General features: G+C 66.4%; 167 protein-coding genes, 5 tRNA genes and 1 other RNA gene (1 of these 173 running past the window's edge). 86 read left to right on the top strand and 87 right to left on the bottom strand.

The genetic code is table 11. The annotated features are described in order from the left end of the window. Positions 1 to 97 precede the first annotated feature (97 nt). A complete protein-coding gene (locus WG921_RS06890) occupies positions 98 to 298 on the top strand; it encodes a hypothetical protein (RefSeq protein WP_340108463.1) in 201 nt (66 codons plus the stop codon). Positions 299 to 396: 98 nt separating this feature from the next. On the opposite strand, the gene WG921_RS06885 is transcribed toward WG921_RS06890, so the two are convergent. The 4 genes from WG921_RS06885 to WG921_RS06870 form a co-directional block, all read right to left on the bottom strand. Next, the gene (locus WG921_RS06885) at positions 397 to 1806 is read right to left on the bottom strand and encodes a DNA-processing protein DprA (RefSeq protein WP_340108462.1); all 1410 of its coding nucleotides are present in this window, start codon (positions 1804 to 1806) and stop codon (positions 397 to 399) included. Next, entirely contained in the window at positions 1803 to 3881 is a 2079-nt protein-coding gene (locus tag WG921_RS06880) for a RecQ family ATP-dependent DNA helicase (protein WP_340108461.1), read from the bottom strand. The genes WG921_RS06885 and WG921_RS06880 overlap by 4 nt, the downstream gene beginning before the upstream one ends. A gap of 140 nt (positions 3882 to 4021) precedes the next feature. After that, the gene (locus tag WG921_RS06875) at positions 4022 to 4336 is read right to left on the bottom strand and encodes a type II toxin-antitoxin system RelE/ParE family toxin (RefSeq protein ID WP_340108460.1); all 315 of its coding nucleotides are present in this window, start codon (positions 4334 to 4336) and stop codon (positions 4022 to 4024) included. A gap of 4 nt (positions 4337 to 4340) precedes the next feature. Further along, a complete protein-coding gene (locus tag WG921_RS06870; RefSeq protein WP_340108459.1) occupies positions 4341 to 4595 on the bottom strand; it encodes a ribbon-helix-helix domain-containing protein in 255 nt (84 codons plus the stop codon). A 794-nt stretch (positions 4596 to 5389) separates the two neighbouring features. On the opposite strand from WG921_RS06870, the gene WG921_RS06865 reads away from it, so the two are divergent. After that, a complete protein-coding gene (locus WG921_RS06865; protein ID WP_340108458.1) occupies positions 5390 to 6712 on the top strand; it encodes a DUF6538 domain-containing protein in 1323 nt (440 codons plus the stop codon). Then, positions 6690 to 7070, top strand: a complete 381-nt coding sequence (locus tag WG921_RS06860) for a hypothetical protein (RefSeq protein ID WP_340108457.1) — start codon at positions 6690 to 6692, stop codon at positions 7068 to 7070. The genes WG921_RS06865 and WG921_RS06860 overlap by 23 nt, the downstream gene beginning before the upstream one ends. Before the next feature lie 23 nt (positions 7071 to 7093). Here the strand turns inward: WG921_RS06860 and WG921_RS06855 are convergent, their stop codons facing one another. Together WG921_RS06855 and WG921_RS06850 are read right to left on the bottom strand one after the other, a co-directional pair. Next, positions 7094 to 7582 (bottom strand): hypothetical protein, encoded by a 489-nt coding sequence (locus tag WG921_RS06855; RefSeq protein WP_340108456.1) that lies wholly within the window; start codon positions 7580 to 7582, stop codon positions 7094 to 7096. 166 nt (positions 7583 to 7748) lie between these two features. After that, positions 7749 to 9131 carry a plasmid recombination protein gene (locus WG921_RS06850; protein WP_340108455.1) on the bottom strand — a complete coding sequence of 461 codons (1383 nt, stop codon included), beginning with the start codon at positions 9129 to 9131 and terminating at the stop codon, positions 7749 to 7751. A gap of 388 nt (positions 9132 to 9519) precedes the next feature. Here WG921_RS06850 and WG921_RS06845 point away from each other — a divergent pair, with 388 nt between their 5' ends. From WG921_RS06845 to WG921_RS06825, 5 genes are all read left to right on the top strand, one after another. Next, positions 9520 to 11193 carry an AAA family ATPase gene (locus WG921_RS06845; protein ID WP_340108454.1) on the top strand — a complete coding sequence of 558 codons (1674 nt, stop codon included), beginning with the start codon at positions 9520 to 9522 and terminating at the stop codon, positions 11191 to 11193. A gap of 1488 nt (positions 11194 to 12681) precedes the next feature. Then, on the top strand, positions 12682 to 13176 hold the full coding sequence (locus tag WG921_RS06840; protein ID WP_340108453.1) for a type II TA system antitoxin MqsA family protein: 495 nt from the start codon (positions 12682 to 12684) through the stop codon (positions 13174 to 13176). 6 nt (positions 13177 to 13182) lie between these two features. After that, positions 13183 to 15039 (top strand): KGGVGR-motif variant AAA ATPase, encoded by a 1857-nt coding sequence (locus WG921_RS06835; RefSeq protein WP_340108452.1) that lies wholly within the window; start codon positions 13183 to 13185, stop codon positions 15037 to 15039. Positions 15040 to 15546: 507 nt separating this feature from the next. Further along, entirely contained in the window at positions 15547 to 16107 is a 561-nt protein-coding gene (locus tag WG921_RS06830; RefSeq protein ID WP_340108451.1) for a hypothetical protein, read from the top strand. 99 nt (positions 16108 to 16206) lie between these two features. Further along, a complete protein-coding gene (locus WG921_RS06825) occupies positions 16207 to 16650 on the top strand; it encodes a hypothetical protein (protein WP_340108450.1) in 444 nt (147 codons plus the stop codon). Positions 16651 to 16839: 189 nt separating this feature from the next. Here WG921_RS06825 and WG921_RS06820 read toward each other — a convergent pair. Further along, a tRNA-Ser gene (locus WG921_RS06820) sits at positions 16840 to 16927 on the bottom strand. Positions 16928 to 17091: 164 nt separating this feature from the next. Here WG921_RS06820 and WG921_RS06815 point away from each other — a divergent pair. The 7 genes from WG921_RS06815 to WG921_RS06785 are packed head-to-tail and all read left to right on the top strand — an operon-like array spanning position 17092 to position 23542. After that, positions 17092 to 18018 (top strand): SPOR domain-containing protein, encoded by a 927-nt coding sequence (locus WG921_RS06815; RefSeq protein ID WP_340108449.1) that lies wholly within the window; start codon positions 17092 to 17094, stop codon positions 18016 to 18018. After that, on the top strand, positions 18015 to 19154 hold the full coding sequence (locus WG921_RS06810) for a D-alanyl-D-alanine carboxypeptidase family protein (RefSeq protein ID WP_340108448.1): 1140 nt from the start codon (positions 18015 to 18017) through the stop codon (positions 19152 to 19154). The genes WG921_RS06815 and WG921_RS06810 overlap by 4 nt, the downstream gene beginning before the upstream one ends. 8 nt (positions 19155 to 19162) lie before the next feature. Further along, positions 19163 to 19795, top strand: coding sequence for a dTMP kinase (gene tmk, locus WG921_RS06805; protein ID WP_340108447.1), 633 nt, complete (start codon positions 19163 to 19165; stop codon positions 19793 to 19795). Continuing rightward, complete coding sequence (locus WG921_RS06800) at positions 19795 to 20925, top strand: DNA polymerase III subunit delta' (RefSeq protein WP_340108446.1); 1131 nt, start codon at positions 19795 to 19797, stop codon at positions 20923 to 20925. Before tmk ends, WG921_RS06800 begins: the two co-directional genes overlap by 1 nt. A 29-nt stretch (positions 20926 to 20954) precedes the next feature. Next, positions 20955 to 21761, top strand: coding sequence for a TatD family hydrolase (locus WG921_RS06795; protein WP_340108445.1), 807 nt, complete (start codon positions 20955 to 20957; stop codon positions 21759 to 21761). Next, positions 21761 to 22558 carry an MBL fold metallo-hydrolase gene (locus tag WG921_RS06790; protein WP_340108444.1) on the top strand — a complete coding sequence of 266 codons (798 nt, stop codon included), beginning with the start codon at positions 21761 to 21763 and terminating at the stop codon, positions 22556 to 22558. Before WG921_RS06795 ends, WG921_RS06790 begins: the two co-directional genes overlap by 1 nt. Before the next feature lie 36 nt (positions 22559 to 22594). Beyond that, positions 22595 to 23542: an AEC family transporter gene (locus tag WG921_RS06785; RefSeq protein WP_340108443.1), complete on the top strand. Its 948-nt coding sequence runs from the start codon at positions 22595 to 22597 to the stop codon at positions 23540 to 23542. 21 nt (positions 23543 to 23563) lie between these two features. Here the strand turns inward: WG921_RS06785 and WG921_RS06780 are convergent, their stop codons facing one another. Next, positions 23564 to 25531, bottom strand: coding sequence for a BTAD domain-containing putative transcriptional regulator (locus WG921_RS06780; protein ID WP_340108442.1), 1968 nt, complete (start codon positions 25529 to 25531; stop codon positions 23564 to 23566). A 187-nt stretch (positions 25532 to 25718) separates the two neighbouring features. Here WG921_RS06780 and WG921_RS06775 point away from each other — a divergent pair, with 187 nt between their 5' ends. Beyond that, positions 25719 to 26300, top strand: coding sequence for a YqaA family protein (locus WG921_RS06775; RefSeq protein ID WP_340108441.1), 582 nt, complete (start codon positions 25719 to 25721; stop codon positions 26298 to 26300). Continuing rightward, positions 26297 to 26788: a disulfide bond formation protein B gene (locus WG921_RS06770; protein ID WP_340108440.1), complete on the top strand. Its 492-nt coding sequence runs from the start codon at positions 26297 to 26299 to the stop codon at positions 26786 to 26788. Before WG921_RS06775 ends, WG921_RS06770 begins: the two co-directional genes overlap by 4 nt. Here the strand turns inward: WG921_RS06770 and WG921_RS06765 are convergent. The 3 genes from WG921_RS06765 to WG921_RS06755 form a co-directional block, all read right to left on the bottom strand. Beyond that, positions 26761 to 27384 (bottom strand): HNH endonuclease, encoded by a 624-nt coding sequence (locus WG921_RS06765; protein ID WP_413788563.1) that lies wholly within the window; start codon positions 27382 to 27384, stop codon positions 26761 to 26763. The genes WG921_RS06770 and WG921_RS06765 overlap by 28 nt on opposite strands. A 116-nt stretch (positions 27385 to 27500) precedes the next feature. Beyond that, entirely contained in the window at positions 27501 to 28166 is a 666-nt protein-coding gene (locus WG921_RS06760) for an alpha/beta hydrolase (RefSeq protein ID WP_340108439.1), read from the bottom strand. Beyond that, positions 28163 to 28786, bottom strand: a complete 624-nt coding sequence (locus WG921_RS06755; RefSeq protein ID WP_340108438.1) for a DNA-3-methyladenine glycosylase family protein — start codon at positions 28784 to 28786, stop codon at positions 28163 to 28165. The genes WG921_RS06760 and WG921_RS06755 overlap by 4 nt, the downstream gene beginning before the upstream one ends. Positions 28787 to 28887: 101 nt before the next feature. Between WG921_RS06755 and gluQRS the strand changes: the two genes are divergently transcribed. Continuing rightward, a complete protein-coding gene (gene gluQRS, locus WG921_RS06750; RefSeq protein WP_340108481.1) occupies positions 28888 to 29724 on the top strand; it encodes a tRNA glutamyl-Q(34) synthetase GluQRS in 837 nt (278 codons plus the stop codon). Here the strand turns inward: gluQRS and WG921_RS06745 are convergent. Then, positions 29714 to 30844 (bottom strand): COX15/CtaA family protein, encoded by a 1131-nt coding sequence (locus WG921_RS06745; protein WP_340108437.1) that lies wholly within the window; start codon positions 30842 to 30844, stop codon positions 29714 to 29716. The two genes, gluQRS and WG921_RS06745, sit on opposite strands and share 11 nt — an antisense overlap. Before the next feature lie 162 nt (positions 30845 to 31006). Here WG921_RS06745 and WG921_RS06740 point away from each other — a divergent pair, with 162 nt between their 5' ends. Beyond that, positions 31007 to 31699, top strand: coding sequence for a glutathione S-transferase N-terminal domain-containing protein (locus WG921_RS06740; protein WP_340108436.1), 693 nt, complete (start codon positions 31007 to 31009; stop codon positions 31697 to 31699). 92 nt (positions 31700 to 31791) lie between these two features. Here WG921_RS06740 and WG921_RS06735 read toward each other — a convergent pair whose 3' ends face one another. Then, positions 31792 to 32553, bottom strand: coding sequence for a gamma-glutamyl-gamma-aminobutyrate hydrolase family protein (locus WG921_RS06735; RefSeq protein ID WP_340108435.1), 762 nt, complete (start codon positions 32551 to 32553; stop codon positions 31792 to 31794). A 135-nt stretch (positions 32554 to 32688) separates the two neighbouring features. Between WG921_RS06735 and WG921_RS06730 the strand changes: the two genes are divergently transcribed. Beyond that, positions 32689 to 32773 (top strand) — tRNA-Leu (locus WG921_RS06730). 107 nt (positions 32774 to 32880) lie between these two features. Here WG921_RS06730 and WG921_RS06725 read toward each other — a convergent pair. Both WG921_RS06725 and WG921_RS06720 read right to left on the bottom strand, forming a co-directional pair. Then, the gene (locus WG921_RS06725) at positions 32881 to 33660 is read right to left on the bottom strand and encodes a TIGR02186 family protein (RefSeq protein WP_340108434.1); all 780 of its coding nucleotides are present in this window, start codon (positions 33658 to 33660) and stop codon (positions 32881 to 32883) included. Then, a complete protein-coding gene (locus WG921_RS06720; protein ID WP_340108433.1) occupies positions 33660 to 34574 on the bottom strand; it encodes a sulfite exporter TauE/SafE family protein in 915 nt (304 codons plus the stop codon). The genes WG921_RS06725 and WG921_RS06720 overlap by 1 nt, the downstream gene beginning before the upstream one ends. Positions 34575 to 35003: 429 nt before the next feature. On the opposite strand from WG921_RS06720, the gene WG921_RS06715 reads away from it, so the two are divergent. From WG921_RS06715 to WG921_RS06695, 5 genes are read left to right on the top strand one after another with little or no spacing between them, the layout of a single operon-like run. Continuing rightward, complete coding sequence (locus WG921_RS06715; protein ID WP_413788562.1) at positions 35004 to 36233, top strand: glycosyltransferase family protein; 1230 nt, start codon at positions 35004 to 35006, stop codon at positions 36231 to 36233. Then, positions 36230 to 37507 carry a glycosyltransferase gene (locus WG921_RS06710; RefSeq protein WP_340108431.1) on the top strand — a complete coding sequence of 426 codons (1278 nt, stop codon included), beginning with the start codon at positions 36230 to 36232 and terminating at the stop codon, positions 37505 to 37507. Before WG921_RS06715 ends, WG921_RS06710 begins: the two co-directional genes overlap by 4 nt. After that, a complete protein-coding gene (locus WG921_RS06705; RefSeq protein ID WP_340108430.1) occupies positions 37504 to 38601 on the top strand; it encodes a glycosyltransferase family 4 protein in 1098 nt (365 codons plus the stop codon). The genes WG921_RS06710 and WG921_RS06705 overlap by 4 nt, the downstream gene beginning before the upstream one ends. Continuing rightward, entirely contained in the window at positions 38598 to 39191 is a 594-nt protein-coding gene (locus tag WG921_RS06700; protein ID WP_340108429.1) for a histidine phosphatase family protein, read from the top strand. The genes WG921_RS06705 and WG921_RS06700 overlap by 4 nt, the downstream gene beginning before the upstream one ends. Next, complete coding sequence (locus WG921_RS06695; protein ID WP_340108428.1) at positions 39188 to 40291, top strand: glycosyltransferase; 1104 nt, start codon at positions 39188 to 39190, stop codon at positions 40289 to 40291. The genes WG921_RS06700 and WG921_RS06695 overlap by 4 nt, the downstream gene beginning before the upstream one ends. A 48-nt stretch (positions 40292 to 40339) precedes the next feature. On the opposite strand, the gene gndA is transcribed toward WG921_RS06695, so the two are convergent. Both gndA and WG921_RS06685 read right to left on the bottom strand, forming a co-directional pair. Continuing rightward, positions 40340 to 41755 carry an NADP-dependent phosphogluconate dehydrogenase gene (gene gndA / locus WG921_RS06690; RefSeq protein WP_340108427.1) on the bottom strand — a complete coding sequence of 472 codons (1416 nt, stop codon included), beginning with the start codon at positions 41753 to 41755 and terminating at the stop codon, positions 40340 to 40342. A gap of 108 nt (positions 41756 to 41863) precedes the next feature. Continuing rightward, positions 41864 to 42850, bottom strand: coding sequence for a polyprenyl synthetase family protein (locus WG921_RS06685; RefSeq protein ID WP_340108426.1), 987 nt, complete (start codon positions 42848 to 42850; stop codon positions 41864 to 41866). Positions 42851 to 42864: 14 nt separating this feature from the next. On the opposite strand from WG921_RS06685, the gene WG921_RS06680 reads away from it, so the two are divergent. The 3 genes from WG921_RS06680 to WG921_RS06670 all read left to right on the top strand — a co-directional run bounded on the left by WG921_RS06680 (position 42865) and on the right by WG921_RS06670 (position 44237). Beyond that, on the top strand, positions 42865 to 43176 hold the full coding sequence (locus tag WG921_RS06680; RefSeq protein WP_340108425.1) for a putative signal transducing protein: 312 nt from the start codon (positions 42865 to 42867) through the stop codon (positions 43174 to 43176). Then, positions 43173 to 43943, top strand: a complete 771-nt coding sequence (locus WG921_RS06675; protein ID WP_340108424.1) for a tRNA1(Val) (adenine(37)-N6)-methyltransferase — start codon at positions 43173 to 43175, stop codon at positions 43941 to 43943. The genes WG921_RS06680 and WG921_RS06675 overlap by 4 nt, the downstream gene beginning before the upstream one ends. A gap of 114 nt (positions 43944 to 44057) precedes the next feature. Then, positions 44058 to 44237, top strand: coding sequence for a YdcH family protein (locus WG921_RS06670; RefSeq protein ID WP_340108423.1), 180 nt, complete (start codon positions 44058 to 44060; stop codon positions 44235 to 44237). 153 nt (positions 44238 to 44390) lie between these two features. Here WG921_RS06670 and WG921_RS06665 read toward each other — a convergent pair whose 3' ends face one another. The 5 genes from WG921_RS06665 to rph all read right to left on the bottom strand — a co-directional run bounded on the left by WG921_RS06665 (position 44391) and on the right by rph (position 48722). Beyond that, the gene (locus tag WG921_RS06665) at positions 44391 to 45500 is read right to left on the bottom strand and encodes a hypothetical protein (protein ID WP_340108422.1); all 1110 of its coding nucleotides are present in this window, start codon (positions 45498 to 45500) and stop codon (positions 44391 to 44393) included. A gap of 88 nt (positions 45501 to 45588) precedes the next feature. Beyond that, on the bottom strand, positions 45589 to 46737 hold the full coding sequence (gene hemW / locus WG921_RS06660) for a radical SAM family heme chaperone HemW (RefSeq protein WP_340108421.1): 1149 nt from the start codon (positions 46735 to 46737) through the stop codon (positions 45589 to 45591). A gap of 77 nt (positions 46738 to 46814) precedes the next feature. Next, complete coding sequence (locus WG921_RS06655; protein WP_340108420.1) at positions 46815 to 47276, bottom strand: PAS domain S-box protein; 462 nt, start codon at positions 47274 to 47276, stop codon at positions 46815 to 46817. A 127-nt stretch (positions 47277 to 47403) separates the two neighbouring features. Beyond that, positions 47404 to 48015, bottom strand: a complete 612-nt coding sequence (rdgB, locus tag WG921_RS06650) for an RdgB/HAM1 family non-canonical purine NTP pyrophosphatase (protein ID WP_340108419.1) — start codon at positions 48013 to 48015, stop codon at positions 47404 to 47406. Then, the gene (gene rph / locus WG921_RS06645) at positions 48012 to 48722 is read right to left on the bottom strand and encodes a ribonuclease PH (RefSeq protein ID WP_340108418.1); all 711 of its coding nucleotides are present in this window, start codon (positions 48720 to 48722) and stop codon (positions 48012 to 48014) included. Before rph ends, rdgB begins: the two co-directional genes overlap by 4 nt. A gap of 148 nt (positions 48723 to 48870) precedes the next feature. On the opposite strand from rph, the gene hrcA reads away from it, so the two are divergent. Together hrcA and grpE are read left to right on the top strand one after the other, a co-directional pair. Next, positions 48871 to 49962 (top strand): heat-inducible transcriptional repressor HrcA, encoded by a 1092-nt coding sequence (gene hrcA / locus WG921_RS06640; protein ID WP_340108417.1) that lies wholly within the window; start codon positions 48871 to 48873, stop codon positions 49960 to 49962. A 6-nt stretch (positions 49963 to 49968) separates the two neighbouring features. Continuing rightward, positions 49969 to 50604, top strand: coding sequence for a nucleotide exchange factor GrpE (gene grpE / locus WG921_RS06635; protein ID WP_340108416.1), 636 nt, complete (start codon positions 49969 to 49971; stop codon positions 50602 to 50604). Between the two features lie 19 nt (positions 50605 to 50623). Here the strand turns inward: grpE and WG921_RS06630 are convergent, their stop codons facing one another. Beyond that, the gene (locus WG921_RS06630; protein ID WP_340108415.1) at positions 50624 to 51235 is read right to left on the bottom strand and encodes an alpha-ketoglutarate-dependent dioxygenase AlkB; all 612 of its coding nucleotides are present in this window, start codon (positions 51233 to 51235) and stop codon (positions 50624 to 50626) included. Then, on the bottom strand, positions 51232 to 52275 hold the full coding sequence (locus WG921_RS06625) for an acyltransferase family protein (protein WP_340108480.1): 1044 nt from the start codon (positions 52273 to 52275) through the stop codon (positions 51232 to 51234). The genes WG921_RS06630 and WG921_RS06625 overlap by 4 nt, the downstream gene beginning before the upstream one ends. Positions 52276 to 52598: 323 nt before the next feature. Here WG921_RS06625 and dnaK point away from each other — a divergent pair, with 323 nt between their 5' ends. The 3 genes from dnaK (at position 52599) to WG921_RS06610 (ending at position 57906) form a co-directional block, all read left to right on the top strand. Beyond that, entirely contained in the window at positions 52599 to 54533 is a 1935-nt protein-coding gene (gene dnaK, locus WG921_RS06620; protein WP_340108414.1) for a molecular chaperone DnaK, read from the top strand. Between the two features lie 141 nt (positions 54534 to 54674). Further along, a complete protein-coding gene (dnaJ, locus tag WG921_RS06615; RefSeq protein ID WP_340108413.1) occupies positions 54675 to 55835 on the top strand; it encodes a molecular chaperone DnaJ in 1161 nt (386 codons plus the stop codon). A gap of 40 nt (positions 55836 to 55875) precedes the next feature. Further along, a complete protein-coding gene (locus tag WG921_RS06610; protein WP_340108412.1) occupies positions 55876 to 57906 on the top strand; it encodes a M3 family metallopeptidase in 2031 nt (676 codons plus the stop codon). A gap of 27 nt (positions 57907 to 57933) precedes the next feature. Here WG921_RS06610 and moaE read toward each other — a convergent pair whose 3' ends face one another. From moaE to pgsA, 3 genes are read right to left on the bottom strand one after another with little or no spacing between them, the layout of a single operon-like run. Beyond that, complete coding sequence (gene moaE, locus WG921_RS06605; protein WP_340108411.1) at positions 57934 to 58377, bottom strand: molybdopterin synthase catalytic subunit MoaE; 444 nt, start codon at positions 58375 to 58377, stop codon at positions 57934 to 57936. 7 nt (positions 58378 to 58384) lie between these two features. Next, positions 58385 to 58633, bottom strand: coding sequence for a molybdopterin converting factor subunit 1 (moaD, locus tag WG921_RS06600; RefSeq protein WP_340108410.1), 249 nt, complete (start codon positions 58631 to 58633; stop codon positions 58385 to 58387). Further along, positions 58630 to 59199, bottom strand: coding sequence for a CDP-diacylglycerol--glycerol-3-phosphate 3-phosphatidyltransferase (gene pgsA, locus WG921_RS06595; RefSeq protein WP_340108409.1), 570 nt, complete (start codon positions 59197 to 59199; stop codon positions 58630 to 58632). The genes moaD and pgsA overlap by 4 nt, the downstream gene beginning before the upstream one ends. Positions 59200 to 59311: 112 nt before the next feature. Here pgsA and WG921_RS06590 point away from each other — a divergent pair, with 112 nt between their 5' ends. Continuing rightward, entirely contained in the window at positions 59312 to 60529 is a 1218-nt protein-coding gene (locus WG921_RS06590) for a class I SAM-dependent RNA methyltransferase (RefSeq protein WP_340108408.1), read from the top strand. A 9-nt stretch (positions 60530 to 60538) separates the two neighbouring features. Here the strand turns inward: WG921_RS06590 and WG921_RS06585 are convergent, their stop codons facing one another. The 5 genes from WG921_RS06585 to dapA all read right to left on the bottom strand — a co-directional run bounded on the left by WG921_RS06585 (position 60539) and on the right by dapA (position 64228). Beyond that, complete coding sequence (locus tag WG921_RS06585; RefSeq protein WP_340108407.1) at positions 60539 to 61483, bottom strand: OmpA family protein; 945 nt, start codon at positions 61481 to 61483, stop codon at positions 60539 to 60541. After that, positions 61480 to 62049, bottom strand: a complete 570-nt coding sequence (locus WG921_RS06580) for a peroxidase-related enzyme (RefSeq protein ID WP_340108406.1) — start codon at positions 62047 to 62049, stop codon at positions 61480 to 61482. The genes WG921_RS06585 and WG921_RS06580 overlap by 4 nt, the downstream gene beginning before the upstream one ends. A 23-nt stretch (positions 62050 to 62072) precedes the next feature. Further along, a complete protein-coding gene (locus WG921_RS06575) occupies positions 62073 to 62804 on the bottom strand; it encodes a GNAT family N-acetyltransferase (protein ID WP_340108405.1) in 732 nt (243 codons plus the stop codon). Then, positions 62801 to 63274 carry an SsrA-binding protein SmpB gene (gene smpB, locus WG921_RS06570; RefSeq protein WP_340108404.1) on the bottom strand — a complete coding sequence of 158 codons (474 nt, stop codon included), beginning with the start codon at positions 63272 to 63274 and terminating at the stop codon, positions 62801 to 62803. Before smpB ends, WG921_RS06575 begins: the two co-directional genes overlap by 4 nt. Positions 63275 to 63349: 75 nt before the next feature. Continuing rightward, positions 63350 to 64228: a 4-hydroxy-tetrahydrodipicolinate synthase gene (gene dapA, locus WG921_RS06565; RefSeq protein WP_340108403.1), complete on the bottom strand. Its 879-nt coding sequence runs from the start codon at positions 64226 to 64228 to the stop codon at positions 63350 to 63352. Between the two features lie 198 nt (positions 64229 to 64426). On the opposite strand from dapA, the gene WG921_RS06560 reads away from it, so the two are divergent. The 4 genes from WG921_RS06560 to WG921_RS06545 all read left to right on the top strand — a co-directional run bounded on the left by WG921_RS06560 (position 64427) and on the right by WG921_RS06545 (position 69201). Further along, on the top strand, positions 64427 to 66376 hold the full coding sequence (locus WG921_RS06560; RefSeq protein ID WP_340108402.1) for a lytic transglycosylase domain-containing protein: 1950 nt from the start codon (positions 64427 to 64429) through the stop codon (positions 66374 to 66376). 89 nt (positions 66377 to 66465) lie between these two features. Next, positions 66466 to 67311, top strand: coding sequence for an alpha/beta fold hydrolase (locus WG921_RS06555; RefSeq protein WP_340108401.1), 846 nt, complete (start codon positions 66466 to 66468; stop codon positions 67309 to 67311). Further along, positions 67304 to 68296 (top strand): threonine ammonia-lyase, encoded by a 993-nt coding sequence (locus tag WG921_RS06550; RefSeq protein WP_340108400.1) that lies wholly within the window; start codon positions 67304 to 67306, stop codon positions 68294 to 68296. The genes WG921_RS06555 and WG921_RS06550 overlap by 8 nt, the downstream gene beginning before the upstream one ends. After that, positions 68293 to 69201, top strand: coding sequence for a DMT family transporter (locus tag WG921_RS06545; RefSeq protein ID WP_340108399.1), 909 nt, complete (start codon positions 68293 to 68295; stop codon positions 69199 to 69201). Before WG921_RS06550 ends, WG921_RS06545 begins: the two co-directional genes overlap by 4 nt. Positions 69202 to 69582: 381 nt before the next feature. On the opposite strand, the gene WG921_RS06540 is transcribed toward WG921_RS06545, so the two are convergent. From WG921_RS06540 to WG921_RS06510, 7 genes are all read right to left on the bottom strand, one after another. Then, positions 69583 to 72072, bottom strand: coding sequence for a GcvT family protein (locus tag WG921_RS06540; RefSeq protein ID WP_340108398.1), 2490 nt, complete (start codon positions 72070 to 72072; stop codon positions 69583 to 69585). Positions 72073 to 72295: 223 nt separating this feature from the next. Beyond that, a complete protein-coding gene (gene atpC, locus WG921_RS06535; RefSeq protein ID WP_340108397.1) occupies positions 72296 to 72700 on the bottom strand; it encodes an ATP synthase F1 subunit epsilon in 405 nt (134 codons plus the stop codon). Positions 72701 to 72719: 19 nt separating this feature from the next. Beyond that, on the bottom strand, positions 72720 to 74141 hold the full coding sequence (gene atpD / locus WG921_RS06530; protein WP_340108396.1) for a F0F1 ATP synthase subunit beta: 1422 nt from the start codon (positions 74139 to 74141) through the stop codon (positions 72720 to 72722). 20 nt (positions 74142 to 74161) lie between these two features. Continuing rightward, complete coding sequence (locus WG921_RS06525) at positions 74162 to 75031, bottom strand: F0F1 ATP synthase subunit gamma (RefSeq protein ID WP_340108395.1); 870 nt, start codon at positions 75029 to 75031, stop codon at positions 74162 to 74164. Between the two features lie 26 nt (positions 75032 to 75057). Further along, complete coding sequence (gene atpA / locus WG921_RS06520) at positions 75058 to 76596, bottom strand: F0F1 ATP synthase subunit alpha (protein ID WP_340108394.1); 1539 nt, start codon at positions 76594 to 76596, stop codon at positions 75058 to 75060. Further along, positions 76596 to 77156: a F0F1 ATP synthase subunit delta gene (locus WG921_RS06515; RefSeq protein WP_340108393.1), complete on the bottom strand. Its 561-nt coding sequence runs from the start codon at positions 77154 to 77156 to the stop codon at positions 76596 to 76598. The genes atpA and WG921_RS06515 overlap by 1 nt, the downstream gene beginning before the upstream one ends. 260 nt (positions 77157 to 77416) lie before the next feature. Further along, entirely contained in the window at positions 77417 to 79600 is a 2184-nt protein-coding gene (locus tag WG921_RS06510) for a primosomal protein N' (protein ID WP_340108392.1), read from the bottom strand. Positions 79601 to 79720: 120 nt separating this feature from the next. On the opposite strand from WG921_RS06510, the gene fsa reads away from it, so the two are divergent. From fsa to WG921_RS06480, 6 genes are all read left to right on the top strand, one after another. Continuing rightward, on the top strand, positions 79721 to 80377 hold the full coding sequence (fsa, locus tag WG921_RS06505; RefSeq protein WP_340108391.1) for a fructose-6-phosphate aldolase: 657 nt from the start codon (positions 79721 to 79723) through the stop codon (positions 80375 to 80377). Then, positions 80370 to 81101 (top strand): DUF484 family protein, encoded by a 732-nt coding sequence (locus WG921_RS06500; protein WP_340108390.1) that lies wholly within the window; start codon positions 80370 to 80372, stop codon positions 81099 to 81101. Before fsa ends, WG921_RS06500 begins: the two co-directional genes overlap by 8 nt. Next, the gene (locus WG921_RS06495; protein WP_340108389.1) at positions 81101 to 82039 is read left to right on the top strand and encodes a tyrosine-type recombinase/integrase; all 939 of its coding nucleotides are present in this window, start codon (positions 81101 to 81103) and stop codon (positions 82037 to 82039) included. Before WG921_RS06500 ends, WG921_RS06495 begins: the two co-directional genes overlap by 1 nt. Continuing rightward, a complete protein-coding gene (locus tag WG921_RS06490; protein WP_340108388.1) occupies positions 82036 to 82473 on the top strand; it encodes an Lrp/AsnC family transcriptional regulator in 438 nt (145 codons plus the stop codon). Before WG921_RS06495 ends, WG921_RS06490 begins: the two co-directional genes overlap by 4 nt. A gap of 127 nt (positions 82474 to 82600) precedes the next feature. After that, a complete protein-coding gene (rocF, locus tag WG921_RS06485; protein ID WP_340108387.1) occupies positions 82601 to 83518 on the top strand; it encodes an arginase in 918 nt (305 codons plus the stop codon). A gap of 57 nt (positions 83519 to 83575) precedes the next feature. Next, a complete protein-coding gene (locus tag WG921_RS06480; RefSeq protein WP_340108386.1) occupies positions 83576 to 84628 on the top strand; it encodes an ornithine cyclodeaminase in 1053 nt (350 codons plus the stop codon). 28 nt (positions 84629 to 84656) lie between these two features. Here the strand turns inward: WG921_RS06480 and WG921_RS06475 are convergent, their stop codons facing one another. Continuing rightward, complete coding sequence (locus WG921_RS06475; RefSeq protein WP_340108385.1) at positions 84657 to 84983, bottom strand: hypothetical protein; 327 nt, start codon at positions 84981 to 84983, stop codon at positions 84657 to 84659. 193 nt (positions 84984 to 85176) lie between these two features. On the opposite strand from WG921_RS06475, the gene WG921_RS06470 reads away from it, so the two are divergent. After that, complete coding sequence (locus WG921_RS06470; protein WP_340108384.1) at positions 85177 to 85734, top strand: carbonic anhydrase; 558 nt, start codon at positions 85177 to 85179, stop codon at positions 85732 to 85734. A 92-nt stretch (positions 85735 to 85826) separates the two neighbouring features. Continuing rightward, positions 85827 to 85916: signal recognition particle sRNA small type (gene ffs / locus WG921_RS06465), an RNA gene on the top strand. 68 nt (positions 85917 to 85984) lie between these two features. Here the strand turns inward: ffs and WG921_RS06460 are convergent. From WG921_RS06460 to dapD, 6 genes are all read right to left on the bottom strand, one after another. Continuing rightward, complete coding sequence (locus tag WG921_RS06460; RefSeq protein WP_340108383.1) at positions 85985 to 86923, bottom strand: 2-hydroxyacid dehydrogenase; 939 nt, start codon at positions 86921 to 86923, stop codon at positions 85985 to 85987. Continuing rightward, positions 86920 to 87414: a gluconokinase gene (locus tag WG921_RS06455; protein ID WP_340108382.1), complete on the bottom strand. Its 495-nt coding sequence runs from the start codon at positions 87412 to 87414 to the stop codon at positions 86920 to 86922. The genes WG921_RS06460 and WG921_RS06455 overlap by 4 nt, the downstream gene beginning before the upstream one ends. A gap of 112 nt (positions 87415 to 87526) precedes the next feature. After that, the gene (gene dapE / locus WG921_RS06450) at positions 87527 to 88660 is read right to left on the bottom strand and encodes a succinyl-diaminopimelate desuccinylase (protein ID WP_340108381.1); all 1134 of its coding nucleotides are present in this window, start codon (positions 88658 to 88660) and stop codon (positions 87527 to 87529) included. After that, positions 88657 to 89304, bottom strand: coding sequence for an HAD family hydrolase (locus WG921_RS06445; RefSeq protein ID WP_340108380.1), 648 nt, complete (start codon positions 89302 to 89304; stop codon positions 88657 to 88659). The genes dapE and WG921_RS06445 overlap by 4 nt, the downstream gene beginning before the upstream one ends. A gap of 3 nt (positions 89305 to 89307) precedes the next feature. Further along, positions 89308 to 89637, bottom strand: coding sequence for a hypothetical protein (locus WG921_RS06440; protein WP_340108379.1), 330 nt, complete (start codon positions 89635 to 89637; stop codon positions 89308 to 89310). A 33-nt stretch (positions 89638 to 89670) separates the two neighbouring features. Beyond that, on the bottom strand, positions 89671 to 90498 hold the full coding sequence (dapD, locus tag WG921_RS06435; RefSeq protein WP_340108378.1) for a 2,3,4,5-tetrahydropyridine-2,6-dicarboxylate N-succinyltransferase: 828 nt from the start codon (positions 90496 to 90498) through the stop codon (positions 89671 to 89673). A gap of 86 nt (positions 90499 to 90584) precedes the next feature. On the opposite strand from dapD, the gene WG921_RS06430 reads away from it, so the two are divergent. Beyond that, entirely contained in the window at positions 90585 to 91418 is an 834-nt protein-coding gene (locus WG921_RS06430; RefSeq protein WP_413788561.1) for an LOG family protein, read from the top strand. 12 nt (positions 91419 to 91430) lie between these two features. Here the strand turns inward: WG921_RS06430 and WG921_RS06425 are convergent, their stop codons facing one another. The 6 genes from WG921_RS06425 to WG921_RS06400 form a co-directional block, all read right to left on the bottom strand. After that, complete coding sequence (locus WG921_RS06425; RefSeq protein ID WP_340108377.1) at positions 91431 to 93023, bottom strand: class I adenylate-forming enzyme family protein; 1593 nt, start codon at positions 93021 to 93023, stop codon at positions 91431 to 91433. Next, positions 93020 to 93673 (bottom strand): ABC transporter ATP-binding protein, encoded by a 654-nt coding sequence (locus WG921_RS06420; protein WP_340108376.1) that lies wholly within the window; start codon positions 93671 to 93673, stop codon positions 93020 to 93022. The genes WG921_RS06425 and WG921_RS06420 overlap by 4 nt, the downstream gene beginning before the upstream one ends. A gap of 4 nt (positions 93674 to 93677) precedes the next feature. After that, entirely contained in the window at positions 93678 to 94430 is a 753-nt protein-coding gene (locus WG921_RS06415; protein WP_340108375.1) for an ABC transporter ATP-binding protein, read from the bottom strand. Further along, positions 94427 to 95398, bottom strand: coding sequence for a branched-chain amino acid ABC transporter permease (locus WG921_RS06410; RefSeq protein WP_340108374.1), 972 nt, complete (start codon positions 95396 to 95398; stop codon positions 94427 to 94429). Before WG921_RS06410 ends, WG921_RS06415 begins: the two co-directional genes overlap by 4 nt. Beyond that, positions 95395 to 96291 carry a branched-chain amino acid ABC transporter permease gene (locus WG921_RS06405; protein WP_340108373.1) on the bottom strand — a complete coding sequence of 299 codons (897 nt, stop codon included), beginning with the start codon at positions 96289 to 96291 and terminating at the stop codon, positions 95395 to 95397. The genes WG921_RS06410 and WG921_RS06405 overlap by 4 nt, the downstream gene beginning before the upstream one ends. Positions 96292 to 96384: 93 nt before the next feature. Then, positions 96385 to 97686 (bottom strand): ABC transporter substrate-binding protein, encoded by a 1302-nt coding sequence (locus tag WG921_RS06400; RefSeq protein ID WP_340108372.1) that lies wholly within the window; start codon positions 97684 to 97686, stop codon positions 96385 to 96387. A gap of 326 nt (positions 97687 to 98012) precedes the next feature. Here WG921_RS06400 and ispH point away from each other — a divergent pair, with 326 nt between their 5' ends. The 7 genes from ispH (at position 98013) to recF (ending at position 104301) form a co-directional block, all read left to right on the top strand. Beyond that, entirely contained in the window at positions 98013 to 98963 is a 951-nt protein-coding gene (ispH, locus tag WG921_RS06395) for a 4-hydroxy-3-methylbut-2-enyl diphosphate reductase (protein WP_340108371.1), read from the top strand. 82 nt (positions 98964 to 99045) lie between these two features. Further along, positions 99046 to 99504, top strand: a complete 459-nt coding sequence (locus tag WG921_RS06390; RefSeq protein WP_340108370.1) for a DUF3429 domain-containing protein — start codon at positions 99046 to 99048, stop codon at positions 99502 to 99504. Further along, positions 99501 to 100136 (top strand): class I SAM-dependent DNA methyltransferase, encoded by a 636-nt coding sequence (locus WG921_RS06385; RefSeq protein WP_340108369.1) that lies wholly within the window; start codon positions 99501 to 99503, stop codon positions 100134 to 100136. Before WG921_RS06390 ends, WG921_RS06385 begins: the two co-directional genes overlap by 4 nt. Next, complete coding sequence (rnhA, locus tag WG921_RS06380; protein WP_340108368.1) at positions 100129 to 100620, top strand: ribonuclease HI; 492 nt, start codon at positions 100129 to 100131, stop codon at positions 100618 to 100620. The genes WG921_RS06385 and rnhA overlap by 8 nt, the downstream gene beginning before the upstream one ends. Further along, positions 100617 to 101834: an aminotransferase-like domain-containing protein gene (locus WG921_RS06375; RefSeq protein ID WP_340108367.1), complete on the top strand. Its 1218-nt coding sequence runs from the start codon at positions 100617 to 100619 to the stop codon at positions 101832 to 101834. The genes rnhA and WG921_RS06375 overlap by 4 nt, the downstream gene beginning before the upstream one ends. A gap of 192 nt (positions 101835 to 102026) precedes the next feature. Beyond that, on the top strand, positions 102027 to 103142 hold the full coding sequence (gene dnaN, locus WG921_RS06370) for a DNA polymerase III subunit beta (protein ID WP_340108366.1): 1116 nt from the start codon (positions 102027 to 102029) through the stop codon (positions 103140 to 103142). Between the two features lie 49 nt (positions 103143 to 103191). Next, positions 103192 to 104301, top strand: coding sequence for a DNA replication/repair protein RecF (gene recF, locus WG921_RS06365; protein ID WP_340108365.1), 1110 nt, complete (start codon positions 103192 to 103194; stop codon positions 104299 to 104301). 55 nt (positions 104302 to 104356) lie between these two features. Here the strand turns inward: recF and WG921_RS06360 are convergent, their stop codons facing one another. Next, positions 104357 to 104950 (bottom strand): 2-hydroxychromene-2-carboxylate isomerase, encoded by a 594-nt coding sequence (locus WG921_RS06360; RefSeq protein WP_340108364.1) that lies wholly within the window; start codon positions 104948 to 104950, stop codon positions 104357 to 104359. A gap of 173 nt (positions 104951 to 105123) precedes the next feature. Between WG921_RS06360 and WG921_RS06355 the strand changes: the two genes are divergently transcribed. Continuing rightward, positions 105124 to 105420 (top strand): hypothetical protein, encoded by a 297-nt coding sequence (locus WG921_RS06355; RefSeq protein WP_340108363.1) that lies wholly within the window; start codon positions 105124 to 105126, stop codon positions 105418 to 105420. 3 nt (positions 105421 to 105423) lie between these two features. Further along, positions 105424 to 106647 (top strand): Bcr/CflA family efflux MFS transporter, encoded by a 1224-nt coding sequence (locus WG921_RS06350; protein WP_340108362.1) that lies wholly within the window; start codon positions 105424 to 105426, stop codon positions 106645 to 106647. On the opposite strand, the gene WG921_RS06345 is transcribed toward WG921_RS06350, so the two are convergent. The 3 genes from WG921_RS06345 to WG921_RS06335 all read right to left on the bottom strand — a co-directional run bounded on the left by WG921_RS06345 (position 106635) and on the right by WG921_RS06335 (position 109826). Continuing rightward, the gene (locus WG921_RS06345) at positions 106635 to 107054 is read right to left on the bottom strand and encodes an EVE domain-containing protein (protein WP_340108361.1); all 420 of its coding nucleotides are present in this window, start codon (positions 107052 to 107054) and stop codon (positions 106635 to 106637) included. The genes WG921_RS06350 and WG921_RS06345 overlap by 13 nt on opposite strands. 97 nt (positions 107055 to 107151) lie before the next feature. Next, complete coding sequence (locus WG921_RS06340) at positions 107152 to 108057, bottom strand: HAD-IIA family hydrolase (protein WP_340108360.1); 906 nt, start codon at positions 108055 to 108057, stop codon at positions 107152 to 107154. A 104-nt stretch (positions 108058 to 108161) separates the two neighbouring features. Further along, the gene (locus WG921_RS06335) at positions 108162 to 109826 is read right to left on the bottom strand and encodes a Na/Pi cotransporter family protein (protein ID WP_340108359.1); all 1665 of its coding nucleotides are present in this window, start codon (positions 109824 to 109826) and stop codon (positions 108162 to 108164) included. A gap of 209 nt (positions 109827 to 110035) precedes the next feature. Here WG921_RS06335 and WG921_RS06330 point away from each other — a divergent pair, with 209 nt between their 5' ends. From WG921_RS06330 to WG921_RS06310, 5 genes are all read left to right on the top strand, one after another. After that, positions 110036 to 110815: a DeoR/GlpR family DNA-binding transcription regulator gene (locus WG921_RS06330; protein ID WP_340108358.1), complete on the top strand. Its 780-nt coding sequence runs from the start codon at positions 110036 to 110038 to the stop codon at positions 110813 to 110815. After that, positions 110812 to 111903: an ABC transporter ATP-binding protein gene (locus WG921_RS06325; protein WP_340108357.1), complete on the top strand. Its 1092-nt coding sequence runs from the start codon at positions 110812 to 110814 to the stop codon at positions 111901 to 111903. Before WG921_RS06330 ends, WG921_RS06325 begins: the two co-directional genes overlap by 4 nt. A 120-nt stretch (positions 111904 to 112023) precedes the next feature. Continuing rightward, positions 112024 to 113238, top strand: a complete 1215-nt coding sequence (locus WG921_RS06320; protein WP_340108478.1) for an ABC transporter substrate-binding protein — start codon at positions 112024 to 112026, stop codon at positions 113236 to 113238. A 63-nt stretch (positions 113239 to 113301) separates the two neighbouring features. Further along, positions 113302 to 114195, top strand: coding sequence for a carbohydrate ABC transporter permease (locus WG921_RS06315; protein ID WP_340108356.1), 894 nt, complete (start codon positions 113302 to 113304; stop codon positions 114193 to 114195). Continuing rightward, the gene (locus WG921_RS06310) at positions 114192 to 115019 is read left to right on the top strand and encodes a carbohydrate ABC transporter permease (RefSeq protein WP_340108355.1); all 828 of its coding nucleotides are present in this window, start codon (positions 114192 to 114194) and stop codon (positions 115017 to 115019) included. The genes WG921_RS06315 and WG921_RS06310 overlap by 4 nt, the downstream gene beginning before the upstream one ends. A gap of 66 nt (positions 115020 to 115085) precedes the next feature. Here the strand turns inward: WG921_RS06310 and infC are convergent, their stop codons facing one another. Further along, the gene (infC, locus tag WG921_RS06305; RefSeq protein WP_340108354.1) at positions 115086 to 115580 is read right to left on the bottom strand and encodes a translation initiation factor IF-3; all 495 of its coding nucleotides are present in this window, start codon (positions 115578 to 115580) and stop codon (positions 115086 to 115088) included. A 172-nt stretch (positions 115581 to 115752) separates the two neighbouring features. Beyond that, a complete protein-coding gene (gene galU / locus WG921_RS06300; protein WP_340108353.1) occupies positions 115753 to 116640 on the bottom strand; it encodes a UTP--glucose-1-phosphate uridylyltransferase GalU in 888 nt (295 codons plus the stop codon). 131 nt (positions 116641 to 116771) lie between these two features. Here galU and WG921_RS06295 point away from each other — a divergent pair, with 131 nt between their 5' ends. Continuing rightward, positions 116772 to 118052 (top strand): glycerate kinase type-2 family protein, encoded by a 1281-nt coding sequence (locus tag WG921_RS06295; RefSeq protein ID WP_340108352.1) that lies wholly within the window; start codon positions 116772 to 116774, stop codon positions 118050 to 118052. Positions 118053 to 118070: 18 nt separating this feature from the next. Here the strand turns inward: WG921_RS06295 and hppD are convergent, their stop codons facing one another. Then, positions 118071 to 119171 (bottom strand): 4-hydroxyphenylpyruvate dioxygenase, encoded by a 1101-nt coding sequence (gene hppD, locus WG921_RS06290; protein WP_340108351.1) that lies wholly within the window; start codon positions 119169 to 119171, stop codon positions 118071 to 118073. Between the two features lie 130 nt (positions 119172 to 119301). On the opposite strand from hppD, the gene WG921_RS06285 reads away from it, so the two are divergent. From WG921_RS06285 to WG921_RS06265, 5 genes are all read left to right on the top strand, one after another. Next, positions 119302 to 119760: an Lrp/AsnC family transcriptional regulator gene (locus tag WG921_RS06285; protein WP_340108350.1), complete on the top strand. Its 459-nt coding sequence runs from the start codon at positions 119302 to 119304 to the stop codon at positions 119758 to 119760. Positions 119761 to 119916: 156 nt separating this feature from the next. Further along, complete coding sequence (locus WG921_RS06280) at positions 119917 to 121569, top strand: acetolactate synthase large subunit (protein WP_340108349.1); 1653 nt, start codon at positions 119917 to 119919, stop codon at positions 121567 to 121569. 59 nt (positions 121570 to 121628) lie between these two features. Beyond that, positions 121629 to 123071, top strand: a complete 1443-nt coding sequence (locus tag WG921_RS06275; RefSeq protein ID WP_340108348.1) for an aldehyde dehydrogenase family protein — start codon at positions 121629 to 121631, stop codon at positions 123069 to 123071. A gap of 436 nt (positions 123072 to 123507) precedes the next feature. Further along, positions 123508 to 124578 (top strand): isopenicillin N synthase family dioxygenase, encoded by a 1071-nt coding sequence (locus WG921_RS06270; RefSeq protein ID WP_340108347.1) that lies wholly within the window; start codon positions 123508 to 123510, stop codon positions 124576 to 124578. A gap of 12 nt (positions 124579 to 124590) precedes the next feature. Continuing rightward, a complete protein-coding gene (locus tag WG921_RS06265; RefSeq protein ID WP_340108346.1) occupies positions 124591 to 125214 on the top strand; it encodes a LysE family translocator in 624 nt (207 codons plus the stop codon). A 19-nt stretch (positions 125215 to 125233) separates the two neighbouring features. Here WG921_RS06265 and WG921_RS06260 read toward each other — a convergent pair whose 3' ends face one another. The 3 genes from WG921_RS06260 to WG921_RS06250 are packed head-to-tail and all read right to left on the bottom strand — an operon-like array spanning position 125234 to position 128612. Then, positions 125234 to 126364: an N-acetyltransferase gene (locus tag WG921_RS06260; protein ID WP_340108345.1), complete on the bottom strand. Its 1131-nt coding sequence runs from the start codon at positions 126362 to 126364 to the stop codon at positions 125234 to 125236. Positions 126365 to 126369: 5 nt separating this feature from the next. Then, entirely contained in the window at positions 126370 to 127410 is a 1041-nt protein-coding gene (locus tag WG921_RS06255; RefSeq protein ID WP_340108344.1) for an LptF/LptG family permease, read from the bottom strand. Beyond that, complete coding sequence (locus WG921_RS06250) at positions 127407 to 128612, bottom strand: LptF/LptG family permease (protein WP_340108343.1); 1206 nt, start codon at positions 128610 to 128612, stop codon at positions 127407 to 127409. The genes WG921_RS06255 and WG921_RS06250 overlap by 4 nt, the downstream gene beginning before the upstream one ends. A 224-nt stretch (positions 128613 to 128836) precedes the next feature. Between WG921_RS06250 and WG921_RS06245 the strand changes: the two genes are divergently transcribed. Continuing rightward, complete coding sequence (locus WG921_RS06245; RefSeq protein WP_340108342.1) at positions 128837 to 130171, top strand: GAF domain-containing sensor histidine kinase; 1335 nt, start codon at positions 128837 to 128839, stop codon at positions 130169 to 130171. On the opposite strand, the gene WG921_RS06240 is transcribed toward WG921_RS06245, so the two are convergent. Continuing rightward, entirely contained in the window at positions 130128 to 131045 is a 918-nt protein-coding gene (locus tag WG921_RS06240) for a metallophosphoesterase family protein (protein WP_340108341.1), read from the bottom strand. The two genes, WG921_RS06245 and WG921_RS06240, sit on opposite strands and share 44 nt — an antisense overlap. A gap of 80 nt (positions 131046 to 131125) precedes the next feature. Between WG921_RS06240 and WG921_RS06235 the strand changes: the two genes are divergently transcribed. The 3 genes from WG921_RS06235 to WG921_RS06225 all read left to right on the top strand — a co-directional run bounded on the left by WG921_RS06235 (position 131126) and on the right by WG921_RS06225 (position 133688). After that, positions 131126 to 132022, top strand: coding sequence for a diacylglycerol kinase family protein (locus WG921_RS06235; RefSeq protein WP_340108340.1), 897 nt, complete (start codon positions 131126 to 131128; stop codon positions 132020 to 132022). A 65-nt stretch (positions 132023 to 132087) separates the two neighbouring features. Beyond that, positions 132088 to 132900: an aspartyl/asparaginyl beta-hydroxylase domain-containing protein gene (locus WG921_RS06230; protein WP_340108339.1), complete on the top strand. Its 813-nt coding sequence runs from the start codon at positions 132088 to 132090 to the stop codon at positions 132898 to 132900. Then, positions 132900 to 133688: a hypothetical protein gene (locus WG921_RS06225; RefSeq protein ID WP_340108338.1), complete on the top strand. Its 789-nt coding sequence runs from the start codon at positions 132900 to 132902 to the stop codon at positions 133686 to 133688. The genes WG921_RS06230 and WG921_RS06225 overlap by 1 nt, the downstream gene beginning before the upstream one ends. A gap of 168 nt (positions 133689 to 133856) precedes the next feature. Here WG921_RS06225 and spt read toward each other — a convergent pair whose 3' ends face one another. From spt to WG921_RS06195, 6 genes are all read right to left on the bottom strand, one after another. Next, on the bottom strand, positions 133857 to 135182 hold the full coding sequence (spt, locus tag WG921_RS06220) for a serine palmitoyltransferase (RefSeq protein ID WP_340108337.1): 1326 nt from the start codon (positions 135180 to 135182) through the stop codon (positions 133857 to 133859). A gap of 28 nt (positions 135183 to 135210) precedes the next feature. Next, positions 135211 to 135462, bottom strand: coding sequence for an acyl carrier protein (locus tag WG921_RS06215; RefSeq protein ID WP_340108336.1), 252 nt, complete (start codon positions 135460 to 135462; stop codon positions 135211 to 135213). A gap of 462 nt (positions 135463 to 135924) precedes the next feature. Next, a complete protein-coding gene (locus WG921_RS06210; RefSeq protein WP_340108335.1) occupies positions 135925 to 136389 on the bottom strand; it encodes a MarR family winged helix-turn-helix transcriptional regulator in 465 nt (154 codons plus the stop codon). Positions 136390 to 136443: 54 nt separating this feature from the next. Further along, on the bottom strand, positions 136444 to 137280 hold the full coding sequence (locus tag WG921_RS06205) for a carbon-nitrogen hydrolase family protein (RefSeq protein WP_413788560.1): 837 nt from the start codon (positions 137278 to 137280) through the stop codon (positions 136444 to 136446). Between the two features lie 31 nt (positions 137281 to 137311). Beyond that, positions 137312 to 137569: a glutaredoxin 3 gene (grxC, locus tag WG921_RS06200; protein ID WP_340108334.1), complete on the bottom strand. Its 258-nt coding sequence runs from the start codon at positions 137567 to 137569 to the stop codon at positions 137312 to 137314. Positions 137570 to 137605: 36 nt separating this feature from the next. Next, positions 137606 to 138436: a ComF family protein gene (locus WG921_RS06195; RefSeq protein ID WP_340108333.1), complete on the bottom strand. Its 831-nt coding sequence runs from the start codon at positions 138434 to 138436 to the stop codon at positions 137606 to 137608. Between WG921_RS06195 and WG921_RS06190 the strand changes: the two genes are divergently transcribed. The 3 genes from WG921_RS06190 (at position 138419) to WG921_RS06180 (ending at position 140664) form a co-directional block, all read left to right on the top strand. Continuing rightward, positions 138419 to 139348: a methyltransferase domain-containing protein gene (locus tag WG921_RS06190; RefSeq protein WP_340108332.1), complete on the top strand. Its 930-nt coding sequence runs from the start codon at positions 138419 to 138421 to the stop codon at positions 139346 to 139348. The two genes, WG921_RS06195 and WG921_RS06190, sit on opposite strands and share 18 nt — an antisense overlap. A gap of 106 nt (positions 139349 to 139454) precedes the next feature. Beyond that, positions 139455 to 140531, top strand: coding sequence for a ferrochelatase (gene hemH, locus WG921_RS06185; RefSeq protein ID WP_340108331.1), 1077 nt, complete (start codon positions 139455 to 139457; stop codon positions 140529 to 140531). A 57-nt stretch (positions 140532 to 140588) separates the two neighbouring features. Then, positions 140589 to 140664, top strand: a tRNA-Ala gene (locus WG921_RS06180). 585 nt (positions 140665 to 141249) lie between these two features. On the opposite strand, the gene WG921_RS06175 is transcribed toward WG921_RS06180, so the two are convergent. Beyond that, a tRNA-Tyr gene (locus WG921_RS06175) sits at positions 141250 to 141335 on the bottom strand. A gap of 220 nt (positions 141336 to 141555) precedes the next feature. On the opposite strand from WG921_RS06175, the gene WG921_RS06170 reads away from it, so the two are divergent. Then, positions 141556 to 142524, top strand: coding sequence for a DUF808 domain-containing protein (locus tag WG921_RS06170; protein ID WP_340108330.1), 969 nt, complete (start codon positions 141556 to 141558; stop codon positions 142522 to 142524). 15 nt (positions 142525 to 142539) lie between these two features. On the opposite strand, the gene thrS is transcribed toward WG921_RS06170, so the two are convergent. Further along, positions 142540 to 144522 carry a threonine--tRNA ligase gene (gene thrS / locus WG921_RS06165; protein ID WP_340108329.1) on the bottom strand — a complete coding sequence of 661 codons (1983 nt, stop codon included), beginning with the start codon at positions 144520 to 144522 and terminating at the stop codon, positions 142540 to 142542. 99 nt (positions 144523 to 144621) lie between these two features. Continuing rightward, complete coding sequence (locus WG921_RS06160) at positions 144622 to 145491, bottom strand: MBL fold metallo-hydrolase (protein ID WP_340108328.1); 870 nt, start codon at positions 145489 to 145491, stop codon at positions 144622 to 144624. Between the two features lie 132 nt (positions 145492 to 145623). Here WG921_RS06160 and WG921_RS06155 point away from each other — a divergent pair, with 132 nt between their 5' ends. The 4 genes from WG921_RS06155 to WG921_RS06140 are packed head-to-tail and all read left to right on the top strand — an operon-like array spanning position 145624 to position 148331. Next, positions 145624 to 146088, top strand: a complete 465-nt coding sequence (locus tag WG921_RS06155) for a RidA family protein (RefSeq protein WP_340108327.1) — start codon at positions 145624 to 145626, stop codon at positions 146086 to 146088. Next, positions 146085 to 146855 (top strand): glycerophosphodiester phosphodiesterase family protein, encoded by a 771-nt coding sequence (locus tag WG921_RS06150; protein ID WP_340108326.1) that lies wholly within the window; start codon positions 146085 to 146087, stop codon positions 146853 to 146855. The genes WG921_RS06155 and WG921_RS06150 overlap by 4 nt, the downstream gene beginning before the upstream one ends. Then, on the top strand, positions 146852 to 148039 hold the full coding sequence (locus tag WG921_RS06145) for a GNAT family N-acetyltransferase (RefSeq protein WP_340108325.1): 1188 nt from the start codon (positions 146852 to 146854) through the stop codon (positions 148037 to 148039). The genes WG921_RS06150 and WG921_RS06145 overlap by 4 nt, the downstream gene beginning before the upstream one ends. Then, positions 148032 to 148331, top strand: a complete 300-nt coding sequence (locus WG921_RS06140) for a 4a-hydroxytetrahydrobiopterin dehydratase (RefSeq protein WP_340108324.1) — start codon at positions 148032 to 148034, stop codon at positions 148329 to 148331. Before WG921_RS06145 ends, WG921_RS06140 begins: the two co-directional genes overlap by 8 nt. 19 nt (positions 148332 to 148350) lie before the next feature. Here the strand turns inward: WG921_RS06140 and WG921_RS06135 are convergent, their stop codons facing one another. Next, positions 148351 to 149091: a sulfite exporter TauE/SafE family protein gene (locus WG921_RS06135; RefSeq protein WP_340108323.1), complete on the bottom strand. Its 741-nt coding sequence runs from the start codon at positions 149089 to 149091 to the stop codon at positions 148351 to 148353. A 90-nt stretch (positions 149092 to 149181) separates the two neighbouring features. On the opposite strand from WG921_RS06135, the gene trhO reads away from it, so the two are divergent. Together trhO and WG921_RS06125 are read left to right on the top strand one after the other, a co-directional pair. Continuing rightward, positions 149182 to 150090, top strand: coding sequence for an oxygen-dependent tRNA uridine(34) hydroxylase TrhO (trhO, locus tag WG921_RS06130; RefSeq protein ID WP_340108322.1), 909 nt, complete (start codon positions 149182 to 149184; stop codon positions 150088 to 150090). After that, positions 150087 to 150743 (top strand): pseudouridine synthase, encoded by a 657-nt coding sequence (locus WG921_RS06125; RefSeq protein WP_340108321.1) that lies wholly within the window; start codon positions 150087 to 150089, stop codon positions 150741 to 150743. The genes trhO and WG921_RS06125 overlap by 4 nt, the downstream gene beginning before the upstream one ends. Positions 150744 to 150749: 6 nt before the next feature. Here WG921_RS06125 and WG921_RS06120 read toward each other — a convergent pair whose 3' ends face one another. The 11 genes from WG921_RS06120 to WG921_RS06070 form a co-directional block, all read right to left on the bottom strand. Next, on the bottom strand, positions 150750 to 151325 hold the full coding sequence (locus WG921_RS06120) for a lipid-binding SYLF domain-containing protein (RefSeq protein ID WP_340108320.1): 576 nt from the start codon (positions 151323 to 151325) through the stop codon (positions 150750 to 150752). Positions 151326 to 151427: 102 nt separating this feature from the next. Then, on the bottom strand, positions 151428 to 154208 hold the full coding sequence (gene fdhF / locus WG921_RS06115) for a formate dehydrogenase subunit alpha (protein WP_340108319.1): 2781 nt from the start codon (positions 154206 to 154208) through the stop codon (positions 151428 to 151430). A 159-nt stretch (positions 154209 to 154367) separates the two neighbouring features. Next, positions 154368 to 158615, bottom strand: coding sequence for a DNA-directed RNA polymerase subunit beta' (rpoC, locus tag WG921_RS06110; protein ID WP_340108318.1), 4248 nt, complete (start codon positions 158613 to 158615; stop codon positions 154368 to 154370). A gap of 5 nt (positions 158616 to 158620) precedes the next feature. Further along, on the bottom strand, positions 158621 to 162754 hold the full coding sequence (rpoB, locus tag WG921_RS06105; protein WP_340108317.1) for a DNA-directed RNA polymerase subunit beta: 4134 nt from the start codon (positions 162752 to 162754) through the stop codon (positions 158621 to 158623). Between the two features lie 232 nt (positions 162755 to 162986). After that, entirely contained in the window at positions 162987 to 163367 is a 381-nt protein-coding gene (gene rplL / locus WG921_RS06100) for a 50S ribosomal protein L7/L12 (protein ID WP_340108316.1), read from the bottom strand. A 75-nt stretch (positions 163368 to 163442) separates the two neighbouring features. Then, a complete protein-coding gene (gene rplJ / locus WG921_RS06095) occupies positions 163443 to 163958 on the bottom strand; it encodes a 50S ribosomal protein L10 (protein WP_340108476.1) in 516 nt (171 codons plus the stop codon). 253 nt (positions 163959 to 164211) lie between these two features. Then, positions 164212 to 164913, bottom strand: a complete 702-nt coding sequence (gene rplA, locus WG921_RS06090) for a 50S ribosomal protein L1 (RefSeq protein ID WP_340108315.1) — start codon at positions 164911 to 164913, stop codon at positions 164212 to 164214. Positions 164914 to 164917: 4 nt separating this feature from the next. Further along, a complete protein-coding gene (gene rplK, locus WG921_RS06085; RefSeq protein WP_340108314.1) occupies positions 164918 to 165346 on the bottom strand; it encodes a 50S ribosomal protein L11 in 429 nt (142 codons plus the stop codon). Between the two features lie 103 nt (positions 165347 to 165449). Further along, the gene (nusG, locus tag WG921_RS06080; RefSeq protein ID WP_340108313.1) at positions 165450 to 165983 is read right to left on the bottom strand and encodes a transcription termination/antitermination protein NusG; all 534 of its coding nucleotides are present in this window, start codon (positions 165981 to 165983) and stop codon (positions 165450 to 165452) included. Between the two features lie 153 nt (positions 165984 to 166136). Next, on the bottom strand, positions 166137 to 166334 hold the full coding sequence (secE, locus tag WG921_RS06075; RefSeq protein ID WP_340108312.1) for a preprotein translocase subunit SecE: 198 nt from the start codon (positions 166332 to 166334) through the stop codon (positions 166137 to 166139). Between the two features lie 27 nt (positions 166335 to 166361). Further along, positions 166362 to 166437: transfer RNA gene (locus WG921_RS06070), tRNA-Trp, on the bottom strand. Positions 166438 to 167016: 579 nt separating this feature from the next. Here WG921_RS06070 and wecB point away from each other — a divergent pair. From wecB to WG921_RS06050, 4 genes are all read left to right on the top strand, one after another. Beyond that, positions 167017 to 168093 (top strand): non-hydrolyzing UDP-N-acetylglucosamine 2-epimerase, encoded by a 1077-nt coding sequence (wecB, locus tag WG921_RS06065; protein ID WP_340108311.1) that lies wholly within the window; start codon positions 167017 to 167019, stop codon positions 168091 to 168093. After that, entirely contained in the window at positions 168038 to 169384 is a 1347-nt protein-coding gene (gene wecC, locus WG921_RS06060) for a UDP-N-acetyl-D-mannosamine dehydrogenase (RefSeq protein WP_340108310.1), read from the top strand. The genes wecB and wecC overlap by 56 nt, the downstream gene beginning before the upstream one ends. A gap of 14 nt (positions 169385 to 169398) precedes the next feature. Continuing rightward, positions 169399 to 171030, top strand: coding sequence for a glycosyltransferase family 4 protein (locus WG921_RS06055; RefSeq protein ID WP_340108309.1), 1632 nt, complete (start codon positions 169399 to 169401; stop codon positions 171028 to 171030). Positions 171031 to 171260: 230 nt separating this feature from the next. Beyond that, positions 171261 to 172202: a ring-cleaving dioxygenase gene (locus WG921_RS06050; RefSeq protein ID WP_340108308.1), complete on the top strand. Its 942-nt coding sequence runs from the start codon at positions 171261 to 171263 to the stop codon at positions 172200 to 172202. Positions 172203 to 172228: 26 nt separating this feature from the next. On the opposite strand, the gene WG921_RS06045 is transcribed toward WG921_RS06050, so the two are convergent. Together WG921_RS06045 and WG921_RS06040 are read right to left on the bottom strand one after the other, a co-directional pair. Further along, a complete protein-coding gene (locus WG921_RS06045) occupies positions 172229 to 172846 on the bottom strand; it encodes a glutathione S-transferase family protein (protein ID WP_340108307.1) in 618 nt (205 codons plus the stop codon). Between the two features lie 328 nt (positions 172847 to 173174). Beyond that, the gene (locus WG921_RS06040; RefSeq protein ID WP_340108306.1) at positions 173175 to 173840 is read right to left on the bottom strand and encodes a GntR family transcriptional regulator; all 666 of its coding nucleotides are present in this window, start codon (positions 173838 to 173840) and stop codon (positions 173175 to 173177) included. Positions 173841 to 174526: 686 nt separating this feature from the next. Here WG921_RS06040 and WG921_RS06035 point away from each other — a divergent pair. Beyond that, positions 174527 to 175321 (top strand): SDR family oxidoreductase, encoded by a 795-nt coding sequence (locus tag WG921_RS06035; RefSeq protein WP_340108305.1) that lies wholly within the window; start codon positions 174527 to 174529, stop codon positions 175319 to 175321. 16 nt (positions 175322 to 175337) lie between these two features. Here WG921_RS06035 and WG921_RS06030 read toward each other — a convergent pair whose 3' ends face one another. Next, positions 175338 to 175742, bottom strand: partial view of a TRAP transporter large permease gene (locus WG921_RS06030; RefSeq protein WP_340108304.1) — the 3' end only. Its footprint extends 873 nt past the window's final position; the window shows 405 of its 1278 coding nt (coding positions 874–1278); the start codon falls outside the window, past its right edge; it ends in the stop codon at positions 175338 to 175340.

Genomic DNA, 175742 nt, shown 5'->3' with positions numbered 1-175742 from the left:
GCGCCTGTACTTACTGATAGAACTTCTGCCAGAATCATCCATCATGCCAGCCCTCCTCAGGGTCGGCAGATTCCTCGATCAAACGGCGGAAAAGTAGGTGGGAGCAAAACCCCGCTTACCCAGAGAGGAAGGCATCTCCGACCGCTATGTCAGCCGCGTGATCCGGCTGGCATGGCTGGCGCCATCAGTGCTGGAACGGCTGGTGCTGCGGCGCGAACCCACGGTGCTGTCGATCTTCGACCTCTGCGGCGTGGCGGAGCTGCCGTGGGTCGAGCAGCCCGGGCGCGTGTTTGACTGAACGTCGACTTCGGGCACGCCTTATATAACCCATGCAACAACAGGCGACATTTTCTCAATCAAAGGTTGCATATAATTATTTGAATAAACCATCTTACCCTATAAGAAATTCGGCTGTTTAACTTCGTAGCTAACCGGCTTCTTGTTTTTCTGAATTACACCTTCTTCGACAAGACGTTGTAACCAGATCTTTGCTTGCGCTTTGGAAATATCTAGCGCCTCTGCGATATCCGGCTCTTTCATGGGCTCTTTCAGAAGCTGCTGCATAGAAGCGCGTACAGCTCCAAAAAGTAATTCAGCCGGGGACGATTCTTCAATGACGAGACTGCTAACACGGGCGATCGGAGTTTCGAGTTCTGGCTCTGGCGTTACGGCTGTTTGCTCAATATCTAATTCTTCTTCCGCGCCTTGCCGCGGTAGATCAGCCAAATCTAAACCTTCGTCGGCAAAAGCAGCGTTCTCAAGATTAAGTCGCTCGACGCGCTCTGTTGCGACTGGCGCTTCTTTGTTCAGTTTATCTGGCTCTGAAAACAATAGGGCTTCTTGGCTCGACGCAGAAGAAGTCAAAACCGGATTATCAAGTACAGACTCAAATGACACTGGATCTTGAGGATTCGGCCACAAGAGAGCTCCTTTTTTCCTTAGCTCATCCAAGCCAATTGATCCATCATGAGTCGACCGGACGTAGATCGGCACGAAATGGAGTTTATCAAGCTGTTCGACTGCGCCCGCCCACGTCCCGCCCTTATTGAAGTCGGAACTAGCCACTAGGGCAGCGTCCGACATCGCGTAGATCAACTTGTTGCGCTGCATTGCGTTTCCTACGTTGAACCCAGCACTGGGATCATACGGTGAAATCAGTGTGAGTTGACCATCGAGCAGCATATTTCTATTTTCGCGATTCATTGCCGTCTTCTCGAGACTGTCCGCAAGAACACCACAGACTTTTCCACCGGCTTCTAATGCACCACGCATTGCGGCCTGATCGATGCCTCTGGCTCCACCTGATACCAACGTCCTTTTTGCGCGTGCAGCGAGTTGTCCAATTTGCAGCGTGTACTCGATCAGTGAATCATCCACATGGCGTGAGCCGACCACCGCCAAACCGCCAGTTTCAAGAAGCCCCATTTCGCCGCAACCATATAAGACAGCGGGCGCATTTTCTCGAAGACGATCTATCAGACGCTTTGGATATTCTGGATCGGCGCGACTGACGACCCAAATCGCACGAGCCCGCCACCGCTCTACGACTTGGCTTAGCAAAAATCCGCGGCCAAGAAGACTCTGGAGACGGTCTTCTTCGATCACTGGCTTACAGGCGCGCAGGATCTCTACAGCGTTCGTAGATACCAAGTCGGCAGGCTGACTTTTGATGTCGCGAAGATGCCGAGCTAGGCGCTTGTATTCACCGGGTGTAAGCACGTCCGATTTCGGGGTGCCACGTCCGGCAATCAGTGGTGCCGTCAGCATGAGTATTGCTTGAGTATTTGGTGAGAGGTCCGGCATCATTTGTCATTTCCCGTCTGAGAAAGCGCCATTGGCCAAACGTCACTCACCCCATTCTTGCGAAGTAGCCATGCAGCTATCGTCAAAGTCCAGCGCGAGTCCACCATGTCGTCGATAAGTAATACTGGGCCATGCGGCATGGATTTCTCCTCAATGGCCAGCGACCCGTCGATGTTTCGCGCCTGTTGAGTGCTGTTCGCCATAGTTTTCTGTTCCGGTCGTTCGTCTGTTTTCATTATGACCGCATGAAACGGCAAACCCAGTGCGTCTGCCAAACGTTGAGAGAAATCCGGGACCAATTCTCGATGACGTTGCGAAGGTACACAGGTGACCCAAGTTGGAGCCGGTTGCGGGGTCCATTGTTGGAGCATCTTCACGCAGGCGTTAACTAAGTCGTCGGCAAAACGACCGTCGCGATACTTCCCTTGGCGAACGAGTCCTCCCCAACCGGCATCACCCCAAACACAGAGAGCCTTTCCAGGATGAGTTCGATGATTTAACGGAATCGTTCCCCGAACGCCGTACTCAGGCAGCCCACCGCTGGGCCACTGCTTTCGGGGCTCGATTGGCAGGTTAGTCCTACGCAGGAATTTGACCGCTTCTTGGACCAAACCTGAATCAGTCCTCACTGGAAGCGGTGGCAAGGTCGGCGCAGTAACCAAACTCGGGTCACCGTCGAGTGCGTCGATCAAGAAGCCCATGTGCTCACCGAACGGCAACGTGACATAGTTCTGCATCTGCTGGTTTTCGTCACGTCTAAGAGACGTAAGGCGCTCTGCCCGCTCCCAAAACCCGTCCCCCAATGTCGCGGCCGTAAGCTGCCATTTTGTGCCTTGCTTGGCGATCGGCGCAGGTGATTCCAGCGAAAGCAAAGCGATTGTCTTTTCGACGCGGCCTTTACTAAGATTCACAATGTTCAGCAATTCAGGAACAGACAATCCATCAGGTGCCTGATCCAAGGCATCAAGTACGTCTGCGACTTCCTGCCTTGTTGGGAAAGCACTATGAATAAACCAGTCCGTGATGTCTACCTCTTCTTCGCCGCTTAGCAAAATGCCATAGGCCGCGCTCAGAGCCCGCCCTGCTCGGCCGACCTGTTGATAGTAGGCAACTACAGATCCAGGCATTTGATAATGAATTACAAAAGCAAGATCTGGTTTGTCATAGCCCATGCCCAAGGCGGTGGTCGCAACAAGCGCCTTGACTCCATTGCCGAGCAAAGCCTGTTCAAACTCTTCTCGTCGCTCGCCTGTTTCACCGGTATACGCTTCTACATTGAAGCCTCGGGTCTTCAACCAATCCGCCACCAGATTAGCATCCCGAACCGTCAGTGTGTAGATTATGCCGTGTCCGTCCAGTGAGGCTAATTGCTCCGCGATCCATGCGAGACGTTCCGCCTGGCTAGGCAGTTTGATCGTCTGCAAAGTAAGTGACGTTCGGTTTAGATCCCCTTTTGAAACATTGAGCCCGGGTCCGAGGACTGTGATAAGATCTTCCATCACGCGATCGTTGGCCGTTGCGGTTGTGGCCAGCACTCTAAAATTGGCTGGCAGCGATCTCACAAGTCGCTCCAACAACCTATAGCTTGGGCGAAAATCGTGCCCCCAATCAGAGATACAATGAGCTTCGTCAACAATTAACAACGAGACTTGTTGGGCTACATTGGCAAGAACCCGGGCGCGAAATCCCTCATTGTTCAAGCGCTCCGGCGTTACAAGAAGAATATCGACCTCCCCGCGAGCAAATCTGGCTTCAATCTCCTGCCATTCGGGATTGTTCTCGGAACTGATCAACGCGGCACGCAAACCCATGCGCTCAGCCGCCTCGATTTGGTTTCGCATCAGAGAAAGCAATGGCGAAATCAGAACGGAAGGGCCGCCGCCACTTTCGCGCAGCAGTTTTGTAGCAATAAAATATACAAAACTCTTCCCCCAGCCAGTTTTTTGAACGACTAGTAGCCGCCCCTTTCCCTCAACAATATGGCGAATGGCATCTTCCTGACCCTCTCGAAAATCCGCAGATCTATGCCCCGAACCAATTCTAAGTAGTTCTCTTGCGCGTTCAGCATCATATGCCAAGCCAATTCTCCCCAGTTTTATTTTGGGCGATCCATCGGCGAGCCCCGTTATGCTTTTTTTGGCTCCACTCCCAAGAATCCACAAACCTGACCGACAGAGAGTTGGTCTGTAAACCATACAAAGTACGGTGGAAAATGACGCTACTCATAGGAATCATCCCGGAAGCGGTCGATCTGATGCATCCGCTCGTGCAGGATTGTCACGATCCCGATGTCACCATTCGAGAGATGACGCCAGTAAACAAAATGGCGCTCGTAGCGAAAGAAGAACCCGTTGAGGCCAAACTCGGCCGGGATGGGCTTTGACACCACACCGTGGGCTGCGATCTTGTCGAATGCGGCAAACAGACGGGCGATGTACGTCTCGGCCTGATCGTCACTCAACCTGTCCCGGGTATAGCGGAAGATGTCATCGAGGCGATGGGACGCCCCTTCCTGGATATGGATTGCGGGCACCGGGTCAGGCCCGGTTCCGCGCGATCACCTCGGCCGCCGTCAGCGACTGATAGGAGTCCTCCGGCGCGGAGAAGGCATGCGTCAACTCGGCCTTCAACCTGCTGAAGGCTTCCTGCTCCGCTCTCTCCTTGTCCCGGCGGATCAGGTCACGGATGTATTCGCTGACGCTCTCGTACGACCCGTCATCGCCGACATTGACGGATACGAAGTCGCTCAAGGCCCCACCAAGGCGGACGGTCATCGTTGTCGTTCGGGACATCGCGCTGCTCCTGTTATCTTACCTGTATTCAATATCACCAACAAAGCACACAGAACAAGTGTGACCTGCACCTTTGGACAGCCGATCATTGCTCGGTCTCCCGCAACGGTAGTTCGCACTCCGCTCGCAAGATGACATCGGCACATGTCCATCCTGCTCGAAGGACGCGCCTTTGCGAGGCCGCCGTATGGCCTCTGCACCAGATTGAGGCGATCCGGGGTCCCTGAAGCGCCAGCGGTGCCGGACGGTTTTTCATCACGGGTTTCGACGGGGGATTGGGATGCGAAACCACCCAAGCAATCCGCAACTTTACGCTGGCATCCCGAGCAACGTGCCCACCGTGTGTTCCGTCTATGTTGCCATTGACATCATTCGGAACGCGCGTTTGGGTTTTGGCGGGGTTCGGCAGCATAGTATTGAGATATAATATAGAAATGGGACCAAACCGAAGCGAGCGAGGTTCGCCCAAACTGAGACTAAGGGCCATTCTGAGCCCAACTCCGGCCTAGCTGCGCGTCTATGAGGTTCGGTCGATTCCCGCAAACCCCTTTGATAAAACGGAAAAATCCGTGCCCGTCAGGGCGGTGTCACTGGTTCGCAATGGGGATAATGGCGGAGAGACAGGGATTCATACTGCCGTCCGAGATTTCAATATATCCAACATAACCAACTGCTTAACTGAAATGCAACGATCCACACTCCTCGAAATTGTGGAGCAAATAGTGGAGCAACGCCTTGCCCGGAATAGCGGGCGCGGGATAGTCGTTTCTTACGACGCGAACGGGAACCATGACATGGCGGGATTGAAGAAGCGGGCGGGGACCTGGCATCTGCGGATGCGGATGCCGCGGCGGTATCGGGAGATCGACCCTCGGAGCGAGATTCATCGGAGCCTGAGGACGGAGAGCGAGCGCGAGGCGCTGGCGCGGCTTCCGGCGGCGGAGGCGGCGGTGCTGGCCGAGCTGGACGCGCGGCTGGCGCTGGCGCGGGGCGGGCCGTCGGGCGATGTGTTCTCCGCCGCCGTCGCGCTCGCGGCGACGCGCGGCTTCACCTATCGCTCGGCGGAGGACCTGGCGTCGGGTCCGCTGGACGAGATCCTGGCCCGGCTCGACGCTCTCAAGCCCGGAGACGGGCGCGAGCCGGCCCGGGCGCTTCTCGGCGGCGTGGAGGCGCCCAGCCTGATGCTGTCGGAGCTGGTCGCCGAGGTCGAGAAGATCTCCACGCATGACAATCGCTACAAGAGCGCGGTGCAGATGCGGCTCTGGCGCAATCCGCGGATCCGGGCGGCGACCAACCTGATCGCGGCGCTCGGCGAGGATCGCCCGGTCCGGTCGATCGGAAACGCCGAGGCGCTGCGGCACCGGTCATGGTGGCGCACGCGGATCGAGAGGGAAGGTCAGAAGGTCGAGACGGCGAAGAAGGATTTCTACAACATGTCCTCGATGCTGGCGCGCTATTACGACAGTCTCGACGAGGCGGACCCGCCACGCCCCTATCTCGGCGTGACGATCAGGGACCGCCACGCGGTCAAGGCGCGCAAGCTGGAGATCCCGGTGGAGTGGATCGTGGAGAAGTGGTTCGCGCCCGGGGCGTTCGACGGCCTGAACGCCGAGGCGCGCGATATTCTGCTGATGTCGATCGAGACCGGGTGCCGGCAGTCGGAGATCCACGACCTGCCGTCGGACGGCATCGTGCTCGACGCCCCGATCCCGCATCTGCGGCTCGCCTTCGAGGACGGCGATGAGCGCCGGGAGATCAAGAACACCTCATCGGTGCGGGAAGTGCCGCTGATCGGGGTCGCGCTGGCTGCGGCCCGGCGTCATCCGCAGGGCTTCCCGCGCTATCGCGACAAGCGCGGCTATTCCGGGTTGGTCAACAAATACATGCGCGCCAATGGGTTGATGCCCTCGCCGAAGCACACGATCGGCGGCACGCGGCACGCCTGGGAAAGTCGGCTCAAGGCGGTGCTTCTCCCCAATGACGATCGCGGCGAGATGATGGGACATTCAGTCGCCTCGGCGCGGAACCGGGAGATCTATGGCGACCAGATGCCATTGAAGACGAAGCTGGAGTTCGCGCAGCAGGTCGTGCTGGATGTGCCGGCGCATCTGGCCTGACGGCGCCCGGCTGATCTGGCCAGGCGGCGCGCCGCTTCTGGGCCGCCGCTTCGGCGATCGCCCGGGCGCGGGCCAGGGCGTCCTGCTGATCGGAGAGGAGGGCGAGTTCGGCTTCGAGCCGGGTGAAGAGCGGCAGCGCCCACTCCTCTCCATCGGCGAGGAGCATGGCGACGCGATCCCGGGCGTCGGTGAGCCGTTCGATCCGGGCCTGGTTGGCGGAGGTCGCCGGCGCCACGCCCTCACGCCGAGCGCCGCCGGCAAGGCCGGCGCCGTTCCTGGCGTGAAGAGGGGTGATCGTCGGCATCATCGGGTCTCGGGGTCGGGGAATGCGTCAGCGAAGGTTGTCGCCCCCGCATGATCGCGGGGGCGAAGAGAGGCGGATCAGGCCGGCGCGTCGGCGCTGTCGTCAGGAGCGCTCCCGTTGTCGTCGGCGGAAGCGTGCGCCTTGCGGGCGCGCCCGCGCGCGTCCTCGGCTTCACGCGCCTCCATGGCCTCACGCTCGGCCTCGGCCTCGGCCTTCGCCGCGGCGATCTCGGCCAGGCGCTCCTCGACCGGCGCATCGACGCCGGCGGGCCGCAGAGGGTGAGACGCGATGCGCTTGCGGCTCGCCTTGCTCGCGGCGATCTCGAGGCCGATGAAGACGCGGCGGACGAGGTCCTGGTCTTCCTCCATCTCGAGCCACGCGCCGAAGGTCTCGGCGATCGCCCTGCGGCGGGCGGCTTCGGCGCGGCCGTCCGCCTTGGCCTCCCGCTCGATCGCCTTGGCCAGCGAATTGAGCGCGCGTTGGGTGCCGGCCTGCTTCGGCGTGAAGCCGCCGCGGCCGCCATCGGCGGGGGCGAAGAGAGGGGACGTCTTGAACAGTTTGAGCATGCGAGGGTCTCCTTTCGGGAGAGCTTGAGTTTCCGTTCGCGACGCCGAACATCGGCGTCTAAAGGGAGGTCGGTCCGATATTTTGGACGACTCCATGATTTCCTGAATTTTCTTCCGTAAAGTTTTCGAACTATCGACAAGCTCCTGTCGCGCCTCGATTCCTTCCTCATCTTTCCGCCCCGCGATCCGGCTTTTGATCGGATCCGCGCGCTCTGCGCGCCTCCCTGCGGCGCGGGTCGAGCGCCATGATCGCGGCGGTGAGGCGCTTCCGGATGTCGGCGATCCGTTTTCGTTCCGCCATCGGCAGGTGCGAGGCGATCTCGAAGATCACGTCATCGGCGCGCTTGATCTCCGCGGCGTCGCGGCTGACCGCCGCCTCGGCCTCCGCCAACGCCCTGGCGCGGAACCTGTGGAAGGCGGCGGAGAAGGCGCGGCCGGCGCGGGAGGCCCCGAGCGGCGAGCGCCTGATGCGCTCGCGGAGACCTTGCCTGACGGCGGGCGCGGCGTCCGGGGCGAACCCAAGCCTCGGCGCGCCGCCGTCATCGCTCACTTCGAGTGCGCCGCTGGCGAGCCCATCGGCGACCGCGAGCACCGCATCGGCGGCTTCGGCCTTGTCCTTCGCCGCCCGCCGCTCTTCGCGAAGTTTCTTGCGTTCAGCCGCGAGGCGCTGGTCTTCACCCCGCGCCGCGTCTTCGCGTGCGGCGATATCGGCCCGCCGCGCCGCGATGGCGGCTTCCGCCGTCGCGCAGTCCGCCTCCCGCTTCTCTATTTTGCCGGTGGCGCGCTCGATCATCAGCTCCTGATCCGCGCGCCATTCGGCGGTCCTCGCATACTGGCGGTATTCCGGCGGCTCCTCGTCGACCTGCCGCGCCGCCTTGACGGCGGCGGCGCGCCGCTCGCCTCGGACGAGGCCGATCGGCGCGAACCATGCGCCGACGCTGTCCTGCGCCGCCTCGTAATCCTTGATCAGCGCATGCTTGGAGGGTTGCAGCATCCGCCGCGTGGCGCCGTTCAGATTGATCTCGACCGCCGGGACGATGACGGCGTGGATGTGATACGTCGTCTCGTCGAGATCGGCGCGGGCGTGGACGACATCGTCGCCGAAACTGTCCTTCAGCCAGGCGACGGCGAGGTCTTCGAAGGCGCGCTCGCGGGTGGTCCCAACAGGATTGGGATCCATTTTCTCGAACCATTTGCGGTTGGCGGTGAGGATCACTTCGCGGAGCGGCCCATGCCGGGTCGCCCGCCAGGGATCGCGCGGCCCTTCGACCATCCGCTTCTTGATCTGAGAGGTTCGCCGCTGTCGGGTGAGGGGTTCGAGCTCGTCGGCGTAGTTCTCCGTCTTCATCTTGTCGATCATCGCCCGGGCCCGCGCCGCCCAGTCCCTGGGCCCGATCAGCACCCGGTTCGGGCGAGGAGGGTTCGGGTTCACATGGCCGAGATCGCCGCCCTTGCGGGTCCGGTGCGTCTCATAGCCGCCGAGATCCGCGGGAAACATGCCCGCGAAACGAAGAACGACGGGGTGTTCGGGTGGACTCTGCTCGGCCATGCGCATCTCCCTGATGAAGCTGCGCGGGAGATGGAGCCCATTCGGTGGGCTCGGAAATCAACGGTGGAAAAAGGTGCGAGAGGGCGAGTGATGCGCCTTGCGGGGCCCTTCAATCACTCATCAGCCGGCGCGCACCGCGCGCCTTTGTGCGCAAGATGTATTGCTACGGACGCCAGAAGCCCGGGCGATTTGACGCTCGAGATTGTTGCCCCACTTGATTTCTCCTCGCGCACACGCAGACTAAGCAGCGGGCAGGTCGTTGATTTGGGAATATCATCGGTCGGCTTTTCGCCGCTCAAGTGGTTACGTGATGGCGACTAGCCACGGCGGCCTCGACGACCCGCTTACGCTCCGGTACCAAGTTGTCCCGACTGAACGAGAGGCACGAATGAATCAGGAGAGCATCGGCAGCGTCAGCCGCAATCAGCTTCTCGCGCCGATGATCCAACGGTTTGGCCCTGACAGCGAAGTGCGGCCGATGCCGCTACCCCTTTGTGCCGGCGATCGAGTATTCTTGTTGGGTGCCAACGGTACCGGAAAGTCATCTCTCCTCCAGTCATTTATGCAATCTCCAGGCGGCAAGACCAAGGTGATCCGTGTTGCAGCCCACCGGCAGATGTGGACTGAAAGCGGCGCGATCGGAATGACCGCTATTCGGCGCGAGCAGCACGCACAGAATGTCTTTCACTGGGATCAAAACGAGAAAGCGCGATACTCCGAGCAACAAGGCGAGGCGCGCGTCCAAGCTCTCATTTTCGACCTCGTGAATGAACAAGTTTGCTTGGATCAGGAGATCGCGAAGCTTGGACGGACAGATCCGGGCGGTGAGGAATTCAGGCTCGCACGTGCCAAGGAGACACCTGTCGATAAACTCAACCGTCTTCTCGCCTCAGCTCAAATCAAAATTTCCGTCAAGGTGGATGGCGTTCGCGCGGTGCAGGCGGAACGGCAAGGTAGCACTCCGTTCGATTTTGCAGAAGTCTCAGATGGCGAACGGGCTGCGATCTTTCTCGCCGCGACAGTGCTGATAGCGCCGCGCGACTCCGTTCTTCTCCTGGATGAGCCGGAGCGGCACCTGAACCATGCAATCATCGCGCCTCTCCTGCGTGATCTCTTCGCTGAGCGGCCTGACTGCGCGATGGTTGTTTCAACCCATGCGATCGACCTCGCCGTCGAGCATCCTCAAGCGCGAATGCTACTTATGCGTGACGTCCGCCGTTCCGATTCAATTCACGAGATCTCTTGGGATTTTGATTTTCTTGAAGCCGGTTCCGCCATTCCCGAAGATACCCGGCGCGACATCCTCGGTGCCCGCCGCCGCGTCCTTTTCGTTGAGGGCAGCGATGCGAGCCTTGACGGAGGCCTCTACTCGATCCTCTTGCCAGGCATCTCGGTCATTCCCAAGGGGACGGCGCGCAACGTGATCGCCGCCACTAAAGGCGTGCAGGGCGCATCCGGACTTCACCACGTCGAGGTATTTGGTCTGGTTGACCACGACGGACGTGATGACCCTGCCGGCAGCGAATATGTACACGATCGGGTCTACGTTCTCGGACTCAATGCGGTCGAGGCAATGTATTACCACCCCGACGTGATCGAAAGCGTCGCAGTGGGGCAGGCCGACAACCTCGATGGATTTGATGCCGCTGCTAGCAAAAAACAGGCTATCGACGCTGCTGTCGAAGAGCTTACCAAAGAGCGCGATCGCCTCTGCGCGAGGGCGGCTGAAATGGATATCCAAGAGCAGGCGCGGCGGCAGCTCCCTACTTGGAAGGAGGTTCTGGTCGGCGGAGAACGCACGATCTCTCTCGATCTTGGCTCCGCGCTCACGACCGAACAAAAGCGCTTCGATGAGGCAGTCGAAAGCAGCGATCTCGTAACGCTACTTCGAAGATATAAGTTGCGCGAATGCGGTGCCAGGAACCAAATTTCTAGGATCCTTAGGTTTCAGTGCTTCAAGGATTATGAGAGTGCCGTCAGACGGAATGTTCGGAAGAACCAGGGCCTGCAAAACAAGCTGAGACAGCTTCTGGGTGGGCTTCCAGAAGCATTGGGAATATAGTCAGTTTATACGAATGCTCTCCAAGGCCGGTGTTCAACCAAGCTACAGCTTTGGTAGAAGAAGGTTCGATTTGGACCTTGACCGCAACCGACTCCGAGACCGGCTTTGGGCCGGATCAGTCAGTGTCGCGAACGACTGCTCCTTCTCGCAAGCGAGTATAAATCTTTGCGCGCCACCGACTCTCAGGTTGAATTCAGTCCCGCTTTTATCCCCGGCGAAACTATGTGAAAATCTGGCGTATTTTGGGTGCCCAGGCTTCAAGGGTGGAGAAATCTTCCGATGAGGCGTGCGGAGGCGCTGCGCAGTGTCCTCTACTCACTAATCAGCCTGCGCAGTCGGCGCGCTCCGCGCGCCTTTGTGCGCAGGCTGTCGTTCGCCAGGACGCCGCCCTGGACCCGCTCGGGGGAGGCCGTTCCGCACGCCTCCCCCAAGACCCCCACCAGCTCGCCTGGCGGGCGGGCCGGCCGATTAGTGCACGCCCCTGCGCGCGCTAATCGGCCGAAAGAGAGACAGACCCTCCCGGGCAGATCTCTGGGGAACACGCTCGGGAGGCCCTGGAGATGGAGAGGAAACAACGCATTTGGCGGGAAGCGATAATTCGCGGCGACTGCGCAGCAATAGGTGAGCACGTGTCAAAAGTAGTCATTGTCGGATAGATTGGGCTCGGTCTTTTTTCCTGTTTGTACATTGTGAATGTGCAGGGTAGCCCGCGAACTGCATGACGGCTATTACCACAGGATGATTAATCTTGAGACCCATAATCCTGGCTCACGGGAATCGCTGTGTTCGTCTTGGGCGAACGAGGCTTCCATTGCGGCCTCACCTTCGTATCTTGCGCATTATCTCATGCGGCTCTGTTGCCGGAAGCATGCGCGAATCCATACACGCGTAGTGTATTCACACTGCGGACGACATCATGACCCGGAGCCGACCGCACGGTTGGCCAAGATGCCTGCGAACAGCTTGATAAAACGTGTGGGGGCCGTAGAAGCGGCGCGCGTAGCGGGGCTTGTCTCGCTCCGCCATGGCATCACCCATAAGCCCAGAAGCGCCGGCGAACATCGCATTCGTGTTGACGCCAGCCCGCCCCGGCATCATATGATACCGAGGCGGCGGCTCGTCGAAGAGAGTCGCCATGACGATTGATGAGGGCTTACGAAAGGAGCTCGCCAAGTTTTGCCGTAGCCGGCGTACGCGTAAGAGCGCATTTTCGTCAACCTTGCCCACTCACTGGGCTCCGCAGCAAGTTAGGCACCCTGAGACCGGTAAGGCATTTACGGATGAGGGGGCATGGCTATTTGTAGCGGATCTGCTGGACTCTGGATATCCAGTTGAAGTGATCATGCTCAACAAACCGCCGGGAAAGAAAGGGTACGTACTTAAAAGTGACGGCGTCGCGGCGGAGAAGATTTATATTAAGCTTCAAATGGGTTCAGGTTGCGTAATAGGCCGGAGCTTTCACGTGAGCGTAAGAATTGGGAGACTTCAATGACGAAAAAGACCGCTAAAGATACATGTGTTATGTGTGGTGCTGCCTCTATCGAAAGGAGGATAGAGACTCAGCAATTCATTTATGCCGACAGCCGCCGAGATGTACTCCTTACGGCCGATGTGCCTGTCGAGTATTGTCGGGCCTGCGGAGAGGTGTTGCTCGGAGAGGAAGGTGAAATAGCGCGACACGAGGCCGTCTGTAATTATCTTGGCCGACTGTCACCATCAGAGATCAAGGCTATCCGCAGAGGGCTGCAACTCACACAGAAGGCTTTAGCGGCAAAGATCAATGCCGGCTTGGCATCTGTCAAACGCTGGGAAACTGGCGCGGTTGTCCAGAACGCTTCAATGGACAGCCTCTTGCGGCGAGTGGCTAATAACACAGGTCGCCAAGAGGCGGAAAAGAGGCGGTTTACACCGGTTTTCAGGACGGAAATCAAAGTTCACATGATCTCCGATGCAGCGCTGTTTCAGCTGCGTCCGCGCGCGTAAACTGACATGTATACCGTCACGTTTTACTCATACAAGGGCGGGGTCGGCCGCACTATGGCCTTGGCCAACGTCGCGACGCTCCTTGCTCAGAAGGGCAAGCGTGTGCTCGTTGTCGATTTCGACCTCGAAGCACCCAGCCTCCCGAATTATGGACACCTATCGAATTTAAATGTTGAACGCGGGCTTGTGGACTATATTTCACAGTACAGGGAGACGGGAATTGCCCCAAATTCGTCAGAGTACATTTATCGTAGCGACCATGGCGACAGCACGATTTGGTTGATGCCTGCAGGAGATGCGTCGACGATCGACTATTCTCGCAAACTTGCTTCGATAGATTGGAAAACGCTTTACGAAAAGGAGAAGGGCTATCTGCTTTTCGAGGACTTAAAGCAGCAATGGCATACGTTCGAACAGTACGGATTCGACTACGTCCTGGTCGATAGCCGAACAGGGTACACGGACGTTGGTGGCATCTGCACACGGCAACTTCCCGATCTCGTCGTCGCCATGTACCTCCCGACAATGCAGAACATCTTGGGCCTTGCGCCAATCATAGAAGAAGTGCGGAATGACCAGTCCCGGCGCAGGCGTCCGGTCGAGCTAGTTTTCTGCGCAGCAAATGTGCCGGACCTTGACGATGAGCAACACATTCTCAGCGACCTTCTTCTGACTGCATCAGACCGGCTCGGCTATGATCGCGACGCCCTCAATCTCGTCCATCACTATGGAAGCCTCCATGTGCTATCACACGGCATATTTGCACAAGACAGGCCGAATTCGCGCCTTGCAAAGGAATACGCAGACCTCTCGCGAAGCATCATCGCTCACAATGTTGAAGACGCAGAGGGGGCTAAATTAGCCTTGCAAAGGATGCTCAAAGAGGTAAAGAACGAGCCGCGCCAAAAATTGAAGAAGACGAGGGACGAAATTGCGTCCAAAATAGATCATATATTCTCTCTGCACATGCGCAATCGCGACATCGCGGTCCTTGTGGCGCGCATTCGAGCCGCCATCGGTGATCTTGAGGGCAACATAGCCGCTTTGTCTGTCGCGATTGACTTGGGCGATAATAGTGCTCGCCTCAGGGGAGTTCGTGCCCGAGCCTTCCAAGCGATCAATATGACAGATGAATCTATTGTCGACCTTCGTTATATCTTGCAGCATGAAAATAGTTCGGGCGCTGAGGTAACGTCTGCCCTACGAATGCTTGAGCGGACCGACAAAGACTATGATGACGCGATCGGTAAATTACTTGAACGACGCGATCTCGGCCTTCCGATCCTAAACTCGATTGCAGAAGTTGCGCAGAGAGACAGACGGCATCTGAAAAAATTCGCTAACCAGCTTATGACTACTTTGGCCACGTATGATGAGTCCGCGCCTGAATTGGGGCACGCCCGCCATCATCTCGGACTTGCCCTCATCGGCTGTGGCCGGTTCGCGGAGGCGGTGGTTCAGTTCGGCGATCTCAATGCAGAGAGTGCCGCCCCCACTCTAGCTGCCAGGTTCAATCGATTTGTTGCGATGTGGGGTTTGTCTGGTGAGCCAGATGTAGGTGCCGCGGATGAGCTGAACGTACTCATGCCAACCAGGGGGGCTCATGCGGACGCGAATTTTATCCAATGTCAAGCGGTTCTTGACGGAGTTCTGGGTGATCTTCAAAAGGCGATGGCAAAATTAGATCAGGCCAATAAAGTCGCTCAGCTCCAAGGAGGGCGAGTGTTCAGCTGCTCGTCTTACCTATATCTCGATGTTGCGGATTTCATTGCGGATAATGAAGATCTTCGAAGAAGGATCTATGAAGACAATCAGGTCGTATTGAATATTTTCACGGAAACTGTTGATGGCCGCGCCGGTTGATCCTCGACTGCGGTTCTGATCCGTTTAACCGCGGCTGGGGAAGCGCCCGCCAAGTATCCAATGCCTGTTTGGGTCAGGCCGGCAACGTCCGCTATCGGCAACCCGCGTTGCGGCGAAGCCCGTGAAGCGAACGTCAGCAAAGCGCCGAAAACGCGCTCATCATTGGTTAGGTTCAGTTCTCAGTTCAATTCGAATTTCCTGATCGTAACTATCCAAACCCAGAACCACAGAAATCGAGAGGGGCGCCCCCTCTCGACGCTCTCCCCGAATGCCGCCGGCCGCCAAGGCGGCCGCGTTGATCCGCGATCCGCTTCGAGATCGCAGTGAGAAGATTCGAGCCGTTCCGTGCGCGTTCGTGATGACGCGCACGAAGCGGATCGCCTCTGAAAATGAGGGGGAAAAGAGGCTGCCGGGCAAGGTTTCACGCCTTGTGCTGCTACACGGGTCGCCCGGGGTCTCTCTGGTTCGTGCGCGTCGCCTTGATCAACTCAACGCGAAAGACCGCACATGCTCGACACTATTACATCCACGCCCGCCATCGCCATCAGCCCAGCCGACTGGCGGGAGACGCTCACCTGGGGCGACATCATCAGCTTCCGCTTCCCCGTCGAGGGCTCGGACGAGTCGCCCAAGAAGCGGCCTTGCCTGGTGCTCGACATCGCCCGGCTGGGCGAGCGCCGCTACGCCATGCTGGCTTACGGCACCAGCGCCTACACCAAGGCCAACCACGGCTATGAAATCCGGTTGAGCAAGGCGGAGGCTCTGGCCTCCGGCCTGCGTCGCTCGACCCGCTTCGTCGGAGCGCGGCGGTTGCTGGTCTCCCTCGATCATCCGGGGATCGTTTTCTGGGCCGCGACCGGCGCTCCGGTGATGGGCCGCCTCTCGGGCGACGCCTTCGAGCGCATGAACAGGGTGCGCGCCCGGATTCAAGCCGAAGCCGACATCGCCGCCGATCACCGATCCAGGCGGCGGAAGACGCAGCCGGCCCGCCATCGCCGCACCGAGCCGCGCCCGGTCAAGGTCGAGCACCGCTGGCCGGGCCGGCGCAGGCCTGCGACCAGCACCTGAGTCTTTCCTGAACTCCGCAGACCAAGACCCGTCCGGGCCCACCTGATGTGGCCCGGACGATCCCGGCTGCGCTTCATCCAAATGAAAGAGAACATCCAAATGTCGATCGACATCACCACGCTGCTTCCGAACAGCTTTTCCACCCAGAACACGCACCGCCATCTCGTCTTCACCGCCGAGGCTCGGCCCGACGAATTGGCCCGGGCGGCGATCTCCACCGCCGACGCCATCGCCGCCGCCCGCGCCGCGGTGCGCGCCTATGAAGCGGAATCCATCGCCGAGGGGGTGCTCGACCCCACCTTTCGAATGCTGGCCGATCTCGTCCGGAAACGACAGGTTCTCGACGACGATTTTCGCGAAGCCGTCGAAGAAGCGCTGGAGTATCTCTCCGGGTTCACGGCGGATGATCCACCGATGGAGCAGCGGATCGTCCGCCTCCAGGGCTTCCTCGCCGACGCCCTTGCGCTCTCCCACCGAGTCGCGGATCTCATCGTCGCTGAACATGATATCCGCCGGCGACGCAGCCTCTCGGCGAAGCGGTAGAGGAACCCGCAAGAGCCGTCAGCGCTCCGGCTTCGGCCGGGGCGCATCAGTGTGGGCGGGGAGCGCCAAAAGACGACGCAGCGCTGGAATTTGTGGAGCAAATTGTGGAGCAAAAATGGCCAGTAATCCGGCCTGATTTTCGATTATCGTTTAATCACAATGTTTTGTGCTTAGAGTGCAATCAAGTCATGGCGGAGAGACAGGGATTCGAACCCTGGGAGCCTCTCGGCTCAACGGTTTTCAAGACCGCCGCAATCGACCACTCTGCCATCTCTCCTCAGGGTCGGCCAAGCGCGTGGCGGACCTTGACAGTGCGGGTTTCTATCCGGGCGGCGTCACGCCGTCCAGCGCCGCGCGCGGTTTTCATCGCGCCTGGATTGCGATAGGCTGGCGCGAACGTCGCGGTAGTCGGCGGTGCACCCTGAGGCGGAGACATTGGGGATGAACCTTTCCTTTGGTGCGGTGGGGCGGGCCGTGACCGCGGCGATCTGCGTCTCCGCGCTTTCCGGCTGCGCGGAGACCGAACTCGGCGCGCATTTCATCAAGTCGGCCGCGCGAACCGCGGAGTCCGCGCCGCCGCCCGCCGCCGCGCCGACGCCGCCGCCCACGCCCGACCGCTTCGAGACGACCGGCCTGACGATATGGGACGGCGCCGCGACGCTTGAAGGGGTCTGGATCGCGCATCCGAGGGCGAAGCGCGCGCAGCGCGTCAGAGTTCGCAACACGCAGACCGGGCGCGAGACCGAGAGCGCGATGTTCCCGCGCGACGCCGAGACGCCCGGCCCGTCGATCCTCATATCGTCCGAAGCCGCTCATACGCTGGGGGTGACGCCGGGAGAGCCGACCGAGATCGCCATCACCGCGATCGGCGGCGCCGAAGCGCCCATCGACCTGCTCGACGAGGCCAGCGCGCGCCCGATCGAAGCCGCCGCCCCGGAGGCGCCGATCGAGGCCACGCAGATCGCGGCCGCGTCTCCCGCCCCGAGCGCCGTTCCGCCGACGGCGCGCCGAAGCGCCGACGCGCCAACTCCGCCGCTCCCGCGGCCGACGCTGGAGGCGCCCGCCCAGAAAACGGCCGCCCTCGACACGCGGGCGCCCGCGCCGCGCGCGCGCCCGGGCCGCGCCGCCGCGCCGCCCTCCGACGGCGCCTATCTTCAGGTCGGCGTTTTCAAGATCGAGGCCAACGCCGCGGCGCTCGCCGAGCGGCTCCGCGCCCGCGGACAGCCGGCCCATCGGATCCGCGGCGGCGCCGGAGCGGAAAACATCAACATCATCCTCATCGGTCCGCTCGCGGATGGCGAGATCGCCGCCGCGCGCGCCGCCGCCGAGGCGGAGGGGGTTGTCGACGCAATCGAGGTGACGCCATGAGCCGTTTTCTAATTTCGCTCTTCGCCATGCTGATGTTGGCCCCGCCTGCCGGCGCCTTCGATACGGCAGCCCGCTCGGCGATCGTCGTCGACATGACCAGCGGCGCCATTCTTCTGGAGAAGAACGCCGATCAGCCGCTGCCGCCGGCGTCGATGTCGAAGCTGATGACGCTCAACATGACCTTCGAAGCGCTGCAATCGGGGCGGCTCTCGCTGGATGAGACGTTCCCCGTCTCGGAAAAGGCGTGGAAGATGGGCGGCAGCCGGATGTTCGTGCGCGCCGGCGACCGGGTCCGGATCGGGGATCTTCTGCGCGGCGTCATCGTGCAATCGGGCAATGACGCCTGCGTGGTGCTGGCCGAGGGGCTGGCCGGGTCCGAGGCGGCCTTCGCCGAGAAAATGACCGCCCGCGCGCGCGAGCTGGGGATGACCAACTCCACCTTCACCAACGCCACCGGCTGGCCGGCCGAAAATCACCGGATGTCGGCGCGCGATCTCTACATCCTCACGAAGCGGATGGTTGAGGAGTTCCCCGAATACTACCCGATCTTCGCCGAGACCGAATTCGAGTGGGACGGCGTCAAGCAACAGAACCGCAACCCGCTTCTCTATCTCGATCTCGGCGCCGACGGGCTGAAGACCGGACACACGGAAGAGGCGGGCTACGGGCTCACGGGCTCCGCGATCCGCGACGGGCGCCGCATCGGCTTCGTCATCACCGGCCTCGAAAGCATGGCGGCGCGCAGCCAGGAGGCCGAACGCATTCTGACCTGGGCGTTCCGCGAGTTCCGGACGGAACGCATCGCCACCGCCGGGCAGGTCGTCGGCGAGGCCGAGGTCTGGGTCGGCGAGGAGGCCAGCGTGCCGTTGACGCCGGCGCATGACGTGATCGCCACCGCGCCCTGGAACGGCGTCGACGACATAAAGACGACCATCCGCTACGAAGGCCCGGTGGCGGCGCCGATCGCGGCGGGCGACCCGATCGGCGAGTTGGTCGTCGAGGCGCCGGGGCTGGCGCCGGTTGCGACGCCGCTCATCGCGGCGGCGGCGGTCGAAAAGGGCGGCCTTTTCACCCGGGTCAAGGCCGCCGCCCGCACGCTACTGCGGGGCCGGGGCGTGCCCGGCCTGAGCGACTAGCCGACCTGATGGCGGGGGTGTTCTTCACCATTGAAGGGGTAGACGGCGCCGGCAAGAGCACCCAGGCGCGGCGGCTCGCGGAGCGTTTGCGCGCGGCGGGCCATGAAGTTGTGCTGACGCGCGAGCCCGGCGGCGCGCCCGGCGCGGAGGAGATCCGCCGCCTTCTTCTCACCGGCGATCCCGCGCGCTGGTCGCCGGTGACGGAGACGCTGCTGTTTTTCGCCGCAAGGCGCGACCATCTGGAGCGGACGATCCGCCCCGCGCTGGATCGGGGCGCGGTGGTGGTCTGCGACCGGTTCACCGATTCGACCCGCGCCTATCAGGCGGCGGCCCGCCCCGGCGGCCCCGGCGCCGCGCGCGAGCTGATCGACCTCCTCCACGAGCGGACCATCGGCCTCGACCCCGCGCTCACGCTGATCTTCGACATGGAGCCAGGCGAAGCCCTGACGCGCGGCCTCGCCCGCGCGGGCGACGAGGAGCGCTTCGAGCGGCTCGGAGAGGCCTTCCAGATCCGGCTTCGCGCCATCTTCCGCGACCTCGCCGCGGCGGAGCCGGGCCGCTGCAGGCTGATCGACGCGTCCGGGCCGGAAGCGGAGGTCGCGGAGCGCGTCTGGGCCGCGATCTCGCCGGCGCTCCGCTGATGGCGGAGGAGGACGCGCCCGCGGAGGCCGACCGCGTCGGCCATCTGCCGCACCCGCGAGAGACGCGCGCGCTTTACGGCCAGAGCGCCGCCGAGGCCTCGTTTCTCGAAGCGTGGGGCGCGGGACGGCTCCATCACGCCTGGCTTCTGACCGGGCCGCGTGGGATCGGCAAGGCGACGCTGGCTTACCGGATCGCGCGCCGCAGGCTGGCGTCGGATGACGGCGGCGGGCTTCTCGAAGCGGCGGCGCCGCCGGAGACGCTGGATCTTCCCGCCGATCACGCGGTCGCGCGGCGCGTCGCCGCCGGGGCGGAGCCGCGGCTCTTCACGCTCCGGCGGATGGCCGACGCCAAGACCGGCAAGCTGGCGACGCGAATCCGGGTCGACGACGTCCGGCGCCTCAAGAGCTTCTTTCAGCTCACCGCGACGGATGGCGGCTGGCGCGTCGCCATCGTCGACGCGGCGGAGGAGATGAACGGGGCCGCCGCCAACGCGATCCTGAAACTTCTGGAGGAGCCGCCGCCGCGCGCGCTTCTTCTGCTCGTCTCACATGCGCCGGCGCGCCTCTTGCCGACGATCCGCTCCCGCTGCCGGACGTTGAGGCTCTCTCCGCTCGGGCCGGCGGATCTCGCCGCCGCCCTCGCGGACGCGGGCGTGGCGCCCGCCGACGATCTCGATGCGCTCGCCATCCTCGCCGACGGCGCCGCGGGAGAGGCGGCGCGGCTGGTCGAGGCGGACGGCCCGAAGCTCTATCGCCGCCTCGTTCGGCTGATCGCCGGCGCCCCGGACATGGACCGCCGGGAGATGATCGCGATCGCCGACGCCTGCGCCGGGCGCGAGAAGGCGGAGATGTTCGATCTCACGTTGCGGCTGATGGATATCCTTCTCGCGCGGCTGGCGCGGGCGGGCGCGCTCGGCCTCGCCAGCCCCGCGGCGCCCGACGAGGGGGCGATTTTCGCGAAGCTCGCCCCGGATCCCGCCGCCGCCCGCGCCTGGGCCGACCTCGCCAGCGGGATTCAGGAAAAGGCCGCGCGCGCGCAGACGGTCAACCTTGACCCTGCGATGGTCATGCTGGATATCTTCTTCATGTTTGACGCCGCCGCCCGAAAAATCCGCGCGCGCCCCGTTTAACCGACAAGATAAAGCGCCCGGAGCGAACAATGCCTCCCGAACTGGTGGACAGCCACTGTCATCTCGACTTTCCCGATCTCGCCGGAGATCTGCCTGACGTCGTCGCCCGCGCCGCCGCGTCCGGGGTCCGGCGCATGGTCACGATCTGCACCCGCCTGCCCTCCGCGCCGTCCGTCCGCGCCATCGCCGAGGCGCACGAAGGCGTGTTTTTCGCCGCCGGCGTTCATCCGATGAATGTCGCCACGGAGAAGGAGGCGACGGTGGCGGAGATCGTCGCGCTCGCCGCCCATCCGAAAATGGTCGGCGTCGGCGAGACCGGGCTGGACTATCACTATACGGCCGAGAGCGCCGCCGCGCAGCAGCGAAGCCTCCGCGTGCATATCGAGGCCGCGCGGCGCACCGGGCTGCCGCTGATCATTCATTCGCGCGACGCCGACGACGACATGGCGCGGATCCTGGCGGAGGAGCACGCCAACGGCGCCTATTCATGCGTCATGCATTGTTTTTCTTCCGGCGCGGCTCTCGCGGAGGTCGCGCTCGACCTCGGATTCTATCTCTCGATGTCGGGGGTCGCCACCTTCAAATCCGCGGATGCGGTGCGCGCGGTCTTCGCCGCGGCGCCGCTGGAGCGGATCCTGGTCGAGACCGACTCGCCCTATCTCGCGCCCCCGCCGCACCGGGGCAAGCCATGCGAGCCCGCCTACACCGCGCTCACCGCCGCCGTCGGCGCGCGGGTGAAGGGCCTCCCCTTTCCGGAATTCGCCGCCGCCACCACCGCCAATTTCGAGCGGCTGTTCGCCAAGGCCGCGGCCTGGACCGGCGCGGGCGCCTCCTGATGGGAACGCTCCGCTTCACCATCCTCGGCTGCGGCTCCTCCGGCGGCGTGCCGCGCCTCGGCGGGCGCTGGGGCCAGTGCGACCCCTCAAACCCGAAGAATTTCCGCCGGCGCTGCTCGATGCTGGTCGAGCGGTTCGAGGGCGACGCCGCGACCCGCGTGCTGATCGACACGTCGCCCGATCTCCGTCAGCAATTGCTCGACGCGGGCGTCGGCAATCTCGACGCCGTGCTCTACACCCACGAGCACGCCGACCATGTCCACGGCCTCGACGATCTCAGGATGATCGTCTTCAACCAGCACCAGCGTCTGCCGGTCTGGGCCGACCGGAAGACATCGGACTCGCTGCTTGCGCGGTTTGGCTACGCCTTCATCCAGCCCGAGGGGAGCCCCTACCCGCCGATCCTCGACCTTCGGCTTCTCGACGGCCCGATCACCATCGACGGCGCGGGCGGCCCGGTGACGGCGCGCCCGTTCCGGGTGAACCACGGCTCGATCGACGCGCTCGGCTTCCGGATCGGCCCGCTCGCCTATCTCCCCGACGTCGCGCAGATGACTGATGAAGCCTGGGCCGAAATCGACGGGATCGAATGCTGGGTTCTCGACGCGCTCCGCTACAAGCCGCACCCGACGCACACCCATCTCGCGCAGTCTCTGGAATGGATCGAACGGTCGGGCGCGCCGAGAGCCGTGATCACGAACATGCATATCGATATCGATTACGAAACCGTGAAAACGGAGATCCCCGCCCATGTGGAGCCGGCTTTTGACGGCATGCGGCTTGAATTCCCGATCTGACGCGTCGGCGCGCCTTGCGGCCGATGGCGTCTGGCCATGCTGAACATTCTCAACACGGTCCTGCCGGTCTTTCTGATCGTGGGCGCCGGCTACCTCGCCGCGAAATACCGGTTCTTTCCCGAGACGGGCGTCTCCGCGCTGATGGGATTCGCGCAGAGTTTCGCCATACCGTGCCTGCTTTTTCTCGCGCTGTTCCGGCTGGATTTCAGCAGGGTCTTCGACCCGCGGCTGATCGTCAGCTTCTACGGCGGCGCGATCATCTGTTTCGCGCTCGGCTATGTCGCGGCGCGGCGCATCTTTCACCGCCGTCCGGGCGAAAGCGTCGCCATCGGCTTCGGCGCGCTCTTCTCCAACTCCGTGCTTCTCGGATTGCCGATCATGGAGCGGGCTTACGGCGCCGAATCGCTGGCGCCGAACTACGCGCTGATCGCGCTTCACGCCCCGGCCTGCTATCTGATCGGCATCACCACCATGGAGTTTCTCCGCGCCGACGGGCGGAGCTTCGCCGCCACCATCCAGGTCACCGCGCGGGGCATGTTCCACAACGCCATAACAATGGCCAGCGCCGCGGGAATAGCATATAATTTCAGCGGCCTGCCGTTGCCGGGGCCGGTCTCCGCGGCTGCGGAGATGGTCGCCCGGGCGGCGCTGCCGACGGCGCTTTTCGCTCTTGGCGCCGTTCTGAGCCGCTACCGCATCCGGTCGGCCCTCGGCGAGGCGATGACGGTCACGTTTCTCTCGATCATCGTCCATCCCGCGATCGCGTTCGTTCTCACGCACCATGTCTTCAATCTGGAGCCGGGCTTCGTGCGCTCCGCGACGGTGATGGCGGCGATGGCGCCGGGAGTGAACGTGTATGTCTTCTCCTCGATTTACGACCGCGCGACAGGGGAGGTCGCATCCACCATCATCATCGCGACCGCGGCCTCGGTCGTCTCGGTGGCGGGGTGGCTCTGGATCCTTGGCGGCGCCGCGACGGGGTGAGCGCCGCAAATCGCATTTCAGTCAGCCGGCGAAGCCGCCCCCGGCGCGGTTCAGCGCCCTGACCAGCCGCGCGTAATGCGCCCTGTCGCGGAAAGGATGGCCAATGCGGAGCGCCGCGTCGGAATAGGACCCCATCAGCTCCACACCCCGCCCGAGCGCCGTCCGGGCCGCCGGGTCGTCGCCCATTTCGGCGAGGATCGCCGCGCGAAGATAGTGATTCTGAGGCCACCCCGGCCGCACGATCAACGCGAAGTCGATGAGGTCCAGCGCCGAGGCCAGATCCCCCTCCAGCCAGTGCGCAAGCGCTTTCGTGCGCAGCCAGAGGCCCGCATGCTGATCATAGGGCGAAAGCGCGAGCGCCTCATCCGCCAGCCGCCGGGCCTCCGCGGTCTCGTCCAGGCACACCAGAACCCGCGCGAGTTCGCCGGTCGCGGCGACCAGCGACGGCGCGAGGCGGAGCGCATGAAGAAGCCGGTCCCGCGCCTGCTCCAGCGTCTCCGGCGCCGAACAGGCGACGCCGAGCGCGAACTGCGCCCACCCGTCGTTCGGCGCGATCTGAACCGCCTTCTCCGCCCAGTTCCGCGCCTCTCCGACGGCGCCGTCGATATCGGCGGTCCAGTCGCTCCAAGCGTCGAGCATGTGCGAGAAGGCGAGGATGCAATGGGTCGGGACGTTTCTCGGATCCGTCTTCAGCGCCCGGATCAGAATCCGGCGCGCCTCGAGATTGTTCTCGCGCGTCGTGGTCCAGAACAGCCAGCGCGCCCGCATCAGGAGACGCCAGTGATTGAGATCCTCCGTCTCGCTCCAATTCACCGCCGCTTCCCGGCGCGCCTGATCGTCGAGCACCAGCGGCTCGAAAACCGAGGCGATCCGGAGCGCGACGCGGCGCTGCAGGGTGAGAAGTTCGGCGAATTCATCCTCCATCGTGTCGGAGAAAATCGCGGCGCCGTCGGCGACCCGGGTCAGCATCGCCGCGATCGCGATCCGGTCCGCCGCCACCCGCACGTCGACGCGAAGGACGTAGTCGGCGTAATCGCGAAGGTCGCGCTGGCCGATTTCAACGCCCGAGCCGCTTTGCGAAAACAATCCCGGGCTGAGCGACGCGACGCGAATCCACGCGGTCTTCAACAGGTTGGCGACGATCTGATCCACCACGCCGCCAGCGAGATAGGCGTGTTCCTTGGCCATCGGAGAGCTGACGTTGAGGACGGCGATCATCGGGCGCGCGCCATCCTCGCCCCCCGCCGCAGCCGGTTTGCGCGCGGCGGGCGCGGCGCCGGGCGCGACGAGGGCGGCGATCTCGCGCATCGGCTCGATCGCCAGCTCCCGCAGCATCAACGCGCGGAACCGCTCGAAATGGGCCCGCGCCTGCCCCCGTCTTCCATTCGCCAGATGGCACCGGATCAGGATCTCGTGCCCCGGCTCATGCAGCGGATCGATGGCGATGATCCGGTCCGCGGCCCGCTGCGCGCGGTCGGTCCGGCCAGCCTCCAGATCGAGAACCCCGAGCCGGGACAAGGCGGCGACCGCCGTATCCTTGAAATACTCCCGCCGCTCCGTCGCCCAATGCTGGAAACTGTCCGCGCGCGACGCGTTGTCGCCAAGGAAATCTCCGCCATAAAGCGCAAGGACCCGCGCCAGCCCTTCGGCGGCGTCCGCGGCCGCGGCGCTCTCCATCTCGCCGGCGTCGTAGCTGAACGCGCCGTCGACGAGGCCGATCTGGTTGTCCGAAACCGTGAAGGCTTTGTTGAATGTCTCGTCGCCGAGGGTTTTCTTGATCCGGCGAATCTCCTGGCGCAGGCTTCCCCTGCCCTGAGCCGGAGGGACGCGCTCCCACAGCAGTTCGGCCAAGGCGTCGCGGGTCACCGGCCTCGGCGCGTTATCGGCGAGATAGACCAGAAGCGCGAGCGCCTTCATCCCCAGAGGCGCGGCGACGCGCGATGGCGGGACATGAAGGGTGGTCGCGCCCAAGGCGCGCACTTCGATCACCGGCGTTCCTTGCGCTTCTCGCACGGGCCCTCTGGCGGCTAGGGATGAACATCGGATGATTTGTATACGAAAGGCGCGCCGGGCACCAAGCGCCGCGCCGGCGCCAATTCGAATAAGGCGCGTCATCGGCCGAACAGGCGCCGGATCGCATGGACAGCGGGGCGCGGCGCTGCTATCGGCGACGACCATGCTGCGTCGCCTTTACGATTGGACCATCTCTCTCGCGGAGACGCGCCATGCGCTCTGGGCGCTCGCCATCGTCAGCTTCGTCGAAAGCTCGTTCTTTCCGATTCCGCCGCACGCGTTGCTGATTCCCATGGTGATCGCGAAGCCGCGGGCCTGGGCGCGGATCGCGCTGGTCGCATCGGCCGCCTCGGTGGCTGGCGGCGTTTTCGGATACGCGCTTGGCGCGTTCGCCTTCGACAGCATCGGCCGGCCGGTTCTGGACTTCTACGGCTACGCCGACCGGTTCGACGCCTTCGCGCTGAAATACAACGCATACGGCGCCTGGGCGGTGCTTGTGGCCGGCGTCACGCCGTTTCCGTTCAAGATCATCACCATCCTCTCCGGCGCGACCGGGCTCGGCTTTCCGACCTTTCTTGTCGCCAGCGCGATCGCCCGATTCGGGATCTTCTTCCTGGTCTCGGCGCTGCTCTGGCGGGTCGGGCCGCCGATCCGCGCCTTCATCGAGAAACGGCTGGGGCTGACGGCGACCGTGTTCGTCATCCTGCTCATCGGCGGCTTCGTCGCCGCGGGCTACCTCGCATGACCCGCCGCGCGCTCCCGCTTCTCGTCGCGCTCGGGCCCGCCGCGATGCTTGGCGGCGCGCTCTTCAGCCAATATGTCGGCGGTTTGCTTCCCTGCCACATGTGCCTCTGGCAACGCTGGCCGCACGCCATCGCGATCGGGCTCGGCGTCGCCGGGTATCTGGCGGGTCCGGGGCGGCCGGGCGGGCTGGCGCTTCTCCTCGGCGCGCTGGCGCTCGCGATCGGCTCCGGGCTCGGCGGCTTTCACGCGGGGGTCGAGCTCGGATACTGGGACGGGCCCTCCACATGCACCGGCGGCTCCGTCGCCGGGCTGACGCCCGCGGAGGTGGTGGCGCGGCTGAAGGCGGCGCCGCTGGTGCGCTGCGACGAGGTCGCCTGGAGTTTTCTCGGCGTTTCGATGGCGGGCTGGAACGGCGTCCTCTCGGCCGCGCTCGCGGTCGTCTGGGCGGGCGCGGCGCGCGCCTACGCTTCGAGCTCGGTGTCCCAGTAGAGAAAATCCAGCCAGCTCTTGTGCAGATGATGCGGCGGAAATTTCCTGCCGACGTTCCGAAGCGACTCAGCCATCGGCCGGCGCGGCTGGCGGCGGAGCGTCATCCGCGCCTCCGACGGCGATCGATCGGCCTTGGCGAGATTGCACGCCGGGCAGGACGCCACGACATTCTCCCAGGTCGTGCGCCCGCCCTTCGAGCGGGGCGTCACATGATCGAAGGTCATATCCCCGGAGGCGCCGCAATACTGGCAGGTGAACTCGTCCCTCAGGAAGAGATTGAACCTGGTGAACGCCGGATAAAGCGCCGGGCGCACATAGTCCCGCAACACGACGACCGATGGAATCCGCATCTCCACCGACGGGCTGTGCACGACCTCGTCATATTCCGCGACGATCTGCACCCGATCCAGAAAGCAGGCCTTGACCGCCTCCTGCCAGGGCCAGAGCGACAGCGGAAAATAGGAAAGCGGGCGATAGTCGGCGTTCAGGACCAGCGCGGGGTGATCTCGCAGCCGCCCGGGCGAGCGAACGAAGTTCATCGCCGCCGTTCCGATCATACCGAGCACCGGCTTCTGGGTCGCATCACTCCCGCCCATTTCACGAACCGTATGCGCACTATATATGCACGCAAGTCGGGATCAAGCGACAACAGGCGCCCGCAACGTGAATTCGGCGCGCCTGCCCGCAGCGTCGGCCGGAAGCGGCGCCGCAGTCAGCTTTTCGTCGGCGACACCACGCGGCTGATGAAATCCAGCGCCAACCGGAGCCCGTCGGGCCCGATCCCGTGTCCCACGCCGGGGCTGATATGCCAGGTGACCGGCACGCCGGCCGCCGCCAGCCCGGCGCGCGCCTCGTGGATCGCTTCGACCGGGATCACCTCGTCCTGATCGCCATGAATGAGCAACACCGGCGGATATGAGGAGATCGGCCCCTCCTCCTCGTCGATGACCAGCTTGCCGGAAAAGCCGACGATGCCGGCGAGTTGCGACGGCGCCCGGAGCCCGACCGAGAGACTCATCATCGTGCCTTGCGAAAATCCGACGAGAACGGTGCGATCCGCCGCGACGCCCTCCTCCTCCATCGCTTCGGCGAGATAGGCGGCCAGGGTCGCGGCGGACCGGCGCGCGCCTGCGCGCATCTCCGCCTCGGGGGTCCCGTCCAGCCACGAGATCGGAAACCATTGCCGCCCGCCCGGGTTCACCGCGCACGGCTCCGGCGCGTTCGGCGAGCGAAACGCGGTGTCCGGCAAATGCGGCGCCAGCGCCTCCGCCAACCCGAAGAGATCGGCCCCGTCCGCGCCGTATCCATGCAGAAAGATCACCAGCGAGCGCGCGGCGCCCGACCGCGCCGCTGCGCGCGGCCCTGACAGTATGCTCATGTGACGCCCTCCCGGCCCTTCAGAGCGCGGTAATAGGCGAAGAGGATGCGCGCGGCAACGGCGCGCCACGGGCGCCACGCCAGCGCCATCTCGTCAAGCGCCGCGATCGACGGGCGCGCCTCCATCTCGAAAAGCGCGCGCGCCGCCTCGCGAAGCGCGAGATCGCCCGGCGCGAACACGTCCGCCCGGCCGACCGCGAACATGAGATAGATTTCCCCCGTCCAGCGCCCGACGCCGGGAACCGCGGTGAGCGCCGCCATCGCCTCCGCCTCCGGCATCGCGCGGAGCGCGGCGTAATCGAGCCGCGCCTCGGCCAGCGCCGCCGCATAGCGCGCCTTCGCCCGCGAGAGGCCGGCGGCGCGCAGCGCGTCGTCGGAAGCGGCGCGCACGGCGTCCTCCGCCGTCAGGCCCTCGGCCTCCAGCCGCGCCCAGATCCCGGCGGCGGCGGCGGTGGAGACCTGCTGGCCGACAATCGTCTGCAAGAGCGCCGAAAACCCGTCCGCCCGGCGCCGAAGCGGCGGCCGGCCGATGACGGCCAGCGCCGCCGCCATGCGCGGGCAGGACGCGGCCAGCGCCGCCGCGCCTTCGGCGACATCCTGCTCGGTCTCGATGATCCTCATGCGCGGAGAAGGCCGGCGCGGGGCGGTTTCGTCAAGGGGCGCCCCGCCGGGGGGCGGCGCCGGGCTTGACGGCGCGCCCGGCCGCGAGCCTGATCGCGGCCATGCATGTCGAACGCTTCGCCCCCTCGCCCACCGGTCGGCTCCATCTCGGGCACGCCTTCTCCGCGCTCACCGCCTTCGGCGCGGCCCGGGCCGCGCGGGGCCGGTTCCTTCTTCGCATCGAAGACCTCGATCAGGGGCGCGCGCGGGCCGAATTCGAAGCCGGGATAGTCGAGGACTTGCTCTGGCTCGGGCTGGATTGGCCCACGCCCGTTCTCCGGCAATCGGACCGCGGCCCGGCGTATCGGGCGGCGCTGGCGCGGCTCGGCGCGATGGGGCTCACCTATCGGTGCGCCTGCACCCGCCGCGACATCGCCGCCGCCGCCGCGCCGCAGGAAGGCGGGGCGCCGGTCCATCCCGGCGTCTGCCGCTGCCGCCTCCATGGCGCGCCGCCTGGGCCGGCCGCCATCCGGCTCGACGTCGCGCGCGCCGCCAGGCGCGCGGCGCCGCTCGCGTTTCAGGAGATCGGCGCGGGGCCGCACGGAGAGACCGGCGAGATTTCGGTCGAGGCCGGCGCGCTCGCCGCGGAATTCGGCGATGTCGTCCTGATGCGCAAAGACGCCGCCGCCGCCTATCATCTGGCGGTGGTCGTCGACGACGCCGAACAGGGCGTCACCCATGTGACGCGCGGCGCCGATCTTTTCAGCGCGACCGGCGTTCACCGGCTCCTGCAGACTCTCCTCGGCCTCCCCGCGCCGGTCTACCGCCACCACCGGCTCATCCGCGACAAGGCGGGGCGGCGGCTGGCGAAACGCGCCGACGACGTCTCGCTCGCGGCGCTCAGAGCCGCCGGCTGGACCCCCGCCGATGTCCGCCGCGCCGTCGGACTCAGGCCGTGATTTTCTGCGCCGAGGGATAGGCCGCCTCGAACATCGCCCTCAGCGCCAGCGCGAGGAGCGCCAGCGCGCCGATCTGATGCGCCGCCGCCACCGAAAGCGGCGCGGCCAGAAGCAACGCCGCGATCCCGAGCCCGGCCTGAGCGAGAACCCCAGCCATGAGCCAGCCCGCCCAGCGGCGGGTGGCGCCATGCGCGCCGCGCCGCGCCTTCACGGCGAAGATCAGCGCCGCCGCCAACGCCATGAACGCCCATGAGCGATGCACGAATTGCGTCATCGCCGGGTTTTCGAAGAAGTTGTGCCAGAAAGGCGCCATCGTCAGCGCCTCCGGCGCCATCAGCGCGCCATCCATCAGGGGCCAGGTGTTCCAGCCCGCCCAGCCGTTCGTCCCGGCGACGAGCGCGCCGAGAAGGATCTGGATGAAAAGCGCCGCCACCGCCGCCCGCGCCCACCGCAGATGCGCCGCCGTCCGCCGCCGACGGGCCTGAAGCAGCTCCCATTCCTCACGGCCGAGCCCGTAGACGAACCAGGCGATGAGCGCGAAGATGAGGAACGCGACGCCAAGATGCGTCATCAGCCGATAGGGCGCGACCTCGACCCGATCCGAAAGCCCGGACCACACCATCCACCAGCCGATCGCCCCCTGAAGGCCGCCGAGACACCCGATCAGCACCAGCCGCGGCCCCCAGCCGCGCGGGATCATCCGCCGGGCCGCGAACCAGAGCAGCGGGAGCAGCCAGACGACGCCGATCAGGCGGCCCAGAAACCGATGCGCCCATTCCCACCAGAAGATCGGCTTGAAATCGGCCAGCGTCATCCATGAATTCTGCAGGCGGAACTGGTCGGTCGTCTGGTAGGCTTGGAAGGCGCGCTCCCAATCCGCCGTCGAGAGCGGCGGCACCGCGCCGAGAATGACATTCCATTCCGTGATCGACAGGCCGCTGCCGGTCATCCGGGTCAATCCGCCGACGACGACCATCGCCGCGACCAGGAGCCCGAGAACGACCAGCCAGATCCGGATCGTCCGGCGCGCCGCGGCCTTCCGCGCATCCGCGGCGCCGGGCCTTGCGGCGGCGACGGCGCCGCCCGCGCCAACCTCTTCGAAGATCGCTCTCTTGCTCATCGGGGCATTCTCCTTCGGCCCTCAATTAACGGCGGCGCCTCCTTCGGACAAGCGCCGCGCCCCGCGCCGTCAAGACGCCGCGGCGCCGTCCGGGCGCCCGGCGCCGGGTTGCCTCGCCGCCAAAGCCGGTTACATGCAGGGGAGCGAAACAAGGAGACCCGCATGTCCGAACCCATCGCCCTCTACTACTGGCCCACCCCGAACGGCTGGAAAATCAGCATTCTTCTCGAAGAACTGAACCTTCCTTACGAGACGCATTACATCAATATCGGGAAAGGCGAGCAGTTCGCTCCCGAATTTCTCGCCATCGCGCCGAACAACCGGATGCCCGCCATCGTCGATCCGGACGGGCCGGACGGAAAGCCGGTTTCGATCTTCGAAAGCGCGGCGATCATGATGTATCTCGCGCGCAAGCATGGCGCCTTCTATGGCGAGACGGAACGCGAGCGGATCGAAATCGAACAATGGCTGATGTGGCAAATGGGCGGAGTCGGCCCGATGGCGGGTCAGGCGCATCACTTCCTCAACTACGCGCCGGAGCGGATTCCCTACGCGATGGACCGGTATCGGAACGAGGTGAACCGGCTCTACGGCGTTCTGAACAAGCGTCTCGCAGACCGGGATTACGTCGCGGGCCCCTATTCCATCGCCGACATGGCGATCTGGCCCTGGGCGAGCCTCTGGGAAAAGCAGGAGCAGGATATCTCCAACTTCCCGCACATGCAGGCGTGGCTCGACCGGGTCGGCGCGCGCGAGGCGGTGAAGATCGGCCGCGCCCACGGCGAAGAGAAACGCGGCAACATCGCCGATGACGAAGAAGCGAAAAAAGTGCTCTTCGGCCAGAAGGCGCGCTGAAGTCGGGGCGGCCGCCCTGCGGGACGGCGCGGAATCGAAGATGCGGCCGGGCGACCTGGCCGCATCCTATCCGCCGGGCGCCCGCGGCCGCATCAGGCGGCGCGGTTGGTTCGCCAGTTCCGCGCCGCCTCTCCGAACGCGCCGAAAAGCGCGCGCGAGACCGGATCGACATGCGCATCGTATTCGGCGTGCCACTGGACCCCGATGACGAGCCCCCGCGCGCCCGGCACGCTGATCGCCTCGATCACGCCGTCCTCTGACACCCCCTCGACTTCGACCCCTTCGCCCGTGGTGACGCACGCCTGTCCGTGAAGCGAGTTGGTCACGATCTCGCTCTCGCCGATCGTTCTTGCGAACCAGCCGCCCGCTTTCAACGTCACCTTGTGCCGCTTGCGAAACACCACTTCGGGGTCGGTCTCTCCCGGCGGCATCCGATGATTCATCTTGCCCGGCAGATCGCGAATCTCCGGATGCAACGTGCCGCCGAGGGCGACGTTGATCTCCTGAATTCCGCGGCAGACGCCGAATACCGGCATGCCGATCTCGATCGCGGCGCGAATCAGCGGCAGCGTCACACGGTCGCGCCCCTCGTCATACGGCTCATGAGCGGGCGAAGGCTCGCAGCCATAGCAGGACGGATGCACGTTCGGCCGCCCCCCGGTGAGGAAAAGCCCGTCGATGGCGCCGAGAATCTCCTGCAGCGCAAGATGATCGGGCATGCCGGGAATGATCAGCGGCAATCCTCCCGCCGCCTGCGCGACGGCGGCGATGTTGCGCTCCCCCGACGCCTGCACCTGATATGCGTTGTTGACGATCTGAGAGCCACCCGAAACGCCGATAATCGGTCGCGCCATCCTCTGAGTCTCCATGTAATCGCGCAGAAAATGCACCATAGACGCGCCGGTGGCAAATTTGCGGACTTTCAACAAGAAATATAGGCGCATATCGTGCGGACCGCATCCCGCCCCGCGCGGCTGGCGCGGGATGTGGCGGGCGTGATGGAATGGTAGACATACCGGACTTAAAATCCGGAGGCCTTGCGCCGTGCGGGTTCGAGTCCCGCCGCCCGCACCAAGGACCGCGCGCCGGACTCCGGGCGAAGCGGTCGCCGGCGTCGGAAACGGCGGTGGAAGCGACGAGCCGAGGGCGCCGCCCTCCGCGCGCCGAAGCCCGCGTCACGCTCAACGGCGCAGCAGACGGAACGCCTCCGACGCGCCCCAGCCCGCGATGAGCGCGACCAGGATCGACAAGAGGCCATAGAGCAGCGACTGCTCGTGCGCCAGCTCGTAGATCCAGCGCTCGAACCCGACCTTGCGCACCTCGATCGTCGTGGAAAACGTGTCCAGAACCGCGCCTTCGCGCAAAAGATACACGCGCGCCTGATAATCGCCTTCGACAATGTTCGAGGGCAACTCGAAATGGCTCTGAAACAGGGTCCGTTCGGTCAGCTCGACATCGCCGATATTCTCGAAATAGACGCCAGCCGCGCGATTGATGCGAATGATCGCCTCGCGGAACTCGTCCGGCTCCGCGACCTTGCCCGCCGCGCCGACCAGGCGCACGGCCTGCTCGATGCTGATCCGATAGCGGAGATCCTCCGTATGCGAGAGAATGCTCTCCAGCGGGCCGGTCGTGGCGATCGCGTAAAAGCTGGGCGCGTCGTTGACGTTCACGCTCTCGGTGTTGATCCAGAGTCCGAATGTGCGGTTTTTCTTGTGGAGCGTCGTGTTCGTTTTCGGGCCGGTGACGGCGATGATGATGTTGAGCGCGTCATCGGTCGCGTCCGGCAGCCGATCGCGGGCGATGGCGCCGAAGACGAAGATTTCGGAGCCGGTGAAATCGGCGGTGATGCCGACCGCGTTCTGGCTGAGCGCGGCGATCACCCGCTCGCTCGGCCCGGCCGCGAGGGTCGGGGCGGCGGCGGCGATGAGCCAGACGGCGCAGACCAGAAGCCATTTCATCACCGGGCCACCTCGCCGAACGAGAAAAGCTCAGACGGCTGAACGACCAGATCGAAACCGAGCTTGATGCTCACGGCCAACACCATGAGCGCCAGGAAAATACGCAAATGCTCGCCCTTCATCCGAACCCCGATCCGGGCGCCGACCTGCGCGCCGACGACGCCGCCGAGAAGAAGAAGCACCGCGAGCGGCGCGTCGACCGTCTGGTTCTGGACCGCATGCAGCACGGTCGTGAGGCCGGTGACGAAGATGATCTGGAAAAGCGAAGTGCCGACGACCACCGCGGTCGGCATGCCCAGCAGATAGATCATCGCCGGGACCATGATGAATCCGCCGCCGACCCCCATGATCGCCGCCAGAACACCGACCGAGACGCCGATCAGGAACGGCGGAATCGCGGAGATATAGAGCTTCGAGGCCCGAAACCGCATCTTCAGCGGCAGCCCGTGGATCCAGCGGTGATGCCGGCGCAGCGACCGCGGCGCGCCGGACGCGGAGCGGCGAAACGTGTTCACGCTTTCGATCAGCATCAGCGCGCCGATGATCCCGAGAAAGACGACGTAGCAGAGCGAAACCAGAAGCTCGACCTGGCCGATCTCCCTCAGCAACATGAAGATCTCGACGCCGATAACCGAGCCGAGCGCGCCGCCCACCGTCAGGATCAGCCCCATCTTGATGTCCACGGTGCCGCGGCGCAAATGCGCGAGCACCCCGGAGAAAGACGCCGCGACGATCTGGTTCGCGCCGGTGGCGACCGCCACCGCGGGGGAGATTCCGATAAAGATCAGGAGCGGCGTGATGAGAAAGCCGCCGCCGACGCCAAAAATCCCCGAAAGCACGCCAATCACCCCGCCGAGCCCCAAAAGGAGAAAGGCGTTGACCGAAACTTCGGCGATGGGGAGGTAGATCTGCATGTCGACCCCTCGCGTGGCGTGGCTGGGTTCTACCCTTCAACCATTCGAAATCCATAGCGCCAGATGCGACAAATCGGAGCGATTTGGCCCGAAATCGATTTTCGGGCGACAAATCCGCCGCCGATGGTCGCACCAACCCGAATCTTGTAGATGTTACCGTGTGATAGGTTAACGCTCTTTCACGGCGAGGAGAAGAAGAAGCGCAGGAGGAACGCGGGTTTCTTCAGGCGCCCGGCGGGCCGCGGATCCGCGCTCCACCCCCGCGCGGCGGCGGCGGCGGCTCGCCCGGCTTCACCGCGGAGCTGGGCGCAAAGATTTAAAACAGCGTTCACGGCAGGTCGCTCCGGGCTGGCGTTTCGCGCCATCGGCTTGTACAGCTTGCGAGGAAGCGGCGAAGCCGCCCATTCCCGACGCGGGGAGAGCAGAGGGATGACTCATTTCGCCGGGCGCGGCGCAGGCCGGATCAGAGGCGCGGACCGCGGCCGTCGGGTTGTGCTATACAGTCATGACACATTTGGACTCGGGCATCTGCGCCGGTCGCGAACCATTGCGCAGGCTCTGGCCGCCGACGATCCGTCGCTCTCGGCGCTGATCACCACGGGCTCGCCGATTGTCGGGCGATTCGACTTCGCCGACCGGGTCGATCATGTGCGGCTGCCGGGCGTGGTGAAAATGCCGGACGGCACCTACGCGTCCCACAATCTCGGGCTGGACATCGAGGACACGGTCAACCTCCGAGCCGCCATTCTCTCCGCCACCGAAGAAAGTTTCGATCCCGACCTCCTGATCATCGACAAGGAGCCATGGGGATTCCGGAACGAGCTCACCGCGACGCTGGAGACCGCGAAGGCGCGCGGCGCGCGGCTGGTGCTCGGTTTGCGCGACGTGCTGGACGAGCCGGAGACGCTGCGCCGCGAATGGGAGCGCAAGGACGCGTTCACGGCCATCGAGACCTATTACGACGAAATCTGGATCTATGGCCTGCCAGAGATCTGCGAGCCGCTGGCCGGCCTGCCGATATCCGACAGAATGATGCGGACGGTCCGCTACACCGGCTATCTGCGGCGCGACACCCCGGACTGGCCGGATGTCGGCCCGCCGCCGCCGCCCGTGCCTTATGTGCTGGTGACCACCGGCGGCGGCGGCGACGGCGAGGCGCTGATCGACTGGGCGCTCTCCGCCTATGAGGCCGATCCGGGCATTCCGCTGCACGGCGTTCTCGTCTACGGCCCGTTCATGAACACGGAGAAACGCGCCGATTTCGACCGCCGGGTCGCGGCCCTGGCGGGGCGGGTCACCGCCTTCAGCTTCGACCCCCGGCTGGAGCGGCTTCTGGCGGACGCCACCGGCGTCGTCGCCATGGGCGGCTACAACACGTTCTGCGAGATCCTGAGCCTCGACAAGCCCGCCATCATCGCGCCGCGGGTGCGGCCCCGGCTCGAGCAATACATACGGACCGAAGCGGCGGAGCGCCTCGGCCTGTTGCGGATGCTGCATCGCCCCCGCGATGGCGACACGCCGGACGTCATGGCGCAGGCGATCCGCAGCCTCGTCGATCAGCCGCCGCCGTCCCGAAACCCGATCCGCGGCCTGCTGGGCGGGCTCGACACGATTACGGCCAGCGCCGCCACGACCTGGGCGACCAGAGCCGCGGGATGACGGCGAGAGAAGCTGAATCCGCGCCGCGGCTGGCCGTGGCGCTGAAGGGGTATCCACGGCTATCCGAGACGTTCATCGCGCAGGAGTTGAAGGCGCTGGAGGAGCGCGGCTTCGCATTCGACATCTGGTCGCTTCGCCACCCCTATGACGACAAGACCCACCCGATCCACGACGCGATCCGCGCGCGGGCGCGCTATCTTCCGGAATACCTGCATCAGGAGCCGCTCCGCGTTCTGCGCGGCTGGCGCGCCGCCCGGCGGATGCCCGGCTACGCCGCCGCGCGCAGGGTCTGGCTCCACGACCTCGCGCGGGATCGGACGCGAAACCGGATCCGGCGCTGGGGGCAGGCGCTGACGCTGGCCGCGGAACTGGCTCCGGAGACCGATTTCATCTATGCGCATTTCCTTCACACTCCGGCCTCCGTCGCGCGCTACGCGGCGATGATCCGCGGCGTCGCCTGGGGCTTCTCGGCGCATGCGAAGGACATCTGGACGATTCCTGACTGGGAGAAACGCGAGAAGCTCGCCGATTGCCGCTTTGGCGTCACATGCACCGGTACCGGCGCGCGCCATCTGAACGGGCTCGCGCCGCGCGAGGACACGGTCTCGCTGATCTATCATGGGCTCGACCTCTCCCGCTTTCCGCCGCCGCCGGAGCGCCGGCCCGAACGCGACGGACGGACCCCCGGCGCCCCGATCGTTCTTCTCTCCGTCGGCCGCCTGGTCGCGAAGAAGGGCTATGACGACCTTCTCGCCGCGCTGGCCGCGCTGCCGGCCGCGATCCACTGGCGCTTCGTCCATATCGGCGGCGGCCCGCTGAAAGAGGCCATGGTCTCCGCCGCCGAGCGGCTCGGGATCGCGGACCGGATCGACTGGCGCGGGAAACGTGATCAGACCGAGGTGATCTCCGCGCTCAGGGAGGCGGATATCTTCATCCTGCCGTCGAAAATCGCCGGCGACGGCGACCGGGACGGCCTGCCCAACGTTCTGATGGAGGCCGCGAGCCAGCGGCTGCCGATCCTCTCCACCGCCGTTTCCGCAATCCCGGAGTTCATCGAAGATGGCGTTCATGGCCGGCTCGCCCCGCCCGGCGCGCCAGAGGCGCTCGCCGCCGCCATGATCGACATGATCGGCAAAGCCGGGAACCGGGCGTCCCTCGCGCGCTCAGCCTATGATAGACTGAAACGAGATTTTGGCATGGAGGAGGGGATCGACGTGCTGGAGAGCCTCATCGGCGCCGCGCTGAACGACGCGGCGAAGGCGCGCGCCCGATGACTGCGCCCGCCCACCGCAGAATCGCGTTCTACGCGCCGATGAAAGCCCCGGATCACCCCAACCCTTCGGGCGACCGGCGGGTCGCGCGGCTGCTGATGCGCGCGCTCGACCGCGCGGGCTGGGAGACGAAGCTCGCCTCCCGCCTTCGCACCCATCAGAGCGTCGGGAACCCCGTCGCGCAGGATATGCTGTTCCAGGAGGCGGAGCGGGTCGCCGACAAGCTGCTGAACGATTACGCCGCCGGCGCGCCGCCGGCGATCTGGTTCACCTATCACTGCTATTACAAGGCGCCGGACCTGATCGGCCCGACGGTCGCGCGCGCGCTCTCGATCCCCTATGTCGTCGCCGAGGGCTACCGCGCGCGAAAGCGCCTCGACGGGCCTTACGCGCGGTTCGCGCACGCGTCGGAGCGCGCGCTGGACCAGGCGCGGCTCATCTTTCACCTGCAGGCGCGGGGGCTGGACGCGCTGGAGCGCGATCGGCCGGAGGGTCAGAAGCTGATCCCCCTGCCGCCGTTCACCGCGCTTGGCGCGGAGCCGGCGGCGCGCGCCCCGAACGAAGGGCGGCTCAATCTCCTGACCGTCGCGATGATGCGCCCGGGCGACAAGCTCGCGTCCTATCGCGCGCTCGCGAGCGCGCTCTCGGCGCTGACGCTCGACTGGCGGCTCACGGTGATCGGCGACGGGGCCGCGCGGCCCGAAGTCGAGGCCGCCTTCGCCGCCCTCCGCCCGAGGGTCGTCTTCCGCGGCCAGATCAACGATCGGGACGCGCTCCGGAGCGCCTATGAAACCGCGGACCTCTTTCTCTGGCCCGGCGTGAACGAGGCGTTCGGCATGGCCTATCTCGAAGCGCAGTCCGCGGGCGTCGCCTGCGTCGCCGAGGATCGCATCGGCGTTCGGGACGTGATCGGCCCGTCCGGCCGCCTGACCGCGCCCGGCGACCCCGCCGCCTTCGCCGCCGCCATCGCCGCGCTGGCGGAGGATCGCGGCGCGCTGGCGGCGGCAGGGCGCGCGGCGCGGGCGCACGTCAAGGCGCGCCACGGCGTCAGCGCAGCGGCGGCGCGCCTGAATGTGGCGCTGGAGGCCCTGTCATGAGCGTGCTCATCGGCCTCACGCGCCATTTCGAGACCGACTGGAACGCCGCGGGCCGCATGCAGGGGCGAACCGACCGACCGCTGACGCCGGCCGCCCGCGAGAGAGCCCGCGCGCTCCGGATTCCCGCTCCCTGGGCCGACGCGCGCCTGATCGCGACGCCGCTCGCCCGCGCGAAGGAGACCGCGCGGCTTCTGGCCGACCGCGCCCCGGAGATCGAACCCGACCTGATCGAACTGTCATGGGGCGCATGGGAGGGGCGGCGCGGCGTCGACCTGATCCATGAGCCCGCCTCCGGTTTCGCCCATGTCGAGACCTGGGGCTGGGAGAAACATCCGCCCGGCGGCGAAAGTCCCGCCGACGCCTGGGCGCGAATCGCGCCTGCGCTCCGGCGCGTCGCCGCAGCCGGCCGGCCGGCGCTGATGGTCCTTCATCGGGGCGTGATGCGGGTGATCCTGGCCAAGGCCTGGGACTGGCATTTCGACCGTCCCGAACCGTTCCGGATCAAACGGGAGCGCATCTACCCCATAGAGATCGACGCCGACGGCGCGCCCGTCGCCCATGGCCCGGAGGAAAGGCTGACGCCGCGATGAGGGTGATGCTCGTCGTCACCGGCTTGATGGGCTCCGGCCATCTCACGCGGACGCTGCTGATCGCGAAGGCGCTGAAGGCGGCGGGGGCGGCGCCGCTCCTCGTCTCCGGCGGCCGCGCGATCGGCCATCTCGACACCGGCGGCGTCGACCTGGCGCAGCTCCCTCCCGTCTGGATCCGGGGCGTCGATTACAGCCGGCTCTTCACCCCGGACGGGCCGGCCACGGCGGCGTATCTCACCGACCGGGCGGCGCGGCTGACCGCCCTGTTCGACGACGCCGCGCCGGGCGCGCTGGTGACCGAGCTTTTCCCGTTCGGGCGCCGCGCGCTCCGGGAGGAGTTCACCGCGCTGCTCGCTCACGCGAAAGGGCGCGCGCGGATTCTGGCCTCGGTCCGCGACGTGCTCGAGCCGAAGCGCAAACCCGGCAGGGCGGAGGAGACTGCGGCGCATCTCACCCGGTTCTACGATCAGGTTCTGGTTCACGGCGACCCCGCGTTGATCCCCTTCGCCGCGACCTGGCCGCGCGCGGCCGCGTTCGGCGGCATGATCCGGCATACCGGCTATGTCGCGGCGCCGCCGCCCGCGCCGGATGTCGCGGGGCGAGGCGAAGTGCTCGTCTCGGTCGGCGGCGGGGGCGTCGGGCGCGGGCTCCTGGAGATGGCGATCGGCGCCGCCCGGTTGGGGCGGCGGCGCTGGCGGCTTCGCGTCGGCGGCGCGGACGCGGAGGCGGAGGCGATCCGGCTCGGACGGCTCGGACGGGGCGCGCCGGTGATCGTCGAGCCGGCGACGGCGGATTATCGCGCCCGGCTCGCCGCCGCGGCCTGCTCGGTCAGCCTTTTCGGCTACAACACCGCGACCGATCTTCTCGCCGCCGGCACGCCCGCGGTGATCCTCCCGATGAGCGAGGGTGAGGAGAGAGAGCAGCAAATCCGCGCCGCCGCCTTCGCCGGACTTCCCGGCTTTCACAGACCCGCGGGGCCGGGGCCCGACGCGCTCGCCGCCGCCGTCGAAGCCGCCATCGGCGCGCCCGGCCCGCCCCCTGGTCTCGCGGATCTCTCCGGCGCGGAGACGGCGGCGCGGCTTATTCTCGGGCGGGCCTGACGGCGCCCCCCTGAGGGCAGGAGGTCCGCGCCTCCGGTCGCCGCGCGCCTACGCCCAGGGCCCGTGGAAATGGACGCCTCTGCGGTCCAGCCGCTCGAACCCATGCCGGCCGAAGAAATCCCGCTGGAGCTGGATCAGGTTCGCGGTTCCGCGCCCGGTTCGGATCTGGTCGAAATACGCAAGCGACGAGCCGAGCGCCGGCGCCGGCAACCCGTGCGCCGCCGCCGCCGAGACCACGCGGCGAAGCCCGCCCTCCGCGGTTTTCATGACCGCCGCCAGCGCCGGCGCGCCGATCAGATTAGTCTCCGGCGAGGCGTCCAGCGCGCCGGCGATGTCATCGAGCAGAACCGAGCGGATGATGCATCCCGCCCGCCAGACCCGGGCGATGGCGGCGAGGTCCAGCGCCCACCCGTATTCCGCCGAAGCCGCGCGGAACACCTCGAACCCCTGCGCATAGGCGACGATCCGCCCGGCCAGAAGCGCGTCGTGGAGCGCCGCCGCGGCCGCCTCCGGGTCGCCGAGCGCATCGCCGAGCGGCTTCGGAGCGGCGCCGAAAAGCGCCTCCATCCGCAAGCGCTCGGTCTTGCGCGCCGAGAGGTTGCGCGCGCCCACCGCCGCCTCGATCGCCGGGGCCGGCGACGCAAGGTGCAAGGCCTCGAGCGCGGCCCAGCCGCCGGTGCCCTTCTGCCCGGCGCGGTCCTGCACGATATCGATCAGCGGGCCGCCGCTCCGCGCGTCGCCGGTCGCCAGAACCTCGGCGGTGATATCGACGAGATAGGAGCCAAGCGGCCCCGCCCGCCACTTCTCGAACACAGCCGCGATCGCCGCCGCATCCATGCCCAGCCCATCGCGCATCACGCCATAGGTCTCGGCGATCATCTGCATGTCGGCGTATTCGACGCCGTTATGGATCGTCTTGATGAAATGGCCCGCGCCGTCCGGGCCGAACCAGGCGCAACACGGCTCGTCGCCGAAACGCGCCGATATCGCCGTCAACACCGGCTCGACTCTCCCCCAGAGGGCGGGTGAGCCGCCGGCCATGATCGACGGGCCGCGCCGCGCGCCCTCCGCGCCGCCGGAGACGCCGAGGCCGAGAAAGGCGAATCCCTCCGCCTCCAGCTCCCGCGCCCGCCGGCGCGTGTCGTGAAAATTGGCGTTGCCGGCGTCGATCAGCAGATCGCCCGGCTCCAGCAGCGGGCGCCACTCGGCGATGATGGCATCGACCGGCCGGCCGGCCGGCACCAGAAGGATGATCGGGCGCGGCGGGCGGATCGCGGCGATAAGCGCCTCCGGCGTCTCCGCGATCTCGATCGCGCCTTTCATCCCCGCCGACTGGTCCGCGGCGGCCTGCATCCGATCATAGTCGCGGTCATGCGCCGCGACGCGAAATCCGTTCTCCGCCATATTCAGCGCAAGCGCCGACCCCATGACCCCGACGCCGATCAGGCCGATATCCGCATTCATCCGTCATCCCCCTCGTTCTCCGCGCACTCTGCCGCGCAAATCGCCGGGTTGCAAAGGATGGAAAATGGGCTCGTCACGTCTGAGCGCGGCTGAACGTCGCCCCGGCCCTCAGCGGGCCCGGGCGGTGACGAACTCCACGACGTCGGCCAGCCCGCGTTTCACGTCGCCGTCGGCGAATTGGTCGAGCGAGCGAACGGCTTTCTCCCCCCATTCGGCGGCCCGCGCGCGGGTTCGTCCGAGCCCGTCATGCGCCGCGATCAGCGAAAGCGCCTCGGCGAGATCGCCCTCTTTCTGCTCGTGATCGCCGATCACGCGCTCCCAGAACGCCCGCTCCGCCGCGTCGCCCTGCCGATACGCGATCAGAACCGGCAATGTCGCCTTGCCGTCGCGGAAATCGTCGCCGACATTCTTGCCCATCGCCGCGGCGGCGCCGTCATAGTCGAGGCAGTCGTCGATCAGCTGGAACGCCACGCCCAGCGCGTCGCCATAGCTCCGCAGCGCGGCGATCTCCGCCTCGTCCGCCGCCGCCACCACGGCGCCGACCTCCGCCGCCGCCGCGAAAAGCGCCGCCGTCTTGCCGCGAATCACCTGAAAATACCGTTCTTCGCCGCCGGAGAGGTCATGCTGCGCGGTGAGCTGAAGCACCTCGCCCTCCGCGATCACCGCCGACGCCCCCGCAAGGATGTCGAGCACCCGGAGGCTCCCCGTCTCCACCATCAGCCGGAACGAACGCGCGAAAAGATAATCGCCGACGAGCACGCTCTGCTGATTGCCGAACAGGATGTTCGCCGTCGGCCGGCCGCGCCGCTTCGCGCTCTCGTCGACCACGTCGTCATGAAGCAATGTCGCGGTGTGGATGAACTCCACCGCCGCCGCGAGCCGGATCTGATGTTCGCCCTCATAACCGCAGAGCTTCGCCGCCGCGAGCGTGAGAACCGGGCGCAGCCGCTTGCCGCCGGCCTCGATCAGATGCGCCGAGAGTTCCGGGATCCGCGGCGCATGCTCCGACCTCATCCGCTCCCGGATGGTCTGGTTCACCGCCTCCAGTTCTGGCGCGACCAGGGAGGCGAGACGGCTGAACGCATCTTCAGTCACATTCGAATTCGCATTTGCGTTTGCATCTGGTCGGAGCAAAGGTCACCTTGTCGCGTCGGCGGTCTCGATACGGATCGCGCAGCGCCCCTAAAATCGCCGGAGCCATGGAAGAACTGCTAAAAACCAACGACCCCACGGTCATCAGTTTCGCCACAGCCCTCCTGCGGGCGGAGGATATAGACTGCTTCGTGTTCGACGTCCACACGAGCATCATCGAAGGTTCGCTCGGCATTTTGCCGCGCCGGCTGATGGTGATGCGCCGCAATCTCTTCATGGCGCGTGCGATCCTGCGCGACAACGGGATCGCGCTCAGCGAACCCGCGTGACGGAGCCGGCCCCGCTTCAGGACCCGGATCTCACTGAGGACGCCTTTCTCGGAGGCCGGCTGCGCCTGCTTCAGCCCCGCGCCGGCTATCGCGCGGCGACGGACCCGGTGTTGCTCGCCGCGGCGACCGCGCCGGCGCCGGGAGCGCGGGTTCTCGACGCGGGGTGCGGCGTCGGGGCGGCGTTGCTGTGTCTCGCGGCCCGGGTTCCCGGGCTCGAGGCGCACGGCCTGGAGCTGCAGAAGCCCTATGCGGATCTCGCCCGGCTGAACGCCGCGCGAAACGGCGTCGACGCGACGATATGGGACGGCGACATCTTCCATCCGCCCGCCGCCCTCCGCCAGATCGGCTTCGATCTCGTGCTGACCAACCCGCCCTATTTCGACATCACCGGCGCCGGCTCCCCGGATCCGGGCCGCGACGCCGCCCGGCGCGTGGCGGAGGGACGGGGGGCCGCCGCCTGGACGGCCGCCGCCTTCGCCCGCGTCCGCTCCGGCGGCCGGTTCGCGATGATCCACCTCGCCGCGAGCCTTCCCGCGATCCTCTCGGGGCTCCGCGGCGCCGGCGATATCGCGGTTCTTCCGCTTCAGGCCCGCGTCGGGAAAAGCGCCAAGCGGGTGATCGTCACCGCCTGCAAGGGCGCGCGCGCGCCGTTCCGCCTCGCGCCGCCGCTGGTTCTTCACGCGGGATCCGCGCATGTCGCCGACACCGACGATTTCGGCCCGGAGGCCGACGCGGTCCTCCGGCGGGGGCAGGCTCTCAAATTCTGATCGCGCGGATTTGAGGCCCCCGCGACAGTGACAAAGCGTTGCAACTAACCCGTGACAGCCCCATTTTTCAGTGTACTCTCTGATTGTTCAGAACGTACTCAATGGAGGTGCCGTATGAGCCTGTCGTCCCATTTGGCCGAACTCAGGAGAAAGCACGCCAATCTTGAACAGAAAATCGAGATGGAGATGCGAAGTCCCGCCGCCGACGAGCTTCAGATCTCCAAACTCAAACGAGAAAAACTTCGGCTGAAGGACGAGATTTCCCGGCTCGGCGAGGCCGAAACGATCCACTGAGCGCATCAAGCCGCTCAGCGGAGCGCGTCCGGGCCGACGTTCGGGCGCGCTTGCGGTCGCTGCAGGCGAAGGCGGCCGCGGGCGGAGACGATCGGGCGACGCCGCTTCGCCCGCCGCCGGCCCACACCGCGGACGCCGCGGAGCCGCCCGGCGTCACTTTTTCTCGACCCGCGCCTCCGCCTGGCGAAGGATGGAAGGGACGAGAACCTCCGAGAATCCCGCGACGAAGCTCCAGAGCATCAGAAGCGACAGATCGCGATTCGGCGACAGCCCCCCGATGGATGTGAAAAGCGCGGTCGTCTGCATCGAGACCTCGAACCCGACCTCAGGCAGATTGGGCGTCAGCGCGCCCTGCCCCAGAAAATCCGTGTCGAACACGAAATAGAGAATCATCGCCGCGCCGACGCCGACGCCGAGCCGGAAAAACAGCATCGAAAACCGCGCGTTGGTCCGCATGTTCTCCAGGGTGCTGATCTCGACCCGCTTCTTCGTCTGCGCCATCATCGAAAACGCCGCGCCGAACAGGCCCGCCGTAAGCGCGACATAGAAGCTGGAGAACGCGCGCATTCCGCCGGGCGGCGGCGGCGCGGGCGGGCCGATTCCGGTCTGCGCGGTGAGAAAGGCCGAGACGACATGCGCCTGCGCCATCCACGCGAGCGTCATGATGAGCAGGATCAGACACAGCGTCGCGGCGCCGAATATCAGGCTGACCCGCGCCGTATATGCGGCGACGTATTCGCGCAGAAGGTGACGCTTGCGAAACCGGTCCTGCACGTCGAGCATGAGCCGGAAAAGCGTGGCGCGGAGCGCGGCCTCGTCGTTGTCGTTCGCCTCGATCAGCGCGGCGTATTCCGCCGCGCCAGGCAGTTGAAGCGCCTGCGCGTCGAACAGCTGGCGTTTCGCCTCCACCCGCATCGTCGCCAGATCCCAGAGCCCGAGCGCCAGCAGTTCGATCTCGTTCACCAGGCGCCATTCGCCCCAATGCGGCGACGATTCCGCTTTCGCGCGGAGCGTCGCGATCCGCGCTTCGATCATCGCCCGGTCGAGCGCGCCGCCGGAATTGGGCTGGATCAGCTGCGCAACCCTCAGCCCGGTCAACTTCTGGCGGAACATCACCCGCGATGTGCTGGGCAAGGAGAGCGACAGCCAGCTCCAGATCCTGATGACGAGGCGGAGGGCGCGGGCTTCGCGCATCTGAACGCCGGCCGGTTTGCGCTCCTCGGCCGGAGGGGCGGTCGGCTCTGACGGACGCATCTCGTTCATCGCTCAAGCCCCGCTCTCTATCTTGGCGGGAACACTATCACAAAGCGCGCCCGCCGCAGAGTCCGCAGGCGCCGGCCCGTTCAGCAGGTCAGACGAGCAACGCCGCCAGAAGCGCGTTCAGGACCGGGCGCCCCGTCGGCGTCGCCGCGATGCGCCGCCCGCTCCGGCGGATCAGCCCTTCCGCCGCCAGCGCGTCGAGCCGCGCCTCGGGCAACGCCGCGCCGGCGAGCCGGGCGTAGCGGTCGAGATCCATCCCCTCGACGAGGCGCATCGACATCAGCGCGTATTCGTCGGCCTCCGCGCCGTCCGGCAAGGGGTCCGGCGCGACCGGCGCGCCCGCCAGCCACGTCGCCGGGTCGCGCGGCGTCTCCGTCGCCATGCGCCGCCCGTCCAGCGTCAGGCGGCCATGCGCGCCAGGGCCGATCCCGGCGTAATCGCCATAGCGCCAATAGATCAGATTGTGCCGGCTTTCCGCGCCGGGGCGGGCGTGGTTGGAAATCTCATAGGCCGGCAGACCGGCGGCGGCGGAGACGGTTTGCGTCGCGTCGTACATGTCCGCCGCGCGCTCATCCACCGGCAGGCCGCGAAGCCGGCCCCGCGCGTGAAGCTCGCCGAACCGCGTCCCCGCCTCGATGGTCAGCTGGTAGAGCGAGAGGTGATCCACCGCCATCGCCAGCGCATCGGCCAACTCCGCCGCCCATGCCTGAGGCGTCTGATCCTGCCGGGCGTAGATCAGATCGAAGCTGACGCGGGTGAAGGCCGCCCGCGCGATATCGAAGGCCGCCCGCGCCTCGGCGGCGCTGTGCATCCGGCCGAGCCGCTTCAGATCCGCGTCGTTGAGCGCCTGCACGCCCATCGAAATCCGGTTCACCCCCGCGGCCGCGTAAGCGCGGAACCGCGCCGCCTCGACCGACGTCGGGTTCGCCTCCAGAGAGATTTCCGCATCCGGCGCAAGGCCCCAGAGCCGGTCCGCCGCCTCGATCAGCGCGCCGACGGTCTCCGCCGGCATCAGGCTCGGCGTACCGCCGCCGAAAAACACCGTATCGGCCCGGCGCGGCCCGGTCAGCGCGCGCATCGCCTCCATCTCGCGCAGGAGCGCGGCGCGCCAGCGCGGCTGATCGACCTCGCGGGAGACATGGGAGTTGAAATCGCAGTAGGGGCATTTGGCGAGACAGAAGGGCCAGTGGATATAGATCCCGAACCCGGCCGCCCGCCAATCTTCATCCTGAGCGCTCATCGACGCCGCCTAGCACAGGCCGGACAGGGGAGCCAGAGAGCCGCGCGCGGCCGGGCCCCGCCGACCGGGATCGGCGCTCACCCCCTCGCGGCCTTCCGCGCCGCGGCGAGTTCTTTTCTCAACCGCTTGCGCTCCTCGAAATCCGCGGTGACGTCGCGCATGACCGCGGCGATCCCGGTCATGCCGCCATCCGCGCCGACGAGCGGCAGGATGGAGAACTGCACGGAGATCCGCGCGCCATCCTTGCGCAGCGCCGGAACCGCGAGGAGATCGCCGGCGCCATAGCGCGTCTCGCCGGTCTTCATCGTCTGCTCATAGCCGGAGTTGTGCCGCGCGCGAAGATTTTCGGGAATGATGATGTCGAGCGGCCGGCCAAGCGCCTCCGCAGCCGGGAACCCGAAGATGCGCTCGGCGCCCGCGTTCCAGAAGCGGATCACGCCCTCGACATCCGCAACGACAAGAGCGTCGGGCAACCCTTCCAGCAGTTGCCCGGCGAGGGATGAGGCGGCGAGCGCCGCATGTCCGCCACGATCGTCCATCTCCCGACTCCCCCACGCCATCGCCCCGTCCGGCCCCGCGCATGGTATCCCCAGAGAAGCCTCTCGCAACCGGAAAGCAGCGCCCGTCGTCATCCTTTCGTCGGCGCGGGCGCGCGTTTCAGCCGAATCAGCCGAAGCAGCCGCGGACCAGCTTTTCGAACGCCCGCGCGCGGTGGCTCATCGCGTTCTTTCGCGCCGGATCCATCTCGCCGAAGGTCTCCGTCTCGCCATCGGGGATGAAAATCGGATCGAACCCGAACCCCCGCTCGCCCCGCATCGGCCAGGTGACGCGGCCCGGGACCTCGCCGCGGAAGACCTCGTCATGCCCGTCTGGCCAGGCGAGGCAGAGCACCGAAACGAACCGGGCGCTCCGCGGCTCGGGCGCGTTCGCCTCGTCGAGAAGCGTCTGCACCCGTTTCATCGCCATGATGAAATCACGGCCCGATTCGGTCTCCGCCCAGTCGGCGGTGTGGACGCCGGGGTCGCCGCCGAGAGCGGCGACCTCGATGCCGCTGTCGTCGGAAAGCGCGGGCAGGTTCGCCGCCCGCGCGGCGGCGTGCGCCTTGATCCGGGCGTTGCCCTCGAACGTCTCTTCGGTCTCCTCCGGCACGGCGAGGCCGAGATCGCCGGCGGAGACCGTCTCGACGCCGTAAGGCGCGAGAAGCGCGCCCATCTCCCGCACCTTTCCGGCGTTATGAGTGGCGACGATCAGCCGCCCCGCCGCCAGGCGCCGGCTCATCCGATCGCCGCCTTCTGCGCCGCGATCAGCTCAGCCACGCCCTTTCGCGCCAGGGTCAGCATTTCCATGAACTGCGCCTCGGAAAAGGGCGAGCCCTCGGCGGAGCCCTGCAACTCCACGAGAGCGCCCGAGCCGGTCATCACGAAATTCGCGTCCGTTCCGGCGTCCGAATCCTCGGCGTAGTCGAGGTCGAGCACCGCCTGCCCCTGATGCACGCCGCAGGAGACGGCCGCGATATGCTCCTCGATCGGGTTCTCCTTCAGCACGCCGGAGGCGACCAGCTTGTCCGCCGCGAGCCTGAGCGCCACCCAGCCGCCGGTGATCGCGGCGCAGCGGGTGCCGCCATCGGCCTGAAGCACGTCGCAGTCGATGGTGATCTGCCGCTCGCCCAGCAGAACGCGGTCGGCGCCCATGCGGAGGGAGCGCCCGATCAGGCGCTGGATCTCATGCGTGCGCCCGCTCTGGCTCGTCTTCGCCTCGCGCCGCATCCGGGTGTTGGTCGCGCGCGGCAGCATGCCGTATTCCGCCGTCACCCAGCCGAGGCCGGAGTTGCGCATGAAGGACGGCACCTTCTCATCCAACGATGCGGTGCACATGACATGCGTGTCCCCGCACCGGATCAGGCATGAGCCTTCGGCGTGGCGGGAGACGTTGGTCTCAATGGAAATGGCGCGCAATTCGTCGCGCGCGCGGCCGGAAGGGCGCATCATGGAATCCTTTTCATGTCCTCGGGGCGCAATACCGCGCGCGGCGGACGGGGTCCAGCCGCGCGGGCCCGCCCCCTTCCCGTTCAGCCGGCCGCCGGCCGGACGAGAGAGCAGTTGACAAAGGGGTGGCGGTTTCTACGTGTTGCGCATGTCCATCTCCACCGACGCCATCGACCTGAACGATCGCAGCCGCGAGATCTTTCGGCGGCTGGTCGAGACCTATATCGAAACCGGAGAGCCGGTCGGCTCGCGCACGATCTCTCGTGGGCTGGAATCGCCGCTTTCGGCCGCGTCGGTCCGGAACGTGATGCAGGATCTGGAGCAGCTCGGCTTCATCGAAAGCCCGCACGCCTCCGCCGGGCGGATCCCCACCCATTCGGGGCTGCGGATGTTTGTGGACGGGCTGCTCGAACTCGGCGAAATCTCCGCCGAGGAGCGCACCGAGATCGAAAAGCTGAACAGCGATCACGACGGCGACATGGCGCATGCGCTCGACCAGGCCGGATCGATGCTGTCCGGTCTGAGCCATTGCGCCTCGCTCGTTTTCGCGCCGAAGCGGGAGGCGCCGATCCGGCATCTCGAGTTCGTCTCGCTGCATCCGGGGGCCGCGCTCGTCGTGCTGGTGACCGAGGATGGCTCGGTCGAGAACCGGATGATCGCGCCGCCGGACGGCATGACGCCCTCGGCGATGCGCGAGGCGGCGAATTTTCTCAACGCGATGCTCGTCGGCCAGACGCTCAGCGACGCGAAGGACATCGTCGCCCGCGAGATCGAACGGCGGCGGCGCGAGCTGGACGAGACCGCGCGCACGTTGATCGAGACCGGCGTCGCCGTCTGGAACGGCGAGGGAGAGATCGAGCCGGACCGGCTCCTGGTTCGCGGCCGGGCCAATCTTCTGACCGAGGCGGCGGCGGATCTCGACCGGATGCGCCACCTTCTCGACGATCTCGAACGCAAGCGCGACATCGCGCAACTCCTCGATCTGGCCAAGGAGGGTGAAGGCGTACGGATTTTTATCGGCTCGGAGAACAAGCTCTTTTCGCTTTCAGGCTCCACATTGGTGATCTCTCCCTATATGAACCCCGACCGGAAGCTCGTAGGCGCGATCGGCGTGATCGGCCCAACGCGACTGAATTACGGCAGGATCGTGCCGATCGTCGATTACACCGCCCGTATGATGGGCGAGATGATCGCGGGGCGCAGAAAGCTCGCGCAGCCGCGGACCGGTGGAAAAGGGTAAGATCACATGACTGACAAAAAAACCGAAGACGCCATGAAGCACGCCGCGGCGATGGAAGAGGCGGCTTTCGACGAGGCGGGATTCGAAACGCAGGAAGACGGTGACGCGCCCGCCGACCCGCAAGCCGCCGAAATCGTCTCGCTGATGGCGGAGCGCGACGAATTGCAGGACAAGCTCATGCGCGCGCTGGCCGAAGCGGAGAACATCCGCCGGCGCGCCGAGCGCGACCGCAAGGACGCCGAAGCCTATGGCGGGACCAGGCTGGCGCGCGATCTGCTCTCGGTGCATGACAATCTGGCCCGCGCGCTCGCCGCCGCCGACGATGAGGCGCGGCGCCACGCGCACGGGTTGATCGAAGGCGTGGAATTGACGCGGCGCGATCTTCTTTCCGCCTTCGGCAAGCACAAGATCGAAGTGGTCGAGCCCCAGATCGGCGACAAGTTCGATCCAAACCTGCATCAGGCCATGTTCGAAGCTCCGGTTCCCGGCGCGGAATCGGGAACGGTGATGGAGGTTCTGCAGACCGGCTTCACCATCGCCGGACGCCTGCTTCGCCCGGCGTTGGTGGGCGTGGCGAAAGCCGCCCCCGCGGCGGAAGGCGCCGAGGGCGTGGCGACGGCGAACCCTGAAGAGGCCGACTGACCCCGGCCCGCCCGTCGCATCAGGGCCGCACGACCCGCATCGTGAGGTTGAGCCGCCCGCCCTGCGCCAGCAGCGGAGAGACGCCGAAATCGATCCGGTCGACGCCATGCCAGATCAAGCGGGAGGCGCCGCCCATCACCAGAACGTCGCCGGATCGCAGTTCGAACGACCGGGTCGGATCCCGCCGCCGCAGCCCGCCGAGGCGAAACCGCGCAGGATCGCCGAGCGAGACCGAAACGACGGGGGCCGCGAACGCGCCCTCGTCCGCATCCCGGTGCAGACCCATCTTCGCGCCCGCCTCGTAATGATTGAGCAGGAGGCAGTCGGGCGGCTCAGCCCAACCTGAAACCGCGCGCCAGATCGCCAGCGCCTGCTCCGGGATCGGCGGCCACGGCGCGCCGCTCGGCTGGCGCGGCTCATAGCGATAGCCGCTCCGGTCCGCGACCCAGCCGACCCGCCCGGCGGAGGTCATCGCCACCGACATCCGCCGCCCGTTCGGCGTCTCCATCCGGCGGGGAGGCGCGGCGGCGGCGACGCCGCGCAGCGCCTCCAGCAGCGCGGTTTGCGCCGGAGCATCCAGAAAGCCGTCGAAAAGAAGAACCCCCGGGGGAAGGCCTCTTCCATCGTTCATGCGGCTGGTCGCGCCAGCGCAAATCGCTGCGATGCGGGTTTGAATTTCAACGCCGGCCTCTCGACAAAACGCCACGAGAGTACAGAACAAAAGAGCGCCAAAGGCAACGCCATAGAGATATTGAGGAGCGGACTATCGACTCCGGACGAAGCGATTATCTGCTGAATCGGGTAGGCGTAGATATAGACGCCGTAGGAATAATCGCCGAGACGATTATAATTCAGCAGGAGCGGCGCGCGCGCGAAGCCCAACCAGAGCGACACGCTCGCGACGGCCAGATACAAAGGCGGCTTGAACATCTCCGTTCCATTGGCGAGCAGAGCCACGCCGCAAGCGACCGCGGGAATCCAGAAGGTGAGCGGGATACGGTCCCGCCAGACATACGCGGCCGCGCCGAGCAGGAAGGTGATCGAGAGATCCGCCTGCGCCTGAATGCGCACGGGCAAAGCCAAGTATGGCGCCGCCAGCAGCAGCGCCAGCGCCAGCGCGAAGGCGGCCGCAGCCACGACGCCCCGCCGGAGGAGACCGAGCAGGCCGGCTGCGGCGAGGCCGAAGTAGCAGACGACCTCGTGGAACAAGGTCCAGAGAGGATCGTTCACCGTCGCGCCGCCGGGATTGGTTTCGAACACTCCGGGCAGGTATGGGCGCAGCCACCCGAGCGTCATGTTCCGCATGACGTATTCCACGGCTGACGGCCAGTATTCCCTCGGCGGCGCGGTGGTCAGAAACACTCCGGCGATCAGCACCGTCAGAAGCAGCATGACGAACAGCCCGGGGAAGATCCGCAACACGCGAGCGAGAGTGAAGCGGTAGAGGGAGCCGCCCTGATCAAAGCTCTTTGCGATAAAAAAGCCCGAGATCGCAAAGAAGACGAGGACGGAAATATGGCCGAGATTCACGCCGAACACCGACTCGAGCAGCAGCGGCTCCGAACTGCCGCGACTCAATGGAAAAGCGTGCGCGACGACAACCCCCGTCGCGGCAAGTATCCGTATGAGGTTGAAGTGGTTGTCCCGTCCCTGGGTCCGGTCGCCGATCATCAACCACTTACTCATGACGCCCCTTCCGGATTGGTCAATTCATGCGCGTCCGCGGACAAGTGCGGGCGCGATCCATAACGCAATATCGCATATCACACAGTGCAATATCGTATATCGCGCCCACGAAAACCAGAGATTGCGCGCCGCGGAACCCGGCGCGGAAGGCGGAAAAGCCGCCGCGGTCCGCTTGCGAGGTGGAAAAGGCGCAACTATATACCGCCAGAACGCATGGGCGCGCTCATGCGCCACTTACCCAAGGGATAGGCTTCGGGGGCCCTCTGGACCCGACGGCCGCACATCGCCGGAAAGAAGGAACTGCATCAATGGCCAAGGTTATCGGAATCGATCTCGGAACCACGAACTCGTGCGTCGCGATCATGGACGGCGCGACCCCGAAAGTCGTCGAGAACGCCGAAGGGACGCGCACGACGCCTTCCATCGTCGCCTTCACGGAAAGCGGCGAGCGGCTGGTCGGCCAATCCGCCAAACGGCAGGCCGTGACCAATCCCGAAAACACGCTCTTCGCGGTCAAACGCCTGATCGGGCGGCGCTACGAGGACAAGGCCGTCGCGAAAGACAAGGAGATGGTGCCTTTCGCCATCGTCAAGGGCGGCAACGGCGACGCCTGGGTCGAAAGCCGGGGCGAAAAATATTCGCCCTCTCAGATCTCCGCCTTCATTCTCCAGAAGATGAAGGAGACCGCGGAAGCCTATCTCGGCGAGAGCGTCACCCAGGCGGTCATCACGGTTCCGGCTTATTTCAACGACGCCCAGCGTCAGGCCACCAAGGACGCCGGCAAGATCGCCGGGCTTGAGGTGCTGCGCATCATCAACGAGCCGACCGCGGCCGCGCTCGCCTACGGGCTCGACAAGGAGGGCGACAAGACGATCGTCGTCTACGACCTCGGCGGCGGCACGTTCGATATTTCGGTCCTGGAGATCGGCGACGGCCTCTTCCAGGTCCAGTCGACCAATGGCGACACCTTCCTCGGCGGCGAGGATTTCGACCTTCGGCTGGTCGACTATCTCGCGGATGAGTTCAAGAAGGAGAATTCGGTCGATCTGCGCACCGACAAGCTCGCGCTGCAGCGGCTGAAGGAAGCCGCCGAAAAGGCGAAGATCGAGCTTTCCTCCACCACGCAGACCGAGATCAACCTGCCCTACATCACCGCCGACGCAACGGGGCCGAAGCACCTGACGCTGAAGCTCACCCGCGCCAAGCTGGAGAGCATCGTCGAGGATCTGATCAAGCGCACCCTCGAACCCTGCAAGAAGGCGTTGAAGGACGCCGGCGTCAGCGCCGCCGATATCGACGAGATCGTGCTCGTCGGCGGCATGACGCGGATGCCGAAGGTGATCGAGACGGTGAAGGAGTTCTTCGGCAAGGAGCCGCACCGGGGCGTGAACCCGGATGAGGTCGTCGCCATGGGCGCCGCGATCCAGGCCGGCGTGCTGAAAGGGGACGTCACCGATGTGACGCTTCTCGACGTCACGCCGCTTTCGCTCGGCATCGAGACCCTGGGCGGCGTCTTCACCCGCCTGATCGACCGCAACACCGCGATCCCGACCGAAAAGAGCCAGACGTTCTCGACTGCGGAGGACAACCAGTCCGCGGTCACCATCCGGGTCTTCCAGGGCGAGCGCGAGATGGCGGCGGACAACAAGCTCCTCGGCCAGTTCAATCTCGAGAACATCCCCCCGGCGCCGCGCGGCATGCCGCAGATCGAGGTCACCTTCGACATCGACGTCAACGGCATCGTCTCGGTCAAGGCGAAGGACAAGGGCACCAACAAGGAGCAGAAGATCACCATTCAGGCCTCCGGCGGCCTCTCGGATGAAGATATCGAGAAGATGGTGAAGGAAGCCGAGGAGAATGCGGAGGCCGACAAGGCCCGCCGCGCCGGCGTCGAGGCGAAGAACCACGCCGAGAGCCTCGCCCATTCGACCGAAAAGTCGCTCGCCGAGCATGGCGACAAGGTCGGCGAAGAGGTGAAGACCGAGATCGAGACCGCGATCAAGGCTCTGCGAGAGGCGATCGAAGGCGACGATATCGAGGCGATCAAGAAAAAGACCGAGGCCCTGACCGAAACCTCGATGAAACTCGGCGAAGCCATCTACAAGGCGCAGATGGAGGAAACCGAGACCGCCGCGAGCGGCGGCGGCGAAGGGTCGGCCGAGCAAAAGGCCACGGGCAAGGCCGATGACGACGTCGTCGACGCCGACTTCGAAGAGGTCAAGGACGACGAGAAAAAGGCCTGATCGGCGCTTTGCGCCCCACGGCCAGATCTTGGAATGACGCCGGGCGGCTCCCGCCGTCCGGCGTCAAGAAGGTGAGCGCCGCGCTTGGCTTCGGGCGCGGCGTCGCCTATCTACGTTTCTCTTTGCTTCTGGCGGGTTCCCATGGTTAAGCGAGATTTTTACGAGATCCTCGGCGTAAAGCGCGGCGCTTCGGAAGCCGAGATCAAGAAAGCCTATCGCCAACTCGCGCGCGATACGCATCCGGACCGCAACAAGGACGACCCGAACGCCTCCGAGAATTTCAAGGCCGTGAACGAGGCCTACGATGTTCTGAAGGATCCGGAGAAAAAAGCCGCTTACGATCAGTTCGGCCACGCCGCGTTCGAAGCGGGCGGCTTCGGCGCCGCCGGCGCGCGAGGCGCGGGCGGGCCGCGGCACGGGCCGGAATTCTCGTCCGCCTTTTCGGATGTGTTCGACGATCTCTTCGGCGACTTCATGGGCGGCCAGCGCGGCCGCGCCGCCGGCGGCAGGGCCAGAACCCGCGGCTCCGACCTGCGATACAATCTGAGGATCTCGCTTGAAGACGCCTATCTCGGCAAGGAGACCACGATCTCCGTGCCGGGGTCGGTCGCCTGCGACGCCTGCGCCGGCACCGGCGCCGAAGGCGGAGCGGAGCCGACGACCTGCCCGACCTGCTCGGGCCTTGGCAAGGTCCGCGCGCAGCAGGGATTCTTCACCATCGAGCGGACCTGCCCGACCTGTAGCGGGCGCGGCCAGGTGATCAAGAATCCATGCCGGACATGCGGCGGTCAGGGCCGGGTCGCCAAGGAGCGCACGCTTTCCGTCCGGATCCCGGAAGGTGTCGAGAACGGCACCCGCATCCGGCTCGCCGGCGAGGGAGAAGCCGGCCAGCGGGGCGGCCCGCCGGGCGATCTCTATATCTTCCTCGAGATTGCGGACCACGAGATCTTCACCCGCGAAGGAATGGATCTTTTCTGCCGGATACCGGTGAAGATGACGACCGCGGCGCTTGGCGGCGAGATCGAGGTGCCGACGATCGACGGCGGGCGCACGCGCGTGAAGATCCCCGCCGGCAGCCAGTCCGGCAAGCAGCTCCGGCTCCGCGCGAAAGGCATGCCGCAGCTTCGCGGCGGCCGCTTCGGCGATCTCTACCTGGAGCTCGCGGTCGAGACGCCGGTGAACCTCTCCGCTCATCAGAAGGAGCTCCTGAAGCTCTTCGATGAGGCGAGCGCCGAGAACAATCCCGAGACCGACGACTTCTTCTCCCGCGTCCGGAGCTTCTGGGGCGGAATGACGGGCTGAAACCGGGCGCGCCGCGCCAGCAACTCCAAGGAATGGTGTGATGAACAATCCGCTGCTCGGCGCTTGGTCGACGCCATTTGAGATTCCTCCCTTCGACGCCATCAGGCCGGAGCATTTCCGGCCCGCGTTCGAGGTCGCGCTCGCCGAGGATCGCGCCGACATCGACGCGATCGCGAACGATCCCGCCCCGCCGACATTCGCCAACACCATCGCCGCGCTGGAGCGGTCGGGCCGGACGCTGACGCGCGTCGCCAGCGTCTTCTTCAATCTCGTCGGCGTCGCCGGCGACGAGGCGATGCAGGAGACCGAGCGCTGGGTCGCGCCGGTCCTGTCGCGCCACCGCGCCGAGACGGTGATGAACGAGAAGCTTTTCGCCCGGATCGAGGCGCTGATGGCGCGCCGCGCCGATCTCGGCCTCGACCCCGAGGCGGACCGGGTGCTGGAGTTGACCAGCGCCGGCTTCATCCGCGCCGGCGCCCAGCTTCGCGGCCCCGCGCGCGCGCGCATGACCGAGATCATGAGCCGGCTCGCCGTGCTCGGCGCCCAGTTCAGCCAGAACGTGCTGAAGGACGAGAATGACTGGACGCTGCGCCTCGACGGCGCGGACGCGCTGGCCGGATTGCCGGACTTCCTGATCGACGCGGCGGCGGCCGCTGCGAAAGCGCGCGGGATCGACGGCCATGTCATCACCCTTTCGCGCTCGCTGATTTCGCCATTTCTCCAGTTTTCAGCGAACCGCGCGCTCCGCGAGGAGGCGTGGCGCGCCTGGGTCGGCCGCGGCGAGACCAACCCCGGGACCGACAATCGCGCGGTGGCGGCGGAGATCCTCGCGCTCAGGGCGGAGCGCGCGCGGCTTCTCGGCTTCCGCAACTTCGCGGCGTTCAAGCTCGACAACCAGATGGCGAAAACGCCGGACCGGGTGCGGGATCTTCTGATGTCGGTCTGGGCTCCGGCCCGCGCGCGCGCCGAAGCCGAACGCGAGGCGCTCGCCGCTCTGGCCGCGTCCGAGGGCGCGAATATCGAGATCCAGCCCTGGGACTGGCGCTATTACGCCGAGAAACAGCGCAGGGCCGAGCACGATCTCGACGAGGCGGAATTGAAACCCTACCTGCCGCTCGACGCCGTGATCTCCGCCGCGTTCGATTGCGCGCGGCGGCTGTTCGGGCTGGAGTTCGCCGAGCTGCGGGATGCGCCGCGGCCGCATCCGGACGCGCGGGTGTGGAAGGTCACGCGGGAGGGCGCGCATGTCGCGGTGTTCATCGGCGACTATTTCGCCCGGCGGTCGAAACGCTCCGGCGCATGGATGAGCGCCTATCGCGCGCAACAGAACCTGGATGGGCGCGTGCGGCCGATCGTCTCCAACGCCATGAATTTCGCGCGCGGAGACGACGCCACGTTGCTGACCTTCGATGACGCGCGCACGCTCTTCCATGAGTTCGGCCATGCGCTTCATGGCATGCTGTCCGACGTCACCTATCCCTCGATCGCCGGCACCTCCGTCGCGCGCGATTTCGTCGAACTGCCGAGCCAGCTTTTCGAGCATTGGCTCTCCGAGAAATCCGTTCTGAAGCGGTTTGCGAAACATTACAGAACCGGCGCTCCGATGCCGGCCGAACTCATCGACCGCGTCCTCGCCGCGCAGAACTTCGGCCAGGGGTTCGCGTCGGTCGAATATGTCGCCTCCGCGTTGGTCGATCTCGAAATGCATCTCGTCGAGGACGACGAGGCGCGCGACCCGTTGGCGTTCGAGGCCGAGGTGCTGGAGCGGCTCGCCATGCCGGCCGCGATCACGATGCGCCACCGGACGCCGCATTTCACTCATGTCTTCGCCGGCGACGGTTATTCCGCCGGCTATTACAGCTACATGTGGTCGGAGGTGCTGGACGCGGACGCCTTCGCCGCCTTCGAGGAGGCGGGGGATCCGTTCGATCCCGAGGCCGCCGACCGGCTCGCCAGGACGATCTACGCCGCCGGAGGGCGGCAGGACCCGGAGAGCGCCTATCTCGCGTTCCGCGGCCGCCTGCCGACGGTGGACGCCTTGCTGAGGCGACGGGGCCTCGACGAGGCCTGAGCGCCGGCCCGCCGGAGGCGCCCGGCGTCAGCGCTCCCAGCGCGCCGCGGCGGCCTCGTCCGTCTCGCGCGCATCCACCCAGCGCGCGCCGCCGGCGGTGGTCTCCTCCTTTTTCCAGAACGGCGCGCCGGTCTTGAGATAATCCATGAGGAACTCCGCGGCCTCGAACGCCGCGGCGCGGTGGCGGCTCGCGGTGGCGACCATCATGATCTGGTCGCCCGGCAGCAGACGGCCGATTCGGTGGATGATCACGACGCCGGTCAGCGGCCAGCGCGCGCGCGCCTCCCGCTCGATCCCGGCGAGCGCCGATTCCGTCATCCCGGGATAATGCTCCAGCGTCACCGCCCGCACGTCGCCGCCCCGGACATAGCCGGCGAAGGTGACGACGCCGCCCGTCTCGCCGTCATCGCCGACCAGCGCGGCCGCCTCCGCGCCCAGATCGAAATCCGCGCTCTGAACCCGCACCGCCATCCGGATCTCAGCCGCCGGTCATCGGTGGAAAGAACGCCACTTCGGCCGCGCCGTTGAGCGGCGCGTCGAAATCCCGCACCGTCTGGTCGACCGCAACCCGGACCGCGCCATGGTCCGCGAACGCCGCCTCATAGCGCGGACCCCTGGCGCGGAGCGCTTCGACCAGATCCGCGACCGTGGCGAGGCCCGCCGTCTCGACGGTTTCTTCGCTTTCGCCGATCCGCTCGCGCAGCCATGCGAAATACAGAACCTTCATGCCTGGTCCTCCTTCGCCTTAATATAGGCGAGGCCCTTGGCGAAGTAATCCCATCCGGTGATCGCGGTCAGCGCCCCCGCGACCCAGAGCAGCGCGACGCCCACGTCGAAGATCCATGGGTCCGGCTCCATCGCGCCCGCCAGCAGCAACACGCCGAAAGCGGTCATCTGCGCCGTCGTCTTCCATTTGGCCAGCACCGTCACGTCCAGCACCCGCGCGCCCTTCAGGTATTCGCGAAGCCCGGAGACCAACGTCTCGCGGAGCAGGATCACCGCCACCGGGATCGTGATCGCGGCCGACAGATTGAAGAGCCCGACCAGAACCGCGCCCGTGATCGCGACCATCGCCTTGTCCGCGATCGGGTCCAGCATCCGGCCGAACGCGCTCACCTGCCCCCAGCGCCGCGCGAGCCACCCATCGAGGAAATCGCTGAGCCCCGCCACGGTGAAGAGGGCGAACGCGACCATGTCGGCCAAAGGCCGCGCGAGCGTCAGAAAAACCAGCGCAACAAAAGGCGCCGCGACGACTCGGCCTATGGTCAGAATGTTTGGTATGGTCGGGCGCATGGCGCCAGCATCGCGATAGCCGGGTCGGGGTCAAGAGACGTGACGCCTCCTCGGCCGACCGAATGCGCGTCATCCCCTTTCGAAACCGCGCCGGCGCGGGTATGCCATCGGTGTGGAGACGATCAGCATTCAGCGACTGGCCGCCGGCGGCGATGGATTCGGCGCGCAGATTTTCGCGCCGCTCACCCTGCCGGGCGAACGGGTTCGGGGCGCCATCGCCGATGGGCGGATGGAGACGCCGGAGATTCTCGCGCCATCGCCGCATCGGATCAGGCCAAGCTGCCCTCATTTCGGCGTTTGCGGCGGCTGCGCGCTCCAGCATGCGGATGACGCGTTTCTGGCCGGCTGGAAGCGGGACCGGATCGCCCTCGCCCTCGCCGCGCGGGGAATCGAAGGCGCCGAGATCCGCGCCACCGTCACCTCTCCGGCGCAATCCCGCCGGCGCGCGGGATTCGCGGCGCGGCGAACCAGGAAAACCGTGATCGCCGGGTTTCATGTGCGCGCGGGCGACGGGCTCGTCCCGATCGAAAGCTGCGACGTGATCGCGCCCGCTCTGCTCAAGGCGCTGGAGCCCATGCGCGCCGCCGCGCGGCTCGGCGCGTCGCGGCAGGGGGAGATTCGCGGCCTCGCGACGCTCTCCGACGCGGGCGTCGATCTCGCGATCGAGGGCGCGAAGCCGCTCGAGCGCGCGATGTCGGAGGACGCGGCCACGCTCGCCGCGGCGCATGATCTCGCACGGCTCTCGTGGAACGGCGAAATCGTCGCGGCCCGCCGCGCGCCCGCGCAACGCTTCGGCTCGGCGTTGGTGACGCCGCCGCCCCACGCCTTCCTTCAGGCGACCGCGGCGGGGGAGGCCGCGCTCGTCGTGGCGGCGCGTGAAGCGGTGGGAGGCGCCCGGCGCATCGCCGATCTCTTCGCCGGGTGCGGCGCGTTTTCGTTGCCGCTTGCGGATACCGCCGAGATTCTGGCGGTCGAGGGCGACCCCGCGATGATCGACGCGCTCCGCGCGGGCTGGCGCGCCGCGCCGCGCCTGAAAAAAATCGTCGCCGTCAGCCGCGACCTGTTCCGCCGGCCGCTGACGGCGGCGGAATTCGCCGGGCTCGACGCGGTCGTCATCGACCCGCCGCGCGCCGGAGCCGCGGCGCAATCGGCGGAGCTGGCGAAGGGCGGGCCGCCGCGAGTCGCCGCGCTCTCATGCAACCCTGCGACATTCGCGCGCGACGCCCGGACGCTGATCGACGGCGGCTATCGGCTCGACTGGGTCCTGCCTGTCGATCAGTTCCGCTGGTCGCCGCATGTAGAGCTGGCCGCGCAGTTTCACCGGGATTGAGCCCGGCGGCTATTCCAGCACCAGCTCCACCCGCCGGTTGAGCGCGCGCCCCTCTTCCGTCCTGTTGCTGGCCCTCGGCGCCAGAAAGGCGACGCCATGCGGGATCAACTGCTCGGACGAGACGCCTCCCGCCTCGACGATCTTCGCCGCCACCGCCTTCGCCCGCGCGAGCGAGAGATCGAGATTGGTCTGAAGCCCGCCCTGGGCGTCCGTATGGCCGACCACAAGAAACCGGAGATCGGGCCGGCCGCGAAGAAGCGCGGCCGCCTGCTCCAGCCATGGTCCAGAGGCCGCGGTGAGCCGGGCGGAGCCGGCCTCGAACTCGATCCCGTCGAGCGGCGCATGCCCGTCTTCGGTCAGCCGCCGCGCCAGCGCGAAGAGCCGCGCGCGCCCCGGCTTCGCACGCGGCGGCGGGGCCTCCGCGGCCGCGGTCATCCGCTCCGGCGCGGTCTCGCCCTCCACCGCTATGATCTGCACGAAAAGCCGGCCGCCCTGGCGCGACGCGATCACCGTCGCATGGCGCTCATCCGTCTCGTCCGACACGGCGAGATAGCGGAAATCGGCGAGATCGAACCGCATCGCCGGCGGCTCCACCAGATAGACGTTGAACCGGAAATCGAAGCCGCCGCATTCATCGCCGCCGCATTCGAACAGAACCCCGTAGCCCAGCTCCTCGAAGCGGCGCTGATAATTCCGCACCGCTTCAAGCGTCGAGGTCTCGCCATCCAGCCGGTAGACATACTCCCGGACCGAGCCCTCGATCTCCAGAACCGGCTGCGCGTCGCGGGTGAACCGGCCGACCGGCAGTTTGTAGGCGTCGAAACTCCGGGTCAGGCCATGACTGAGCTCCGCGCCCTCGAGCGCGCCGAACTCAGGCGCCAGATCCTCCTCCTGCGCCCCCGCACCGCCGGCGAGGCACAGCGCCGCCGCCATCGCAAGAGCCGCGAGTCTCACCTCGCCATGCCGTGATAGGTCGTATTCGGCCGCATCGCGACGGCGGAAGACATCCGGTTGGTCATGTTGAAGAAGGCCGCGACCTCAGCCACGTCCCAGATCGCGCGATTGGAGAAGCCGGCGGCGCGAAGGGCCTCGCGGTCCTCCTCCTCGATCGTCGCGCTCGCTTTCGTCATCTTGACCGCGAAATCAAGCATCGCGCGCTGGCGCGGGGTGATCTTCGCGTGGCGATAATTTGCCGCGATGGTGTCCGCCAGCACCGGGTCTCCGGTGAGTTGGCGCAGCGCGGCGCCATGCGCGACAAGGCAGTAGAGGCAGTGATTCTCCGCCGAAACGGCGACGGCGATCATCTCCCGCTCCGCCTTGCTGAGGTCGCTCTCCGCGAGCATCAGCGCGTTGTACATCTGCGAGAACGCCCGCAGACGCTCGGCCGAAAAACCGTAGGCCGCGAGCACATTGGGCACCAGCCCCAGCTTCTCCTGGCAGATGTCGTAATATTTCTGGATATCCTCCGGCAGCGGGGATTCCTGCGGCAGGTTCAGCGCGGTCAGGTTTTCTTCGATCATCTCATCTCTCCGAGGTTCCGCCTTCAATCCGGTCTCACCCGGTAATGATACTTCGTCGCGGGCGCCATTCCCAACGCCCGATAAAGGGTGCTCGCGGCGATGTTCCGCTCCGTGACCGCGAGCGCGAGCCAACGCGCGCCGTTTTCCTCCGCGAAGCGGGCCGCCCCGCTCATCAGCATGCGCGCCGCCCCCTGTCGGCGCGCGGCCGCCAGCGTTTCGAGGGCGTGAACGGCCGCGATCTCGCCCGAGGTCGCGGCGAAGGCGACGGCGGCCGGCCGGTCGCCGAGGCGGGCGATCATGTAGGCTTTCGGCTCCGGCGCGCGCGCCATCACCGCGAGGCGCCCCGGCCCGACGCCGCCCGCCGCCCAGATCTCCTCCATCAACGCGATGCGCGTGCCGCCGCGGATGATGCGCGCCGTCTCCGGCCGGGCGTCAATCAGGGCCCCCGCCTCCGCGGCGAACACAGTCGTCTCGTCCGCCTTCAGGTATCCAATGTCGGCGAGCGTCCGGTCGAGCCCGTCTTCGCCCTCGTTGATCCGGAAGAGCGCAGGCTGGCCCCAGGCGCGCATCGCCGCCGCCGCCGCCTCGACATCCGCCGCCCCCGCGTCCGGCGCGCCCGGCGCCCTTGTCGCGGCGGAGACGCGCTTTCCCCCGTCCGCGCCGCGCCGGAGCCGCCAGCCGCCCTGCTCGACCAGCTCGGCCGCAGGCCATGTCGCCTCCAGCGCCGCCGACAGATGAGAGATGTCCGGCGTCATCCTCGCTCCCGCAGCAGCCGCGCCTTGTCGCGCGCCCAATCGCGCTGTTTCTCGGTTTCGCGCTTATCGGACATCTTCTTGCCCTTCGCGATCCCGATGGCCAGCTTCGCGACGCCCTTTTCATTGAAATAGAGCCTCAGCGGCACCAGCGTCGCGCCTTCGCGGCCGATTCCCTGCCACAGCCGGGCGATCTCCCCACGATGCGCCAGAAGCTTGCGGCGCCGGCGCTCGTCATGGCCGAAGGTGCGGGCCTTGTCATATGACGGAATGTAGCTGTTGATCAGCCACAGTTCGCCATCCTCGATGTTGGCGTAGCTTTCCGCGATCTGAGCGCGCCCCTCGCGAAGCGCCTTCACCTCCGAGCCTTCAAGGATGATTCCAACCTCAAGCTCGCTCTCGATAAAGTAATTATGGCGAGCCTTGCGGTTCTCGGCCACGATCTTGAGCTTCGGTTCCTTTTTCGGCGCCATCAGCGCGCGCCTCCCGACGCGGAGTCATCCCGTCCCGCCACCCGCTGCGTCAGATGGGTGGCCAACTCCGCCATCTCAACCGTCGATCAGGCCAGCGTAGGCCATCGCATCGCGAATCGCGGCCTTCGTTTCAGGCAGGCAGCCGGTGATCGGCGAGCGCACCTCCTCGTCGCACTTGCCGAGCAACGAGAGGCCGCATTTCGCGCCGACCACGCCCGGCTCCATGAAGATCGCCTGATGGAGCGGCATCAGCCGGCGCTGGTAGTCGCGGGCGCGGGCGAAGTCGCCGGCCATCAGCGCGGTCTGGAACTCCGCGCAGAGCCGCGGCGCGACATTCGCCGTGACCGAGATGCAGCCCCGCCCGCCATGCGCGGCGTGGCCGAGCGCGGACGCGTCCTCGCCGGTGAGCTGGATGAAGTCGGCGCCGCACGTCGCCAATTGCTGCGAGACGCGCGAGACATCGCCCGTCGCATCCTTGACGCCGGCGATATTCGGCAGTTTCGCGAGTTCGCCCATCGTCGCCGGGGTCATGTCGATGACCGAACGGGAGGGAATGTTGTAGATGATGATCGGGATGTCGGCGCACTCGTTCAGCGCCTTGAAATGCGCGATGAGCCCGCGCTGGGTCGGCTTGTTGTAATACGGGGTGACGACCAGCGCGCCGTCGGCGCCGGCCTTCTTCGCGAACTGGACGAGGCGGATCGCTTCGGCGGTGCTGTTGGAGCCCGCGCCGGCGATCACCGGCACACGCTTCGCCGCCGCCTTCACGACCAGCGCGACCACATGCTCATGCTCTTCGTGACTGAGCGTCGGGCTCTCGCCGGTGGTGCCGCAGGGAACCAGCCCATGCGAGCCTTCCGCGATATGCCACTCGACGAGATCGACCAGGGTTTTCTCATCCACCGCCCCATCACGGAAGGGCGTGACCAGCGCGGGGAGCGAACCTCTGAACATGGATCTGACCTCAGACAACCGGCGGCGCGCCCATCGCTCCGCCACGGCGCGCGGACCCTACCCTCGACGCGGCGCCGCCGCAAGAATGACTCGGCGCGAGACCCGGCCGGGGGCGGCCCTCCGGCCGATGGTGGCTGGCGCGGCGCGGGCGGAGTGATAAGGTCGCGTCGACGACCCGCACTCGTAACGGAGCCGCCCATGCCGCGCCGCGCCTTTATCACCGCCCTGTTCGCCATTTTCGCCATTTCCGCCTCCCCGGTCGCCGCGCAATCAAATGCGGGGGCGCAGATTTCCGCCGCCATGGCCGCCGCCGATCAGCAGAACTGGGGCGAGGCGCGCGCCTACGCCGCGGCCGTGGGCGATCCCGCCGCGCTCACCCTCGTTCAATGGCGCATGCTCTCCGCCGGGGAGGGGGACTGGCGGGCCTATCGCGACTTTGTCGCGCAAAATGGCGACTGGCCGAACATGGCGCGGATTCGCGCGAAGGGAGAAGCGTTGATTCCCGTCGGCGCGCCCCTCGCCGAGATCGACGGGTTCCTCGGGGAGCGCGGGGCCCGCACCGGAACCGGCGCGCTGCGCCGCGCCGCCGCGCTGGCCGCCGTCGGCCGGAACGCGGAGGCGGACGAGGAGGTGATCCAGGCCTGGCGCACCCTCTCTCTCACCCCGGAGGAGATGGCGCTCTTTCGCTCGGCGCATTCGGGGCTCATCCGCCCGCATCACGCGGCGCGCGCGGATGAGCTGCTCTGGCGCGGCCTTGGCGGCGAGGCGCGGGCGATGAAGCCCCTCGTCTCCCCCGGCTGGGCGGCGCTTATCGAGGCGCGCGCGGAGCTCCGCGCCATGGGAAAAGGCGTCGACGGCCTGATCAGCGCCGTCCCCGCCAATCTCAGCGACGATCCCGGCCTCGCCTGGGAGCGGTTCCAATGGCGGATGCGCAAGAGCCTCTATGACAACGCCGCCTCGTTTCTGCTGTCGAGGACCGGCGAGAGCGAAGCCCTGGGCCGGCCTCATGTCTGGGGGCCGCGCCGGGCGCTTCTGGCGCGCAGGCTCTATCGGCAAGGCCAGTATCGCGAGGCGTACACCCTCGCCAGCCAGAACCACATGACCAGCGGCTCGGACTATTCCGACCTCGAATGGCTGGCGGGCTGGATCGCCCTCAGGAAGCTAAACGATGCGGATCGGGCGATCGCGCATTTCAATCGCTTCCTCGCCTCGGTCGAGACTCCGATCAGCCTCGGGCGCGGGCATTACTGGCTCGGCCGCGCTTTCGAGGCGAAGGGCGACAAGGCGGCGGCCGCGCGCGCCTACGAGGCGGGCGCCGCGCATCAGACCAGCTTTTACGGCCAACTCGCGGCGGAGCGCGCGGGCGTCGGCCCGGACCCCGCTCTCGCCGCCGGGCCGGACGGCGATTGGCGGAGCGCGAGCTTCGCCGGGCGCAGCGTCGTCCGCGCCGCCCAATTGCTGGCCGCGGCCGGGGACCGGCGCCGGGCGCATTGGTTTCTCACCCATCTCGCCTCCACGCTGAAAAGCTATGACGACCTCGCCGGCGCCGCGGACCTGGCGATGACGCTCGGCCGCCCCGACGCTGCGATCCGCATCGGCAAGATCGCCGCGCGAAAGGGCCATGTGCTGCGCGGGATCTATTATCCGGTCACCGATCTCGCCCGGCACAACGCCGGCGTCGAGCCGGCGCTTGCGATGGCGATCGGCCGGCAGGAGAGCGAGTTGAACCCCGAGGCCGTCAGCCCTGCGGGCGCGCGGGGTCTGATGCAGGTGATGCCGGCCACGGCGAAGAAGGTCGCGGGGTGGGTTGGCCAACCCTATTCGCTCGCCCGCCTGACCGACGACTGGCGTTATAACGCGACCCTAGGCCAGACCTATCTCGCCCGGCGGCTCGACCAGTTCGGCGGCTCGGTCGCGATGGCGGCGGCCGCCTACAACGCCGGCGCCAGCCGCGTCGACCAATGGATCGCCGCCAACGGCGACCCCCGCACCGGCGAGGTGGACTGGATCGACTGGCTGGAGACGATCCCCTTCAACGAGACCCGCAATTATGTTCAACGGGTTCTGGAGGGATTACAGATCTACCGGAGCCGACTCGCCGGACAGCCGGTGGCGTTTCGCCTGAAGCAGGACGCGCTCGGGCGCTGAGAAAGGATTTCACGTCATGATCGCGGCTCGGGTCTTTCGCGCCTGCATCCCCCGGCCGCCCTCGCCAACTTCGCCGCGAAGGATCTCCGATGCGTTTCAAGACGAATGACGGCCTCTCACTGGCGTATCAGGATGACCCCGGCGGGCCGGGCGCGCCGCTTCTCTGCCTCGCCGGGCTGACCCGGTCGGGGCGCGATTTCGATCATTTCGCCGCCGCCATGAACGGGCGGCGCCGGTTGATCCGGCTCGATTCCCGCGGTCGCGGCGCCTCGGACCACGACCCCGATTTCAGCCATTATAACGGGATGGTGGAGGCGGGCGACGCGGTCGCGCTGCTCGACCATCTCGGAGTCGAACGCGCGGTCGTCATCGGCTCCTCGCGCGGCGGCGTCCTCGCGGCGGTGATCGCAGCAAAACATCCCGGCCGGCTCGCCGGGGTCGTCCTCAACGATGTCGGCGCCGAGATCGAAAAGGACGGGATCGGAAAGGTCGTCGCCGCTCTCGGCGTCCAGCCGCGAGCGGTGACGATGGCCGAAGCCGCGGCCGAATTGGAGGCGTGGCTCGGCGCCGCCTTCCCCGGCGCGGGACGCGCTTTCTGGTTCGACTGGGCGGAGCGGAGCTATATCTCAACCGAAAGCGGGCTCGCGCTCGCCTATGATCCGCGGCTTCGCGACGCCACGCTGGCTCAGATGGAGGCGGTGAAACCGGACGGGCCGGGCCTCTGGCCGCTTTTCGATGCGCTCGGGCCGATCCCGACGCTCATCCTCCGGGCCGCCAACTCCGATCTTCTGAGCGCCGCCACGGTGGCGGAGATGCGGCGGCGCAAGCCCGACCTTCAGGCGGCGGTGATCCCCGATCGCGGCCATATTCCCCGGCTGGACGAGCCCGCCGCGCTGATTGCGATCAACTCTTTTCTGGATTCTCTCGATGACTGACCCTTTGAACGAAAGCGATATCCACGCCGCCGCCGCCCGGCTCAAGGGCGCCGCGCGGGTCACGCCGCTGCTGGAATCGGATACGCTGAACATCCTCGCCGGGCGGCGCGTGCTGGTGAAGGCCGAAGCGCTGCAGCGAACCGGGAGCTTCAAGTTCCGGGGCGCCTGGAACGCGCTCTCCGCGCTCGCCCCCGAGGCGCGCGCAAAGGGCGTCATCGCCTATTCCTCCGGAAATCACGCGCAGGGCGTCGCGCTGGCGGCGAAGCTTCACGGCGCGCCGGCGGTCATCATCATGCCCTCCGACGCGCCCCAGGCCAAAATAGCCGGCACGCGCGGGTACGGCGCCGAGGTCGTGCTTTATGAGCGCCAGACCGAGGACCGCGAGGCGATTGGCGAACGGCTGGCGCTTGAGCGCGGCCTCACCCTGGTCAGGCCGTTCGACGAGCCGCTGGTCATCGCCGGGCAGGCGACCTGCGGGCTGGAGATCGCGGAGCAGGCCGCCGCCGCCGGCGTCGAGCGCGCGGATGTTCTCGTCTGCTGCGGCGGCGGCGGGCTCACATCAGGCGTCGCGCTGGCGCTGGAGAGCGCGGCCCCCGGCCTCCGGGCGCGGCCGGCGGAGCCCGTGGGATTCGACGACACCGCGCGCTCGCTCCGCACCGGACGGCGAGAGCGGAACGACGGCGGCCAGAGCTCGATCTGCGACGCGATCGTGACGCCCTCCCCGGGGGAGCTCACCTTCCCGATCATGCGCCGCCTCTGCGGCCCGGGGCTCGCGGTCGGGGACGAAGAGGTGCGCTGCGCCATGGCCACGGCCTGGAAGCACCTGAAGATCGTCGCGGAGCCGGGCGGCGTGGTCGCGCTCGCCGCGGTTCTCTTCCGGCGCGAAGAGATCGCGGGCGACGCGGTGATCTGCACGGTCTCCGGCGGCAATGTCGACCCCTCGATCTTCGCCGCCGCGCTTTCCGATTACGGCGACGCGCCTTGATCCCCAACGCCGCGGCCGACAGGGAGTATCGGCGCGGCTTCGCGCTCGTCGCGCTCGGCGCGTTCTGCTTCGCGCCCGACAGTCTGCTTCTGCGGCTGATGGCGCTCGACCAATGGCCGACGATGTTCTGGCGCGGGCTCGTCACCGGGGCCACGATCACGCTGATCCTGAGCTTTATCCACGGGCGGCGCTATCCGGCGCGGCTGCGTGCGCTCGGCCGTCCCGGCCTGGCGTTCATCGCGGTCTTCGTCTGCTCCAATTTCTGCTTCATCTTCGCGGTACGAGAGACGAGCGTCGGCAACACGCTTTTCATCCTCTCGACCTCACCGGTCTTTTCGGCGCTGATCTCCTGGGCGGCGCTCGGCGAGCGGCCGGACCGGCGAACCTTCCGCACCATCGCCATCGCCATCGCCGGCGTCGCGCTGATCGCTTTCGGCGCCGGCGGCGAAGGCGGGCCGAATTCGCTGATCGGAGATCTGGCGGCGCTAGGCGCGGCGATCCTCCTCGCGACATCCTTCGTCATCAGCCGGCGCGTCCGGCCGCTCGACATGGCGCCGATGCTGGGGCCGTCGTTTCTGGTGGTCGCGGTCCTCGCGTCGTTTTTCGTCTCCGATTTCAACCTCCCCGCCGCCTCGCTCACGCCGCTTCTCCTGATGGGGCTCGTGTTTCTGCCAGCCGCGACCTGGTGCATCATCACGGGGCCGCGCCTGATTCCGGCGGTCGAGGTCAGCCTGCTCATGTTGATCGAGGCCGTTTTCGGGCCGCTCATCGTCTGGTGGGCGCTGGACGAATATCCGGGCGACATGACCCTGATCGGCGGCGCGATGATCCTCTCCGCCCTCGCCTGGTCGAGCCTCGAGCGGATCGGAGACCGCAAGGCTCGAAGGCCGGACGGCCGCGCGTGATCGCCGTGAAAGACGCGTTTGAAACGGCGCGGCGCCGGCATCCGGTGGAGCGCGCGTGGAGATAAATTGGCGATCTCCGGAAAATTCGCATGATTTCACATAAGACAGCGTGCGTTTCTCACGCTCGTGTCACGGTCGTGCGGTAAACAGCGCAGCGCTGGATCGTTCTCCCGACCGAAATGTGGGGGGTTGGGGAATCATCCGGCGTCAGGCGGTTTCCGGAGCCGAGGCGACCGCATGTTTCGCGGACGCCCGGAAAGGGGGCCGGACCCGCTGACGAGTCGGGGGAGCGCACTCTCCTCTGGCTCGTTCTGTTTGCCTCTCGCCCTTCGGGGCGACCTCCCTGACGGCACCCCCGGCGCCTCCTCGCCGGGGGTTTTTTCATCTTTCCGACCGGATCGCGGCGTTCGTCGGGTCGTACGGGCTTTCGGCCACCACCTCCGCATCCCAGAGATCGCGGAACATCCGCAGCTTCAGCCGCGTTCCGGGAACGGCGAGATCGGGGCGGACATAGCCGATGCCGATCTGCTTGCCGAAAGCGACGGAGTATCCGCCGGAGGTGAGCCGCCCGACCGTCTCTCCATCGAGCGACAGCGCCTCGCGGCCCCAGGGGTCGGCGTCGGCCGGCCCGTCGATCAGGAACGTCGCGCACCTGGCGCGGACGCCGAGAGCGACCATCGCGGCCTTGCCGTGAAACTCCTTCCCCATGTCGACGAACCGCTCCAGCCCCGCCTCCAGCGGGGTCGCGTCGCGGCCGAGATCGGCGCCGAAGGCGCGATAGGACTTCTCCTGCCGCAGCCAGTTCATCGCGCGCGCGCCGCAAAGCTTCAGCCCGTGCTTCGCCCCCGCCGCGACCAGCAGATCGAAGAGATAATTCTGCATCTCGATCGGGTGATGGAGCTCCCAGCCAAGCTCGCCGGTATAGGCGACGCGGATCGCCTTCACCGGCGCCATGCCGAGATCGATATTCCGGGCCGAGAGCCAGGGAAACGCCTTGTTGCCCAACGCCTCGGTCGGCGCCGCATGCACGATGATCTCCTCCAGCACCGCGCGGGAGCGCGGCCCGGCCAGCGCGAAGACCCCCCATTGCGTGGTGACGTCCGACACCTCGATCCAGCCGAATTCGGCGCGCTTCGCCGCCGCCTCCTTGACCAGCCAGTCATGGTCGTAAGCCTGCGCCGCGCCGGCGGTCACGAGGTAATACTCGTCCACGCCTTCGCGCACGATGGTGAGTTCGGTGCGGATCGTCCCCGCCCCGGTGAGACCGTAGGTGAGGCTGATGCGGCCGACGCGCGGCAGCTTGTTGCAGGTCAGCCAATCCAGAAACGCGGTCGCTCCCGGGCCGGAGACCCGATGCTTGGCGAAGGCGGTGGCGTCAAAAAGGCCGACCGCGCCACGCACCGCTTTCGCCTCCTCCACGGCGTATCTCCACCATCCGCCCCGGCGGAAACTCCGCGCCCCATGGTCGTCGAACCCCTCGGGGGCGAAATAATTCGGCCGCTCCCACCCGTTCACCTGGCCGAACTGCGCTCCCGCCGCCTTCATCCGGTCATGGCAGGGCGCGGTGCGAAGCGGGCGCGCCGCCGGCCGCTCTTCGTCCGGATGATGAAGGATGAAGACGTTCTCGTAGCATTCCTCGTTCTTCGCTCTGGCGTAGCCGCGGTTCACCCAACCGCCATAGCGGCGCGGATCGAGCGACCACATGTCGATCTCCGCTTCGCCCTCGGTCATCATCTGCGCGAGGTAATGGCCGGTTCCGCCAGCGGCGGTTATCCCGAAAGAGAAGCCCTCCGCGAACCAGAAGTTCTCCACCCCCGGCGCCGGACCGACCAGTGGATTGCCGTCCGGCGTGTAGCAGATCGGGCCGTTGAAATCGTCCTTCAGGCCAAGAGTCTCCGATGACGGGATGCGGTGGATCATCGACATGAATTCGGTCTCGATCCGCTCCAGATCGAGGGGAAAGAGATCGGCGCGGAAACTCTCCGGCGCGCCGAACTGGAAGCGCGCCGGCGCCCCCTTTTCATAAGGGCCGAGGATCCAGCCGCCGCGCTCCTCGCGCACGTACCATCTCGCGTCGGCGTCGCGGAGCACCGGATGCTCGCCATGCGTCTTCCGGTACTCCACAAGCGCGGGGTCGGGCTCGGTCACGATGTACTGATGTTCAACCGGCATCGCCGGGATATAGCATCCGATCATCGCGGCGGTCGCCTGCGCGTGATTGCCCGTCGCGGTCACCACATGCTCGCAGGCGATCTCGAACGTCTCGTCCGTCGGGACGAGGTTTCCGCCCTGGTCGCGCATCTTGACCGCTTTCACGACCCACTCGCCGCCGCGCCGCTCGAACCCGGTCACATGCGCGCGGCGGATCACCTCCACGCCGCGCCGCCGCGCGCCTTTCGCCATCGCCTGCGTCACGTCGGCCGGATTGATGTAGCCGTCGGTCGGATGATAGATGGCGCCCTTCAGATCATCGGTGCGGACCAGCGGCCAGCGCGCGCCGATCTCCTTCGGCGTCAGCCACTCGAAAGGAACGCCGACGCTCTCCGCCATCGCGGCGTAGAGCATGTATTCGTCCATCCGGGCGTCGGTCTGCGCCATCCGGAGATTGCCGACGACCGAGAAGCCGACATCGAGCCCGGTCTCCGCCTCCAGCGTCTTGTAGAATTTCACGCTGAAATCGTGGATATGGCTGGCCGCGTAGGACATGTTGAACAGCGGCAGAAGGCCCGCCGCGTGCCAGGTCGACCCCGCCGTCAGCTCGTCGCGCTCCAGAAGAACGATATCGGCCCAACCGGCCTTCGCCAGATGATAAGCGATGGAGACGCCGACGACGCCCCCTCCGACGATGACGGCGCGGGCATGGGTTCTCATCTGCGGCTCCTCTTCCGGCGCGGCGGGTTTCACTCGGCAGAATGAGCCACGACGGCGCGCAGGCGCCGCACGGGCGCGACGTCTTTTCGCCGGATTGCGGCGGCTCCGGCGCGCGCGGCCCGTCTTCGCGCCCGCTTTCTCGCGAACCGCCGCCGCATGAAACGAAGAACGGCCGCCCTCGCCTCAAGCGGGAGCGGCCGTTCGCAACCGGATCCGGGTCCGGTCAGAACATCTGTTCGAGAGCCGTCAGAAGATCGTTGACCCGCTGGCTGGCCGAGCGCTGCTGGTGATGATCGTCCGTATCGATCTCCTCCAGCTCCGCCCGGGCGGCGGCGATGCGCGCGTCGATGAACTCACGGTCGACATCGCCCCTCGGCAGAGTCTCCTCAGCCAGGATCACGACGCCTTCGCCGGAAATCTCCGCGAATCCGCCAGTCACGAAATACTCGCCGGCCGCGTCGCCCCCCGTCACGGCGATGACGCCGGGCCGAAGCGTGGTGAGGAACGGCGCGTGGCCGGGCAGCGCGCCGATATCCCCTTCCATGCCGGGGATCACCACCATATCCGCCTCGCCCGCCGCCAGACGACGCTCAGGCGAGACCAGCTCGAAATTCAGCTTGTCGGCCATCTCAGCCTCCTGTCAGCGATCAGGCCGCGTCCGCAGCCATGCGTTCGGCCTTCGCGATCACTTCGTCGATGTCGCCGACCATGTAGAACGCCGCCTCCGGCAAATGGTCGAACTCGCCGGCGCAGACCCGCTTGAAGCCGTCGATGGTCTTCTCCAGCGGCACCTGAACCCCCGGCGAGCCGGTGAAGACCTGCGCCACGTCGAAGGGCTGGGAAAGGAAACGCTGGAGTTTGCGGGCCCGGGCGACGGCCACCTTGTCCTCCTCGGAAAGCTCGTCCATGCCGAGAATGGCGATGATATCCTGCAACGCCTTGTAGCGCTGAAGGATTTCCTGAACGTTCCGCGCGACCGCGTAGTGCTCCTCGCCGATCACCGCAGGGTCGAGCAGGCGCGAGGTCGAGTCGAGCGGATCGACCGCCGGATAGATGCCCAGCTCGGAGATCGCGCGCGACAGCACGGTGGTGGCGTCGAGGTGGGCGAAGGACGTCGCCGGCGCAGGGTCGGTGAGGTCGTCCGCCGGCACGTAGATCGCCTGCACCGACGTGATCGAGCCCTTGTTGGTGGAGGTGATCCGCTCCTGCAGCGCGCCCATGTCGGTGGCCAGCGTCGGCTGATAGCCCACCGCAGAGGGGATGCGGCCGAGAAGCGCCGACACCTCGGAGCCCGCCTGGGTGAAGCGGAAGATGTTGTCGACGAAGAAGAGAACGTCCGTGCCCGACTGGTCGCGGAACTGCTCGGCCAGCGTCAGGCCGGTCAGCGCGACGCGGGCGCGGGCGCCCGGCGGCTCGTTCATCTGGCCGTAGACCAGCGCCACTTTCGAGTCGGTCAGGTTATCCGGCACGATGACGCCGGACTCGATCATCTCGTGATAGAGGTCGTTGCCCTCGCGGGTCCGCTCGCCGACGCCGGCGAACACGGAGTAGCCCGCGTGCACCTTGGCGATGTTGTTGATCAGCTCCATGATCAGCACGGTCTTGCCGACGCCCGCGCCGCCGAAGAGCCCGATCTTGCCGCCCTTGGCGTAGGGCGCGAGAAGATCGACGACCTTGATGCCGGTGGCCAGCACTTCGGATTCCGTCGACTGATCGACATAGGCGGGGGCCTGCTGGTGAATCGCGCGATGCTCCGTCGCCTCGACCGGGCCGCCTTCGTCCACCGGCTCGCCGACGACGTTCAGGATCCGCCCGAGCGTGGCGTCGCCGACCGGCACCGTGATCGGCGCGCCCGTGTCGCTGACCTCGGCGCCGCGGACGAGCCCTTCGGTCGCGTCCATCGCGATGGTGCGGACTGTGTTCTCGCCAAGATGCTGCGCCACTTCCAAGACCAGCCGGCGGCCGCCGTTTTCGGTTTCCAGCGCGTTAAGAATGGCGGGCAGGTCGCCATCGAACTGCACGTCGACAACGGCGCCGATGACCTGTGTGATCTTGCCGGTTTTGCTCATTGTGTCTCTCTCCGACCGGGTCAGAGCGCCTCGGCGCCCGAAATGATTTCGATAAGTTCGTTGGTGATCGCCGCCTGACGGGAACGGTTATACTGGATCGTCAGCTTTTCGATCATCTCGCCCGCGTTGCGGGTCGCGTTGTCCATCGCGGACATCCGCGCGCCCTGTTCGGAGGCCCCGTTCTCCAGCAACGCGCGGAAGATCTGGATGCTGATATTGCGCGGGAGAAGCTCAGCGAGGATCTCCTCCTCGTCGGGCTCGTATTCATAGGCCCTCGCCGGTTCGCCATCGTCATCGAACACAGCCGGGATCAACTGCTGCTCGGTCGGGATCTGGCTGATGACCGACTGGAACCGGTTGAAGAAGATGGTCGCGACGTCGAACTCGCCGGCGGCGAACCGCTTCAGCACATCCGCCGCCACGCCGCGCGCATCGGCGAAGCCGACCCGCTTCACTTCGGTCATATCGACATGGCCGATGAAATGCTGGCCATGATTCCGCCTCAGCTGCTCGCGGCCCTTCTTGCCGATGGTCAGGATCTTGACCGTCTTGCCGGCCGCGATCAGCTCATCCGCCTTGTGCCGCGCCAGACGCACGATCGAGGAGTTGAAACCACCGCAAAGGCCGCGCTCCGCGGTCGCCACGATCAGGAGATGCACCTGATCGGACCCGGTTCCCGCCATCAGCTTCGGCGCGTTCGCCGCACCCTTCGCCGCGCGCGCCAGATCGCCGAGAACGGCGTCCATACGCTCGGCGTAGGGCCGCGCGGCCTCCGCCGCATCCTGCGCGCGGCGCAGTTTGGCGGCGGCGACCATCTGCATCGCCTTGGTGATTTTCCGGGTCGACGTAACGGACGCGATCCGGTTCTTCAGGACCTTGAGGTTCGCCATCGGGCGTTATCCCCCTTCGAATTGGCTCAGGCGAAAGACTTCGCGAATTCGTCGATGGCGGCTTTGATCTTCTCTTCGATCTCGCCCGCGATCTTCTGATCATGGTCGCGAATCTCGTTGAGCAGGTCGACATGTTCGGACCGCAGATGCGCCAGCAGCCCACGCTCGAACGGGACGACCTGATCCACCCGGATCTCGTCGATATAGCCCTTCGTGCCGGCGTAGATGACGCACACCTGCTCCGCGTTGGTCAGCGGCGAATACTGGGGCTGCTTCAGCAACTCCACCAGCCGCGCGCCGCGATTCAGGAGCCGCTGCGTCGCCGCGTCGAGGTCCGAGCCGAACTGCGCGAAGGCCGCCATCTCGCGGTACTGCGCCAGCTCCAGCTTGATCGAGCCGGCGACGGACTTCATCGCCTTGGTCTGCGCCGAAGAGCCGACGCGGGAGACCGAAAGACCGACGTTAACCGCCGGGCGGACGCCCTGATAGAACAGCTCGGTCTCAAGGAAGATCTGGCCGTCGGTGATCGAGATCACGTTGGTCGGGATGAACGCCGAAACGTCGCCGCCCTGGGTCTCGATGATCGGCAGAGCCGTGATCGAGCCGCCGCCATGCTCATCGTTCATCTTCGCCGCGCGCTCGAGCAGGCGGGAATGGAGATAGAACACGTCGCCCGGATAGGCCTCACGCCCCGGCGGACGCCGCAGAAGCAGCGACATCTGCCGGTAGGCGACCGCCTGCTTGGAGAGATCGTCATAGACGATGAGCGCGTGCCGGCCATTGTCGCGGAAATGCTCCGCCATGGCGCAGGCCGAATACGGCGCGAGATACTGGAGCGGCGCCGGGTCCGACGCGGTGGCGGCGACGATGATGGAGTACGCCAGCGCCCCCGTCTCCTCCAGCTTCTTCACCAGCTGCGCGACGGTCGAGCGCTTTTGCCCGATCGCGACATAGACGCAGTAGAGCTTTTTCGACTCGTCGTCGCCCGCGGCTTCGTTCACCGATTTCTGGTTCAGCATCGCGTCGAGCGCGAGCGCGGTCTTGCCGGTCTGGCGGTCGCCGATGATCAGCTCGCGCTGGCCGCGGCCGATCGGGATCAGCGCGTCGACGGCTTTCAGCCCGGTCGCCATCGGCTCATGCACCGACTTCCGCGGGATGATGCCCGGGGCCTTGACCTCGGCGCGGCTCCGCTGCGTCGTTCCCAGCGGCCCCTTGCCGTCGATCGGGTTGCCGAGACCGTCGACCACGCGGCCGAGCAGTTCGTCGCCGACCGGCACGTCGACGATGTCGCCGGTCCGCTTGACGGTGTCGCCTTCCTTGATGTTCCGGTCGTCGCCGAAGATCACGACGCCGACATTGTCGGTCTCGAGGTTCAGCGCCATCCCGCGGATGCCGCCGGGAAACTCGACCATTTCACCGGCCTGACAATTGTCGAGGCCGTAAACGCGCGCGATGCCGTCTCCGACCGACAGCACCCGGCCGATCTCGGCCACTTCCGCGTCCTGTCCGAAATTCTTGATCTGCTCTTTCAGGATCGCAGAGATCTCAGCAGCCTGGATGCTCATCATCCGACCTCTTTCATTGCGGTTTCGAGGGAGGCGAGCTTCGAGCGGATCGACGTGTCGATCATTTTCGAGCCCACCCTGACGACGAGGCCGCCGATCAGGCCATCGTCCACGGTGACGTCGAGCGCGATGTCCGCGCCCGCGAATTTCTTGATCACGGCTTCGAGCGATTCGCGCTGCGCGGCGCTCAGCGGCGCAGCTGTGACCACCTCGGCGGAAACGACGCCGCGTTTCTCCGCCAGGAGCGCGGAGAAGATCTCGATCACCCGCGGCAGCGCGAAAAGCCGCCGCTTCGCCGCCATCAGGCCGACGAGAGACGAGACCGGCGCGCCGATCTCCATCGCCTTGCAGATCGCGGCCATCGCCGCGCCCTGCTCCTCACGGCTGACGATCGGGCTCTTGATCAGCGCGGCGAGTTCGTCGCTCTCATCGATCGCCGCCTTCAGCGCGGCGAGTTGCCCCTCGACGGCGTCGAGAGCATCGCTCTCCTCCGCCAACTCAAAAATCGCGGCCGCGTAGCGCCCGGCGATTCCTGCGGTCGAGCCTGACCTGTCGCTCATTCGTTTCCCTCGTCGTGGTCGCCCGCGCGCCAGAAGATTCCGACAAATGGCGTGGCGATTTCATCCCGGGCGCCGAGGCTCCCGAAGCCGCGCGTTGCCTACCATGGGCCTCGCGCGGTTTGCAATGGCTCGCACGCGAAGCAATATGGCGACGAAAGCGCCCATATTCGGGCGTTCGCGGGGGGAGACGCGCCGCGCCGCGGGGCCTGCGGCGCATTCACGCCCGCGCATGAGAGAATCGAATCGCGATTCCCTCGCGCTCACAGGAAGCTCTGCGGGTCGATATCGATGGAGACCCGAACCGCGGCCGGCGTCCGCACGCCGCTCCGCCAGAGCCGAAGCGCCGCCTGAAGCGGCGCCCCCTTCGGCGCCTTCACCAACAGCCGGACGCGGATCCGGCCGCGAATCCGGCCGATCGGCGCCGCGGCGGGGCCGAACAGATCCGCGCCAATCCGCCGCAACGGCTCATCCGCCCGCGCCAGCGCCTCCGCCGCCGCCCAGACCTGGGCCTCGCTCCGGCCGGACAGGATGATTCCCGCCATCCGTCCGAATGGCGGCGCCCCCGCCCGGCGCCGCTCCTCCGCGAGCTCGTCGAGAAACGTCTCCGCGTCATCGGAGACCAGCGCCCGCATCACCGCATGATCCGGCGCCGAGGTCTGCACCACGGCCACGCCGGGCCGCTCCGCCCGCCCGGCCCGCCCGGCCACCTGACGGATCAGCTGAAAGGTCCGCTCCGCCGCTCTCATGTCGCCGCCTTGCAGGCCGAGATCGGCGTCGATCACGCCGACGAGCGTCAGAAGCGGAAAGTTATGGCCCTTGGCGACGATCTGCGTGCCGATGATGAGGTCCGCGCCGCCCTCGGCGATGCGGGCGATCTCCGCGTTGACCTCCCCGGCGGAGATATCCGAGGAGAGCACCGCGACGCGCGCGTCGGGAAAGAGCGCCGCCGCCTCTTCAGCCAGCCGCTCGACCCCGGGCCCGGCGGCGGCGAGACGATCGCCCTTTCCGCAGGCCGGGCAGAGCGTGGGGGTCGGCTCCGCGTGGCCGCATTGATGGCAGATCAGCCGCCGCCGGAACCGGTGCTCCACCAGCCGCGCGTCGCAATGCGGACATTCGAAGAAGTGCCCGCAGCCGCGACAGACCGTCAGCGGCGCGTAACCGCGCCGGTTGAGGAAGAAGAGCGCCTGCTCCCCCGCCTTGATCCGCGCCGCCGCCGCCCGCGCGAGCGCCGGCGCGATCCAGCGCCCGGGCGGCGGCCCGTCGGCGCGAAGATCGAGGAGGCGCACATTCGGGAGCTCCGCCGCGCCGAACCGCACCGGCAGCTCGACCCGCGCGTATTTCCCGGACTTCGCGTTCACCCAGGTCTCCAGCGACGGGGTGGCGGAGGCCAGCGCGATCGCCGCCCCCTCCAGCGACGCGCGAAGAACCGCCATGTCCCGCGCATGATAGAGCGCGCCTTCCTCCTGCTTGTAGGAGCCGTCATGCTCCTCATCCACCACGATCAGACCGAGATCGGCGAACGGCAGGAAAAGCGCGGAGCGCGCGCCGACCACCAGCTTCGCCGCCCCGCTCGCGGCCCCGGTCCAGACGCGCCGGCGCTCCCCGCCCGCGACGCCCGAATGCCATTCCGCCGGACGGGCGCCGAAGCGGCGCTCCACCCGCTCGACGAAGGCGGCGGTGAGCGCGATCTCCGGCAGCAGGATCAGCGCCTGCCGCCCCGCCGCCAGACATTCCGCGATGGCTTCAAGATAGACCTCGGTCTTGCCGGAGCCGGTGACGCCCTGCAGCAATATCGCTTCAAACGTCCGCCCGGCCACCGCGCTCCGGAGCCGCGCCGCCGCCGACGCCTGATCCTCGGAAAGATCGACGGTCGCGGCGTCCGGATCGAGCGGCGGAAACGGGCGGCCGCCGGGGCGGCTCTCCGCGATCAGCGCCCCGGCTTCGGCCAGCCCCTTCACCACCCCGGAGGAGACGCCGGCGAGAGCGGACAGCTCCGCCGCCGTCGGCGCCTGCGCAGCGCGCGCCAGCGCGTCGAACACCCGCCGGCGCGCCGGGGTCTCCCGGACCTCCGCCGCGCCGCGCCGATAGACGGCGCGCGGGCGCGGCGGCTCGCCGAGTTCGGGGGCGCGCGTCGCCAGCCGCAGCATCGCGCCGAGCGGCGTCAGCGTGTACTCCGCCGCCCGCGTGAGGAAGGCCCGCATCGGCGCCGGCATCGCCGGCAGGTCCAGGCGGCGGCGGATCGTTTTCAGCTTCGCCGCGTCGGCGTCCCCCGCCCCCGCCGCCCAGACCACGCCGATCACCCGATTCGACCCGACCTCGACCTCGACGAAATCGCCGAGGCCGAGCGCCGTCTCGGGCGGCGCGCGGTAATCATAGGCGCGGTCGATCGGCAGCGGCGTCAGCACCGAGACCAGCGCGCCCGGCGCGAAGGCCCCGCCGGTCATGTCATTTCCCATGGCGGCGCGGTGGCGCTTGTCCTATGCTGCCGCCCGAGAGGCAGGCCCGAAAAGCGCGACCTCCGCACCTGCGGAAAGAAGCGCGGGCGCGAAACGGGAGAGACCCCCATGAAATTTTTCGTGGACACGGCCGAGATCGACGAGATCCGTGAACTCGCCGAGACCGGGATGGTCGACGGCGTCACCACCAACCCTTCATTGATCATGAAATCCGGGCGCGACATCATCGAGGTGACGCGGGAGATCTGCGGCATCGTCGACGGCCCGGTCAGCGCCGAGACCGTGGCGACCGATGCGAAGGGCATGATCGCCGAAGGCAGGAAACTGGCCGAGATCGCGCCGAACATCGCGATCAAGGTGCCCCTCACCTGGGAAGGGCTCAAGGCCTGCAAGGCGCTGTCGGGCGAAGGCCGGATGGTTAACGTCACGCTCTGCTTCTCCGCCAATCAGGCGCTCCTCGCGGCGAAGGCGGGCGCGACGTTCATCTCGCCCTTCATCGGGCGGCTCGACGATATCTCTCTCGACGGCATGGAGCTTATTCAGGAGATTCGCCAGATCTACGACAATTATCATTTTTCCACCGAGATCCTCGCCGCGTCCATCCGCAACGTGAACCACGTGAAGGCGGCGGCGCTGATCGGGGCCGACGTCATCACCGCGCCGCCCGGCGTCATCAAGGCGCTGGCGAGCCACCCGCTGACAGACAAGGGCCTCGACGCGTTCCTCAGGGACTGGGCCAAGACCGGGCAGAAAATCCTTGGCTGACGCCGGCGCCGAGCCCCGGGAAGAGGCCGAAAGCCGGGATCTGAGGACGGAGATTCTCGCCGATCCGGACATCGTGCTGGAGGATCGCGTCGTGATGCAGGCGCTGATCGACGCCGAGGGCAAGCCCGGCGGGCGCAAGGTGGTCGATCTTCGCGGCGCGCTGGTCACCCGGCTGGAGGCGCGGCTCGACCGGCTGGAGACGACGCACCGCTCGGTCATCGCCGCCGCCTATGAGAACCTCGCCGGCACGACGCAGATCCAGAAAGCGGTGCTTCTGCTCCTCGATCAGAACCGCTTCGTCGATTTCCTCCGCGCGCTCACCCTGGAGACGCCGGACATGGTCGCGGTCGACCACGCCCGCCTCTGCATCGAGACGGACGAAGCCGCGCCCGGCCCGCTGACCGAGCTCGATCCCGCGCTGAGCGACCGATTCGTGATCCTGCCGCCGGGCGGGGTCGACGCCTATTTCTCCTTCGGCGGCCGCCGGCGGATCAGCCTCCGGCGGACCACCCCCGAGGCGGAGGCCGTCTTCGGCGACGCCGCGGCCGCGATCGGGTCCGAGGCTCTGGTCCGGCTCGATCTCGGCGGCGGCCGGCAGGGGCTTCTGGTCTTCGGGGCGGAAGACGCGCGCCGGTTCGACCCTGAGCATGGCGGCGAGTTGCTGGAGTTTTTCGGCGGCGTGGTGGAGCGCGCGCTCCGGCGCTGGCTCGCGCCGGAAAGCTGATGAGCGGGGCGCCGGCCGGAGACGCCGCCGGCGGCGACGCTCTTCTTCGCCGCTGGCTGGCGGCGTTGAGCGGCGCCGGAGGCGCGTCCCCGCATACGATCGCCGCCTATCGGCGCGACGTCGCCGGGTATCTCGGGTTTCTGACCAATCATCGGGGCGGCCCGGTCGGGCTGGCCGCGCTCGCGGCGGTCTCGCCGCGGGACATGAGGGCGTTTCAGGCGCGGCTTCGCGCGGATGGGCTTTCGGCGCGGTCGGCGGCGCGCGCGCTCTCGGCGGTGAAGTCCTTTCATCGCTGGCTCGGCGAGGCCGAGGGGATCGAAGCGGCGGCCCCGCTTGCGGCGCGCGGCCCGAAAACCGCGCGCCGACTGCCCCGCCCGGTGACGGCGGCGGCCGCGACGGCGCTGATCGACCACGCCGCCGACGACCACCCGGAGCCCTGGATCGCGGCCCGCGACGCCGCCGTTCTCACCCTGCTCTGGGGCGCCGGGCTGCGGATATCGGAGGCGCTGGCGCTGAACCGGGGCGACGCGCCGCTTCCGGAGGTTCTCCGGATTCGCGGCAAGGGCGGGAAAGAGCGGATCGCGCCGGTTCCCGCCGCCGCGCGGCGGGCGGTTGACGCCTATCTCCGGCTTCTTCCCTACGAGACCGGGGCGGCGGACCCGCTCTTTCTCGGCGCGCGGGGCCGGCGGCTCGACGCGCGCCTCTTGCGGCTGGCGATGGCGCGGGCGCGCGCCGCGCTCGGCCTCCCCGCCACCGCGACGCCGCATGCGCTCCGGCATTCCTTCGCCACGCACCTTCTGGAGGCGGGCGGCGATCTCCGGGCGATTCAGGCGCTTCTCGGCCACGCCTCTCTGGCGACGACGCAGGTCTACACCTCCGTCGATCAGGCGCGGCTGATGGCGGTCTACGAAGCGGCCCACCCCCGGAACGACGCGTGACCGGCGCGCCGCCGGACGAGACCGACAGGCGCCTCATCGCGGCCCTGCGCGAGAACGGGCGCGCCTCCATCACCGCGCTCTCTCTCGAACTCGGCCTCGCCCGGGGAACGGTGCGCGCGCGGCTGGAGCGTCTGATCTCCGACGGCGTGATCCGCCGGTTCACCGTTGATCTCGGCGTCGAACACGCCGCCGACGCCGTTCGCGCGGTGATGACGATCGAGTTGAAAGGGTCGATGACGCGGCAGGTGATCCGCACGCTTTCGGCGATGCCGGAGATCACCGCGATCCACACCACCAACGGCGCCTGGGATCTGGTTGCGGAGATCCGCGCCGCTTCGCTGCCGGCGTTCGACCGCGTCCTGAGGGAGGTGCGCGCGATTCCCGGCGTCTCCAACAGCCAGACCAGCCTGCTTCTCGATACGGTCCGGAGTTGAATCGCGCATATTGATCGCCAAATTTATCGAATCGGTCAATTTAGCGCCCGAAACGATCATTTCTCCCGATATGCGTTGATCGCTTTCCCGCCTATTCTTCATCCCGACATCGAAGAGAGGCCCGTTCATGACCAATATCGCTCTGCTTGGCGTTCCCACCCACGCCGGCGCCGCGCAGCCCGGCTGCCAGATGGGGCCTGAAGCCTATCGCACCGCCGGCCTCGCGGAGGCGCTGACGGCGCTCGGCCATCATGTGGAGGACCGGGGCGACATCCGGCCCGCCCCGGCGCGGGATCTGGCGCATTCGAACGCGGCGGTGAAGAACCTCGGCCTGACGGTCGCCTGGACCGAAGCGATTCAGGCCGCAGGGCGCGCCGAGACCGCGTTTCCGGTCTTTCTCGGCGGCGACCACTGCCTCGCGGCGGGCTCGATCTCCGCGATGGCGGAACGCGCGGCCGCCGAGCGCCGGCCGCTTTTTGTGCTCTGGCTCGACGCGCATCCCGATCTCCACACGCCCGACACCACGACCAGCGGGAACCTTCACGGCGCGCCGATGGCCTATGTCACCGGCGCGAAGGGGTTCGACGCCTATCCGCCGCTGAAAGCCGTCGTCGCGCCGGATCAGGTGTTGATGCTGGGCCTTCGCTCCGTCGATCCGGCGGAGAACGCCCGCATCGTCGAGGCCGGCATCGATGTTCGCGACATGCGCGCGATCGACGAGCACGGCATCGCCCCGCCGCTTCGCGCGTTTCTCGCGCGGGTGAAGGCCGCGAACGGGCGGCTCCATGTCAGCCTGGATGTCGATTTCCTGGACCCGTCCATCGCGCCCGCGGTCGGCACCACGGTCCCCGGCGGCGCCACGTTCCGCGAGGCGCATCTGATCATGGAGATGGTGAGCGACAGCGGCCTCGCCTCCTCGCTGGATCTGGTCGAGCTCAACCCTTTCCTGGACGAGCGCGGGCGCACCGCGAAGCTGATGGTCGATCTCGCCGCGTCCCTGATGGGCCGCAAGGTGCTCGATCGCATGACCCGCAGCCACTATTGACGCCAGACCTTCACGCCCCGCTCGCCGCACGCTCGTTCACCAAGAAGGATGCCCTTGATGAGAACGCCTTCCGAACCCTCCCGCCTCGCGATGGTCCCTTTCGTCTCCGTCGACCACATGATGGAGATCGTGAACGGGATCGGCCCGGCGGAGATGATCGCCGAACTCGCGGAGTATATCGAAGCCGATTTTCGCCGCTGGGAGAGCTTCGACAAGACGCCGCGCGTCGCCGCCCACTCCAACGAGGGCGTGATCGAACTGATGCCGACCTCGGACGGTGAGAATTACGGCTTCAAATATGTGAACGGCCATCCGAAGAACATGCGTGAAGGCTATCAGACCGTCACCGCCTTCGGCGTTCTGTCCAACGTCGCCAACGGCTATCCGGTGCTGTTGACCGAGATGACGATCCTGACCGCGCTCCGCACCGCCGCGACCTCGGCGATGGCCGCCAGACATCTTGCGCCGAAAGGCGCCCGGGCCATGGCCATGATCGGCAACGGCGCGCAATGCGAATTTCAGGCGATCGCGTTTCAGAAGCTGCTCGGGATCGAGGAGGTCCGCCTCTACGATCTCGACGCCGCCGCGACCGCGAAAGCGGCCGCCAACCTCAAGGGGACGGGGCTTCGCATCATCTCCTGCCGCTCCAAGGAGGAGGCGGTCGCCGAAGCCGAGATCATCACCACCTGCACGGCGGACAAGCAGTGCGCGACCATCCTGACCGACAACATGGTCGGCGCCGGCGTTCACATCAACGCAATCGGCGGCGACTGCCCGGGAAAGACCGAGCTTCACCGCGACATTCTGCTTCGCTCGGACATCTTCGTCGAATATCCGCCGCAGACCCGGATCGAAGGGGAGATTCAACAGCTCGAACCCGATCACCCGGTCACCGAACTCTGGCGCGTGATCGCCGGGGCCGAGACCGGGCGGCGCTCCGCCGCGCAGATCACGCTGTTCGACAGCGTCGGCTTCGCCATCGAGGATTTCTCCGCGCTCCGCTATATCCGCGACCAGTTGGAGCGGACCGGCGCCTTCATCGAGTTGGACATGCTCGCCGATCCGGACGATCCGCGCGATCTCTACGGCATGGTCCGCCGGGGAAAGTGACTGGCCGCGCGGCCCCGAAGGCGGCGACTCACTCGCCTTCGAGCCGCGCCGCGAGGCATTGGTCGATCAGCGCGTAATCCGGCAACCAGAGCGCGCGGCACTCATCGTAGACCTCAATCAGATATGCGGCCGCCTTCGCCTCGCCGCGCACCGCGGAGAGCCGGCGCGCGATGGCGCGCGCGCCCTCGATCTGCCGTGAGACGCACGCGTCGAACGCCGCCGACGGGCCGCCAACGGTCATCCGGCAGAAACGATGCGCCACGCTTCCCTCAGCCGCCGCGAGCGATACGTCCGCCGTAAATACCATGAACGCGAACAAGACGCGCCAGAGGATGGTCCACCGCCGCACCGCCAATCCTCTCTCTTTACCTTGACAAATGAGTCTGTCATGTCGTTCCCGGCTTGTCACGCAGGCGTCGGCCCCGCTTAGTTGAAAGGAGCGCTTAACAGTCATGCTCGCACATCCGGTCCCAACCTATTTTTCAGATCGATTTCACGCTTGGAAATCAACGAAATTCGATGATTCCAAGGCTTGGTATGCGCGTCTGATGACCAACGGGCAGCACCCGCGATCGATGCTGATTTCCTGCTGCGACAGCCGAATCGACGCGATCTCAATGTTCGGCGCCGAGCCCGGCGACCTTTTCGCGCTCCGCAACATCGCCAATCTGGTGCCGCCTTACACCCCTGACGAGAATCACCACGGCACCTCCGCCGGCGTCGAATACGCGGTGAACGCGCTGAAGGTCGCGCATATCCTCATCGTCGGCCATTCGAATTGCGGCGGCGCGCAGGCCTGCCACGACATGTGTTCAGGCGCCGCGCCCGAGCTCGAGGCGGCGTCCAGCTTCATCGGCCGCTGGATGGATCTGCTCCGGCCCGGATATGACCGGGTTGTCGCATCGAACCCGAAGGACCGGGCCGCGGCCTTGCGTGAGATGGAGCATGAGACCGTGCGCACCTCGCTCCGCAATCTCGCAAGCTTTCCCTTCGTCAAGGATGCGGTGGACGCCGGGCTGCTGACGCTGCACGGCGCCTGGATCGATATCGCGCATGGCGACATGTACGGGATGAACCCGGAAGACGAGACCTTCACCCGGCTCTGACGGCGGGCGCCCGGGCGCAGTCCGCTTCGGGCCTCCGGGCGCCATCATCGTTGTTGCCCCGCCGGGCCCGAACGCTTATATGCCCGTTTGAGAGATCGGCGCGGGCGGGCCCCTCGCCAACCCGGTCAGGTCCGGAAGGAAGCAGCCGCAACGAGTTTCGCCTGGGTCGCTGCCGGTCTCTCACCCTCTCCTCTTTGCGGACGCCGCCCGGATCGCCGGGCGGCCTGAATGGCGGGGCCGCTCGGGCGGCTTACTCCACCACTTCGCTGATCAGAGGCTCGCCCGCGATATGGGCGCGAATATTGTCGACCACGAGCTTGCCCATCGCCGCCCGGGTCCGGTTGGTCGCGCTGCCCTGATGGGGTGAGAGCAGCGTGTTCGGCATGGTCAGAAGCTCGGGGTGCGGGCGCGGTTCATCCTCGAAAACGTCGAGCGCCGCGCCGCCGAGCGCGCCGCTCTTCAGCGCCTCCACCAGCGCCGCCTCATCCACCACCGCGCCGCGGGCGACATTGACCAGAACGCCCGATGGGCCGAGCGCGGCCATCACCTTGGCGTCCACCAGCTTCTCCGTCTCCGCGCTGCCCGGCGTCACGACGACGAGCCAGTCGGCGGCCTTCGCCATCTCCACGAGGTCGGGATAGTAGCGATAGGGCTGATCCTTCTGCTCGTTCCGGCCGTGATAAACCACGTTCATCTTCATCGCGACGAGGCGGCGCGCGATCTCTTTTCCGATCCGGCCGAGGCCGAGGATGCCCGCCGTCGCGCCGGTCAGCTCGGACGTCAGACCGAAGGCGCCCTTCTCCCATTTCCCGGCCCGCGTGAAGGCGTCCGCCTCCAGCAGGCGGCGGCAGAACGCGACCATCATCCCGACCGTGATCTCCGCCATCGCATCGTTCAGAACGTCGGGCGTATTCGTCACTCTCGCGCCATGCGCGTTCGCCGCCGGCACATCGATATTGTCGTAGCCCACGCCATAGGAGGCGATCAGTTTCAGGTTCGGCAGCCGCGCCATCAACGCCGGCGGACAACCGTGATGGCCGTCCGTCGCGACGACCCCGACGCGCTCGCCGACCTGCGCGAGAAGCGCGTCCTTGTCCGCCGCCTCCCAATACCGGTGAACGACGCCAAGTTTGGCGATATCCTCCATGCAGACGGGATGCATCGGGCCAATCATCAGAATGTCAGTCATGTGAGTTCCTTCAAAGCGATTTCGATCAGGATGTCCGGCGGGCGCGCGGCGTCAAGCGCCAGATGCGGCTCGTCCGGGTCGGGCGGCTCCAGCGTCGCGAACTGGCTGTCGAGAAGCGCGGGCGGCATGAAATGCCCCACCCGGCCCGCCATCCGGGCGCCGATCACGGCCTTCTCTCCGGCCAGATGAAGGAAGAAGACCGGCTCTCCCGCCGCCGCCGCCAGCCGCTCGCGGTAGACGCGGCGAAGCGCGGAGCAGGCGATCACCGCCCGCCCCTCCGCCGGCGCGGCGGCGCCGAGCGCGTCGAGCCACGGCCAGCGGTCCTCGTCCGTCAGCGGGGCGCCCGCCGTCATCTTCGCGATGTTCGCGGCCGGATGATAGGCGTCCGCCTCGATGAACGGCGCCGGAAGCGCCGCGCCGAGCGCCGCGCCAAGCGTGGACTTGCCGCACCCGGCGACGCCCATCACGCAAATCAACCTCGGCCCGGCCATCCGTCAGCATCCTGAATTTCGGAGGAACCACAGCCGGAATCGACGAGCCCCCCTCTCGACACGTTGCGCCTTCTTGCTCCGGCGGCGCCCGAATGGCAATCCGGCCGCATCCTCAGGCCGCGTGATAGCGCTCCAGAACTTCGCGGTAGATCCGCGTCAGCGCGCGGATCTCCTCCACCGGCGCGCTCTCATCGACCTGATGCATGCTCCGCCCGACAAGGCCGAACTCCGCCACCGGACAGATCGCCTTGACGTAGCGGGCGTCGGAGGTTCCGCCGGAGGTGGAGAACACCGGCCGAACGCCGGTCTCCGCCTCGGCGGCGTCCGCGATGATCCGGGCCAGCGTTTCCGGCTCGGTGACGAAGCTCTCTCCGGAGACGGAGAATTCGGTCTCGATCCGGACGCCGGTTCCGGCGGTGGCGGCGCCAGCCTCCTCCAGAATCCACAGCGCCAGCGCCTTCGACGTATGCGCGTCGTTGAAGCGGATGTTGCAGGTCGCCCGGGCGCGCTCCGGGATCACGTTGGTCGCCGGGTTCCCGGTGTCGATCGTGGTCAGCGCCAGGGTGGACGGGTCGAAATGCTCGGTCCCCTTGTCCAGCTCGCGGCTGGCCAGCCGGTCGAGGAGCCGCACCAGCGGCGCCAGAGGATTGGCGGCGCGATGCGGATAGGCCACATGGCCTTGCCGCCCCGTCGCGGTGAAGCGCGCCGTGATCGAGCCGCGCCGGCCGATCTTGATCATCTCGCCAAGACGTTCGGGGCATGTGGGCTCGCCGACGAGGCAATGATCCAGGGTCTCGCCGTGGAGAGCCATCCAGTCGAGAATGGCGGGCGTGCCGTCGCGCGAGGCGCCTTCCTCATCGCCCGTGATCAGAAGCGCGACCGTCCCGGCGCCGCCCTCCGCCCGATAGGCCGCCGCAGCCGAGACGAAGGCCGCGACTCCCGATTTCATGTCGACCGCGCCCCGGCCCCAGATCCGCCCATCCGCGATTTCGGCGGCGAATGGCGGGTGGGTCCAGGCGGCGGCGTCGCCCGGCGGCACCACATCGGTATGGCCGTTGAAGCCGAAGACCGGCCCGCCCTCCCCCGCTTTCGCGAAGAGATTGGCGATCCCGCCCCGGTCGCAGCGATGAACGGCGAACCCCGCCGCCTCCAGCCGCGCGGCGAGGAGCGGGATCGCGCCGTCGTCCTCGGGGGTGACCGAAGCGCAGCGGATCAGATCCGCGGTCAGCTCGACAGGGTCTATCATCGGCGCGACTCCACCAGACGCATGACATCGTCCGGCGCCGCGGCGAGCGCATCGACGCCGGCGGCGGCGAGCTCCTCCCGCCCGCCAAACCCCCAGAGCGCGCCGATCGGCGTGATCCCGTTCGCCAGCGCGCCCCGCGCGTCATGGAGCCGGTCGCCGAGCATGAAGCTCTTCGCGGGGTCCGCCCCCGTCACGGCCAGCGCATGGGCGAGAAGATCGCGCTTGTCGGCGCGCGTTCCATCCAGCTCCGGGCCGAATTCCGCATCGAGATGAGAGGCGAGCTCGAAATGCGCGGTGATCTTCACCGCGTGGACCAGCGGCTTCGCCGTCGCGAGCGCCAGCCGGTAGCCCATGGCGCGAAGCTCCGCCAGCATCTCCGGCGCCCCGTCATAAACGCGCGCGTCGAACATGGCGCCGCCCGTGTAATGCGCGCGATAGAGCGCCTCGGCCCGCGCGACCTCCGGCGCCGGAACGCCAAGGCGCGGAAAGCTCTCGAGAAGCGCCGGCCCGATGGACGCCCTGAGCGCGGCCTCCGGCGGGCGCGGCACGCCCAAGGCCGCCAGCGCATGCGCGATGGCGCCGGTGATGCCGGGCGCGCTGTCGGTCAATGTTCCGTCGAGATCGACGAAGATATATGCGCTCATCGCTCAGTCCTCGAAAACCGGCGTCATCTCCGCGACGATCACCGCGTTCTCGGCCTGCGCCCGCGCCATCAGCGCGCGGTCCTCCGGGCCGATTTCATGGCCGGCGGCCTCGCGCTCCGCCAATGCGCCATGCCCCTCCACCTCCAGCACCGAAAGACCGGCGTCACGGAGGATCGCGGCGGTCTCGCGCGCCGCCTCGGCTTCGTCCGCGGCGGCGGCGTAGCAAAGGAGCGCGCCGCCGGACGCGGCGGGCGGCAACCCGTCGCCCTTCTTGCGCCCGACATGGGCGAGGAGCGTGTAGACCTCCTGCGGCGCGCCCGGAGCCTTCGTCATGCGTCCGTCCTTCGATGAGGGCGCGGGGCCGCCTCAGTCGCGCAGAAGCTCGTTGATCGAGGTCTTGGAGCGCGTCTGCGCATCCACCCGCTTCACGATCACCGCGCAATACAGGCTGACGCCGTTCTTCGACGGCAGCGTCCCCGAGACGACGACCGACCCCGCCGGCACCTCGCCGTAACTCACCGCGCCGGTCTCGCGGTCGACGATCTTCGTCGACTGGCCGAGATAGACGCCCATGCCGAGCACCGACCCCTCGCGGACGATCACGCCCTCGACCACTTCGGAGCGCGCGCCGATGAAACAGTTATCCTCGATGATCGTCGGGCCGGCCTGCATCGGCTCCAGCACCCCGCCGATGCCGACGCCGCCGGAAAGATGCACATTGCGGCCGATCTGCGCGCAGGAGCCGACCGTCGCCCAGGTGTCGACCATCGCGCCCTCGCCGACATAAGCGCCGAGGTTGACGAAGCAAGGCATCAGAACCACGTCCTTCGCGATGAAGGCTGAACGGCGCACGACGCAGTTCGGCACGGCGCGAAAGCCCGCCGCGCGCCACTGGTTCTCGCCCCAGCCTTCGAATTTGGAGGGGACCTTGTCCCACCATCCGGAGCCGCCCGGCCCGCCGGGGATCGGCGCCATGTCGTTGAGGCGGAAGGAGAGGAGCACGGCTTTCTTCGCCCATTGGTTCACGCGCCAGGCCCCGTCCGGGCCCCGCTCCGCGACACGCAGCGCGCCGGCCTCCATCGCGTCGAGCGCCGCTTCGACCGCGTCGCGCGTCTCGCCCTTCGTCGACGGGGTCACGGCGTCGCGGCCCTCCCATGCGGTTTCAATCGCGGCTTCCAGCGCGGCGTTGTTCATCGGGGCGCTCCTGATCGGCTCTGTTCCAAGGTCCGGCGAGGCTATACGATGCCGACGCGCCTCGCGCAATCGACGCCGGGCGGCAGATGAAAAGGGATGCAAACGTGACGAGCGAAAGCGACCGCAGATCCGCATTGACTCAACTGAATGAGGATCTGGCGCGCACCTCGAAGGTGCCGGTCACGCCTCAGACCGCGCATCCGGCCTATCGCCTGCCTTATGTCGACCCGGATTTCATGCGCTCCGACCCGCTCCGCGGCGTGCGGCTGCAACTCGAGCTGGAGAAGCCCGAAAGCCTCCTCCGCGCGGCTGGGATCGAGAGCACGGTGGTGATGTTCGGCGGCGCGCGGATTCCCCCTCCGGCGGAAAAGAGCCGGGCCCGGACGCCGGTTCTCGCGGAGCTCTCGCGCTATTACGACGAAGCGCGCCTCTTCGCCCGCTGGGTGACCGAGGAGAGCCTGAAGCGCGGCGGCGGGCAGCTGGTGATCTGCACCGGCGGCGGGCCGGGCGTGATGGAGGCCGGAAATCTTGGCGCCGAGGACGCCGGCGGGCGCTCCATCGGCCTCAACATCGTGTTGCCGCATGAACAGGCGCCGAACCTCCACGTGACGCCGTCGCTCAGCTTCAACTTCCACTATTTCGCGATCCGCAAGATGCATTTCCTGATGCGGGCGAAGGCGATCGCGGTTTTCCCGGGCGGTTTCGGCACGCTTGACGAGCTTTTCGAGACGTTGACGCTGATCCAGACCCAGCGGATGGAGTGCATGCCGGTCCTGCTCTTCGGCGTCGATTTCTGGCGGCGGATCGTGAACTGGGAGGCGCTGGCCGAAGCCGGCACGATCTCCAACGAGGACCTCACCCTGTTCAACTTCGTCGAGACCGCGGAAGAGGCCCTGGCGGCGATGGAGGGCCGCGTCTGACCGCCGCCGCTCCTAAGGCCGGGGGTCCGAAACGCCCATCGCCGCCAGAATCTCGCGCAGCTTGTGCTTCATCACCTTGCCGTTCGCGTTCCGCGGCAGCGGCTCGTCCATGAAGGTGAAACTGTCGGGCGCCTTGTAGTCGGACAGACGCTCACGGCAGAAGGCGCGAAGCGCCGCCTCATCGACGGCCGCGCCGGACAGGTGGACGAAAGCGTGCGTCTTCTCGCCGAGCACGGGATCCGGGCGCGGCACCACCGCGGCCTCTGCGACGGCGGGGTGGAAGCTGAGCGCGTTCTCCACTTCGACGGAATAGATGTTGTAGCCGCCCCGGTTGATCATGTCCTTCAGACGATCATGAACGTAGAGCAGGCCATTCTCGTCAAACCGGCCGATATCGCCCGAGCGCCAGAACCCGGCGTGGAAGCTCTCCGCCGTCTTCTCCTTCTTGTTCCAGTACCCGGAGACGATCATCGGCCCCCCGATCCAGATCTCGCCCGATACGCCGACCGGGACTTCCTCGCCCGCCTCGTTCATCACCAGGATATCGGCGGTCGCAACCGGCGCGCCGACGCTGGCCGGATGATCCGCCTGCAGGCCGAGCGGCATGATCGTCGCCGGCGACGTCGTCTCGGTCGCGCCATACGCCTGCATCAGGGTCAACCCGGGCAGGGCGGCGCCGAGCTTCTCGATCGTCGCCACCGGCATCGGCGCGCCGCCGAAAGAGCCGATCCGCCATGCGGAAAGATCGTAATCCGACAGATCCGCGCGGAGCAGGCAGAGATTATACATCGCCGGCACGAGGACGGTGAAGCTCATCCGCTCCGCCGCCGCCAGCGTCAGGAACGCGGCGACCTCGAACCGCTCCAGCATCACCACCGCGCCGCCGGCGGCGAGCGGGGAGAAAATCCCGGCGATCAGGCCGGTCACATGGCTCGCCGGCACCGCGACGACGGTGCGATCCTCCGGACCGAGGCTGAAGGCGTGAACGAAGGTCAGCGACGAATGGACGATGTTGAGATGCGTGAGCATCGCCCCCTTCGGCGCGCCGGTGGTCCCGGATGTGTAGAGAATGACGGCGGCGTCTTCCTCCGCCACGACCGGCGCCGGCGCCGGCGGCCCGGCGAGCAGCGCCTCGAACCCGTCCGGCCCGGCGTCTCCGACGACCACGCGCGGCGCGCCCTCCGGCAAAAGCGTCTCCATCGCCCGATCGGAGATGGTGAGCGCCGCGCCCGAGTCCTCAAGAATATAAGCGATCTCCGGCGCGCTTGAACGAACCGGGATCGGCGTCGCGATCGCGCCGGCGCGAATGACGCCGAGCAGCGCGAGGACGAACTCCCAACGGTTCTGAATCAGGATCGCCACCCTGTCGCCCGCGCGCACGCCCCGAATATGGAGCCCGCCCGCGAGCGCCGCGGCCCGCCGCTCCAGCTCCGCGTGGGAAAGCCTCAGATCGCCATCCACCAGCGCGTCCCGCGCGCCATGCGCCGCCGCCGCGGCGGCGAGCATCGCCCCGACGCTCCCCGGCCGGTCGACGAAACAGCGTATCACGCGGTCCCCGAAATGCGCCTCCGCCCGCATCGCAGGCGCGCCTTCCGCCGCAGTCATGCCGTCTCAACCTCCATGTTGGCGCCGCGCTCGATCCCCCAGACATGGTCGAGCAGGGTCGCCGAATGGGTCAACTCGGACATGCTCATGAGTATGGAGAGGTTTTCGCTCTTCAGCGCCGAGATCACATCGGAGAGGCGCTGCGCCAGCACCGGCGCCACGCCTTCGAACGGCTCGTCGAGAAGCAGGAGCCGGGTGCCGACCGTCAGCGCCCGGCCAAGCGCCACCATCTTCTGCTGCCCGCCGGAAAGCAGGAGCGCCTTGCGCCCCGCCATCGGCTTCAGCTCTGGCATGGCGTCATAGACCAGCCGCAGCCGCTCCGCCCCGTCGAGCCCGGGCGTCACCCATGTCGGCAGGAGGATATTCTCCTCCACCGTGAGATCCGGGATCAATCCGCGCGTCTCGGGCATGTATCCGAAGCCGAGGCCGGCGCGCCGGTGCACATCCACCTTCGCGAGATCCTCGCCATCGAGCGTGATGGCGCCGACGGAGAGCTTCGCAAGCCCCATGATCGCCCGCATCACGGTGGTTTTTCCCGCGCCGTTCCGCCCCGCGAGGCCGACCATCCGGCCGGACTCCAGCGTCATCGAGAACCCTCGAACCGCCTCGACCGAGCCGATCTTCACATGAATGTCGTCAAGCTTCAGCATGGGCTCACCTCGCGGTCCCGGTGACGTATTCCCGCACCGCCGGGTCGGCGAGCACCTCATCCGGCGCATCGTCGGCGATGATCTCGCCCGAATAGAAGGCGAGCACCCGCTCGGCGTAGCGCGTGACGATGTCCATGTCGTGCTCGACGAAGATCACCGCCGCGTTCTCCCCGGCGAGCGCCGCCATCACCCGGTCCATCAGCGGAAATTTCTCCTCCGAAGAAACGCCGGAGGTCGGCTCGTCGAGCAGGAGGACGCGCGGCCGGCTGGCCAGCGCCATCGCAATGTCGATCAGCTTCCGCACGCCCCCCGGCAGCTCGTTCACCGACTGGTCGGCGTAGGGGGCGAGCCCGAATCTCTCCAGAACCTCGCGCGCGCGCTCGACCGCGCGCGGCTCATGCGCGGGGCGGATGAAGGACGGACGCTCGTCCTTCGCCACTTCGATCGCCACGATGATGTTGTCGAGCGCGGTCATGGACTCGCAAAGCTGCGGGATCTGGAACGACCGGCAGACCCCGGCGCGCGTGATCCGCCGCGGCGGCAGGCCGGTGATCGCCTTCCCGTCGAGCAGCACCTCGCCCGCATCCGGCTTGAGATAGCCGGTGACCATATTCACGAAGGTCGTCTTGCCGGCGCCGTTGGCGCCGATCAGCGACAGCCGCGCGTTGGCGTTGACGCTGACATTGATATTCTTCGCCGCCACCAGCGCGCCGAATGTCTTCACCAGGCCTTTCGCTTCGAGAACGGGCGCGCTCATGCTTGCGGCTCCTTCGCTGCGCCGACGCGCCGCGCGCCCGCCCGCCGCGTCCAGAGAGAACCGATGCCGCGCGGCAGGAAGAGAACCACCAGCAGCAGGAACACGCCCAGCGCCAATTGCCAGCTATCGGGAAAATACTGGCCGGAGAAGGAGCGCACGAGCTCCGTGATCAGCGCCGCGCCGAAAATCGCCGTGACGCTGCCGTAGCCGCCGAGAATGGCGATGAAGACGACCTCCCCGGAGGCGGTCCAGTAGCTGAAGAACGGGTCGACATGGCCGAGCGCGACGCCGTTGATGACGCCGCCGAGCCCCGCGAGCGCGCCCGAGAGAATGAAATTGCGCTGTGTGACCGTGAAGACCGAGGCGCCGAGATATTCGACCCGGAGTTCATTCTCGCGCGCAGCCAGAGCGATATGGCCCGGGCCGCTGTCGAAATAGAGCCGGCAGAGCGCGGCGGCGAGCGCGGCGGCGATGACCGCCGCGGCGTACAGCGCGAGATCGGCGGCCTCCCCTTCCGGGTTCCATCCGAAAAAGCTCGGGTTCGGCACGTTGAACCCGTCCGACCCGCCGAGCGGCGTGACCTTCGCCAGCACGCCATAGAGAACCATGGAGAACGCCAGCGTCAGCATCGCGAAGAAGATGCCGCGATACCGCGCGATCAGCGGCGAGAGCGCGGCGGCGACGAGCCCGCCGGAAAGGGCGCCGGCGACGAGAAGCAGCGCCATGTCCGTCACGCCCATCCTGCTCGCCAGCAACCCGGACGCATAGGCGCCGACGCAATAGAAGAGCCCCTGGCCGAAGCTGACGAGGCCGCCCCGCATCAACCCGACGATGCCGAGCGCGACCAGGCCGAGGCCGACCGCTTTCGTGACGGTGAACAGCAGCCAGAGCGGCAAGGCGAACCCGAGGGCGATGACGCCGGCGGCGCCGAGCGCGGCGAGGCCGAAAACACGGATTGTCGGGTTCATATCTTGCGCGCCTTGACCGGGGTGAAGAGCCCTTCGGGCCGGAAGATCAGCACCACCACCATGACGAGGTAGATGATGAAGATCTCCACCTCCGGCGCCTCGTAGACCGCGAAAGAGCGTGCGAGTCCGACGATCAGCGCGCCGATCGCCGCGCCGGGGATCGAGCCGAGCCCGCCGATGATGACGACCGCGAAGCTGACGATGATGACGCTGACGCCGATCCCCGGCTGAACCGAGATCAATGGCGCCGTGAACGCGCCGCCGAGCGCCGCGAGGAAGACCCCGGTTCCGAAGGCGAGGAGATAGATGCGCGCGATGTTCACGCCCATCGCCTGGCTCACTTCCGGCTCATTGATCACCGCGAGCGTGATCTTCCCGATCCGCGTGCGGGTCAGCCCGAGCCAGACGCCGAGCCCGCAGACCACCGCGAGGCCGATCAGCGCCAGATCATAGCCGACATAGAAGAGCGAGCCGATCTCGACATTGCCGAGCAGGTTTCGCGGCTCGAAGAGATAGTACGGATCGACGCCGAAAATCATCTTCGTCACATCTTCGAGAATCAGGAAGATCGCATAGGTGATGAGCAGGATCAGCACTTCATCCCGCCCGTAGAAGAGCCGCAGCAATCCGCGCTCGATCACCGGCGCGACGACGATGGCGACGGCGAGCGCGGCGATGAACATCGCGATGATGCTGAACCAGGGCGGGAGCCCGAGACCGGCGAAGAGCGGCGCCGTGACGGCCGCGGCGTAGGAGCCGAGCGCGTAGAGGCTACCGTGCGCGAAATTCAGGATCCTGAGCACCCCGAAGACGAGCGTCAGCCCGAGCGCGACGATGAAGAGCCACGACGCGTAGATCAGCCCGTCGATGATAATGGTGAGAACGAGATCCATCAGCGCCCGATCCGCCTTGTTTCAGATTAAGTTCTGCGGGCCGCGCCATTCAGCGCGGCCCGCGTTGACGGGGACGAGCCCCGTCGGATCAACTCACTCGCATTCCGCGCCGGGGAAGCCGGCGTTGATCCAGTCCAGCGCCTTCTGGTCCGCCGGAGGATTCACGCAGCGGGCGGGGAAGCGGATGATGTCGCCAAGGATGACGTCGCCCTTGTCGTTCTTCATCGACTTGCCGAAGCCGATCGGCTGAATCGCCTGATGGCCGTTCCCGTTCATCATCTCGATCAGGCCGCCCGGGCTTTCCCAGGAGCTGTACTTCATCGCCGCGGCGAGCTGGTCGGAGGTCGGCTTCACGCCGCCGTTTTCCGCCATCGCCTTCTCGACCGCCGTCTTCAAACCGAGCAGCGCCTGCGCCATCCGGTAAGGGGCCTGCACCGGCATCACGTCGTATCTCTCGCGGTAGATTTCATCCCACCAGCGGTTGAGAGGGGTGTCGGGCGCCATGAAGCTGTAAGCGCCGCGCGCGCCAACGATCACGCCCTCGGGCATGTTGTTGCCGAGCGGCGGCATCGCGTGGTCAGCCGCGGAAAGCACGACCTGGCTCCGCTGAAAGAGCCCGCGCGGCAGCGCCTGAAGGATCAGCGCCTGAACGTCCCCGCCCCAGAGCGACGAATGAACGAGATCCGGCTTCTTCTGGAGAAGCGCGGAGATCTCCGTGCCGTACTGGCCGGCGCCGAAAGCCGGGAAAATCTCGGCCGTCACCTCGGCGTCGGGATAGAGCTGCGCCATCGACGCCTTGAAGTCGCTCCAGCTGTCATGGCCCCAGGCGTAGTCCTGATTGATGCCGGCGAATGTCTTCACGTCGACGCCGGTCGCCTTCATGTAGCGGACAAGGCCGACGTTATCCTGCGTCGCATGGGCGGCGGTGCGGAAGACATACTCGTAATCGGCGTCCTCGAAGATCCGCGGCGTGCCGCAGTCATAGAGGATGGTGAACTGCTTCAGCTCATCCGCCACGGGCGCCACCGCGAGGCAGTCGCCGGAACCGACATAGCCGATGACGACATCGACATTCTCACGCTGCACGAGGTTGCGGTATTCCTGCACCTGCACCGTGGCGCCGCCGGCCTCGTCGATCACCACCGCGTCGATCTGCATGCCGCCCATGCCGGGCGTGTCATAGGGCGCGGGCGCCTCGCCGGCGTTCAACTTCTCGACCAGCAGCTTGCCGCCGTCCCAGGCCGGAACGCCGAAGCTCTGCGCGGCCTGCCCGGACAGGAAGGTGACGATGCCGATCTTGAATGTGTCCTGCGCCGTCGCGGCGCCCGAAGCCGCAAACGCGGCCGCGCCGATCAGAGCGGCGGTCAGGCCGGCCCGTTTGAAAGGGTGTCGCATTCGGTAGTTTCCTCCGTTTAGGATCCGCCTTGCATTAATTGCGACGGATTTCTTGTTTGTCATTCAACGCCTTCGTGAACACGCCTGAAATCAAGCGCGCCACCGGCTGCCAGTTCGATCTTGCTTGCCGAATGCCTTACCTCTCATTATTGCTTTTCGTCAACGGGTCTTTCGCTCGACTGAAATCATCCAAGAAATGCTCTGGATGACTCGCATCGGCGAACCGCCGGGTCGAAGAACCCGGAAAAGGGCGGCGCCGAGACGCGGAAAAGACCGCGCCGCCGCCAGCTTTCCATCCGCGCGACCCTGATGTAACTCTCCCATCCATGGAACGACCAGCCCTCACTCTCCGTCTCGCCGCGCCCCGCGGGTTTTGCGCCGGCGTCGATCGCGCCATCCGGATCGTCGAGATGGCGATCGAGAAATGGGGCGCGCCGGTCTATGTCCGGCATGAGATCGTGCACAACAAGTTCGTGGTCGACGAGCTGCGCGCGAAAGGCGCGGTGTTCGTCGAGTCGCTGGACGAATGCCCCTCCGACCGGCCGGTGATCTTTTCGGCGCACGGCGTGCCGAAAGCGGTGCCCGCCGCCGCCGCCTCCCGCGAGATGATCTTTGTCGACGCCACCTGCCCCCTGGTGAGCAAGGTTCATATCGAAGCCCGGCGCCATCATGAAAACGGCCTTCAGATGGTGATGATCGGCCACCGGGGCCATCCGGAGACGATCGGCACCATGGGTCAGCTCGCCGAAGGCGAGGTGTTGCTCATCGAGACCGCCGCCGATGTGGCCACGCTGGAGCCGCGGGATCCCGAGCGCCTCGCGTTCATCACCCAGACCACGCTCTCGGTCGATGACACGGCGGAGATCGTGGCGGCGCTCAAGGCCCGGTTTCCAGCCATCGTCGGCCCCCACAAGGAAGATATCTGCTACGCCACCACCAATCGGCAGGAGGCGGTGAAGGCGATGGCGCCCGATATCGACGCGCTGATCGTCATCGGCTCTCCGAACTCCTCCAATTCGCAGCGGCTGGTCGAGGTCGGCCGCCGCGCCGGCTGCGGCTATGCGCAGCTCGCCCCCCGCGCGGCGGATATCGACTGGCGCGCGCTCGAAGGGGCGACGGCGGTCGGCGTCACGGCGGGCGCGTCGGCGCCGGAAGTTCTGGTCGAGGAGGTCGTCGCCGCTTTTCGCGAGCGCTACGACGTGACGCTGGAGACGGTGGAGAGCGCGGCGGAGACCGTTTCGTTCAAGACGCCGCGCATATTGAGGGAGCCAGCCTGATGATTGAAGACCGCACTCCCGCCGCCCGGCCGACCGCCGGCGGGCGCCGGGCTTTCATCGCCAACGCCCGGCGGTGGCGGGCTTGATCGCCGCGATCCCCCGGCCGGCGCTCGCTCTCGGCCTTCTCGGGCTCTCGCCGTTCGTCTATGGCGCGGCGGCGGCGCATTGGCGTGGACTCGAGATCGCATATGCGCCGCCCCTGATGATCATGGAGGTCTACGGGCCGGTGATCTTCGCCTATATGGGCGGCGTCTTCTGGGGCTTCGCCTGCGGGGCCAACCGCGCCGGCGGGCGCGCGGGGTGGCGCTGGCTCGGGCTGGCGGCGGCGCCGGCGCTCTTCATCTTTCTCGCGCTCTTCATCGCGCCGGGCGAGGCGGTGCCAATTCTTCTTTTCGCCTTCCCCGCGCTCCTGCCGATCGATTTCGTGTTCTGGCGCGCGCGCCTGGCGCCGCGCTGGTGGCTTTCGCTGCGGTTTGTTCTCACCGCGCTCGTCACCGGCTGCCTCTGGGTCGCGGCCGAAGGCGCGGGATTCGCGCTTTGAGCAACGACGCCCCGCAAACCGGGCCGGACGCGGATGAAGCCACGCTCGGCTTTTACGACCGCGAAGGCGCGGCCTACGCCACCTGGTCCGCGCCGAGCGGCGATCATGTCTGGCTGGAGCGGTTCATCTCGCTGACGCCGCCGGAGGGAAAGCTCCTCGACTTCGGCTGCGGCGGCGGTTGGGCGACGAAACGGATGCTCGATCTCGGCCGGCGGGTCGACGCGTTCGACGGCTCCGCCGCGCTGGCCGAAGAAGCGTCGAAACTGACCGGCATCAACGTGAAGGTGATGCGCTTCGAAGGGCTGAACGAAGCGGCGCGCTACGCTGGGGTCTGGGCGTCATTCTGCCTTCTGCACGCGCCTCGGCGCGCGATGCCCGGGCATCTCCGGCGGATCGCCCGCGCGCTGGTTCCGGGCGGGGTCTTCTATCTCGGGCTGAAGCGCGGCGCCGGCGAAGCGCGAGACCGCTTCGGCCGGCTCTACACCTATTTCGAACCGGAGGAGATCCGCGCGCTTCTGGCCGAGGCGGGGTTCGAGGCCGTCGAGATCGACGAGACCGAAGACGCCGCTTATGGCGGCGGCTCCGAGACCGCGATGCATATCTTCAGCAGGAAGGGGGGAGCGGATGGCTGAATTCATCGCCTATACCGACGGCGCATGTTCCGGAAACCCCGGCCCGGGAGGCTGGGGCGTGCTTCTGATCGCGCGCCGGAACGGAGAGATCGCGCGCGCGCGGAGCCTGAAGGGCGGCGAGGCGATGACCACCAACAACCGGATGGAGCTGACCGCGGCGATCGAGGCGCTGAACGCGCTCGCCAAGCCGACGGCGATCACCATCGTCACCGATTCGACCTATGTGAAGGGCGGCGTGACGCAGTGGATCCACGGCTGGAAGCGGAACGGCTGGAAGACCGCGGCGCGAAAACCGGTGAAGAACGAAGACCTGTGGCGCGCCCTCGATGAGGCGCAGGCCCGCCATCAGGTGACCTGGAAATGGGTGAAGGGCCACGCCGGCCACGAAGAGAACGAGCGCGCCGACCTCCTGGCGCGGGAGGGGATGGCCCCTTTCAAGCCGGGTCCGGCGAAATCAGCCCCACGGAAGGAAGACAAGAGATGAGCTTCGACTTCAGCGCCTTCACGCGGAAAGATCTGCCGCCGCCGCCGCCGCCCTGGACCGGATTCCCCGAATTCAACTTCGTCGGCGGCCACAATGACGAAGGCTCGGTTCCGGTCGAGGCGTTCCGCGCCGCCGCCGACGCCGTGCTCAAGAGGGAGGGGGCGACCCTCGGCACCTATTTCCTGCAGAGCGGCCCGCTCGGCTATCGGCCGCTCCGCGAGTTCCTCTCCGCGAAACTGAAACGCGCCGCGGGGATCGAGGCCGACCCCGACGAGATCATGCTGACCTCCGGCTCTCTTCAGGCGATCGACCTGATCAATGCGGCGATGCTGGAGCCGGGCGACGCGGTGATCGTCGAGGAATCGAACTACGGCGGCGTTTTTCCGCGGCTCGACCGGGCCGGCGCGCGGATCGTCACCGTTCCGGTCGATCGGGACGGAATGGATATCGACGCGCTGGAGGCCGCGCTGGAGCGGTTGAAAACCGAAGGCGTGAAGCCGAAATACATCTACACGATTCCGACCATCCACAATCCGACCGGCGCGATCATGCCGCTCGAGCGGCGCCAGCGCATGGTCGCGCTCGCCGCGCGTTACGGCGCGCCGATCTTCGAGGACGATTGCTACGCCGACCTGATCTGGTCGGGCGAGCGGCCGCCGGCGCTCCACGCGGTTGATCGCGAGGGTCTGGTGATTCATGTCGGCTCCTTTTCCAAGTCGATCGCGCCCGCGCTCCGCGTCGGCTTCATCGTCGCGCCATGGGACATGCTTTCGCGGATCCAGTCGGTGAAGCACGACGCCGGCTCCGGCGCGCTGGAGCAAATGGTGCTGGCGGAGTACTGCGCCGCGAATTTCGACGACCACGTCTCCGCGCTGAACAGGACGCTGGAGGCGAAACTCGACGCGTTGACCAACGCTCTCGACGAGCATTTCGGCTCATCGGTCGAGTACGAGCGCCCGCCGGGCGGCATCTTCCTCTGGGTGAAGCTGCCGGAAGGAGTGGAAAGCGCGCGCCTCGCGGAGGTCGCGCTCGCCGCCGGCGTCGCGGTCAACCCGGGGCGGGACTGGTCGAAAGGCGCGGACGCCGGCCGGCGGATCCGGATCTGCTTCGCCAATCCCGACGCGGCCACGATCAACGCCGGAATCGCCAGGCTGGCCGATATCTGCCACGCCGAATTCGGAACTCCGGAGATCGGCGGCAACCGCCGGCGGTGAGCAACCTGAGCGCGCGCGCCGAAACCCGCGGCGGCGCGCCGGGCCCCGCGACGGGGATTTTCGCATCCATCGCGGGAGCCGACCTCTTTCATCCGCCCCCAAAGATTGACCGCGGTCCGGAATCGGTTAGGCTCCCTCGTCCATTCAGAAGGGCGCTTGCCGTTGTCGACGGGCGCGAGAGGGACCGAAGACATGAAATTCAGCATAGAGCGGGCGGCGCTGTTGAAGGCGATGAGCCGGGCGCAGGGCGTCGTCGAGCGACGGACGACGATCCCGATTCTCTCCAACGTGCTGATCGAAGCCGAAGGCGCCGTCGTGTCGTTCCGCGCCACCGATCTCGATATCGAGGTTCGTGAGGAGATGCCGGCGATGGTCGCCGCCGCCGGCTCCACCACCGCGCCCGCCCATGTTCTTCACGATATCGCCCGCAAGCTTCCCGACGGCGCGACCGTGACCCTCGACGACAGCAGCGGCGACGGCCGGCTGGAGATGACGGCGGGGCGCGCGCGCTTCACCCTGCCCACCCTCCCCCGGGAGGATTTCCCGGTGATGGCCTCCGCGGAATACGCCGCAAATTACGAGATTCCCGCCCCGGTCATCCGCCGCCTGTTCGAGAAGGCGAGCTTCGCCATCTCCACGGAAGAGACCCGCTACTATCTCAATGGCGTCTATCTTCACGCGTCGGACGCGACGCCGCCGACGCTCCGCGCGGTCGCGACGGACGGCCACCGCCTCGCCCGGATCGACGCCGCCCTGCCGGACGGCGCCGCGGGGTGCCCCGGCGTGATCGTCCCCCGGAAGACGGTGGGGGAGCTTCGCAAGCTTCTGGAAGACGATGAGGCCAGCATCGCCGTGTCGGTCTCGGAGACCAAGATCCGCTTCGTCGCCGCCGGGCTCACGCTCACCTCGAAGGTGATCGACGGCACCTTCCCCGACTACACGAGAGTGATCCCGGCGAACAACACCAAGCGGCTCGAAGTGGACGCGGCGGAATTCGCCCGCACGGTGGACCGGGTCGCCACCGTCTCCGCCGAGCGGTCCCGCGCCGTGAAGCTCACGCTGTCCGAGGACCGGCTGACGCTCTCCGTCAACGCGCCGGACACCGGCTCCGCCACCGACGAGATCGCCGTCGCCTACGCCGACGAGCCGATGGAGATCGGCTTCAACGCCAAATACCTGCAAGAGATCGCCGGCCAGATCGACCGGGAGAACGCGGTCTTCCTCTTCAACGGGCCGGGCGACCCGACGCTGGTGCGCGAGAACGACGACGACAGCGCGATCTACGTCGTCATGCCGATGCGGGTGTGACCTCTCCGCGGCCGGCTATCCGCCGGCCCGCGCCCTGAGACCCTCCGCAATGGCCACGCTCCGCTCTCTCGTATTGTCGCATTTTCGCTCGCACGAGACGTTCGCGCTCGAGATGGACGGGCGCCCGGTCGCCTTTTTCGGGCCGAACGGCGCCGGCAAGACCAATATTCTCGAAGCGATCTCCCTGCTTTCTCCGGGCCGGGGCCTTCGCCGCGCGCCGGCGGACGATCTGGCGCGCCGCCCCGACGCCGTCGGCTGGCGCATCCGCGCGCTGATCGAAACCCGGGCGGGCGCGCATGAGATCGTCACCGGCGCCGCGCCGGGCCAGCGCCGGACGCTGGAGATCGACGGCAAGACCGCGCCGCAATCGGCGCTCGGGGCGCTTTTGCCCATGCTCTGGCTCACCCCCGCGATGGACCGGCTCTGGATCGAGGGCCGGGCGGAGCGGCGCCGGTTTCTCGACCGCGCGACGCTGAGCTTCGAGCCGGAGCATGGCGAGCGCGCCATCGCCTATGAACGCGCGATGCGCGAGCGAAGCCGGTTGCTGGCCGAAGGCGCGCGCGATCCGTCCTGGCTTCGGGCGCTGGAGGCGAGGATGGCGAAGGCCGGCGTCGGGATCGCCCGCGCGCGCGCCGAAACCCTCGCCCGCCTGATCGCGGCGCAAGAGGGCGCGGAGACCACCTTTCCCCGCGCCGGGCTCCGAATCGAAGGCGCGCTGGAAGAGCGCTTCGCCGCCGCCGCCGAGCCGCGCGCGCAAGAAGCCGAAGCGGAGGCCGCCTTCGCCGAGGCGCTCGCCGCCGGGCGGCATGCGGACGCCGCCGCCGGCCGGGCGCTCAAAGGCCCGCACCGCTCCGATCTGATCGCCACCCATGAGGCGAAGGGAGTCGAGGCCCGGCTCGCCTCGACCGGCGAGCAGAAGGCGCTGCTGATCTCCATCGTTCTGGCGAACGCGCGCGCCCTCGCCGCGGAAAGCGGCGCGCCGCCGGCCCTCCTGCTCGACGAGATCGCGGCGCATCTCGACGCCAACCGGCGCGCGGCGCTTTACGACGAGATCATCGCGCTCGGCGCCCCCACTTTCCTGACCGGCGCCGAGCGGGAGCTTTTCGTCGCGGCCGGCGCCCGCATGGCCCTGGTCCCGGTCCAGGGCGGCGGCGCTTGACGGCCCTCACGGCCTTCATCGACGGATCGGCGGCGGCCGACACGCCGGGGCTGGTTCAGCCTTTCATCAGCTCCGCCTCCACGAACTCCATCCGGTCCTTGCCCCAGAAAAGCTCCTCGCCGACGAGGATCGACGGAACGCCGAAGACCCCGCGCTTCAACCCTCCATTCGTGCTTTCAACCAACTCCTCCCGGATCTGCGGGCTTTCGCTCAGCGCCTCGAACTCCGCCGGATCGACGCCGAGCGCCGCAACGATCGGCGCGAGGCCGGCGTAATCCTGGATGCTGGCGTCGTTGCGCTCCCAATAGGCGGCGAAAATCGCGTCGATATAAGCGCGCTCCCGCCCGAGCCGGCGCATCGCCAGCGCGCCGCGGAGCGCGCGGCTGGTCTTGATCGGGAAGACGTCCGGCATCCTGAACGGAAGATCATAGCGCTCCGCCCAGCGGGCCAGATCGCGCTTCCGGTTCGCGATCTTCATTGGCGGCTCGTCCATCAGAACGTAGTCGTGCGCCCGAAACACATAGCCGAGATTGAACGGATGAAGCGTCAACGTCGCCTCCGCGCGCGCCAGAATCGGCTCCAACAGCTTCAACGCGAAATACGTATTTGTGCTGCCGATATCCCAATACATCTCAACTGTTCGGCCCATGCGCGTGCTTCCCCTGTTTTTCCTCGGGCGGAGATTAGACGCGGAAGCCCAACGCCGACAACCTTCCTGCGAGAACCGCGCGGCGCGCGCGCCAGCCATGCGAAAAGGAGGGAGCGGCCATGAGTTGACGTCGCCCGAGACGCTGCCACAATCGCGGAGGGAGGATGTGCGCCATGAGCCAGAGCGACGACGCGATCATGACCGGCGCCGAATCTCAGCCTTTCAACGCCAACCGGATGAACCGCCTCCGCGGCGAGACGCCGATCGGGATCCGCGCGCTTCGCCATGAAGGCGCGCCCGCGCCGGCCGTTGAAGGGATGGCGCCGCCGCTGACCGCCGAATGCGGCGCCGGCCGCGCCTGCGCCCCCGCGGCCGCCCCGCCCGGGGCTGTCGGGCGCGCCCGCCCGATCGGGGTCTTCTCGCGGAACCGGGAGACCGATCCGAGCTCCTCTTTCTCCGCGCATGGTTAGCCCATGAGCTTTCCAGGCGTCATCTTCGCCGACCGTCGGACGCCGCCGACGCTCCTCACGCTGATCCTTCTGACCTCCGTCAGCTCGCTGACGATGAACGCGTTCATCGCGTCGTTGCCGGCGCTGGCGGACGATCTCGGAACCTCATACGCCTTCATACAGCTCGCGGTGTCCGGCTATCTGGGCATGACCGCGCTCATGCAGCTCGCCATCGGGCCGCTTTCGGACCGGTACGGGCGGCGACCGGTGATCCTCGTGTCGCTCGTGATCTTCACATTTGCGTCGATCGGCTGCGTCCTCGCCACCGACGCCGTCACGTTCATGATCTTCAGAATGACGCAGGCCGCCATCGCGACCGGGATCGCCCTGTCGCGCGCGATCGTGCGGGATCTTCTGCCGGCGGAGGAATCGGCCTCGATGATCGGCTACATGACGGCGGCGGTGGCGCTCGTGCCGATGATGGGGCCGATGTTCGGCGGGGCGATGGAGGAGGCGTTCGGCTGGCGCTCCACTTTCTGGGCCTTCGTCGTGCTCGGCGGCGTCGTGCTGGTCGTCTGCTGGCTCGACCTTGGCGAGACGCATCACAACCGCGCCTCCAGCTTCACGAAACAACTCGGCGCCTACCCGGATCTTCTGCGCGCGCGCCGGTTCTGGGGCTACACCATGACGGCGGCCTTCGCCTCCGGCTCCTTCTTCGCCCTGCTCGGCGGCGGCCCTTATGTGGCGCGAGAGATCTTCGGCCAGAGCCCGGCCGCGACCGGGCTTTATCTCGGCATGCTCGCGTTCGGCTACATGCTGGGCAATCTGGTGACCGGCCGATATGCGCAGGAGATCGGCATCAACCGGCTGATGTTCATCGGGTGTCTGATCGCGTCAACCGGCATCGGCGTCGGGCTGCTCGTGGATCTGTTTGTCGTTCAGCACCCGCTGGCGGTGTTCGGTTTTTGCGTCTTCATCGGCCTTGGCAACGGCCTGACGATGCCGACCGCCACCACCGGGCTTCTCTCGATCAGGCCCGGCCTCGCGGGGAGCGCGTCAGGGCTGGGCGGCGCGATGATGATCGGCGGCGGGGCCGCGGTTTCCGCGGTCGCCGGCGCGATCCTCAGCCCCGAAAGCGGCGCGTCGCCGCTTCTCATGCTGATGTTCGCCACCGCGGTTCTATCCGCGCTCACCTCGCTTTACGTCATCCGCCGGTCGAAGAGCGTCGCCGCGCATCACGGCTCATAGCCGCCCAACTCGCAGACCACGCGCCATTCCTCCGCCGTCACCGGCTGCACGGAAAGGCGGGAGTTGTTGACCAGAACCATGTCCTTCAGCCGCTCATCCGCCTTGCACATCTCCAGCGTGACCGGCTTCGGCATCGGCGCGACGGCGCGGATATGAACGCATTCCCAGCGCGGATCGTCGGTGGTCGAATCCGGCGCGCTCGGCGCCGAGACCTCGACCACGCCGACCACGCTCTTCTCGTCGATCGAATGATAGAAAAACCCGAGATCGCCAACCTTCATCGCCCGCATGTTGTTGCGGGCCTGATAGTTCCGGACACCGTCCCATTCCTCGCCCGCGGCGCCCTTCGCGACCTGGTCATCCCAGCTCCAGGCGCCAGGTTCGGACTTGAATAGCCAGTAGGCCATGAAGAGGCTCCCTTCCGTCACCGCAAACCAGCCTCCGTTCTAGCCGCCGCCTCTCCGGAAATCCATCGCGCCCGGGCCGGGCGGCCGGGCCGCGGGGCTACGGATCGGGGGCGATGAAGGAGGGCGTTATTCCGGCGCGCGCGCAGGCGGCGTCGATATCCTCTCCCTTCAGCGCGCCATGGCCGGTGATCAGCACCGAGCCGAGGCCAAGCGCGGAAGCGCCCAGAATATCGGTGTGAAGCGTATCGCCGACCATCGCGACGCGGGCCGGCGCCGCCTCGGGGGCCCGGGCCAGCGCCGTGTGGAAGACCCGCCCGAACGGCTTGCCGAAGAACACCGGCGCCACGCCCTCGATCCGGGCGAGCCGGTGCGCGAAATACCCCGGCTCGCGCGAGAGCCCGAATTCGCGCGGCGCGACGATATCCGGATTGCCGACCATGACCGGGCGCGGCGCGCGCGCGAGCGTCGCCTCCAGCAGGCTCTGCCGCGCCTCGGTCCAGTCTCCGGAGCCGAGCAGGACAAACCCCTCGGCGCGCTCATAGGCCTCCGCATCCTCCGCCAGAAACTCGAAATCGAGATCCTCCAGCTCCTCGTCGCCATAGACCGCCGGCGCCATCACGCCCCAACGGCGCCGCGGCTCCGTCCTCAACGCGCCTAGCAGCACCTCGCGGCTGGAGATCACATCCGTCTCCGCAAAGGAGAAGCCAAGCCGCGCATAGCGCTCCATCAGGAGCCGCTTCGGATAACTCGCCGCGTTGGTGACGACCATGACGCGCTTTCCCGCCGCCCGAAGCGCGTCGATCCTCTCCGCCGCGCCGCTGATCGCGGTGTCGCCGACATTCAGCACGCCGAACGCGTCGAGCAGGAAGACGTCGAATTGGCCGGTCAGATCCGCAAGCGTCCGCACCCGCACGGACGGAGAGCCGGGCCGCGCCGACGGCAACCGGCCACGAACGGCTTCATAGGCGTCGAACGCCCAGGACGCGTCGATCCGGGCCTCCATCAGACAGGCGCCGCGCGCCGCGGACACGCGCCGGCCCGACACTGCGCGCCGCGAGGGGCGGCCGGGCGGTCAATGCGAAAATTCATCGAAACATTCAGCACGCGTCACCTGTCCAGGTCGTTGATCAGCCGCGTCTCAAGCAATTGCCCGCTCCGATGCAGGATCGGGTAGGCGACGACCGCGATCTGGCCGTTCATATCGGTGATGGCGCGCAGAGTCTCCAGATGGATGTTGCTGGAGTCGAAGCTGACCGCGGCGCCGGCGCCGAGCCGCTTCAGGTGCTTTTTCCGGCTTGCGCGCTCCTTCCGGGCCATCTCGCTTTTCTCCTCCAGCAGCAGGCGCGCGCTCTCAATATCGTCGGAGACCAGCACGTTCGCGGCGAGGTCCATGTTGGCGAGCAGCTTCTCGTGCATCGCGACCAGCTCCGCATTCCCCGCCGCCGAGAAGCGGATCCCCTTCTGGGCCTTCTTCAACGCCAGCGGCAGCAGCTGCTTGACGACGATATCGCCCGCGGATTCAAGCGTGATCGCATATTCCGTCAACTCCCGCGCGCGCCGCGCGTCCTCCTTCTTCATCGCCGGCTGATTCAGCATCGCGGCCGCGTAATGGCGGATTCCGTCCAGCGCGGAATCCACGAAATCGTCCTGCCGCGCGATCTGGCGCGCCAGCGCCTTGTCACCCGTCTCATAGACCTGCATCACCGGCTCCGCCATCGTCCGCACGAGTTGCGCCATCCGCATCACTTCGCGCCGCAGGCTGGCGAGGGCGAGCCCAGGCGTCTCGAGAGCCGCTTCGTCGAGCACCGATCTCCTCTCCGACGGCGTCTCGACCTGGGCGGTCGGCGCGTCTGGGAGCAGGCGGGCCAAAGGCGCCTCGAACAGCCGGCAAAACGGCAGAAAACCCAGCAACATCAAATTGAACGCGATATGAATGGTGACGATGGCCTGCCCCGCGCCGACCGCGCTCAGATGGGTCAGAACCGGAAGTGTGTTGACCACAAGAACCGCGGCCATCGCGCACGCGCCCTTGATCGCGAAATTGGCGACCAGCGGCCGGCGCGCGACGCGCGGCATGCCCCGCGTCAACCAGAGCGGAAGCAGCGCGCCGCCGAGATTGGCGCCGAGCACCAGCGAGGCTCCGGCGAGAACCGGCAGCGCGTCGATCGCGACGAGGGTGACGCACACCAGAATCGCGGCGACGCTGGAATGCATGACGAAGGCGAGCGCGGCCCCGACGATGAACGCGGTCACGAAATCATATTCGAGATAGCCCGCAATCGCGGGGAGGAAGGCGCTCTCGCGGATCGGATCCATCGCCTGACGCAGAAAGCCGAGCGAGATCAGGATGAACGCGATCCCGAGCACGATCCGCCCCGCATGCTTCACCACGCGCCGTTCAGCGTTCAGGAACAGACCGCCGCCAATGGCCAGCAAGACCGGCTCCAGCCATTCGTACCTGAAGGACAGAACCTGGATCAGGAGCGCGGACCCGAGATCCGCGCCGAGCATCGCCGGCAACCCGGTGGCGAAACCGATCGCGCCGACGCTGGCGAATCCCGCCACCAGAAGCGCGACCGCCGCCGAGCTTTGCAGGATGACGGCGAGAACCAGTCCGGTGGCCGCCGCCCGGAGCGGCCCGCCGGCCGCCGTGACCACACGCCGGAAAGAGGCGCCGAACGCCCGCTCGATGCCGGTGCGAACCATGCGCACGGCGTAGAGCAGCAACATCGTCGCACCGAGGATCTGGCTCAGGAACGCGAGGATCACCATTGCAGCCGAAACTCCATCGCCGACGCGCACGGATCAGCGGCGGCGCCCCCGCGCGGCGCCGCCCCACCCCGGATTTTCATGGCGCGCGGCGCTGCGAGCGACCATCTCGTCATTCCGACTGCCCATTTCAAGAAAATGATGCTTTAATGTCATCTTAGTGTAACATATACCGTCTAAACGAAAAGAATAATGATCGTTTGAGAGCCATCATGCTGACCAAGACCGGTTTGAGGCAGCACCAGATCGTCGAGCGGACGCGGCTCCGCAGAGCCGTCACCATCGAGGATCTGGCGGCGGAGTTCGGGGTCTCGATGCAAACGATCCGCCGCGACATCAATGCGCTTTGCGCCGCCAACATCCTGCGACGCAAACACGGCGGGGCGGAGCTGATCGAGCAGCCGGTCAACACCGCGTACGACGTCCGCCGCGTCATCAACGCCGCGGCGAAAGACGCGATCGCGCGCGCCGCCGGAGCGATGATCCCGGACGGCGCGACGGTTTTCATCTCGGTCGGAACCACGCCCGCGCTCGTCGCCCGCGCGCTCCGCATCAGAAAGAACCTCACCATCGTCACCAACAACATGAACGCCGCCATGGCGCTGACCGGGGAGACCTCCAATCGCATCATTCTGCCCGGCGGCGAGATGCGCCTGCCCGACCGGGATTTCCTTGGCGTCCAGGCCACCGAGATCTTCGGGCGTTACCGCGCGGATTTCGGCGTCTACGGCGTTGGGGGCGTCGACACGGACGGCAGCCTGCTCGACTTCCATCAGGAGGAGGTGCAGGCGCGCGAAGCGATCCGGCGGAACGCCCGCGTCGCGATCCTCGTCGCCGACAGCTCCAAGTTCGGGCGGCCGGCGCCGGCGCTCGGCGGCATGATCGACGAGGCGGACCATGTCTTGACCGAGACCCGCCCCGGCCCCGGCTACGCCGAGATTCTCGACCGGATCGCGGGCCGCCTCCACATCGCCGAGGAGGTGGCGGCATGACCGGCGCCCCCTTCGTCAGCCTCGCCAACGTCACCCGGAAGTGGAATGGTCAACTCGGGGTCGAAGACATCAATCTCGACATCGCCGAGGGCGCCTTCGTCGCGCTTCTCGGCCCGTCCGGTTGCGGAAAATCGACGACGCTGCGCCTTCTCGCCGGGCTCGAGACGCCGGATGAAGGAGAGATCCGCATCGCCGGCGTCGATGTCACCGCCAGCCCGGCGTCGAAGCGCAACCTCTCGATGGTGTTCCAGTCCTACGCGCTCTTCCCGCATCTGAACGTGGAGGAGAACATCCTCTTCGGCCTCAAGGTGCGCGGCGTTCCCGCGCCGGAGCGGCGGAAGAAGCTCGCGCGGGCGCTTGAGATGACCGGCCTTCTCGGGCTGGAGCGCCGCAAACCGGGGGAGATTTCCGGCGGGCAGCGCCAGCGGGTCGCGCTCGCGCGCGCCATCGTCGCCGGGCATCCGCTCTGCCTGATGGACGAGCCGCTCTCCAATCTCGACGCCAAGCTCCGCAATTCGGTCCGCAAGGACATCAAGCGCCTCCAGCGCGACCTCGGCATAACCGTGCTCTACGTCACCCACGATCAGACCGAGGCGCTGAGCATGGCCGACACCGTCGTGCTGATGAAGGATGGGCGGATCGAGCAGGCCGGCCCGCCGGCGGCGCTGTACGAGCGGCCGGCCAGCACGTTCGTCGCCAACTTCATCGGCAGCCCGCCGATGGCGCTGATCGACGGCGACGCGCTCCCCGAGCACGCCCATCTCGGCGCGGGCCGGGCGCTGACCTTCGGCGTTCGCCCTGAGCATCTTCATATCGCCGAGGCGGGCGAGCGCGCGCTCGAAGCCATTGTCGAAGAATCCGAATATATGGGCGCGGAGACGTACCTTTCCTTTCGTCACGAGCGCGCGGAGGGCCTCACCGTGCGGCTCCCCGGCGAGGTTCGGGCGCAGCGGGGAGAGCGGATGCGGCTCGGCTTCTCGCCGGACGATCTTCATCTCTTCGATCGCGAAACCGGGCGAAGGTTCGAACCCGCGACGACTCCATCCTCCGGCGACTCGCCCCCGCGGCGCCGCCGGTCCGATCGCTGAAGAGCGTGACACTGCACCGCAGATTTATTGGCCCCAGATGAAACAGGAAACGCCATGATCACGTCACTCCTGAAATCCCCCGTCCTCCGATCCTCCGTCCTCGCAGGCGGACTCGCGGCGATGGCCTCGCCGGCCTTCGCGAAGACCGAACTCACGATGTATTACCCGATCGCCGTCGGCGGCGCGCTGACCGAGGTCGTCGACGGCATCGTCGCCGATTTCGAGGCCGAAAATCCGGATATCGACGTCACCGCGATCTACGCCGGCAATTATGACGACACCCGCGTGCGCGCCCTCTCGGCGATCGGATCCGGCGAGCCGGCCCAGCTCGCGGTGATGTTCTCGATCGACGTCTACGATCTGATCGAGCAGGATCTGATCGCGCCGTTCGACGATGTGATCTCGACCGATGAAGAGAAGGCGTGGCTGAACAGCTTCTATCCGGCGCTGATGGAGAACAGCCGGGTCGAGGGCAAGACCTGGGGCGTTCCGTTCCAGCGCTCGACCATCGTCGCCTATTACAACAAGGACATGTTCGAGGCCGCCGGTCTCGATCCGGAAAAGGCCCCCGCCACGTGGAGCGAGATGGTCGAGATGGGCAAGGCGCTGACCAGGGATGGCGTGTACGGCCTGATGATCCCCTCCACCGGATATCCCTACTGGATGTTCCAGGCGCTCGCGATCCAGAATGGCGAGGAGCTGATGTCCGACGACGGGCTTCACACCTATTTCGACAAACCCGAAGTGGTTGAAGCGCTGGAGTTCTGGAAGTCGCTCTCGGTCGAGCACGGGATCATGCCGGAAGGCGCGGTCGAATGGGGCACGCTCCGCCAGGCGTTCCTCGAAGGGCAGACCGCGATGATGTGGCATTCGACAGGCAACCTCACCGCCGTGAAGAACGAGGCGAAGTTCGATTTCGGCGTCGCCACCTTGCCGGCGCGCGTCCGGAAGGGCTCGCCGACGGGCGGCGGCAACTTCTACCTCTTCAAGGACTCGACCGACGAGGAGAAGGCGGCGGCGCTGAAGCTGATCCGCTTCATGACCTCGCCGGAGCAGGCCGCCGCATGGTCGATCGCGACCGGCTATATGGGCGTCAGCCCCGCCGCCTACGAGACCCCGGCCCTGAAGGCTTATGGCGAAGAGTTTCCGCAGGCGCTGGTCGCGCGCGATCAGCTTGAGGTCGCGGTCGCGGAATTCTCGACCTTCGAGACGGCGCGGGTCCGCGACGGGCTGAACAACGCGATCCAGTCCGCGCTCACCGGCGCGAAGGAGCCCGAGGCGGCGCTGGCCGAGGCGCAGGCGGCCGCGGAGCGGCTTCTGAAGCCCTATCGCTAAGAGCCGACAAGACCAGCGCGGCGCCGGCCTTGCCCGGCGCCGCCTTCTTTCCGAGAGACCGCGATGAACGAGCACGCCAGACTGGAGCGCAGACGCCGGATCATCAACGGCTGGCTTCTGCTGTCGCCGGCGATCTTCCTGCTCTCCCTCTTCGCCTTCATCCCTTCGGTCGCGACGGTCTGGGCGAGCCTCTTCTCCCGCGGCACGCGCCGGAATCCGTCCGAATTCATCGGCGGAGGAAACTACGCCGACCTCTTCAACGACCCGACATTCTGGCTCGTGGTGAAGAACAACCTTCTCTACGCCGGCGTCACCATTCCCGTTTCAATCCTCATCGCGCTCTCGATGGCGCTCTGGGCCAACTCGAAACTCCCGGCGAGGGGTTTTGTGCGCACCGCCTATTTCACACCGACCGTGCTCCCGATGATCGCGGCCGCCAATCTCTGGCTTTTCTTCTATACGCCGGGCCTCGGCGTTCTGGACCAGATCGGCGCGCTGTTCGGCTTCGCTCCGGTCAACTGGCTCGGCCAGCCGGAGACCGCGCTCTGGGCGGTCATCATCGTCACCATCTGGAAGGAGAGCGGCTTCTTCATGATCTTCTACCTCGCCGCGCTTCAGACCATCCCGCCCGACCTGAAGGAGGCGGCGGACATCGAAGGCGCGAGCCGCTGGACCTACACCCGCCGGATCGTGCTGCCGCTTCTGGCGCCGACCACGCTCTTCGTGATGGTGAACGCGCTGATCAATTCGGTGAAGCTGATCGACCATCTCTTCATCCTCACCAAGGGCGGCCCTTCGGACGCCTCGAAACTGATCCTCTACTACATCTGGGAGATGGCCTTCGCCTATTTCGACGCGCCGCACGCCGCCGCCATGACCGTCCTGGTGCTTCTGGTCCTCGGCGTGATCGCCGCGATCCAGTTCACGATCCTTGACCGCCGGACGCATTACAGATGAGCGCGCGAAAACCGCCCTTCCCGCTTTCGCGGCTGCTCGACACGATCGGCGCGTGGGCGCTCGCCGTCATCTGGGTCGCGCCGCTGATCTTCGCCTTCTGGGCGGCGTTCCACAGCACGTCCGACGCGGTGAATTTCAATCTGGGCTCGTCCTGGACGCTGGACAATTTTCGGACGGCCTGGAGCGGCGCGCCCTGGCTGCGCTATTTCCTGAACACGTTTCTTCTCGTCAGCCTCGTTCTGGCCGGGCAGCTCGTCATCACCACCCTCGCCGGCTACGCGTTCGCGCAGTTCACCTTTCCGGGGCGGGATATCGTGTTCATTCTCGTTCTTCTTCAGCTCTTCATTCTGCCTGAGGTGTTGATCGTGGAGAATTACGCCATGGTCTCCCGGCTCGGCCTGTTCGATACGATCCTCGGCATCGGCGCGCCCTACATGGCCAGCGCGTTCGGCATCTTCCTCATGCGGCAGGCGTTCAAATCCGTGCCGAAAGAGTTGGACGAAGCCGCGCGGATCGAAGGGTGCGGCTGGTTCGGCGTGCTCTGGCGCGTCTATGTTCCGGCGGCGCGGCCGACCTATCTCGCCTATGCGCTGGTCTCGGTGGCGACGCACTGGAACAATTTTCTCTGGCCGCTGATCATCACCAATTCAGAGGCGACCAGGCCGCTGACGGTCGGCCTGTCGATCTTCGCCGCGCCCGAAAGCGGGGTGAACATCTCGGTGATCTCCGCCGCGACGATGTTGACCGTCGCGCCGCTCCTGATCGCGTTTCTGATTTTCCAGCGCCAGTTCGTGCAAGCGTTCCTTCGCGCCGGCATCCGCTAACCGGATGGTCGGCCAGGCGCTGGCCGGCCGACCTCTTTGCGCGACGGCGGCGCCAGGCGTCAGGCGTCAGGCCCGGTTCGGAGCCACCACCATGACCATCTGCCGCCCTTCCATCCTGGGCATGCTTTCGACCTTGGCGGCGCCTTCGACCTCGCCGGCGATCTTTTTCAGAAGATCGCGCCCGATTTCCTGATGCGCCATTTCGCGGCCGCGGAACCGCAGCGTCACCTTGACCTTGTCGCCATCTTCCAGAAACCGGGTCACGTTCCGCATCTTCACGTCATAATCATGCGTGTCGATATTCGGCCGGAACTTGACTTCCTTGACCTCGATGACGCGCTGCTTCTTCTTCGCCTCGGCCGCTTTTTTCTGGTTTTCGTATTTGAACTTGCCGACATCCATGATCTTGCAGACCGGAGGATTGGCGTTCGGCGAGATCTCGACGACGTCGAGGCCGACCTCCTCCGCCATGGCGATGGCGTGCGCCGGCGTCACCACGCCATGGTTATCGCCATTCTCATCGATGAGGCGAATTTCAGGAACGCGGATCATCCCGTTCACGCGCGGTCCAGTGTCGCGCGTCGGCGGGGCATTGTGCGGTCTGCGAGCTATGGTTCAGTTCCTTTATAGTTTCAACGGACGGCGGCGCGCCCGATCTTCGGGCGGCGCGCATGCGCCGAAGATAATACACCTTCGCTCCGGCGCAATGATTCGCGCGATTCGACGCGCAGAATCAGCGGTTTTTCAGAGTCAGGGCGGTCTCGGTGATGAATTTTCCGAATTCATCGGCGAACTCCGGCCGACCGAGCGCGAACGCCACCGTGGCCTCAAGATAGCCGAGTTTGGAGCCGCAATCAAACCGCGTGCCCTCGAACCGGAGCCCATGGACCGGCCGGCCGACCTTGATCTCTTCGGCGATGGCGTCGGTGAGTTGAATCTCCCCCCCCGCCCCGGCCTTCAACGCGGAGAGGTTGCGCATGATGCGCGGGCTCAGGATATATCGGCCGATCACCGCGAGATTGGACGGCGCGACCTCCGGCGCCGGCTTTTCGACGATGCCCTTCATTTCGATCAGATCGCTGTCGTCCTTCACCGGGTCGATCACGCCGTAGCTTGAAACCTGATCGGGTCCGACCTCCATCACGGCGACGACATTGCCGCCAATCCTCTCGTAAACATCGACCATCTGCTTCAGGCAGGGCGTCTCCGATTCGATCACGTCGTCCGGCAGGATCACCGCGAACGGCTCGTCGCCGACCAGTTGCCGCGCGCACCACACCGCGTGGCCGAGGCCCAGCGCCTCCTGCTGGCGAATATAGCTGATCGCGCCGGAGGGCATGTCCGCCGGCTTGATCAAGTCCAGCAGGTCGGGTTTGTTCTTTTCGCGCAGCGCGCGCACCAGTTCGGGCGCGCTGTCGAAATAATTCTCCAGCGCCGATTTTCCTTTCGCCGTCACGAAAATGAAATCGGTGATCCCGGCCGCGCGCGCCTCGTCGATCGCATATTGGATCAACGGCTTGTCGACGAGAGGCAGAACCTCCTTCGGAACCGCCTTGGTCGCGGGAAGAAAGCGCGTGCCGAGACCGGCGACGGGAAAGACGGCTTTACGGACTATCGGCATCTTCGCTTCTCCTGTTGCCGCCCGTATGTAACCGGATGATCGTTAAAATCCAATCGCAAGCAGCGGCGCGGCTTGCGAAAAACCGTCCGGGCGAGTCAGATCGGCCAGATCTGACAGGAGAGAAACGCAAAATGATCGACCACTCCGAGGACCGGGCGCTGCTTCAGGCGCTTTTCGCCGCCGCCATCGCCGCCGCCGCGCCCGCGCGGTTGATCGGCGCGCATCTTCCGGCCCCGCCCAGGGGCCGACTGCTCGTCATCGGCGCAGGCAAGGCCGCGGCGGCGATGGCGGCGGCGTTGGAGACGGAATGGGCGGCGCGCGGGCGCGCCCCCGAGCCCGAGGGCCTGGTGATCACGCGCTATGGCCACGGCGCGCCGACGCGGCGCATCGAAGTGGTCGAGGCCGCGCACCCCGAGCCGGACGAGGCGGGCCGCGCCGCCGCGGCGCGCATCCTGGACCTGGTGAAAGGCGCGGGCGCCGACGATCTCGTCGTCGCGCTGATCTCGGGCGGCGGCTCCGCGCTTCTGACCATGCCGGCGCCCGGGGTCTCCTTCCGGGAAAAGCAGGAGTTGACGCGGGCGCTCCTCGCCTCGGGCGCGCCGATCGACGAGATGAACACGGTGAGAAAGCACCTCTCCGCGATCAAGGGCGGGCGGTTGGCGCTGGCGGCGCATCCGGCGCCGATCCTGACGCTGGCGATCTCGGACGTGCCGGGGGACTCCCCTTCCGTGATCGCGTCCGGGCCGACGGTGGCGGACGCCACCACCTTCGCCGACGCCCGCGCCATCCTCGCAAAGCGCGGCGTGACGCCCGCGCCCTCGATCGCCGCGCATCTGGCGGCCGCCGCCGAGGAGACGCCGAAGCCGGGCGACCCGCGCCTCGCGAACGCCGAATTCCGCCTGATCGGCGCGCCGATGATGTCTCTGGAGGCGGCGGCCGCGGCCGCGCGGGCCGCCGGCGTCGAGCCCGTGATTCTCGGCGACGCGCTCGAAGGCGAGGCGCGGGAACTCGGCGCGGAGATGGCGGCCCGCGCGTTGGCGGCGCGCGGGCCTCTCGTGCTTCTCTCCGGCGGCGAGACCGTGGTGACCTTGGGCGCGGGCGAGCGCCCGAAGGGGCGCGGCGGGCGCAACGTGGAGTTTCTGCTGGGGATGGCGGCGGCGCTGAACGGCGCGCCGGGGATCTCGGCCATCGCCGGCGACACCGACGGCGTCGACGGGATGGAGGAGGTCGCAGGCGCGATCATCGACCCGGAGACGCCCGCCCGCGCCGCGGCCGCCGGGGTCTCGCTCGAGGGCGCGCTCCGCGCCCATGACGGGCACGGGTTCTTCGCCGCGACCGGCGATCAGGTGATCACCGGCCCGACGCTGACCAATGTGAACGATTTTCGCGCCGTTCTGGTGCGGCGCGCCTGAGCCGGCGCGCCCTGCGGCTCATTCAGCGACGCTGAGCACGCCGCGGTCGATCTGATCCTGCTCGATCGATTCGAAGAGGGCGCGGAAATTGCCCTCCCCGAACCCGTCGTCGCCCTTCCTCTGGATGAACTCGAAGAAGATCGGCCCGACCACGGTTTTCGAGAAGATCTGCAGCAGGATCCGCGTCATCCCGCCATCGACGACGCCTTCGCCGTCGATCAGGATGCCGTGCTTCTTCATCCGCTCGATCGGCTCCTCATGGCCGGCCACGCGCTTGTGGCTCATGTCGTAATAGACATCCGGCGGCGGCGGCATGAACTCCAGCCCGTTGGCCGCGAGCGCATCGACCGACGCATAGATGTCGTTGGTCGCGACGGCGATGTGCTGGATGCCCTCGCCATTGTATTCACGCAGATATTCCTCGATCTGGCTGGTCTCGTCGGCGCTCTCGTTGATCGGTATGCGGATCTTGCCGCAGGGCGAGGTCAGCGCGCGCGAGGTGAGCCCGGTCATCTTCCCCTTGATGTCGAAGAAGCGGATCTCCTTGAAATTGAAGATGCCGGAATAGAACCGGTACCACTTGTCCATGTTGCCGCGATGAACGTTGTGGGTGAGATGGTCGATATAGAAGAAGCCGAGGCCCTCCGGCTTCGGGTCGGTCTCGCCGGTCCAGTCATAATCGTTCATGTAGGGCGAGCCGCCGTCGCGGGCGATGAAATAGAGCAGCGAGCCGCCGATGCCGAGGATCGCCGGCGCGTCGATCACCTTGTCGGCGCCGTCATAGCCCTTCGCGCCCTTGGCGACGGCGTGCTCAAAGGCCTGCTGCGGGTCGACCACGCGCCAGGCCATCGAGGCGGCGCAGGGGCCGTGCGCCTTCACGAAATCGGCGGCGAAATCGCCCGGCTCGGCGTTGACCAGATAATTGATGTCGCCCTGCCGATAGAGCGTCACGTCCTTCGTGCGGTGCTTCGCGACCGCGGTGTAGCCCATCATGCGGAAAAGCGTGTGCAGCGCCTCCGGCTCCGGATGCGCGAATTCGACGAACTCGAATCCGTCGGCGCCGGCGGGGTTGGCGGCGCTGATCGTGGCCGGGGCGGCGTCATGCGGGAACGGTCCCATCGCTGCGACTCCCTTTTGATTAATTTCCATGAGATATTATGCCTGGTCGCACGAGAAATTCGTGTATTGTCATCTTGATGCCGCCCCACCACGCATGATTATCGCAACGATGGCCTCATAGGCGCGAAGAATGGACCTTGACCGATTCGACCGTGGAATTCTCGCGGCGCTGCAGGACGACGCGAGCCTGACCACCGCCGCGCTGGCCGAGGCGGTCGCGCTCTCCCCCTCGCAATGCTCACGCCGACGCATCGCTCTGGAGAAGGCGGGGCTGATCACCGGCTATCGGGCCGAGTTGAACGCCACGTCGCTCGGCTACACGGTCGAGGCGTTCAGCCGGGTCACGCTCGCCGCGCAATCCGAAAGCATGGTCGACGAGATCGCGGCGTTCTTCAACGCGCTGCCCGAGGTCAGGATGGCCTACACGTTGACCGGAGACGCGGACTACCTGCTGCATATCCACGTCCGCTCGCTGGACGAGTTGGCGAACTTCGTCCATCGGCGCCTGCTGCCGCATCCGATGGTGGCGCAGGTCCGCTCCGATATCGTCCTGCAACAAGTGGGACGGCGCAAAGGCGTTCCGCTTTGACCGGCCGGCCCCAGGCGAAATCCGGAGCCATCGACGCGAATTGAAGGCGGGAAGGTCTACGCAAACGCGAATTTTCCGCTAAGGTGCGGGAATATTCATCCGATCCGGCCCCGGCTTATCCAGCCGACGAGCCGGTGAACGCGAAGAGGGGGAAACATGACCAAAGCATCTGATCTGTTCATCGAATGCCTTGAGGCGGAGGACTGCGAGTATATTTTCGGCGTCCCGGGGGAGGAGAATCTCGACTTTCTCGACAGCCTCTCGCGATCGGACAAGATCCGTTTCATCCTGACTCGCCATGAACAGGGGGCGGGGTTCATCGCCGCGGTCTATGGCCGGTTGACCGGCAAGACCGGCGTCTGCATCTCGACCCTCGGCCCCGGGGCCACCAACTTCACCACCGCGGCGGCCTACGCCCAACTCGGCGGAATGCCGATGATGATGATCACCGGGCAGAAGCCGGTGAAGAGATCGAAACAGGGCCGCTTCCAGATTCTCGACGTGGTCGAGATGATGGGACCGATCACGAAATACAGCCATCAGGTCGTCTCGGCTGACAACATTCCCTCGCGCGTCCGCGAAGCCTATCGGCTCGCCGAGGAGGAAAAACCCGGCGCGGTGCATATCGAACTGCCCGAAGACGTCGCCGACGAGAAGAGCGACCAGCGTCCGATCCCGAGATCGGCCGTGCGCCGCCCCGTCCCCGAACGGAAATCCATCATCCAGGCGCTGGAGAAGATCCACGCCGCGAAATCGCCGATCATCGTCATCGGCGCCGGCGGCAACCGCAAGATGACCTCGAAGATGCTGACGCGCTTCATCGACAAGACCGGCATCCCCTTCGTCACCACGCAACTCGGTAAGGGCGTGGTCGATGAACGGCACGAGCTTTTCATGGGGTGCGCCGCGCTCTCCGCCGGCGATTTCGTGCATCGGGCGATCGACGGCGCCGACCTGATCATCAATATCGGCCATGACGTGATCGAGAAGCCGCCCTTCTTCATGAAACCCGGCGGCGCCGAGGTGATCCATGTCTCCTACAACACCGCCGAGGTCGATCCGGTCTATTTCCCGCAGGTGGAGGTGGTCGGCGATATCGGCAACGCGGTCTGGCAACTGAAGAACGGGGTCAGAAAGAAGAGCGAAGCGAACTGGGATTTCTCGTGGATGATGGAGGTCAAGAAACATCACGACGCGCAGATCCTCGAAGGCGCGGACGACATGCGCTTCCCGCTCTACCCCCAACACGTGGTCTCGGTCGTTCGCGACGCCATGCCCGAGGATGGCATGATCTGCCTCGACAATGGCGTCTACAAGATCTGGTTCGCGCGGAATTACCGCGCGTATCAGCCGAACTCGGTCCTGCTCGACAACGCGCTGGCCTCGATGGGCGCGGGCCTGCCGTCCGCCATGGCGGCGCGCCTCGTCTATCCGGACAAGAAGGTGATGGCGATCTGCGGCGACGGCGGGTTCATGATGAACTCTCAGGAGCTGGAGACCGCGGTCCGGCTGAAGATGGACCTCGTCGTCCTGATCCTGAACGACAACTCCTACGGCATGATCCGCTGGAAACAGGCCAACATGGGATTCAAGGATTGGGGTCTTCAGTATGAGAACCCCGACTTCGTGAAATACGTGGAGAGTTACGGCGGCGTCGGCCACAAGGTCACGTCCGCGAAGGATCTGCCGAAAATCATCGAGCGCGCGCTCGCCACGCCCGGCGTCCATCTGATCGACTGCCCGGTGGACTACAGCGAGAACGACCAGATATTGAATACCGACATCAAGAAGCGGTCCGCCGCGATCTGACTTTTGACGGGAGGCGGCCCCGCGCCGCCTCCGCACATGCGAAACGGGAGACGACCCAAATGCCCGAACTCAAAGCGAAATATCCATATTACCTCAACAATGAGGCCGTTTTCGCGAACGACGACCTCGACGTGACCGATAAATTCTCCGGCGAAGTGGCGACGCGCTGCGCGCTCGCGGACAGCAACGCGATCGACGCCGGAATCGCCGGCGCGGCGGAGGCCGCCGACGCCATGGCGAAAATGCCCTCCTTCGCGCGGAAGGCGGTGCTGGAGCATTGCGTGAAGCGCTTCCGGGAGCGAGCGGACGAGCTCGCCTATTCATTGTGCGTCGAGGCCGGAAAACCGATCAACGACTCCAAGGGCGAAGTCACCCGTCTGATCGACACGTTCCAGATCGCGGCCGAGGAATCGACCCGCATCCGCGGCGAAATGCAGGCGCTGGACATTTCCCCCCGCGCCAAAGGCTATCAGGGCATGTGGAAGCGGGTGCCGATCGGTCCCTGCTCCTTCATCTCCCCGTTCAACTTCCCGTTGAATCTCGCCGCGCACAAGGTCGCGCCGGCGATCGCCGTCGGCTGCCCGTTCGTGATGAAGCCCGCATCGCGCACGCCGCTCGGCGCGCTGATCATCGGCGAGGTGCTGGCCGAGACCGACTTGCCGAAGGGCGCGTTCTCGATCCTTCCCTGCTCGCGGGACGGGGCGGATCTCTTCACCGTGGACGATCGGCTGAAGCTCCTCTCCTTCACCGGATCGCCCGCCGTCGGATGGGATCTCAAGGCGCGGAGCGGCAAGAAAAAGGTCGTGCTCGAGCTCGGCGGGAATGCGGCGGTGGTCGTGGATTCGGACACGCGCAACCTCGATGACGCGGTCGAGCGGATCATTTTCGGGGCGTTCTATCAGTCCGGCCAATCCTGCATCGGCGTGCAGCGGATCATGCTCCACGCCGACATCTATGACACCATGAAGGCGAAACTCGTCGCCAAGGCGAAAACACTTGTGTCGGGAGACCCGAAGGACCCCAAGACCTTCATCGGCCCCATGATCTCCGAAAAGGAGGCGGAACGCCTCCATGGCTGGATCCAGGAGGCGGTCGCCGCGGGCGGCTCCGTTCTCTGCGGCGGCAAGCGCGACGGCGCGATGCTGGAGGCCACGCTTCTTGAAAACGTGCCGGACGACCAGGCGCTGTCATGCGAGGAAGCCTTCGGCCCCGCCGCGATCCTGCAGAGGTTTACGACCTGGGACGAGGCCATCCGGATGGTCAACGATTCCCGCTTCGGTCTTCAGGCCGGCATTTTCACCCGCGATTACTACAAGATCCAGCAGGCATGGGATGAGATGGTCGTGGGCGGCGTCGTCGTCGGCGATATCCCGTCATATCGCGTCGACAACATGCCCTATGGCGGCGTGAAGGATTCAGGGCTCGGCCGCGAAGGCGTTCGCTTTGCGATGGAAGACATGACCGAGATCCGCAACCTCGTGGTTCGAACCCCTCCCGACTGACCCTCGGATCATGGCGCCGGCCCGCGAAAGCGGCGGCCGGCGGAGGAAAGATAAGCCCGTCCGCCCCCCTTCCCGCCGGGGGGCGCGTGGGCAAAGCGCAGGCCGGCGAAGGAAAGGAGCGCGCAGCTGATTCTCCGGTTCGCAAATGGTTAACGGATGAACTTCACTGCAACCGCAGCACCCGGACGGCCTGTCACATGCGATCTCTTAACCGTGATCCCGAAGGGCGGCCTGGCGGCGGAGCCTTCCATAACTGATTGAAATATCTCAAAAAATTCCGGCTGCAGCAGGCAATCGTTAAGATTTACCAATAATTCTTCACAAAATATCGTTTACCTCTCGTCAAACTTAATTACTCCTTGACCGACACGCCAGTTGCAATCATGGCGTGTCGCGGTCTCGCCAGTGCGGGCGAGAGCCGCAAGCCCAAAACAGGTTGCAATGGGGGATGGTGGCTATGTCCGATACAGATGTCCTGCCAGTAATAGATCTTGAACCATTGGGGACCGGCGATCGCGCGGCGATAAAACGTGTCGCTGATCAGATGGGGTCGGCCGCGCGCGAAGCCGGTTTCTTTTACGTCGCCAATCATGGCATCTCCCAATCGATGATCGAGAGCGCCTATGAGGCGGCGGAGGAATTCTTCGCCCAGCCCGATGAGGTGAAGCGCGGATATTATATCGGCGACAGCCTGAATCATCGCGGCTATGTGCCGTTCACCGAGAAGGGCGACTACGCCGACGAAGTGAACCGCAATTACGAGGCGTTCGACCTCGCCCTCGATCTGCCGCATGACGATCCCGACTATCTGGCGGGAAACCTGCTGCTCGGGCCGAATGTCTGGCCCGCCCTGCCTGGGTTCCGGGACCGGATCGGCGCGTATTACGCGGCGGTCTCCTCGGTCGGGTTGCGCATCTGCGCGGCGCTGGAGATGCATCTGGAACTGCCGACGGGCGAGTTGACGCGGCAGATGACGAAGCCGATCTCGCAACTGCGCCTGCTGCACTATGTGCGCGCCCGCACCACCACGCAGAAGAAGAGCGTCAACATGGGCGCGCACACCGATTATGAATGCCTGACATTGCTGCATCAGCGGCAAAAGGGCCTGCAGGTGATGACGCGGAATGATGAGTGGGTCGACGTGCCGGTGAAGCCGGAGGCCTTTATCATCAATATTGGCGACATGCTGGAGGCATGGACAAACGGCGCGTTCCGCTCGACGCCGCACCGAGTGCTGAACCTCAGCCCCGAACGCTTTTCAATGCCCTACTTCGTCGCCGCTAATTACGACGCCGTGATCAAGCCGTTTCCCAGCTTGATTTCGCCCAATAACCCTTCAAAGTACGAAGCGTTCAAAGCTGGATTACACTTGGAGCGTATGTTGTTAAGAGATTTTCCATATCTTCGCGAGCGCCGCGGCGAAAGGATCTGGTCCGCGACCACGGATCAGACGGGGCCGGTTCAGAACCCTTTCGAAAAGCGAATGAACAGCGCCGGAGCGAATTGAGCGATGCCGTCGATGGATACGATACTTGTCGTGGCGCTCGCGGGGATTGCGCTCAGCGCCTCCCCGGGACCCTCGATGCTCTATGTGCTGTCGCGCAGCATCGGTCAGAGTCGGGCCGCGGGCCTCGCATCCGCGATCGGGCTCGGGCTCGGCGGCGTCATTCTCGCGCTGATCGCGGCGATCGGGCTTTCAGCGGTCTTCGTCCGGTCGGAAACGGCGTACCAGATAATTACGATCCTCGGCGCCGGCTACCTGATCTATCTCGGGATACAGATGATCCTCGCCCATCGCGGCGACGAGGCCGCGCACGCGGTGGAGGTCGCCCGGGTGGAGAAGCGCAGCTATGCGCGGATCATCTGGCAGGGGGTTCTGGTCGAGCTGCTGAATCCGAAGACGATCCTGTTTTTCATGGCCTTCATCCCGCCTTTCGTCGAGACGTCGAAGGGAGACATCGTCCTGCAGATGCTCGTTCTCGGCGTGCTGGTTCCGCTCACCGCCGTGCCATCGGACATCATCGTCGCGTTTGTCGGCGGTTCGCTGGCGGAGACCGTGAACGGCAACCGGTTGATCCGCCGCGGGCTCGCCTGGCTGGGCGGTCTCTTCCTGATCGGAATCGGCATCAGCCTCTTTTACTGATCCGGCTCACCGACCCGGGTCAGTTCAGCGGCCGCTCATAAAAGCGATAGGTCTTGGCGATCCGCGCGCCCAGCATTTCGATCATCTTCCGGATCGGCATGTTGTCTTCTAGGATCCAGCTGAACTCCAGTTCGCCGAATCCGCGCTCCATGTAGCGCTCCTCCGGCGAATAGATGAGCATCACCGGCGCGATGCTCGCGATCATCCCTTCGAGCCCGGGGAGCATGCCCATCAGCGGCACCCGCGCCCCGTGGATCCGTCCGCGTTTCAGCCGCCACATGAGGCGCAGAATATTGAACGGAAAGAGCCGGCCGCGAAAATCCCGAATCGCCTCGTTGATATCCGGCATCAATACGATGAATCCGATCGGAACGCCGTCAAGCTCGGCGATCCGGGTGAGCCCGGGGTCGATCAGCGGCTTCATCTCCTTCGCCATCGAGTCGATCTCGCCCTGAGTGAAGGGCACGAAGCCCCAGTTTTCCTTCCAGGCCTCATTGAAGATATGGGCGATGGTCTCCACCTCCGCGTCCCATCGCCCAAGATCGACGGGGCGCATCCTGAGCCCTTTCGGCGCCTGCCGGACCAGACGCCGCGGCCGGTCCGGCAACCCTTGGGACGTGTCGAGCCGATAGGCGAAGGCGTCCCGCGCCTTGACGAGCCCGGCAGCCTCCACCATCGGGCCAAGCCAGCGCGGATCATGCGGCATGAGCAGAAAAGGCGGGCTATCGAAGCCATCCACCAGAAGCCCTGCCTCGTGATTGATGTTGAGGGTGTACGGCCCCCGCATCCAGCCCGCGCCCCTTTCGCGCAACCAGCGCTCCGCCGTATCGATCAGCGCGGAGACGACGCTCTGATCAGCCACGGCCGTCAACGCGCCGAAGAGCCCGCACACCCGGCCCTCGACCTTCGGCGACAGCCGATCGATCTGAGCGCTGATCCGGCCGACCGCGCGGCCCCCCTCCCATGCGAGGAAAAAGGCCGCCTCCCCATGAGCGAACCACGGGTTATGCTTCGGTGAGAAGAACTGCGCCCGCTCGAAATGCAGCGGCTCGACCCAATGCGGATCATCCCGGAGGATCTCACCCGGCAACCGGATGAACGTCTTCATCTCGGCCCGGCCGCGAACCTCGCGCACGTCGACTTCCCCCATCCAGGTCACTCCTCCAACGCAATCAACACATAGCCGCCGATCGCCGCAAACATCGCCGTCGCGCCGAACGCAGCGAGCAGCGGCGGCAGATTGCCGGTCTCTCCGAGCGCGGTCAGCATGCCGTCGAAAAGAAGAAACCCGAAACCGAGAACCACCGCCAACGCCGCGCGCTTCCCGAGCCCGCCGCCACGTCTCGTGCCGAAAGCCGCCGGCGCGGCGAGAAGGAACATCACCAGCGGCGCGAGAAGCGCCGCGTATCCCCGATAGACCCGAACCCGATAAAATTCCGCCGCCCGATTGCCGGCCCAGGCCCCGGTCAGGATCCGCTCCGCGACCCTGCCCGCCACGGCGCGAGACGGCGTAGAAAGCGCGCGCACGTTCGCGGGACGCAGGGGCGTCTCCCAGACCTCGCCATCGATCCGCGTCGATCCCGTTCCCCCCGGCACATGGCGCACCGCCCCTTCGAGCCGCCATCTTCCATCGATGAAACGCGCGGTCGCCGCGTTGACCCGCGCGGCGAGCCGGCCCTGTGCGTCCAACTCATACACCTCGATCCGGGAGATCAGATCGCCGCGCGGCGAAGACGCGCCGGCGTGGATCACGCTCGCCGACGTTCGCGCCCAAAACCCGCCCGCCTGATCCGCGGGCTGCGGATCCAGCCAGGTGAGGAGCCGCCCTTCGAGCACCGGAGCGATCCTGTCGCTGAGCGTATGAAGACAGAGGCCAAGCACGAGGCCGAGCGGCGCGAGCAGCAGCAGAAACCGGTATGTCGTCGCGCCGGAGGCGCGCAGCACGGTGAGTTCGCTCCGCCCCGAGAGACTGAGAAAGGCCAGCACCGGCCCCAGGATCAGCGCCACCGGCAGAACCGCGTTCAGGATGAGCGGCGTCCGGAGGCCAAGATAGCGGATCAGCCCGCCATCGTCGCGCTGCAGGACGACAGCCGCGCTCTCCACCAGATCAAGCGCGATCGCGAGCCCGGCGAGCGCCGCCGCGACCATGAGAATCCGCGTCAGGACCGCGCGGGTCAGATGAAGCGCCAGCGTCACGGGGCCGGCGCCCCGCGCGCACGCCGCGCCATATGGACGACGCCGCGAATGCAGCGGTCGATCACGACGAAGAACTTGCGGGCGAAATTGTCGGAGCCCTGACTGGCCGTCGTCGCATAGAGCCAGATGCCGAACGCGAAATAGATCGCGCAAATCCCCCAGAGCGACAGCGCCGGATCGACGGTTCCATTCGCCGCCATGCCCTCGACCGCCTTGGTCACGTTCTGAAAGACGACAAGAACGGCCATCGCGACCGCGACCCGCCGCCATACCGGCGAACGCTTGCCCGCCACCGCCAGCGGCACCGCGATCAGCGGCACGCCGAGAATCGCCAGCGCGCGGACAAGCCGGCCATAAAACTCCGCCGCATAGCGCGGATCATAGGGCGCGCCGTCAGCCCCTTTCAGCTTTCCCAAAAGCTCGGGTTGCGTCAATTCCCGCTCCGAGCCGCCGCGCGGCCGAAAAATCTCGTCGTCGAGGTCGAACTCGCGCTCCAGCATCAGACTGTCGAAACTGACGGAAACCTCGCCCTCATCGCGGCCGATGGAGACGGCGACGCCATTGATCAGCTGCAGCCGCAACGTCCGCGCCTCGACATTGGGGATCAGGACGCCGCGTTCGGCCGTCAGGATCTGTTCCGCGCCGCTCGGTTTCTTCTGCAACACGAACACCCGGTCGAGCCGCCTCCCGGTCGGATCGACCTCCTCGGCGGAGATCGTCATCCCGTCGCCCGCATCGATGAATGTTCCGGCCTCCACCCGCGCGTCCCAGGCGGCGTTCACCAGCTCATGCTTAACCGCTTGAAAAGCATAGCGTGAGTAAGGTTGCAAATAACCGAACAGAAGAAGCGATACGATGCCGAGAACCGCGCCGCACACGACGAAGATCGCGCCGATCCGGCGGATCGACCAACCGGCGCCCTCCATCGCGTCGAGCTCGTTCCCGGAACTCAGCGACGTCATCACCGCGATGATGCCGACAGCGAACGCGGCCGGAAGAGCGAGCCCGAGATAATGCGGCACAAGATTGAGCGTCATGGAGAGCACGAGCTCAAGCGGCGCCCCCTTGCCGGTCAGGAGCTCGAACAGCCTGAGCACCCGCTCCAGCAACAGGGCCGCGAGCGTCACCGCCAGCGCCGCGAGCATCGGCGTCGCCATCAGGCGAAGGAGATATGCGTCGATGGTGCTGAGACGCAGGCGCATCGGGCTCTCCGGCTCGGGGAGCGCCCGGGCAGGGCGCGCCGCCATCGCGCGCCCCGCCGGCGCGCTCAATGGGTTTAGTGAACCACAATGGATCCCGCAACCGCCCCGCGCGCAGGGGTCAGATCGAGAGCCTCTGGCGCATGCGCGACGACTCCCCTAAAGATTCTGATAAGCTGCCGGCTTTGGAGGAGTGGCGCCACAACGATATGGCCAAAGCCTTGAGGATGACCAACCGCCAGGACGAGCTGGAAGCCAGGCTCGCCGAGGTCGAGGACGCGCTTCTCGAGCGGGAGGAACTTTTTCGTGTCTTCAACAAATTCGCGGTCGACATCATGGCGATCGACGATGAGCAGGCGCTGATCTGGCATGTCGCGCGCGAAGTCGTCGGCAAGATGGGCTTCAACGATTGCGTGATCTACCTGACGGATCCGCTCGGAACCTATCTTCGGCAGGTCGCGGCGCTCGGCGCGAAAAACCCTGAAGGCTACGACATCATCAACTCGCTGCGGATCCGCATGGGCCAGGGCGTGACCGGCAGGGTGGCGGAGACCGGCAAGCCGATCATCATCGCCGATCTGTCGAAGGAGCCGTCCTACATCCCCGACCTGGAGCCCGCCCTGAGCGAAATCTGCGTGCCGATGTTGATCGACGGGAAAGTCGTCGGGGTGATCGACAGTGAAGAAACCATGGCGAATGTCTTCACTCAGAATCACCTCAGCATTCTCACCACCATCGCCGCGATCGCCAGCTCGAAGCTGAAGCTCATCCGGGAAGCGGAGGTCACCCGGAGACGCAACCTCGAGCTGGAGCGGACGCGTGAGCGCCTGGAGCGCGCGCGCAAGCAAGCCGAAAGCGCAAGCAGGGTGAAGAACGCGTTTCTCGCCACGCTCAGCCACGAATTGCGGACGCCGATGAACGGCGTGATCGGCATGGGGGAATTGCTGTCCCATACGGAGCTTTCCGATCGGCAGCGGAACTTCGTTCAGGTGTTGCTCGCCTCCGCGAAATCGATGACCGGGCTGATGGACGACCTTCTGGACGTCTCCATGATCGAAGCGGGGGAAATGCGCCTCCATATCGGCGACGTCGATCTCAACGTCATGGCCCAGACCCTGATCGACGCGATCGCGGCGATGGAGACGGCGAAAAATGTCCAGGTCACGCTCGATTTCGACGAGTCCGCGCGCGGGCGCTGGCGATGCGACGAAAAGAGAGTGCGCCAGATCCTGTCGAACCTCACCAACAACGCGGTCAAGTTCACCGACGAGGGCGTTGTCGCCGTCACGATCCGCGCCGAACCCGCCGGCGTGCGCTTCGAAGTCAAAGACAACGGGCCGGGCATACATGAAAGCCAGCTCACCCGGATTTTCGAGCGGTTCGAGCAGGCCGAGCAAACCGCGGCGCGGCGCCATGGCGGCGTCGGCATAGGGCTGAATATCTGCCGCCAGCTCGTCGCCTTGATGAAGGGGGAGATCGGCGTCGAGAGCGAAGAAGGCGAAGGCGCGCTCTTCTGGTTCACACTGCCGCTGGAGCGCGTTCAATCGCCGGAGGGAGACTGAAGCGGCCCCTGACCTCGAACGCGCCTCCCGCCGCCAGCGCCCGGCGAAGAATCTCGATGCGGTAGCCGCCGGACTCCGGCGCGATGCTGAGAAGGCGCCATTCGGCCGGCTCGACCCCGCGCCCCGGCGGCCCCGAAGCCGAGGGCGCGCCGAGAACCGGGACCCGCGCGCCGGCGCCGTCGATCCAGCTCAACTGGTTTCGGTGATTGTGGCCGTGCAGCACCAGCTCCGCGCCCTCCTCCGCGATCGCGGCGGCGACGGCCGCGCGGTCGCGGAGCGCCTTGCGCGGCCGGCTCATGTCCGTCGGCGGATGATGGATGAGGACAATGCGGCAAAGCCCCCGCGCCGCGCTCAGGCGCCGCCGGAGCGCCGCGATCTGGGCCGCCCCGGCTTCGCCCTGCGCGAAGAGAGGCGGCGTCGGGATCGCGGTGGAGACCCCGATCAGCGCGACCGGGCCGCGAACCCGCATCCAAGGCCAGCTTTCCGAGCCGTCATCGGCGTCGTCGCCGGCGGTGAAGGCCGCGAATGCGGCGGCGCAGGCCCCCTCCGCGCCCCGGGCCAGCGCTTCGTGGTTCCCCGGAACGAAGCTGATCGCGCCGCCGGGCCCGAACCCGCCGAGCCAGGCCGCGGCGGCGGCGAACTCTCGCTCCAGGCCGAAATTCACCACGTCCCCCGTCATCGCGACATGATCCGGCCGATGGGCGAGGATATCGGCCCGGAGCGCATCCGCGACCTCGCGCCGATGCAGCAAGCGCCGCTTCCGCGCCCAGTTCAGCGCGCTCAGCGCGCGCTTTCCGAAGAGTTCCGCCGCCCGGAATCGGCCATGAAGCGGCAGATGCGCGTCGGTGAAATGCGCGATGGTGAACCCGGTCATGCTCTTCGCCTCGCGTCGCCGTCTTGCGGGGCGCCAATGCAGCCGATAGGGGAGGTCGCGTCAATCCGCCGGGAGCGCGCATGCCCTTCGAAGTCGGCCATATTCGCAACCGCGCCGCGACCCGCGCCGCCGCGCGCGCCGGCATGGCCGGCCCCGCGGCGATGCTATCGCGCTCTCCCGACACTCTCACCGCGCTGACCGAGGCCCTGGCGGAGATGAAGGCGGCGGGCGTCAGGCGGATCATCATCGAAGGCGGCGACGGCACGGTGCGCGAGGTTCTGAGCCGGGCGCTGCCGCTGTGGGGCGACGCCCCGCCCGAATTCGCGATCTGCGCCACCGGAAACACCAATCTCATCGCGCGGAGCGGCGGGAGGATCGGCCCGGAGGAAGCCGCGCTGATCATCGGCGCGCCGGAAAAATTCCGGCGGCGACGGGTCCCGGTCCTGAAGGTGGAGCGCGCGGGCGAGACGCCGATACGCGGCTTCATGCTCGGCGCCGGCGCCTACGCCGCCGCGACGAAGATGGCCCGCGAGGAAATCGGCGCCCGCCATGGCGCGCAGGTCGCGCTCGCCGTTCTCAGGCTGATCCGCTCGCCGCGGCTTCGGGCGTCGTCAGAGATCGGGTTCTCTCCCGGCGCGGCCGCGCCCGCCGCGCCCGAACCTCGGCTCCTGGTCGCGCTCACGTCATTGCCGGCGGCGCTGATCCTCGGACTGTCGCCATTCTGGGGCGCCGGAGAAGGAGCCATCCGCTGGCTCGACATAGCCGGCGACCCGCCGCATCTGGCTCTCGCGGCGCCGTTCATCGCCTTCGGCGCGCCGCGACGCTGGATGCGGCGCGCCTACCGGAGCGGCCGGGCGGAAACGGCCGCGCTCTCTCTCGACGCCCATTTCGTGCTGGACGGGGAGCATTTCGCGCCGGGCGCAGACGGCGACGTCACCGTCTCCGCCGCGGAGGCCGTGACGTTTCTTTCCCGGTGATCGGCTCGACAGGAAGCGTGTGAAAGGCTATCTCCGCCACGAACATAACGGAGCGTGTGAAGCCCATGGCGACCGCAGACGATATCAAAACAGACAAACCCAAGACTCTGAACCGTCCGATCCGCAAGTTCGTCAAGAAACGCGGCAAGAAACTGATGCGCTGGATCGCCGGGTTTCAGGCTCGGGAGAGCCTCGTGCCCGATACGCCCTTTATCGACTCCTCGCATTTTCCTTTCCTGAAGGAGTTCGAGGACAAATGGCAGGTGATGCGGGACGAAGCGCGCGCCATCCTCAAACACCGGGACGCGATCCCCGGGTTCGAGCAGGTCTCCCCGGATCAGCACCGCATCGCCAAGGCGCAGCAGTGGAAGACCTTCATTCTCTATGGCTTCGGCGACCGTCTGGCGAAAAACTGCGCCATGGCGCCGGTCACGGCGGAGGTGCTCTCGCGCGTGCCGAACGTGCAGACGGCGTGGTTCTCCATTCTCGCGCCCGGCTATCACATCCCGGCCCATACCGGGGTGACCAAGGGGATCGTGCGGGCGCATCTCGGCCTGATCATCCCGACCGAGCGGGAGAAATGCCGGATCCGCGTCGCGGATCAGGTGCGGGCGTGGAAAGAGGGCGAGGCTTTCGCCTTCGACGACACGTTCGAGCACGAAGTCTGGAACGACACCGACGAGGAGCGGGTGATCCTGCTTTTCGATTTCGACCGGCCGATGCGCTGGCGCGGAAGGTTCCTCAACCGGCTTATGCTGCGGTTGATGAAATTCACAGCCTTCTACCAGGAGCCGAAGAAGAATCTCGCCGATTTCGAGGCGCGGTTCGAAGCCGCGACGCGGCGCGCCGATGAGAACCTCGAAAAGCTGAGCGATTAGTGCGACCGGGCCCGTCGCCCGAACTCCGCGCCTATCTCGCGGCCGAGTTGCGGCGGCCGGTGTTCCCGGAAGCGCGCGCCTTCGCCGAAGCTCTGGCGAAGCGGCCGGGGGTGGCGGCGGTGCTGTTCTACGGCTCCTGCCTGCAACGCCAGTCGCCGGAAGGGATGCTCGATTTCTACGTCCTCACCGACGGCCGCGCGGGAGCGTATGGCGAGAGCGCGCTGACCGCGGCGGCCGGCCGGCTTCTGCCTCCCAATGTCTATCCCGAGCGCCATGAAGGATTGAGGGCGAAGGCCGCCGTGCTCTCGCTCGGCGCGTTTCGCCGCCGCATGACGCCGGGGCGGATCGACACCACATTCTGGGCGCGCTTCTGCCAGCCGGCGGCGCTGCTCTGGGCGCGCGACGAGCGGATCGGCCGCGAGGTCGACGCGGCCATCGCCGACGCTGTCGCCGCCGCCGCCGCCTGGGCCGAACGATTGGCGGAGGGCGCCGAGGGCGCGGAGGCCTGGCGGCGGCTCTTCGCGCGCACCTACCGCGTGGAGATCCGGGTCGAGGGTCCGGGGCGCGCCGGAAAGATCGTGGACGCCGACCCTGCGCGCTATGACGCGCTCTGGGCGTTGACGGCGGAGAGCCGCGCGCGCCGCGCCAAGGGGCGGAGCTGGTTTCTGCGCTGGCTCCTCGGCAAGCCGCTCCACATCGCCCGCCTGTTGAAGGCGGCTTTCACATTCGAGGGCGGCCCGCGCTATCTGCTTTGGAAAATCAGGCGCCACCGCCGGGCCGGAGGCTGACCGGTCAGGGCGGCCAAGCCTGTGGTCCGGACCCAGCGCCGCGCCTCGCGGCGCATCTTCGCCGCCGGGCCTCCGCATGCGTTCCGCCCGGGGAAATCTCACATGTCCAAGACAAAAAACGCCGCGCGCCGTCTCCGGCGCGCGGCGGCTATCGGTTCTTGTCGACGATCAGCGTTCGACGACGTTTCTCGGACGCGCCTCTCCGGCGTCCTCCTCCGGCGCGCGGCTCGCGCCGGCGCCTCCGGTGACGATCCTCAGCGCGCCCTGGCGCTCCGCCAGCCGCCGCCGGTCGGCCTTGTTGGCCGGGATCAGCTTCATATCGGCGCCGACCTGCGCGAAGATATCGAGCGCGCTCGCGATCTGCTCGCGCGTATGCGCCGCGGAAATCGACGAGCGCAGCAACGAGAGCGCGTTCGGCGTCGACGGCGGGATCGCGATATTGGTGTAGACCCCGGCCTCGATCAGCGCATTCCAGAACTTGACCGCGACTTCCTTCCCCGGAAGCTTGACCGCGACGACCGGAGAGACCTCCGGCCCGAGCGCGAAGCCAAGCGCTTCGAGCCCGTCGTAAAAGGTGCGGGCGTTGCGCCAGAGCAGTTCCCGAAGCTGAGGGTTCGCCTCGATCTGATCGAAGCTCTGCTTCGCCGCGGCGATCACCGCCGGCGGCAGCGACGCGGTGAACATGTACGGCCGGGAAATCGAGCGGAGGATCTCCACACCCTCATGGTCGGAGACGCAGAAACCGCCGACCGTGCCGATCGATTTGGAGAATGTTCCGACGATGAAGTCGCAATCCGCCTCGACATCGGCCTGCTCGCAGAGGCCGCGGCCCCGCCCGCCGAGCGTGCCGAGCGAATGCGCCTCGTCGACCATCAGATAGGCGCCGTATTCGCGCTTCACCGCGGCGATCTCGGCCAGCGGCGCCGTATCGCCCAGCATCGAGTAGATGCCTTCGGTGACGATCAGCTTGTCGCCCGGCTTGTCCTTGAGGCGGTCCAGCTTCTTCGCGAGATCGTCAGCATTGTTGTGCCGGAAGCGGATCACCTCCGCCTCGGAAAGCTTGCAGGCGTCATAGATCGAGGCGTGGCTGTCAGCGTCGATCAACAGGTAGTCGCCGCGCTGCGCCAGCGCCGAAATGGAGCCGAGATTGGCGGCGTAGCCGGTGGAGAAGACCACCGCGCATTTCTTGCCATAAAAATCCGCCACCCGACGCTCGAGCGAGTTGTGCAGCGCGTAGGTGCCGTTCGCGATGCGCGAGCCGGTGGTGCCTGTGCCGAACTCGTCGATCGCCGCCTTCGCCGCGGCGGTGCACGCAGCGTCGAATGTCATGCCGAGATAGTTGTTGGTGCCGAGCAGGATCGTGCGCCGCCCCTCCAGCCGCGCTTCGGTCGGCGAGATCACTTCGTCGAACTCGAGGCGGGTAGGGTCGCGGCCCAACGCCTTCAGCGCGCCGAACGCCTTTTCCACGGCCATCACTTTATCTTCGATGCTCACTGCCTACTCCTGCGTCCCACGTCGCGTTTCAGGCGCTTTCCGAAATCAGACCATGCACCGCCACGGCGAGTTGCCTCACCGTTTTCACATCCGAAATCCGGTCCAACGGGACCGTGATGCCGAACTCGTCCTCCAGTTCGAAGACGAAATCCATGACACTGACGGAATCAAGGCCGGTGTCCGCGACGATATTGGTCTCCGCCGTCAGCGTAAGGTCGCCTTCGACCTTCTCGCCAAGCAAGCGAATGATGTCGTCTTCGACGGAAGCCAGCGTCGCCATGCGCGTCTCGTTTACTGTCCAGCGCCGCAACCGCGACGATCGTTCCCAATTCAGGCGAACATTCTCGCTGCGCTCTGACGGCGCTTCATCCACCCTTTAGTCTCAGGTCGTGGAACATGGCCCGAAGTGGCCGAAATTTAAAGATCAATTCGGTTTCGGCATCACAAGTCTTGCAGCTTGAAATCTTTCCGCGATGAGGGCGAAACGGCCGGCGCGCGCCGGCGCCGCGCACGCCGCAGACCTTCACGGCGCGACGGACTGGAGCCACGGTCAACCACCCATAACATACTGCAAAAACGCGCAATTCTCCCCCACCAACGCCATTTCCACTGGCGTCTCCCACCGCAACGCTGAGTTGCATCCGGCAATTTGACGACCTGTTTCGAGCATCGGAACAGATAAATTAGCCGTCGTCAATTATGCAACAGTACACAATTTTTTGTGCGGCGCAGCATAAGCGCGTCAATCGTCCGCCTCACGCGGCCCCTTTGCGGCCGACAGGAACAGCCGGAGTTCACGAAGCGCCGGCAACGCGGTCCGCAGACGCTCCCCGCCGACACCGGCCGCGATCTCCGCGAAAACCGGCGCGAGCGCGGCGATTCCCCGGTTCCGCATCTCAAGCCCTCCCTCGGTCAGCGAGACGAGCTTCCGGCGTCGATCCTTCGCGTCCGACCGCACCCGCACATGCCCCGCCGCCTCCAGCCGCGCGATGGTGTTGGTCATCGCGCCCTTGGAGAGTTGAAACACCTTGGCGAGCTGGGCCGGGCTCTTCTCTCCGCCGAGATGCGAGAAATGATTGAGAACCGCAAATTGCGAAAGCTCCAGCCCGTCGGGCAGCGCGCGCCGCAGGCGCAGCTCGGCCAATTGCCCGATCGCCCTGATCTCAGTCAGAACCGTGAACGTGATCGGATCGTCGATCGCCCGCATGGCCGTCTCCACCGGTAGCCGGTTGAGCAGTCAACCGCTCCACCCCCGTCGTCGTCAAGGCCCGGTGAACACCCGCGCCCCGGAAAGCGACGGAACCCGCCGCCGCGCCGCCGCCGTGGCGTCCATGTCGAGGTCGGCGAGGAAGACGCCCTCCTCATCCGCCGCCTGGACGAGCACGTCGCCCCATGGCCCCACGATCATCGAATGGCCCCATGTCTCGCGCGATTTTCCCACCGTCGCCCGATGAACCCCGCATTGCGCCGGGGCGAGAATGTGACACCCGGTCTCGATCGCCCGCGCCCGCAAGAGCACCTCCCAATGGGCGGCCCCGGTCGGGCGCGTAAACGCGGACGGGACCGCGATCAGCCGCGCCCCGGCGCGGGCCAATCTGAGATAAAGCTCGGGGAAGCGCATATCGTAACAGATGGTGAGGCCGAGCGGCCCCCACGGCGTCTCCGCCATCACCGCCGCCTCGCCCGGCCGATAGCCGGCGCTCTCGCGGTACGCCTCCTTCGCGGTGGGCGCGGCGTCGAACATGTGGATCTTGTCGTAGCGCGCGCGGATCTCCCCCGCCGGCCCGATCAGGAACGAGCGGTTGACGAACCGCCCGTCCGGGCTTTCCCCCGAGAGCGCGAGCGAGCCGATCAGCAAGCGCACGCCCAACTCCGCCGCCACAATCCGGAGGCGGGCGAGGGTCGGGTCCTCCGCCTCCGAACACAGCGCCGCCTGCTGACGGGCGCGGCTGAGCGAGACGATGTTGGTGACTTCAGGGGTCGCAATCAACGCCGCGCCGGCCGCCGCCGCCTGACGGATCAGCGCCTCCGCCCGCGCCAGATTGGCCGCCGGCTCGTCTGAGGAGGAAAGCTGGACAAGGGCCGCGCGGAGCATCATGGGCGGATGATGCCTCTCTATCGCCGGCGCTTCAAGCCGCGAGAAGGCCGTCGAGCTTCCCCGACCGCTCGAGCGCGTAGAGCTCGTCGCATCCGCCGATCGGGGCGCCGTCGATGAAGATCTGCGGCACGGTCCGCCCGCCATTCGCGCGGCGCGTCATCTCGGCCCGCCGGGACGGGTCGGTCATGACGTCGATTTCGGTGTAGGAGACGCCCTTGTCATCCAGAAGGCGCTTCGCCGCGCGGCAAAACCCGCAAATCGGCGTCGTATAGATCTCGATCGACTTCATGTTCTGGTCCTTCGTGATGCTCCTCCTCACCTACGATCACCGGTCGCCATAGGCAACTCTCGCGAAGACGAGCACATTCACATCTGCGGCGCCGGCGGCGCGGCAAGCGTCCGCGCAGCCCGCAAGGGTGGCGCCGGTCGTCAGCACATCGTCGATCAGCAGAACCCGCCGCCCGACGACGCGGCGGCGCCAGCGCGCGGAAACCGCGAAGGCGCCCTCCACATTCACCAGCCGCTCGCCGCGAGATCGTCCCTCCTGGCTCGGCGTCGCGCGGGTTCGCTCCAGTAGATCGAGCGCCAGCGCCCGCCGCCGGCCCGCGCCGCGCGCGATCTCCCGCGCCAATTCGCCCGACTGATTGAACCGCCGCTTCACCATCCGCCGCCAATGCAGCGGCGCCGGCGCGATGAGATCGGCGGCCCGCGCCAGGTCCGCCCCCGCCCCCGCCTGCGCCCGGAGCATCCAGCCGGCGGCGAGCGCGGCCACTTCCTGCCGGTCGCCGTGCTTGAACCCGAGCACGAGCTTCCGGCCCGCGCCGCCATAGACCACCGCCGCGACGCCCCGCGACCAGACCGGCGGCGCATGGGCGCAACTGTCGCACACCGCGTCCGGCCCAAGGCCGACCGGGATCGGCGCGCCGCAGCTGAAGCAGGCCGGAGGCGCGATGAACACGGTCTCGCGCCAGCACGCCGCGCAGACGCCGCCGGGCGCGGAGATTTCGGTCCGGCAGGCCGGGCAGGCCGCCGGATAGACGAATTCCGCCGCCAACCTGGCCGCGCGCCCGAGCCAGCCGGCGGCCTTGCGCCGGAAGGCCCGTGGGATATACCCCTCGGCGGAGCCGGAGGCGTCGTCATGGAGCTTTTCGATCATAACGCGCGCATGATGCGCGCGCCGAGAGTTAAAAAATTCTTAACAAGCGCGACGTCCGGCGACGCCGCCTTCCTGATCGAGCGGGCCGCCGAAGGCCTGGCGGAGCGGGTCGACGACGTGAAGAGGGATTTCCCCGCCGTTCTGATCCACGGCGCCGGCGGCGGCGCCTTCGCGGCCGCGCTCGGCGCCCGCGCGGGCGAGGCCAGCCTCGTGCAGACGGAAAGCGCCCCAGCCCTCGCCGCGCTGGCCGGCGCGCGGGCGCCGCGGGCGGAGACGCGCCAGGCCGCGGAAGAATCCCCGGACGCGCCGCCGGGCGTTTTCGATCTCGCGATCAGCGGCATGACGCTCCACCGCGCCAACGACCCGGTCGGCGTCATGACCCAGCTCCGGCTGGCGCTGAAGCCGGACGGCCTGTTTCTCGGCGCGCTCTTCGGCGGCCAGACGCTGGCCGAGCTTCGCGCCGCGCTGGCGGAGGCGGAGGCCGAGGTTGAAGGCGGCGTCTCGCCCCGCGTCGCGCCGATGGGCGAGATCCGCGATCTCGGCGCGCTGTTGCAACGGGCGGGATTCGCCATGCCGGTCGCCGATGTCGATCGCGTCGACGTCTCCTACGAGACGCCCTTTCATCTGATGCGCGATCTCCGCGCCATGGGAGAGGCGAACCCGCTGTCGGCGCGGCGCCGCAGCTTCACGCGGCGGGCGACGCTGCTGCGGGCGGCGGAGATCTACGCCCGGCACTTCTCGCGCCCCGACGGCCGGGTGAGCGCGACGTTCGAGATCGTCTATCTCACCGGATGGGCCCCGGCGGAGAATCAACCGAAACCGCTCCGCCCCGGCTCCGCCACCACGCGGCTGGCCGATGCGCTCGGCGCGGTCGAGCGGCCTGCGGGGGAGAAGGCGCCCTACGGCTCATGAAGCGAACGGCGGCGATTGGCCGCGGACGCGTTGATCCGCGCTTGTGGGGGCATAAGTCCTCACTTCTATCGACCGGCGCCCGTCCGGCCCGCTCTGCGGAGACGCCATGGATCAGAGGAGACAGACGGTGAAAGACGCGCCCGACAGCGACCGGCTCGCCCACGCCCCGAAGGGCCACCCGCATGTGCCGGAACGGAAAACCGGGGTGCTCCTGGTCAATCTCGGCACGCCGAACGGGACCGATTACTGGAACATGCGCCGCTACCTTCGGGAGTTCCTGTCGGACACCCGCGTGATCGAGGCGCCGAAATGGCTGTGGCGGCCGATCCTCCATCTCGTCGTCCTGACCACGCGGCCGCAGAAGTCGGGCAAGGCGTATGACTCGATCTGGAACAGGGAGCGAGACGAAAGCCCGCTCCTCACGATCACCCGCGCGCAAACGGAGAAGGTCGCCACGCGGCTGAAAGCCGCCTATGGCGACACCGTCATCGTCGACTTCTGCATGCGCTACGGCGACCCGTCCACCCCATCCAAGATCCAGGAGATGCACGATCTCGGCTGCGACCGGATCGTGTTCTTCCCCCTTTATCCGCAATATGCGGCGGCCACGACCGCAACCGCGAACGATCAGGCGTTCCGCCAATTGATGAAGATGCGCTGGCAGCCCGCCTTCCGGACCGTCGCCGCCTACGCGGATCATCCGCTCTATGCGGAGGCGTTGGCGCAATCGGTGACGCGCGCCTATGCGGAGATGGATGCGCGCCCCGACGCGCTCGTCGCCTCCTATCACGGGCTGCCGCAATCCTATCTGGACAAGGGCGACCCCTATCATTGCCACTGCCACAAGACGACGCGGCTCCTTCAGGAGCGGCTCGGCTGGCCGGAGGGAGAGATCGTCACCAGCTTCCAGTCGCGCTTCGGCTCGAAGGAATGGCTCAAGCCCTACACGGTGGAGAAGGTGGCCGAGCTGGCGAAGGCCGGCAATACGCATATCGCAATCATCGCGCCGGGCTTCTCCGCCGATTGCGTCGAGACGCTGGAGGAAATCAACGACGAAATTCGCGAAGCCTTCGAAGCCGCCGGTGGGCGGCGCTTCGATTACATCCCCTGCCTCAATGACGACGACGCCCATATCGACATGATGGAGGCCATTCTGAAGAGCGAACTGACCGGATGGGTCTGACATCGCTCCGCCCCATTGACAGCCCGCCCCGCGCGCAATAAACGCCAGCCTTGGCAAGGGGCCGTAGCTCAGTTGGGAGAGCGCGTCGTTCGCAATGACGAGGTCAGGGGTTCGATTCCCCTCGGCTCCACCATCTCACACATTCGTGTTGAGAGATCCGCTAACGCTTTGAATAAAAACATGGGTTAGCGGTTCGCCCCCCCGCCACGGCTGCGCTGCGGGGGCTTTGAAAGGCCAGCTCAGGCGCCGTTCTCCTGAACGCCAATCTGGCTTTTCCAGCGACACCCCGATGGCCCGCCAGAGACGCGACGGCGTGTTCGGCCCTCGCGGATTCGCCGGCCCATGGTCGCGGCGTGATCCTGTGGGGTCAGGCGCGACGGGTCCGATGCGTCTGGCCCGATTCTGTCTGCAAGACCTTCGCCGACCGACTCGATCCGGCGCTCGCCGCCCCTTCGGGGCGCGCGGCTCAAGATCAACGTAGGAAAACAGGCTCCCCGAACAGGCGTCCGGTCCGCGCGCCGCATCCCTCCAACGTCCGGCGCGATGAATCAGCGGGAGCGCCCGGAGCCAACGCCTTTCCAGCGCCCCGCCAGGAGAACGGCGCTCAGATTGGCCCGTGCGGAACCCCGGAGACACGGCTGGAGAGAAGGGCGCCGAAACCCCCGAATACACCTTTATTTTCAAGGCTCTAGGAGGGTCTCAATTTCAAGGTGTGAAATGGTGGAGGGGGCTGGATTCGAACCAGCGTATCGTCTCCGAGACGGATTTACAGTCCGTTGCATTTGACCGCTCTGCCACCCCTCCACAGGGATAAGCGTTGATTTCGGTCGTCTTAACCGCCGTATTCGGAAAGGGCAAGATCCGCCGATGCAGATGAGCGCACTCTGTTGGCCATTCCCGCTTCGCGCGTCGTCATGAGAGTGACGCGCCGCCATATTTTCGTATTCTCCGCCTTGCGATGCCGGCGCCGACGCGGCTATGCCCCACCACACTGCGGAATCGGCGATCGGAGAAGGACGCGACGATGAGCGGACTGCTGGCCCTGCTGGACGATGTCGCGGCGATCGCGAAGCTCGCGGCGGCGCAACTCGACGATGTCGCCGCTCAGGCGACGAAGGCCGGAACCAAGGCCGCCAGCCTGATCATCGACGACACCGCCGTCACCCCGAAATATGTCGTGGGCCTGCCGGCGGCGCGCGAATTGCCGATCGTCTGGAAAATCGCCCGTGGGTCCGTCTTCAACAAGATCGTGATTCTGCTGCCGGCCGCGCTTCTGCTCGACGCGGTTCTGCCCTGGCTGCTGATGCCGCTTCTCATGATCGGCGGCGGGTATCTCTGTTACGAGGGCGCGGAGAAGATCTGGGGCCTGATCCACCCGCACCCCGAACATGGGCCGCAGGCGACTCAGCCGCTGAGCGCCGCCCGGCTGGAGGAGACGCGCGTAAAGGGCGCGATCAAGACCGATTTCATCCTCTCGGCGGAGATCATGACCATCGCCCTCACCATGATCGGGCCGAGCTCCACGCCGATCAAGGGCGCGGTGCTCGTCGTGGTCGCGATCGGCATCACCGCGCTGGTCTATGGCTCGGTCGCGCTGCTTGTGAAGGCGGACGATGTCGGGCTCTCGCTCAGCCTGCCCCGGCGGCCCGACGCCATCCGGGCGCTCGGCCGGTTCATCGTGAAGGCGATGCCGGCGCTGATGGCGCTCATCTCGACGGTCGGGACGGCGGCGATGCTCTGGGTCGGCGGCGGCATCATCACCCACGGGCTGGAGGTTCTCGGCTGGCCGGCGCCCTATGAGGCGATCCGCCACGCCGCTGCGAGCGCGGCGGCGGGCTTCGGGGGCGCGCATGCCGGAATCGCCTGGGTGGTGACGGCGACCGGCGACGGCCTGTTCGGCCTCGCGCTCGGGTTCTGCCTCATCCCGGTCGTCGCCTATGCGATCACGCCGGCGATCGCCGCCATGTCGCGCAAAGACCCGCCGAAAGAGTGATCCGCCTTCGCGCCCTCAGGCGCCGCGCAGCAGATCCGGCGGCGTCGCTTCAAGGCTGAGCGCCGCGACCGCCTCCGCCAGCGGCGCGACTTTCTGACGCTTGTCGTCAAGCCGCCGGATCGCGACCGACCGGTCCGCGACCTCACGCGCCCCCACCGCCAGGATGGCCGGGACCTTGCCCACCGAATGCTCGCGGACCTTGTAGTTGATCTTTTCGTTTCGCGTGTCGGCCTCGGCCCGGAGCCCGGCCTTGCGGAGCGCCGCGACCACCTCATGCGCGTAGGCGTCGGCCTCCGAGGTGATCGTCGCGACGACGACCTGCCGCGGCGCGAGCCAGAGCGGCAGCTTGCCGGCGTAGTTCTCGATCAGGATGCCGAGGAACCGTTCGAAAGAGCCGAGAATCGCGCGGTGCAGCATGAAGGGCCGGTGCTTCGCCCCGTCCTCGCCAACGTATTCCGCTCCGAGTCGCTCCGGCAGGTTCGGATCGACCTGGAACGTGCCGCACTGCCATTCGCGGCCGATCGCGTCGGTCAGTTTGAAATCCAGTTTCGGCCCATAGAACGCGCCCTCGCCAGGGTCGATCTCATAGTCGCGCCCAAGCTTCTTTATCGCGTTCTCCAACGCGCCTTCGACGAGATCCCAGGCCGCGTCGTCGCCGATCCGGACTTCGGGACGGGTGGAGAGCTTGATGTCGAAACTGTCGAAGCCGAGATCCGCATAGACGGAGGACAACAGCTCGATGAAGCGCCGCGTCTCGTCCTCGATCTGCTCGGCGGTGCAGAAGATGTGCGCATCGTCCTGCGTGAACCCCCGCACCCGCATCAAGCCATGCATCGAGCCGGAGGATTCATAGCGATGGCAGGAGCCGAACTCCGCCAGCCGGAGCGGCAGGTCGCGGTAGCTTTTCAGGCCCTGATTATACACCTGAACATGGCAGGGGCAGTTCATCGGCTTCAGCGCGTTCACGCGCTTGGCGTTGGCGTGCTCGCCCGCGCCCGAGCTTTCGTCGATCTCGGTGATGAACATGTTCTCGCGGTAGGCCTCCCAGTGGCCCGAGGCCTCCCAGAGCTTGCGGTCGACCACCTGCGGCGTGCGGATCTCCTTGTAGCCGGAGTCGTCGAGCCGGCGGCGCATGTAATCTTCGAGCGCGCGATAGATGCGCCAGCCGTTCGGGTGCCAGAACACCATGCCCGGCGCCTCGTCCTGGAGGTGAAAGAGGTTCAACTCGCGGCCGAGGCGGCGATGGTCGCGCTTCTCCGCCTCTTCGAGCATGGTCAGGTAGGCGTCAAGCTCCGGCTTCGAGGCGAAGGCGACGCCATAGATCCGCTGCAGCATCTTGTTGCGGCTGTCGCCCCGCCAATAGGCGCCGGCGACCTTCATCAGCTTGAACGCGTCCGCCGGCACCTGGCCGGTATGCGCGAGATGCGGGCCGCGGCAGAGATCCTGCCAATGCCCGTGCCAGTACATGCGTATCTTCTGGTCGGCCGGAATCGCGTCGACCAGCTCCACCTTGTATGGCTCGCCCGCCTCCTCGTAATGCCGGATGGCGCGCTCACGGTCCCAGATCTCATACCGGACCGGGTCGCGCGCCGCGATGATCTGGCGCATCCGCTTCTCGATGGCGGCGAAGTCCTCGTCGGAGAACGGCTCCTCCCGATCAAAATCGTAATACCAGCCGTTATCGACCACCGGCCCGATCGTCACCTTCACGTCGGGCCAGAGCTCCTGCACCGCCCGCGCCATGACATGGGCGCAGTCATGCCGGATGAGGCCGAGCGCGTCCGCCCGGTCCCGGGCCGTGACGATGGCGACGGCGGCGTCCGCCTCGATCGGCTCGGAAAGGTCCGCGAGTCGGCCGTCGATCCGGCAGGCGAGCGCGGCCTTCGCCAGCGAGGGCGAGATCGCCGCGGCGATCTCGGCGCCGGTCACGCCCGCCGCGCACGTCCGCTCCGCCCCGTCGGGAAGAGTGATCGTCACGTTCTGGGCGCCGTCGGCCATGGGTCGTCTCCGAAAAGAGGAAAACTGGATTTGCGCGCGCAAATTCCCCGCACCCGGCCTTGAAGTCAATCTCCGGCCTGGCGTTCTAAAAAAGCCCGTTCATTTTCCGATCACGTTCACCGGCACCTTGAGATAGGTGACGCCGTTATCCTCGGCCGGCGGCATGCTCCCCGCGCGCATGTTCACCTGGATCGACGGGATCAGAAGCCGGGGCGCCCCGAGCTTCGCGTCTTTCGCCTCGCGCAGCGCGACGAACTCATCCTCGGTCATTCCATCCCGGACATGCGGATTCGACTGACGCTGCGCGCCGACCGTCGTCCGCCATGCGTAGACATCGCGATCCGGCGCCTTGTAGTCATGGCACATCCACAGCACCGTCTGAGGATGATGGTCGAGGATGCGGCGGATCGAACGATAGAGCGTGCGCGCGTCCCCGCCCGGAAAATCACAGCGCGCCGTGCCGAAATCCGGCATGAACAGCGTATCGCCGACGAAGATGTTCTCGTCGATCCGATAGGAGCCGCACGCGGGCGTGTGCCCCGGCGTCGACAGGTATTCGCACTCGATCCCGCCGATCCTGAACTTCTCGCCATCGGCGAAGAGGCGATCGAACTGGGAGCCGTCGCGGGCGAAGCCCCGCTCGGCGTTGTAGATCTCGCCGAACGTATGCTGCACTTCCGTGATCCGCTCTCCGATCGCCACCCGCCCGCCGATCTTGTCGCGAATATAAGGAGCGGCGGACAGATGATCCGCATGGACATGCGTCTCCAGGATCCAGTCCACGGTCAGATCGCGCTGCGAGACATGATCGAGAATCAGGTCGGCGTGCCGCGTGGCGGTCCGCGCCGCCGCCATGTCGTAGTCGAGCACGCTGTCGATCACCGCCGCCCGGCGGCTTTCAGGATCGCTGACGATATAGGAGACGGTGTTGGTCTCTTCATGGAAGAGCGCGTCTATGTCCGGTTTCATGATCATCACTCCTGAAGTCGTCAGCGTATACTTATATAGCCCAAACCACGATCAGGCGCCATTCGGGCTTCCCCGGGCCGCGCCGGCGTTGCATGGTCCGGCGGACGAATCTCTCAGATGAAAGGACACTTCATGACTGGTCAGATCGACGCGCGCCTCGCCGAGCTTGGAATCAAGATCGCGGACGCGCCGGCGCCTGCGGCGAATTACGTCCCCACCGTGCGGTCCGGAAATCTCGTCTTCATCTCGGGCCAGGTCTCCAGCAAGGACGGCGCGCTCATCATCGGAAAACTGGGCGAGACCATGACCGCCGAGGAAGGCGCCGCGGCCGCGCGGACCTGCGGAATCAGCCTCATCTCCCAGATGAAGGCGGCCTGCGGCGGCGATCTCGACCGTGTGGCGCGGGTGGTCAAACTGACCGGGTTCGTCAATTCGGCTCCGGATTTTCCCGATCATCCGAAAGTGGTGAACGGCTGCTCCGACCTGCTGGTCGAGGTGTTCGGCGACAAGGGCCGCCATGCGCGCTCCGCCGTCGGCATGGGCAACCTGCCCTTTGGCGTCGCGGTCGAGATCGAAGCGATCATCGAGATCGCATGAGCGCGGGCGCCTGGCCCGAACTCGGGGCGGAGTTTCTGGCGTCCCCCCTCGCGCATCGCGGGCTCCATGACCGGGCGGCGGGGGTGATCGAGAACTCCCGCGCCGCGATCCTCGCCGCCGTTGAGGCGGGGTACGGCGTGGAGCTGGACCTTCAGCTTTCCGCCGATGGCGAGGCGATGGTGTTTCACGACGACGACCTCGCGCGCCTCACCGGGGCGCCGGGGCCGGTCGGCGCGAGAACCGCGTCGGCGCTCGGCGGATTGACGCTGCTCGGCGCCGACGAGACCATACCGACGCTGGAAGAGATCCTCGCTCTCGTCGCCGGGCGAGCGCCGCTCCTGATCGAGGTGAAGGACCAGAGCCGCGCGTTGGCCCCGGTCGACGGGCGGCTCGAGCGGCGGGCGGCGGCGCTGCTCCGCGGCTATTCCGGGCCGGCGGCTCTCATGTCCTTCAACCCCCATTCGGTCGCCATGTGCCGGGACGCCGCGCCCGATATTCCGCGAGGGCGAACGACCTGCGCCTTCAGCGGCGCGCATTGGGCCTCCCTGCCGCCGACCAGGCGCCGCGCCCTCGCCCGCCTCGACGACCTTGACGAGCTTGGCTGCGGCTTCATCTCTCATCAGCATGACGAACTCGGGAGCCCCGAGGTCGCCGCGGTGAAGGCTTCGGGGCGCGCGGTTCTGGCGTGGACCATCCGCACGAAGGCGGCGGAGACGCGCGCGCGCGCAATCGCCGACAACATCACCTTCGAGGGTTACCCCGCGTGAGCGACGAGGCTGTCTTTACGATCGAGACCCACCAGAAGATCGCCGACATCCCCGCCGGCGAGTGGGACCAGTGCGCCTGCCCGGAAGCCGCCGATGGCGGCCGGCCGACGGACCCGTTCACGACCCATCGGTTTCTTCTCGCGCTCGAGGACAGCCGCAGCGTCTCGGCCCGCGCCGGCTGGCGGCCGCTGCACCTCTCGGCGCGCGCCGCCGATGGCCGGCTGGCCGGCGTCATGCCGCTCTACGCGAAAAGCCACAGCCAGGGCGAATACGTGTTCGACCACACCTGGGCGCATGCGTTCGAGCACGCCGGCGGCGCGTATTATCCCAAATTGCAGGCCGCCGTCCCCTTCACCCCCGCGACGGGCCGGCGCCTCCTCACGCCGCAGGGCGCGCCCGCCGGCGCCGAAATCGCGCTCGCTCAGGGCGCGATCCAGCTGGCGGAGGCGAACGGCCTCTCCTCGTTTCACATCACCTTCTGCACCGAAGACGAATGGCGTCTCGGCGGCGAGATCGGGCTCCTCCAGAGAGAGGATCAGCAATTTCATTGGGAAAGCCGCGGTTACGCGACCTTCGACGATTTTCTCGCCGACCTTTCCAGCCGCAAGCGCAAGAATCTGAAAAGGGAGCGCGCCGCGGCGGCGGCGGGCGGCGTCCGCATCCACCGGCTGACCGGAGACGATATCCGCCCCGAACATTGGGCGGCGTTCTGGCGCTTCTATCAGGACACCGGCGCGCGGAAATGGGGCGCGCCCTATCTCACCCGCGCCTTCTTCGACATCGCGCAGGAACGCCTCCGGCGCGACGCGCTTCTCATCCTCTGCGAGCGGGATGGAGACTGGATCGCCGGCGCGCTCAACTTCATCGGCCGGGAGACGCTGTTCGGCCGGTATTGGGGCTGCACCGAGCAGCACCCGTTCCTGCATTTCGAAACGTGCTATTATCAGGCCATCGACGCGGCGCTGGAACTGGGGCTGAGTCGGGTGGAGGCCGGGGCGCAGGGCGCGCACAAGCTTGCGCGCGGCTATCTGCCCTGCCCCACTTACTCGCTCCATCACATCACCGAGCCACGCTTTCGCCGCGCCGTCGCCAACCATCTGGAGCGTGAACGCGCCGCGGTGGACGAAGAGATCGAATACCTGAAAAGCCGCGGCCCCTACAGAAAAGGACAAGACGATGGCTGAACGACTCGCCGCGGGTGCGAGGGACGCCGCGCTCCCAGCGCTCAAGGCCGCCTCCTGGGCGCATATCCCGGAGCGCGACGCGCTGAAGAAAACCTTTCGTTTCAAGAATTTCATCAACGCCTGGAGCTGGATGAGCGCGGTCGCGCTCGAGGCGGAGAAGATGGACCATCATCCCGAATGGACGAATGTGTACGGAACCGTCGAGGTGACGCTGACCACCCATGACGCGAACGGGCTGACCCGGCTCGATCTGGAGCTGGCGCGAAAGATGGATACGCTGGCCCAGCGGTGAGCGACCGCCGCGCCGGCGGTCAACCCGACAGCGCCTGCCGGACCATGTTGAGCCCGATCAGGAGGAAAAAAATCAGCAGCGCCTTCTGAAACCGGCGCGAATCCATCCGCCGCCGAACGCGCTCGCCGAGCGCGAAGCCGAGATATGTCGGGATGCAGAGCGCCAGAGACAGGAAGAAGATGTCTTTCGTGATCAACCCGTTGACGGCGTATCCGGCGAAAAGCGGCAGGCCGCCGAGGAACAGAAGCACCCCTGTCGCGCCGACGAATTCGGATTTGTCGAGCCTGAGCGACAGGAGAAGGATGATCATCGGCGCCGCCCAGAGGCCGGTGAACCCGCCCATGACGCCCGAGGCCGCCCCGGCGAAGACCTGCGCCGGAAACTCCCAGCCGGGCGGCATGGCCGGCGGCCGGCGGATCAGGCTCGACGCCGCGAAAACGGCGATGCCGGCGCCCGTGACCAGCAGGATCGTCTCTTTCGAAGAGCCCGCCGCGAGGCCGCTGCCGAGATAGATGACGACCGAAAGCGTCAGCGCGAACGGCCAGAACCTGAGCAGCGTGACCTTCCATTTCCTCTCACGGTAGGCCTGCCAGCAATTGGCGAACACCACCGGGACCAGCCCGAGCGCGACGGCGAGCCGAGGGTCGACAAACTGGCTCAGGATCGCGATCACGGTGGTCGGCAGTCCGATGCCGATCGCGCCCTTCACCGTTCCCGCCAGCAGGAAGATCGCCGGCGCGAGATAGACGATATTCTCCATGGAGTCCCCCCGCGCCCGCATCCCGGCCATGGATCCGATAGCATCCCCTCATCGCTGGCGCGAGCCGGGAGCGCGGTGTAATGAGCCCGGATGCTCACCGTCGCCGCATTCTACCGCTTCACGCCATTCACCGACCCCGCCGCGCTGAAAGGGCCGCTCGAGGCGGCCTGCCGCGCCAGCGATGTTCGCGGCACGATCCTGCTCGCGCCGGAAGGGATCAACGGCGCCGTCGCCGGGGCGCCGGACAGGGTCGCCGCCGCGCTGGCTCATGTCCGCGCGCTGCCCGGCTGCGGCGATCTCGCATGCAGGGAAAGCTCCGCGCGCGCGCAGCCGTTCCTCCGACTCAAGGTTCGGCTGAAAAAGGAGATCGTCACGCTCGGGCGGCCGGGCGTCGACCCTGCGGCGCGGGTGGGCGCGCGCGTCGCGCCGGCCGACTGGGACGCGCTGATCGCGCGCGCCGATGTCGCCGTCATCGACACCCGCAACACCTATGAGACCGGGATCGGCAAATTCCCCGGCGCGATAGATCCGGAGACCGACAGCTTCACCGATTTTCCGCTCTGGTGGGCGCAGAACGCGGACCGGCTTCGCGGCAAGACCATAGCGATGTATTGCACCGGCGGCATCCGCTGCGAGAAGGCGACCTCGTGGCTCCTCGGCCAGGGGCTCGATGAAATCTTCCATCTCGATGGCGGCATCCTGAGATATCTTGAGGAGATTCCCGCCGCGGAAAGCCGCTGGGAGGGAGAGTGTTTCGTCTTCGACGGCCGCGTGGCGGTCGGGCCCGGCCTGCAGCCGGGCGCCCATGTCCTCTGCCACGCCTGCCGGCGGCCCGTCGCGCCGGCCGATCAGGCGTCGCCCTCATACCGGCCCGGCATAAGCTGCCCCGCCTGCGCCGATGAGCGAAGCGACGCGGACAGGGCGCGCTTCGCCGAGCGAGAACGGCAGATCCGGCTCGCCAGGGCGCGCGGAGAGTCTCATCTGGGTCGGCGGGAGTGAGCCGAAAGCCGCCGCCGCTCGTCTACCGGCCGCCGCGTCATCCCTATCTCTCCATCGCCCATCTCGACGAAGACGCGATCGTGGTCGACAAGCCCGCCGGGCTGCTTTCGGTGCCCGGCAAGAGCCCGGATCTCGCCGATTGCGTCGAAGCCCGCGCAAAGGCGGCGTTTCCGGAGGCGCTGATGGTTCACCGGCTGGACCTCGCGACCTCGGGGCTGATTCTGCTCGCGCGGAACCGGCGCGCGCAGAGGATCATCTCCGGGCAGTTCGAGAAGCGGATCGTGAAGAAGGCCTATCTCGCCGAGATCTGGGGCGCGCCGGATGAAGCTTGCGGCGTCATCTCGCTCCCGCTCCGCGCGGACTGGCCGAACCGCCCCCGGCAGATGGTCTGCCATCAGCATGGCCGCGAAGCGGTCACCGAATGGGAGGTGCTGGAGCGTCGCCGAGAGACGACGCTGGTCCGCCTCCGCCCGCTGACCGGGCGCAGCCATCAGCTCCGCGTGCATATGGCGGAGATCGGCCACCCGATCATCGGCGACCCGATCTACGCGACTGGACCCGCGCTCGCCGCCGCGCCGGAGCTCGCGCTCCGCGCGGTCGCGCTCGCCTGGCGAAGCCCGGCGGACGGCGCATGGGTCCGGGTGACGCTCTGACCCGCGCTACGGCGTATATTGGGTGATCTTCGAGCCCTCGACGCCGACGCCGGCCATCAGCCCCGACTGGTCGAAGATCACGGCGTAGATGTCCTTGCCGAGCATCGAGGACGAGAATTTTTTGCCGGCCCCGGTTTCGAGCACGACGACGCTCGGCCCCGCGCCGATCTCCCAGCCGTCATTCCGGTCCATATACGTCACGGCGTCTTCGTTCATGAAGAAAAGCGCGTAGCCGAATGTCTGCGCGCCGGCCTGAAATCCATAGGAGACGGCGAGGGAGGAATAATAGCCGACGGCCTCCTTCCCGCGAAAGAGGGTTCCATTGCCGCCGGAGCCGCCGATCATCAGCCCGGCCTTCAGGATACGCGGAAAGACCAGCACCGCGACCGCCTTCTCGTTCACCGCGGCGGCGGAGGGGTTCTGGGCGACGAGATGCGCAAGCGCGGCGGCGGACTCCTGCCGAAGCGCGGCCGCCGCAGCGTCGTCCGCCGTGGCGGGCGTCGGCGCGGATATCGTCAGCACCAGCGCGGCGAAGAGCCCGGCGACGCTCCAGCCGCCGGTGCGAAATAAATTCCTGAACATTTCGGCCCCTTGTCCATGCGCCCCTTGTCCGACAGCCGGAAAATGGCGGCGCCCCTCGCGCGAATCATAGCCTATGGCGCCGGGGGCCCAAAGCCGAAATCGTCACTCCGCCGCGACCGCCTCTCCGGCCTTGGCCACGCGGCAGGCCGCAAACTTGAACTCCGGGATCTTGCCGAACGGATCGAGCTGCGGATTGGTCAGGATATTGGCCGCCGCCTCGACGAAGGCGAAGGGGATGAAGACCATGTCCTCGGCCACCGCCCGATCCGCCCGCGCCATGATGCGGATCGCGCCGCGGCGCGTCGCCACCTCGATCATTCCGCCCGGCGCGACGCCGAGCGCGCGGAGCGTGCGCGGGTGGAGCGAGGCGTTCGCCTCCGGCTCCACCGCGTCGAGCACGCTCGCGCGGCGGGTCATCGCGCCGGTGTGCCAATGCTCCAGCTGTCGGCCCGTGGTCAGGATCATCGGATAGTCCGCGTCCGGGATCTCCGCCGGCGGCGTCACCTCGGCCGGAGCGAAGCGCGCCCGCCCGCCCGCCCGCGGGAATCCATCCCCGAACACCACCGCCTGCCCCGGGTCCTCCGGCGAGAGCGACGGGTAGATCACCGAATTTTCCGCCTCCAGCCGCTCCCAGGTGATGTTGTCCAGCGATTTCATGCCGCGCTTCATCTCCGCGAAAACCTCGGAGGGATGCGCGTAGGTCCAATCGAGGCCGAGGCGGCGCGCGAGGTCGACCGTGATCCGCCAATCCTCCCGCGCCTCACCCGGAGACGCGACCGCCGGCCGGCCCATCTGCACCTGCCGGTTGGTGTTGGTGACGGTGCCGATCTTTTCCGGCCACGCCGCCGCCGGCAGGATCACATCGGCGTAATTCGCGGTCTCGGTCAGGAAAATATCCTGCACGACCAGATGCTCCAGCTTCGCGAGCGCCGCGCGCGCATGCTCCACGTCCGGGTCCGACATCGCCGGGTTTTCGCCGACGATATACATCCCGCCGATCTGGCCCGCATGGATCGCGTCCATGATCTCGACGACGGTGAGGCCCGGCTTCGGGTTCCAGTTCCCGGTCTCCCAGATGCCGGTGAAGAGCGAACGCACGCCGTCATCGCCGACCGCCTGATAATCGGGCAGGAACATCGGAATCAGGCCGGCGTCGGAGGCGCCCTGCACGTTGTTCTGCCCCCGGAGCGGATGCAGCCCGGTTCCCGGCCGCCCGATCTGGCCGGTCATCAGCGCGAGGCTGATCAGACAGCGCGAATTGTCGGTGCCATGGACATGCTGGCTGACGCCCATGCCCCAGAAGATCATCGCCGCCTTCGAGCCGGCGAATGTGCGGGCGACATCCCGAAGCGTCTCGGCGTCGATCCCGCAGAGCGGCGCCATCTTCTCCGGGCTGAAGCCTTCGAGATGCGTCTTCATCGCCTCGAAATTCTCGGTGTAGGCCTCGATATATTGCCGGTCGACGAGCCCTTCGTCGACGATCGCATGGCAGATCGCGTTCAGCATCGCGACATCGGAGCCGGGGCGGAATTGCAGCATGTGGCTGGCGTGGCGCCTGAGCCCCTGCGCGCGGGGATCCATCACGATCAGCTTGCCGCCCCTTTTCGCGAACTGCTTGAAATAGGTCGCGGCGACAGGATGGTTCTCGATCGGGTTGGCGCCGATGACGATGGCGACATCGGCGTTTTCAATCTCGTTGAAGGTCGCGGTGACGGCGCCCGAGCCGATATTCTCCATCAACGCGGCGACGGAGGACGCGTGGCAGAGCCGCGTGCAGTGATCGACATTGTTGTGCCCGAAGCCGGTGCGGATCAGCTTCTGGAAGAGATAGGCCTCCTCGTTCGAGCATTTGGCGGAGCCGAAGCCGGCCACGCTCTCGCCTCCGCGCTCATCGCGGAGCCGCGCCAACCCGTTGGCGGCGATATCCAGAGCCTCTTCCCATGTCGCTTCGCGAAAATGGGTGAACGGGGTCTCGGGATCGACATTCAACCCCTTCGCCGGCGCGTCTTCGCGCCGGATCAGCGGCTTGGTCAGACGGTGAGGATGATCGACATAGTCGAAGCCGAAGCGCCCCTTCACGCAGAGCCGGTTCTCGTTCGAAGGGCCGTCCACGCCATCGACATATTTGATCCGGTCATTCTTGATCTTGAAGGATATCTGGCATCCGACGCCGCAATACGGGCAGACGGAGCGCACCTCGCGGTCATAGTCGCGACTGTCGCCGAGGCCGTTTTCATCGACCACCGTCGCCGGCAGAAGCGCCCCGGTCGGGCAGGCCTGCACACATTCGCCGCAGCCGACACAGGTGGAGGCGCCCATAGGGTCCATCATGTCGAAGACGATTTGCGAGTCGTGGCCGCGCCTAGCCATGCCGATGACGTCGTTCACCTGCACTTCGCGGCAGGCCCGGACGCAGAGATTGCAATGAATGCAGGCGTCAAGATTGACGCGCATCGCGACATGGCTGTCATCGAGAAGCGGGACGCGGTCCGGCTCCAGCGCCGGAAAGCGGCTCCCGGAGACGCCCGTCGCTTCCGCCATGTCCCAGAGATGGGAGGAGCGATCATGCGCGATCTCGCGCTCGGGCTGATCCGCGAGAAGAAGCTCCATCACCATCGCGCGGGCCTTTGTCGCCCGTTCGCCGTCGGTGCGGACCACCATCCCCTCCGTCGGCGGGCGAATGCAGGACGCGGCGAGCACCCGCTCTCCCTCGATCTCCACCATGCAGGCCCGGCAATTGCCGTCCGCGCGGTAGCCGGGCTCATCCAGATGGCAAAGATGGGGGATGCGCGTTCCCATATTCTTCGCGACATCCCAGATCGACTGCCCGGGCGCCGCGACCGCCGGCTCGCCATTGAGGGTGAATCTGATTTCGTCACTCATCGCGCCCGCCTCCGCTTGGCCATCCCGGGATGATAGCCAGTGAGCGCCCGTGTGCAAACGAGATCGCGATGCGCGCCCCCGCGCCGGCGCCCGGGAACGCGAAAGGCCGCGGCGCTCGCGCCGCGGCCCTTCTCATTTTTCAGCCCGAAGCGGGCAGGCTCACTCGTCGATCAGGCTATCGGCGTTGTCGTCGCTCGGCCCTTCGATCACCTTGAAGGCGTCTTCGGCGGGCTTCTCCGCCGCCGCGGCCGCCGCCGCGGCGGCCGCCTCCTTCTCCCGGGCGGCGATAACCTTGCGGTCACGCTCCGCGGCGACGGCCTTGATCCGCATCGCGGCGCCGCCGGTGCCGGCCGGGATCAACCGCCCGACGATGACGTTCTCCTTCAGGCCGACGAGTTTGTCGCGTTTGCCCTGGGTCGCCGCCTCCGTCAGAACCCGCGTCGTCTCCTGGAAGGAGGCGGCGGAGATGAAGGAGCGCGTCTGCAGGCTCGCCTTGGTGATGCCGAGAAGGACCGGGCCGCCCGTCGCCGGGCGATATCCGTTCTTGTGCGCCTTCTCGTTCGCTTCGTCGAACTCGATCTTGTCGACCTGCTCGCCCTTCAGCAACGTCGTCTCGCCGCCGTCGGTGATCTCCACCTTCTGCAGCATCTGCCGAACGATCACCTCGATATGCTTGTCGCTGATCTTCACGCCCTGAAGCCGGTAGACGTCCTGCACCTCGTTGACGAGATAATCCGCCAGCGCCTCGATCCCGAGAATGGCGAGGATATCGTGCGGCGCCGGATTGCCCTCCAGAAGATATTCTCCCTTCTGGATGAAATCGCCTTCCTGCACCGCGATGTGCTTGCCCTTCGGCACCAGGTATTCGACAGGCTCCGCATCTTCGTCGACCGGAACGATCGAGATCCGCTGCTTGTTCTTGAAATCGCGGCCGAACTGAACATGGCCGTCGATCTCGGCGATGATCGCGTGGTCCTTCGGACGCCGGGCTTCGAACAGCTCCGCCACCCGCGGCAGACCGCCGGTGATGTCTCTGGCCCGGGCGCCTTCGCGCGGGATGCGCGCGATGACGTCGCCGGGGCGGACCGTCTGCCCATCCTCGACCGACAGCACCGCATCCACCGACATGAAGTAATGCGCCGGGTTGCCGTTATCGAGCATCTGCGGCTCGCCGTCCTCTCCGATCAGGCTGATCGCAGGCTTCAGGTCGGAGCCCTTCGGCGCCGACCGCCAGTCGGAGACGATCCGCTGACTGATGCCCGTCGCGTCGTCGACCTCCTCGCGGAGCGAAATGCCCGGGATGAGATCGACCAGCTTGGCGGAGCCGCCCTTCTCGGCGATCATCGGCAGGGTGTACGGGTCCCACTCCGCCAGACGCTGACCGCGTTCGATGATGTCGCCTTCCTTCACCAGAAGCCGGGAGCCATAGGCCAGCTTGTGCGCCGCCCGCTCTCGTCCGTTGGCGTCGACGATCACAAGCTGAACGTTCCGCGAGATGGCGAGGACATCGCCATCCGCATTGGTCAGCAGCGAAGGATTGCGAATCTCCAGCCGGCCTTCCTGAGTCGATTCGACGAAGGACTGATCGCTCACGCTCGCGGCGCCGCCGATGTGGAAGGTCCGCATCGTCAGCTGCGTGCCCGGCTCGCCGATCGACTGGGCGGCGATGATGCCCACGGCTTCGCCGAGGTTCACCCGTGTGCCGCGCGCCAGATCGCGCCCGTAGCAGTTCGCGCAGATTCCGTCCTCCGCCTCGCAAGTCAGCGGAGAGCGGATCTTGACCGAAACGACCTGAAGCGCGTCGATCTGGTGCGCGGTCTTCTCGTCGATGATCTCGCCCTTCGGCGCGATGACGCTGTCGTCGGCCGGGTCGAGCACGTCCTCGGCCGGAACGCGGCCCAGGACCCGCTCCGAGAGCGGCGACACCACTTCGCCGCCATTCACCACCGCCTGCAGCGTGATGCCGTTCTCGGTGCCGCATTCCTCCATCTTGATGATGCAGTCCTGCGCCACGTCGACCAGACGACGGGTGAGATAGCCGGAGTTCGCCGTCTTCAGCGCGGTGTCCGCGAGCCCTTTCCGCGCCCCGTGGGTGGAGTTGAAATACTCCAGCACGGTCAGGCCTTCCTTGAAGTTCGAGACGATCGGCGTCTCGATGATCTCGCCGGACGGCTTCGCCATCAGGCCGCGCATGGCGGCGAGCTGGCGCATCTGGGTCGGCGAACCGCGGGCGCCGGAATGCGACATCATGTAGACCGAGTTCAGCGCCTGCGTCCGGCCGTCCGCGTCCTTCTTCACAGAGGAGATTTCCGCCATCATCGCCTCGGCGACCTTGTCGGTGCATTTCGACCAGGCGTCGACGACCTTGTTGTACTTCTCACCCTGGGTGATCAGGCCGTCGAGATACTGCTGTTCGAAATTCTTCACCGCGTCGCGGGCGGCGTTCACGATCTCCCATTTCGACTCCGGGATGACCATGTCGTCCTTGCCGAACGAGATGCCCGCCTTGAACGCTTCGGTGAAGCCGAGCGTCATGATCCGGTCGCAGAAAATGACCGAATCCTTCTGTCCGCAGTGCCGGTAGACCTCGTCGATGACCTCTCCGACCTCCTTCTTCCGAAGGGTCCGGTTGATGACCGAGAACGGCACCGCCGCGTTCTTCGGCAGAAGCGCGCCGATCTGCATCCGGCCCGGAGTCGTCTCCAGCCGCTCACGCACGGGGCGGCCCTCGGCGTCAACCGTGTCGCGCCGGGTGATGATCTTCGTGTGAAGCGTGATGTCGCCCGTATTGAGCGCGTGCTCGATCTCCGCCATGTCGGCGAACATCATGCCCTCGCCCGGCTCGTTCTCCTTCTCGAGCGAAAGATAGTAGAGGCCGAGAACCATGTCCTGCGACGGCACGATGATCGGCTTGCCGTTGGCCGGCGAAAGCACGTTGTTCGTGGACATCATCAGGACGCGGGCCTCGAGCTGAGCCTCAAGGCTCAGCGGCACGTGAACCGCCATCTGGTCGCCGTCGAAATCCGCGTTGAAGGCGGCGCAGACCAGCGGATGAAGCTGGATCGCCTTGCCCTCGATCAGCACCGGCTCGAACGCCTGAATGCCGAGACGGTGGAGCGTCGGCGCGCGGTTCAGGAGGACGGGATGCTCGCGGATCACCTCATCGAGGATATCCCAGACCTCCGGGCGCTCCTTCTCCACCAGCTTCTTCGACTGCTTGACGGTGGAGGAATAGCCCTGCGCGTCCAGCTTCGCATAGATGAACGGCTTGAAAAGCTCGAGCGCCATCTTCTTCGGCAAGCCGCATTGATGCAGTTTCAGCTCCGGTCCCGTCACGATCACCGACCGGCCGGAGAAGTCGACCCGCTTGCCGAGAAGGTTCTGGCGGAACCGGCCCTGCTTGCCCTTCAGCATGTCGGAGAGCGACTTCAGCGGCCGCCTGTTGGCGCCGGTGATGACCCGGCCGCGGCGGCCGTTGTCGAAGAGCGCGTCGACCGATTCCTGGAGCATCCGCTTCTCGTTACGGATAATGATATCCGGCGCGCGAAGCTCGATCAGCCGCTTCAGGCGGTTGTTCCTGTTGATCACCCGACGATAGAGATCGTTGAGATCCGAGGTCGCGAAGCGACCGCCGTCGAGCGGCACCAGCGGGCGCAGCTCCGGCGGAATCACCGGAACCACGGTCAGGATCATCCATTCCGGCCGGTTGCCGGAATCGAGAAAGTTCTCCACCAGCTTCAGCCGCCTGATGATCTTCTTCGGCTTCAGCTCGCCCGTCGCCTCGCGCAGATCCTCGCGCAGCTTGTCGCGCAGCTCCTGAAGGTCGATCGCCGCCAGCATCTCGCGCACCGCTTCAGCGCCGATGCCGGCGGTGAAGGCGTCCTCGCCGAAGCTGTCCTGCGCGTCGAGGTACTGGTCTTCCGTCAACAGCTCGCCGGCGGTGAGGTCGGTCAGGCCCGGCTCCATCACCACATATTGCTCGAAATAAAGCACCCGCTCCAGATCGCGCAGCGTCATGTCCAGCATCAGCCCGATGCGGGAGGGAAGCGATTTCAGGAACCAGATATGCGCCACGGGCGAGGCCAGATCGATATGGCCCATCCGCTCGCGGCGGACCTTCTGCAGCGTCACCTCGACGCCGCATTTCTCGCAGGTCACCCCGCGATATTTCATCCGCTTGTATTTGCCGCAGAGGCACTCGTAATCCTTGATCGGCCCGAAGATCCGGGCGCAGAACAGACCGTCCCGCTCCGGCTTGAACGTCCGATAGTTGATCGTTTCCGGTTTCTTGATCTCGCCGAAGGACCAGGAGAGGATCCGCTCCGGGCTGGCGAGCCCGATGCGGATCTCGTCGAAGGTCGCGGCCGGGGCCACGCCTTGGCTGAAGATATTGCTGATCTCGTTCATCTGGTTCACTCCGTTTCCGAATCCAGCAACTCGACATTCAGGCCGAGCGAACGGATTTCCTTGACGAGAACGTTGAACGATTCCGGGACGCCAGCCTCGAAATTGTCCTCGCCCTTGACGATGCTCTCATAGACCTTGGTCCGGCCCGCGACGTCGTCCGACTTCACCGTCAGGACTTCCTGCAAGGTGTAGGCGGCGCCGTAGGCCTCCAGCGCCCAGACCTCCATCTCTCCGAACCGCTGACCGCCGAACTGCGCCTTGCCGCCCAGCGGCTGCTGGGTCACGAGGCTGTAGGGGCCGGTGGAGCGCGCATGGATCTTGTCGTCCACGAGGTGATGCAGCTTCAGGATATACTTGTAGCCGACCGTGACCGGGCGCGTGAACGCGTCGCCCGTCCGGCCGTCATGGAGGATCACCTGGCCGGACTGGTCGAAGCCGGCGGCGGCGAGACGTTCGTTGATGTCCGCCTCCTTCGCGCCGTCGAAGACCGGGGTCGCGATCGGAACGCCGCGACGGACGTTTCCGGCCGCCTCGATGAATTCCGCCTCGGTCATGTCCTCGGTCGCCTCGGCGAGGGTCTCCGCGCCGTAGGCGATCTCCATCGCCTTCCGGACCGGGGTGAGGTCGCCGTCCCGTTCATAGCCGTCCAACGCCTTGCTCACGATGCGGCCAAGTCCGTGCGCGGCCCAGCCCATGTGGGTCTCGAGGATCTGCCCGACATTCATCCGCGACGGCACGCCGAGCGGGTTCAGCACCACGTCGACGGGCGTGCCGTCGTCGAGGAAGGGCATATCCTCCTCCGGCACCACCTTGGAGATGACGCCCTTGTTGCCGTGACGGCCGGCCATCTTGTCGCCCGGCTGAAGCTTCCGCTTCACCGCGACGAACACCTTGACCATCTTCATGACGCCCGGCGGCAGATCGTCGCCGCGGCGCACCTTCTCCACCTTGTCCTCGAAGCGAGCTTCGAGAGCGCGGCGCTGGGTGTCATACTGCTGGTTCAGGGCCTCCAGGCTCTTCTGATCGGCCTCATCCGGCAGCACGAGCTGCCACCAGAGCCCGCGGGAGAGGACTCCGTCCAGCATTTCGGGGGTGATGGTCGAGCCGGCCTTCACGCCTTTCGGCCCCTTCACGCAGGTCTTGCCGAGCAGAAGCTCGCGGAGCCGCGCGTAGGTGGTGCGGTCCAGAATCGCGACCTCGTCGTCCCGGTCGCGGGCGAGGGCTTCGATCTCCTCGCCTTCGATCTGCATCGCGCGCTCGTCCTTGTCGACGCCATGCCGGTTGAACACCCGCACTTCGACGATGGTCCCGAAATCGCCCGGAGGCATCTTCAGCGACGTGTCGCGAACATCGGAGGCCTTCTCGCCGAAGATCGCCCGAAGCAGCTTCTCCTCCGGGGTCATCGGGCTTTCGCCCTTCGGCGTGATCTTGCCGACGAGAATATCGCCAGGCCCGACCTCGGCGCCGATATAGACGACGCCGGCCTCGTCGAGATTGCGCAGCTGCTCCTCGCCCACATTGGGGATGTCGCGGGTGATCTCCTCCGGCCCGAGCTTGGTGTCGCGCGCCATGACCTCGAATTCCTCGATGTGAATCGAGGTGAAGACGTCATCCTTCACGATCCGCTCGGAAATGAGGATCGAGTCCTCGTAGTTGTAGCCGTTCCAGGGCATGAACGCGACGAGCACGTTCTTGCCGAGCGCCAGTTCGCCGAGATCGGTCGAGGGGCCGTCGGCGATGACGTCGCCGGCCTTCACCCGATCGCCCACCTTCACCAGCGGCCGCTGGTTGATGCATGTGCTCTGGTTCGAACGCTGGAACTTGCGGAGCCGGTAGAGGTCGACGCCGGGGTCGCTCGCGCTGATGTCGTCAGTGACCCGGACCACGATGCGCATCGCGTCGACCTGGTCGATCACGCCGCCGCGGCGCGCGGTGATCGCCGCGCCCGAATCGCGCGCCACGACCTCCTCCATGCCGGTGCCGACGAAGGGCGCCTCGGCCCTCAGAAGAGGGACCGCCTGGCGCTGCATGTTCGAGCCCATCAGGGCGCGGTTCGCGTCGTTGTTCTCGAGGAACGGGATCAGCGAGGCCGCGACCGAGACGAGCTGTTTCGGGCTTACGTCGATCAGGTCGACGTTTTCCCGCGGCGAGAGAAGATAGTCGCCACTCTTGCGGGTGGAGACCAGTTCATTCATGAACTCGCCGTCCTCGGTCAGGCTCGCGTTGGCCTGCGCCACCGTGTAGCGCATCTCCTCCGTCGCCGAGATATAGTTCACCTCGTCGGTGACCTTGCCGTCGCGGACGGTCCGGTACGGCGTCTCGATGAAGCCGTATTTGTTCACGCGCGCGAAGCAGGCGAGCGAGTTGATCAGGCCGATATTCGGGCCCTCCGGCGTCTCGATCGGGCACATCCGCCCATAATGGGTCGGATGAACGTCGCGCACTTCGAAGCCCGCGCGCTCACGCGTGAGGCCGCCCGGCCCAAGCGCGGAAAGCCGGCGCTTGTGCGTCACCTCGGAAAGCGGGTTGGTCTGGTCCATGAACTGGCTGAGCTGCGACGAGCCGAAGAACTCGCGCACCGCCGCCGCCGCCGGTTTCGCATTGATCAGATCCTGCGGCATCACCGTGTCGATCTCGACCGAAGACATCCGCTCCTTGATCGCGCGCTCCATGCGCAGCAGTCCGACCCGGTACTGGTTCTCCATCAGCTCGCCGACCGAGCGCACCCGGCGATTGCCGAGGTGATCGATGTCGTCGACCTCGCCCCTGCCGTCGCGCAGATCGACCAGCGCCTTGATCACCGCCAGCATGTCTTCGGGCCGCAGCGTCCTGACCGTATCCTCGACATCGAGCTGAAGACGCATGTTCATCTTCACCCGGCCCACCGCCGAAAGGTCATAGCGCTCGGGATCGTAGAACAGCGAGTTGAACAGCGTCTCCGCCGCCTCCAGCGTCGGCGGCTCGCCGGGCCGCATCACTCGGTAGATATCCTGAAGCGCGGTTTCACGGCCGTGGTTCTTGTCCACCGCCATGGTGTTGCGGATATACGGGCCGACGGTGACGTTATCGATGTCGAGCGTCGGGATGGTGGTGACGCCGTTGTCGAGCAGCGTCTTCAACGTTCCGCCCACGACCTCGCCGGTCTTCGGGTCGAGCTCCCAGGTCAATTCGTCGCCGGCCTCGACCCAGATCTCGCCGGTCTCCTCGTTGATCATGTCCTCGGCGGCGTAACGGCCGATGATCGCCTCGAACGGCGCGAGGTAGCTCGTGACGCCTTCGTCGGCGAGCTTGTTCAACTTGCGGGGGGTCAGCTTCGCGCCAGCCTCGGCGATCACCTCGCCGGAATCCGCGTTCACAAGATCGAAGCTCGGCTTGGTGCCGCGCAGGCGCTCCACATCGAGCGGCGCCGCCCAGCCTTCGCCGGTGCGCACATAGTCGACCCGGTCATAGAACGCATCGCAGATCGCCTGCTGATCCATGCCCAGAGAATAGAGCAGCGTCGTGACCGGCAGCTTCCGGCGCCGGTCGATGCGGACATAGACATTGTCCTTGGCGTCGAATTCGAAATCGAGCCAGGAGCCGCGATAGGGAATGACGCGGGACGCGAAAAGCAGCTTGCCCGACGAATGGGTCTTGCCCTTGTCGTGATCGAAAAAGACGCCCGGGCTCCGGTGCATCTGGCTGACGATCACGCGTTCGGTGCCGTTCACGACGAAGGTGCCGGTCTGCGTCATCAGCGGCAGATCGCCCATGAAGACGTCCTGCTCCTTGATGTCCTTGATCGAGCGGGCGCCCGTGTCGTCGTCGACCTCGAAGACGATCAGCCGCAGCGTCACCTTCAGCGGCGCGGCGTAGGTCATGTCGCGCTGCTGACATTCCTCGACATCGTATTTGGGCGCCTCAAGCTCGTATTTCACGAATTCGAGAACCGCCGTCTCGTTGAAGTCCTTGATCGGAAACACCGACTGGAAAACGCCCTGAATGCCCTCGCCATCCGTCGGAACCGGGCCGTCGCCCGATCGCAGGAACAGCTCATACGAGCTTTTCTGCACCTCGATCAGGTTCGGCATTTTCGCGACTTCGTCGAGTTTGCCGAAAAACTTGCGAATGCGCTTGCGTCCGGAATGCGTCTGAACCATTTGATTCCTCTGGTCTTTCGCCAACCTCTCGCCGGTGGGGAAACGGCGAGACGGCGTCCCGAGTGACAGGGTGTTCCAATACCAGCCGGCTTCCCATGCCGACTTCCCGGATCACCGCGTCTTCCGAGGCCCTCCTTCCGGTCAACCGGCCGGAGGGCCTGAGACGACGCGGGCTGGACCCGGCGCGCCGGGTCCAGCCTTCTTCTCGATCGCAGCCCCGAAGGGCCGCGGCTTACTTCAGCTCGACTTCGGCGCCAGCCTCTTCGAGCTTCGCCTTGATCTCTTCGGCTTCCGCCTTCGAGGCGCCTTCCTTCACGGCCTTGCCGCCGGCCTCGACGAGGTCCTTGGCTTCCTTGAGGCCGAGACCGGTGATCGCGCGGACCTCCTTGATGACGTTGATCTTCTTCGCCCCGGCGGCCTTGAGGATCACGTCGAATTCGGTCTGCTCCTCAGCCGCGGCGGCATCGCCGCCGGCGGCCGGACCGGCCATCATCACGGCGCCGCCCGCAGCGGGCTCGATGCCGTATTCGTCCTTCAGGATGTTCTTCAGCTCCACCGCCTCGAGGAGGGTGAGGCCGACGATCTCTTCAGCAAGTTTCTTCAGATCAGCCATTTCGTTTTCCGTTCGCTTGTCTTCGTGGTTCCGGCGTCGGGCCTATCGCCCGCGCCTCCCGATTGCTTGCCAGGTTCAGGCGGACTCTCGTTCGCTCAGCGTCGTCAGAATGCTGGCGATGTTCGAGGCCGGTGCGCCAGCGGCGCCCGCAAGGTTGGCGGCGGGCGAGATGAGACATCCCGCGATCGACGCCAGAATTTCCTCGCGTGAAGGCATCGCGGAAAGCGCTTTCACGCCAGCCGCGTCCAGAATGGTCGACCCCATCGCCCCGCCGAGAACAACGAGCTTGGCGTTGTCCTTCGCGTAAGCTTCGGTGACTTTCGCCGCCGAAACGGGATCTTCGGCGTAGCCGAACACCGTCTGGCCCGTGAGAAGGTCCTTCAGACCCTCGCACGGCTTGCCCTCCAGGGCGATTTTGGCGAGCCTGTTCTTGGCGACGCGGACCGAAGCTCCCGCGGCGCGCATGCGCGCCCGGTAATCCGACATCTCAGCGACCGAGAGACCGACGTAGTGACACACCACGACGGCGCCAGAGTCAGAAAAGATCTGGCCGAGTTCCTCGACCACCGCTTCTTTCTGGGCTCTATCCACAGTCTTCTCCAAGGTTTTGGCGGTCGGGAACGCTCCCTTCCGCCGGCTCAAGATCAGACAGCCGGCTTCCCGCCTGTCCGCTTCCTTTCCCGTCCCGGGTCAGCCAAAATCGCCGCCATGAAAACGGCCGATCCTGCGTCTCCCGTCTATGGCGGGCCTTACAGGGTTCACCCCCGCCCACCGTCTCGGACCGGATGAGCGCCGCCTTGCGGGCGACGCCCCGTCATTCCGCCGGACAACCTCCGGCGAAAACTCACTCGGCGGAGATGGCGTCGGCCACATCCACCGTCACGCCCGGCCCCATCGTGGAGCTGAGCGAAATCTTCGTCATGTAGGTGCCCTTGGCGCCGGTCGGCCGGGCCTTGCCCACGGCCTCGACGAAGGCCTTGACGTTGGCCGCGAGGCTCGCTTCGTCGAAGCTGACCTTGCCGATGCCCGCGTGGATCACGCCCGCCTTCTCGACCTTGAACTGCACCTGCCCGCCCTTCGCGGCCTTCACCGCCTCGGCGACGTCCATCGTCACCGTGCCGACCTTCGGGTTCGGCATCAGATTGCGCGGGCCGAGAACCTTGCCGAGCCGGCCGACCACCGGCATCATGTCCGGCGTCGCGATGCAGCGATCGAAGTCGATCTTGCCGCTCTGCACGGTCTCCATCAGGTCTTCCGCGCCGACGATGTCGGCGCCGGCGGCCTCGGCCTCCTCCGCCTTCGCGCCCCGCGCGAACACCGCGACGCGGACCGTCTTGCCGGTGCCCGAAGGCAGCGTGACCGTGCCGCGGACCATCTGGTCGGCGTGGCGCGGGTCGACGCCCAGATTCATCGCGATCTCGACCGTCTCGTCGAATTTCGCCTTCGCGTTCGCCTTGATCAGCGCGACCGCCTCCGCCACCGGCAGATCGGCCTTGCCCTCGAAGGCCGCGCGCGCCGCTTTCACTCTCTTGCCAAGCTTCGCCATGACCTTACCCCTTGACCTCGATGCCCATGGACAGGGCGGAACCGACGATGATCTTCATCGCCGCCTCCACGTCGGTCGCGTTCAGGTCGCGCATTTTCGTCTCCGCGATCTCGCGCACCTGCTTGACCGAGACCGAGCCCGAAACGGAGCGCCCCGGGGTCTTGGATGCGGATTTGACGCCCGCCGCCTTCTTCAGGAGAAAGCTCGCCGGCGGCGTCTTGATCTCCATCGTGAAGGACTTGTCCTGATAGTAGGTGATGATGGTCGGGCACGGGGCGCCGGCCTCCATCTCCTGCGTCTTGGCGTTGAACGCCTTGCAGAACTCCATGATGTTGATGCCGCGCTGACCGAGCGCCGGGCCGATGGGCGGCGAAGGGTTCGCCTTGCCCGCGGGCACCTGGAGCTTGATCACGCCGATCTTCTTCTTGGCCATTCCGGCCTCCTTTCCATTCCGCCCCGCGGGTCGCGACCCCGGAGCTTACGGTGAGCGGTGCGGTCCGAGGGGCGCGCCCCTCTCGCCTCCCGCGAGCGGCCGCTCAGGTCTGCTTGACGACCTGGGCGTATTCCAGTTCGACCGGCGTCGGCCGGCCGAAAATCGAAACCATCACCTTCAGTCGGGCGCTGATCTCGTCGACCTGCTCCACCATGCCGGTGAAGCTCTCGAACGGGCCGTCGGTGACGCGGACCTGCTCGCCGACCTCGAAGGCGATCTTCGGCCGCGGCCGCTCCGCCCCCTCCTCGACGATATTGAGAAGCTGATTCACTTCCGAATCGCGCAGCGGGCTCGGTTTGCCCTGCGGGCCGAGAAACCCCGTGACGCGGTTGGTGTCGATGATGTGCAGATAGGCGCGGTCGGTCATCTCCATCTTCACCAGGACATAACCCGGCATCAGGCGGCGCTCCGCCTTCACCTTCTTGCCGCGGCGAATCTCCATCACCTCTTCGGTGGGGACGAAAATCTCTTCGATCTCGTCGGTCAGCCCCTGCTGCTCGACGGTCTCGCGCAACGTTTCCGCCACGCGCTTCTCGAAATTCGAAAACACATGCACGGCATACCAGCGTTTGGCCATTCTTTGTCGCCGCCTCTCCGCTTTGCGCTCTTCGCGCCAGCGCCCCGCGGGGCTCAGTCGCGCCATCTTTAAACTGAAACGGCGCGCGTTGCGAATCTACGCGCGCCTCTTCATTCCGGAAGCAACGCGAACTAGCCGCCGTATCCGATCAAGTCAAGCGCCGATCCGCAGAATCTGGTCAATCCCGAAGCCGATGATCATGTCCGAGAAAAAGAAGAACAGCGCGGCGAGCGTCGCCATTATGAACACCATGATGGTCGTCACAATGGTTTCCTTGCGAGTCGGCCAGACGACCTTCGCCGTCTCGGCCCGGACCTGCTGGATGAACTGCGCAGGATTCGTACGCGCCATATCGCCGCCTTTCCTCATCGCCGACGCTGGCAGGGGCGGAGGGTCTCGAACCCCCGACCTACGGTTTTGGAGACCGTCGCTCTACCAACTGAGCTACACCCCTAGCGTGGGCAGGTGCGATCTAAGGGGAATCAGGCGTCGATGCAAGCGCCGGCGCGTCCGATCCCGGCGAGGCCTTCCGTATCGCGGATCAGACGCAGCACATCCGCCACGCCGCCGACATCTTTCCCTTCAGATACCCGCCGCCCCGCCACTGACGGCCGGCGCGGAACGAATCTGAACGGCCTCGGCCATTCCAATCGTCAAGATGCGGCCTTTCACCTTCGCAGAGAAAGATTTTCACGCCACCGCAACGCCGATCCCATCGAAATCTCGATATACCAACCTACAGCACCACTCATATATGAATTACTTATCATATAAAGTGACATTTATATTTATAACAAGGCCATTAAGTCGCCCTTCTACTAAACAATACAAACCTTCATACGAAACAGTCTTTTCATATGCTGATCCGTTGACGGCTCACGCGCGAGCGATGTAATGACGATCAGGCCGAAACAGGATCGAACGCCTTCATCTTCATTCCCGAATGTGACATGAGAATCGCGATTTGCGCTCCACGGGAAAACCAGCCTTGAAGATCATGTGCGTTTTCGGCACCCGACCGGAGGCCATCAAGATGGCTCCCGTGGTTCGCGCCCTGCTCAAGGATCATCGCTTCGAGAGCTGTCTTTGCGTCACCGCCCAGCATCGGGAGATGCTCGACCAGGTGCTCGACCTCTTTGGCCTGACATCCGATTTCGATCTTGACGTGATGCGGCCGGGGCAGGATCTGACCGACCTGACGACCGGGATCATGACGGGCATGCGCGGGGTGTTCGCGGCCCGCCGGCCGGATGTCGTGCTTGTCCACGGCGACACGGCGACGACGCTGGCGGCGTCCCTCGCCAGCTACTATCAACGAATTCCGGTCGGACATGTGGAGGCGGGTCTGCGGACCGGCGATCTCTATTCGCCCTGGCCCGAGGAGGGCAACCGAAAGCTGACCAGCGCGCTGGCGGCGCATCATTTCGCGCCGACCGCCGGCGCGCGCGCCAATCTGCTTGCGGAAGGCGTCGACGGCGCGAAAATCGCCGTCACCGGCAACACCGTGATCGACGCGCTGCGCCTCATGGTCGGCAGGATCGGGAACGACGGCGCGCTCAGGGCCCGGCTGGAGGCCAGCTTCAACTACCTCCCGCAGGAGCGCCGCGTGCTTCTGGTGACCGGCCACCGGCGGGAAAGCTTCGGCGGCGGCTTCGAGCGCATCTGCGACGCGCTCGTTCGGATTGCGGAGGCCCACCCGGACATCGACATCGTCTATCCGGTTCACCTCAACCCGAATGTTCAGGGCCCGGTGACCAGATATCTCTCCGGCGTTCCCAACATTTTCCTGATCGCGCCTCTCGATTACCCCGACTTCGTCTATCTGATGAACCGCTCGCACGCGATTCTCACCGATTCAGGCGGCGTGCAGGAGGAAGGGCCTTCGCTTGGCAAGCCCGTTCTGGTAATGCGCGACACCACCGAGCGCCCCGAAGCCGTGGAGGCCGGCACGGTCCGGCTGGTCGGCACCGACGTCGCGACGATTTGCGCCGAGGTCGACTCGCTCCTGACCGACGCCGCCGCCTATGAAAGGATGAGCTTTGCGGAGAACCCCTATGGCGACGGACACGCGAGCGCCCGGATCCTCGACTATCTCGCGGCCCGCGCCTGAGCGCGGCCCGGCGCCGTTCAACACGATCGCCGTCGTCGGCCTCGGCTATATCGGGCTCCCGACCGCGGCGATTTTTGCGGGGCGCAAGATCAGGGTGATCGGCGTCGACGTGAACATGGACGCGGTCAATGCGATCAATGGCGGCGAGGTTCATATACTGGAGCCGGAATTGGGCGAGATGGTCCGCTCCGTCGTCGCCGATGGGTTCCTTCACGCCACGAACAGCCCCGAGCAGGCGGACGCCTTCCTCATCGCCGTGCCGACGCCGTTCAAAGCCGGCTCGGACGGCGACGGCCGCCAGCCCGATCTCAGCTATATCCGCGCCGCGTGCCTCTCGATCGCGCCGGTGCTGAAACCCGGCGATCTCGTGGTTCTCGAATCGACATCGCCCGTCGGCGCGACCGAACAGATGGCGCGCTGGATGGCGGAGGCCCGGCCGGATCTCAGCTTTCCGCAGCAGGCGAGCGAAGCGTCGGATATTCGCGTCGCCCATTGCCCGGAGCGGGTGCTGCCGGGCGATGTGCTGCGCGAATTCGTGCGGAACGACCGGGTTGTCGGCGGCATGACGCCGCTCTGCTCACGAAAGGCGGCGGCGCTCTACAAGCTGGCCGTCGAGGGCGACTGCATCGTCACCACCGCCCGCACCGCGGAGATGACCAAACTCACGGAGAACAGTTTCCGGGACGTGAACATCGCCTTCGCCAACGAGCTTTCGGTCATCTGCGACGAGCTTGAGATCGATGTCTGGGAATTGATCGGCCTCGCCAACCGGCATCCGCGCGTGAACGTGCTTCAGCCGGGGCCGGGCGTCGGCGGACACTGCATCGCGGTCGACCCCTGGTTCATCGTCAGCCGCTCGCCGGAAACCGCCCGGCTGATCCGGGCGGCGCGGGAAATCAACGATGCGAAGCCGGGCTGGGTTCTCGACCGGGTCCGGAAAGAGATGGAGCGACAGCTCACGGCGAAACCGGGCGCCGCGCGGCGCGATCTGACGGTCGCCTGCTACGGTCTGGCGTTCAAGCCGGATATCGACGATCTGCGCGAGAGCCCGGCGCTGAACATCGTCCGCGACCTCTGCGACCAGCACGAGGGCCGCATTCTGGCGGTCGAGCCGAATATCGACACATTGCCTCTCAGCCTCGCCAGAGCGGAAAAGGCCGACATCGCCTCCGCGATCGCAGAGGCGGACATTCACGTCATCCTCGTCGCCCACAAGCAGTTCCGGGCGATCGACAGGGCGCGCTGGCCCCGCAATGTGATTGACGTCGTCGGCCTCACCGGCCGCGCTTGAGCGGCGCCGATCCGATGCCCCCCTCACGGTTCCCCGGGTTTCTCAGTCGGTTGTTTGGCGCGCCCGCCCGCCGGGCGGCGGCTGATCCGCGCCGGTTCGAAGCCGTTGCGCACTCCGCGGCGGCGCTGCAGGTCCGCGGCGAAATCCGGGCGGCGGCGGCCCTCGCCGACGCCGCATTCGAAACGGGCGCGGCCACGGAGGCCGGCCGCGCGCTTTTCGACGCCGCATGCCGCGCCGGCGCCGGGGCGCTCGCGCATGAATGCGCGACCCGGCTCGAGGCGCGGCTCGCGGAGGCGCCCGACGCCGAACTCGGCGCGGCTGTCGCAAACATGAAAAAAGCGCATCATTACACCCTTGGGCTGATCAGCCGCCTTGAGGCCGGGTCAAGGCGGGCCGCGCCGGCGCCGGGGCGGCTGGCCTATGTGCTCCAGAGCAGCCTGCCTTATATAAAAAGCGGCTACGCCACCCGCGGTCACGGCCTGGCGCAGGGGCTGCGGGCGCGCGGGCTCGACGTGATCTGCGTCACCCGCCCGGGGTTCCCGCAGGTCGTCGAAGCGCTCGGCGCGCCTTCGGACGCGCCGGCGGCTGATGAGGTCGACGGCGTCGCCTATCTGCGGACGCCGCCTGCGGGAAAGCCGCACAAGCCGGGCTATCTCGCCCGCGCGGCGGACATTCTCGAGACCACGCTCGCCGCGCAGCGGCCCGAATGGGTGATGGCCGCATCGCCCTATTGGAACGCCCTGCCGGCGCTGATCGCCGCGCGGCGGCTGGGCCTGCCGTTTTTCTACGAAGTGCGCGGGTTCTGGGAGGTGACGCGGGCCTCGCTCGAGCCGGAATACAAGGAGCGCAAGATCTACGGCGAGCGCCGCGAGCTTGAAGCCGCCGTCGCAAACGCGGCCGACCATGTCTTCACCCTCACCGACGCGATGCGGCGCGAACTGGCGGACCGCGGCGTCGCGCTCTCCGGCGTCTCTCTCCTGCCGAACGCCTGCGACGGCGCCAGATTTCACCCATCGCCCGCCGATCCCTCCCTGCGAACGCAATGGGGACTGCCCGCCGATACGCCGATCATCGGTTATGTCGGCTCGTTCGAAGCCTATGAAGGGCTCGACGATCTGATCCGCGCGGCCGCGCTGGTCAGGGCGCGCGGGCGGGTCTTCCGGCTGCTTCTCGTCGGCGGCGAAAACCCTGCGGCGCCGGACAGCGGCGCCCTGACGCGCATGCTGGACCAGGTCGCGGCTGAAGAGGGCATGGCTGACTGGATCGTGAGAACCGGCTCCGTGCCGCATGAACAGGCGCGCGCATTCTACGATCTGATCGACATCGCCGCCCTGCCCCGAAAACCGATGCCGGTCACCGAAATGGTCTCCCCGCTCAAACCGCTTGAGGCGATGGCCATGGAGAAGGCGATCCTGGTCTCCAGCGTCGACGCATTGACTGAAATGGTCGAGGATGGCGTCTCGGGCGTGATTTTCGAGAAGGGCGATGCGTCGGACATGGCCGACAAACTCATCGCTCTCATCGACGCCCCCCGCCTCCGGGCCGCGCTTGGGCGAAACGCCCGCGCCTGGGTGCTCCGCGAGCGGACATGGGACGCCGTCGCGGAACGGCTCGAACGCCGCCTCGCCGCGCAAGCCGGCGCATAGGGGTTTCGCCTCCGTCGGCCTGACGCGGTCCGCGGCGCTGCGAAAGAGCGCGGCGCGAGGCGCATGCTCCGACGCCAAGAAAGATTTCGATCTCATCGAGAGTGTGCCGCATAGTGCCCGGCGGTGGCGGCGAGTCGCCCGTTCGCAAGCGCCGAACGCCCTATCCGCCGCAGGGTTTCCGGCGCCGCCGCCGCGCGCGGGAGGGATCCGATACACGAAAAGAGGCCGCCATGGACCTGACCGGAATCCATCATCTGACGGCGATCACCGCCAATGCGCGCGCCAACAAGCGCTTCTACACCGAAACGCTTGGGCTGCGGCTGGTCAAGAAGACCGTCAATCAGGACGACACGTCCGCCTATCATCTGTTTTACGCCGACGGGCGGGCGACGCCGGGCACGGATCTCACGTTTTTCGACTGGCCGGCGGCGCCGCAGCGGCGCGGGACCCATTCGATCAGCCGCACCGGTCTACGCATCGCCGAGGAGAGCTTTGACTTCTGGGCCTCTCGGCTGCGCGATGCGGAGCTGACGCGCGGCGACGTCGTCATGCTGGACGGCCGCGCGACGCTCGATTTCGAGGATGCGGAGGGCCAGCGGTTCCGGCTGACCGCCGATGATGCGGGCGCGGCGCATCCATGGGGGCGAAGCCCGGTTCCCGCCGCACACCAGATCCGCGGGCTGGGGCCGATCACCATCTCGGTGGCTGATCTCGGGCCGACCGAGACGCTGCTGACGAAGGTGCTGAACATGCGCGCGGCGCACGCCTACGCCAGCCCCGACGGGGAAGGACGCGTGCATGTCTTCGAGATGGGCGCAGGCGGGCCGGCGGGCGAGGTGCACATCGCCGTTCAGCCTGAACTGCCGGTTGCGCGTCAGGGCGCGGGGGCCGTGCATCATGTCGCCCTCCGCACCCCGGACCCGGGCACGATCCACGAATGGACAAAACGCCTGAACGCGTTTCGCGTCGCCAACTCGGGCGAGGTGGAGCGGTATTACTTCCGCAGCCTCTATTTCCGCGAGCCGGGCGGCGCCCTGTTCGAGATCGCAACCGACGGGCCTGGCTTCGCCGTGGACGAGCCGATGGACGCCCTCGGCGAAACCCTCTCCCTGCCGCCCTTTCTCCAAGATCGCCGCGCCGAGATCGAAGCCGGCCTGAAGCCGCTCGACTGACGCCGGCGCCGTTCTTCAGCTCTGCGTCACGCCTCGGCTTCCTGGGCGAGCACCTTTCGGACCGCCGGATCGGCCGCGATCCGGTCATGCAACGCCTGCACATTGGGGGCCCCCTCCAGCCCCTCCGGCAGCAGCTTGATCGCCCAGCCAATCATAGGGAAAGCGTAGGCGTCGACCACCGAGCGGCCATTCAGGATCCAGTCGCGGCCCTCCAGATGGGCGTCGAGCAGGGCGAGGCGCGCTCGCACCAGGTTGCGCCCCGCGTCGACAACCGTCTGTTTCGCCGCGTCGCCGTCATCGGTGGTGTAGCGCTGGGGAAAGAAGATCGGCCAGAAGGACGCGTGCATGTCGCTGGTGAAGAAGGACGACCAGCGATGCGCGTCGGCCTCGGCGCGCGCGCCGTCCCCGCCCGAGAGCGCCGCGTCGGGATGCTTCCGGGCCAGGTAATCCAGGATCGCGCCGGCCTGGGTGAGCAGCCACCCGTCATCCTCGCGCAGGACCGGCACGCATCCAGCAGGGTTGACGGCCAGCAGCTCCTTCGAGCCGAACCCGACCCTGACCGCTTCGTAAGGCGCGCCAATCCATTCCAGAACAATATGCGGCGCCAGCGAACACGCGCCGGGAGCGTAGTAGAGCGTTGTCATGATATTCGCTTTCAATAAGCATCTTCAAGAAACAACATAGTCTGTCGACGAACTGACCTGCGTCCAATGACTATCTCGCGATCCGGCGCGGCTCGCCCAACTCCCCCGGATTCAGGGGAACGGCGTCACCGCCGGGACATGGCCGCGGAGCGGCTCATCGGATCGCCGCCGCCGGGCATAGGGCTCGGGAAGAGCCGAGTCCGCCCGCCATCATGGAAAATCTCTTCCGTCTCCCATGGCGCATCAGTTCGGCGCGACCAGCGAAGCTCCGGCTGGAGCGTCCGGACCAATGAGCCGAAGCATCGGTCTTCGAGAAACGGATCGGCGGTCAGCCCATGGTGATCTTGAACGCCTCGATGCTGTGGCGCATGTGAAGCCGGGCCACATATTCGGCCAGACCTTCCTCGCCAGAGAGGATCGCTTCGCCCATCATGCGATAGTCGGCGAACCTCTGCGCGTCCGGCACGAGGTTCGGCATCTGCAGCCGGGCGATCAGAAGCTGGAGCCTCGGCATGAGGCGGTCCAGCTCCTGATTGCCGCTAATATAGACGATGGTGTTGAAGAAAAGCTCCCGGTGCCGCACGGTTACATAGAATTCGGAGCTTCCCTCCAGCGCCAGCAGATCGCCGAGCCGACGCTGTAGCAGCTCACGGTTCTCACCGTTGTCGATGGCTTTGGCCGCCTGTCGAGCCGCAAGGCCGAGCATCAGCTCCAACGTCGCAAGCACGTCGAGCACTTCTTTATCAGACAGCATCCGGATCGAGGCGCCGCGGAAGCGATTGACCTGTATCAACCCTTCGCCGGACAGCCGACGGATGGCTTCGCGCACGGTGCCGCGGCCGACATTGAACCGTTCGGCGAGATCGGCCTCAAGCAGGCGCTGTCCTGGCGTGAGCTGACCGATTCTCACATCCTCGACGATTCCGTCGACCAAAGCATCTATCGTGCTGATGGCTCTCTTGGGAGCCACTTTGGGTGCTTCTTCGATTTGCATGAAGTCCGCTTATCTGTTTTCGGCGACCATCCTAGGGGATCTCAGCAACTCTTTCAAATACAATTTCGTACAACGAAAATAGACATAAACTACGCACGCTCAACCATCCCATACATCCCCCCACGAAAGAAGGTGTAGGCGATCCTTAATTGTAGGACATGAACGCGGATAACGCCATAACGGAAACCGCAAGAAACTGTGATCCTCTTGGCGTTGAATGTTTGAAAAACTCCGCCATACACGCGCTCCGAATAGCCGATGGATGTGATACGGATCGAGCCGCGGCGGGCCGCCGACGGCATTTGCTGTCTCTCGCACCGTTTTCATCGCCGTATTCCTCCAAACATTCGGCGTTTTGCCTGCAGCAACCCGCATGTAGACTCCCACAAAAATATTGTATACAATATTTACTGACAGCAACATGACCTATATGACCGGAACGCCGACGCAGGTTCGCCCGCCCCCATGCGCCGCCACCGCGCCATCGATCGGAACGTGAGCGGATAAATGCGCTAAAGCCCGCCGGAGAAGCGCTTTTCTACGCATGCCCGCATCGAAACCGGGTACAGTAAGGCGAACCCTGGCGCACCGGCTCCCACAGTCCATCGCGCCTAACCATGGATCGGACGCAGCGGGGGCTCCAGGCGGCCCGCATCGCATTATTTCACTAAAGAAGGGGGACAAGTATGGATCTCGGCATCAGCGGGAAACATGCATTGCTCATGGCGAGCACTCGTGGATTGGGCTTCGCAATCGCCCGCGCCCTGGTCAAGGAGGGCGTAAATGTATTCATCAGCGGCCGAAATGAGAGCCGGGTCAAATCCTCCTTGGCTGAATTGAATGCTCTCGGTTCGGCTCGGGCTGCGGGCCTCTGCTGCGACCTGGATGTCCCGGACAGTGGCGATGAACTCGTGGCCGCCGCAATGGATGCTTTCGGATCGATCGATATCGTCGTCCTCAACTCCGGGGGGCCGCCGATGGGCGGGGCCGTTGAGATCGAGGAGCACGCATGGCGCAGCCATTTCGAGTCGATGGTGTTGACGCCCATGCGGATCGTGCGCCGCTCCCTGCCCGGAATGCGCGAGCGAGGCTGGGGGCGGGTGATTGCGATTACGTCCTCAGGCGTGCCGCAACCCATTCCGGAGATGGCGCTTTCCAATTCCTTGAGGGCGGCGCTGACGAACTGGCTCAAGACCACCTCGAACGAGGTGGCGGCCAACGGCGTGACGGTCAACACCTTGATACCTGGGCGCATCGCGACAGATCGCGTCGCGGAACTGGAGACAGCGGCGGCCAAACGCGCAAATCTGAGCGTCGAGGAGATCCACCGTCAGGAGATCGCCACCGTTCCGTCCGGCCGTGAAGGCGAAACCGAAGAATTCGCCGCTGCGGCCCTATTCCTGGCGAGCCGCCAGGGGGGCTATTGCACCGGCGGCGCCATACGCGTCGATGGCGGCATGATCAGGTCAACCATGTCCTGAGCCCGATTGCGAACGCCTATCGCAGCATGTGCGGCAGGGTCAACGAGATCGCCGGGATGTAAGTGATCACCAGCAGCGCGATAATCGACGTCACGATAAAGGGCAGAATCTCGCGCACCGACTCGTTAAGCGGCACCCCGGCGATCCTTGAAGTCACAAAGAGGCATATCCCCAGTGGCGGCGTAATGATTCCTATCATTATGTTGGTGACGATAACGACCCCGAAATGAATGGGATCGAACCCCGCCACTTTCGCCAGAGGCAAAAGGATCGGAACGAATATTATCAGAGCCGCGAACCCATCCAGGAACATGCCGACGACAAGAAGCGTGATATTGACTATCAATATGATAACGATCGGATCGTCGGTCAGCGACAGCATCCCCTCCGTCAATGACTGAGGTATCTTCTCCGCCACCAG

The organism is Paludibacillus litoralis, from assembly GCF_037646705.1.
In the GTDB taxonomy this organism is placed as follows: domain Bacteria; phylum Pseudomonadota; class Alphaproteobacteria; order Rhodobacterales; family Rhodobacteraceae; genus Pikeienuella; species Pikeienuella litoralis.
This window is presented reverse-complemented; position numbering and strand designations above follow the sequence as displayed.

Coding starts and splice junctions, on each gene's coding strand:
- WG921_RS06885 (WP_340108462.1), bottom strand. CDS start 1,806: ATGATGCCGGACCTCTCACCAAATACTCAAGCAATACTCATGCTGACG.
- WG921_RS06870 (WP_340108459.1), bottom strand. CDS start 4,595: ATGTCCCGAACGACAACGATGACCGTCCGCCTTGGTGGGGCCTTGAGC.
- WG921_RS06865 (WP_340108458.1), top strand. CDS start 5,390: ATGGCGGGATTGAAGAAGCGGGCGGGGACCTGGCATCTGCGGATGCGG.
- WG921_RS06860 (WP_340108457.1), top strand. CDS start 6,690: ATGTGCCGGCGCATCTGGCCTGACGGCGCCCGGCTGATCTGGCCAGGC.
- WG921_RS06855 (WP_340108456.1), bottom strand. CDS start 7,582: ATGCTCAAACTGTTCAAGACGTCCCCTCTCTTCGCCCCCGCCGATGGC.
- WG921_RS06850 (WP_340108455.1), bottom strand. CDS start 9,131: ATGGCCGAGCAGAGTCCACCCGAACACCCCGTCGTTCTTCGTTTCGCG.
- WG921_RS06845 (WP_340108454.1), top strand. CDS start 9,520: ATGAATCAGGAGAGCATCGGCAGCGTCAGCCGCAATCAGCTTCTCGCG.
- WG921_RS06840 (WP_340108453.1), top strand. CDS start 12,682: ATGACGAAAAAGACCGCTAAAGATACATGTGTTATGTGTGGTGCTGCC.
- WG921_RS06835 (WP_340108452.1), top strand. CDS start 13,183: ATGTATACCGTCACGTTTTACTCATACAAGGGCGGGGTCGGCCGCACT.
- WG921_RS06830 (WP_340108451.1), top strand. CDS start 15,547: ATGCTCGACACTATTACATCCACGCCCGCCATCGCCATCAGCCCAGCC.
- WG921_RS06825 (WP_340108450.1), top strand. CDS start 16,207: ATGTCGATCGACATCACCACGCTGCTTCCGAACAGCTTTTCCACCCAG.
- WG921_RS06815 (WP_340108449.1), top strand. CDS start 17,092: ATGAACCTTTCCTTTGGTGCGGTGGGGCGGGCCGTGACCGCGGCGATC.
- WG921_RS06810 (WP_340108448.1), top strand. CDS start 18,015: ATGAGCCGTTTTCTAATTTCGCTCTTCGCCATGCTGATGTTGGCCCCG.
- tmk (WP_340108447.1), top strand. CDS start 19,163: ATGGCGGGGGTGTTCTTCACCATTGAAGGGGTAGACGGCGCCGGCAAG.
- WG921_RS06800 (WP_340108446.1), top strand. CDS start 19,795: ATGGCGGAGGAGGACGCGCCCGCGGAGGCCGACCGCGTCGGCCATCTG.
- WG921_RS06795 (WP_340108445.1), top strand. CDS start 20,955: ATGCCTCCCGAACTGGTGGACAGCCACTGTCATCTCGACTTTCCCGAT.
- WG921_RS06790 (WP_340108444.1), top strand. CDS start 21,761: ATGGGAACGCTCCGCTTCACCATCCTCGGCTGCGGCTCCTCCGGCGGC.
- WG921_RS06785 (WP_340108443.1), top strand. CDS start 22,595: ATGCTGAACATTCTCAACACGGTCCTGCCGGTCTTTCTGATCGTGGGC.
- WG921_RS06775 (WP_340108441.1), top strand. CDS start 25,719: ATGCTGCGTCGCCTTTACGATTGGACCATCTCTCTCGCGGAGACGCGC.
- WG921_RS06770 (WP_340108440.1), top strand. CDS start 26,297: ATGACCCGCCGCGCGCTCCCGCTTCTCGTCGCGCTCGGGCCCGCCGCG.
- WG921_RS06765 (WP_413788563.1), bottom strand. CDS start 27,384: ATGGGCGGGAGTGATGCGACCCAGAAGCCGGTGCTCGGTATGATCGGA.
- WG921_RS06760 (WP_340108439.1), bottom strand. CDS start 28,166: ATGAGCATACTGTCAGGGCCGCGCGCAGCGGCGCGGTCGGGCGCCGCG.
- WG921_RS06755 (WP_340108438.1), bottom strand. CDS start 28,786: ATGAGGATCATCGAGACCGAGCAGGATGTCGCCGAAGGCGCGGCGGCG.
- gluQRS (WP_340108481.1), top strand. CDS start 28,888: ATGCATGTCGAACGCTTCGCCCCCTCGCCCACCGGTCGGCTCCATCTC.
- WG921_RS06745 (WP_340108437.1), bottom strand. CDS start 30,844: ATGAGCAAGAGAGCGATCTTCGAAGAGGTTGGCGCGGGCGGCGCCGTC.
- WG921_RS06740 (WP_340108436.1), top strand. CDS start 31,007: ATGTCCGAACCCATCGCCCTCTACTACTGGCCCACCCCGAACGGCTGG.
- WG921_RS06735 (WP_340108435.1), bottom strand. CDS start 32,553: ATGGCGCGACCGATTATCGGCGTTTCGGGTGGCTCTCAGATCGTCAAC.
- WG921_RS06725 (WP_340108434.1), bottom strand. CDS start 33,660: ATGAAATGGCTTCTGGTCTGCGCCGTCTGGCTCATCGCCGCCGCCGCC.
- WG921_RS06720 (WP_340108433.1), bottom strand. CDS start 34,574: ATGCAGATCTACCTCCCCATCGCCGAAGTTTCGGTCAACGCCTTTCTC.
- WG921_RS06715 (WP_413788562.1), top strand. CDS start 35,004: ATGACTCATTTCGCCGGGCGCGGCGCAGGCCGGATCAGAGGCGCGGAC.
- WG921_RS06710 (WP_340108431.1), top strand. CDS start 36,230: ATGACGGCGAGAGAAGCTGAATCCGCGCCGCGGCTGGCCGTGGCGCTG.
- WG921_RS06705 (WP_340108430.1), top strand. CDS start 37,504: ATGACTGCGCCCGCCCACCGCAGAATCGCGTTCTACGCGCCGATGAAA.
- WG921_RS06700 (WP_340108429.1), top strand. CDS start 38,598: ATGAGCGTGCTCATCGGCCTCACGCGCCATTTCGAGACCGACTGGAAC.
- WG921_RS06695 (WP_340108428.1), top strand. CDS start 39,188: ATGAGGGTGATGCTCGTCGTCACCGGCTTGATGGGCTCCGGCCATCTC.
- gndA (WP_340108427.1), bottom strand. CDS start 41,755: ATGAATGCGGATATCGGCCTGATCGGCGTCGGGGTCATGGGGTCGGCG.
- WG921_RS06670 (WP_340108423.1), top strand. CDS start 44,058: ATGAGCCTGTCGTCCCATTTGGCCGAACTCAGGAGAAAGCACGCCAAT.
- WG921_RS06665 (WP_340108422.1), bottom strand. CDS start 45,500: ATGAACGAGATGCGTCCGTCAGAGCCGACCGCCCCTCCGGCCGAGGAG.
- hemW (WP_340108421.1), bottom strand. CDS start 46,737: ATGAGCGCTCAGGATGAAGATTGGCGGGCGGCCGGGTTCGGGATCTAT.
- WG921_RS06655 (WP_340108420.1), bottom strand. CDS start 47,276: ATGGACGATCGTGGCGGACATGCGGCGCTCGCCGCCTCATCCCTCGCC.
- rdgB (WP_340108419.1), bottom strand. CDS start 48,015: ATGAGCCGGCGCCTGGCGGCGGGGCGGCTGATCGTCGCCACTCATAAC.
- rph (WP_340108418.1), bottom strand. CDS start 48,722: ATGCGCCCTTCCGGCCGCGCGCGCGACGAATTGCGCGCCATTTCCATT.
- hrcA (WP_340108417.1), top strand. CDS start 48,871: ATGTCCATCTCCACCGACGCCATCGACCTGAACGATCGCAGCCGCGAG.
- grpE (WP_340108416.1), top strand. CDS start 49,969: ATGACTGACAAAAAAACCGAAGACGCCATGAAGCACGCCGCGGCGATG.
- WG921_RS06630 (WP_340108415.1), bottom strand. CDS start 51,235: ATGAACGATGGAAGAGGCCTTCCCCCGGGGGTTCTTCTTTTCGACGGC.
- WG921_RS06625 (WP_340108480.1), bottom strand. CDS start 52,275: ATGATCGGCGACCGGACCCAGGGACGGGACAACCACTTCAACCTCATA.
- dnaK (WP_340108414.1), top strand. CDS start 52,599: ATGGCCAAGGTTATCGGAATCGATCTCGGAACCACGAACTCGTGCGTC.
- dnaJ (WP_340108413.1), top strand. CDS start 54,675: ATGGTTAAGCGAGATTTTTACGAGATCCTCGGCGTAAAGCGCGGCGCT.
- WG921_RS06610 (WP_340108412.1), top strand. CDS start 55,876: ATGAACAATCCGCTGCTCGGCGCTTGGTCGACGCCATTTGAGATTCCT.
- moaE (WP_340108411.1), bottom strand. CDS start 58,377: ATGGCGGTGCGGGTTCAGAGCGCGGATTTCGATCTGGGCGCGGAGGCG.
- moaD (WP_340108410.1), bottom strand. CDS start 58,633: ATGAAGGTTCTGTATTTCGCATGGCTGCGCGAGCGGATCGGCGAAAGC.
- pgsA (WP_340108409.1), bottom strand. CDS start 59,199: ATGCGCCCGACCATACCAAACATTCTGACCATAGGCCGAGTCGTCGCG.
- WG921_RS06580 (WP_340108406.1), bottom strand. CDS start 62,049: ATGATCGAAGAAAACCTGACCGCGCTGAACCTGCCGCAGGAATCCCCG.
- WG921_RS06575 (WP_340108405.1), bottom strand. CDS start 62,804: ATGACGCCGGACATCTCTCATCTGTCGGCGGCGCTGGAGGCGACATGG.
- smpB (WP_340108404.1), bottom strand. CDS start 63,274: ATGGCGCCGAAAAAGGAACCGAAGCTCAAGATCGTGGCCGAGAACCGC.
- dapA (WP_340108403.1), bottom strand. CDS start 64,228: ATGTTCAGAGGTTCGCTCCCCGCGCTGGTCACGCCCTTCCGTGATGGG.
- WG921_RS06560 (WP_340108402.1), top strand. CDS start 64,427: ATGCCGCGCCGCGCCTTTATCACCGCCCTGTTCGCCATTTTCGCCATT.
- WG921_RS06555 (WP_340108401.1), top strand. CDS start 66,466: ATGCGTTTCAAGACGAATGACGGCCTCTCACTGGCGTATCAGGATGAC.
- WG921_RS06550 (WP_340108400.1), top strand. CDS start 67,304: ATGACTGACCCTTTGAACGAAAGCGATATCCACGCCGCCGCCGCCCGG.
- WG921_RS06540 (WP_340108398.1), bottom strand. CDS start 72,072: ATGAGAACCCATGCCCGCGCCGTCATCGTCGGAGGGGGCGTCGTCGGC.
- atpC (WP_340108397.1), bottom strand. CDS start 72,700: ATGGCCGACAAGCTGAATTTCGAGCTGGTCTCGCCTGAGCGTCGTCTG.
- atpD (WP_340108396.1), bottom strand. CDS start 74,141: ATGAGCAAAACCGGCAAGATCACACAGGTCATCGGCGCCGTTGTCGAC.
- WG921_RS06525 (WP_340108395.1), bottom strand. CDS start 75,031: ATGGCGAACCTCAAGGTCCTGAAGAACCGGATCGCGTCCGTTACGTCG.
- atpA (WP_340108394.1), bottom strand. CDS start 76,596: ATGAGCATCCAGGCTGCTGAGATCTCTGCGATCCTGAAAGAGCAGATC.
- WG921_RS06515 (WP_340108393.1), bottom strand. CDS start 77,156: ATGAGCGACAGGTCAGGCTCGACCGCAGGAATCGCCGGGCGCTACGCG.
- WG921_RS06510 (WP_340108392.1), bottom strand. CDS start 79,600: ATGACCGGCGGGGCCTTCGCGCCGGGCGCGCTGGTCTCGGTGCTGACG.
- fsa (WP_340108391.1), top strand. CDS start 79,721: ATGAAATTTTTCGTGGACACGGCCGAGATCGACGAGATCCGTGAACTC.
- WG921_RS06495 (WP_340108389.1), top strand. CDS start 81,101: ATGAGCGGGGCGCCGGCCGGAGACGCCGCCGGCGGCGACGCTCTTCTT.
- rocF (WP_340108387.1), top strand. CDS start 82,601: ATGACCAATATCGCTCTGCTTGGCGTTCCCACCCACGCCGGCGCCGCG.
- WG921_RS06480 (WP_340108386.1), top strand. CDS start 83,576: ATGAGAACGCCTTCCGAACCCTCCCGCCTCGCGATGGTCCCTTTCGTC.
- WG921_RS06470 (WP_340108384.1), top strand. CDS start 85,177: ATGACCAACGGGCAGCACCCGCGATCGATGCTGATTTCCTGCTGCGAC.
- WG921_RS06460 (WP_340108383.1), bottom strand. CDS start 86,923: ATGACTGACATTCTGATGATTGGCCCGATGCATCCCGTCTGCATGGAG.
- WG921_RS06455 (WP_340108382.1), bottom strand. CDS start 87,414: ATGGCCGGGCCGAGGTTGATTTGCGTGATGGGCGTCGCCGGGTGCGGC.
- dapE (WP_340108381.1), bottom strand. CDS start 88,660: ATGATAGACCCTGTCGAGCTGACCGCGGATCTGATCCGCTGCGCTTCG.
- WG921_RS06445 (WP_340108380.1), bottom strand. CDS start 89,304: ATGAGCGCATATATCTTCGTCGATCTCGACGGAACATTGACCGACAGC.
- WG921_RS06440 (WP_340108379.1), bottom strand. CDS start 89,637: ATGACGAAGGCTCCGGGCGCGCCGCAGGAGGTCTACACGCTCCTCGCC.
- dapD (WP_340108378.1), bottom strand. CDS start 90,498: ATGAACAACGCCGCGCTGGAAGCCGCGATTGAAACCGCATGGGAGGGC.
- WG921_RS06430 (WP_413788561.1), top strand. CDS start 90,585: ATGAAAAGGGATGCAAACGTGACGAGCGAAAGCGACCGCAGATCCGCA.
- WG921_RS06425 (WP_340108377.1), bottom strand. CDS start 93,023: ATGACTGCGGCGGAAGGCGCGCCTGCGATGCGGGCGGAGGCGCATTTC.
- WG921_RS06420 (WP_340108376.1), bottom strand. CDS start 93,673: ATGCTGAAGCTTGACGACATTCATGTGAAGATCGGCTCGGTCGAGGCG.
- WG921_RS06415 (WP_340108375.1), bottom strand. CDS start 94,430: ATGAGCGCGCCCGTTCTCGAAGCGAAAGGCCTGGTGAAGACATTCGGC.
- WG921_RS06410 (WP_340108374.1), bottom strand. CDS start 95,398: ATGAACCCGACAATCCGTGTTTTCGGCCTCGCCGCGCTCGGCGCCGCC.
- WG921_RS06405 (WP_340108373.1), bottom strand. CDS start 96,291: ATGGATCTCGTTCTCACCATTATCATCGACGGGCTGATCTACGCGTCG.
- WG921_RS06400 (WP_340108372.1), bottom strand. CDS start 97,686: ATGCGACACCCTTTCAAACGGGCCGGCCTGACCGCCGCTCTGATCGGC.
- ispH (WP_340108371.1), top strand. CDS start 98,013: ATGGAACGACCAGCCCTCACTCTCCGTCTCGCCGCGCCCCGCGGGTTT.
- rnhA (WP_340108368.1), top strand. CDS start 100,129: ATGGCTGAATTCATCGCCTATACCGACGGCGCATGTTCCGGAAACCCC.
- WG921_RS06375 (WP_340108367.1), top strand. CDS start 100,617: ATGAGCTTCGACTTCAGCGCCTTCACGCGGAAAGATCTGCCGCCGCCG.
- dnaN (WP_340108366.1), top strand. CDS start 102,027: ATGAAATTCAGCATAGAGCGGGCGGCGCTGTTGAAGGCGATGAGCCGG.
- recF (WP_340108365.1), top strand. CDS start 103,192: ATGGCCACGCTCCGCTCTCTCGTATTGTCGCATTTTCGCTCGCACGAG.
- WG921_RS06360 (WP_340108364.1), bottom strand. CDS start 104,950: ATGGGCCGAACAGTTGAGATGTATTGGGATATCGGCAGCACAAATACG.
- WG921_RS06355 (WP_340108363.1), top strand. CDS start 105,124: ATGAGCCAGAGCGACGACGCGATCATGACCGGCGCCGAATCTCAGCCT.
- WG921_RS06350 (WP_340108362.1), top strand. CDS start 105,424: ATGAGCTTTCCAGGCGTCATCTTCGCCGACCGTCGGACGCCGCCGACG.
- WG921_RS06345 (WP_340108361.1), bottom strand. CDS start 107,054: ATGGCCTACTGGCTATTCAAGTCCGAACCTGGCGCCTGGAGCTGGGAT.
- WG921_RS06340 (WP_340108360.1), bottom strand. CDS start 108,057: ATGGAGGCCCGGATCGACGCGTCCTGGGCGTTCGACGCCTATGAAGCC.
- WG921_RS06335 (WP_340108359.1), bottom strand. CDS start 109,826: ATGGTGATCCTCGCGTTCCTGAGCCAGATCCTCGGTGCGACGATGTTG.
- WG921_RS06330 (WP_340108358.1), top strand. CDS start 110,036: ATGCTGACCAAGACCGGTTTGAGGCAGCACCAGATCGTCGAGCGGACG.
- WG921_RS06325 (WP_340108357.1), top strand. CDS start 110,812: ATGACCGGCGCCCCCTTCGTCAGCCTCGCCAACGTCACCCGGAAGTGG.
- WG921_RS06320 (WP_340108478.1), top strand. CDS start 112,024: ATGGCCTCGCCGGCCTTCGCGAAGACCGAACTCACGATGTATTACCCG.
- WG921_RS06315 (WP_340108356.1), top strand. CDS start 113,302: ATGAACGAGCACGCCAGACTGGAGCGCAGACGCCGGATCATCAACGGC.
- WG921_RS06310 (WP_340108355.1), top strand. CDS start 114,192: ATGAGCGCGCGAAAACCGCCCTTCCCGCTTTCGCGGCTGCTCGACACG.
- galU (WP_340108353.1), bottom strand. CDS start 116,640: ATGCCGATAGTCCGTAAAGCCGTCTTTCCCGTCGCCGGTCTCGGCACG.
- WG921_RS06295 (WP_340108352.1), top strand. CDS start 116,772: ATGATCGACCACTCCGAGGACCGGGCGCTGCTTCAGGCGCTTTTCGCC.
- hppD (WP_340108351.1), bottom strand. CDS start 119,171: ATGGGACCGTTCCCGCATGACGCCGCCCCGGCCACGATCAGCGCCGCC.
- WG921_RS06285 (WP_340108350.1), top strand. CDS start 119,302: ATGGACCTTGACCGATTCGACCGTGGAATTCTCGCGGCGCTGCAGGAC.
- WG921_RS06280 (WP_340108349.1), top strand. CDS start 119,917: ATGACCAAAGCATCTGATCTGTTCATCGAATGCCTTGAGGCGGAGGAC.
- WG921_RS06275 (WP_340108348.1), top strand. CDS start 121,629: ATGCCCGAACTCAAAGCGAAATATCCATATTACCTCAACAATGAGGCC.
- WG921_RS06265 (WP_340108346.1), top strand. CDS start 124,591: ATGGATACGATACTTGTCGTGGCGCTCGCGGGGATTGCGCTCAGCGCC.
- WG921_RS06260 (WP_340108345.1), bottom strand. CDS start 126,364: ATGGGGGAAGTCGACGTGCGCGAGGTTCGCGGCCGGGCCGAGATGAAG.
- WG921_RS06250 (WP_340108343.1), bottom strand. CDS start 128,612: ATGCGCCTGCGTCTCAGCACCATCGACGCATATCTCCTTCGCCTGATG.
- WG921_RS06245 (WP_340108342.1), top strand. CDS start 128,837: ATGACCAACCGCCAGGACGAGCTGGAAGCCAGGCTCGCCGAGGTCGAG.
- WG921_RS06240 (WP_340108341.1), bottom strand. CDS start 131,045: ATGACCGGGTTCACCATCGCGCATTTCACCGACGCGCATCTGCCGCTT.
- WG921_RS06235 (WP_340108340.1), top strand. CDS start 131,126: ATGCCCTTCGAAGTCGGCCATATTCGCAACCGCGCCGCGACCCGCGCC.
- WG921_RS06230 (WP_340108339.1), top strand. CDS start 132,088: ATGGCGACCGCAGACGATATCAAAACAGACAAACCCAAGACTCTGAAC.
- WG921_RS06215 (WP_340108336.1), bottom strand. CDS start 135,462: ATGGCGACGCTGGCTTCCGTCGAAGACGACATCATTCGCTTGCTTGGC.
- WG921_RS06210 (WP_340108335.1), bottom strand. CDS start 136,389: ATGCGGGCGATCGACGATCCGATCACGTTCACGGTTCTGACTGAGATC.
- WG921_RS06205 (WP_413788560.1), bottom strand. CDS start 137,280: ATGATGCTCCGCGCGGCCCTTGTCCAGCTTTCCTCCTCAGACGAGCCG.
- grxC (WP_340108334.1), bottom strand. CDS start 137,569: ATGAAGTCGATCGAGATCTATACGACGCCGATTTGCGGGTTTTGCCGC.
- WG921_RS06190 (WP_340108332.1), top strand. CDS start 138,419: ATGGAGCTTTTCGATCATAACGCGCGCATGATGCGCGCGCCGAGAGTT.
- WG921_RS06195 (WP_340108333.1), bottom strand. CDS start 138,436: ATGATCGAAAAGCTCCATGACGACGCCTCCGGCTCCGCCGAGGGGTAT.
- hemH (WP_340108331.1), top strand. CDS start 139,455: ATGGATCAGAGGAGACAGACGGTGAAAGACGCGCCCGACAGCGACCGG.
- WG921_RS06170 (WP_340108330.1), top strand. CDS start 141,556: ATGAGCGGACTGCTGGCCCTGCTGGACGATGTCGCGGCGATCGCGAAG.
- thrS (WP_340108329.1), bottom strand. CDS start 144,522: ATGGCCGACGGCGCCCAGAACGTGACGATCACTCTTCCCGACGGGGCG.
- WG921_RS06160 (WP_340108328.1), bottom strand. CDS start 145,491: ATGAAACCGGACATAGACGCGCTCTTCCATGAAGAGACCAACACCGTC.
- WG921_RS06155 (WP_340108327.1), top strand. CDS start 145,624: ATGACTGGTCAGATCGACGCGCGCCTCGCCGAGCTTGGAATCAAGATC.
- WG921_RS06150 (WP_340108326.1), top strand. CDS start 146,085: ATGAGCGCGGGCGCCTGGCCCGAACTCGGGGCGGAGTTTCTGGCGTCC.
- WG921_RS06140 (WP_340108324.1), top strand. CDS start 148,032: ATGGCTGAACGACTCGCCGCGGGTGCGAGGGACGCCGCGCTCCCAGCG.
- WG921_RS06135 (WP_340108323.1), bottom strand. CDS start 149,091: ATGGAGAATATCGTCTATCTCGCGCCGGCGATCTTCCTGCTGGCGGGA.
- trhO (WP_340108322.1), top strand. CDS start 149,182: ATGCTCACCGTCGCCGCATTCTACCGCTTCACGCCATTCACCGACCCC.
- WG921_RS06120 (WP_340108320.1), bottom strand. CDS start 151,325: ATGTTCAGGAATTTATTTCGCACCGGCGGCTGGAGCGTCGCCGGGCTC.
- fdhF (WP_340108319.1), bottom strand. CDS start 154,208: ATGAGTGACGAAATCAGATTCACCCTCAATGGCGAGCCGGCGGTCGCG.
- rpoC (WP_340108318.1), bottom strand. CDS start 158,615: ATGAACGAGATCAGCAATATCTTCAGCCAAGGCGTGGCCCCGGCCGCG.
- rpoB (WP_340108317.1), bottom strand. CDS start 162,754: ATGGTTCAGACGCATTCCGGACGCAAGCGCATTCGCAAGTTTTTCGGC.
- rplL (WP_340108316.1), bottom strand. CDS start 163,367: ATGGCTGATCTGAAGAAACTTGCTGAAGAGATCGTCGGCCTCACCCTC.
- rplA (WP_340108315.1), bottom strand. CDS start 164,913: ATGGCGAAGCTTGGCAAGAGAGTGAAAGCGGCGCGCGCGGCCTTCGAG.
- rplK (WP_340108314.1), bottom strand. CDS start 165,346: ATGGCCAAGAAGAAGATCGGCGTGATCAAGCTCCAGGTGCCCGCGGGC.
- nusG (WP_340108313.1), bottom strand. CDS start 165,983: ATGGCCAAACGCTGGTATGCCGTGCATGTGTTTTCGAATTTCGAGAAG.
- secE (WP_340108312.1), bottom strand. CDS start 166,334: ATGGCGCGTACGAATCCTGCGCAGTTCATCCAGCAGGTCCGGGCCGAG.
- wecB (WP_340108311.1), top strand. CDS start 167,017: ATGGCTCCCGTGGTTCGCGCCCTGCTCAAGGATCATCGCTTCGAGAGC.
- wecC (WP_340108310.1), top strand. CDS start 168,038: ATGGCGACGGACACGCGAGCGCCCGGATCCTCGACTATCTCGCGGCCC.
- WG921_RS06055 (WP_340108309.1), top strand. CDS start 169,399: ATGCCCCCCTCACGGTTCCCCGGGTTTCTCAGTCGGTTGTTTGGCGCG.
- WG921_RS06050 (WP_340108308.1), top strand. CDS start 171,261: ATGGACCTGACCGGAATCCATCATCTGACGGCGATCACCGCCAATGCG.
- WG921_RS06045 (WP_340108307.1), bottom strand. CDS start 172,846: ATGACAACGCTCTACTACGCTCCCGGCGCGTGTTCGCTGGCGCCGCAT.
- WG921_RS06040 (WP_340108306.1), bottom strand. CDS start 173,840: ATGCAAATCGAAGAAGCACCCAAAGTGGCTCCCAAGAGAGCCATCAGC.
- WG921_RS06035 (WP_340108305.1), top strand. CDS start 174,527: ATGGATCTCGGCATCAGCGGGAAACATGCATTGCTCATGGCGAGCACT.